This is a genomic window from Lysobacter korlensis (assembly GCF_042434515.1).
Map to the genome: position 1 here is coordinate 1 of NZ_JBHLTG010000009.1, position 222217 is coordinate 222217.

Sequence of the window (222217 nt, forward strand, 5' to 3'; positions counted from 1 at the left end):
ATGTTCGTGCTCGTACCCGCACCACCCTGAATCACCCCAACCACGAACTGCTCATGCAGCGCCCCGCCGGCGATCTCCTCACACACCCGATCAATCAGATCCGCCTTCCCCGCATCCAACACCCCCAAATCCCTATTCGCCCGCGCCGCAGCCTGCTTCACCCGCGCCAAAGCACGGATCAGATCCGGGTAGTTGCTGATCGCCCGGCGGGAGATGGGGAAGTTGGTCATCGCCCGGGCGGTGTGGATCCCCCAATAGGCGTCGCTCGGCACCTCCAGCGACCCGAGCGAGTCCGTCTCGATACGGGTGCCGGGTGCGGCGCTTCGCCGGGAGCTCCTGGTGGGGAACACGGCGGGGCCGGATTCGGTGTGCGGTTGTGCGGACGCTTGTGGCGTCGTTGCCATGGCAGACTCCTTCGACTGACCGACGACTCCACTCTACGCATGCGCCCCCTCAGCCGCCGCGAACGGCCGAGCGGCGTCAGCCGTGCAGTGCCGGGACGATGAGGTAGATGCCGAACAGCACGGCCGCCCCGCAGAGGGCGAAGCAGAGGTACTGCGCCCAGTGGCCAGCGACGCGCAGCCGCACACCCACGGCGAAGAGGGTGACCACAACGCAGGCGGCGGGGACCGATGCGAGCGCGACGATCGCGAACGCGGCCCAATCGATCACTCGACGGGCTCATTCACCGGGCGCGGCGAGACGGGCACCGGGTACCGGGTGACGTTGTGGTGGCTGATCCGGTTGCGCCGGGAGATCAGGAACATCCCGAGCACGATGACCACGGCGGCGACCGAGTCGATCACGATGCCGACGGCGCCGATCCTCGCCACCCATTCGGCGATCGCGGCGACGCCGGCGGAGGCCGGCAGGGTGATGAGCCAGGCGATCGCGATTCGTCCGGCGACGCTCCACCGTACGGCGCGGCGGTCACGGCCGAGCCCCGACCCGATCACGGAGCCGCTCGCCACCTGGGTGGTGGACAGCGCGAATCCGAGGTGGGATGAAGCGAGGATGGTGGCGGTGGTCGACGCCTCGGCGGCGAAGCCCTGCGGCGGGGTGACGTCGGTGATCCCGACCCCCATCGTGCGGATGATCCGCCAGCCGCCGACGTAGGTGCCGAGGGCGATGGCGACCGCGCAGACGAAGATGACCCAGAACTCCGGGCCCGTGCCCGGCTCCTGCATGTTGGCGGCGATCAGGGTGAGGGTGATCACGCCCATCGTCTTCTGCGCGTCGTTGGTGCCGTGCGCCAAGGCGACGAGCGACGAGGTGAACACCTGCCCGCGACGGAATCGGCCGCGCTCATCCGGCACCGATCGCGTGACGCCGAGCGCGATCTTCGCCGCTGTGAACGCCACCAGTCCGGCGATCAGCGGTGCGAGCAGTGCCGGGAAGACGATCTTCGACAGGAACACCCCGCCATCGATCGCGCCGAAACCGGCACCGACGACTGCTGCGCCGATCAGCCCGCCGAACAGCGCGTGGCTGGAGGAGCTCGGCAGCCCCAGCAGCCAGGTCGTCATGTTCCAGACGATGGCGCCGATCAGCCCGGCGAAGATCATCGTCGGCGTGATGGAGATCCCGCCGTCGCCCTCGCGGATCAGGCCGCCGGAGATCGTGCGAGCGACCTCGGTGCTGAGGAATGCGCCCACGAGATTGAGCACCGCGGCGACGGTCACGGCCGTCTTCGGGGTGAGCGCGCGGGTGGCGATCGGAGTAGCCATGGCGTTCGCCGTGTCGTGGAACCCGTTGGTGAAATCGAAGAACAGCGCCAGCGCGATGACCAGCACGACAAGGATTGCGACGTCCACCGCGGGAGAGTCAATCAGCCGACAGGTTCGGGTGCAAGCCGCTTCTCGCACAGGCCGCACCCAGGGTGTGCTCGGACGATGGGGCGATGGAGCAGACCGGAGCTGAGGGCAAGCGTGCCGTGGAGGAACGCGGCGGGAATCGGGACGCCCTCATCGAGGGGAACATCGTTGCGGACGAGCGTCAGCTCGACCCGGCTGCCGACGCGGGCATGGACGAGACGGGAAGCGACCGGAAATGAGCACAGGCGAGAAGGACGGGATCCGGGACCCTTCCGGGGCGTACGGCGGCCGCGATCAGGCCGCGGAGAACACGCTGAAGGACGGCAGCATCCCGGCCGACGCGGACCTCGACATGCCGAGCGACGCCATGAACGACCCGGAGCAGCTCGAGCACGAATAGCGCGACGGGCTCACGGGCATTGGACGATCAGGACCCGAATGCGCCGATGATCGCCGCCATCACCAGGATCGTCACGAGCTCGTAGCCGAGATTCATCGTGGTCAGCGCGGCCGGGCGACGCTCGAAGGCGTCGTGCGTCAGGAACCGCGCCGCCGTGAACCCGATCCAGAGGATCACCGCGGTCACCAGGCTGTTCAGGAAGAACGACCCGCCGTAGAACTCCTGCGCGATCGCCACAGAGCCGGCCAGCACCGCGGCGGTGAGGAAGCTCGCGAAGATCGTCACGATGTAAGCACCGACGGCGCTCGACTGCATCCGCGACTCGTCCACCCGCGCGAGCTCGACCCAGCGCCGGCCGAACAGCGGCTTGGAGTACCACAGTGCACCGACCAGCATGCTGGACAGCGTCGCGAGCAGCACCGCCCAGATGTTGATCTCTGGAACCATGTCGGCGTCCTCTCGTCTCGGCGATCCGCAGGAGGTGGTGATCCGTGCCTGTGGTGATCCGTGCCTGTGGTGATCCGGAGTCTATTGCGCGGGCCGGTCGGGCAGAACTGGCATCGAGGCTGAGAGTTCGGGGAGAACGGCTCGCGCCGGAAAAGCGGCGTCGGCGCCGGTGGCTAGCGTGGCGGTCATGAGCTTTCCGGAGGGCCCGCCGACCGACGCGCCGCAGCGCTACGCGACGGACGGTCGCGACGCGGAGGGCACCAGCCCGACCGCGGAGCCGGAGGACTCGACTTCCGCGGCGCTGCAGTCGAAGGATCCGTCAGCGACCGTGATCGGCGCCGCCGCGGCGGCCCGGCCGACCGCGGAAGCGCATCCGGGCGGCGATCCAGACGATCTCGACCAGGCCGACCGCGACCAGACCGACCAGGACGACACGCAATCCAAGCGCGCATCCAAGCCGGGCGGTGCGCTCGGCCCCGGCAACACGGCGACGGGAGCAGGCACCTCACTGGACTGAACCTCCGGCGCGGCGGGCCACCGGAGAACGGCCCGCGACCCGCGCTGTCTCGCGTATCCCCTCCCCCGACGCCACGTCGGGTTTTCTGCCATGCCGGTGTCGCGGTGATCTTTCCGCGCGGCGTGAGTCAGACTAGAAGCGTCTTCCCCCTCCCAATGACGTTCCTGGAGTACACCTATGCGTTGGTTCACCAACCTGTTCAAGAAGAAGCAGCCGACGGCAGTCGCTGAGCTGTCGACCGAGGCCCACGCGCCGATCGCGGAGCGCGTGCAGGCGGTTCCCGCACCGAGCGCGCCCGTCGAAGCTCCGGCCCAGCCGGCCGCCACCCCGGCGGCAGCCACGGCACCAGCCGCTCAGGCGCCGGCGCGTGCGAGCGAGCCTGCGGCCGCAGCGGCGCGCGAGGCCACCGACACGTCGGCCGCACCGGTGACCACAACTCCGGTCGCGAAGGCCGCCGCTCCGAAGGTCGCCACCGCCAAGGCGGCTGCGCCGAAGGCAGGCACGGCGCCGAAGGCTCCCGCCGCCAAGGCTCCGGCCAAGTCGGCGCCGAAGGCGACCAAGCCGGCGACCACGGCGACCACGGCTGCGGCTCCGAAGGCTGCGCCCGCCGCCAAGGCAACCGGCAAGCCGGAGTCACTCGCCCCGCAGTTCCAGGCGCCCGAGTTCGCGGCGTCGGGAGCGAAGTCCGCGCAGAAGAGCGCTGCCGCAGCTGCGCCGAGCACCACCCGCACCGCCGGCTCCGCCAGCGTCACGCAGCTGCGCGAGCAGGCGAAGAGCCTCGGGCTCACCGGGTACTCGCGCCTGAGCAAGTCCGAGCTGCTCGACCTTCTCGAGAAGGCCAAGTAACGCCACACGGCGAACCTCAGCGGTTCCCGAGGAATCGCGTCAAGCCGTGAACCGCTCGTGTCGCTCTGCCTACGCTTGAAGGCATGAGCGACACGAGCGGTTCTTCTGTTTCCGGCGACGACCGGGACTTCGACGCTGAGAACCCCGGACCGGAACGCAAGCCGGAGCTTCCCGACGCAGACGCCGACATCGGCACCGCGGACGAAGCCGATCCCGACGTGCTGAACGAGATCGGCCGTGGCACCAGCGCCGACCCGCAGGGATCGCTTCCCTGATCGAGGGTCCGCCCGACCGACGCAGTGACCGAGCTGGGCCTGCGCTACCGGCGGACGAGCCTGACGAAGCCGCTCAGCTCGGCCAGCCCTTCGTGCGTGCGCGGCAGGTAGTCGACCAGCGCCGGTGAGTGGATGAGGTACGCCGCCCACTTGGCGCGTGAGATCGCAACGTTCAGCCGGTTCGGCATGAGCAGGAACGACATCCCACGGGGCACCTCGAGCGCCGACGACGCCGAGAGCGAGACGAGCGCCACCACCGCCTCCTGGCCCTGGAACCGGTCGACCGTGCCCACCCGGATCCCGGCGAGGCCTGCGGCCTCGAGGCGTTCCCGGATGCGCGCGACCTGCGCGTTGTAGGGCGCCACCACGATGAGGTCGTCCGCGGTGAGCGGCGCGTCGAACCGCTCCTCGTCCGGTGCGGTCCAGCGCCTGCCGAGCAGCCCGGCGGCGATCTCCACCACCCGGTCGGCCTCCTCCGGCGACTCGGTGGAGTTCCCGGCGTGCAGCACCGGCACCGGATGCAGGCCCGGCGGCACGCCGTCGAGCGCGCGCCGTGCGGTGCGCGCCGCATGCGACCGCAGCCGGCCCTGGTACGAGAGCTCCGACACACTCTCCGTCACGGCCGGGTGCATACGCCAGCTCTCGGCGAGGAAATACCCGCGGTCGGCCGGCATCACCTCGGCGCCCGCGGCGACCCAGGCAAGGGCGGATTCATCGACCGGCTCCGGATGGATGCCCTGGCTCACCTGCGGCAGCTGCTGCGGGTCGCCGAGGAGCAGCAGATTCTTGGCCGAGACGCTCGCCGCGATCGTGGCGGCGAGCGAGAACTGGCCGGCTTCGTCGATCACCAGCAGGTCGAGTGAGCGTCGCGGCACCCGCTCCGGGTTCGAGAAGTCCCATGCGGTGCCACCCAGGACGAACCCGTCCTCGTGCTCCGCCGCGAACTGTGCATACGCGTTTCCGGCGAGAACGGTGAACCGGCAGTCCCGCTCGTAGGGCTCCTTGCGAGGCTTCTTCGCCACGCGGTCCCGGCTGACGCCGGCGTCGACGATGCCCTCCAGCATGTTCTCGACGACGTTGTGGGATTGCGCGATGACGCCCACCCGCCAACCGTGGTTGCGCACGAGGTCGGCGACCACGTGGGCGCCGACGTAGGTCTTGCCGGTGCCGGGCGGGCCCTGCACCGCCAGGTAGGAGGAGTGCAGCCCGAGCAGGCTGTCGCGGATGGCGTCGACCGACTCGCCGTCGACGATCGGCGAGATGGCGGCGCCCCGTGGCGGAACGCGGCGGAGCAGGTCGAGCGCCGCGTCCTCAGGCCAGCGCGGGTCCGGTCCGGTGCGTGCGTCGCGCAGTGCGCGGCCCCACTCGAGGATCGCCTCCTCCTGACGCTTCACGTTGGGCGGGGCGCCCGGTGTGATGGCCATCGGGATGTGGTCGTACTCGGTGAGATCGGCGCCGAGGCCCTCCTCGATCAGGAAGGTGCCGTCGTCGCGCGCTTCGAGGATGTTGACCCGACTGTGCGCGACGCGGCCGCGGCGGTCGAGCGATGGGTCGTCGAACGGTGCCGGCCTGCCGTAGACGAGGAACGCGCCTGACCCGGCCGCCAGCTTGCTGCCGGGCGCGAGCCGCCCGCGCACGTGGAGCTGTCGCTTGATGCTGCGCGGCGTCACCGTCCAGTCGGACACGATCCGGGCCGCGTCGATCAGGAACACGTCACGTGTGTCCTGCCAGTCCTCGATCGGGGCGACCAGCCGGTTGAAGTGCTCCCACCAGAACGACTTCCGCTCCCGGCGGTGGAAGTCGATCGCGGCAGCGGCGAGTGCGAGGGACGTGCAGTCGCCGTCGCGGGCCGGATCGAGCGGATCGCCGGCGAGTCGCAGCAGGTCGTCGCGAAGCGGGTCCGGATCCTCGTTCGGCACGTTGCGCTCGACGTCGATCTCACCCAGCGGGAACACGCCGCGTTCCGCGGCCCGGTCGAGGAGCCAGTTCCGCAGGCGCAGGGTGGAGACGCAGTCGTAGCGGTTGTAGTCGGCGATCTCGCCCAGCTGGTGTGCGGCAAGCGATTCGTCGCCGTTGTCGCGCAGGCGCGTGTACTCGACGTAGGCGTCGATCGACGCTCCGGCCGTCAGCACCTCGCTGCTGCGCAGCTCGTCGCCCATGTAGAGCGGTTCCAGCTTCTTCAGCGAGTAGGACCGGGATGCCACGCGGACGCTGCGCTTCACCATCGGATACAGGTCGACGAGCACGTGGTCGCGCAGCAGCTCGTCCAGCGCGTCCTCACCGACGCCGTGCCGGGCGCAGAGTGACTGCAGATGCGTGCGCTCGTAGCTCGCGTAGTGGTAAATGTGCAGGTCGGGGTGCCGGCGCCGGCGTTCCTGCACGTACTCCAGGAACGCGACGAGCGCCGCACGCTCCTCGCGCAGATCGTGCGCCCAGAACGGCACAAACCGCTCGCTGCCCGCCTCGACGACGCCGAACAGGTAGTCGATGCCCCACTCGCCGTTCTCGAAGTAGAGCGGGTCTCCTTCGAAGTCGAAGAAGATGTCGCCTGCGCTCTTCGGAGGCAGCACCTCGAGGGCCTTCGGCGCGAAGATCTCGTAGACGAGCTCGCCCGACTTCTCGGGAGGAGCGGGTACGGCTCCGGCCCCGACGAGTGCAGGCACACCCACCTGGAGCCGCGCCTGGGCCCGGAGCGCCTCCACCGTGGCGTCGGCGATCCCGGAGACGGGCCCGGCCGAGGCGGCGAGCTCGTCGATCGTCTGGATGCCCGCTTCGCGCAGCCGTGCCCGCTGGGTGATCCGCAGCCCGGCCACGAGCAGCACGTCGCGGTGCGCATCGACCTCGAGCTCGCAGGTCGCGCAGCGCCCGCATGCCACGTAGCGCGGGTCCCCCCATGCAACCGGCCCGTCGGCCGCCATCCGCTCGTCGAGGATCTGCACCAGCCGGTCGCGGCGCAGGCGGTACACCGGCAGGATGTCGCTCAGGCGATGGGTGCTGGTCTCGCCGGTGCCGAGGAGGAGGTGCACCTCTTCACCGGGCTCGATGCCCAGCCGCTGCAGCTGCTCCGCGTATGCGGCCAGCTGCAGGAGCGCGGTGACCCGGGCCTTGCGGGCGAGTTTCGTGTCGTACACCTCGATGCGGTTCGCGGACCGCACGAGGAAGTCCGCGTAGCCGAGGAACCGGCCGTCGAAGAAGGTGCCCTGGAACACCACGTCCGCTTCGCCCCGGAGTGCGATCGCGGTGGCGGCGGCGGCCTGCTCGAGGGCCTCCCGGGCGGTCGGCGGGCGCTCGATCTCCACCACTCCCCGGCCGGTGAGGTCCGAGGCGACCCCGAACTCCGCGCGGTACCGCTCCAGCTGCCGCAGTTCGTGGGCGTCGCCGAGGTGCTTCGCCCGCTCGTTCATCGGGTCCTCGGGCTCCACGACGGCGTCGATCCGCTTCAGCTTCGCGTCGAGCGCGCGCAGCAGGGCGAACTCGCACTCGGCCGCAGCCTTCAGGTCGCTCGCGCTGTAGACGAGCGAATTCTCGAGCAGGAACACAGGGCCTCCGGTTCGGCCACTTCGGCCGTGGGCCAGACTAACCCGCACCCCCGACGCCGGCGCCCATCGGGACGGGGGTGCGACGTCCGAAACGGCGAGCCGACTGGGGAGGACCTCCCGATCCCCCGCGCCTGCTATCCACCCTGGCGATGCAGACTTAGCGTCGAAGCATGGGACGAACGATGAACGACTCGGGACTGCCCGAGGACGAGAGCCTGGACCCGTTCGAGGCGGACGAGAAGGTCGACACCGTCGACGAGCGCGGGACGATCGACGAGGACCCGGCGAGCCGCTCCGCCGGGCCGCTGGAGACGCACCGTGACCGCAGCACCGGCCTCCCGGGATGGCAGGAGGCGCTGCGACCCGGATCCTGACCGTCGTCGGGCCGGATCGGCGCTGAGAGTTCTCCGACCGCTCACCGGAACGCCTTGCCCGCTCGCTTCCCGCTCGGCAGGGTGAAGGCATGACTGAGAACACCGGCACCCGCGGATCGGCGGGTGCGGATGAGGACGGCCGCGACGCGACGTTCGACCAGACCGGCGGGCTGATGGACGAGCTCGCGGGGGAAGGCGACGGCGGCGGCAGTGACGACCTCGCCCCCGACGAGTTCGGGAACCCGTTGCGGCCAGGGGGCCAGCGCGGCGCGGTCGGCGATGTCGCCGACGGCGAGGAGCCACACCTGGACCCGGACGAGCGGAACCCCTGAGCGCGCCCGATGACCGACGCACAGGATCGCGTTCCGAACGCCGGCGAGGACGTGGACGACGCCACCGAGCCGGATCCCGAGTACGACCAGCTCGGCTCCGACGGGAATCCGTTCGAGCGGATCGGCGCTCCGAAGGAGCCGGTCTCCGCCGACACCGACGACGAGTCGTTCACGGCGGACGACGATGCGGACTTCGGGATGGGCATCCCCTCCGCGAACGATCCGCAGCGCCTCCCGGACGGCTCCGGGCCCACCTGATCCGAGTCGGCTACGCCTCCGCCTCCCAGGCGTCCCAGACCCGGTCGAACTGCGCCTGCACCTCGGCGTCGAAGGTCTCGAAGTACCCTTCGTAGATCGCGCGGTTCCCGCTGTCGGGAAAGAGGTCGTCCCCCTCGACCCTCCGCGCGAGGTCCCCGACGTAGTCATCCCGCTCGAGCTGCTCGAACAGCCAGTCTGCGAACTTCATCCCGCGCTCCGATCCTCGTGTCCGTCCGTTCATCTCCCACGCTAGGTGGCCTCCGACGCACCGCAAAGCCGGGCCGGACAGCCTGAAAATCAGCCGAAACGACGCCCCCCGGCGGGGCCGTCTGGTTACCGTGAACGCATGACCGACCAGCCTGTGCCCGACCGGAGCGATGCCCTGACCACGCCCCCGAACCTCGACAGCGACGAGGCGCGGCTCGCGACAGGGACCGGCGATCCAGCCACCTCCGACGCGGGACCGAGCGCGCGGCAGAGCGGCGAGGCGGACACCGACGCGGCGCCCGCCGGCGACGCGCCGAAGCCGAGCCCCGACATTTGACCATCGACGAACGAGGTCTCATGGCCGACGCTCCTCCCTCCCTCGACACCCCAGCCTCTTTCGACACTCCAGTCGTTCAGCGGCCCATGCCGTTGCCGACCGCACGCGGCCCGGTCAGCGCGGCGCTGCTCTCCGCGCTCGCCGACGGCGGCGGCGCCGACGTGTTCGCGGCTGAAGCGGTCCGGGCGCTGCCGGCGACGGAAGACCTCCTCACGGACGACGACCTACAGCTGAGTCTGTTCTGCCTCTACGAGCTGCACTACGGCGGGATCGACGGGGTTGACGAGTCGCTGGAGTGGGACCCCGCCCTCCTCGGCGCCCGGAATGAGATCGAGGCGGCCTTCGAGAGCGCCCTGCGGGGCGCCGTGCACCAGCCCGAGCGCCCGGAGCCCACCCGATCCGCGGTCGCACAGCGGCTGTTCGAGCTCACCGCGGAGGACCAGGGGCCGAGCCTGTCCCGCTTCTTCGCGAAGCAGGCGACCCTCGAGCAGCTGCACGAATTCCTGGTGCAGCGGTCCATCTACACGCTGAAGGAGGCCGACCCGCACAGCTGGGCCATACCGCGTCTCACCGGCCGCGCGAAGGCGGCGCTCGTCGAGATCCAGAACGACGAGTACGGCGAAGGCCGACCGGGCCGGATGCATTCGGCGATCTTCGCCGGCACCATGCGGGCCGCCGGGCTCGACGCATCGTACGGCCGCTACGTCGACCTCGTGCCCGCGGTGACCCTCACCTCGCTCAACACCATGTCGTTCTTCGGTCTGCACCGCCGCCTGCGCGGCGCGGTCGTCGGGCATCTCGCCGCCTTCGAGATGACCTCCTCGATCCCGAACCGGCTGTACGGCAACGGCTTCCGCAGGCTCGGGTTCGACCGGGAGGCCACCTGGTACTTCGACGAGCACGTCGAGGCGGATGCGGTCCACGAGCAGGTCGCGGCGCATGACCTGGCCGGCGGGCTGGTCGAGGCGTCGCCGGAGCTGCTGGACGACGTGCTCTTCGGCGCCGCCGCGTGCCTGTCCGTGGATGGTGCCATGGCCAGGCACATGTTCGACGCATGGACGGCGGGGCGCTCGTCGCTGCGGCAGCCACTTCCCGAGCCGCAGCCGGCGTGAGCGGAGCACCCTCGGCCGCCGCACGCGGCGATTCGCCGCACTCCGAATACGTGCTGCCACTGCGCTGGACCTCCGACGAGGGCCTGGATGAGCTCACCGACTACCTCCGCCGGCTCGCCACGCGCATTCCGGTCACCGTGGTCGACGGCTCGCCGGAGCTCGTCTTCGCACGGCACGCGGCGCGGTGGCGGGGGCTCGTGCGGCACCTCCCGCCGGAGCCCTGGCCCGGGCGGAACGGCAAGGTGGCGGGCGTGCTCACCGGGGTGCTGCTGGCGCGGGCGGAGCGGGTCGTGCTGGCGGACGACGACGTCCGGTACGACGACGAGTCGCTCGACGCCGTTCTCCGCCTGCTCGACTCGGCGGACATCGTCCGGCCGCAGAACTACTTCTCGGTCCCGCCGGGACAGACCCTCCCCTGGCACGCCCGGCACGACACCGCGCGGTCGCTGCTCAACCGCGCGTTCGGGTCCGACTATCCCGGCACGTTCGCGATCCGGCGGTCCGCGCTGTTCGCCACCGGCGGCTATGACGGCGACGTGCTGTTCGAGAACCTCGAGCTGCTGCGCACCGTGCGGGCCGCCGGCGGCCGTGAGGTGCGCGCCGACGGCGTGTACGTCCGCCGGCTCCCGCCCACGGTGCGGCACTTCGCCGGGCAGCGGGTGCGCCAGGCATACGACGACTTCGCACAGCCGGTGCGGCTCGCCGTGGAGCTCGGTCTGCTGCCGCTGCTCATCTGGGCGGCGCGCCGGCCGCTACGGCTGCTGCCGGTCGCGGGAGCCGCGGTCACCCTGGCCGAGGCAGGCCGGCGCCGCGCGGGCGGCGCGAACGTCTTCCCGGCGACCGCCGCGCTGTGGGCGCCGGCGTGGCTGCTGGAGCGTGCAGTGGCCGTGTGGGTCGCTCTGGGCTGGCGCCTGCGTGGCGGCGTGCCGTACGCCGGGTCGCGGGTGCTCCGCGCGGGAACCCCGATGCGCGAGCTTCGCCGGAGGCTGTCGCACGGAGGTGCGGATGACGGGCCCTGAGCCGCCGGCCGGCAGCGTGTTCGCGTGCCCGAACGGGCCGTTCCTGGTTCGCGGCGATGTGGAGATCCTCACGGCGGACGGGCAGCCGATCCCCCGGGCGCGGCGCACCGTTGCGCTCTGCCGCTGCGGCAAGTCCACCATCAAGCCGTTCTGCGACGGCACGCACAAGATCATCGGCTTCCGCACCGAGGACGAAGGCTGAATCAGGACGGACCCCGCTCCAGCGCCTCGGTGACCGCGGAGCGGATGCCGTCCCGCCAGGGATCCCCGTGACCGGGCAGCGCCACGCGCGCGCCCGTCGCCACCAGGTCCTGGAGCGACGCCAGCGCCATCGCGCTGTCGGCGGTCGCCGCACCGGACACGATCTGCGGACCCTCGAAGCCGGTGTATGGGTCGAGCGTGACCAGCGCGTCGCCGGTGATCACCGCGTCGCGGTCGGGGAAGTGCAGCGCCGTGTGCCCGTAGGTGTGGCCCGGCGTGAAGATCAGGCGCGGGCGGCCCGGCACGTCGAGCTCATCGGAGTTCGCCAGATCCTCGAGCGACTCGACGCCGGGCACCCGCAGCGCCCCGGCGGCCGCCATCCGGCCGATGATCGGCAGCGCCATCGGGTATCGCGCCGCGTATGAGAGACGCGACGACTCGTGGGCGTAACGGTAGGGGTGCGCGGCCAGGTACCACTCCCGGCCGTGCGCCCAGATCGGGATCGAAAGCTCCTGCTGCAGTCGCCGGGCCATCCCCAGGTGATCGAAGTGCGCGTGGGTCAGCACGACGGCTTTGAGGTCGTCGAGATCCCGATCGATTGCCGACAGCGCGTGCCGCAGGTACCGCCAGGTCCCGGGCAGTCCGGTGTCGACGAGGGTCACTCCTCGGCCTCCGGCCGCACCGCGCTCCACGACGAGGAACACGTTCGTGTGGGCATGCTCGAGCTGTGTGATGCCTGACGCGACGTTCCGGACCAGCCGGGGATTGTGCCTGGCACCCGCCGTCCGCGCGGGTGCCGGCTTCCCGGTGCCGGAGTGCGTTTGGGTCATGGTGCCTCCCGAGGTCGGATCCCTCTTCGACAGTAGGCAGGCGGCCCGCGCGGGTCGAGGCTTTCTCGGGGAGCCCCAAGGATGCCGAGCCGCGATACGGTCAGACGAATCGGATGCCCGCCTGCAGGCGGGTGCGCAGGTCGAACAGCTCGTTGCCGCCGATGGGACGCGAGCCGGGGATGCCGTTCCGGAGCAGCGTGGGCAGGAAGGACTGGGTGGTGATCGCCGTCGTCGCTCCGCGGGAGGTGCCGAGTTCGAGGTACGACTCCGGCGCCGCGTCATCGGGAAGCACGATGACGAGGCCGGTGAACTTCGCCCGGACCGCGCGGGACAGCGCCTTCGCCCGCGCCTCGAGCTCGCGCATCGGACGTTCGTCGGCGACCGCCTCGCCGACGAGCTCGCCGCGCTTGACGCGCACCGGTCCACCGAAGTCCTCGGACTGGAGCGCGAAGAGCCCGGTGGGCCCGAGCACGACGTGGTCGATCTTCCGGTTCCCGGGACCGCTGGGGTCCGTCGCAACGTCGTGCCAGAGCGTGAACCCGATGCCGAGCCCGGACAGCGTGCGTGCCGTCGCCTCCTCCGCGAGCGCGTCCGCCAGCAGGTGCCGCAGCTCGCGGGGCGCGCTCCGGACGAGGGCGGGATCGAACGGATCCGGCAGGTCGGCACCGCGACCGGCCCACTCCCGGATCAGCGTGAGATATCGCTCCCGGCGCCAGCCGCCCGGGTGACCGTAGGAGCGGGCGCTCGGCCGGGTGTCCGGCCGACGCGGCGGCGGAGTCGGCGCCCAGGTGTGGTGCTCCTCCGCCGGACGCTGCCCGCGATCGTAGGCAGCACGGTCCTCCGGTGTCGCGATGCGCTCCCAGGCCTTCTGCACCGCGATGAACCGCGTCGCGTCGCCGCCGACATCCGGGTGGGTGGCCCGCAGCAGCCGCCGGTAGGCGCGCCGGATCTCCTCATGCGGAGCGGTCGAACTCACACCGAGGATCTCGTACGGCGTCGCCGAGATGGGGCTGTCGGACATCAAGACTCTCGAGAAACGCGGGAAAGGGTCGTCGCCAATGATGGCACGCGGCCGCTGGCGTCGCCGGGGAGCACCGGCCGCCTACGCTCGGTGAGGGGCCGCCGGAACCCATTGCCCGCGCTCTCGCCGGGTCAGGCTCCAGCGCCGCACCTCGGCGAGTGCCGCCGTTCGCGTCACGACCTGCGATGCCACCTGGTCCGCCAGCTCCGGATCGTCGATCGCGAACCGGACGATCGCTCGCGGAGCGCCCGCGACGACGGCCAGATCGGACGCCTCGACCTCCGCGAACTCGGCGGCAGCGTCGGCGGCCGCCGAAAGCACCCGATCCGGAGCGACACCCGGGCGGAGTGCGCCGATCTCCAGCTGCACCCGGAACGACGGCATGCGTCGAGCCTAGAAGACCGAGCCTCCCGGTACGCCGTCATTCCGACAGAATGGCCCCGTGACCGAGACCCCGCCCATGCCCCTGCCCGACGACGAGAGGCTGGAGGGGTTCCTCGAGGGGTTCCGGTCGCTCATCGAGCGGGTGAACACGCTTCCGCCGCGGATGCAGGTGGGGCTCACTCCGCTCGGCCGGGCGGTGCAGGAGCACCTCGGCACGGCGGTCGACCGGCTGCCACTGGTCACCGAGGACGTCCCATCGCATCGATTCGTCGACCTGGACATTGCGCTGGAGGCGATGGCCGGCCCCGATGGGCGGCTGGTCGGTGTCACCGGCGGGCAACAGCGCGAGCACGAGCCGCTGCCGGCGCTCCTGACCTCTCCATACGCCTTCTTCGACCTCGGCCCGGTCGACTTCGCCCCCGCCCCCACCGGCCCGTCCACGGAACGGCAGACGGTCGCGTTCGGGATGCGGCTCTTCGAGTTCGATGGCGCACCCGTCGCAGTCCTGCAACGGGCTTCACGCCGCGAGTTCGGCCGGGAGTCCGCCCGAATCGAGGTGCTGAGCGCCGACCGCGACCACTCCGGCCGCCTGCTGAGCGAGCTCCGGCGACTGATGCTGGAATTCAGCGTGCTCCGCGGCAAGGTGCTGACCTTCACCGGCGGCGATTTCGACCCGCATGTGGGCGGCGCAGCCTTCCTCGAGCGGCCGGACGTGTCGGCCGACGACGTGGTGCTGCCCGACGGCGTGCTGGAGACGATCTCACGCCACGTGGTGGGCATCGGCACCCACCGGGAGCGGCTCCGGGCCGCCGGCAGGCACCTCAAGCGCGGCGTGCTGCTCTACGGACCGCCAGGCACCGGCAAGACGCTGACCGTGCGGCACCTGCTCGCCACAACCCCGGGAACCACGGCCGTGCTGCTCACCGGCCCGAGCATCCATTTCGTCAGCGAGGCGACGGAGCTCGCCCGCGCGATGCAGCCGGCGCTCGTGGTGCTCGAGGACATCGACCTCATCGCCCACGAACGCGGGCGGTTCGGCCCGCAACCGTTGCTGTTCGCCGTGCTCGACGCCCTGGACGGCCTGACGGGCGACGCTGACGTCACATTCGTGATGACCACGAACCGCGTGGAGCTGCTGGAGCGGGCACTCGCCGAGCGACCCGGCCGCGTCGACCTCGCGGTGGAGATCCCGCTGCCGGATGCGGTCGCCCGGGCGCGACTGTTCCGGCTCTACGCCGAGGGCCTCCCGCTCGGCGAGGCGACCATCGAAGCGGCCGCGCACCGCTCGACGGGTGTCACCGCATCGTTCGCGAAGGAGCTGATGCGGCGCGTCGTGCTGCGGGCCGCCGAGGCCGGACGCGAGGTCCGCGACGCGGACCTCCCCGCCGCGCTCGACGAGCTGCTGTCGGCCCGGGAGGCACTCACTCGCAGCCTGCTCGGTGCCGGGGACCTGCCTGCCGGCCCACCGCCGGAAGATGCCGGCTTCGGCTGGACGTCGTACTGAGGCGGCGGCGGGCGGGATGAGGGATGCGCCGAGGGCGGACTTCCCCGACCTCGCCCTCGGCGCAGGTCGTCAGCTCTTGCCGGTCGTGAGCTGCAGCATCGGTGCGGTGTTCGTATGCATCGCGGGGACCGAACGGGAGCGCTTCGGGCGCCACCAGGCTGGTCTCGGGGCTGGGGTTGCTCGGTGCTTGGCCATGACGGCGTGGTCCTCTCCTGCATCGTGCTTCGGGTGAGTACCACGCTCGCACCGCGCCCCCGGGGGACTCGCCGACCCGCGCCGCTCCCAGCCACCTCCCATGCAATCCAGCCGCCTCCCAGCCAAGGGGACGCCACGCATTCGTGGCGGGCTCCCAACCGCGCCGAGCAGAATCGCGCCGATGAGACGGATCAACGACCGCCTGCTCAGCTGGGCCAGCATCCTCGACCCGGCCGCTGAGGCGCAGGCGAGCCGAACGGCGACGATGCCGTTCATCCACCCGCACGTGGCGCTGATGCCCGACGCCCACCTCGGCCTGGGTGCCACCGTCGGATCGGTGATCCCGACGCTGCGGGCGGTGATGCCGGCGGCGGTGGGCGTGGACATCGGGTGCGGCATGATCGCGGTCCGCACGCAATTCTCGCTTCCCGACATCGAGTCGCGTTCCCGGATTCCTGGCGGAACGCTCCGCCGCCTGCGGGAGCGGGTCGAGAACGCGATCCCTCTCTCGGCGGGCGGCCGGAACAAGCGGATCGAGCCGACAGCGGAACCTCGCATCCGCGAGCTGGAGGTGCTCGCCACGGCCGGCGGATTCGATCCCGGGTCGTACAGCGACACGTGGCGGCTGCAGCTCGGGTCGCTGGGCAGCGGCAACCACTTCATCGAGGTGTCACTCGACGAGACGGACGCGGTGTGGCTGTTCCTCCATTCAGGCAGCCGCGGCATCGGCAACAGGATCGCGCAGCACCACATCGAGGTCGCGCGGCGCGTGGCGGAGCGCTCCGGAACCCAGCTGCCCGATCCGGACCTGGCCCACCTGGAGGAGGGAACCCCCCAGTTCGACCGCTATCTCACCGAGCTCGGCTGGGCGCAGCACTTCGCACTCCTGAACCGCGAGGAGATGATGGACCGCGTGATCCGCGAGTTCTCCGCCTGGGCCGGGGAACCGGTGTCCGAGCGGGAGCGGATCAACTGCCACCACAACTTCACCGAAGAGAGCGTCCAGTCCGGCGAGCGGGTGTGGCTGTCCCGGAAAGGCGCCATCTCGGCCCGGCGCGGAGAACTCGGATTGATCCCCGGCTCCATGGGCACCGCCTCCTACGTGGTGGAGGGGCTCGGCAACGAGCTTGCGCTGGAATCCTCGCCGCACGGCGCGGGCCGCGCCTACTCGCGGAACGCAGCCCGGAAGGCGTTCACACACCAGCAGCTGCGCGAGGCGATGAAGGGCATCGAGTTCCGCGACACCGTGGCGTTCCTCGACGAGATCCCGGCGGCGTACAAGCCGATCGACCGGGTCATGACGGATGCCGCGGACCTCGTGAGGGTGCTCCACACCCTGCGACAGATCGTGAATGTCAAGGGGGACTAGGGCTTCGAGCCCGAACCTGCGAGATCCACATACGACACGTGGGCGGTGCCTGTAACGATTCTGAAACGGCCGTTTGGCCCCCTGCGGGTTAAAGTTTCGGAATGCCAGAATTCGCGCTTGCGGCTCCTCGCCGCCCTCTCGAAGACGGCACGGGGGACATCAGCGATATCCGCCCGCGCCGACGAATCTCCTCCCCCGCCGGCGTGTTCGCACTGCTGGTCGCCCTCCTCTCCGGCGCGCTCGTCACGTTCGGGCCCGCCACCCCGGCCGCCGCCGGCGAGCCCGAGGTCATCCACTCGCTCGTGAACGACGCGCGCGCCGCCAACGGGCTCGCCCCGCTGAAGCGGAATGGGAGCCTCGACGCCGTCGCCGCCGCCTGGGCGCAGCAGATGGCGAATGACAACCGGATGTACCACAATCCGAACGTCGGCAGCCAGATCCCGGGCGGCTGGAGCCGCTGCGGCGAGAACGTCGCGCAGGGTCACGACTCCGGTGCTGCGATGCAGCAGGCCTGGATGGAATCCTCCGGCCACTACAAGAACATCATGGGCGACTTCACCGACATCGGTGTCGCCTTCATCGAAGCCGGCGGCACGACCTGGGGTGTCCAGGTCTTCGCGAAGTATTCGGGCGGAGCCGGCGGTGGCGCCGCCCCGCCCCCCGCCGTGAAGCCAGAGCCCAAACCCGAGCCGGAGCCCGAGCCGGAGCCGGAGCCGACGGCCGAAGAGCAGGCCGCCGAGGATCGGGCCGCCGAGGAGAAGGCGGCAGCTGACAAGGCGGCGGCCGAGAAGGCCGAGGCCGAGAAGAAGAAGGCCGCTGAGCGGAAGGCCGCCGAGAAGAAGAAGGCGGCAGCCGACAAGAAGGCGGCAGCCGAGAAGAAGGCGGCAGCCGCGAAGACCGCCGCCAAGAAGAAGGCGGCAGCAGAGAAGAAGGCGGCAGCCGCGGGGTCGGTGCCGACCGCAACGGCCGCTCCCGGCCCGGCGGCCACCGAGCGGGCGGCGACGCCGCTCTCGACCTCGGTCACCGCGGCGCTCGCGCCGGCGGCCAACCCGGTGGTGCTCATCGGGATGGGGCTGGTCCTGCTTGTGGCACTCGTGCTGATCTCCCCGACGCTGCGGCGGGTGGTGCTCCCGAGGCGGCGGCGACCGCGGCACCGCTGAGCGATGCTTCCGCGGTTGAGCAGCTCGCCGTCAGGCGGCCGCTCAGCCGCGGAGGCGCCTAGGCCAGCTGCACGTCGACGGCAGCCAGCCCGTAGGGGCTGAGCTGGGTCACGCGGCTCCGTGGGTTCAGGCGGTCGTCGTCGGCGTAGCGGGCCTTCAGCTCTTCCTCGGCCGACTGATCGCCCGCATCGGCGTAGAGCAGCAGCGCGGCGATCTCGTCGATGAACTCCGCGGTCCGCCCCAACGGCTCGGTCATGGCGCCCCACTGGTCCCAGAGCAGCAGCTCGTCCCGTTCCCGGTGGGCGACTTCGCGGATCACGTAGTCCCGGACGAACCCCAGGCCCCCGATGGGCGACCCGGGGAAGATCCCGTAGTTCAGGGGGTCGACCCGGCCGGCCCGGGCCTCGCGCCACACCTCGGCGGCCGTGACGAACGGCGCCTGCGGGCCGGCCGGCAGGTCGAGCATGTCGAAGTCGTCGCGATCCGGGCTCTGTTCCGGGTCGAAGCGCCGCCACCGGCTGCCGGTCCACATCTCCACGACCACATGGTCGGCGAAGAAGTCCTCCATCAGGTACCCGGCGAACCCCACTCGGCTGCGCGCCGGGATCCCGTGCTGGCGCAGGGTGGCCACGCAGAACAGGGAGTGGTCGCGGCAGCAGCCGAACACCCGCTCCATGTACTCCCGGCCTGCGAGCAGCGGGACGGGATGCCGCAGCTGGTCGGTCTGCAGGATCCGCCGCACCCACCGGCTGTGCACCTCGTCACGGCGCTCCTCGGGCAGCTCGAACCCCGATCGGTAGTGCGTGATGACGTTCCTGGCGGCGAGGCCGAGCTCTTCCGGATCGGTCGGGAGCGCGTCGAGCAGAGCGCCGAACTCCCCCGGATCGGTATACGCACTGTGCTTCGCATATCGGTCGACGTCGGGCATGGAGGTCATTCTGCTATCGCCAGTGGGGCGAAAACAACCGTTATCGGCGTGCCGTGTCCTCCGAATGGAGGACAATGGATTCAGACGCCCACAGTATCGGCGTGGCGCACTGTGGTGCCCGGAACTCCTCGCCCGGCGATCAGCTCGACGGGCGCAGGACGGGACGCCAGCGAGTCAAGGTAGAGCGCCGCAAGCGTCGGGCCGATGAGGGCGAGCACCGGCACGACGCTGCCGAGCACGAAGAGTCCGAAGCCCGCAGCAAGGACCGCGACGATCAGCTCGGCACGGAGCATCCGCACCGCAGAGAACCGTCCGCCAACCCCTCGGGTCTTCGGCGTCACCCGGAAGGTCGCCTTTCGGCCGAGCATCACCTTGGCGGCCGCGCGGACCGTCAGCACCAGCACTGAGCCGTAGAGGGCAGCGGCGAGCACCAGGTACCGGGCGGCGGAACCGAACCCCTCCGCGCGAAGCAGCCGCGCCGCCTCGGGCAGCAGGGGCGCCGCAATGCTGAGCGACGTCATCCCGGCCACCCAGAGCGGGGCCCGCACGTCGTCTCCGGCCGCGAAGAGCACCACGCCCGCGGTGAGGAGGGAGAGGCCGACGACCGCCCCGAAGGGGATCATGAGCTGCTCGAACAGCAGGTCGATCTTCTCGTACCAGCGCATCCGCGAGCCGAGGATGCGGCGCCAGGAGCGCCGCACGAACTCGGTGGTCCCCTCCACCAGCTTGCGGTGCTGGCTTCGGAAGGCGGCGTAGTCGACCGGATAGTCCTCGGTGCAGACGATCTCCGGCGCGTACGCGACCCGGTACCCGGCGCGGTGCACCTCGAGGCTGAACGCGACGTCCTCCATGACGAGCTCCGGAATGCCACCGGCGGCCCGGTATGCCTCGAGGCTGATCATCGCGCCGCGACCCATGAACATCGAGAAGCCGCCGGCGCTGCGGGCTCGTTGCGTGACGTCGATGTGGGTGCCGAGCAGCCCGGCGAACTGCGCGGTGAACGCGGAGTCGCCCCGCCACGCGACGTGCCTGGCCTGCACGATGCCCACCTTCGGGTCACGGGCGAAGTGGCCGAGCGCCCGCTCGACGAAGTCGGGCGGCAGCACGTCGTCACTGTCGAGCAGCACGACATAGTCGAACCGGGACGCGATCCGCTCGATGCCGGTGTTGAGATTCCCCGCCTTGAAGCCCCGGCGGTCGCTGCGGCGCAGCACCTCCGCGCCGGTCTCCGCGGCGAACAGGTCGACGGCTCGCTTGCCCGCCTCCGACTTCGAGTCGTCCAGGATGACGACCGTCACATCCCGCTGCTGCGCGATGCTCCGCCGGAGCGCGTCCGCGTTGAAGTCGTCGGCCGCACAGGCGATCAGTGCCACCCGCGCGGAGGCCAGAGCGCGATCATCTCGCGCGAGGCGCACGGCCCCGCGCCACATGCCGCCGGACACCCACATGGCGAGGTACCGGATTCCGCCGAGCCAGAGGATGCCGGATGCGACGGCGAAGACCCCGAGGGCGGCGACCTCCACCGGCGACCCGGTGGCGAAGGACGGCGCGATGGCGAACGCGAAGGCGACGAGGAGCACCGCCCAGACGAGGGCGATCGCCCCCCAGAAGCGTGCCGGCGTCGCCCGCGGCCCCCGGACTCCAAACCGGGCTCTCGCGGGTTTCGGATGCAGCATTGCCTCAGTTCACCGGAGCACCCTGCGAGATGTCCACGCGCTCAGGGCAGGTTCAGGGGAAAGTCAGGGTACCCCCAGAGCATTCGAAACATGTGTTCGGCGAGTCGGTCGCGGAAATCGCGGCACGCCTCCCCCGGATGCGGTTCGGACCCCACCATGCTATGGAGGTCCGCGTTCGGAAAGGCGCCCCATGACCGTGCTGGCTGTGTTGTTCTGCCTGCTGCTCGCCGCCCTGGCTGTGTTCCAGGCGGCCCTCGTCGCCGGCGCGCCGCTCGGCGAGTACGCCTGGGGCGGGCAGCACCGGGTGCTCCCCCGGCGGCTCCGCATCGGCAGCGTCGTCTCGATCGTGCTGTACGTGGTGTTCGCCGTCGTCGCCCTGGCGAAGGCCGGCATTCTCGACCTCTTCCCCGGCACTCCGGTCGTCGATGTGGCGATGTGGGTGATCGCCGGCTACCTGGTGCTCGGCATTCCGCTGAACGCGATCTCCCGCAGCCGGAAGGAGCGCCTGGTGATGACACCGACCGTGTTCGTGCTGGCCGGACTGGCGATCGCTCTCGCGATCCTCTGATGCCGGCCCGCCCTTGACCCAAGGCCCGTCCGGAAGCTCTTGACGTTCTCCGAGCGGGCGCGGCATAGGCTGGCATCCGTCATGCGACTCCTCCTCATCCGGCACGGGCAGACCCCCTCGAACGTGCTCGGCGCGCTCGACACCGCACACCCCGGCGCGCCCCTCACCGAGCTCGGGCTGGCGCAGGCGGCCGCGATCCCGCGAGCTCTCCGCGACGAGCAGGTGGACGCCGTCTTCGCGTCCACGCTCCTGCGCACGCAGCTGACCGCCGAGCCCCTCGCACGGCACGTCGGAGTCGAGACGAAGGTCCGCGACGGCCTCCACGAGATCGAGGCCGGCTCGCTCGAGATGCGCACGGACCGGCAGTCCCAGCACACCTACATGGGCACCGTGCTCTCCTGGGGCGCCGGCGACCTGAGCGCCCGGTTCCCCGGCGGCCCGAGCGGCTCGGAGTTCTTCGACCGGTACGACGCCGCCATCGAGCGGATCGCGGACGAGCACGACGGAACGGTCGCCGTGTTCAGCCATGGCGCGGCCATCCGGGTGTGGGTCGCCGGGCGGGCGCGGAACATCTCCGCCAGATTCGCAGCCGAGAACCATCTGGAGAACACCGGCGTGGTGGTGCTGAACGGCGACCCGGGCCTCGGCTGGATCGCCGAGTCGTGGACCGGCGTCCCGCTCGGCGGACCACTGCTCGAAGACGTCGCGGCCGACGACCCGACCGGCGAGGCGGTCTGAGCGCACTGAGGCGGCACCCCGCTCGAACGCCGGCCGCACGGGCGCCGCGCTCCGTCCCGCGACTCGGGGCGCTACAGTCGTCGGAACCAGGCGATGCCGCCGGAGAGGAGCCCCATGCCGGAGAATCCGCCCGACACGTCGGGCTTCGACCTCATGTTCGGCATCGTGCTCGCCGTCGTGATCGCCGGGTTCGCCGTCACCGTCGCCCTCCTCGCAGTGAACGCGCGGCGCGTGCGACGCGCCGGTCACAACCCGGTCACCCTCAACGCGGACCTTGCCGTCCGGGTGCTCGAGAGTGACCTCCTGGCGCCGGGCAGGTCGAAGGAGCACCGCCTTCGCGAGCTCGACGACCTTCACGCTCGTGGCGTGATCACCGCGGAAGAGCACCGCACGGCGCGAGCTGAAGTGCTCTCGGCACCCTGACCGTGCCGATCGGGTAACGGGCCTGACTGCGTCAGACCGAGACGACGGTCACCCGATTCTTGCCTGCCCGCTTCGACTCGTACTGCGCCTCGTCGGCCGCTGTCAGCAGCTTCTCCGCCGAGATGGCCCGGCCCGCCCGCGGATTGTGCACGGCGATGCCGATGCTCGCAGTCAGGGTGAAGGCGGAGGGGACCCCGTGCAGCGGCAGCTCCACCGCCTGGCGGACCCGCTCGGCCACCGTCCGCGCGTCGGACTCGCCGGCATCCTCGCAGACCACCACGAACTCGTCTCCGCCGAACCTCGCCAGCGTGTCGCTCACCCGCACGACCCGCTGGAGCGCGTGAGCGACATCCCGCAGTGCGACGTCGCCGATCCCGTGGCCCAGCTTGTCGTTGATCCGCTTGAAGCCGTCGAGGTCGAGGAACACGACCGCCATCGGACGCCCGTACCGCTCGGCGGAGGCGAGGACCTGCACCAGCCGGGTCTGCAGCATCGACCGGTTCGCAAGGCCCGTGAGCTGATCGTGGAGCGCCATCCGCGTCAGCTCCGCCTGCAGACGGATGCGCTGCAGCACCTGGGCGGCGAGACGGGCGAGGGATTCCTGCAGCTCGAGCGCATCCTCGTCCAGGGTGCGCTGCCGGCCGAAGTAGCAGGCGAGCACGCCGGCCGGCACCTCGTCGACGAGCAGCGGCACCGCGCTGAGCGACTCGAGCCGTGCCGCACGCATCCGCTCCGCCAGGCCGGGGAACTGCCGCTCAGCGTCCTCCAGATTCGACACCGTGACCGCCTCGGCCGAGCGCATGACCTCCGGCTCGGGCTCCGCCGCGATCCTGGCGACGGTCGGGCCGAGCGCCCGGGTGCCGGCCTTGACCTGCAGCGGGGCGGACCCGGTGGCGAGGAGCACTGCCGCGGAGCCGGCGTCGAACGCGTCCCGGGCGGCGCCGACGAGTGCGCTCGCGAGCGACTCCTCGGTCGCCGCCGCTCCGAACGAGGCCGACGCCGCCTGCAGCACACGAACCCGCGCCTCGCTCCGCTCGGCGGCACGGCGGGATTCCAGCAGCTCACGCTCGTAGTCGCGTCGCCCGGTGGCGTCGAAGACCGCGGTGCGCACGAACGCCGCACCGACGGACGGCTCGACGACCATCGAGGTGACGAGGGACGGCAGCGTGCCGCCGTCGCCGCGCTCGAGCTCGAGCACCGCCTCGCGGACCTCACCGTTCAGCCGGAGTGTCGGCAGATATCTGGTCTGGTAGAACAGCCGGCTCCCGACCGTCAGCATGCTCTCGAGCGACGCGCCGAGAACGTCACCCCTCTCGCGCCCGATCAGGTTGCAGAAGGTCGAATTGGCGCGCAGCACGGTGCCGTCGAGCGTCGAGGTGAGATAGCCGCACGGGGCGTGCTCGTAGAGGTCCTCGAGCGATTCCTCGGGCGCCGTCGACGTCGGGTCGGCGATGCCTCGCGAGTCAGGATGGGGCGTCATCGGTCAGGAACGTCCGGAGCTGCGGGATCAGCAGCTCTGGGTGTGAGAGGTTCGGGCAGTGTCCGGTCGCGTTCAGCACGACCAGCCGGCTCGAAGCGATCTGGCTGTGCACGTACTCCCCCACCGGCCGCGGCGCGATCGCGTCGTCGGTGCACTGCAGGATCAGGGTCGGGATGCGCACTTCCGCGAGATCCCGGCGGTTGTCGGAGAGGAAGGTCACCCGGGCGAAGTGACGGGCGACGGCCGGGTCGGTGCTGCAGAAGCTCGCTGTGAGCTCCGCCCCGAGTTCTGGCCGCTCGGGGTTGCCCATGATGACCGGAGCCAGCTGCGCCGACCAGTCGAGGTGGTTCGCGTCGAGGGCATCCAGCAGAGCGTCGATGTCCGGCCGGTCGAAGCCGCCCAGGTAGCCGTCGTCGTTGAGATACCGCGGCGACGGACCGACCAGCACCAGCGCACCGATCGGCGAGGACGCACGGTTGGCGGCGAGCACGCCCACCATGGCGCTGACCGAGTGGCCGACGAACACCACATCGTCGAGGCCGAGCGTGTCGACGATCTCCAGCACGTCATCCGCGTAGCCGTGCAACGAGTCGTACTTGCCGCGGTCGTAGGCGGAGCGGTCGCTCCCGCCTGCACCGACCGCGTCGAACAGCACCACGCGGTACTCCGCCTCGAACGCCGGAGCCACGTACCGCCACATCTCCTGATTGCACCCGAATCCGTGCGCGAACATCAGCGGCCGGCCCGCCGGATTCCCGCTGAGCCGCACGTTGTTGCGGCGGAGCACGTCCGATCGGGTTTTCGCTAGCGGCATGTGGTTCCCTCCTCTTCGACGTCAGCGAAAGGGGATACCGTACAGAGACTCGAGCCCGCTCGATGCAGGCAAACTATCGGCTCCGGCGCGCCGCGGCAATGTGCCCGTGAAATGCGGTCGGGGGCTTGCCTCAGCCGCTGGAGTGTGCATGCGCCGACGGCGCGCGACGAGAACGTTCGGTCGACTCGGATGGACCCGCATGCCCGGGACGGCAGGCCGCGTCAGCGGAGCTCGTCCACCTCCGCGATGGGGGCCTCCTTCGGCGCGTGCCTGCCGTGGGCGATCCAGGTGACCAGCCACAGCACGATCCCGATGGCGACCAGGATCCCGGCGATGACGTACTGCTCGCTGGGCCGCCCTGAGGTGAATGGCAGCACCAGATAGACACAGGTGATCACTCCGATCACGGGGAGGATGCGGCCGGCGTTGAAGTGCTTGTGCTGCACCGTGTCGCCTCGAAGCCGCAGCACCGTCGCGTTGACGACGGCGAACACCGCGAGCAGCAGCAGCGAGGTGGTGCCGCCGAGGAGCGCCACGACCGACCCCTCTGGGTCCAGCGACACGTACGTGATGAGGCCGAGGGCGAGCGCGGTGGTGAAGAGGATCGCGCTCCAGGGCGTCCGGCGCTCGGCGTGCACCTTCATGAGGAACGGCGGCAGGACGCCCTTCTTGGCCATGCCGTAGAGCAGCCGGCTCGCCATCAGCATGTTGATCAGGGCGGTGTTCGCAACCGCGAACATCGAGATGAACGGCAGCAGGTCGGCGATCGGGAAGTCCGGCGCCGCCGTCTGCACGACGGTCACCAGCGGGGTCTCGTTCCCGGCGAGCTCGCCGATCGGCACGATGGCGACGGCGAAGATCGAGACGAGCACGTAGACGACCGCCGTGATGCTGAGGCCGGTGAGCAGGACCCTCGGAAAGATCCGGCTCGGCTCCTTGGTCTCCTCCGCCATGTTGACGGAATCCTCGAACCCGACCATTGCGAAGAACGCCAGGGATGTCGCGGTGCTGATGGCGAGGAACACCGCCTTGTCCTCTGGCGTCTCGAAGGCGACCACCCGGGAGAAGTCCCCCTGGCCGCCGGCGATCGCCCAAAGGCCGATGAAGATGACCATCAGCAGGCCCGAGAGCTCGACCAGCGTCAGCACGACGTTCACCTTCACGCTCTGGGAGACCCCGATGAAGTTGACCAGCATGACGAGCAGGATGAAGCCGAGCGCGATCAGGAGGATGCCCACATTGCCGAGTTCGAGCTGGAATCCGGCGATGAGGTTCGCGGCGAACGCCCGGGATGCGGCTGAGGCAGACGTGATGCCGGACGCCATCACCACGAAGCACACGAGGAAGCTCACGAAGTGGATCCCGAACGCTCGGTGCACGAACACGGCGGCGCCGCCGGCGTCCGGGTACTTCGTCACGAGCTCCAGGTAGGAGAACGCCGTCACGGTGGCGACGGCGAACGCGATGAGGAACGGCAGCCAGGCGGCCCCGCCGACCTCGGCGGCGACCTGCCCGGTGAGCGCGTAGATGCCCGTGCCGAGGATGTCGCCGATGATGAACAGCAGCAGCAGCTTCGGGCCGATGGCGCGCTTGAGCGGAGGCTGCGCGGCCGGAGCGCGGGGAGCGGTGGCGGTCATGGGCCGATCATGCTCCCGGTCCGGGGGCTCGCGAAAGCGGCCGCGACCCGCCGCGGAGAGACTCCAAGCGGGCACGCAGGATTCTCCGGCGCATCCGGGGCGGCACCGGCCTCCGGAGGCTGCTCACGTACCCTGTCCGGGATGAAGACGCGCGCCTACACCCCTTCCCCCGGCTCACTGACGGTGTTCAGCACCATTTGGTGCGGCTACTGCACGCGGCTGAAGAGCCATCTCGACCGGGAGGGCATCTCCTACTCGGAGGTCGACGTCGAGCAGGACCCGGATGCCGCGGACCTGGTGATCAAGGTCAACAAGGGCAACCGCACGGTGCCGACCGTCGTCTTCGCCGACGGCTCCACCGCGACGAACCCGTCACTCACCGACATCCAGTCCCGCCTCACCTAGCCCGCAATCGCCGAGCGCCCTCCTGATCCTGTCGAGGGGTCAGCTCACGCGGCTGCTCGGGGACTGGGTCAGGCGGGGGTTGCGCTCGGCGAGGTCGCCGAGCGCCTCGTCGATGGCCGCCATCGTGCCGTCGTCGAGCTCCACACCGGCGGCCCTGACGTTCTCGGTGACCTGCTCCGGCCGGGAGGCGCCGATGATCGCGGAGGCGACGTTGTCGTTCTGCAGCACCCACGCCACCGCCAGCTGCGCGAGCGTCAGCCCGTTCTTCTCAGCGACGGGCTGCAGCCGCTGCACGCCCTGCAGCACGTCGTCGCGCAGGAAGCGCTTGATCATGTCTGCGCCGCCCTTCTCGTCGGTGGCGCGGCTGCCCGCCGGCGGCTCGGCGCCCGGCTGGTATTTGCCGGTGAGCACGCCCTGCGCGATCGGGGAGAACACGATCTGCGAGATGCCGAGCTCCTCCGAGGTCGGGATGACCTCCTCCTCGATCACCCGCCACAGCATCGAGTACTGCGGCTGGTTGGAGATCAGCGAGATGCCGAGCTCAGCGGCGAAGTCGGCACCGGCTCGCAGCTGCTCCGCATTCCACTCGCTGACGCCGATGTACAGGGCCTTCCCCTGGCGCACGACGTCGGCGAACGCCTGCATCGTCTCCTCCAGCGGCGTCTCGTAGTCGAAGCGGTGTGCCTGGTAGAGGTCGACGTAGTCGGTCTTCAGCCGCTTCAGGGAGCCGGAGATCGACTCCATGATGTGCTTGCGCGACAGCCCGGAATCGTTGTGGCCGCGCGGACCGGTCGGCCAGTAGACCTTGGTGAGGATCTCGAGCGACTCGCGCCGCTGACCGGCGAGCGCGTCCCCCAGCACGGACTCTGCAGCGGTGTTGGCGTACACGTCCGCGGTGTCGAAGGTCGAGATGCCCGCGTCGAGGGCGGCGTGCACGCACTGCGTCGCGACGTCGTTCTCCACCTGCGATCCGTGCGTCAGCCAGTTGCCGTAGGTGATCTCAGAGATCTTCAGTCCGCTGTCGCCCAGGTATCGAAACTCCATGTCTCGACGTTACCCCGGCGCAGCAGAGCATCAGAGAGCTCACGGGCTCCGCACCGGTGACGCTCGGCTAGAAGGGCTCCATCACGGCGATGGGACCGTGCCCGGGACACGAGTAGGCGATGGCCAGATGGCCCTCCGCAGCATACGGCTCCGCGGTCAGCTCACCGTTGCAGTCGGGACACTTCCCCGTGCCCCACACCTCGTCGTCCATGCAGGAACGTTAGGCAGACCGGAGCCGATCGCATCGGAAATGCGATCCCTCTGCCAGCCCGCTCACATCAGATTCCCACGCTGGGGTCTGTGGCGGACTCATTCAGCCGGAAACGCCGCCGCCCTGGTTCTGCGCGCCCGCGATGTTGACCATCCAGCTGACTCCGAAGCGGTCGGTGCACATCCCGAAGCTGTCGCCCCACGGCGCCTGCTCGAGCGGCATGGTCACGCTGCCGCCGTCGATCAGCTTGTCCCAGTAGCCGCGCAGCTCCGCTTCACTCTCACGGCTCAGCGAGATGGCGACCCGGCTCCCGTCTTCGTATGGCATCTGGTTCGGCGTGTCGGCGCCCATCAGGGTGAGCCCGTTGTCGGTGTCGAGCTGGGAGTGCATGATCTTGTCCGACTCGGCCGGGTCCTCCGCCATCTGGAATTCCGCGAAGGTGCTCATCGTGAGCTCCCCGCCGAAGACGGACTGGTAGTACTCCATCGCTTCCCGTGCATTGTCCTTGAAGCTGATGTACGGGTTGAGCTTTGTCGGCATGGCCATCTCCTCATCTCGGGTATGGCGGTCGGCGGACCGCGGATGCAGCCGCCCCCGCGTCGGCCCCAGGCTAGACCCGCAGCCGCGCCGGCGGAATGTTTCGTTTCGTGACGGCGCTGCGTGACGTCGATGGAGGCGGTGCTTATGCTCGTCGCACCGGCCAGAGCGGCCGCACGCGCACACCGCGAAGGGGTGATTTCCATGGACAGCACGGCGGAATCCGTACGGCCCATCGAGGTGACCGCTTGCATGTGCGCCGAGGGCGCATGCACGAGCGGACGGGCGGGGCACACACTGCTGCCGATCCAGGAGCGGGTCGCCGCCGCGTCGCCGAGCGGCTGGCGGGATGCGCTCGTCGGCCGCACGGACGCCCGCGGGTGGATCGAGCTGGTGCTGCTGGAGAACGATCGCCGGGTCTGGGTCTGGAGCCACCATTCGGGCGCCATCCGCACCGGCACCCCCGTCGCCTTGCACCGCGCCGCAGGCGTCGTCTCGGTTCCGGGCGGGATCGCCAGCGTCCTCGTCCGCGACTGATCCCGGCGCGCGGCGCCCGTAGTCGGGTCCGCGCAGGCGAACGGGCGACCCGATCCGGGACTCCGGCGGGCCGCCCGCAGAGACTTTTCGCCTACATGTCGTCCGTGGAGCCGCCGCCCTTGGCACCGCCCATGTCGGAGCCCATCGACTTCATGCCGGAGTCCTGCATCATCGTGTCGCCACCCGCGTCCGTCATGCCCATGCCGGACATCATGGAACGGCACGCGTCGACCATCTGCTGACACGCGGATGCGCAGATGCGGCAGTGGTCGTGCATGTCGGCGTGCTTGTTGCACTCCTCGGCGCAGGCCATGCCCATCGCCATGCAGCCCTGCATCATGGCCTGCATCGAAGCCATGTCGTAGCCGTTCGGCCGCAGCATGACCCGCATCATCGTGGTGGCCATGTCGGCGGTGTTCGCACACATCGCGGAGCAGCGGGCCATATCCCCGCCCATTCCGGCACACGCGTCGGCGCACATCGTCGCGGCCTGAGCCGCGGCCGAGCACGCCTCGATACATTCCTGCATCGCGTTCATGTCCATGCTCATGCCCATCTGGGGCATCTGCATGGAACCCATCATCTGGGACATCATGCTCATCGGAGCCTGCCTCCTTCCGGCCGCCGACAGCCGTGGATCGGCTCGAATCCCCGGCGGCCTCCGCTCGGCAGACTACGCCCGCGGCGGCGGCCAGTCGGCGGTTTCACAGCGCGTGCTGAGGCTGCTGCCGGACGGTGGCGCGACCGTGCGCAGTCGGGTCACAGTGGACCCATGACCCCGGCAACCGCACTGCTCACCGACGGCTTCGGACGGATCCGCGAGGTGGTGCACGCCGCCGTGGAGGGGCTCGGCGAGGAGGGGCTGCGCTTCCGGATCGATCCGGAGGCGAACTCGATCGCCTGGCTGATCTGGCATCTCGCCCGCATCCAGGACGACCACGTCGCGGACGTCGCCGACGCGGAGCAGGTCTGGACCGCCGGCGGCTGGGCGGAGCGGTTCGGCCTGCCCTTTCCCGCGTCGGCGACGGGATACGGCCACTCGGCCGCGGACGTCGCCGCAGTCCGCGGAATCGATGCGGAAGCGCTGCTCGGCTACTTCGACGCGGTGCACGACCGCACTCTCGGCTTCCTGGCGTCGCTGGCCGATCAGGACCTCGACCGGATCGTCGACACATCGTGGGACCCGCCGGTCACGCTCGGCGTGCGCCTTCTCAGCGTGCTGTCGGATGACCTGCAGCACGCCGGGCAGGCGGCCTACGTGCGTGGGGTGCTGGAGCGCTCGAGCGGTCGCTGAGCGGTCACATGCTGGGCCGGACCTCCACCGAGCCGTAATCGAGATGCGGCATCCGCTCGGCCCAGCGGATCGCCTCGTCCTCGCTGTCGACGTTGAGGACGTAGAACCCGAACAGCGCATCCGGCGCACCGAGCGCGTCGCCGTCGCGCCGCTTCAGGGCACCGTCGGTGCCGCTGAGCGTGACGGCCGTCTCACGGAAGTTGAGCGCCTCGTTCAGCACCAGCACGCCCGCCTCCCGCATCTCCTCGGTGATCGCGTCCCAGCGTTCGAACTCGGCCTCCAGCTCGGGGGTACCCTCCTGGGGCCCGGTGCCCGGCTCCCAGTACAGCAGCAGCGTGTACGTCATGCGGCTCTCCCTCGTGTCCCGGCCGCTCAGGCCAGCGCGCCGTACACCCTGCGGCGATGGGCGATGTACTGGCGGCGGCCGATCAGCCGGTAGAGCACCCGCGCCGGTGCCGGCAGGGCCTCGGCGAGGAACTGCCGCCCGACGTCCGGGGGCATGCTGTCGAGGATGAATCCGAGCTGGATGAACATCCTGTTCTTCGGGATGGCCGCTCGGCCGTGGTCCCCGAGCCGGTTCCACTCGCGCTGGGTGAATACCTGTCCGGCGGTCGGCAGGATCAGGCGCTCCTCATCGCCGAGGTGCTCGTTCAGCAGGGCATTGACGTTCTCAAGACTCGCGAGGACCGCAGCCCGGTGGGCTTCGTCCGGCTGCCGCTGCCAGGCCGCGGCGGCCTCCTCGGCCCGGTCGAGCGCTTCACCCATGGCGGCGTGCTGCCGCTTCATGAGTCCGACGTGGATCGCACAGCCAGGGCTCTTCGACGACAGCTGGTCCCACAGCAGCTGGTCCTCGCCCGTGTGGTGGCGGTGCAGCCCGTCCGCGATCTCGAGCACGTGCTGACCGAGGGTGCTCGCGCGCTCAGGGTCGCCGGGGCCGGCGGCGCGGACCAGCTTCTCGGCGTCGCGGAACACGAGGCGCATGAGCCCGTGCACCATCAGCATGTCGTCGGTGTTGCATCCGGGCTCGTCAAGAGACTGAGCAGCTGTCATCTTCGACCCCAATCGTCGGGTCATGCTAGCGCCCGGCCGGACCGGCGCGCGAGAGGTGATTCCCGCACGACGCTTCCCGGCGAGGACACCCTCGGTCGCCTCCGCGACGAGGATGCACGTCAGCGGCGACGACGGGTGTTGAAGATGCCGGTCAGCACGCCGGTCAGGATCGTCCGGGTGGTGCGGGAGCCGAGTATCTCCTCCAGTGGGGACTTCTCGGCACGGGTCCGCGTCGTGCGGCCGTCACTGCCCGAGCGACGCCTCGCCTCCCGCTCGGACGCCTCCCTCGCCGTGCGGTCGGCCTTGGCCTGCTGCCGTGCCATGGCATCCTGCTGCCGCCGCAGCTCCGCGGCCGCCTCAGCCCGGTCGGCCTGCGCCGACGCGGCGTTGGCCGCCTCGAGCTTCGCCGTCAGCACCTCCCGCGCCGAATCCCGGTCGAGCGGCGTGCCGTACTTGCCGAGCAGCGCCGAGGCGGCCACGGCGGCGGCGATGTCCGCATCCGGAGTCGGCGCCATGGAGCCCTGCGGCGCCCGCAGGCGGGTCCACGCCACCGGGCTCGGAGCGCCACGCTCGTTCATCACCGTCACGATGGCCTCGCCGGTGCCGAGCCCGGTCAGCACCTCTTCGAGGTCGTAGCCGGAGTTCGGGTAGGTGCGCACGCTCGCCCGGAGCGCCTTGGCGTCGTCCGGCGTGAAGGCGCGCAGCTGATGCTGCACCCGGGAGCCGAGCTGCGCCAGCACGTCGCTCGGCAGGTCCTTCGGCGTCTGCGTCACGAAGAAGATCCCGACGCCCTTCGAGCGGATGAGTCGCACCGTCTGCACGATGGATGCCAGGAACTCCTTCGACGCATCCGCGAACAGCAGGTGCGCCTCATCGAAGAAGAACACGAGCTTCGGCTTGTCGAGGTCACCGACCTCGGGGAGGTCGTTGAACAGGTCGGCCAGCAGCCACATCAGGAACGTCGAGTAGAGCGCCGGCTGGTGCTGCACACCGGGCACCTCGAGCAGGCTGATCACCCCTGCGCCCTGCGTCGTGGTGCGGAGGAAGTCGGCCGTGTCGATCTCCGGCTCGCCGAAGAAGACGTCAGCGCCCTGATCTGCGAAGGCGATCAGCTCACGCAGGATCACGCCGGCCGTCGCGGCGGAGAGACCGCCGAGCTCCTTGAGCTCGCTCTTGCCCTCGTCGCTGACGAGGTACGACAGCACGGCGCGCAGGTCGGTCAGGTCGAGCAGCGCGAGCCCTGCCTGCTCGGCGTAATGGAAGACGAGGCCGAGGCTCGACTCCTGCGTCGCGTTGAGTCCGAGCACCTTGCTCAAGAGCAGCGGCCCGAACCCCGCGACGGTGGCCCGGATCGGCACGCCGTTGCCGCGCCCGCCGAGCGAGTGGTACTCGACCGGGAACGCGGACCCCTGCCATTCCTGGCCGATCCCTCCCGTCCGCTCGAGCAGCTTGTCGTTCGCGGCACCAGCGGTGGCGACGCCGGAGAGGTCGCCCTTGATGTCAGCCGCGAAGACCGGCACACCGGCGGCGGAGAACTGCTCCGCCAGCACCTGCAGGGTGCGCGTCTTTCCGGTCCCGGTTGCGCCGGCGATCAGTCCGTGGCGGTTCGTCATCGCGAGCGGGATGCGCACCGGCACGTCCGGCATCGCTTCCCCGTTGACGAGGGCGCCCAGCTCCAGCGCCGGACCCTGGAACGCATAGCCCGCCCTGATGGCGTCCACTTCGCCGGAGTCCAGTGGAGCGCCAACGGGCGTGAACGACGGCGCCGCAGGCGTGGACGCGTGTTCCGCCGCACTCGCCGCGGCCGCCGCCTCCTGCGCCCGCCTCACCGCCGCCTCCGCCTCGGCCTGCGCCGCGCGGGCGGCGGCGATCGCGGCTTCCGCCTCGGCGTGCGCGGCGGCGACAGGGTCGAGTGCGTCGGGCGGTGTCATGGCCGGAATCCTAGACTCGCCGGCCGCGACACCGCCCGTCGGATCGTCAGACAGGAACGACCTCGATGCCGGCGGACGCGTCTCCCGCATCTGCATCCCGGGCGATCTTCAAGATCCAGTCGATCACCTCTTGCCGGTCGGTGCGGTACGCGAAGTCCGTTCCCCGGCACCACTCATTCATACCGAACGAGGTGACCGCGACGATGAGGTTCGACTCGTAGCCGCCGTAGAAGACCGGGCCTCCGGAGTCGCCGGAGCAGGTGCCGCCGCGCCCGTTTCCGTTGCCGTTGGTCTGCAGGTTGTAGCCGTCGGTGTTGGCGCTGCGGAGGTTGGTGAGCTTCGCCTGCGCCATCAGCCGCTCGCGGAACGACTCAACCCCGACCGGGCTGCTGTAGCTCAGTCCGTAGCCGCTCGCCGTGAACGTGGTCGCCTGCTGGCCTCGCCTGGTGGCCAGTTCGTCGAGGGATCCGTCGGCCGCGAGCACACCGTACTCGTCGAGCTCGATCGGTTGATCGAGGATGACCAGGCCGACGTCGTGCGTGTCCGGGAAACCGGCGAACTCGTTGAAGCCGTAGTTGTACAGCTCATCGGAGGTGGCGCACAGTGTGCCGAGGGTGTTTCCGGCGCAGGTCTCCGGATAGCCGGTCGTCGGATCGATTCCCTCCTCAAGGTCGAGGTTCACCCCGGCATCCTGCTGGAAATACACCCGCGCGCTGGTGGCACCTTCAGTGCAGTGCCCGGCGGTCAGGAACACCGTCGGGTTCAGCAACGAGCCGGAACAGCGGCCGCTGAACTCCCCTTCGGCGTCGTAGAAGACGACGAGCCCGACGTACGGATGCTCGAAGTCCTTCACGTAGTTTCCGGTGATGGCGTTCGCCGGAGTGGCGAAGCCGAACACGAGTGCCAGTGCGGCCACGACGGACAGCAGAATTCTGCGCATGGATCCCCCTCGAATCGAGAACACCGGAGCCCCGTCGCTCCGGTCGCCTCACGGTAAGCACGGCCGAGCCACGGCGCTCGAAACTCCAAGCTGCCTCCAAGGCGCGCCCGAATCCGCGTGAGCCGCTACCGCGGGGCCTGTGCGGCGGCTCGCGCCACCGCCGCCACCGTCTCGCGCACCTCGTCCGGTCCGGTGCGCCAGGAGCTCACGGAGAAGCGGATCACGGCGGTGTCGTGCCAGACGCTCGCCGAGGGCATCACGCGCCCCTCCTCGAGGATGCGCCGGAAGACCTCGCGGGTGCGGTCATCGTTCTCGAACGCGACGCTGACCTGCGTGTACACCACGTCGTTCAGCACCCGCGCGCCGGGGATGCGGGAGACGCCATCCGCGATGCCGTGCGCCGCGTCGACCAGGCCGCCGACGAGGTCGCGCACGCCCTCCGCACCGAGCGAGGCGAGCGCCGCCCAGACCGGCACGCCGCGGGCACGGCGCGACATCTCCGGCACCCGTTCGTGCGGATCGACCGCCGAGGAGGTGAGCAGGTAGCTGGCGCGGACGCTCATCGCGCGCTGCATGGCCGCCGCATCCGCCACCACCGCGAGCCCGGAGTCGTACGGCACGTTGAGGGTCTTGTGCGCATCCGTCGCCCAGGAGTCTGCGGTGCGGAGGCCGGCGGTGAGCCGATCGAGCGTCGGGACGACCGCCGCCCACAGCCCGAAGGCGCCGTCGACGTGCACCCACACCCCGGCCTCGTGCGCCGCCTCGATCGCCTCGGCGAACGGGTCGAAGGCGCCGGAGTGGATGTTGCCCGCCTGCAGGCAGAGGATCGCCGGCCCACCGTCCTCCGCGAGCCGGAAGTCGAGGTCCGCGACGTCGATCCGCCCCTCCTCGTCGCAGGCGACGACCTCCGGCGCACCGAGGCCCAGGTAGCGGATCGCGAGGTCGATCGAGCTGTGCCGCTCCGCGCCGACCAGCACCCGCACTCGCGGCCCGCCGGCGAGGCCCTGCTCCGCGACGTCCCAGCCGACGCGGGCCAGCACCTCGCTGCGCGCCGCGTTGAGGCAGGTGAAGTTCGCCATGGTGGCGCCCGTGGTGAACCCGACCCCGGATCCGGCGGGCAGGCCGAGCAGCTCGAGCAGCCACGTGGCCGCGAGCTCCTCGGCGGCCACCGTCCCGGGCGTCGCGTCCCGCATTCCGGAATTCTGGTCCCAAGCCGACACCAGCCAGTCTGCGGCGAGCGCCGCCGGCAGCGTCGCGCCCATCACCCAGCCGTAGAACCGGCCGGACGGGCTCGCCATGAGCCCTGGCTCAACCGCAGCGGCGAGCCGCTCGACCACGTCCTCCGGTGGCGATCCCCGCTCAGGCAGCGCGCCGCCGAGCTGGGATGCGATGTCGTCGATGCCGGCAGTCGCGGGCACGGGTCGCTCGTCGAGCGAGCCGAGCCAGCGCCGCGAGTGCTCGATCGCCCGGTCCAGCGCGTCGCCGTCGGGTCGGGCGCGGCGGGGGGAATCGTCGTCGGATAGGGCCGATGGGTCGAGCGACAGCTCCGTCACGGGTGCAATGCTCGTCCTGCGGGCCTGCCGGGTCAAGAGCGCAGTCGGCCCCGCGCTCGGCTCGGCCGGCGGCAGATCACCGGGTCAGACGGTCGCGTAGCGCTGCGCGGCGCGCGCCCGCGCCTTCTCTGCCTCGATCTCCCGGTTCTTCGGCGGCGCCGTCGTCACCAGGTCCTCGAGCAGATGCCCGGTGATGTGGGCGATCTCCGCCACGGCGCGTTCGAACGCCTCCTGGTTGGCCTTCGACGGTTTGGTGGTCCCGCTGATCTTGCGCACGTACTGCAGCGCCGCGGCGTGCACCTCGTCGTTGGTGGCTGCGGGCTCGAAGTTGTGGAGCGTGTGGATGTTCCGGCACATGCCGACAGGCTAATCCCGGGATGCCTCGCTCGTCACCCGCTCCACGTCAGATCGCCCGCATGGAGTTGTTGCGGGCATTGTGGGTGACTTCGGCGAGGCCGAGCCGCTCCAGCAGCGGCGGCAGGTACATGCCGAACCGGCCGCGGTAGCCCTTCCTGAGCCCGTACCAGCCGCCGACCGGGTTGGAATCCGACCGTCCCCACGCCTCGACCGTGCCATCGGCCGCCGGTTTCCCCTCGTCTGCGGCGCCGAGCGGCACCCAGTCGCCCTGCTCACGAAGCCAGGCGTGCAGGTCCTCGATCGCCCGCGCCGAATACGTGAGCGTCGTGGAACCCACCTGGCAGACGAGGTCGTCGCCGTCCCGGTACATCGTGTACTTCGACGTGCCGGACGCCGTGGTGAGCTGCCACGGGCTCTCCCGAGTGCCCTCCGTCATGACGACTCCTGGTCGAGCTCTTGGTTCTCGGTGGCCAGCCGCAGTCGGACGCCGACGCCCCAGACCCGCTCGAGGTAGTCCTGCACCGCCCGCACCCCCTCTGGGCGGAGTCGGAAGATGTGTCTGGCGCCGGAGTACGTCTCCGCCACCAGGCCTGCCTCGGTGAGCACCTTCAGATGCCGCGACACGGCGGGGCGGCTGATGGGGAGGTTCGCCGCCAGCTCGTTGACCGACTTGTCGCCCTCGCACAGGATCCCCAGCAGCTGTCGCCGATAGCCATCGGCGAGGGCGTCGAATGCGTCGTGCACGGGCCCTCGAGCGGGCAGCGCGCCCGTGGTTCCACTGGACGGTGCCGTCGTGGGTTCCTGTTCCGACAAGCGCATTTCCGGCCTCCCGCCCTCTGGTGATCCAGTGGTTACTCCTGGCGTGCGTCCGACGCAAGAGGCGCGCCGCATTTCACCCTCCGCTCACCACAGAGTCGTTCTGTCGTCCTCCTCCGCGGGGTAGGTGATCTCGCTGCCCTCGACGCACGCGAACCTCGTCAGCACGTGGGGCCTCGCGGTGGTCGCGTCCATCAGGTCGAGCACCGGCACCCCACGCACCAGCACCGCGTCGCCGATCAGCGACCGGTGGCACCGCCACGGCACCGCCTCGGCGCACATCACGGCGACCCGGTGCACCGCCGCGGCGTCGAGGAGCTCGTCGATCCCCTGGGCGAACTCCTCGGTCGCCATGTGGTCCGCGTACCCGCGGAACGACGTGTTCCGCCATCCGTCGTTCGGCGAGTCCTTCCGCGGACGCCGGAGCCCGCCGAGCGACGGGACGTGCCGGTAGGCGATCCCGTCCGCCGCGAGGCTCTTCCTGAGGGAGTCGCCGCCGAACTGGGGGTTGGTGCGGGACTTCGGGATGGTGCGCACATCCACGATCTCCCGCACCTGGTGGGCGTGCAGGATCGCGAGGAACTCCTCGATGGGGCGCGTCGAGTGCCCGACCGTGCACACCTCGCCCGCCATGCCCCCGACGCTACCGAAATCCCCTTCGGGGAGTTGCGGAAAGACGGGGCGCGAACGAGTCAGCCGAGAAGCTGCTCGAGCGGGCCGCGGGCGAAGTAGATGAGGAACCCGGCCGCGACGATCCAGAGCAGCGGCGAGATCTGCCGCGCCTTGCCCGCCATCGACCGCACCAGCACCCAGCTCAGGAAGCCGACACCGATGCCGTTGGCGATCGAGAACGTGAACGGCATCACCACGATGGTGAGGAACACCGGCAGTGCGACGGAGAACTCGCTCCAGTCGATGTCGCGGATCTGCGCCACCATCAGCGCCCCGACCACGACGAGCGCTGCGGCGGCGACCTCGAGTGGCACCACCTGGGTGAGCGGGGTGAGGAACATGGAGGCGAGGAACAGCACGCCGGTGACGATGGAGGCGAGCCCGGTGCGGGCGCCCTCCCCGATGCCGGCGGCGGAGTCGATGAAGATCGTGTTCTAGGAGCTCGACGTCGCTCCCCCGGCGACCGCGCCGACGCCTTCGAGAATCAGGCCGGACTTCAGTCGCGGGAAGTTCCCGCGCGCATCCATCAGATCCGCCGCCTTGGCGAGGCCGGTCATGGTGCCCATCGCGTCGAAGAAGTTGGTGAACAGCAGCGTGAAGACGAGCATGGTCGCGGCCAGCACGCCGATCCGGTCGAACGCGCCGAAGCTGAACTGGCCGATCAGGCTGAGATCGGGCAGGGAGAAGATCGACGACGGGATGGTCGGCGTGTTGAGACTCCATCCGCCCGGGTTCTCGAACGCCGGCCCCAGCCGGAAGATCGCCTCGACGATCACCGCGAGCACCGTGGTGGCGAGAATGCCGATGAGCAGCGCCCCCTTCACCCCTCGTGCCATCAGCACGCCCATCAGGACGAGCCCGATCAGGAACACGACAGTCGGCAGCGCGGCGACGGATCCCGCCTCACCCAGCTGCACCGGCGGTGACTGCGAGCCGCTCGCCCGCACGAACCCGGAGTCGACGAGGCCGATGAAGGCGATGAACAGGCCGATCCCGACCGTGATCGCGGTCTTCAGCTCGGCCGGCACCGCGTTGAAGATCATCGTCCGGAGGCCGGTCGAGGCGAGCAGCACGATCAGCAGCCCGTTGATCACGACGAGGCCCATCGCCTCCGCCCAGGTCACCTGCCCGACGACGTTCACGGCCAGGAACGAGTTGATGCCGAGACCTGCGGCGAGCGCGAACGGCAGGCGGGCGATCGCGCCGAAGAGGATCGTCATCACGCCCGCGGTGAGCCCGGTGACCGCGGCGACCTGGGCGTTCTGCAGCCAGTTGCCTTCCACGTCGAGGGTCGCCTGCTCGGCGCTGAACCCGCCGAGGATCAGCGGGTTCAGGATGACGATGTACGCCATCGTGACGAACGTGACGAGCCCGCCGCGGATCTCCCGGCTGAAGGTCGAGCCTCGCGAACTGATCTCGAAGTAACGGTCGAGCCGAGTGCGGGCGCTCGGGCGTTCGGTTGATGTCGGCGCTGTCGTGGAAATGGCGGTGCTCCGAAAGATCGAGGATGGCGGCCCGGCGATCTCGTCCCCGGCCCGAGCTGCCCGGTGCGCGGGGCGCGGGATCGGGCACGTCCGGGATCGAGCCTACGACCCAGCGGGGCGGTCAGGCCCCGGAAGCGGCGGACGGCGATTCGCCCGGATCGGGGGTCTCCACCTGTTCGATGAGATCGACAGCCCGCGGGACGCCGCCGCCCTCTCCGAGCTCTCGCCCGACAGCCTTCGCCGCGGCGCGGAACGAGGGGTCGGACCGGATGCGGCGGAACGCGGCGGAGATCTGTCGCGCGTCCGGTGTGCCGGTGCGCAGGTCTATGCCTGCGCCCGACCAGCCGACGCGCGCGGCCACCTCAGGCTTGTCGAGATCACCGCCGGCGAGGATCAGCGGCACGCCCGAGCTCAGGGCGGCGAGCGTGCCGCCCCAGCCGCCGTTCGTGATCATCACGCTGGTTCTGGGAAGCAGCTCCGCATGCGGCAGGAGCCCGGCCACCCGCACGTTCTCCGGCACCGGGAACGGCAGCCGATCGTGCCCGGCTACGCCGCTGGAGGCCACCACCAGCACCGGTTCGTCCGCCAGCGCCTCGAGCGCCGGCCGCAGCAGGTCATCCGGATTCAGGTTCTGCGTTCCCTGCGTGACGTGCACGACCGGCGCCGTGGCGTGCTCGACCTCCGCCCACCATTGGGGATGCGGCGTGCCGGCGAAGACGCCGAGCGTGCCGACGTAGTGCAGATGAGGCGGCGGATCCGGGCGCCGGTAGTCGAGTGAGCGGCTGCCGGTGGCGAGGATCAGGGTCGGCGAGAAGCCGGCGGCCTCGAACGGCACGGGGCTCGGCCCGAGCCCTGCTGTCGCCCTGGTCTCGTCGAGCGCCGTGCGCAGCCGGCGGGTCAGCGCGCGCGACACCACCCGCAGCGCCCGGTCACGGAACCGCCCGACCGGCCCCCGGCCCGGACGGATGCCCAGCCCGCTCGGCGGCAGCGCCGTGCTCGGGAGCGACAGCGGGGTGATCGCGACCGAGACCCATGGCGCAGTCGTCCGCTCAGCGGCGAGGGCGGCACCGACACTGGTCGTCTCCGAGAGGAGCATGTCCCACGGCTCCGAGCGCCATTCGGCGAGGAGGTCCTGCGCCTGCCCGGCCGCGCTCCGGATGAACAGGTGCTCCACGTTCGCGAGCAGCTGGCGCGGGCCCTTCTTCCCGCGCAGCTGCGGGAAGGTCCGCTCCAGCGCATGCTCGTCGAAGTCGGGCGCCATCCGCCACACCAGCACGGACGCCCCGGCGTCCTCGAACCGCGACCGGTACGCCGAGCCGGTGTAGACCCGCACATCGTGCCCTCGAGCCGTCAGCTCTCGAACGAGAGCCTGCATCGGTGCCACGTGCCCGGCGAACGGAAGAACTGCCACGAGCACCCTCATCCCGGAATTATGACCGCGACGCGCCGCGGTAGCATCTGTGGATTCGGCGGCACTCGACGGAAGGCACCGCCCGTGACGCGAGGTGTCGCCGCGAACAGTGCGCTGATCGTCGTGGCGCAGAGCACGCAGGCGATCGCGGTCGGCGCGATCTCGCTGTTCCTGCCCCTCATCCGCGAGGACCTGGGCATCAGCTTCGCGGAGGCCGGGCTGCTGGCGGCGGCCACGACGCTCACCTACGCGCTGATGCAGATCCCCGCCGGGGTGCTCGCCGACCGGGTCAGCCTGAAGCGGCTGTTCGCGGTCGGGATCCTCGGCACCAACGCGCTCAGCATCCTCTTCGCCCTGAGCGGCGCGTTCCTGCCGATGCTCGCCATCCAGGCGGGAACCGGGGTGTTCCGGGCGCTGATGTTCGTGCCGGGACTGATGCTGATCACGCGGCACTTCTCGGAGGCGCGACGAGCCACCGCGATGGGCCTCTTCGTCGCCGGCGGCTTCTCGTCGAACGTCGTCGTGAATCTCGTCGGCCCCCTGCTCGTCGGCCCGCTCGGCTGGGACGGCGTGATCGTGCTGTCCTCGAGCCTCGGCCTCGTCGTGCTGGTCGCGTTCTGGCTGCTCGCTGACGAGCCGCCGTCGCGGCATCCCGCATCCGCCGATCCTCGTTCAGCACGCTGGGTGTGGCGAACCGCGGCCTGGTGGCTGCTTGGCCTCGTCCAGTTCGCGCGGCTCGCGCTCGTCGCCGGCTTCGGCTTCTGGCTGCCGTCGTACCTGATCGTCGACCGCGGGCTGAGCCTCGAGGCCGCGGGCCTGATCGTGGCGCTGTCAGCGGCGATCACGGCGCCGTCGAACATCCTGGGCGGCATCATCTCGGACCGGCTGGGTCGCCCGCTCGGCGTCATCGGGCTGTCACTCGGGGTGATGAGCGTGCTGTTCCTGCTGCTGAACGCCGCCGACGCCGTCGCCCTGGTGATCGTCGTGGTCGCACTGATCGGCGTGTTCATCCAGCTCTATTTCGGGCCGATCTTCGCCGTCGCGACACGCTTCTTCGGCCGCTCGGTCGCGGGACTCAGCTCTGGATTCGGCAATTTCTGCGCGAACGTCGGCGGGTTCGCATCCGCCCTCGCGCTCGGGGTGCTGAAGGATCTCACCGGGTCGTTCTCGGCGGGCTTCTTCTTCCTCGCCGGGGTGGCGTTCGTCGGCTTCCTCGCGCTGCTGGTGCTCGCCCGGATGCCCGCGCGCGGCGACGTCGGCGCCGCCCAGTCCCCTGCCAGGTGACGGCCATGCGGCCCGCGTAGCGTCGAAGGCGGACCTGGCTCGCGTTCCGCGGCCGGCCGGCACGCTGTCGAGAATCGAGGAACCCCATGGCCACTTACGACGTCGCCAACCGCTCCGCCATCGTCACCGGAGCGGGATCGGGGATCGGACGCTCCATCGCCCTGCTGCTCGCAGCCAACGGGGCATCGGTGGTCGTCTCCGACCTGAAGGGCGACGCCGTGGATACCGTCGTCGGTGAGATCACCGCGGCGGGCGGCAGCGCGGCCGGGGTGGTCGGAGACGTCAGCGACCCGCAGAACGCGGTCGACGCGGTGGAGGCGGCGAACGGGCTCGCGCCGCTGAAGATCGCCGTGAACAATGCGGGCATCGGCGGCCCGAGCGCACCGCTCGGGGAGTATGACCTGGACGGCTGGCGCAAGGTCATCGAGATCAACCTCAGCGCGGTGGCGTACGGGATGAAGGCGCAGCTGCCGGCGATCGCGGCGAACGGCGGCGGAGCGGTCGTCAACATCGCCTCGATCCTCGGCAGCGTCGCCTTCGCGAACTCCGCCGGCTACGTCGCCGCCAAGCACGGCGTCGTCGGGCTGACGAAGAACGCCGCGCTGGAGTACGCCGCGCAGGATGTCCGAGTCAACTCCGTCGGACCGGGCTTCATCAAGACCCCCCTCGTCGATGCGAACCTCGACGCCGAGACCCTCCAGTTCCTGGAGAGCAGGCACGCGCTGAACCGGCTCGGCGAGCCGGAGGAGGTGGCGACGCTCGTCGCCTTCCTCGCCAGCGACGCGGCGAGCTTCATCACCGGCAGCTACCACCTGGTCGACGGCGGCTACACCGCGCAGTAGTGCGCTGTCTGCGATGAACGGGGGCGAGCCGGACCGCTGGTCGGCGGTGGCCGAGGAGTGGTCGGCGCTGTGGGGCAGCATGCCGCAGCCGGTGTGGGCGGCGGTGGCGGCGGCCGCTGCGATCGGGCCGGGGTCTCGGGTGCTCGACATCGGATGCGGTGCCGGGGAGTTCGTCGCCTACGCCGCCGGTCTGGGCGCGGAGGTCAGCGGCGTCGACCCGGCTCCCGGGATGGTGTCGCGCGCGCGGGCGCGGGTGCCCGGTGCGTCGATCGAGGTCGCCGGATTCGAGGAGCTCCCCCGTCCGGAGCGGCCGTTCGACGTGGCGACCGCGTTCAACGCCCTCCAGTTCGCCGAGGATCCGGTGACCGCGCTGCGCCGCACCGCTGACGTGGTCGCTGCGGGCGGCCGCATCGCCATCGCCAACTGGGCCGAGGCGGAGCGGAACGACATCGAAGCGCTGGAGGCCGCGATCGCAAGGGCAGCCGGCGAGGAGCCCGTGCCGGACGACGAACTGCGGCTGCCGGGCGGACTGGAGCGGGTGATGGCGGCAGCCGGGCTGGCGGACGTCCTCGCCGGGATCACCGATGTCGAGTGGACCACGCCCGACGAGGAGCACCTGGTGCGCGGCATCCTCCTCGGCGAGGACGACGCCACGATCGACGAGCTGCGGAGCACGCTGCTCGAGGCCGCGGCACCGTACCGCACCGCGGAGGGCGGCTACCGTCTGGTGAACGCCTTCCGCTGGGCGGTGGGCACCGCCGGTCGCTGAGCCACTGAAGTCAGGGCGCGCCGGTGAGGTTCTTGGTCGCCTGCGGCAGCACGGTCAGCACTCGCTGGATGAAGAGCCGGAAGTCGTCCATCCACGACCGCAGGAACTCCTCCAGGCTCTCGTCGCCGATGTCGCCCTCGACGCTGATCATCCCGGGCGTCGCCTGGATGTAGGCCTCCGGCGCGTTCATCTGCGGGGAGTTGCAGTAGCTGAGGATGCTGCGCAGGTTCTGCTGCGCCACTGCGGTGCCGATCTTGCCCGGCGACGCGCCGATCACCGCGGACGGCTTCCGCGCGAACGAGTTCTTCCCATACGGGCGGCTCGCCCAGTCGATGGCGTTCTTCAGTCCGCCCGGGATGTCGCGGTTGTACTCCGGCGTGACGAACAGCACGGCGTCCACCGCGGCGATCGCCGCCTTGAAGTCTCTGGCCACCGTCGGGAAGTCGGCGTCATAGTCGTAGCTGTAGAGCGGCAGGTCCCCGATCGGGATCTCCTGCAGCTGAAGCTCCTCAGGCGCGAGGCGGACGAGCGCCCGCGACAGCCTGCGGTTCAGCGAGTCCCGGGCGAGGCTCCCGACGAAGAAGCCGACCACATACGGCGGCTCGTGCTCGTGCACTTCGGCGTCGACCATCGGTCTCTCCTTCTGCAATGCCGGTTCAGTCCTGATCGGCAGGCAGGAACCAGGGCGGATACACGGCGATCCGCGGCGTGTGCCCGTCCGCCTCGGCGAGCAGGTCCTTCACCCGGGCGCGGATCTTGTCGTTCGAGACGCCGATGAGCGCGACCGCCGAGAAGGGGATGGACCCAGGCGCGAGCACCTCTGCTTCGAGGAGGTCGGGGTCGGCGGCGCGGGCCCGGCGCAGCAGGGTACGGCCGTCCTCAGCTCCGGTGGCGAAGCGGGTGACCGGTGACACCGCGTCGCCGTCGGCGACCACGACATCCGGGCCGATGCCGGCCATCGTCGTGACGAGGGCGACGAAGTCGCTCGGCCGCGCCTCCCGCGCCGCGTCGGACCAGAACACGCCCTCCGCGCCGCTGCGCAGCTCGTTCCAGCGGGTGGCGTTCGGCGTGAGGTAGAACGGCACGTGCTCGGCGACGCTCACCCCGGGACGCACCGCCGCGAGCGTGCGAAGCTCCCGTGTGTGCGCCGAGCTGATGTCGATCTCCGGCGTTGCGCCGGCCCGGATCTCACCGTCGAGAATGATCATCTCGAGGTTCCGCACGTGAGTGACGTGGTACACCCGCTGTGCTGCGAACGGCACGGCGGAGTGCTCACCGACACGGGAGGATGATCCCGGCGTGCGGGTCGCCGGAGTCGCCACCGGGCGCCGTTCCACCGCCGGCTTCGACGCCCGCGGGGCACGCACCGGCTTCGTGGGCTCCGGCGCAACCCGCGGTGAGCAGATATCGCAGAGCTCGGTCTCAAACCCGTGGATGCACTCCGCCACTTCGGCTCCCCTCGCGCGGCCGAATGCGTCGGCCGCCTGCCCACGGTAACCGATCCCCCCGTGAGGCGAGTTCAGAGCTCGTGGATGCCCAGCTGCCGGAACCGGGTGAGGTTGTCCTCGACGCCCCACGCGCCCGCGAGGCGATCCCCTTCGAACCGGAAGAAGTAGACCTCGTCGATGTCCGAGAACCGCCGGCCGGTGGGCGGGTGTCCGCGCCAGGAGCCGAGCTGCGTCCCGGAGCAGCGGAGACGGGCCACCACGGTGGAACCGTCCGCCACGGTCTCGACGATCTCCATCCGGACGTCAGGGAACGACTGCCGGAACGGTTCGATCCAGCGGCGCGCACCGGCGGCGAAGCCGGGAGTCGCGATCGCTTCGAGCTCCTCGAAGTCGCCGCCGACCATCACCCGATCGACCAGTCGATGGACGACGTCGATCCAGGCAGCCTGATCCGTCACCGTTCCGCTCCTCCTCGCTCCCCCGCTGCAATTCGGAACGGTCACGGAGCGTCGTTTGTTCCGGATACCCGATTCTGCTCTGCTGCCGCCTCCGCTCGCCGCTGCAGCCACGTGCTCCACGGCATCGACGACAGCCCGTGGACGAACACCGAGATCGTGATGGCGAGCGTCGCGAGCGGGAAGATCCGCGGATCGCCGGTGTGCCGCTCGGCGATCGTGGCGTAGAGCAGCGCGGAAATGCCGACCGGAGCGAACCAGCTGAGGAACAGCGTCTCCGACCGGCTGTGCAGCGGGGCGAACACCGGACGAGCGACCCAGATCCCGACGAATCGCCGGAGGAGCAGCGCGGCGAGCACCACGATGGCCACCCACGGTCCGTCCCTCAGCCAGCGGTCGACCGGCAGCGACAGACCGAGCAGCAGGAACGCCGGGAGCGCCACGAACCGGTTCACCGTGTCATCGATGCGGTCCTCACGCTTGGCCTCCGAGCGGGGCACCACCTGACCGAACACCGCCGCCGCGACGAACACCGCCAGCACGGCGTCGACGGCCAGCACCCTCGAGGCGCCGAGCACGACGAGGGCCAGCGCCAGCACGAATCCGAGCGCCGACGTCTCCTCCATCAGCCCCTGCTTCTTCGTGTAGTTGAACAGCCGGCCGAGCCCGAATCCGGCCACCAGACCGATCGCCGCCCCGCCGAGCACCTCCCACAGGAGCACGCGGGTCAGCAGCTCCAGCCATGCATCGCCCGCCGGCCGGGTGATCGACAGCACCGCCAGCATCACGAAGAGCACACCGAGCCCGTCGTTCAGGCCGCTTTCCGCTGACAGGTTGAATCTCACCCGCTCCGGCACGTGCTCCTCCGCCACCGATCCCGTCACGATCGGGGTGGTCACGATGGGGTCGGTCGGGGTGATGATGGCCGCGATCAGCAGGGCGAGCAGAATCGGAAGCCCGGTACCGAGCGCGAGCACCGCCGTGGCGGTGAGGAACATCACCGGCATGCCGATGCCGATGGCCCCGAGGATCCAGCGCCGGTTCTTGCGCCAGTAGCCGTGCGGCAGGCGCAGTGCCACCCCCACCAGACCCACGGCCAGCGTGAACCGAGCCACCTCCTCGAGAAGACGCTGCGGATCCGGCGTCATCAGCCGCAGGTCCAGCACGCCGAGCGCGTGCGGCCCGAGCAGCAGACCGGCGAGCAGCGCAAGGGTCGGTGCGGGAAGGCTCAATCGCTGAAGCAGCCGCGAGAACGAGTTGAGCAGCAGGATCACCGTGGCGAAGAGCAGCACCACAAGGTAGAGCGGTTCCATCCCACGTCCTCTCCGAGCTCTCCGAGCTCCGCCGTCACGGTCCCTGCACGCCCTCCAGCGCCGATCCGCTGCCGAACTGACTCTCCGGGATCACGCTCAGCTTTCCGTTGGTCTCCAGCACGACGGCCGCGACCTGCGACAGGTCACCGGAACCGGTGCTGCGGACCGCCTGCTGAACCTCGGACTCCCCGACCCGGCATTTCGCCATCGCGTCCCGAAGCAGCTCGCCGTGCGTGAGAAGGAGCACCGGCTCAGCGGTGACCACCCTCCGGAATGCCTGCCAGCGCGATCCGAGGGACACCAGGAACTGCAGGACCAGCAGCAGGGCGAGCGCAGTCACGCCCTCCGCCCACGAGACGGTGCCGCTCAGCAGGATGGTGGCGAGCGTGGAGCCGAGCGCCACCGTGACGACGAAGTCGAAGGCGTTGAGCTGACTGAGTGACCGCTTGCCGGTCAGCCGCAGCAGCACGATCAGCGCGACATACGCCGCGCCGCCGACGAGCAGCACTCTGAGGAGATCGGACCAGGAATCGAACCACATGCCCCTGGACTATCACGCACGCCGCGAGACCCCCGAGCCCCGAACGGCATTCTTCTGACGACTCACAGGGGCTAGCGTCGATCGCATGTCGAACGTTGAGCGGATCCGGGTGCGCGCCGTGGCGCGAGGAGCGGTGCAGGGTGTGGGCTTCCGGTACTCGGCACGTCGAGAGGCTCAGAAGCTGGGCCTCGGCGGATTCGCGCGCAACCTCCCCGACGGCGGTGTCGAACTGGAGGCGGAGGGGAGCCCCGAGGCCGTCGAGGAGTTCATCGCCTGGTCGCGTCGTGGTCCCATCGGCGCCCGGGTCGACGACCTTGACGCTGAGGACGTCCCCGCGGTCGGAGAGCAGGACTTCACCATCCGCCGGTGACGGGAAGTCCGTCCGCCTCGACCGCTGGGCCGGCGCCTCAGGTCGTGTTCGGCTGCGTGCTGTCGACGGTGAAGTCGCCGCCCGGGAAGATGAGGGTCTCGTGCCCGTCGTCGAACTTCACCGCGTACGGCGGTGCGCCGTCCTTGCCACGCACCTCGACGATCTCCCCGTGCCGGTCTCCCGCCCCGACGGTGCGGCCGTGAATCGTGATCCTGTCGCCCTGCTTCACACTCATGGAGGCTCCTCCCATCCCCAGAGTACGACCGAGCGGGGCGGTGGGGAATGGGGAGCTGTGCTCAATACTCCAAGAGGCGCACGTGGAGGTCGAGGGACAGCGCGGCGGTCCAGCTGAAACGGCGGGTGCCGTGCGCGGCACCGGTGATCGGGTCGAGGTACTCCGCGAAGTCGCTCTCCACCGCCCGGGCGCCCATCGTGTCGGCGAGCACCCGCGCCTCCGTCTCGAGCCCGCACTCCAGCAGCCCGTTCACAAGGACCCAAGCGGTGTTGAACCAGGCTGGCCCACGCCAGTAGCGGGACGTGTCGAACTCGGGTGCGGTCAGATCGAAGCTCGGCACCAGCACCGATCGCCCCAGCCTGAAGTGCTCGCCGTGCAGCGTGCCGAGCAGTTCGTCGACGTGCAGCAGGTCCGGCACGATCAGCGGCAGCAGCCCCGTGATGCTGCGGAACCGCTGCGGTTCGCAGCTCACCCGGTCGACCGGCACGTAGCAGCCCAGCTCGGCGTCCCACAGGTCCTCGAGGGCCTCCGTCAGCGCGGCGGCGCGGTCGGCATGGTCGGCCTCGATGCCGAGCTCCTCGGCGATCCGGCCGAGGGCCAGCTCCGACCGGATCCACAGCGCGGTGACGCCCGGATCGGTCACCCGGAACGGCGTCGCGGCCACGCTGTCGTCGCAGCCGGCGTCCCGGTAGGTCGCCGCCAGGGAGAGGTACTTCTCGTACTCCGCGTTCGACGGGCGCTCGGTCACGTCGGCATGCCGCAGGTCGGGGCGGGGCACGTTCCCGCCGAATGTTCCGCGCACGGCGGCGAGGGGGGCATCCCAGGCGGGCGAGTTGTCCATCCCGGTCTCCCACGGGTGCACGGTGAACGCCAGCCCGGCTTCGTCCGATCGCCGCCTGCGCAGATACTCGTGCCAGGCGACCAGCCGCGGATACGCCCGGTCCAGGAACCGGCGGCGGCGCGACTCCTCCGGATCAGCCTCGTGCACGAGCAGCGCCGCCCACGCGTGATTGGGCGGCTGGATCAGTCCGGCGGTCGGAACCGGCGCGGAGCCGGGGATAAGCTCGCTGCGCCAGAAGGATGCGCCGGGCGAGTACTCGTCGTCCCGGCCCGACGCGAACACGATCTGCGGCAGCCGCCCGTCTGCCCACTGGGCGCCGAGCAGCGACTCGAGCTCCTGCTGCGCCCGCCTGGGCGACACGTGCCGGAGCCCCACGGCGATGAAGGCCGAATCCCAGCTCCACTGGTGCGGGTACAGGCCACTCGCCGGCACGGTGTAGAGGCCGCGCCAGTTCTCCATGAGCACGCGGGTCGCCTCCGAGACGAGATCGGGTGAAGGGATCTCTTCCGTGTCCGGTTCGGAGGCCGAACTCCGTCGCTCGCTGGTCACAGGTACCGCCGCAGGAACGGCGGCACACGCGGCAGCACGACGCCGGCCGGCCCGGAGAGCCGCGACTCGATCGCGACCGGACCGTCGTAGCCGATGGACCGCAGCGTCGCCCCGATGAGCGGCCAGTCGACGTGCCCGGCGCCCGGTTCCAGCCGGTTCGAGTCGCTCGCCTGCACGTGCCCGAGATACCCGGCGGCGGCGGCGAGGGAGGCGGCTGGGTCCGCCTCCTCGATGTTCATGTGGTACGTGTCGGCGCCGATCTTCACGCTGTCGAGCCCGACGGCCTGCAGCAGTTCCACCGCGGCGGCCAGCGTGTTGACCATGTGATCCTCGTACCGGTTGAGCGGTTCCAGATACAGGGTCACACCGAGGCGCGCGGCCTCCTCACCAAGGTCGCCGAGGGCGTCCTCGAGCACCGCCCGGTCCTCCTCCGCGCTGCGCGGCGGCTCGAACGGCGGCAGCCGGCGCGAGAACATGCCCCACGACGCCGGGGTCATCGCGCCGCGTCCTCCGATCTCAGCCATGACCCTCAGCTGATCCCGCATCTGCTCCCGGGCGTCGCGCCGCAGCTCCTCGTCGAAGGCGCCGATGAAGTGGCTCATCTCGACGCAGACGGTGGGCATCGGGATGCCGGCGGCGGCCGCGCGCTTCAGCTCCGGCAGCCGGGCGGCGAACGCGCCGTTTCCCTGCGCCCGCAGCTCGATCCCGTCGAACCCCCAGGACCGGGCGAGCTCCCACTTCTGCTCGATCGGCAGCGTCTCGCCGTCGGGTCCCGTGAGGTACTGCTCCTGCACACAGATGGCGTTCGTCATGCGCGGCCTCGCTGTTCGCTCGAATCCTGCTCGGTGAAGTCGAGCACCACCTGCAGTGCTTCCCCTGGGCGCTCGTCGAGCATCCGGTACGCGTCCGCCGCGTCACGGTACGGCACCTGGTGCGAGATGAGGCTCAGCACGTCGAGGCGGCCGCTCTCGGCGAGGGCGATGGCGGTGCTCCACAGCCGGTAGCGGTCCCACCGATGGGCGATGCCGGCCCCGACCCCGGAGATCTGGGACGAGACCAGTTGCACTCGGTTGTGGTGGAACTCCTCACCCAGCCGCAGGCCGACCGCATCGCCCACCGAGAACCCGGCGACCACCACCCGCGAGTTGTAGGCGACGGCGCGGATCGCCTCATGCAGCGCGCGCACGTTGCCAGTGATCTCGATCGCGACGTCCGCACCGCGATCGTCGGTGAGGTCCCGGATGGTCTCGGCGGCGGATCCCGCCGCCACGTCGAGCACCAGGTCGGCGCCGAGCGCGGTCGCGAGCTCGCGCCGTGCGGCGATCCCCTCGACCGCGATGACGCGGGCGCCGTTCAGCCTGGCGAGCTGCGCGACGAGCTGCCCCGGCACGCCGAGCCCGAACACGGCGACCGTCTCCCCGACATGCACATCGGCGTCGAGCACCGCGTTGAGCGCGACCGCGCCGATGTGGGAGAACATGCCGATGCGGGGGTCGGCGTCCACGTCGAGCAGCCGCGCGGCGGCGAACTCGGCGTCGAGCTCGGCCGTGGTGCGGTGCCCCCAGGTGCCCCAAACCCGCTTGCCGAGCAGCGCCCGGTCGGCGTCCGCCCCGACCTCGACGATCTCGCCGACCTCCTCGTAGCCGAGGTTCAGCACCGGGTAGCTGAGTTCCTCCGCACCCTCCACGAAGAGCCGGCGGTCGAGGTCCCAGTGCTTGGAGAGGTGCGGGCTGCTGCCCCGGTAGCTGGTGAGCTCCGTGCCGGCGGAGATCCCCGAGTAGAGGGTCCGCACGCGCACCTCGGAGGCGCGGAGGGCGGGCTCGTCTTCCTCGACGATCTCGACGACGCCGGGAGCGGAGAAGCTCACCACCGAGCGCATTTCGGTCCTTCCTGACCGTCGTCGCCGGACGAGACGGAACGCTCACACCCTAATTCCGCTCGATGCGAAAGGACAACCTTCGTCCAGCGGCCGGACGAAAGCCCTTCTGAGTGTTGCGGGCCATCGTGTCCGTTTTGTTGCCAATTCGGTCTTGTCGTCGGACATAATTCGGGTGTTCAATGAGCGCAGTGCTCCGCGGTTCGTGGATCCAGTCGACGACGACGCGGATGAGCGCTCCCGCCCCGGCGGACAACAACAGCAACCCTGCGAACCAAGGAGAGAAATGCGGAAGCAGATACTGGCCATTCCCGCCCTGGCCGTCACGACCGCGCTGGCCCTGACAGGCTGCGGTGGCGGCGACGGCGGCGGAGCAGGCGGAGGCGGGAACGGCGAAGACGTGAGCCTGCTGATCTGGACCACGGAAGACGTCGCCGACCGCATCGAGACCCAGGAGGAGATGCTGACGCGCTTCTCCGACGAGACGGGGATCGAGACCGAGCTGGTGGCCGTCGCGGCCGATCAGCTGCCGACCGTGCTGAGCTCCGCGGCGGCATCCGGCGAGCTGCCCGACGCGATCGCCGCGGCATCCCTCTCATCCATCTACCAGTTCGCCATCGACGACCTGCTCGACACCGACGCAGCGGCCGCCGTGGTGGACGCGCTCGGCTCCGACACGTTCTCGGCCCGAGCACTCGAGCTGACGACGAGCGACGAGGGCGCACAGCTCGCCGTGCCGAGCGATGGCTGGGCGCAGCTGCTCTACTACCGCAGCGATCTGTTCGAGGAGGCCGGGCTCGACGCCCCGGAGACGTTCGATGACATCATGGAGGCCGCCTCCACCCTCGACTCGCCCGATCTGGCAGGCATCACCCTCGCGACCGCGCCGGGCGACGGGTTCACCCAGGAGACGTTCGAGCACATCGCCCTGGCGAACGGCTGCGAACTGGTCGACGACGCCGGTGAGGTCGCGCTTGAAAGCCCCGAGTGTGTCGGCGCGCTCGAGTTCTTCGCGGAGATCGCCAGCGAATACTCCGTCGAGGGCAACCAGGACGTCGACACGACTCGCGCGACGTACTTCGCCGGCGACGCGGCGATGATCATCTGGTCGTCGTTCCTGCTCGACGAGCTGGCGGGCCTGCGCAACGACGCCCTGCCCACCTGTGCCGAGTGCGAGGGTGACCCGACGTTCCTGTCCCAGAACACCGGCATCGTCGGGCCGCTGCAAGGTCCCGACGCGAGCGAGCCGGCCGCCTTCGGCGAGATCGTCTCCTGGGCGATCATGGCCGACGCCGCGCCGGAGACACAGGATCTGGTGGAGTGGATGATGAGCGACGCCTACCTGGACTGGCTCGCCATCGCGCCGGAGGGCAAGGTTCCGACCCGCATGGGGACGACTGACAGCCCCACGGAGTTCGCTGACGCGTGGGCGGGCCTCGAGGCGGGCGTCGACACCGTCCAGCCGCTCTCGGAGCTCTACCCGGAGGAGGTGCTCGCCTCCGTCGCCTCAGCTCCCGAGAGCTTCGACCGCTGGGGCATCCCCCAGGGGTACGGAGAGCTCGCCGGCGCCGTCGCCGGTCAGCTGGTGATGCCGAAGCTCATCTCCGAGATGATCAACTCCGGGCTGGGCGCCGAGGAGGCAGCACAGCAGGCCGCCGAACAGGTGACGCAGATCAAGGAGGACCTGGGGCTGTGACCCCATCGCTGGTTGAGCGCCGCCCTGAGCCCGCCGAAGGGTAGCTCAGAACGGCGCTCGACCAGCGGCCCCTCCCGACGACTCAGATCGGCTAATCGTGGCAACCTCTCTCGAAACGAAGCCGGGCAGGACCCGCCGGCGACGAACCCTCACCCAGCGCGACGCCCGCACCGGGCTGGCGCTCGTCAGTCCCACACTGATCATCGTGCTGGCCGTGGTGGTGGTGCCGCTCATCTGGAGCGTCCTCATCGCGTTCCAGCGGATGCGGCTCATCAACGTCGGCCGGCAGGGCGTGTTCGAAGACCTCTCCGTCGACAACTTCCTCCGAGTGCTCACCTCCGACGCCCTGTGGTCGAGCCTCGGCGTGACCTTCGCCTACACCATCGGATCCGTGTTCCTGGCGGTGAGCCTCGGGCTGCTGGCGGCGATGGTGGTTCGCCGCCCATTCCGTGGCCGAACCTTCGTGCGTGCGGCGTTCCTGCTGCCGTACGTGGCACCGGTCGTCGCGGTCACCTTCGTCTGGCGCGTCATGCTGAACCCCGAGTTCGGCATCGTGAACCACTTCGGTGAGAACGTGCTCGGCTGGCCCAGGGGCATCCCGTTCCTGTCGCAGGCGAGCGGGTCGATCGGGATCCTGGGCGCCGAGGTGCCGGTGCCGACGGCGCTGCTCACGGTGATCGCGTTCGCCGGGTGGCAGTCCTTCCCCTTCGCCTTCCTCTTCCTGATGGCGAGGCTCGAGGCGATGTCCACCGAGCCCGAGGAGGCGGCACTGGTCGATGGGGCGAGTCCCCTGCAGTCCTTCCGCTACATCGTGCTGCCGCAGCTGATGCCGGTGATCTCACTCCTCGTGCTGCTGCGCACGATCTGGAACTTCAACGAGTTCGACGCGATCTTCCTGCTCACCGGCGGCGCCGCCGGCACCGGAGTCGCGAGCGTGCGGATCTACGAACTGCTCACCGTGCAGCAGAACGTGGGTGGCGCCGCCGCGCAGTCCGTGGTGCTCGCCCTCGTGCTCATCTTGCTGCTGAGCGTCTACGTGCTCATGATGCGGCGCCGAGGGGAGAAGCTGTGACCACGACACCGAGAGAGGCGCCGATCGCGGAGCAGGCCGCACCCAAGGGCGGCGCGCCCGGCACCATGGTGCGATCACCGCGGAAGTGGAGCGCCGATCGGATCCAACGGCGGGTCCTCGGCATCCTGCGGTGGGTCGTCATGGGGCTGTTCCTTCTCGCGACGCTGTTCCCGTTCTATTACATGCTGCTGCTCTCGATCCGGCCGATCGCGAGCCTGCTCCGCGATCCCGGATCGCTGATCGTAGCGGTCGAGGACTTCACCCTCTCCACGTACGCGGAGGTGCTCGCCCCGCAGAGCCAGGGCGGTCAGGGGTTCCTGAGCTTCCTCGGCAACAGCCTGTTCGTCGCGATCGGATCGGTGCTGGTGGCCCTCCTCATCGCGATCCCGGGCGCCTACGCCATCGCTCGTCTGCCGTTCTTCGGCCGGCGGAAGATCAGCGCACTGTTCCTCGCGACGTACCTCTTCCCAGCGATCGTGCTTGCCATCCCGCTGTTCGTGCTGTTCACCCGGATCGGGCTGCGCGGCTCGCTCTTCGGTCTGATCTTCGTCTACACGGCGCAGACCGTGCCGGTGGCGATCTACATGCTGCGCAACTACTTCGAGACGGTGCCGGAATCCATCGAGGAAGCCGGGCTCGTCGACGGTCTCAGCCGGCTCGGCGTGCTTCGGCGGATCAGTCTGCCCCTGGCGACCCCGTCGATCATGGCGACCGGGCTGTTCATCTTCATGATCGCCTGGAACGAGTTCCTGTTCGCGCTGCTGTTCCTGATCGACAAGCGCGACCAGTGGACGGTGTCGCTCGGGCTGGCAAGCCTGTCGGGGAGCATCGAGGTACCCACTACAGTGCTGATGGCAGGCTCGGTCGTGCTGACGCTGCCCATCATCGTCCTCTTCTTCGCGACGGAGCGACTGCTCACCGGAGGCCTCACCGCGGGCGCCGAGAAGGGATAACCGGATGCCTGCGGGAAACGCGTCAGCGGGTGAGATCCTCGAGCTCGTCCGCACCGGTCAGGTGCGCACGCGCCGCGAGCTGCAGGAGGTCACCGGCCTCTCCCGCTCGACCCTGGCGATCCGGATGACCCAGCTCACCGCCGCCGGCTACGTGCGCGAGATCGGGCAGGTCGCCGGGAACACCGGCCGTCCGGCGAAGATCCTGTCGTTCGACGAGGCGGGCCAGCTGGTGCTCGCCGTCGACCTCGGCGCCACCCACGCGCACGTCGCACTCATCGACGGCGGCGGCACCGTCATCTCCGAGGCGACCAGCGAGCTGAAGATCGCCACCGAGCCGGATGAGGTGGTGCGGTTCGTCGCCCGGCGCGCGGGCGAGCTGCTGAGCCGCGCCGGACGGTCGATGGCGGAGGTCGCCGGGGTGGGGGTTGGCATCCCCGGGCCGGTGCGCTTCACGACGCAGCGGCCGAACACTCCCCCGATGATGCCGGGCTGGCACGACTTTCCCGTCGCCGACCGGTTGCGCGACGCGCTCGGCCTGCCGGTGTTCCTCGACAACGACGCGAACCTGATGGGTCTCGGCGAGGCGCGGGCCCGCTACGCCGACGCCCCGAGCCTCGTCTTCGTGAAGGTCGGCACCGGCATCGGCGCCGGCGTGATCCTGCACGGCCAGCCGGAGCGCGGCATCGCGGGCGGCGCCGGCGACATCGGCCACATCCGGATCGTCGGGCAGGACGAGGGCCGGCTGTGCAACTGCGGCGCGACGGGCTGCCTCGCCACCGAGGCCTCCGGCGGGGCGCTGGCCCGGCAGCTCCTCGAGGCCGGACGCGACGTGGCATCCACGGCGGACGTCGCCAGGCTCATCGCGGCAGGCGACCCGCTCACCGTGTCGCTGGTCGAGCGGGCCGGGCATCTGCTCGGCGAGGTGCTCGCGACCTCGGTGGCGCTGCTGAACCCGTCGGTGCTCGTCCTCGGCGGCCTGATCCCGTCGGCCGGCCCGCAGCTGCTCGCCGCGGTGCGGGAAAGCATCTTCCAGCGCACGGTGCCGCTTGCCACCCGTGAGCTCACGATCGCCAGCAGCTCCCTCGGCGCCGACGCCGCCGTGCAGGGCGCCCGTCACCTGGTGATCGACCAGACCTTCTCCGCGGCCGCCGTCGACGCCCGCCTCACCTCCGCCGCCACCGTCATCGCCTGACGGCCGTCACCCTTTCCGCAGGAAGCGGCGGGCAAGCCACACCACCACACCGACGACCACGGCGGCGATCAGCGGCGGCACGACCAGCTCCGGCATGCCCACCGCCATCCGGAACACTGCGAACCCGTAGTCGAGCATCTCCAGGGGATACTGCAGCAGGATCCGGGTGCCGGTCGCGGCGCTCACCGCGGTGATCGCGGCCGCCCCGATCCACAGCGCGAGCACGCTCACGAGGACCGCGACGATCCGTCCAGCGGTGCGCACTCCGCACCACCCGATCGCCGTCCCCACGAGCACCGCCGGCACCCATTGCGCCAGGCCGAGCAGCACCCAGCTGATGCTTCCCGGCCCGGTTTCCAACTGGCCGAGCAGCGAGTTCAGCGAGATGCCCGCGGCGAGCGCCGCCGCGCTCAACCCGATCGTCGCGCCGGGCACCGGCGCGCGCGAGATCAGCAACAGCACCGCGAGCGCCAGAGCGATCGACACGATCGCCACGGCGACGAGGGCGTTCAGGTAGAACCGCGCCGCGTCGCTCCGCTCGAGCCCGCCGGCGACCACCAGCCACGCCTGCACGCCGGCGATCGCGTACACCAGCACCACCCCGAGGGCGATTCCAAGGATCCCGCGACGCGGGAGTCGGTGCCGTATCCCGCGGGCGACGAGGCCCGCGATCCCCGCACCGGTGATCAGCAGCCCGGGGATCAGTGTGGTCGAGTACTGGCTGAGGGGCAGCAGCGCGATCGGCATCGCCTCGGGCGGCGCGACTGTCGCCCAGAGGTTCTGAAGTGGAAGGCGCATACCGGTCAGGAGCCACGGCAGGAGGCCGATCAGCGCCGCGGCTGCACCGATGCCGAGACAGACCACCAGGCTCAGGCTCGGCGTGTGATCCTCAACGACGGCCGGAGGCGGCGCGACGATCGAAGCGGCATCCGCGAACCCGGGCGTGTCGTCGGTCAATGTGCCCCCATCCTGGAACGACCGCGGCGACCCCCACCGCCCGCGGTCGTGCCCATCCTGGCACGACCTGCGCGCTCACCGCCGCGCAGTGGGGCGTGAGCCGGTGGCGGCCGCACCCGTCCAGGCATCATCCCGGCGTTTCGTGCGCCTGAGGGACTCTCGGCCATGGCAGAAGTGCCCATATGCTGACCGGACGACGTGCGGCATCGAGGTCCGAATCCACCGCGCGGGGCCTCCGTCGTGATCGCTGTCAGATTCGGGACGGGTGCTCGATGGGGTTGGGATCGTCACGGCCACACGCCGACGCGCCGTTCGACCTGTGCGTTGTCGGAGCGGGTCCTGTGGGACTTTCGCTGGCACTCGAGGCGGCGTCGCTCGGCCTCCGAGTTCTGGTGGTCGAGGCCGGTGGCAGCTCACCGAAGCGACGGGAGACGACCCCGCGCTCGAGCGCGAACGTCCTGAACACCGCGCATCACGCTCCGGTCGGTGAGGTGACGGTGCATGCACTCGGCGGCACATCGTGGCTGTGGGGCGGACGGTGCGTGCCGTTCGAGCCGATCGACTATGAGCGAAGAGATCACGTTCCGAATTCGGGCTGGCCCGTGTCAGCGGACGAGATCACGCGATGGCACGCCCGCGCGTCGGCATATGTCGATTGCGGAGGGGCGACCTTCCGGGACCAGGCCGGAGGGTGGGCAGGTCTCGGAGAGGTGGAGCTGTCCCAGCTGGAGCGCTGGTCCCGCCGCCCCAAGCTCGGGCGTGCCCTCGGGGCGAAAGCGGCCGCGCACCCGGGCATCGTGATGCGCACCGGGACGACGGTGAACGACGTGGTGCTCGGTGACGACGGCGACCGCGTGGACCATCTCCGTGGGACCGACCGGCACGGGCGTGCCATCCGCGTCGTCGCCCACGACTACGCCATCGCCTGCGGAGGCCTCGGCACCACACGACTGCTGCTGTCGATGCAGGCGAGGAGCCAGGATATTCTGGGTGGAGACGGAGGGCCGCTCGGGCGCTATTACATGGGCCACATCACCGGGAGCATCGCCACCATCGTGCTTACCCGGCCGGATGACGTGGGCGATCTGGACTTCACCGTCGGCTCGGGCGGCGCGCACGTGCGAAGGCGGTTCACCTTTTCTTCTGCCGCACAGCGTGCGCACCGGCTGCTGAACACCTCCTTCTATATCGGCAACCCTCCGCTGTACGACCACCGACACCGGAATCCCACCCTCTCGTTAGTGGTGCTGGCGATGGCCATGCCGGTTGTCGGAAGGATCTTCACGTCACGAGCTTCGCGACGACGGCATCTCGGCGGCACCAGGGTCTCGTACTCCCGGCACCTGATGAACGTGCTGCGACATCCCTGGCGGGCCGCAGGAGAACTGTCGAGCATCTTCTGGCTGCGGTACCTCGCCCCGGTGCGACGACGGGTGTTCATCGCCCGGAGCCCTCGCGGCGAATACGCGCTGCAGTATCACGCTGAGCAGATCCCCAACCGGGAGAGCCGGATCTGGCTCAACGACACCGTCGCGCCCGACGGACTTCCGAACCTCGACATCGACTTCCGCTACTCCCGGCAGGACGTGGAGTCGGTGCTGCGTGCGCACGAGCTGCTGGACGAGCGGCTTCGCTCCAGTGGGAAGGGTCGACTGCGCTACCTGCATCCGAAGCAGGAGCTGGAGCGAGCCGTGATGGCGCAGGCACTCGACGGATACCACCAGATCGGCACCACCCGCATGAGCTCGGACCCCGCTCTGGGCGTCGTCGACGCGGAGTGCCGCGTCCACGGGATGGCGAACCTGTATCTCGCCTCGAGCAGCTGCTTCCCCACGGCGGGTGAGGCCAATCCGACGTTCATGGCAGTGTGCCTCGGCGTCAGGCTCGCGCACCGTCTGCACGCCCGCGCTGCCGACTCGCCGTGAGCAGACGTCCCCGCCCCGGTCAGCGGCTCACAGCACGAACGAGCTGATCAGCCGGTTGAGGTACGTGACGTCGAACCGGCCCTTGAACTCGAGCCGCACCTTGCCCAGCCCGCTGAACCAGATCTCCAGCTCCGCGTCGAGGTCGAAGGTGCCCGCGGTCTCCACCGACCAGGACTGGATCTTCGAGTACGGCAGCGATGTGAGGTCCCGCTTCTTGCCCGTCATGCCCTGCACGTTGACGGCGAGGATGCGCTTGTTCGTGAAGACGACGTAGTCGCGGAGTGCCTTGGCCGCCACCATGATCTGCTCGCCCTCCACGAAGATCGGTTCGATCAGCGGAGCGACGTCCGCAGGGTTGCACTGGGAGAGCTTGAACAGGGAGCCGTTCTGGAAGTCGATCATCGTCCGACCATAGCCATCCGTCCTAGGTTTGGACCGGGAAGCGAAGGAGCAGCGGCATGGCAGAAGGCATCGTGACGTCGAGTGACGCGGAGTTCCGCGGCATGCTGAGTGAGACGCCGGGACCGATCGCGCAGCTGGCACTGAAAGCCCGAGCGCTGATCTTCGACGTGCTGCCGCAGACCGTCGAGGTGGTCTGGCCGCACCAGAAGACGGCCGGTTACGGCACCGGGCCGAGAAAGATGACGGAGCACTTCATCTGGCTGGCCCCGCACACCAGGCATCTCGTGTTCGGCTTCTACTACGGAAGCGAGCTGCCGGCGCCGGAGGGCCTGCTGGAGGGCACCGGCCGGCTGATGCGGCACGTCAAGATCCGCGGCGACGCCGACCTCGAGAACCCGGAGCTGCGCCGCCTCATCGAGGCCTCGACCACCCATCGCGTGCCGCCGCCCCGCTGATCGGCGCGCCATTCGCGACTCAGGCGTGCGCCAATGCAGGCCGCACCCCGGCATCCGCGGCCAGCGCGTGCAGCGCCGGGTTGTCGATGGCGGCGACCAGCAGCGAGGCGGCATCCTCCGCGCCATCCTCGCGGAGGCGCACCCGGTGCAGCGCCGCCCGGGCCACCATCTCCCGCATGCCGCGGCGGGAGGCGAAGTCGTCGAGCATCCCCACCCAGCCGGGTGCCTCGTCCATGCCGTTGCGAACCGCGAAGTCGCACAGCGAATCCAGGCAGGCGGCTTCGATCCAGTCGTAGCTGTCTCGCACGCCGTGGCAGGCGGCGAGTCCGTCTCGCAGCAGCTGAAGCGCGTCGGCGTCCCGCCCCGCTCGCGCCGCAAGCAGTCCGCGACCGCGCAGCGAATAGCCCTGCCACGCCGGATCGCCGACCTGCACCGCCAGCTCGTACGAGTGGTCGAGCTCCTCCGCCGCCTCATCGATCCGCCCCGCCGCAAGGTTCAGTTCCGCCCGCATCGCCTCCGGGAACGGCAGGAACGAGGTCCAGCCGGCGTGCCGGGCGGTGCGGCACGACGTGTCGAGCGCCGCGCGGGCCGCCGCCTGGTCGCCGCGCAGCAGATGCACCCGCCCGAGTCCCGAGTTCGCGAAGGCGACGGGGCGCGGGTCGAGCATCTCCCGGCCGAGCGCCCCGGCCTCGGTGAGCACCGCCACGGCACGCTGGTAGTCCGCCTGGTCGCTCCGGCCGAGCCCGGAGTAGATGCCGATCCACGCCCGCAGCGCGGGGCGGTCTCGGGCGACCTCCGCGGCCCGCGCGAGCCAGAACTTCGACCGGGGGTAGTTGCCCCGAAGCAGCTCGATGTGCCCGAGCTCATAGAAGGCGTGGGCGGAGATGTGATCGGCGCCGGTAGCCCTCGCCCGCATCGCGGATTCGTGCAGCAGCGTCACCGCCTCCTGGTCGCTCCCCCGCACACCGTGCACCATCGCGGTGCCGAGGGTCTCCAGCGCCTGGGCGAGCAGCTCCGGATCGCGCAGCCGCCGAGCGCCCTGCACCGCCGAACGCAGCAGGTCGATGGCGCGGTCGTACCCACCGGCCCGGTAGCTCGCTGCGCCCGCCTCCAGCTCGGCGAGGATCGCGCCGCGCGTTGCCGCCGACGGCGGGACGGCCGGCGGCTGCAGCGCTCTCGCGACGGCCGGTGACGGATCAGCGCCGAGCTCCCGTCGGAACAGGACCAGACAGCGCTCGACCTGTCGGCGCGCCTCCGCCAGCTCTCCCGAGGCCACGAGCGCACGGACGAGCAGCTCCTGACTGGACTCGTTGAGCGGCTCGGCGGTCACCGCCCGCGCCGCCAGGTCGACGGCCGCGCCGGCGTCGTTCTCCGCCAGTTTCCGGTGGGCCGCCTCCTGCAGCACCGCCTGTGTGATCCGCATCAGCCGCCGGCGCTCGGTGGAGAGCCACACCTCGAAGGCGGCTCCGACGTGGGGTGCGATGCCGTCCAGCAGCCGCATGCCGAAGCCAGGAAGCGCCAGCGCCTCGGTCGGCGACCGGTCGGTGAGGACGCGCACATCCACCGTCGTGCCGTCCTCGAGCGCCAGGCACACCGGGTCGCCGTCGATCCGAGCCGACGGTCCGAGCGCCCTCCGCACCTGGGACAGGGACCAGCGCAGCGTGCCGGCCGGGTCGTCCGCCTCATCGAACAGCAGCTCGGCCAGGCGGGACCGGGGAGGCATGTCGCTGGAGAGCAGAAGATAGGCGAGCAGCGCCCATGACTTGCTGCCGCGAGGCGGCGGCACGTGCGTGCCGTCGGCCTCGATGCTCGGTGGGCCGAGCAGGTTGATCCGGGTGGCCATAGGCCCTCCTCAACCCCGTGACGCGAGGTGACGGGCCATATTGTGCCACCGTCTCGCCGTCACACGAAGGGTCACACGTCCCTCCAGGATGCTCACTTCAGCACGCACGGGAGCGGAGGTGAAAACTCGTGATCATGCTCCTTGTCGCCACCGCCGTCGCGGTGGCCGGCGTGGTCGGAACCGCCCTGACGCTGCGCAGGGACGGCTACCACCAGATCCCCACAGAGCTCCGCTACTGACGTCGCGACTCGGTCGCGTTCCCTGGCCGCGCGACGACGCTGTTCCCCCCAAGGTTTTCTTCTCCACCCACGCCACCGCTGGTGGCACTCCCCGACGAGGATTCTCTATGGCGTTCACGCCGTCTCTCCCCCGCACTCTGTCCCTCCGCGAACGGGTGCTGCAGTCGCTCGCGGCGTACCTTCCCGAGCGGCCCATCCAGCGCCCGGAGCTCTCCCCCGAGCAGCGCACCCACCGCATCGCGATGGAGCGCCTGATGCTCGAGCGAAGCAGCTCAGCCGTCAGCGCGTCACCCTGGCCCCGCTGACGCTCGACGCAGCCGGGGCGGCGGCACCACTCCTGCCCCGGCTGTTCCCTATTCCGCGAGGATCGCGCGGAGGTCCTCGGCGGTCAGCGCCGAGCTGAAGGCAGCGCCTTCCTCCAGCACGGAGTCGAACAGCCGCGCCTTCTTCTCCTTCAGCGCCATCACCTTCTCCTCGATCGTGCCGGCCGCGACCATCCGGTAGACCATCACGTTCCGCGCCTGTCCGATCCGGTGGGTGCGGTCGACGGCCTGCGCCTCCGCGGCCGGGTTCCACCACGGGTCCAGCAGGAACACGTAGTCCGCCTCGGTCAGGTTGAGGCCGAACCCGCCCGCCTTGAGGCTGATCAGGAACACGGGCGACTCACCGTTCTTGAACCCGTCGATCACCTCACCGCGGCGGCGGGTGGAGCCGTCGAGATAGGCGTATTCGATGCCGCGCTCGCCGAGCCGGGCGCCGACCTTGCCGAGGTAGGAGGTGAACTGGCTGAACACCAGCGCGCGGTGGCCCTCGGCGAGTACGTCATCGAGCTGCTCGAGCAGCGCGTCGAGCTTGGCTGAGCCCACGGAGGCGTACTGCTCGTCGACGAGCGACGCGTCGAGGCTCAGCAGCCGCAGCAGGGTGAGCGACCGGAACACGATGAACCGGTTGCGGTCGAGGTCCTCCATCAGGCCGAGCAGCTTCTGCCGCTCCCGCTGCAGGAACGTGTCATACAGCGCCCGATGGTCCGGGGTCAGCTCGATCTGCAGCACCTGCTCCTGCTTCTCCGGCAGTTCGGTCGCGACCTGCTCTTTGGTGCGTCGCAGCATCAGCGGGCGGATGCGGCGGCGCAGCTTCGCGAGCCGGTCGGTCGCGGCGTTCTTCTCCGAATCCGGTTCCGGTGCTCCCGGTCGCTGAGCCGGTCGAAGCGGCCGGATCCCCGCGACCGCGCGCACCCCCGACTTCCGCTCGATCGGGCGCTGGTAGTGCTCGGCGAACCGGCGGGAGGAGGGGAACAGGCCCGGCGACACGATCGCGAAGAGCGCCCACAGCTCCGACAGGTTGTTCTCCATCGGCGTGCCGGTGATCGCCAGCTTGAACGGCGCGGCGAGGTCGCGGGCGCCCTGATGCGCGACGGAGGCCGCGTTCTTCACGAACTGCGCCTCGTCGAGGATCAGCCCGGCCCAGTCCTGCTTCCGGTATTCGTCGGAGTCCAGCCGGAACAGCGTGTACGAGGTGACGACGACATCCGCGCCCGCCGCCGCCTCCGCCACCGTGATGCGGCTCTTCGCGCGGGTGCTGGTGATCCCGGCCACGGTGAGACCGGGCGTGAAGCGCGCGGTCTCGCTGATCCAGTTCGGCACCACGGATGCCGGCGCGACGACCAGGAACGGTCGCCGTTCCGCGGCGGGCGTCTGCTCCTTGGCATGGGCGATCATGGCCAGGGTCTGCAGCGTCTTGCCGAGCCCCATGTCGTCGGCGAGGATGCCGCCGAGGCCGTGCTTCCAGAGGAACGCCAGCCACCGGAAGCCGTCGAGCTGGTACGGGCGGAGCGTCGCGGCGACCTGCTGGGGCACGGGCACCGACTCCACACCGGTGTCGGTGAGTCCGGCGACCAGCTCGCGCCACGCCTGTGCGGGCTGCGCCTCGTCGGCGAGGTCCTCGAAGTCGGCCCACAGACTCGCCTGGGAGCGGCTGATCCGCGGGCCGGTCTCCCACTCCTCGAGGGTGCGGGCTTCCTCGATCAGCTCCCGGAGCCGGTCGAACACCGGCCGGCCGAGCGACAGGTAGCTGCCATCGGTGAGCAGCAGCTTCTTCCGTCCCTTCGCCAGCGCGGTGAACAGCGGACCGAACGGCACCTGTTTCCCCTCGACGGTGACGATCACGCCCAGGTCGAACCAGTCCCGCTCGTCCGTCTCCACGGTGGTGACGGTCAGCTTCGGGACGGCGGTGAGCTCCCGGTAGTCGGGCTTCTCGCCGCCGATGTCGACCCGCACACCGTCCATCGCCTCCAGCAGCGGCAGCACCCGCTCGGTGAACTCGGCCGCCGCGATCCCCTGCAGCTCCAGGCTCGGCAGGATGGGATCGTCGTCGCCGGGAATCCCCGCGGCCCGCAGCAGCGCGTCCGCGCGTCGGCGGAGGTCCTCCTCCGCCGCGGGGTCCCGGTGCGCCGCCGCGGCCGCATCGCCGGACAGCTCGGCACGGATCGCCGCGCCGCCCGAGCCGTACTCCCAGTGCCACGCCAGCCGGAGGAGGTGCTTCGGGCGGAAGCCGGCGGTGAGCACCAGCGTGGGTGGTGCGATCTCCGGGAACTGCACCGAGCCATCGGAGCTCATGACCCGCATGCTGCGGCGGAGCACCGGGTAGAACCGGTCCAGGAACTCGGGCACGCCGTCCGCCGGGATGCGCGCCGGAGCGGTGGGCTGGGTGAGCAGCCGCTGCTGCTCCGCCGTCAACGGACCCGCGGTGGGGGCGAGGACGATGTCGACCTGCTCCGGGGGTGCCCCGTTGCCTCCGCGTTCGACGCTGTACAGGCCGTGCCCGCCGATCAGCCGCACGGAGGCGGACGGATGCGGTTGCCCGTCGATCGTGACCGCCGGTGTGAGCCGCAGCGAGCCGTTCTCGGCGAGTGCCACGTCGAGCGCGACCTCCGCCGCGCCGCCGACGGTGACGGTGACGTTCTTCTTGTTCCCCACCAGTTGGATGCCGATCCGGGCGGCGTCGTCGAGCAGATGCCAGAGCAGCGGGTTCGCGAAGTCGTCGATGTCGAGCCACTCGGTGTCGCCGCGGTACACCTGCGGTCCGGTGCGGTGCAGGGCGGGGTACTGGGTGAACCAGCGATGATGCTCCGGGTCGAGGTTCAGCCGATTGAGCTGGTACACGACGTTGCTCCAGGTGACGTTGGCCTTCACCCAGTTGCCGGTCTCGCTGCGCACCACCGGGCGCACCCCGAGCCGCTGTTCGAGCCGCCTGCGCGATCCCGATGCCGACGAACCGGGAGCAGGTGAGCCGAGTCTGGTGGTGGGAAGCCCCGCCCTGGCGAGCGGCCCGCTCCCGGTGGGAACCTCGTGCAGCCCGAACTGGAGCGCCATCGGCGTGGCGGCGGTCGGTGGCGGGTTCTCGGCGGAGGCATCGCCGCCGATCAGGTCGGTGAGCGCCGACCGCCATGTCTGGGGCTCCGCCGTGACCGATGCGCGGCCCGATGCAGATCGCCCGCCGGCTGACGCGCGCTCCCGCACCGCCTGCGCGTTGCTGGCGACCAGCACGGCGGCGACGTGCTTGCAGTCGCCGCCTACCGGGCAGTCGCAGGAACTGCGGGTTGGCCGCCCCGCCCCGCGCGCCACGTCGACGTCGATGAAGCACGAGTACGGGTGCGGCCGCGTCCCCTGCACCACTCCGCGGAGCCGGCCATCCGCCTCACGCCACTCGAAGGACGCGACGGCGCCGGATCTGGCGTAGTCCTGACCGCGGCCGAACGAGGCGACGCCGACGAGCCGGACGATGTCGGCGACGTCCACCATCGGGGAGCTGACCGGCGACACGCTCCCATGCTAGGTCGCGGCACCGTTCCGCCGGCACGCGCCAGCGGCTTGGCGCAGTGCCGCACCATCACACGTCGCGGAACGCCGGGTGCCGCAGGCGCGCACGGCCGCTGTCGATCGCGGCGCGGGCATGCATGAGGGGCGTGACCAGTTCGTCGTGGTTCACCAGGTGCCTGCCGAGCATCCAGCCGATCAGCCGGTCCACCATTCGCAGCTGCACCCGCAACACCATCGGCTCGCGGGGCACCATGCTGTTGAGATAGCCGGCGAGCGCGAAGATCAGGTCGTCGGCGTGCATGGTCCGGGCGAACGCGCCCTCCGGCTCGAACTCGCGCTCCGTGGCGAGCAGGATCAGGTCGTCGGCGACCAGCACCTGCTCCCCCGCCGCCTCCAGGAAATGCCGCAGCGAGACGTCGACGAACTCGATGCGCTCCCGCGTGATGCCCCGCTTCCCCTCGAGTTCCGCGGCGAAGAACTCGGTGAGGATCGTGTCGATGGTCGGTCTGGTCCCCGTCATGAGGTCAGGGTGCCGAGCACCTCCGACATTGCCGCCCAGACCTGCCGTCGTCGCCGATATTCCCTGGAAACGCTCACCTGTGAGCGGGAGGCCCAGCAGGCGCGGCGAGCGCCGCCGAACCCGTTCGCTCAGCCTGCGGTGCGCATCCAGCTGTAGACGAGCATCCAGACGTAGGAGTTGCCGAGCACACTGATCACCATCGCGGCGGCGCCCCATGCCCTCCCCCGGCCGGTGATCACGGCGGCGAGGCCGAGCAGGAACGACAGGATCATGCCGGAGCTCTGCACCAGCCACAGGGTCGACGAGATCGACGCCTGTTCGGCCATCGACGGGATGCTGAGCAGGAGGGTGCCGAGCGCCAGCAGCAGGAAGAGCAGCACCGCCAGACCGAACGCCGTCAGGCCAACGTCCATCCGGGTCTTCCGGCGCGGATACTCGACCGCGCGGCCCACCGGTATGGTCATGCGCGAAAAGCTACTCCGCATTCCCGGCGCGCACTACGCCCGTAAGGGTGGATGGCCGAGCGCCGCGGCAGCCACCCGGCGGATGCACCCGTTCACCGGATCGGGAATGATCGCAGGACGCCGCGGCTTGGGTTAAGAGTCCCGGAATCGGGCGGGCGGATCGGAGCGCGGGTGGCGGACAGCAATGTCGGGTTCCGGTCCGAGCGCGGCCCGATCCTCATCGCCCTGATGGTGACCACCGGTCTTGTCGCGATCGAGTCGACCATCCTCGCCACCGCGGTGCCGTCGATCGTGGACGACCTCGGCGGCTTCGCCGAGTTCCCGTGGCTGTTCTCGGTGTACCTGCTCGCCCAGGCCGTGTCCGTGCCGATCTACGCGAAGCTGTCCGACACCCTCGGACGCAAGCCCATCATCCTGTTCGGCGTCGGCGTCTTCCTCGTCGCCTCGATCCTCTGCGGGGTCGCGTGGAGCATGCCGGCGCTCATCGCCTTCCGGGCGCTGCAGGGCCTCGGAGCCGGCGCGGTGCTGCCGATGGCGATCACGATCGCCGGGGACATCTACACGGTCGCCGAGCGGGCGAAGACCCAGGGCTACCTGGCGAGTGTGTGGGCGGCCTCGAGCGTCGTCGGCCCGACCCTCGGCGGGGTGTTCAGCGAGTTCCTGTCCTGGCGCTGGATCTTCTTTGTCAACCTGCCGCTCGGCGCCCTGGCCATCTGGCTGCTGGTCGCGAACTTCCGCGAGAAGGTCGTGCCGCAGCGGCACAAGGTCGACTACCTCGGCTCGCTGCTGCTTATGGTGTCGCTCAGCCTGCTCATTCTCGCCGCGCTCGAGGGCGGCCAGGCGTGGGCGTGGAACTCGCCGCAGAGCATCGGCGCCTTCGCGATCGGCGGGATTCTGCTGGCCGCGTTCTTCGCAGTGGAGCGGCGCGCCGCAGAGCCGGTGCTGCCCCTCGGCATCTTCCGCCGCCGGCTGATCCTCACCACCACGCTGATCTCGCTCGGCGTCGGTGCGATCCTGATGGGCCTCACCTCCTACGTGCCCACCTACCTGGAGGGCACGATCGGCGTCTCGCCCCTCGTCTCTGGACTCGCGCTTGCGGCCCTCACCCTCGGGTGGCCGATCTCCGCGACGCTCTCCGGGCGGCTGTACTTGAACATCGGGTTCCGCAGCACCGCGCTGCTCGGGATGACGATCGTCGTCGCCGCGACCATCCTGCTGGCCGCCACCGCGTCGACGCCGTCGGTGGCGATCGTGGCGGTCTCCTGCTTCATCGCCGGGCTCGGTATGGGTCTCGTCGCCACGCCGACGCTGATCGCCGCCCAGTCGAGCGTGCAATGGAGCGAGCGTGGTGTGGTGACCGGCACGAACATGTTCTCCCGATCCGTCGGCAGCGCGGTCGGCGTCGCGATCTTCGGGGCGCTGGCGAACGCGATCTTCGCCGGGTCCACATCGGAGGTGCCGGCGCCCGCGCTGGTCGAGGCGGCATCCTCGAGGGTGTTCACCGCCGTGGCGATCGCAGCCGTCGCCACCGTTGCGGCGGCGATCGCAATGCCGAACGGACACACCGAGCACCTGACGAACGTCGAGCCGGCACCGAGCGAAAGCTAGCGCTCGCACCGACAACGCCACGGCGCTTTCCAGGCTTCCCTGCCGGGGCCGGGCGCCACGCCCAGGAGGGTGCCGGCACTGTTACTGTTCCCAGCATGGGGGCACTTCCCCGGCGTTCTTGGGGGAATGATGAAGAAGTTCTGGGCGTCGGCGTTGACCGCCGTGCTGAGTGGGGCTGGCCTTGTCGCGACGGCGTCGCCGGCAGCCGCGGCAGAGGTCGCCGCGGTGGTTTCCGGCGCGTGTGTCGACGGAGCGAACGAGACGACGGTCTCGCTCACCAATGACGAGGCGACGGACGTCCTGTTCGTGCTGACATTCACGCGCGACGGTGTTCCGGATGCGGGCGAGATGCCGGTCGCCGCGGGTGTGTCCGATGCGTACTCGACGTCGTTCCCCGAGGACTCGTCGACGCGGGTGACGGTCACCGTCGGCGATGGCCCCCAGGCCCAGGTCGTCGCCGATGAAACGATCGAGGTGAACTGCGAGCCGGACGTCCCGTTGCACGAAGCCACCGCTCCGACGGTGACCGGCCTCCCCGCGCCCGGCGCAACACTGACGGCCGTCCCCGGGGAGTGGCTGCCGTCCGGTGTCGTCTTCGCCTATCAGTGGATGCGCGACGAGATCGACATCCCGGGTGCTGACGACGCCACCTACATCGTCGCGGAATCGGACCGTGGGACCACGCTAACCGTGCGCCTCACCGGCACACTGCCCGGCTTCATCACCGAGTCCCGGACGAGCACCGGGACCGCGATCCCGGAGGTTTTCACTACCGCGCCGCTTCCGACGATCACCGGCCTCGCCGCGGTCGGCACCGTGCTGCTCGCCGACGCGGGCACCTGGGTTCCGGCGGCCGACTCGCTGACCTACCAGTGGTTCCGCGACGCCACCCCGATCCCGGGTGCGAACGCATCCACCTACGTGCTCACCGGCGCCGACGCCGGCTTCGCCATCAAGGTCCACGTGACGGGCGCCAAGGCCGGGTTCGAGAGCGTGACCGCGTCCAGTGTTGCGACCCTCAGAGTGTTGTCGGCTGGCGCGCCCGCCATTTCCGGGGGCAAGGACGTCGGGAAGGTTCTCACGGTGACGCCGGGGACGTGGGGGCCGAGCCCAGTCACGCTCAGCTACCAGTGGTTGCGCAACGGCAGCGCGATCTCGGGCGCGAACGCCGCCACATACAAACTGGGTAGCTCGGACGCCGGCCGCTCCGTCTCGGTTCGGGTGACCGGCAGCAAGGGCGGGTTCCCGTCCGTTGCGAAGACCAGTCCCGCGGTGGCGGTGAACGGGATCCTCACGGCGAAGACGCCGACGATTTCGGGCACGGGGGCCGTCGGCAAGACTCTCACCGCATCCGCCGGGACGTGGGGTCCGAGTCCCGTCACGCTGAAGTATCAGTGGTACCGCAACGGCGCAGCGATCTCGGGCGCCGTCGCGAAAACGTACCGGCTGGTCACGGCCGATGCCGGGCGATCGATCACGGTGAAAGTCACGGGGAGCAAGAGCGGCTACACCTCCGCTTCGAGAACCAGCTCCGCGAAGATTGTTCTGAAGCTGCTCAAGACCGCCACTCCGAGGATCTCCGGAACCGCCAAGGCTGGCCAGACACTGACGGTGCTGCGCGGAACCTGGGGCCCCACCCCGGTGACGCTGAAGACCCAGTGGTACCGGAACGGCGTCGCGATTTCGGGCGCCACCGGCTCCAGCCTCAAGCTGACGACCAAGGACGCCGGCAAGTCGATCACGGTCAAGGTCACGGGCAGCAAGAGCGGCTACAGCACCGTGTCGAAGACGAGCGCGGCGAAGACGGTGTACAAGCCGGCCCGGCCGGCGGATGTCGACTGCAACGACTTCGGCGGCAACTGGTCGGCAGCGCAGGCCTGGTACAAGAAGTACTACCCGTATTACGGCGACGTGGCTGACCTCGACCGCGACAACGACGGCATCGCCTGCGACAGCCTGCGCTGACTCGCGGTCAGCCGGGCGGCTGGTGTGCCTGGCGCGGGTATGCGATGCTGAAAATCGCCCGTAAATGCGCGATTCGCTCTTGACACGCCTTTTGGGGTCTGCGTACGGGAAGCCACCTCGTGTCAACATCGCTTCATGTCAGACGCACAGCAACCTGTAACGTACGCCGCACCTGCGCCGGCTCCCGCACCGATCAAGAAGGCAAACGGCCTGGGGATCGCCTCCCTGGTGCTCGGCATCCTCGCGCTGGCCGGTTCGTTCATTCCGTTCATCAACTACGGATCGGGGTTCTTGGCGTTTCTGGGCCTGATCTTCGGCGTGATCGGCCTATTCATCAAGTACCGCGCACGCGGGATGGCGGTCGCGGGAACGATCATCAGCGCAATCGCGCTCATCCTCTCCATCTTCCTTTCCATCGCGTACACCGCAGGTTTCGTCAACTCGATGAACGAGAACATGGCCGAAGAGGAGGCCGCCGCAAACCGGGAGATCACCGTTGTCTACGAAGTGGAAGGTGCGGCTCAGGACGCGTCGATCTACTACGTCTCCGCCGACGACGAAGGCAGCGAGCAGGTCACGGGTCACGCGCTTCCCTTCACGAAGGAATACACGGTCAAGGCCGGCGGCGAATGGGACTGGAGTTTCTACAGCCTCAACGCAAGCAACGGCATCGATGACACCGGAGAGATCACCTGCAGGATCACGATCGACGGCGAGGTGGTGTCCGAGAACACAAGCACTGGGGAGTTCGCTTCCGCGAGTTGTGACTCGAGCGGATTTGGAGGGGACGAGTAAGTCTTCCGAGTCAGAAGGCGGTGTCCACCTCCGGTGACACCGCCTTCTGTCGCTGACCGTGGGATCCGGAGTGGTCGTACTCGACACGCCGAGAACGAGCCGGCCGGGCCCGTTTCGGCCGGCTCGTTCCGCCTGGTGTCAGGCAGCCGCGGAGGCCCCCGGAAACGGAACCCGGACCGGCCACCGCGGCCGCGTTCATGAGGTCGGTCAGTAGCCGAACCCGCTCGACTCCATCTCGTCCCGGATCGGCTCACCCGACGGGTCGAGCACCCACCAGATGCCGCCGACCGCCTGTCCGGTGACGTCGCCGGGAGCCTCGTCCAAGTGCCACAGGTAGAGCGGCCAGCCGTTCAGCGTGACCTGCAGCTCACCCTCCGGCGTCTCGATCGTGCCCAGCTCGCCCGTGACGCCGGTGCCGGTCGGCATCTCGGAGGTGGTGATCACCGGCGGCCATTGCTCGAGGCACTGGCCGGTGCAGGCGCTCGTGTCGCCGCCCTTGGTGTCGTTGTCGAACATGTACACCGTCATGCCGTCCGCGTCGACGACGACGTCACCGAGGTCGGTCGGCGAGACCATGAGGGCCACGTCCCCCTCGGCCGGCTCCTCGGCGGGCTCCTCCTCGGTCGGTGTGGTCTCCTCCGGCGCCTCCTCGGAGGTCTCCTCCCCCGCGGGCGGCGCGCTCGTGGGCGAACATCCGGCGATGCCGACCATGGCGAGCGCCGCCACCGCGAGCACGGGAATTCGTGTCTTCATTGCACTTCCGCTTCCATATTTCAGCGATACAGGGATGTCTGCTTCTGACTAGGAACACGAAGTCGAGAGCATCCCGGTTCACCGCACACCGCACCCGGATCCGTTCACACCGGGTGAACACGGAGTCGCCCACGACCATGTCCCCTGAACTGGCGGTGTCGCCGACGCGGTTGTCCTCCATATGGTGGACTCGTGTCCCCCGAATGGCGGACGCACCGCACGCCGACGGATGACCCAGCCGAAGGCGACGCGGGCAGAGCCGAAACCCCCTCGGCTCGCGGCTTCTTCCCGAAGTGAGGTTGCAATGACGGTCCCCCGCCGGATCACCGAATGGTGCCCCGAGTGCTACCGTCCCGTGCGCGGTTTCGGCGCGGTGATCTGCCCAGACTGCGGAGCAGTCAGCCCGAGGGCGGGGTACGCCGGGATCGCCCGGAAACGGCGCGTGCAGCCGGAGCGTCCGAAGAAGCGGTCACGGTACGCGATCGGACGGGCCGCCTGATCCTGCGCCGCCGGAAATTCCGCGCCGCCCGGAACGCCCGCCGGCTGACCGGCCGGCTGACCGGCCGGATGCGCTGACCGGCCGGATGCGCTGATCGACACCCCGTACCGTTGAGCCAGCGATGCGGAAGCGGGGCAAACGATGGAGCCGGTGAGAGTGGTCGCCGCCGTGATCACCCAGAATGGGCGCATCCTCGCCTGCCGGCGTGCACCCGGCCGGGCCGCGGCAGGCAAGTGGGAGTTCCCGGGCGGGAAGGTCGACCCCGACGAGTCGCCCGAGGCCGCCCTTGCCCGGGAGATCCAAGAAGAGCTCGGCGTCGAGGTGGAGATCGGCGCCCTGCTGCACCGTGCGTCCACACTCGTCGGCAATACGGTCATCGACCTGAGCTGCTTCCAGGCATGGCCGACCGGGGAGCTGCCGCACCGGAGCACGGATCACGACGAGCTGCGCTGGGTGCCGGTGAACGAACTGCGAGCGCTCGACTGGGCGGAGCCGGACATCCCGGCCGTCGAAGCCCTCTCCGCCGGCTGACCGACGGCGACCGTCACTCGAGAGAAGCGGTGAGCAGCACGTCGCCGTCAACGCTCGAGCGCACCTCGACCGTCTCGATGTCGTCCGTCGGGGTGTCGATCGTGGCGCTGACCTCGACGGTGTGGCCGGCCCGAGAGGTCCACGTCGACACCCGCCGCGCCTCACCCGCCGCATCGATCACGAACAGGTCGTAGCTGCGCTCCCGGCCGTCTCCGCCGCCGTACGGGTAGCTGCAGATCATGTCGAGGTGCGTGCCCGCATCCGTCGGCGTCAGCTCGACGGTGGCGGTGAGCGGGATGTCGATCACCGGGTCGAGCTCTGCGGTCACCGTTTCGGCGGGACGGTCGATCAGCTGCGGGACGGCGAGGGTGCCGATCACCCCGGCGGCGGCGGCCGCCGCGGCGAGCACCCAGGTCCCCGCCCGGCGGCGTCGTCGGTCCCGGCGGGCCGCGAGCTCGAGCCGCGGCAGCAGGCTGGCCGGCACCTCCTCCGATGGCACCGGCGAGTCGAGCAGCGCCAGCCCGTCCTCTCGCGGCACTCGTGAGAGCAGCCCGGGCATTCCGGCGAGCGCCGCGACACCGGCGGCGCACTCGGCGCATCCGCGCAGGTGCTGCTCGAACTCGCGCCGCTCGGCGGGCGACAGCGCACCGAGCACGTAGGCGGCATCCCACTCGGCGTAGGCGGCATGATCCGCGGCGGGGCCGGTGTTCCGAGGACCCGCGCTCATCGGGTCACCCCTCTCTCTTGCAGGGCCAGGCGCAGCGCGCGCATCCCGTAGTGCAGCCGCGACTTCACGGTGCCCTCCGGGATCTGCAGCTGCTCGGCGGTCTCCGCGACCGTGCGGCCGGCGAAGTAGGCATGGACGATCACGGCGCGGTGGTCCACGGACAGGGTCGACAGCGCATCCGCGACGATCCAGGACTCGAGGATGGCGTCGGTCGCATCCGTGGACCGCTCCTCCGGCACCGTGTCGGTGACGATCTCGTGCGCCGCGCGGGCGCTGCGGCGGCCGTCGATGACGAGGTTCCGGGCGACGGTGAACAGCCACGCGCGCGCCGACTGCTCGCTCTGGTCGAGCACCGACGGGTGCCGCCAGGCGCGCAGCAGGGTCTCCTGCACGATGTCCTCCGCGAGGGCTCGGTCGCCGGTGAGGTGCACGACGTAGCGCCACACCGCCGGCGCGTGCTCATCGTGCAGGGCGCGAAGGAGCCGTGCGTCGCTGTCCGTCACGGCCACCTCCTCACCTGGAACACGGGATACGGGGCCGGAAGGTTCAGCGGAGGCTCGGCATGCCGTGCTGCGGGGCCTCCGGTGCACTCAGTGTGGTCGCCTCCTGCCGCGCCGTCCAGATCCGGTCGCTGGCGGATCCGGCCGGCACGCGCTACAGTTGGGCACATGCCTAAGGCAATTGCCCAATCACTCGGACACAGCATATGAGCGAGCACGCCGGAACCCGCGACCGTCTGCTCGGAGCGGCCGTTCAGCTCATCGGCGAGGTGGGGTGGCACAGCGTCAGCACGCGCCTCGTCGCCGACCGGGCGGGCGTCAACCAGGCGCTCGTGCACTACCACTTCCGCTCCGTATCCGGCCTGCTCATCGCGGCCACCACGGCAACGGCCGACACGATGCTGACCCGGGTCGCGGACGAGCTCGCCGGCCAGCCGTCGGTCGACGCCGGCGTGGCCCTGATGCTCGACGAGATCGCCCGCTACACCGCCGACGACCCGGAGGCGCTGCTGCTGCTCGAGGCGCTCCTCGCCTCCACCCGGCTTCCGGCCCTGCGCGAGCAGCTCGCCGGCACGGTACGCGGGTTCCGCGCATCCGTCGCCGCCTGGCTGCAGCGGATCGGCGCCGGGTCCGCCGCCGACGCCGAGGTCGCGGCGGCCGCGCTCGGCGCAGCGCTCGACGGCATCGTGCTGCACCACATGCTCGACCCCGAGCTGGACGTGCGCGCCCAGTCCGAGCCCCTCCGCCGCATGCTCACCGGCGCGAACACAACCACCCACTAGAACCCGAGAAGAAGGAGCAGCGATGAGAGCCCTCATCTGTGGAGCCGGCATCGCCGGACTCGCCCTCGCCTGGCACCTGGAGCGCGACGGCTGGGACGTCGAGCTGGTGGAGGCGGCGCCCGCCTTCCGGGACGGCGGCTACATGATCGACTTCTACGGCCCCGGGCTCGAGATCGCCCGCCGGATGGGCATCGAACCGGCCCTGCTTGCAGCCCGCTACGACGTGAACACGATCGACTTCCGGAACGCCGACGGACGCCGCACCAGCGGCTTCCGCGTGCCGCAGGCGGTCGCCGATCTGATCAGCCTGCTGCGCGGCGACCTGGCCCGCGCGATCGCCGACGGGGTGCGCTCGCCCGTGCGGTACGGCGTCAGCGTCGCCGCGCTCGACGACCGCGGCGACCGGGTCGACGTCACCCTCACCGACGGCACCGAACGGACCGTCGACCTGCTGATCGGCGCCGACGGGGTGCACTCCCGCATCCGGCGGCTCCTCTTCGGCGATGAGGAGCAGTTCACCCGCTACCTCGGCCACCACGTCGCCGCCTACTTCGTGCGCGACGAGACGCTCAGCCGACGGGTCGGCACCCGGTACCACACCGTGTCCGTCCCCGGCCGGATGGCCGGCGCCTACGCGCTTCGCGGCGGGCAGGTGGCGACGCTGTTCCTCCGCCGCGAACCCGATCCGGCGCTGCCCGCGGACCGGTGCGCGGCCCTGCGCGACGGCTTCGGCGACCTCGGCTGGGTCCTCCCCGACCTGCTTGCCGGGTGCCCGGACCCGTCGGAGATCTACTACGACCAGGTGACGCAGGTCGAGCTGCCCCGGTGGAGCTCTGGACGGGTGGTGCTGCTCGGCGACGCCTGCCAGGCGGTGTCACTGTTCGCCGGGCATGGCGCGTCGCTGGCGATCGCCGGGGCGAGCATCCTCGCCGAGGAGCTGCGCGGGGACACCGCCGCCGACCGGGCGTCGCTGGCCGGCGCGCTGGACCGCTACGAGCAGCGGATGCGGCCCACGGTCGACGCGACGCAGGAGCTCGGCCGGCGCACCGTGCGCTGGATGGCGCCGCCGAACCGCTGGCGCCTCCTGCTGCGGGATGCGATCGTGACGGCCTCGGGACTGCCGGGGCTCGACCGGCTGCTGGTGCGCTCCCTCACGCCCGGCAGCCACACCTTGATCCGCCCGGCGGCGCGCTCCGAACGTGAGCCGGCACGGCGGAACTGAACCATCCCCCAACGGGGTTCGTGCACACAGTGTGATCGAGTATCAGATCGGCGGGCTCCCGCTGCACATCCTGCTCATCCATGCCGTCGTGGTGTTCGTGCCGCTCACCTCCGTCGCGGTGGTGCTGCACGCGATCTGGCCGGCCGCCCGGCGGCGGCTCGGCTTCGTCACCCCGGCGGCCGGATTCCTGCTGGTCGTGCTGGTGCCGATCACGGTGTGGGCGGGCGAGTGGCTGAAGGACATCGTCGGGGCGACGCCCGCGGTCGAGCAGCACGAGGCGCTCGGGCGCACCCTCCTCCCCTGGGTCGTCGGCCTCTTTCTCGTCGGGCTCGCCGAGTGGCTGTGGTACGGGCTGGTGCCGATCACGAAATGGGGCAAGGGGCTGCCTCCGCGGCGGAAGACCGTCATCCGCTGGGTGCTCATCGTGCTGGCGCTGTTCTTCGCGATCGGCGCCACGTACGACGTCATCCTGATCGGCGACTCCGGCGCGCGCGCGGTGTGGGGCGGGATCCTGCCCCAGTGAGTCAAGCAGCTCGGTCCCTGAGCTCGTCGAAGGGCCCGCGCTGCGCGGTACGCCGCACCCCGCTGTCCGGTGGCGCGCCGCTCCCGCGATCCGGGCGGATCACCCACCAGCAGACCGCCAGCCACGCCGCACCGAACGCGAGGCTGACCAGCGTGTCGGTCGGGTAGTGCATCCCCCAGTAGAGCCGCGCCCACACGACTCCGAGCACCAGCAGCACGGCCACCGGGAGCGCGGCGTGCCGCCAGCGGCTCCGCGACCAGACGATCACGAGCAGCGCGATGCCGCAGTAGGTGACGAGCGACGCGGCGACGTGACCCGACGGATACCCCGAGGTGACCGGCACCCCCATCGTGAGATGGTCGACCTCGGGCCGGTCCCGTCCGACGATCGCTCCGGTGCCCAGATAGATGGCGGTCTCCCCCACCAGTGCGGCGACGAGGAACACCGACGGGGCGCGGTGCCGGGTGAGCGCGAGCGAGATCGGGATGGCGGCGAGGTGGACCGCGAGGATGCCGGCGGTGTTGCCCATCGCATCGATGATCGTCGCCGCGGCGGTCAGCTCCGGAGTCCGGGTTCCGACGATCCAATCGATGATCGCCTCGTCGAGTCGCTGGATCGCGGCGGAGGGCGTGATCAGCAGCAGCCCGATCCCGAGCACCGTCCCGGCGATCAGCAGCGCCGCGAGCACCAGCAGGAGCACCCCCCGGACGCCGTGCACGGGAACCCGGTCGCGGGCGGGTGCGGGCTGCAGTGCGCGCGGGTCCTCGGCACCCCGGTCCCTGAGCGTGTCGACGTCGACACCCCGGTCCCTGAGCCTGTCGGAGGGACCAGTCGAGGAGTCAGTGGCCACTTCCGCGTTCGGGCCGACGGCGAACCGCCGGTACGCGACCACGGCGACAGCCGTCCAGCTTGCGCCGACCAGCCATCCGCCCACCACCGCGATGAGCGTGCCAAAGCCGGAGAGCACCGCGAGCACGCCGAACGCCACCACGATCACCGCCAGCGTGGTGACCAGCCACCGCCGTGCGGCGGCGGAGAGTACGGGCAGCAGCACCAGCACCCCCACGGCGGCGGTGACGGTGAGGCCGAGCACGTCGTCGTAGACCGGATCCGGCGTCGTGGCGGCCTGGCTTCCCTCGCCGGTGTGCCAGGCGACGGCGACGAGCGCACCGGTCTCGCCGAGCAGCACCGCGCCCGCCGCGGTCACGGCGACGAATCCCGCCAGGCCCTGCAGCCGGCGGATCAGCAGCGCGACCGCCACGGCCGGGAGCAGCGCCCATCCGGCGTTCCGTCCGATGTCGGCGAGGAAGCTGAAGCCGTCGAGCACGGAGGCCAGCCACGGCACCGCCTGTCTCAGCCAGTCGGCGGGGTCCACGAGGGAGACCGCGGCGGTCAGCCAGCCGCCGAGGAGCGCGAGCAGCAGGGAGGCACCCAGCACACCCGCGAGCCCGACGCCGGCCGCGGCGAGGAGGCGCAGCATCCGCCCCTCATCGAGAGCCGGCGCCCCGGGGGCGGCGGAGTGCGTCGACGACGAGGTGTCGGCCGGCCGGCTCATGTGCGGTCTTCGCCGCGCTTCACCGTGCGGCCGGCTCTCGCCCAGAGCACCAGCAGCAGTCCGGCGACGAGCGAGCCTGAACCGCCGATGGCCATGTCACCGATGCTGTCGTCGTAGCCGACGTGCACCCGGATGTCGGTGAAATTCTCGACCGACCACTCCAGGAACTCCCAGATGGCGCCGAGGGCCAGCCCGAACGAGGTGGTGAGCACCGCCACGGTCACGTTCGAGTGGGCGAGGCTGCGGTCGGGGTCGTGCAGGTCGCGCACCACCCCCAGCCGGGCGAGCACCAGGTACACCATCGCCGCGATCGCCCCGTTGGTCACACCGTGGATCAGGATGTCGAGCCACGGGATCATCCGGTACCAGCCGAGGGCGCTGCTCCAGGTGGCGGCGAGCATGGTGAGACCGAACGCCGCGTCGAAGGGGCGCGGCACCTTCGTCAGCCGCGGCACCAGCAGCCCCACGAACAGCACGGCGAAGAGCAGTCCCTCGCCGATGCCGAGCATCAGCCAGGCGACCGGGACGCTGACCAGCGCCCCGATGCGGGCGATGTCGGCGATCACGCCGGCGACGCGGGTCCAGTCGTCGTCGTCGCCCTCGCCGGTCACCCCTCCACGGTAGGGGGAATCAGCGCTGTTTCGCGAAATACCTGACGCACGCGCCTTCATTCTTGAACACCGGCGATGCGTTGAGCTGCCATCCGCCGTTCAGGCACTGCGCCTTCTTCGCTTTCGGATCGGCCGGCACGCCGAGCGTGAACGGTGAGAACGAGTCGGTGAGCCCGCACACCACGCCCGGCTCGCGGGTCGTAGTGATGTTCTGCCACTGCGAGCCGATCGGCACTCCGTTCGAGTCGCGGACGACGGTGTAGTGGTAGAGGTCGATCATCCCGGGCGCCTCCGCCGCGTCGTAGCTGATGCACACCTCGACCGGTGTCGTGTGGTCGGCGGTCGTGTCGATGTGGAAGTACAGCTGCGGGTCCAGCGGAATCGTGAAGCCGCTCACCGTCGGGCCGGTCGCCGATGAGACGACGGTCGTGTCGCCCACCCCGGTCACCGACGGGAAGGTCAGCCCGACGCTGGTCGGCCCGAGCGGCACGTCGACGGCGACGCCGGATCCGGTCGGGGTCGGCACGGTGCCGGACTCTTCGGGCGGGAGGACCTCGAACGAGCGGGCCGTCCCGGCGGGCCAGTCGCGGGTCGCCGGATCGCCGACCATGAGCTGGTAGGGCCCGTAGTCCGTGTCGGTCGGCACCACGAACGGCGCGGACAGGTTGCCGGATGCGTCCACGACGCCGCTGCCGACAGGCACCGACCCGGGCGGCAGCGCGGCACCGGAGAGGATGAACCAGAAGTAGTCGTAGCCGGGCGCGAGCCACAGGCCGAGCTGGTCCCCCGGGGTGAGGCCGCTCGCCGTGACCGTCGCGGTGGCTCCCGGGAAGATCTCCGCGCCGCTGACCGTGGCGATCCGTCCGACGTTCAGCTCCTCCCCGTTCTGCATGTCGACCGCGAGCGGCACGAACCCACCGGTCGTGGTGTAGGTGCCGATCAGCTCAGGTTCGGGAAGCGGGCCGCTGCCGTCGTCGAGCCGGTAGAAGGCGAACGTGGCGCCGGGCCAGTCCGGGATCTTCTGCACCAGCGGTTCGGCCTCGGTCGCGAACGCCCGGAACACGGAGCTCAAGCCCCCGTCGCCGGGCGGGTCGTTCCAGGTCTCCGGCAGCCAGAGGTACTCGGTGGCCCCCTGCTCGTGCAGGTCAGCGCCCAGCCCGAACTCCTGGGGCAGCGCGTTCAGCGTCGTGATCTTCACCTCGAGGTAGGAGCCGGGCTGGTTGCCGAACGGCCAGTCCTCCTCGTTGGCCCCGCCGACCACCCGCTTCAGGGTGATGCCGTACTCGTCGGACGGGTCCGGCGTGACGAAGTCGATGTCGACCGGCTGGCTGACTGCGGCGGTCGCGACGGGTGTGGACCCTGCCGCCAGGAGTGCGGCGACGAGCGCTGCTCCGAGCGCCGTTCTGCGGAGAGGACGAGTGCGAAGTGCCGAACCGGACATGGGAACGTCCTTGCTGACATGGGAAGTCAGCATCGACTCCCCGGGACGGATCGATGGCTGACTGTAGCGCTGTGGTGGGACCGTTGGCAATGAGGAATTCTCAGGGGCACGGCTGCGGGCGGCGAAGCACTTCGTCCGGGTGTCTCAGATGGTGGGCCGACCAACGGGTTCGTGACGTCAGTTGCGGCGCCGCTCCGTCCGCCAGAGCAGCACTCCCCACCACACCTGCACGCCGCCGAACAGCAGGCTCGCCAGCACGCCGGCGACGGGCACGAACGGTCCGGCTAGCAGCAGAAAGGCCGGCCCGCCGATCGCGAGCAGCAGTCCGGCCGGCCGCGGATAGCGCCCGGCACGCATCGCGGACAGCCCGATCAGCGCCAGCCCGACCGGCCATGCCAACGCCAGCAGACCGAACACGACGAACTGCCACGACGCGACGAGCGGCCCGTCGATCGCCAGCAGTTCCGGGGAACGCTCAGCCAGCACCGGGAAGGCGAGGGTCTCGAGCGCGGCGAGCGCCATCCCGCCGAACGCGCCGATCAGGGTGGCGAGGAGCCCGATGCGGCCGAGCCGGCCCATCCGCTCCCCGTGTGCGGCGACGATCCCCGCCGCGCCGATCACCGCCAGCGGGAACGCGACGATCCCGGCGAAGTGGATCGCCGTCCACAGAGGGGTGTCGGCGACGACCTCGCCGATGGGCCGGTCGAAGATGCTGGGATGCAGCGGCAGCAGTGCGGCCACGATCAGTCCGCTCGCCGCGAGTGACACCGCGGCGGCACGGAGCGGCACTCTCAGCGTGGCCACGGGGCCAGGGTACTCGCGGGCGGCATCCGCGTCTGCGGTCTCGGCCGCCGTTAACGCAGCGGGTGTAGAACCGGAATATGGATCCAGAGTCGGGTGCGGACACCCGCACGTTCCGCGTCGCCGACGACGTGGACCTCCCCCTCCTTGACAGCGTCAAGGGCATCGCCGGCACGGACGGTGTCGCGTCAGCGCAGTTCTCGACCAAGTACTTCGACACCGCCGACCTCGCCCTGACCAGCGCGGGGATCACGCTGCTGCACCGGAGCGGCGTCCCCGATGCCGGCTGGCGTCTTGAACTGCCCGCGCCCGATGGCGGCGCCACGGTGCTGCGCCGTCCGGGCATCGGAACGAATACCGTCCCGAAGCCGCTCCGCGATGCGCTGCACCTCCATACACGCGGGGCGACCCTCGTGCCGATCGGTCGCACGCGCACGGACCGACGAACGATCTCGCTGCTCGACAAGGCCGGCACGGCGGTCGCGCGCCTGCGCGACGACCGGGTCTCAGGCAGTGCTGCCGCACCTGTTGACACCGGGCCACTGCTCGCCTGGCGGCAGTGGACGGTCGAGCTGGCCGACGGCAAGCGAAGGGTTCTCGACGACCTCGGCGTACTGCTGGAAGCGAGCAACGCGACGCGCGCAGCTCCTGAGCCGGAGCTCGCCCGCATCCTCGGCGACCGGGCACCATCCTCCCCCGGCACGGACGAGCCCAAGCGGATCCGCGGGCGCAGCTCCGCCGCGGATGTCGTCGGCGCCCACCTGCGCCAGCAGCTCGCCGAGCTGGAGCACTGGGACGTGCTCACCCGCTGGGACGCCCCCGACTCGATCCACAAGCTGCGCGTGGCGACCCGGCGGCTGCGGAGTGCGCTGGCGACGTTCCGTCCCCTGCTGGACCGGGAGCAGACCGACCCGATCCGCGACGAGCTGAGGTGGATCGCGGGCCTGCTGGGCGAGGCGCGCGATCTGGAGGTGTCGCACGAGTACCTATCGAAGACCATCGCCGACCACCCCGTTGAGCTGATGATCGGACCGGTTTCGCAACACGTCGACCGCGAGCTCTCAGGCGAACACCGCGACGCGCGCGGTCGCGCCGTCGAGGCGATGGGCACCGAGCGGTATTTCACGATGGTCGACCGCCTCCGGGTCCTCGTGGCAGATCCGCCGTGGACGCCCGGGGCCGAGAAGCGGGCCGCCAAGTTGCTCCGGGGCCGGGTTACCGCCGACTTCAAGCGACTGCGGAAGCGCGTGGCCGCCGCTGAAGTCGAGACGGATCCCGAGAAGCGGGTCGTGCTGCTTCACGATGTGCGGAAGGCGGCGAAGCGCACGCGGTACGCCGCCGAGGCGCTTGTACCCGTCCACGGCGAGGACGCGGAGCGGTTCGCGGCCGCGGCCGAGCGGGTCCAGGAGGTCCTGGGCGACCACCACGACGCCGTCACGCTGCTCCCCCGCATCCGGCAGCTCGGGGTGCAGGCACATCTGGACGGCGCGAACGCGTTCAGCTACGGCCGCCTCCACGCGCTAGAGCAGACGCGGATCGCCGAGCTGGAGGCCGAGTACCGCGACGCGTGGAAGGCGGCATCCCGCAAGAAACTGCGGCGCTGGCTGAGGTAGGCCTGGCCGGCACCCCTCGCCCTTGGCCGCCGGCCGGTTGCGCCCGGCGTCCCGGCGCGACGACACTCGGAACGTGGCGACCGGATCCAGCCTCTCCCGGCTCCGGGTGCTGATCGCGGAGGACCAGTACCTCATGCGTGAGGGCACCCGGCGGCTGCTGGCCGAGGTTCCGGGCGTCGAGGTGGTGGGTGAGGCGTCGGATTTCGACGGCGTCGTCGCCGAGTTCCGGCGGTTGCGGCCGGATGTGGTGCTGATGGACATCAAGATGCCGCCCGGGCACTCGATGGAGGGCATCGACGCGGCGCATCTCATCAAGGGCGAGGCTCCGGAGACCGGAGTCGTGATCCTCAGCCAGCACGAGGACGAGGGCTACGTCTGGGCGCTGCTGGAGCACGGGGTCGCCGGGTACGGCTACCTGCACAAGGTGCGGGTCGGCGACGTGGAGCAGCTGGTGCGGGCGCTTCGCGAGGTGGCCGCCGGCGGGTCGGTGCTCGACCCGCGGATCCTCGAGACGCTGCTCGACCGACGGTCGAGGAAGCCGGGTTCACCCGTGTCGCAGCTGACCCCCGGTGAGCTCGACGTGCTGCGGCTGATGGCGGAGGGCAGCAGCAACAGCGCGATCGCTGCGCAGCTGGCGATCGCGATCGGCACGGTGGAGAAGCGGATCGCGGCGGTGTTCGCGAAGCTGGGCGTGCCGGAGCAGTCGGATCTCAACCGCCGCGTCGCCGCGGTGCTCATCTACCTGCGGGAGTCCGGCTCCTGACCTTCGCGGGTCACGCCCGTTCCTGCCTTCCGGTTCGGGGGATGCCGTCGTCGAGCCCCGCGATCCGTTCGACGCGGGCGCGCACCCGGGTGCCGCCGCCCGGCAGGTCACCGACGGTCAGGATTCCGCCGAGCGCCTCGATCCGGTCACGCATGTTCTGCAGGCCGGTCCCGGAGCGGGTTCCCGCGGCGCTCATCCCGGGACCATCGTCGCGGACCTCCAGCGTCACGCCGCCGGCATCCTCAGCGAGGGACACTCCGATGCGGGCACCGGGCGCGTGCTTCACCGCGTTGGTGAGGGCCTCGAGCGCGACGAAGTAGAGCGCCGTCTCCACCGCGCGGTCGAAACGCCGGCCGCGGACGCCATAACCTGCCTCCACCCGGATGTCCGCCGGCAGCCGAGCCGCCTGCGCGGAGAGCGCCGGGACGAGTCCGCGGTCGGCCAGCAGGCTCGGGTAGATGCCCCGGGCGAGCTCCTGCAGTGCGAACACCGCCTCCTCCGCCTCGTCGGCGAGCTCGGTGAGCGCCGTGTCGCGCCGGCCGCCCGTCTCGGCCGCGCGGCGCAGACGGGCGGCGAGCGACACGAGCCGCTGCTGCGCACCGTCGTGGAGGTCCCGCTCGATCCGTCTGCGCTCCTCGTCCTGCACGGCGACCAGCCGCTGGCGGGAGTCGTGCAGCTCCGCGGCCTGCCGCTCGATCTGCTCGAGCCGCTGCCGGAGCTCCTCCTCCAGGCGGAGGTTCCGCAGGGCGAGCGCCGACTCCCGGGCCACCACGGTGAGCAGCTCGGCCTCCTCCCGGGTGACGGCATGGGCTGCGCCGCCGCACGCCAGCAGGCCGAGCAGTGCGCCACCGGAGACGAGCGGCGCGACGAGCCTCGGCTCCTCGGGCAGCACGCCCCGCACGCTCTCGGCGACCGGCGGCGGCAGATCGCTGAGCGGGACGGCGCCGGACAGACCGCTGAGCACTGGGACGGCCGGCCGGGGAAGCAGCGCGGAGAGGCCGTCCCCTGCGCCCGCCACGGCGAGCGGCCGGAGTGTTCCGGCGCCGTCCCCGGCGAAGTAGAGCCAGACCCCGGCCCAGCCGGACCCGAGCGACGTTCGGAGCCCGTCGGCGATGCCAAATCCGAGCTGCCGAGCACCGGGCGCCGCATCGGCGATGCCGTTCAGCCGGGCGAGGGCCATCAGCCCGCTGGGCTGGTCCCCGTAGAGCAGCCGCGACAGCCTCCGCTCCAGCCGCCGCCGCAGCGGCTGGGCGAGCAGCGCCACCAGCAGGGCGAGCCCCACGGCGGCCGCCACCCGGGCATCCGGCCCGCCCAGGCTCACCCCGGCCAGCAGCGCGACGCCGAGGAAGCACACGGTCAGCACACCTGAGGCGAGGGTGAAGACGAGTCCTCTCGGGATCACGACGTCGATGTCCCACAGGCGGTGCTTGAGCACCGCCACGGCAACCGCGATGAGCGGCAGCGGAACGGCCGCGAGGACCAGGGCGCGCGCCGCCGCCGCCAACGGCTCCGACTCGATCGCGTGCACCGGCACGGTCTGCAGAGCGACCGACACCGCCGCGGGGACCAGCAGCCACTTGATCTGCTGCCGCACGACCGGCCCGCCGGTGTGGAAGCGGTGCAGCAGCGCAGCGACGGCCGCGATGGGCGCGAGGGCACCGAGGACCGCGGCACCGGCGGCGGCCACGGCGAAGACCGGATGCGCATCGCTCCCCGCCGCGAGCGGGCCGGCGATTCCGGCGGGCGGCTGCACCCGGACGAGTGGTGGGGGTTCCCCCGGCGGCGCCAGCAGGTACGCCAGCAGCGCGAGGGTCGGCATGACGACGGCGACGGCGATCGTGCCCCGCCGCGCCAGCGGGTGGTGGAACGCGCCGTCAGGGAAGGTGACGATCGCGATGACCCACAACGGCAGCAGCGCACCGGCGAGCAGCCACGACGCGGCCAGGGCGATCCCGCTTGTCCACCCAGGGACCGCGACGGCGGTGTCGCCGGCCGACAACACGCCGGCGGCCAGCACTACTGCGCCGAACAGCACTCCGATGGCGAGGTGCGTCTGGCCGTACCGGTTGCCCGGCCGCCGCCAGAGCAGGAACGAGCCGAGCGCCGCGGTCCCCACGGAGATCACGGCGTACTGCAGCAGGCCGCCCGGCGCCGTCTGCCCGCCGGCCGCGTGCAGCCAGAGCCCGGCGGCGGTGCAGAGGATCGCCGTCGCGGCCAGGATGGCGACCGCGGTGCGGGGAATCCGCTCCATGCACGCCATTGTGGCGCGATGGCCGGACGCCGGGAAGCCGCCTCCCCCGACGGGATCGTAGGGCTATCCCCCACGAAGATGGCGGCTTCCCGCTCCAGGTCCGGAGGCTTCCCGGCTTCTCGGCCGGAGCGTCCCCGCCATACCGTCGGCGCAACTCATGCGAACCGCCGCATCCGGCGGCGCTTCAGGAGCGAAAGGAGAGGAACACCATGCAAACACGAACCGCGACCCGTGCGTCGGCGGAGCCGCGCACCTCGAACCGGACTCGATGGGTCCTCGTCGGCGCGCTCGCCGTCGGGGCGGTGCTCGGGTTCGCCGGCAATTTCCTTCCCAGAGGCGGCGACCTCCAGAGCGTGTTCTACGCGGTCAGCGCCGCGGGGCTCATCCTCGGCTCGGTGCTGCTCGCCCTGCGGCGCGCCGCCGCCGGCGACCCGCTGGTCGCGGCCGGTTTCGGTCTGCTCGCGCTCGGGGAGACCCGGGTGATGAACCCGGTCGCCGCGCCCGGCAGCGAGGAATCCTTCGCCGTCGGCGTGCTGCTCTACGCGCCCGGGCTTCTGCTGATCGCCGCGTCCGCGTGGGCGCCGGTGTGGGTGCGGGTCGTCGGAGCGCTCGCGGCCCTCCCGTTCGGCGGGCATGCGCTGATGTACCTTTCCGGGGCCGAGGTGAGCAGCGCGGGTCCCGTCGCGAGCGTCGGATACGGGCTGCTGACCCTCACCGTGGCTGGCTGGATCGTGACGGTGCTTCGCTCTCCGAAGTCCCTGTCGGAGCCGGCCGGACTCGGGGCTCCGTAGTCGCGCGGCGGAGGCCCGACGCGGCTCCCTGAACCCGGACTCATGGACCTGTCCTACGATGGCGCCGTCATCCCGTCGAGTTCTGGGGGTTGCCATGGTCCAGGTCCGCGTCGTCGGCCTCGCGGTCGATTCCCGCTCGCAGCCCGTCATCCTGCTGAAGCCGATCCTCGAAGAGCCCGGCACCGGCACGATGCTGCCGATCTGGATCGGCGCGCAGGAGGCGACGTCGATCTTCATCGCCGTCGAGGGCGCCGAGGCGCCGCGGCCGCTCGCCCACGACTTGATGAAAACCCTCCTCGAGACCGTCGGCGCCGAGGTCGAGCGCGTCGAGGTGACGAAGATCGAGGGCGGCACCTTCTACGCGGAGATCACCCTCGTCACCCGCGACGGCCGGCGCGTCCTCGATGCCCGCCCGTCCGACTCGATCGCCCTGGCCGCGCGGGTTGACGCGCCGATCTGGGTCGCCGACGAGGTGCTCGAGGAGGCCGGAATCGTCGACGAGACCGAGGGCCCGCACGAGGACGAGGAGGCGAAGCTCGCCGAGTTCAAACGGTTCCTCGAAGAGGTCGACCCGGAGGACTTCCAGGGCTGAGCACAGACTGCCTCGGAGCGTGTCGCGAGGGACCGCGGATCACGGCGTTCCGGCGAGCGCTTCGATCCGGTCGGCCCCCACATCCGCTCCGCGCTGTGCCCGAAGACGCTCCCCGGTCCGCGCGGCGGCCTCCCTGATCTCACGGTCGTTGAGGATCCCGCGCACGGCGTCCCGGATCGCTTCCGGTTTCGCGTTGCGATGGAGGGTGCGGCCGAGGCCCGGTGACTCGACGACCTTGCCGATCATCGGCTGGTCCGAAAGCGGGTTCGTTGGCATGATCAGCAGCGGCACCCCGTGCGCGAGTGCCCGCATCGTGGTGGCGTGGCCGCCGTGCCCGATCACCAGATCGGCACGCGGCAGGATCTCGCCGTGCGGCGCGCGTCCTCGGATCTCCACATTCGGGAGGGGTCGCAGGTTGCCCGTGAACTGGACGCCGCCCGTCGTGACGATCCCCCGCACCCGCGGCTCACCGCGATCGAGCTGTCCGAGCGCCGCGACGATCCGCCGGTAGACGTCCCCCTGGTTCTTCAGCCACACCGTGCTGAGGCTGACGAGCACGAGCGCCGGCTCACCAGGCGTCCTCGGCTCCGTTGGAACCCCTCGCTCCGTGGTTCCAAGCCACTCGAACGCGAATCGCGACGAACCATTTCCGGCCGGGTCGAGCACCGGATCCGTCGCCAGGAGCCGAGCGTCCGCGCGGTCGAACAGTGCGCGCGGCGCGACCCCGAACGGCCGCAATAGTGCATTCAGAGCGCCATTACCCAGCCCCTCGTTCCACAGCTGCCCGAACGTGTGGAACAGCGCCGCGGTCGGGATACCGCTGGCCAGCACCTCGCGGATCGCGCTCAGCATGGCCCCGTCCACGACGACCACGTCCACCGGACGACCCGCGAGCAACGCCCCCACGTCCCTCGCCACCGCGCCGCCGACCGTGATCCGGCCGGCCGCGCGCGGTAGCCCCACCCACCCGGGCTTGCGCGTCACGTCGATGTCGGCGAGCGCCGGCAGCGGCAGCTCCATGAGACCGGAGGGGATCCGGTCGCCCCGGCGGATTAGAATCCCGGCGACGGCGACCCGATGGCCTCGCCGCGCGAGTTCCTCGGCGATCGCCACCGTCGGCGGCACGTTCCCGCCGAGGTCACCGCTGATGAACAGCACATCCAGTGCGGTCATGACCAGAGCCCAGGGATCGGGCGCGTATCCAGGAAGACCGTGGTTCCGGTGCGCGTCCTCGGCCGTGTGATCGAGCTCGCAGACCCGCCATCGCTGGTGGAGCGATCCTCGAGGGACCGGAACGGGCACGTGGATGCTGATCTGGATTTCGTCCGAGATGCGCGGTGCTGAGCCGTCGCCGGCGAAGCTCTCACCGACCGTCAGAACTCCGCAGCGTAATTCGCGCGGAAGACCTCGTCACTCACCGCGGCAAGCTGGCGATCCCGCCAGATGAGCCAATCGCCCGGCAGCAGCTCGAGCGGGCCGGTTGTGAGCCGCACCGTCAGCACCCCGGTCTCCGGGTCACGCATCGCCAGCCGCTGGGCAGGGTGCTCCGCGGTGGGGAGCGCGATGAGGTGGGTGGCGTGACGCTGGAGCAGGCGGAAGATGGCCAGCGCGCTTGCCCGGTCTCCTCGGTACTGCTCGGCCGGGACCCGTCGCGCTCGCGATCGGTACCCACGTGGCGATTCGGTCCGCGGACGCGACCGGTCGTCGCCAGCCGACTTCGCCACCGGACGGGGCGACCAGCCCTCGGGGACGGAGAGGTCGAAGTCGCCCACCGTGTCATTGGTGACCTCGATCGTCTGGCCCAGCTTGTCGGACAGCGTCAGCGTACGGACACCATCCACCGTCCGATCCTCGGTGACCTCGGCGGCACGCTGCGTGGGCTTCTGCCAATCCCAGGTGACGAGGTGGCCGACTCGCAGCCGATCGATGCTCTCCAGCCGAATCTTCGTGATCATGTCTTGCTCCGTCCTGCGTCGGCACGCGTCGGGTTCGGTGCCGTATGCGGCGACAGTAACGAGCACCGCCGACATCCGCGGATGTCGGCACCCGAGAGCGAACCTTGAAGTTCTCCCGAACGGGGATGTCAGTGGCTTTCGCCATACTGGGGACAGGTTCCAGAGCGACAGCTGTCAGTACCTAGCTGGCTGTCCGGCAACCCCGTCCATCGACCGGGTGCCCTAGGGGAAGAGCCGGTCCGCCGCAACCGCGTGCGGGCAAGTCCGATGGAGGCGTCGCCTCTGTGAAGGAGGTTCCGATGTCTGACGACGTGACCATGGCCGACGGGTACTGGAGCGGCCTCCCCCTCAGCCGGGCGCTCGAGTGGACTCGGGTGTTCTTCGACTTCCCGCCCGCGTTCCCCGGTCCGTCGTTCATGAACTTCGCCTACCGCGGATTCAGACGCGGCCGGCCGGGCGGCTTCCCGGAATGGTCGGATGCCGCGCGCGCCGGCGAGCGCGTCGCGATGACTCCGGAGCACTACTACACGCTCCGGCTGACGCTCGGTGTGATCCCGCCGAGTCAGTACGCGCGGCACCCGCACAACTTCGAGGAGACCAACCCGTACGGCTATCCCGTCAAGCCGCTCCGGCTAGACGAGTGGGGCATGTGGGTCGGGCTGGTGAACTCCGGAACGACGCCGCTGCGTGCGACGCGGCTCGTCCTGTCCGGCGGAACGGAGCTGCCGCAGGGCTTCTTGATCAACCTCGAGAACGGCACCATCGCGACGACCGACGACGTCTGAGGACACGAATGTCAGTGGTATCCCCCACGCTCGAATCCGCTCGACGACGAGCGACCCCACCCGACCCGAAGGAACTTACCCATGACCGACGACAACTACACCGCCCTCCTGCTCATCATCGACCGAAGCGGATCGATGAGCAGCATCCGCGACGACATGGTCGGCGGCCTGCAGACGCTGCTGGCACAGCAGGCGTCTGAGCCAGGGATGCTGACGGTGGACGTGCTCACCTTCGACGACGTCATTGAGGTAACTCACACCATGGCCGACCCGGCCTCCGTGCAGATCGAGCTCGACCCGCGTGGGAGCACCGCGCTGTTCGACGCGATCGGCTTCGGGGTGCACGGCTTTGGCAAGCTGCTGAGCGACCTGCCTGATCATGCGCGACCCGCCACCGTGCAGGTCGTCGTGGTCACGGACGGCCACGAGAACGCCAGCCGGGAGTACTCGGCGGACGCCGTCCGCAAGCTCGTGGAACACCAGAAGGAGAAGTACGACTGGGATTTTGCCTTCCTCGGCGCCAACCAGGACGCCGTGCTCACCGGAGGGCGCCTCGGCTTCGACCGGGACAGCTCCATGACCTTCGACGCTGCGCCCGAGGCCGTCGAGGTGATGAACGCCTCGCTCAGCCGCTACGTCGGGGACGTGCGGAAGAGGAACAAGCGCGGCTTCAGCGACGACGAGCGCCACAGCGCCCGGGGTGAACGCTGAAACACTGAGGCGTGCGGCCGCGGCACCACGTGTCGCGGTCCCCGCGCTGTCCACTGCGGATCACCGACGCGGCCCGGGCGACCGGCTCCGTGCGGCATGCCGCGTCCTACACCGCCGCTTCGTCGACGACAGTCCAGCCGTCTCCCATTCCTTTGCAAGTCGGCTCGACCGGCGGGTACGGCACCTCGGCAAGTAGTTCAGACCCGTCGTCTGGGACGAAAGCGTTCAGTGGCACTGGCGAGGCATCTCGCTGGCGAGCAAATGCCGCGGCCGTGAGTGGCTTCCACCGCCCGTCACTGCCCCACTCGAAGAAGTGGCGGTGAGAGCCCAGCGTGACTGCGACATGAACCACGTTCGCGTCGCCATTGCTGCCTGGAAGCCGGTAGAAACGGCGACTGGTCCGCGGGATGTCGGGCGGCGGTGCATAAGACCTCCTCCGTCCGCCTTCGACGCGCCGCTCCAGGTATCGGACAACGTGCCACCAGTCGGGAAATGAGCTGGAGGAGAACCAGATCCGCTCGCCAGAGAACTCCCGCGCTCCGCGCTCCCCTCGGTCGTCGACGAGAAAGTCCCCCATGTTCAACTGCTTGTGGTGCGACAGAATCAGCCGCTTGTAGACGGGCGAGTCATCGTCCGCGCCGAATGTGTCGCGGACCCACTCGACCTTCTGCTGCCAGGCGCTCGGGTTGTCCCACGGCGCAGTGGAGAGGATGTACACCTCGAACCGCTTCGAGAGCCGGTGAATTGCCTTGACGGCGTCCGGCATCGGCCTCATCAGGCCGAAGATCCCGGGTGCGTCGTCGTAGCTGCCCGCATACTTCTCGAGCTTCGCCGACGACAGACGATCGATGCCGGAACTGAAGTCGACGAGTGTGTTGTCCATGTCGATGTAGAGGATCGGCTTGGTCACGCACTCACCACCTTCCGTGCCGCCTCGACCAGGAAGTTCTTGGGCCGCGCGTCGGGGAGGGCCGCAATCACTTCTGCGAGCGCCGCCTCGAACGGTACGCCACGGTGGCGGGCCGCGTACAGGGCCGCGACAGAAGGCGTGCGGCTCTGCGCCTGCACGCAGTGCAGCAGCACCGTCTTCCCCTCGGCGCGGAACGCGGCGATTGCATCGGCGGCATCGGCTAAGACCAGCGGCAGGTTCTTGTTCTTCTCGGGGTCCGGGTCGTCGATCAGCCACGCCTCGAAGTGGTTGTCCGGATCGACGCGCGCCTGCTCGCCGCCGACCCGGCACAGCGAGACGACCGCGTCCGTCTCGGCGACGTCCAGCGAGCCGACCGCGCCGATCCACACGCCGTCGTCGTGCGGGTGCTGCACCAGCGCCGACACGTCGCCGTAGCCGCGGTATTCGATGCGCGCGGCCTCCGGCCACCCGGAGGAGTCGGATCGGCCGCCGTTGACAGCCAGGGACGCGAGCCGCACGAGATCGCGAGCGCGGTAGCCGGGCCAGCCGTGGAGCATCCGTACCCATCTGGCGGGCACGGTGGAGGCGCCGTACCGAGCTCCGGCCAGCGCTCCCGCGATCGCGGCCACCGTGTCGGTGTCGTGTCCGCATCGCACCGCGCGCTCAAGCGTGTCGACGAGACCGTCCCCGTGGGTGATCGCCGACCACGCCGCCTGCAGGGCCTGGACCACCCATCCGTTCTTCGGAAACTCGAACGGCTGCTTCGCCTCCGCCTCGTCGACGCGCTCGGCCCAAAGCGTCCGCCGGTCCTCCGGCAGCGACGCGAGCTGCGAGTGGAGGTCCAACTCGCCGGTCAGCACAGCGTGGCGGATCGCCAGGCACCAGAGCACGCAGGCGTCGCCAGCATCCTCTTCGTAGTGCGTCAGGCTGCTGACCCGCCGTGCTGCGACGGCCAGCCCTTCGGAGTCGTCGAGGTAGGCAAGCGCGATGGGGGCCGTGCGCATCAGGGATCCGTTGCCGCCGGAGCGGCCGGTGTCCGCGTGAACCGCCATTGCGGAGGCCAGCGCCTCGGCCTCGGTCGCCTCGCGGACGAGCCGAAGCACCGCGCTGGTTTGCACGCCGACGTCCTTCGCGCTCTTCGTCCACTCCTTCCATTCCGCGACGACGCGGCCGAGCACCGCGGGATCGTCGAAGCGGCGCCCTTCGGCCGCGATGCGGGCGAGCGGGATGGCCATCGACGTGTCGTCGGTCCACTCCCCCGGCTCGAATCCGAAGGGTCCGTCGCCCTTCATGACAACAGGGACGTGCTCGGGCAACGGGGGCTGAAATTCGTACCCTGCGCCGAGGGCGTCGCCTGCGGCGAGCGCCAGTAGCGTGCCGGCGGCGCGGTCCTTCTGTGCGGTGGTGAGCCTCTTGGTCATGCGTCCTCCTCTGCGCCAAGCGAAAGCCGGGCATCGTGATACTTCTTCGCGAGCCGCTCGCGCGACTCGGGGTCTAGGCGAGCGGTCCGCCACTCGAGCGTGTTGTCGTCGATGTCGGCGAGCTTCACGGCACGCGCGGCGGGGTGCTGGCGGATCCGCTCGTAGTACCTCGCCACCTTCTTCTTCGATCTCGGCCGGGTCAGCAGCCGCACCACCTCGACAATCTCCGGCGCTATGCCGGCGGCGAGCAGGTCCTTCCGGCTGAGGCTCGTGTCTTCCAGCACGTCGTGCAGCCAGGCGGCGCAGTGCTCCACCGGCTGGGTGACCGGATCGAACGTCGCCGCGATGCGTCGCGGGTGCTCGATGTAGGGGTCGCCGAGCTTGTCGGTCTGCTTGCGATGCGCCATCCGGGAGATCGCTTCGGCGCGGATCGCCTGCGCAACCGCTTCGTCCCTGTCCATCGTGACCCCTTCCTCGTATGTCATTGCCAGCACTGCGTTCTGGAACTCTTCGACGGTCCAAACGTGCTCCGCCTCGGGGGCTGCGGGAACCACCGGCACCGCTGCGAGCAGCGGAAGGGCTTCGACGACCCGCGGATAGAGTTCGGCGAAGGTGCGCTCGTCGTACTCGAGCAGCGCTCGGTCGGCTCGGTCGTCGTCCGGCAAATCTCCTCCCATGAGATGCCAGCCGTCGCCGCTCCACTCGTAGTTCACGCTGAATGCCCCGTGCGGAACGATCGCGTACCCGGCCAGAAGCCGATATTCGGGCTCGGTGACGTGCAGGAAGAAACGTCGCGCATGTTCCGGTGCGGTCATGCCATCTCCAGCAAGGGGTGCTCTTCGTTGAACGCCGCCAGGTGCAGCAGCGCGTCGACTTCGGCGAACAGCTCCGCCACGGCGGTGTCGTAAGGAGTGCCCAGCGCGATTCCGGACACGGTGAGCTGCTCGTTCCGCGAACCTACCTGGTGCGCGATGCCAGCCTCTCGCTCCAATACGAGGGGCATCGCACCGAGGTTCCGGATGAACCGGCGGGCAAGCCGCGACTCGGTACGCACCGGAGGGGCCAGCCGGGCGTCCAGCAGTGCGCCGTCGAGGATGCCCTGCCAGCGGGTCTTCAGGGCGGCCGCGCTGCCGAAGATCTCGGCACCGAGGATCTTGCCGCCGATGCCGAGCACGACGCCCCGCTGGCCGTCGATGAGCCGAATCGGTGTGCCGCCCGACCGGTCAAGGTGGTCGAGCATCGAGGAGCTGGCGGTCGCGCCGAGCTGCTCCTCGTAGCGGTGGATGCGACCCCACACCTCGCTCTGCGTGTCGTGCTCGGCGCGGCGGCCGACGTTGCCGTGGCGTACGCTCGGGGCAGCTCGCCGTCCGCGGGAGGTGTGCGTCATCCCACCGTTCCAGCGGCGGGCCTCGACGCAGAGGGCGTCGAGCGGGCGCTGTTCGTGCGGCGTCAGCACGAGGCTGCGAGCCACCATGCGGTCCTGCCAGCCACCCTCGACGAGGTCGCCCTCCAGCGCGACGAGCGGCTTCGCGCTGCCGTTCTGGACGAGCAGCTCGCTCACCGCCGGCCCGTCCTCCCGCTCGGTGACCCGGAGGTCTGCGGCGTTCCAGCTGAAGCCGCTGGCCGAGGGACCGTCGCCCCAGATCGGGAAGACGGTCAGGCCGTCCTGGTAGACGCCGTGTCCGACGTGAAGGGGTGCGTATCCGTTCATCGAAGCCTCCTTGTTAGCGCGGGGGGCGCGCTATTTCCCGATTCGAACGATAGAGGCAGCCACCGACATTTGGCAAGAGCCGCGCTAACCTGGAGTCGTGACGCAGTACAGGGACTCATCCGGCCGGACACTCGAGGACTACCCGCGCCCGTCCGTCGCCGTTGACACCGCGGTGCTGACCGTGCCGCCGGACGGCAGATTGTCCGTGGTGCTCGTGCGGGACGGCGACGGCTGGCGCCTTCCCGGAACGTTCCTGCATCCGGATGAGCGGCTTCGAGACGCAGCGCTCCGGTCGCTGCGGGACAAGGCCGGGATCGTCGACCTCCAGCCACGACTGCTTGAGGTGTTCGACGACCCGGACCGCGACGACCGCGGCTGGGTGCTGTCGGTGGCGCATATCGCCGCGGCGGCACCGCCCCGGCTCACGCTCGATGAGAGCACAACCCGGGTCGCTCCGGTCGGCGGGCTGCCGCCGCTTCCGTACGATCACGACCGCATCGTCGAGCGCGCGGCCGAGGAACTGCGTGCCGAGTACCGGCGGCTGCCGGACCCCGCTCGCTTTCTCGAGCGTCCGTTCACCCTGCGTCAGCTGCGGAAGCTCCACGAGCGGGTGCTGGGCCGCGACTGGCACCGCGACAGTTTTCGTCGGCTCATGGAGCCGCAGGTTGAGGCGACCGGCGAGATCGAGGGCGGGACGGTCGGCAGGCCGGCGCGGCTCTGGTGGCACAAGGATGGGTCGCGCTGATCCGACGAGGCCCGCATGGGCCGCGAGAAAGGACCCAGCACGAGAACGGCGCTGGAAGTCAGCGGGGATACCGGGGAATTCTTCTGCGCAGGGACCGGAGACATCTTCGGAGGGCCGCACTCCGGTTGCACCAGCGGTGCCGATCTACAGCTCCCGCGAGCCTTGCGAGGTTGTGAAGAGGCGACCAATTCTGACGCGAACTCGCGCTACAAAGCCCGTCAGCCGACGCCCCGCCGCACGCCGGTCATCGGTTCGGCGGTGGCTCAGGTGACGCCCAGATTCGCGCAAATTTTTCAGCAACTTCTGGCCGCGCCCAGACCAACTCGAGCCCGTCTTCGACCGAGTGGATCTCGTCGGCCAGAGGCGGGAACACGACGAGGTCGTGAGGGATTACCCTGCCTGCTGCGTCCTTACGCCCCAGCGGGTCCGCGAAACGCAGCGCTACGCGGTCACCGACTCGCAGGCAGACTTGCGATTGACCTTCGAGTCCCGCGAAAGCGGAATCGTACTCCGGCAGCGGGTCCGCGAACCCTCCCCGATCGAGGAACAGGAATCCCCAGCGCTTGCCACGGGTGGCCCAGATAAGTCTCACGAGAGGCTCTGGAAGAGGATCTGCTCCTCCTCGGCTCTCACAAGGTCGCGACGGAATCCGGCTAACACCGCCGCCAGTCCGTCCCGCTTCGCACTCGCTCGAGTGTCGAAGTCGACGAGCTTGACTTGGAGATCCTTGGCGAGGTGGGCGAGGCTGGGCCCCACAGCGGTCAGGAGCAAACCCACGGCGGCGGCGACCTTGTTACTGGAACCGACGGCCTTGGCCACCCAGTTGCCGAACACGCCTAGTGCAGCCGCCGTCACCTCGGCGTTTTCCAGCAGCTGAAGGCCGACCTTCCGACTCACACGGCCCGCCTGGAGCCACCGTAGATGTCTTTCGAAGGCGAACACGCAGGCAAAGGGAAGCACGAGGTTTAGCCCGACACGCTCGGAGACCTCGATCTTGGTGCCTTCGAACTTCGCCGACGAGAAGGTGACGAAATCTTCACCAACCGCCAAGGCGCCATCGGAAGCGAATAATCCACCTAGTACGTCCCGCAACTTCTCGATGTCGTCTCCCGCCTTCTCCAGCAACAGATCCTTGAATTCGTCGACGTCCATGTCCGGCAAGAGATCGGACTTGGAAAGCGCCACGATCCAAATGCGCGGAAAGCTGTCAAGCGGTTTGCCATCGATCAAGAGATCGTCGCGAAGCAGCAAGAGTCCGTTGCAGTAGTTGGTGAACAGTGACTTGAGATACCTCTCCTCCTCGCCGTCGTTGTCGAGGAGACGCTGACCGTCGACCATCAGGAAGGCGACGTCTGACTGCAGCAGGTTCCGAAAGGTATCGACCCGGCGCTGCGCTTCGTCAACCCCACTCACGTCGTGCTCGAACCACTCACCGGGGTAGTCATGCCATACCATCCGAAGCGCGTCGAATCGCCCATCATCGGCCGCCCTGCCCTGAGCGCGGCTCTTCACCTTCACCGAGAAGGCATATGACTTCGCCGCGAAACGGTTCGGCTCGGGGACCCTTCCCGACCTCTTCATGCCCAGATAATTCTGCGAGAGGTGGGTGCCCTGGGAAGGATTCTCCGCTACGAGGTTGAATCCGGCGTTCACGATGTTCCCACGCTCCTGCGCGGCACCGTAGAAGGATGACAACAGGACGGTCTTGCCGCTTCCGCTCTCACCGAAGACGGCGATGTGCTGCTCGAGCTTGCGACTTCTCCTCATGTGAGCAATGTACGGCAGCCCACCGACGAGCTCGTACGAAGGCACGGCCCGACCACCATCTAAGTTGCGCAGCCGGCGGACGACCCGCGCCGATCGACGGGGCCCAACGGCAGCCCGTGAGCGACCCATCTCCGAGTGGGCCGAGCGATCAACCTCCCCCTCTTGATAAGGCATCAGCTAAAGTAGTTTTATAAACAACAAGGTGAAACAAACGGAGGTAACAAAATGGCGATCACAGACGACGCCCTAGTCCAGGAACTCACCAAGCTAGCCGAAGAGCATCGGCACATCACCGCTCGACTCAATGACATCCTGGCCCGCGTCCGCGGCTCCGCTAGACCAGACGAATTCGATCCCGAGAAGGACACGCCGCCGGTGAAGCCGTTGGTGGACGGCTCGCGGGAGCAGCGGGATTGGTGCTCGATTTTGCTCTGGGGGAAGCTCGCAGCGATCAACATCCGCCAACAGCGCGGGGCCACACGGACGGAAGTAGTGCAAATCGCCGTTGACGCCGGCTACAAGGACGGCCGGGGGTGGAACTCCTGGAAGGGGTGGCACGACGACGAGAGCGGCCACCGCTGGGTGAACACCGGCGGGTCGGAGTTCCTCGGGCACTACCTCGGCCGGGTCGGGCGGATCATGCCGGCGGACCTTCAGGCGGGACTTGCTGGCCTGCCGAAGCCGATGCCCAAGCGAGGAGACAGCAGTAACAAGCACTAGCTCCAAGAGTGCCGCGGCGAACGCATCCTCATCCGCGGTCGTTTGTCGCGGCAGTCGTGTAGTTGCGAGCGCGGTCGCGCCGACAGGTCACGCCGCGACATGCGAGCTTGACCAGGTCGTCGTGAGGGTTTGCTCGCAGATGCTTTGCCAGTGCGGCATCACCCACGGCGTGACAGATGCGGGTTCAGGCGAGGCGCGCGAGTCGACCGATGTGACGCTGCTGCTGCTTGTCGTCCTGCTTGATGTGGACGCTCACCAGCACCCTGGGCCCGCCCGGCAGATAGTAGATGCGGCCCAGGTCCTCCTGGCCGGCGTTGCCGGTGGCCACCTTCGAGACTTCCCGCCAGCCGCGGATGCCTTCGAGGTCCTTTCCGACCATGTCGCCGGTGTCGATTTGAAAGAGCACCCGCAGCGCGGCCGCTGGATTCGAGAAGTCCTCGAGGGCGTCGAGGCTGTCCAGGACGAACTCAAGGCGCTGGAAGGACCGTTCGATGAAGCCTGGCACACCGCGCTGAGGCCCAACAGTCGGACGCACGGCACGTGCCCGTCTCCGCTCCTGCTCACCTAGTTCTTCGAGCCGCTCGTTCAACTCGTCAATTTCGGCACGAAGGATCAGCACTTTGGCGTCGCCGGTTCTCTGCGCCTCCTCGAACTCCTGGAGTCGGCTCCAAAGGTCCGCATTCTCAGCAAGCGCCATTTCGATCAGCGCTTCCTTCTCGAGCCGGAGCCGCGCCTCGTCCTCGGCGCTTTCCGCCTGTGAAACAAGCGCTTCGTGCTCATCCCGGAGGTTCTTGTAGAGCGCAGCGCTCCTCGCGAGGTCCGCCTCCAGTCGAGCGGACCGTTCAGTCTCAGTCGCGACCCGTGCCTCCGCGGAGTCGCGCTGCGCATTGGCCACCCCCAAGGCCGCGTAGAGCTCTGCCACCTCCGCCACCAGCATCTCCACCCGAAGCTGAAGTTGAGCCAGACCGGCGCCCGGAGTTTCGGTGGGCGGCGCCGGTGCAGCCGCCGTGAGTGCTGTGGAGATCTGCGAGCGGAGTTCTTCTTGGGTGGTATCTGAGAGCAGTCTCGCGAACCAGTCGTAGTAGCTCCCATCGGCGGCTGGCCGGTGACTGACATCCCACCGCTGAACCGCAACCCCTGCTGCGGATAGCCGGTCGATGGTCGCTACAGCGACACGTTCCGGCGCGTCGAAGAGGAAGTAGTAGCCGAATTGGGTTCCCTCGAGCGTCCAGCTATCGGAGGCCCCCAGGTACGGACTGGAGCCGGCGGCGCCGGCACCTGGCGCGAACGGAATTGTTGCGCCGCTCAGAAGGAAGCGCTTGGCGTCCTCGATTTCCCACGACGGTCCACTGACGTCGATGGTGTCATCGGCTCGGAGTGGGTACACCGCGCCGTCGTAGACCACTCCTGCGTAGCCATCGGGTGTGAGACGGATGGGACGACGGAGCGCGTCATCTATCAGGGCTCCGTCTCTGGTCACCCGGACGACGGCATGCGCAGAGGCCATCGACTACGCCGCGCAGGTGCAGTCTGGGTCGCCCCATGCGCGTTTGCAGACCGCGCACGGCTGGTAGTAGAGGTGTTCAACCCGCTGCAACTCGGTCGCGCGGTTCTTGATGGGCGGTGGTGAGAAGGCCTCACGACGCGACCGGTAGAGCACGTCGCCGGGGATCGTCGCCTGTTGCTGTTCCGCGGACTTTCCCTCGATCGAGGTGACGTTGGCCCGAATCGTGAGGCCCGTGCTCTCCTCGACTCGTTGGTCAAGCACGTCCGCATCCACAGAAGCAGCCCCGTCGCCGCTCGGCAGCGCCAGTCCGAACTCCAGGTCGAAGAACCGACCCCTCTCCATGGTTCCGGCCTGGGTCGACTCCGCGCGGACCTCGAGGATCAGATTTTCATCGATCTCTACGTCCAGATGGAGTCGTTCTAGGAGGGGACGTGCTTTCGTATCGACGTCGAGCGTGAGCATGCCCAGGGTCTCGCGCTGCGTCGTCGACTGTGGGAAATCGACGAGATGCTTCGGCGATACGACCGGGAACTTGGCCTTTCCGTCGGTCGGATCCGCACAGTAGAGACTGAAACGTTCAGCACGCACTTGTCCATGCGACGGCATCGGTGTGCCGGCCTTCAAAAGGGGCAGGTAGTCACCGCGCGCGAGTTCCAGCTCGATCGGCTTGGCCAGCACGAGATCTTGACGGTCGTGGGCTATCCACGCGGCCCCCTGAGAGACGAGAGTCGCACTGTTCTCCGGCACCTCCACTCGCACATGACCGAACTTCTCGATGAGTCGACCGCGAATTGCAGGCATCGCCGCCATGCCGCCGACGACAATGCACCTGGATACCTGCGCCGCCCCGGTGCCGCTGCGTTCGAGCAGCGAGTCGATCTCGAGCATCGCCTCATCGATCAGCGGACGTGTGATGGACTCAAGCTCAGTGCGGGTTAACGCGTAGACCAGGTCCGTTCCGCTCGCCCCGAAGTACCCGGGCTGGTAGAAACTGGCCTTCGGCTGACTCGAGAGCTCCTTCTTGTTGTCCTCGGCGCGCTTCAGCGCACGAAGACGCGCCGCTTTCGACGGCCGGTCATCAGCCGCCAAGTCGGTTTCCGCAGCGAACCGCTGTTCTACCGCGTTCCGGATCGCCTCATCGAAGTGATCACCACCGACGGTGGCCGTGCCCCCGCTCGCGATTTGTAGCACCCGATCGCGACCCACAGTGCAGAGCGTGAGGTCCAGGGTGCCTCCACCCCAGTCGACAACGAGGACCGTGCGACCCCGGAGGTCGCGGAGGATATCGCCGACGTCACTTGAACCACGAATGTAGCCATAGAGCGCTGCAAACGGTTCGTGTACGAATTGCGAGACGCCGATACCTGCCTGGCCGAACGCCTGACGGAGCGCGGCTCTCCGCGGGCCATTCATGGTCACCGGGATGGTGACGACCGCGTTATCGAGTCCCCGCAAGTCGACTCGACGACTGTTGCGGAGCGACTCAGCGCGGACATACCGAACGATATCCGCGACGATGTCGACCGGACTCTTGTCCACTCCTGCGACGTCGATGAACTCCTCCCCGAGGAAGAACTTCGGGGAGCGAACGGTATTCCCGTGCACGCCGAGGCCTGCGGTATCAAGCGCCTCCCTCGCCTCGTGACCGACGATGACCGCCTCGCCTTCGTACCGCACGACGGAGGGGTACGGCAGGTTGCCTTCACCCAGAAGATCGATCACGCGGTCGCCGGAGACGACCGAAACAAGGCTGTTCGTCGTCCCGAAGTCAAAGCCGACAGTCATTGTTCACCCTTTCCAACTTCACGAAGGCGAGCCACCTCGCCGGTAATCGCTCGCAGCGCACGGTCGACATACTCTTCGGCGATTGGCGAGTGCCCGGCCTTCAACGCGTGCAGGCCGTCGGTCAGCAGATCGACTTGGCTGGACAGGCGACGCAGGACCTCTCCACGGAGCGTCTCGAAATCATCAGCGAGATGGCTCCGATCGATGGAGCCCCTCTGACGCTCACCGTCGAGCTGGCGTTCGAGTTCGGTGATCCGTGCCTCGTGCTCGGTGGCGCGATCTTCGGCCTGCTGAGCACGCCACTCCGCCGTTTCCAGTGACCGTCCAAGCTTCTGCGCCTCATCCGCGCGCCTGTGCGCCTCGGCCTGGGCCCGAGCCAGCTCGCGTCTCTGAGTCCGGACCTCCTCGCCGAAGACTTGGACCAGAATCCCGAGCGGCTCCCCCACCGAGACTCCGATCAGCGCAGCCGCCTGGGCGAAGTGGGACTGTTGCTGCGATTGTGTCGGTCGCCACACGCGTCCAGCCATCTCAAGTGCGAGTTTGGTCGCGTCCCAGTTACGCGCGAACACCTGAAGGAGCGCGTACGCACGGACGACGTTTTGCGCGGCAACCTTGGCCCGGTCGTCGTTGAGCTTGCGTAGCCTTGCATGCTGCTCTGCCCTGACGAACACCATCTCGCCGCTCTGGGCGACGGAGGTGGCCGGCATCGGCCAGTCGACCAGCTCGCCTACACCCGCGTATCGGGAGAGGGCGTAGACGCTTAGCTCTGCAGCCCGCTGCCAGACTTCCCTTCTTGCCTTACCCTCACCTAAGGCGACCAGGATCCGGGCCGGTACCCAGACCGCCGGGTCATTCTGGTGACGGGTATCGATGAGTTGGCGAACCGCTTCCAGTTCACCGTCCTCCGGTTCGATAGCCTCGACCGTTTCCTTCTTCAGTGAAAGCTGTCGGTCCGGCCTGGCGTACGCCAAAGACCACAGCTCAAGTTGAGTTTTCGGCTCCGGCTTGGCAAGCGGGACCTTCGCTTGCTTACCGCGCTCGCTCGTAGGAGTGTCGTCGCTCGGTTGATTGCTCGAAGCTGCGCCGAGGTCGAACTCGGCCACGGACGGGTTGGCCGAAGTGGGAGTCGCCAGGACCGTGTGATCACCCAGCGGCTCATCCTCATGATTCGGCCCGCTCGTGGCGCCGGCGCTGTCCTCGACGACAGCACCCGGATGTTCTGGAGCTCCAATAGAAGCCCGGTCCGCGGGTGTCGAACCGGCCTTCCGTCGGTTCCGCTTGCGTCGTGCGGCGCCTGGCGCCCTATTGCTTGAAGGCGCTCCCGCGGTGTCCGCTGAAGCGTTCGGGTCGTCCGTCGATGTCTCGCTCGACTGCTGGTCAGTCACAGCTGGGCATCCATTCGTTTGCGAAACTGCATGTACCAATCCTCCGTCTTCCGCTCATGGCGGAGTGGTTCTGCCGCGGCGCGCGCCGCGGCGTGATCTTCCACAGCAAGGTAGTGCTCTGCCGCTACCACCCGGAGCTTGAGCTCGTCATAGGGGCGCTCCCCACCGAGGGCGGCGAAGTCGGCTTCCACGTGCGCGTCCCAACTTCCTTCGATCGTTGCAGCCGACGCGAGAAGGACACGTTCAGTCGCGGAATCGCTGAGAGCCAATTCCAGGCCCGCGAGGCCTAGTTGCGTTAGGTCGCCGAGATCGACATCCGTAGCGCTAGCTAGGAGCTTCTGCATTCGTAGGGCGACAGCTGAGACGAGCGGGCTGCGAGTCCTCCGCATGGCTTGATCGAACTGGTTGTAATGGAAAGCGACGAGGGCGCAGATCGTCTCTGCAGCGGGTCGGTCGTATCTGCCGAGCTCAGTCACGGCGGTGTCGTATCGTGCCGTATATTGCTCAGCCAGCGCGTCCGTGTTGCTCGGTTCGGCGTCCGCGAGGTTCTCCCTAGCGAGGACACCGAACAGGTAGCTCGCGAGGCCGTCAAGGTAGCGCGCGGCGGTCTTATTCGATCTGCCTCGCTCGACGAAGTCGACGATCGCGCGGCGACTCAGTTCGTGACCGCTGACGAGGTGTTGGAGTGCGGCGTCCACCCCGTCGAGGTCGTGCTCGGTTGGCAGCGCGAACTCGACCTGCGCGAACCGTTCGTGCCCACTCCCCCGCGCAATGATGTCCACGACACCCGTGGGACGCCTCGCGAGTAGCGCGGACGCATGCTCGGGCGGGAGAAGCTCACCGTTGAGCTCGACGATATCGATCTTGTGGAAGACCCAGTCTTCGGGATCAGTGACCGTGGTGACGATCAAGCGCGAGGTGCCGACCTCCCGACCTCGGACGAGGATGATGGGCCGCTCGGAGAAATGCCCGTAGAACCGATGCACGGCCAGCTCGGCCTGCGACTCGAAGACGAGTCCGCAGTGCATGCACGGAAATTCCGGCCGCGACTGCGGCAGCTCAGGCAAGATCGGTTCCGGCAGCCCGAGCAGGTCCATGCGGTCGCGCGCCCAGAACCCCATCAGGCGACCCGCCCGTCGGCAGGCAAGCTCTTCCCCGAAAGCTCATGTTCAGATGCGCACGCCCGACCAGGACGAGTCCGCAACGAGTCGAGCCTTTCCCGGAATGTGGTCGCTGCTTTACACGCCTGAGCCATGTGAGCAGTCGAACAACAATTCCACTGGCAGCACGACGCCGGAAGTCCCCCGAACTGGGGACACCGGCGTGCAAGGGCACTACGTTGTCGCGGCGCTAGACTCATCCGGCCGAGCTCGCCCGACCCTTCGTGCCCGCCACCGCCATCCAAGCGATCAGGCGGACATCTTCCGGCTCGATCGGCGGCAGAGGCTGCACTTTCTCCGCCGGCTGAATCCCATATTCGTTCAGCACGTCGATGATCGCTTGGAGACGCTTGGCTGGCGAGCCGTCGACCCGGAGGGCCTGCCGCATTGCCCGGGCGGCCTTGGTGCTCGGCACCGATCGGAGGCGTCGAACGAGATCACCCTGGCCTTCGGCGCCCAGTGCGGCCCCGTGATCCATTGCGAGCCGAGTAGCCTCCCGGAATGACAGCGGCAAGGCGGCCGTAAGCGCGTTCGGGTCGGTGTTCTTCGTCCAGTCGCCATGGGCGGCGTCGCGGGCGATGGCCCAGGCCTCGTACGCGGCGCGGAAGGCACCGTTGGACAGAACGCGGTCACGATCGGCCGACCCGGGGTCGGATGCGATGAGCGATGCAAGGGTGTCGTCTTCCACGCGCCACTTCCCCTTCTCCTCACCGATGAATGGCGCCCAGTCCTGATCCACGTAGACGTTCCGGAACCACACCTTGTCGCTCTCGCCCATGCGCATACAGAACACAAAAACGTTGTGGTCCAGACCTGGGTGCTCAAAGCCGCTGCCGACGGCGTGCGGAAGATCGTCCAGGCGCGAGCGCAGCCCCTTGTCCTCCGCGAGGGCGTTCAGGAGGCGGCGCCGGTACTCCTCGCCAGAGCCGGCCGCGGAGCCGCCGCCCTCGTTGACGAGCGTCTGGATCTCGGCCGCGATGTCGTCGGCGTCATAGTGGTCCTGCGGCGGGAAGGCCGCGACGCCCGGTAGCACAGTGCCGACGCCGACGGCGGCGTCAGCCTGCTTCAGCTTCCGCACAAGGGTGTTCTCGAGATGCAGGTACTCGTCCAGATGCTCCGACGGGAAGAAGACGCCAAGGCGGATCTCGGCATGCTCGCTTCCGATCCGGTCGACACGCCCATGGCGCTGGACGATCCTCATTGGGTTCCACGGCAGGTCGTAGTTGATGATCTCCGCCGCCTGCTGCAGGTTGACGCCTTCAGCAAGGACATCGGTGGTGAGCAGAATGTCGTATTCGTCGTCGTCGAGCGGATTGCCGTCGTCGTCGAGACGACCCGCTGTGCGCGGCGCGAAGCCCGCGATGGCGTTGGCTCGAGCTGCCTGGTGGATTCCGCCAGCCTTGCCTGACGCGTACTCGCCGATGATGGCCGGAGCGAGGCGTCCTCGGTAGTCCGCGAGAGGAGAATCGTCCTCCGCGCTCTCCAGCGCGGCGGTTACGCGTTCGTGCAAATCGCGGATGGTGTCGGCGTAGGTGGAGAAGACAATGACCTTCCGCCGATCCGCCGACGAGATTCCCCGCGGGCTCACGGGCTTTGCGGCTTCAGCGATTGCACCGAGCTCCTCGACAAGCGTTGCAGCCTTCGGCTCCCCGTCGCCCGCGGCGGCGAGCGCGAGGTCGCGCAGCCGGCGGAGCAGCTGCAGGTCGAGTTCGACGTCTCCCTTCAGAATCTCGGCGTAGTAGTCACGCGCCGGTGTCACCTGATGCTCGGAGTCGACGTCGAGGTTCTCGATGATCTCCTCGAGATCCTCCGATTCAGAGTTGACGTAGTCGCGCAAGGCGCCGCCGATGAGAACGTGCCCCTTGGCCAGCCCGGAGAGAAATGCCTCATGGGCGGTGATGAGCACACCCAGCGTCGATGCGAGCGCGACCGGTGAAGACTCGAGCCGCTTGAGCAGGGCCGAGCGGAGGAGGCCCATGTTGGACACCTGTGTGGCGTCTAGGTTCGCCTTCTTGAGGTAGGCGCTCGGGGCGTATCGAGCGAGGAGGAGCCGACCAGGGTCGCCCCGCCGCACGTCGAATGACGCGGCGTGCGCCTCCTCCTCTGGGATGTCGAGGGCATATGTGACCGCGCCCACGAGAGCGTGACCGGCGGCATCCAGCTGGTAGTCGACGCGGCGCACCTTGGCGTCGGGGAACTCCACCGGGATCAGCTTCCCACCGGGGCCCGGAACGGTCTCGCCGGTGTAATTTTCCTTGACGAATCGGCGGGTGCGGCGGACCGCAACCTGGTCCATGAGGTCGAACAGGTGGCCCGGCGTCAGCGCCTCGGGATCGAGCTTCTGTGCGTCCTTGATGTACTGACGGATCGACGGTATGCCCATCGACGCGAAACGGGCGTCGTCGCGGACGAAGTACTTGACAAGCGTTTCCAGGTCGATGAGGGAGTTGTTGACGGGCGTCGCCGTCAGAAGGACCACCTTCTTCGGGTGCTTGCCGGCCAGAATGATGCGGTCTAGTGCGGCCGACCTGGCCGCCCCTGCGTTCCGGAGGTTGTGCGCCTCGTCGACGATGATGAGCGCCGCGTCCTCGGCGCGATCGAAGAATGCGCGGTGCATGGCGTGAGTGGGATCCATCCGCGTGCGGATCTCCTCATAGGAGTGCACAGTGACCCGGCGGCTCATGTCGTAGCGCTCCAAGATCGGGTCCCAGACGCTCGCCTTCAGCGCGGCTGGCGCAGCGACGAGTACGCGCTGGCGCTGCTCCTCCGTCGCTGCGGCGATGACCTCGAGGGCGAGGAAGGTCTTGCCGAGGCCCACCTCATCCGCGACCAGTACGCCGCCGATCTCATCGAGGAGGCGGCGCATGCGCTTGACCCCGTCCGCTTGGAAACGGGTCAGGTCGAACCGCGTCGGCCCGGCCGTCTCGTCGTCCAGGTGGTCACGGTATCGCTCCCACAGCATCCGGAGAAAGATGAGCCACGGACTGTGCTCCGCCCAGAGCGGCTCGTACAGTGCGGCCAGATCGTATCGCTCACTATCCGCCCAACACTCCTCGAACCATTTGATGACCTGTCCTATGGACCCGTGCGTTCCGGAGGCGCCGACGTTCAACTCCGCGTTGCGAGTCAGTCCAGCGAGGGTGAGGTTGCTGGAGCCGGCGAGGTATGCAGGATGGGTCGGGTGATTGCTGATGTAGGCCTTGCCGTGAAGGAATCCGCCGGTGTAGCGGCGGATCTCGACGACCGGCTCCCCCGCCTCGTCTGCGGCACGCAGCCACGCGACCAGACGCCTTGCAGACTCCGTCGACTTGTACTCGAAGCCGAGCGCGTCCCGCTCAGCCCTGAGCCAGTCGTCGTGGTTGGCGAGCGCAACATGCAACCGCTGACTGGCCGCCGCGTCCGGTTCGAGCCGGATCAGGGGATCCGGGATCGGTTCGGCACCCAGAAGCAGTCGGATGCGCGGTAGCCGCTCAAGCTCCGCCGCGAGCAGCATGAACCCAGCCGGGTTGACGTAAGCGGTGGCAATTGCGGCGTCAGGCGCGTGGGCAAGCGCCTCACGGTTGACCCGAAGGAGCCGGTTAATTTCCTCGCTGACCCACATCGGCGGCGCGAGCCGGTTCGTAGCGAAGACGGGAAGCTGGGTCATCGGGCGCTCCATTGGTCTAGTAGTGCCTGAGCTCCGGCTAGCAAGGAAGGGGACATTCCTGCATCACTGAAATCCGCGGCCACCCTCTCTAGGTCTTCCGACGTCAAGTGGAACCCGGCTGCGGTGTGTCCTTCGATTTCCACTCGGATATCCATGTCAGACGTCGAATCTTCGATTGCCGCGCGGTCCGCCCAACTCTGTATGTCGATGTCTCCGGCGACCCAACCGTACCCACCGCGGTGGAGTAAGACTGCGACCAGTGCGGCGACGCGCTCGATCGTTGGCTGGGACCACGACGGCAACGGCAGGTTATTGACGACAGGCGCCGTCACATGGCGGTCAACGAACCGACGCGCCCACCAATCGAGGCAAGTCGTGTTCAAGAGCCCGAGTAGCGCCAGCGAGGCTTCAGCCGTAGTCCCCGCGACATGTGCGACAGCGTGCACCGACCCCTTGTTGTGGAGAACCCCTGCGGCAGGGAGCGCCGTTGCGATGATGGTCCGGGTGTCATCGCTGCGGCTGGGGTGCCGAAGGACGATGCGCGGATGGGCAGCACTCAAGCGCACGTCTTCCCCGTGGCGTTCGATGCCGCGGCCCTTCGCGACCAAAGCCTCGTGGTCGTTGACGAATTGCTTAGACGCAGGTGACCTGCGTAGCGAATAAGCGCTGACGTGACGGGTCATCAGCACTCGCCAACCGCCGTCGTCGAGGGTCGAACTGGCCAGTCGCTTGTCAGGACCTGTGTTGCGGAAGTCCCATCGCGCATCATGAACAGCCTCGACCCAGCCTTCATTGCCTTTGAGTCTTGGGCAGCCGCGCAGTTTGTCAAAGACGGCACGATCATCAGAGCTGTCGAACCACGGGATAACCAGCCCGTCAGAATAACTCTCCAGATCGGTGACCGTCATTGCGATCGTCGTGGCTGTTGAGATCCCGGCAAGCCCAGCGGCATCAGTCACAACTGCTACGCGGACCGGCTCCGGTGTCGGAGGCCCCGCACTCACAAGAACGACTGCGTAGCTCGCGTGGACTCCCTGGAAGAGCCATCCAGAATGATTTCGGGCCTGCACAAGTGTGAGGCTGTGGTCACGTACCAGGCGCTCCCTCAACTTAGACCAGCCAGCGAGCACAAGTAGTTGCCGGGGTAGCACAAGCCCGACTTGACCTCGACTGCGAGTCGACTTGAGGGCCCGCTCAAGCATCAGCTGAGCGGTCTCAAGGTGTGTACCACCGCGCCAAGCGAAGCCGCGCTTGAAAAAGTCTTGCAGTTTGGCGCGCGCGGCCATCTCCTGCTGTTCGTGGGCAGCCTCGTTGGGACGCTCACGCCGCAATTGTTCAATGCGTGCGTCGCGGGCTGTGTCCGGAAGCGCCATGAGCCCCGGGCTCACCTTCGCCCAGAAGGGCGCGGCTTCCCAGCGGACTTTCTCCCAGGGTGGGTTTCCGATAACGGCGTCGAACCCCGGGTCATCGCGGATAAACACTTCTGGAAATAGATAGGGGAAGTGCGCCGGCTTGATTTGCTTCGCCGATTCGGCCAGGGACGAATCACCGAGAAACTTCGCCAGGTCGTCAGTCGTTAGCAAGCTGGGTGCCTGAATGTTGCCAAACTGAATCGCAACAGCGCCATCGAAGATGCGACGGGCAGTGTCACTTGCCGCCTTAGCCTCGGCTAGAAGTCTTGCGCCGGCCGCGACTTCCGACTTGTCTGCTTCGCTGGCGGCGGCGAAGTTGGCCAGCCGGGTCTTGGCACGCGCGAGCTCGTCGAGGATCACGTCGTCGAAGAAGGTGGCTTGGCCGGGGTTGCGCTTGGGGTCGAGCGCGTCGAGTGCTTCCTCGATCGTCCCAATGCCGGTGAGCGAGTTGCCGAGGACAAGGTTGTGGTCGAGGCTCGACATCGGGAGACCGGGAACGAAGGTGTGTATCCATATCGCGAGGCGCGAGAGCTCAACGGCGAGCGGGTTGATGTCGAGCCCGTAGACGCAGCGGCGAGCAACCTGCCGTCGCAGGAGCTGTGCCTCGGTGATTGCCTCAGCCGCCTCGATGTCGTCGCCGAGTGCCTCGCGGGCCTTCTCGGCGAGCCGGCTGAGCTCGGCCCGGACCCCCGGCACCGGCGTCACGGTGAGAAAGTCCCGCATGCCGCGCTCGATCTTGTCGACGGCAGCGACCAAGAAATGGGCGGAACCCATCGCAAGGTCGGCGACGCGGAAGTCCCAGAATGCGCTCGCGGCCTCGCGCTCCTTCCCTGCCTCGACCAGCTCGCGCACCTTGTCGAGGTGTGACTTCAGCGCGGACTTGACGGACCGTTCGATCAGGTGGTCGACGACGATCTTCGGGGTGAAGTACGAGCCGGTCGCCTTCCGCTCGCCAGACGCCGAGTGGAAGTACGGCGAACCTGCGGGAGCGACGACCTCATCGTGCTCCTTCGCCGGGACGAAGGCGCCTGATCGGTCGACGGTGAGGTCGACTGCCGCCAGGGACAGGGAGGACTCGAGGAGTCCTTCATAGATGGTGCCGAATTCGCGGACCTGCAGCGAGCGAAAGTCGACAGCGCCCGTCACGCCATCCTCGGTCACCTCGGTGAGCATCGCCTGCAGAGCTGGGCCAAGCACACTGTCCGGGAGTTGGAGCTTCTTCAGCAGCTTGCCCTCATCAGTGGCGGGATCGAAGAGGCTTCCGCCGTATGCGGGGACCTCCCAGCGCGGGTTGCCGCTGTAGATCGCGTCCCAGACCTGTACGAGGTCGAGCCAAATAGATGACGCTGATTCGCCGAACTGCTCGGGTGGCGTGGCCGCCTCCCGCTTGACGAACGCCTGGAGCGAGTTGGCGTCGTAGGCCTCGTTCCGACCCGCGGGCAGTAGTTCGCTGTCCTCGCCGTACGCCTGGAACAGCAGGCGGAAGAGGATCCGCAGGGTGAGCGCATACGCGGTCTTGAGCCCTTCGGCGTCAACCGCGATTCCGAGCTCAGGCAGCCGCTCCGCGATGGCGACAGAAATGGACGGCACGACACCGAGATAGACGCGATCGCGGAGTCGCGCACCGAGGTCAGCGGCGTAGCGGCTTGAGCCGTCGAGGATCTGCTCGGCAGAGCCGCCACTCTCGAGCGCGTCAGCCGAGAAGATGAGTGGCAGCAGGCCGGCGAAGTCGGCATCGATGAAGGCAAGGTCGAGCTCGAAGAAGGTCTCCGACTGTCCTCGTTGCCCGACGCCGACGCCGTCCCGACCCGGGTAGAGCCGCAGGGTGGACTGCCGCAGGACGATCAGCCAGGGCACCTCCTCCCGTCCTGCGAGCTGGAGGCCGTGCGCCACCGGCGACAGCTGATAGGAGGGACTCTTCTGATCGAATTGCTCCGACTCGTCCAAGAGCACGGCGATGGCCCGGCGAGATCCGGATGCGCCCCGAAGAACGAGCGCGCTTCCCGAGGCACGGCTGACTGGGTCCGCTGCGAAGCCGAGCGCGGTGATGAGCTCCTTGCCGCGCTTCGAGAGCATCGGCTCGGCTTGTTCGCGAGCCGATACCCAATCCGGCCGACGCGGCACGTTCACCCGAAGGTGGTGGGTGGCGAAAAGGAAGTGGTTGGCAAACCCGCCCAGCCCGATCGAGTCATACGCGCGTTGGATCGCACGAATCCGCTGGTGGGCGGCCAGGCCGTGAGGCTCGTCGAGAACCGACTGCAGCTGCAGCTCCGCCTGCCCCCGTGGAATCGGGCCCAGCGGCTGACCGTTGCCGTCGGGGCCGTACAGCCACACTCCGTCAGGCGCCACGGCGGCCACCACGAACGGCATCGCCGTCTTCGTGCCGCGAGTACGCCACATCGCCTCGAGGGCGCCCTTCGTCGGTCGAGCCGAAATGGAGGCGACCGCCACCTGGACCTCGCCGACCCCCATCTCGTCACGCCCGAAGTGAACGCTCCCGGCTACGGCAGGATGCGGCAGTTCGTCTTTCCACGGGATGCTCCGCGTGCTCAGCAGCTCCATAGCGCGTTCCTCATTTCGTCGTCGATTGCGTCCACCACAGGCGGAGCAAAGTAGAGAAGCTTCTCACGAGCTGCCGACATCAGCAGCATTAGGTGCTAGCCGATTAGCTCAAGTGCCCCGGGAACCAGTCGGCGGCAGCCACCGTGGCGAGACGTTTGACCCCTTGAACATCATCGATGACGATGACGTCGCCATAGGTCGTGACGCGAACCAACGTGCCGTCGTCGACTTGAGTGCCCTGCAAGGGTCGACATTCACCGGTGTCGAGGTCGCGCACCATGTCGCCTTGGACCTCGTAGAACCTCGGCAGAAGAAAGCCGCGTGCTTGCTCATCTTCGGGGTCGTCGCCGAGATACCCAAGCAGTCGCGGGTTCTCGTTGATCCAGCCGCCCACGGCGCCGTCCGGGGCGACCCAGACCTCGCCCCCGCGCGGCGGCACCGCCAGCCACTGCTTCGCCTTGCGGCCGAAGGCGTCGCCGACCTTGGACTTGAGGGACTCGAAGGTCGCCGGATCGACGATGTCCCCGGTCCTCGTGACCTTGAATCGGGTGTCGGGAATTGCACCGACCCACACGCCACCGATCCGCGGACGCGGCGCGTCGTCGGGAACGGGAATCTCTGCAGGCGGTTCTTCTGGAGGAAGGTCAGCGTCCTTCACCGGTTCGGGAGACGGCTGAGGCGCCGAACCGGGTGAGGACGGCTGAAGTTTGGGCTGATGCTGGCCGGTCTTGATGCGCTGCAGGCGGGTCAGCAGGGCGACCACCTGGTTGAGCGAAGCGAGCCCCGCCGCTTGCGCGAAGGCACGCACGTGCTGGGCGACCTCGATCAAGTCCTCGAGCGTCGGGTCCTCCCCGAAGTGAAACCAGGTGTTGCGCGTCCAGACGATCTTCTTCGCGGCGAGCACCATGTCATCGGTGTATCCGAACACCTCTCGATACGGCGAGTCGACTTCATGCGCGTAGTCCTTGAGCACCAGACCGGGATCACGGTAGTCGTACTGCTGGTTGGTCGGATACCGCTTGGGATTCGTCTGCTTGCGATTGGCGATGAAGTTCACGAACCAGTAGGTGCCGCGTGAGGGCGACAGTGCGGCCTGCGCCGACAAGCCGAGGTCAAAGCCGAGCACGCGCATCATCGTGTAATACCCGCGGACGAGGTCGCCGAGCTCCTTGCTCTCGGGTCGCTCAATGGCGAGGTTCAACGTCGTCGGCACTAGTGGATCGCCTCCACGCCGGCGCGGCCGTGGCCAAGCATCAGCGGCATGACGCGAGTGAGTCCATAGACCGCGAAGAGGGCCGCCGGATTGTCGACAGGCACCTCGACTGCCGGCTCGGTCTTGAATCGCGGAGCGTCCGGCAGCAGGTCGACGTACGCGCCCGTGCGGCTAGCGCCGAGCTCTTCGAGAAGCGCGCGGGCGTCTCCCCCGGCCCACCCATCCAGCTGCTCCCAGCCGACCGCGTCAAGGCCGGCTCGGCCGCCGTCCTTATACCGGAGCGCGCGGAGGCGGGCTACGAGCTTGTTGCCGACCGCCTTCGGCGCCAGCTCACCGGCGTCGCGCAGGCGGTCGTAATCCCCTGGGCCCGCGAGCAGGTCGCTCATGCGCAGGCTCCACTCGGTGCCTCCGGGCCATTCGACCAGAGCCACCTGGGCCCGCAACCCGTCATCCGCCTGCAGGTTTGCGATCACCGCCTGGCCTTCGATTTCCTGGCGGTTGCCGTGCCACTGGCTGGTGGGCACGCCTTTGAAGGGGTGCTCGCCGTCGAGAACGTCAATGGCAACCGTGCCGACCGTGAACCTCGTTGCCATCAGGCTCCTACCCCCGCACCCTTACCGCTGCGGAGCAGCTCGTTCTGGAATGCGCTGAGAGCAAGAGCGTAGGACTCCTGACCCTTGCCGACCTTCTGCGGGTCGTACTGGAACGGAGCCATCAGGATGGTGAACTGCTTCACGACGTCCTGAAGGTGCTCCGCGAGGAACTCGAACGGGTCGGTCTGCCAGTCGATCGTGCCATCCGCACGGTGCTCGAGCAGGCCGGTAAGGCCATACACGAGGGGGATGATGAAACCTTCCGGGCTGTTGTAGTCGACCTTCGCGCCGGTGAACCGAGCGTGCTTGGACTTGCTGCTTGTGTTCATCTTCGCGACCGCAACGATGCGCCCGTACTTGCCGCCGAGTGCGTTGTAGGCCTTCGGGAAGTCGGCGTAGACCCGGTCGTAAAGCTCCGGCATCTGTGCCGCGATCTTCAGGGCGCTGTGCACGCGGGTGCTCTTCAGCTCCTTTTTGAACCCGCCGGTGTTCGCACTGGTGACCTCCTTGGAGCTCATGAGCCGCTCGAACCGAGCGACGCAGTCACCCTTGTTGCGGTAGATGTTCTGCGGCACCGGCGCATCGACCTTCCGGCCGTCCTCGTCCACGGGCATCGGATCGAGGAGCGCCAGCGGCACCCAGGCGAGGGAGATGACGTCAGCGGCCTTGATGAATCCGCCGTCGTTGGTCTTCCACTCGACCTTGTCGGCGATCGCCTTGGGGAGAAGCGACTTCAGGTCGTCGAAGTAACCGTGCTGGTTCGCCTTGGCCTCGGCCCTGAGCTGCACGTTGTTGTTGCGCGCCGCGCAGATATCCAGGAGCGACGCGCGGAAGTCGTCCACCACGAGCGGGTCGCCGGCATCCTCAGGCACGATGAGCTCGACCGGGATAAGGAAGTCCAGAGCCCCACCATCGGCGTCCTCGGCAGTTCCTGCCTCAGCTCGGAACGCGCGGATCTGCTCCCGCGACTCGTTCCAGAGCTCACGGAACTGCGCCCACAGCTTCACTTTCTTGAGCCGTGCATCGGAACCAAGCGCCAGCTCGAGCACATGGAGACCGATGGCGAGGGTGTTGTGCCCCCCGTCGAGAATTCCCTCCAGCTCCGTGTTGTCGAACGTCACGCGCACTCGGCCGCGGTCGAGCCGCTCGTACTCGGAGGATCCGAGGAGCACGCCCTTCGTCTTGAACGGGAAGTCGTCGGGGGTGTTCTGGATGGAGTAGCGGATCGCGTCAGTGACGGGTCCGACTTTGGACGAGCGCGGGTTGGCCTCGAGATCGAGGTTGTCGATGAGCGGAAGGAAGTGCTTGGCCTTGACGAATCCCGAGATACGGGTGATGCCATCGACCGTCTGCTCAGCCGGCTGATCGAACTTGATGATGATCGGCTCGGTGACTGTGTCGTTCATGTTGCTCTCCTCTAGGTAGGGAGAGCCCCTGAAACAGGAAAAGCCGACATCTGTCGGCCTCGTCGTCGCTCATCTCTGAGCCAGTTCCAGAAGCCCATCCGGGTTTCATTCCGCGACCCCGTCCGGGATCGCATTCCAATCATGGCGAAAGGACAGCGTTCCGGTCCACCCCCCCCTTTGGGGGACATCCATCCTCGTCGCCTCGGGCCTACGGAGCCGGGCGAGTGGTGAGCTGCAGGTATGCGGAGGCGACGCGGCTGACCACCGCGGAAGCGTCCTCATGCTCCCAAGCCCGCAATACAGTCCACCCCGCGTCAATCATCAACGCGTCGGTCTGACGGTCGCGCCGCACATTCGCATCCCGCTTCTCGCGCCAAAATCGCGCGTTCGCCCCCGGCGCCGAGTAGTGGTCGGGACAACCGTGCCAGAAGCAGCCGTCGATGAATACCGCAAGCTTCTGACGCGTGAAGACGATGTCCGCTCGACGTCGCAAACCTTGCACCGGAGCGAAGTCCACCCGGAATCTAAAACCCCGGGCATGCAGTAGCCGTCTAACGGCTATCTCCGGCTTCGTGTCGCGACCGCGATTCGATCGCATGGATTTGGCGGTACCTGCGCTGCTTGCCCAGGATGCCCGCGCACTACCCTCCGCGCGTGCGCTCCCGAGATCCTCACCGCTCACCCATCCATCCTGATACGCCGGCGCGTCGCCACGCCGACGTCTGAGGCCTTGCCTATTCTTCGGATGTGACGGCCCCCACTTACAGAACACTCGATCTCTTCGCCGGCGCTGGAGGCCTCACCGCAGGCTTCCATCAAGCTTCGTCTCGGTTCGTAACCGCGGGCGCGGTCGAGATGGACAAGGCCGCGGCAGCCAGTTTTGAAGCGACCTTCGGTGGGGGCCTGGTCTGGGCGGACAGCATCCAGTCGTGGCTGGAGTCCGGCGAGCTTTCAGCGGATGTCGATGTCGTCATCGGCGGTCCGCCATGTCAGGGCTTCTCCACCTTAGGCAAGCGCGATGCTGAGGATGTCCGGAACCTGCTCTGGCAGCAGTACGCAGAGACGATCCGCCGCGTGACGCCGAAGTACTTCGTCGTGGAGAACGTCGCTGCCTTCGCCAAGTCGCCGCAATTCGGGGACTTCCAGAGCGCAGTCACTTCCGGCGGAGAACTTTCGGATTACGACTTCGCCTGGGCAGTACTGAACGCCGCGGACTTCGGTGCACCTCAGGCGCGCAAGAGAGCCGTGCTCATCGGCCACCGCCGCGACTTGCCGCCCCCGGGGCTCCCCCAACCGACACACGGGGGCCGGCACGTCACAGTCCGGGAGGCTCTCCGCTCCATTCCATTCGAGACGGTCCACCCCGAGGCTCTCCCCCGGCCGGTGTATGAGTTCGAAGGACACCAATTCGCTGGCCCCTACCTGGCGAAGGACCTGCACGTCGGTCGCAACTACACCGACGTCTCCCTCAAGCGCTTCGCTGCTATCCCTGTGGGCGGGAACCGCTTCGACTTGCCCTTTGAGCTCCAGGCCGAGTGCTGGCGTCGTCACAAGTCCGGTTCGGCCGACGTCATGGGGCGCCTCCACTGGGATCGACCGGCGGTGACCATCCGTACCGAGTTCTTCAAACCGGAAAAGGGTCGCTATCTTCATCCCGAGGCCGACCGGGCGATCACACACTACGAGGCAGCACTGCTGCAGGGCTTCCCGCCTGAGCACCGGTTCGTCGGATCGTTGACGGCCATCGCCCGCCAGATCGGAAATGCGGTACCGATTCCCCTCGGCTCGGCGATTGCGACTCATCTGCTCTCCGCACTCGACGCAGGGGCCTCGAGCCCCGTCAGAGAAGATGCACGTGCCGCTTAGGCTTCTTCCATGGCACGATCCGTGCCTAGCGGGATGCCGCTTCGATTAGCGGCTCGTAGGTTCCCTCGTCCGCCCACGACGACCACACTTCAGGCTCGTGTGCCGACGCCTTTAGGCCTGCTCGCAAATCGATAAGCCAACTGCGCGGTACCTCTGGTGCGTTGAGGACTGTGAAGGTGGCACGGTAGTTCACAACCTCGCCATCGTCGCCCTGCTTGCAGACGACTTCGAGAGCATCCAAAGGAGCGATGTCCTGGGCGCCAGGGACGAGCAACCCGCCGAACCGAACACTGCGGCCCGGGTGCGCACTCGTGAAGAGCAGAGCCGGTGGGATGTCACGACGGGCGCCCTTTGCCAGTGACTCGTACATATCATGAAGCAGCACGTTACCGAGGCGTCGTGTCTCGTACAGGCCCTTGCCCGGGGTCCTCTGGTCTCCGTAGTACACGAAGGTGCCGGTGGCCGCATCCAGTTCGTCGGGCCACTCCAGCTCCGAACCGGTCGAGAACAGGGCGACGTATCGCACATCCCGTTTAGCAATACTTCCGGACGGGCGAAAGCCGCCTGCATTCGCCACACCGAGAAGCTTCTGGATCGGATCTCCGCCGTAGTTGTTCGCGGAACCGCCCTCGTACACAGCACCCGTCTGCAGATCAACCGAAGCCAGCGCGCTGGTGAACGGCACACGAATTGTGCCGGGCGCCATCCGCTCGATTGCGCCGGCGATGGGGCTGGCGGGAGTCTGGTGCGTCGCGTCGGCAACGTCCTCTTTAGGAGCGCCATGGGCATCAAGCAGATGACGAGTCACCGCGGCCCAGTCCGGGAACTGTTCGGAGCCGAAGTGGATCCACTCGCCCTCGAATTCCCGCGCACCGCCGTCCGCCTGGTGCTCGATGAGGTAGTCACCGCGATTCAGCTCTTTGTGGTGACTCAAGATCAAACGCTGGAATGCCGGCGTAGCCGACTCGGACCCGAGGTGGAGCTGAACCCACTCAACCTGGTCCTGCCACGCGGAGGGGTTCCGCCACGGTGCCGTCGAGAGGATGAAGACCTCGAAACCTTCGCACAGTAGCTTGAAGGCTTCGACGGCGCCAGCAACGGGTCGCATCAGCGCGAACACTCCGGGTATCTCTTCTACCCGCCCGTCGAACCGCTCAGTGAGCTCAGCGTCCAGCTCCGCAACCCTGGCGTCGAAGTCTGCGAGCGTGTTGACGAGGCCGATGTAGACGATCGGTTTGACATGGGCATGATTCCGTCGGTTCGACGAGTCGACGACGCCCCGCTCCCCTGAGGGCGCCAGCTCGCGGTCGTCCCGCTCACGATGCACCATCAGAGTGCGGCCGCTTCCGCGACGTCATATGCACTCGCGCCCTTCGCACCGCGCGCGCGCGCCACAGTGGGGGCGATGTCCCAAGCTCGTTTCGCCACGCGGGCCCCGGAAGCGACGTCCGGCCGCCCCGTAGCAGGGCCTACCGGCATTCGTTCCCAGCCATCCGGGACGCCCGTTTCCTCCATCCAGCTGGCGTAGGCGTCATCGTCGTCGACGTAATATCCGGTTTCGGCCTCGGGAGGGATACCGGCTGTCGTCAAGTTGACGACTCGTGCCAGGTCGTTGATCTGGCTTGCCTTCGGAGGTCGTTTCTCGGAAATCTCCCGCAGGTGAGCGAGGACACCCAGGGCGACGGGTCGGCATCGAACGAGCGGTCGGTGCAGATAGCTGTTGGGGAAATCCTGACGCACGAACGCTAACTCGACGTACGAGTAATCAGCACCGTCGCGGAACAGTTCGGCACCCCACCAGAGCCTCGCGAACGCTTGCTTATGAACGGGCCCGAACCAGCGGTCCCGCCTTGGGGCCGTGCCGCCTCCCCAGCGCCACTCGACATACCATCCGAACCGAATCGCCACCCATTGCCACATGCCGCGATCGCCTGCTTCGGCTCGCGTCAGGCGAAGCGCCGAGTGGAGGCGCGGGGCCAGCCATCCATCCGAGGCCTCAGGCGTATCCCAGCGTTCAGCCGACGCCTCGTGGCGAAGGTGTTCCATAAGGTCGGCGATCGCGTCGACGGGGACCGGGTGGCCATTCCGCTCAACCGGCTCGGCCAAGTCAGCGTCAGCCTGCTCCCGTCGTTCCTGTTCCGCTTGGGTTCCGTCCAGTTCGTGCAGGTATCGAAAGAGTCCGCTCATCGCACTTCCTCCGCCGATGTTTTGATTGCCTGATCCAGGCCGACGAGCCGATTCACAGCCAAATCGAGTTCGGACTTGAAGCGAGCTGTCTCGGACAACGACAACCGAGCGTCGGCCATCCGCTTATAGAAGTCCTCCACGTCGGAGATCCCCTGCATCTCTCGAGCGACTGCCTCACAAACCTGTACCAAGAGAGGCGAGTCCGGCCGCGAGACTCCGGACTCATCGTCGCCGGCGTTCATGCCGGCTTGCTGCATAGCATCACTGAGCAGCCCATGGGTGACCGTCGCTGCGATCGTCGCCGCGAAGATGTCCTGGAGCCTGCGCTTCTCCTTCTGAGGTTTCTGACTCTGGAGCAGCACTTGGAACTCCATAAGGTCGGAATTCAGGTAGAGGACCGGTTCCTCGCCGGCCACGAAGAAGTGCGTTGCGTCCGGATACTCCTTGCAGAGCGTGGGGGCGTCGGCATCGCTGAACTTGATCCATACGTTTCGAACCGGAATCGCGGTTGGTGCCTCCGGCTTCGCGCCCTTCTCTTGAACCACAGACCATGTGTCAGAGGCTCCTCGCAGTAGCGGGCGTCCGGTATCGTCCGCGGCGACCGCGAATCCCTGCAGTTGTAGCACGCCCCTCGTCTGAGACCGGGCCAGCTCGAGCCTGCCCCGCCAGCTGCCCGCTGCATCCAGAGCTAACGGAGCGACCAAGCGGACGTTGGTCGCCGGTCCGCTGCAAAGCGCATGGGCCTGCAGCGGCGCTCCGACGAGGGCCGAAGGCAGCTCTTCGTCGGCGGTGAGCTCTAGCTCCAGGGCGACCGTGTCCCAATCGCCTTCGAGGCCCTCAAGGTGCACCCGAGCGTGTTGCACGTCGACAACCTGCTGTTCACGCCCGCTCGCGGAGACTGAAATAACCGACAGCTTTAGCGGCTTGCCGAACTGAGGCCACGAGTAACGGACCGTCATGACCGCGCCTCCGCAGTCGCGAGGCTTGCGGGAATCGCGACGATATCGATTGCGGTGAGATCGGCTGGAATAGGGAGATCCGCCGTCGAAACGCCACGGAAGCGCGCCTTGACCTTGCGGCCCCGGTCGGAGGCAGGAATCGTCACCGTGGAGCCGGAGACGGAGCATCCCTCGACGGACTCAAGAGGACCTTCCCATTGAACTGCGGTCCTGCTCCCATCGAGCCCGACAACAACCAGCGCAGGGCTGAGATTCCAACCCTCTGGGCGATTCTTCGCCTGGATCTCGACAGCCACGTGCCACCGCCCATGTTCGACACGCCAGTCGACGAGCTCGACCAGCGGCTTCCGCGGGGCGGCCCCAGCACCCTTTCCGCCCGCGGGTCCGGCCCGGAGGAAGCGAAGGCGTCGGAGAACCGATTCGGGACCGCTGGTGTCGGTAGACGGGATGGCACCGAAAAGCTGATCCAACTCCTTCACGACTCGGTGCTCAATAGCACGGAGGTTGGGCAGCCACGGCGGCAGGTAGTGAGCGTTGAGATTCACCTGCGACGCCTGACTTCGGCCACTGGTTGGAATCCACCGATCATGCGCAGGAGGTTCCGCGAAACGCAGGAAGTCGTCCGCTCGGAGGTCGTCCTCAGAGGCCGCCCCCGGCTTGATTGCGGCGCCGGCAAGCACGAACGCGTGGTACCGGCGACCTTCGTAGGGGCGGTCGATGGTTTGAACGACCATCTCGGCCCGGCGGAACAGACAGACGCGGTCCTCAAGGCCATCCTTAACCTCGTCCGAGAGGGTGACCACGAGCTTGGCAGGATGACTGAAGCCGGCGTGTGAGGGGTCGGATTTCCTTCGCGACACATCGATGGTCACGTCCCGCACGACGACATCGAGGGGTTCCACCAGTTCGTCGTTGACGTCGCCGGAATCGAACCTGCGCAGGGCGTTCACCAGTTCCGGATAGGTGCCAGAGGGATCGATCGTCTCGCTCTTCACGAGGTCCCCGTCCAGGATCTGCTCGATACGGACTTGCATCCGCCCGCGCGTGATGAGCGGCCAGAAGCTCTCTTCGATGCCGTCGCGGAGTTCTTTGGTGAGCCGCTGAAGCCGAGCTTCACGAGTCTCGGGTTGGCTTGGATTGTCGGGATCGTTGAAGGCGAGAATCAACGCGGATGTCCCCGGCCGATCATCCTTCCGCTTCAGGCATAGCGCATCAGCCACGGAGGCGTCAGCCCAGTCGCTGCGCACGGCTCCCACTTCTTCGCTCCAGGCTCCGAAATACCCGCGCCCCTGATAGATGGCATCGTTCAAGCGGTGGGCGGTGCCTTGGTTGACGCCAAGGATGCGGTTTCCCACCTGACCCTGAAGAGCGTCTTCAGGTGCGAGAACACTGTTGAACAAGACCGTTTGGATTGCGCTGAAACGCCAGTACACGGCTTTGCCGAGACCGAATGAACCGCCGGCCGCTTTGTCCTTCCCGCTCCAGAGGTCGAGACGGCAGAGCTTAATTAAGTTGCCGTATTCGTCCTCGGAGGTCATGGCGTCGGGGAACTCCGGGCCGGTGAGCCCGCGACACCCGTAGTCGTCAATACGGAGCAGAAGTAGCTCATCGGACTTGGCGAGCAGGTCCAAGCCCGAGCTGATCTGGCCGGCGGCGACGGCAGCCTTTGCCCCTCCGACCATGGCAAGGAGGTGCGGATGCAACAACTCGTTCCAGCCGATAGCTTCCTCGAAGCGGCGCCGAGCATCCCCGGTCAGGGAAATGAAGGTGTACACGAGCTCGGCACCATCCTCGGTGCGCGCGTCCGCGGAGTTCTGGCAGCTCTCCCTCGCCAATGAGGTCAAGCCTGCGTTGACCGTCCATTGGTTTGCGTTGCCGTAATTGCCGTACGACGGGCTCTGCTTCTCCCACGACCAAAGGTAAGTCATAGATTGCGAAGCTCCCTCTCGTTGCTCTCCACGGCTGGTTCCGAAACGTACACAGCGATCAACTCCACTGCAAGTGACCATTCCGGGGCGGGAGGTCCGACGTCAAGTACTTGCGCTCAAAGCGCCGTTGTGGAACGCCGGTGCCGAAACCGCGCTCACGCGCGGACGGGCACCGCTGGAACGTCGGGACCGTTCGGCGCGACCTCGGACGAAGAGCCCCCGCCGCTTCGCGGTGTGCGCCACGACCGCCGAATAAGTTATTGCGCCCGAAGCTTTGCGGGCGATAAGTTATTCACATGGAGATGAATAACGCGCTGATGTTCGAGCAGACCGGGCTCAGCCTTCCGGCCCTCCGAGGGCTTCAGGGTGGACGGATCCTCTACCTATCGCTTCCGCCGAATTCCGTGATGAACACGTTCTTCCCAATCGACCTTGAACCCGCTCAGGAAAAAAGCCAGCGTGCCCTCGACCCGCGGCACGCTCGCGAGATCGCCGAGTACATCAAGGAGAACCCGGCTGCCTACGCGCTCGGCGCGGTCACCTACGCCCTCGACGTCGAGGGATCCTTTGCGGAGGCGGCGCCCGGGTCGGGGATCGGCTTACTTCGCCTTCCCCTCAACGCGAAGCTCCGCAGCATCGACGGACAGCACCGCCGGGAGGGTGTGCGGCTCGCCATCGACGAACTGCCTTCCCTGGCAGGCGAGAGCACGGCCGTCCTTATGTATGTCGAACCAGACTTGGCTCGCCGCCGGCAGATGTTTTCCGATATGAACAACACCGCGCGCCGCGTGAGCAAGGCGGTGAACATCAGCTTCGACAGCAGGGACCCTTTCGCCCGCGTAGTCAATGAGCTCGTGGAGAGCCACTCGCTTCTACAGGACCGCGTCGAACGGACGTCGATCAGGGTGGCTCCCAGCAGCGGAAAGGTTTTCACGCTCGGAGCGGTCCATGATGCGGTCAAGCGCCTTTTCGTGGGTCCAGCTGGCAGGGTGAAAGACCCTCACAAGTACGCCGTGGCGGACATCGAGGCGCGGTCCATCGAATTTTTCGACCTGCTGTCAGAGGCACGGCCGGAGCTGCGGGAACCGCCAACGGCTGAGGCATTCCAGCGGAACATCCTCTATTCCTCGACCACGCTACGAGTAGTCGCGGGTGCCGTGTGGAACCTCTGCTACGACGCTGGCGGCCCCCGGATTTCGCCAGCCACGCTGGCGCCGGCACTCGCGAGCATCGGTTTCTCGCCGAACGAAAGCATGTGGCTGGATGCCGGGTTCGTCAGCCCGGGTCGCAGCACTCCAAACGCACGCAGCCAGGAACTTGCAGCGGCAACGGCCGTTCTCACCGAAGTACTCATGAAAAAAGTCGCCTCCGCGGCCACGAATTGAAAGGAGCATCAATGACCCAGAAAATTGCCAATCCCATTGTTGAAGCAGCCCTCGGGGCGAACGATGTCGAGTCGGCGATGAAGGTCCAAGACATGATCGCTGCCGATGTCGGCGGCCGGTACGAGCGTCCACTCGGTGACCGTTGGCAGAACCTCGGTCTGCTTGGGTCAGGCGGGAGCTTCGACCTGAAGCTCATCGAGCAGGTGACCAACATGCAGGACGCGGTTCTGGAGCGTCTTGCGCTTAAGACCTGGGACGCCCGCGAGTCAGTGCCCTACCCCACTCCGCTGGCCGCTGCCGAGGATCTTCTTGGTGGTCTGAGTGACGAAGAGGCCGCTGAACTCGTATCGGTCCGTTTCACGGAGTCCAATGGAAGCCCCAGCAAGTCAAAGCGGTTGACGGCGGTCTTCCGGGACAAGGGTATCGGCATGACCGCCGAGTCCGTATGCACCACCGTCTTCCGACTGGGCGGTTCCAACAAGGAAGACGCCTATTACCTGCAGGGCGCCTTCGGGATGGGCGGTGCGCTCACATACAGGAACGCAGAGGCGGTCGTCCTCGTCACGAGGAAAGACCCTGACCTCCTGCTCGAAGGTGAAGAGGATGAGATTTCGGTCGCTGTAGTCGAATGGCAGCAAGGCACCAAGGGCCAGACTGCGCTGTACCTCGTGGACCGCCCTTGGGAGCAGCCGGGCGACTACACACGGGTGTGGTCATGTGCGGCTTCGGAGCATCCCTCGTTCGAGCCGGGAACACACGTGGCACTGGTCTCGTATCGCGTCGAAGGGATCTACCGTGGGTTCGAAAGCGACGAAAAGTCGTTCCCGTCCATCCTCAACACGCGGCTCTACCGGCCGGTCACCCCGGTTCTCTTCACGAATGAGACCGACAGAGGGAGGAACACGAAGATCCGCGGACTCGAACGCAAACTCGAGCAGTCCGCGCACGACTTCCCGTCCGACGAGGAGACGCTCATCTTCAAGTACGCCGGGGAGACGTACCACCTGCCGTTGCGCTACACCCTCTTCCCGACATCCGGGGCCGGCAACCGGAGAAGCCTGATCGCCCACGACCATGCGGTGTTGTTTCTCTCGAACGGTCAAGTGCACCACCACTGGACCATCGACGACTTCAGGAGCAAGACGCAATTCGCAAAACTGCGGAGTCGCATCCTCGTGGTCGTCGAGACAGACGATCTGCCGATCGCGCTCCGCACTGCCCTCTTCACGCCGGACCGCTCCTCGCTCGTGAAGGCGGACATCGCCCTGCGCTTGGAGCACGAAGTTCGCGCATTTGTCGACGGTTGGGATGCCCTTCGGGAGGAGAACGCCGCCCTGATCCGTGCGGCGCTCGATCAGACGTTCGGTGAGGGTTCCGCCGCCATCGGCCAGAGGATCGGCCGGGCAATTCTCGCAACCGGTTTCTCGGCAGGAGGGGGGAACGGCACCACGGGAGGCGGGAACGGCAATGGTTCCGGGAAATCGGGCGGAGGCGGGGGCACGACTAAGCCGATCGAGCTCCTTCAAGATCCCACCTACCTGCGCGGCCCCGCCCATGTGATTGGTGAGCCTGGCCTCACGCTGTCGCGCACGTACTCAATCAATGGCCCGGACGGCTTCCTCGGCGGCCGTGGACAGCTACAAGTGTTCCTGGAGCACCCAGACCTCGATGCGGAGAGGGACATCTCGGTCGGGCCGCTTCGCGGCGGACGAGTGCGGGTGCAAATTGCTCTTCCGGATTCAATGGAGGTCGGCTCGTACTCCATCAAGCTGAAGGTCGAGAACTGGTTCAAGACGTCTGGTGGACTCGGCCCGACCCTGGAGCACGTGACCACGCTCGAGGTGGCGGAGGACGTACCGGGTAAGGGTTCGGGTGGCGGAGGCAAGACGACGACCGGTTCTGGCACAGGAGGACCCAAAGAGGGGGGACACAACGTCGCTCTTCGCTGGACGGGTCTCGAGGAAGAGGGTTTCAGCAGGAAGACGGTCGGGGTCGTCGACGCCACGCCCGCCTCCGTGCTGGCCGAAGCGGATCCAGGAAATTACGGCGAGCTCGCGTCCCTGGGTGACGCGCCCATCCCGACAATTGCTCTGAACACGGAGTACTCGCCGCTGAAGAAATACATGGCGAGTCGGACGAAGACGCTTGACACGCTCGATCGCCCCCGCGAAAGGTACGCGGTTGGGGTGGGGGTTGCCCTCATGCTCCTGGAACAGAAGGCTAAGGCTGACCGCGAAGGCGACCAGCCTGCCATGAGTGAAGACGCCATTGCCGCGGCACAGGAGGCAGCTGCGCGAGCCGTTCTCGCCGTGATGCCAGCGTTCGACGAACTGGCGAAAGAAAGCGGTCTGGAAAGCTGACATCAGGCCTGGTACTGGGTCGCCGTCCGGGCGGCCCAGAACCAATCGGGGCGTCAGTGGTCCTTCACCGTGTAGGTGAACACGCGGATCGTCGCCCGATCCCCCTCGTGTCGACGCCCTGCAGCACCAGCTGCGTCACGTCCCGCTCCCGGGCGGTGAGGCCGGACGCGGCGACAACGAGCGGCACGATCTCCGCCGGGGCGGGCCTCGTCGATGGTAACCACCACGTCGCCGGCCTGCCCATCGCGGCGGACAGCGGGGTGGCGTCCGGCACCAGTTAGATCGCGGCGGCCGAGCGGGCCTGGCTGCGCTGCGGCAGAGCCGTCAGCCCGGCGGCCCACGCCCGGGCGGCGCCGACAAGGGCATTGACGATGTTCATCGGGTCGGCGAAGTCCGGCCTGCCGTTCAGGTCGGCGAGGCGCTGACTGCGCCAGCGGAGAGCTGCACGAACTCGTTGTCGGCGTTCACGATGAGCACCCCCAGGCCGACCGGCGCGACCGGCGCCGGCGCGCACGCCAGGCTGGGCGAGCGGTCCGGTGCGGATCCCGAACGTCATCGCGGACGAGAGTTCGGCGACGAGTTCAACCTCCTCGGCGGTGAACGGGTCATTCGTCTCGTCCCGGATCAGCGCCATCCCGCCCCACACCCGTGCCCGCCGCGTGTGGGCACCTAACGCGATGACCCGCGCTGATTCAAGTTCGCAAGCTAGCGCTCCTCGTGCTACAAGGGCTGATGCCGGGACCAGCAGCGCCTGAAGGTTTCGGCTCCTCCGAGACGTAAGACATGCTCATTGCCACGATCGCGTCCACCTGCTGCGTAATCTCGGCGGGCGATCGATCCAGAGCTAGCGAGTGACAGTAGATTTCGACGCCTGCCGGTTCGATCCCATAATGCGCAGGTGCCTCGTTTCCCGCCGCATAGATGAGGTGTCCGGTCGAGAGCTGATGCCTCACACAGTAGGCAAGCATCTGGTATACGTCGGCATTCGGGAAGCCTGAGGGCTTCTCTGCCTTGTACTTCGCGTCGAAGACTGCCTGCACACGCCCTTCACGGCGCCACACTAGATCCGGCTTGATGTATACGTTGTTGTCACGGTCGAGCGGAGTTTGCCATTGCGGCAGAATCTGACCGCCGAACTGGCGTGCCGATCGTGTTACTTCGGCCTCAACGAAGCGTTCGAAGACCTTCGGAAGGTCGATCAGAAAGCCGGTGGCTACCGTGCTCGCCACTCGATGATCGAGTGAGCCGTTCGTCAGGATCAGCTCGGCCAGCGCGACGAGCGGGCGATATCGCTCGTTCCGCCGATCGAAGTGCACCGTAGGCAAGGGCTGTCCTCGGACTAGCACAGTCACCTCACCAAGCTGCTTGTCTACTCGCAACAGCCGCGCATTCAGAGACTGCGGAAGTCGCCCGCTGGCTACCATGCGCCTTGCGGCCGATCGAACGAGCTGGTTTTCTGCGATGTCCGCGGTGAACTCGTCGTATTGCAACTCTGCAGGCAACGGCAGCCCCTGCCGCACCCTTATCTGCTCCGCAACGAGCCAGCGCCCGCGAATAGCCGGCTCAGCGTCGCGAACGCTGCGGTACCCTCGCAGGACGCCTGCTCGAAGCACCCGATCGGCCCATGTAGCGAACGCGTCCGCGATCGCAGGGTAGAGGTCCCGCACAGTGCCAAGCCGCACGCTTTCGTCAAACCATTGGCCCCACTCTTGGGCTCGCCCCAACAGGTAGAAGAGCCTTTCGAGTGGAACCTTAGGTTCGATGCTGAGCTCCAGATCGCCGAGCCGCACGACGCCGACCTTCGAGACGCCGGCAACGCGCCACTCCCCACCCGGCGTCGGGGTCAGGGAGGCGATGCCAAGCCGCGTGATCGCCGATGCAGTCTCGATGGGCAGCGACAGGAACGTCTCGCCGGCAGCTTCGCGGAGCAGGACGGAGCGGCGCTCAGCCGTCAGCGTCGCTCACCCCCACGCTGCGTCGGAGAGCCGCTAAGCCGAACTCGGCTTCGAGATCGCGGTCCTCCCCGTAGTAGGCCTCTTCGAGGAGCGGCATCAGCTCGTATCGCCAAATCTCCGCGAGCCTAGCCTCCGAGAGATTGGCATCGGCCGACATGAGGTAGCTGGGACCTATGCGTGATGTCGGGTCCCCAATTCGGGCATTCAAGGCGTCCAACAGCCGGGCCGGCTCGTCGCTGAGACCCCTGCCCTCGAGCCAGCGCCGGAGGACTGTCGATGTTGGTTCCTTATCCGGGTGCAACTCGACGAACGCGAACCGCCGACGCATCGCCGCATCGAGGAGCGCAATCGAGCGGTCCGTTGTGTTCATCGTGCCGATGATGAATACGTTGCTCGGTAGATGGAACCGCTCCTCGCCATAGAGAAGGGCGATGCTTTCGTCGCGGTACTCGAGCAGAAAGTACAGCTCGCCGAACACCTTCGCGATGTTCCCGCGGTTGATCTCATCGATCACCAGCACGTAATTCGTCTCCGGATTGCTGCGCGCATCGCGGGCAATCTTGAGGAAGGGCCCGTCCTTGAGGCGGTAAACGAGGGCGCCGTCCTCTACGACGGGCCGGTAGCCCTGAACGAAGTCCTCGTACGAGTAGCTGGGATGGAATTGCACTACCGCCGGGTCCGCGCCCAAGGAGACGTGGCGGGCGAGCGCTTTAGCGACGAACGTCTTGCCGGTTCCGGGTGGGCCGTACAGAATGACCTGCCGCCGACGCTCGAGGAGATCTAGCCGGTCCTGCAGCCACTGCCTGTCGATGTACATGTCGGCAGCAAGTTGATCGGTCGCAGCAGCGAAAGACGCTCGTGGTCGCAGCGGCGGGTCCGTTTCCTCACCGGAGGGAAGTGCGGGTTCCTCCACGGGCGCGGGTTGCCACTTCTCGCGCAGGGGCGGCCGGTAGTAGCTGACCGGCGCCTTGTTCTTCACCTGAAGCGCAAGCGTGATGTCGCGCAAGTCCCGGTCAATGTCACCACTCGGATTCGGGAGCTCACCGACGAAGGCGTCGCGGATCTTGCGCTTGTGGTCGTCCGAAACGATGCTCACGAACGTCTGCGGGTGAACCAGAAACATCAAGGAGTAGCGCTGCGAAGGGAATGATTCACCCGAAACTCTGAGAACAAAATCTCGAAATGCCCAAGGGTCTCCAAGTAGCTCTTCGCGGTGATCGGCGCCCGTTCTGGTCCACGCTGCGGCGAAGTTGACGACAATCGTCATGGCAGCGCCGAGATTGCTTGACATACGCGTCCCCGGGTTGAAGGCGCCGGAAGCGAACGCTGCGCTGATTTCCTCGGGGATCTGCACGGGGTGACTCATCAGCTGGAGTACTGCTTCGACTCGTTCCGCTTTCTTCCGAGCACCGATCGAGTCTGTTGACGCCGGCAACAGCTGCAACGTCACAAGTTCGGCCATCAATAGCTTCGCGTCGTCGCTCGCCGGCGCGAGCTGCACAGCCAGTTGCTCGGTGAATGTAACCCCCGGTGTTGTGGTCGCCGCGACGAATGTCTGCTCAAGCTCGGTGATAACCGACTCCGTCCAAAGGAGCCTTCCCGGCGCGAATACCGACTCTCCCGCGACGAGAGCGCGGTCGACGAAGACCCCCGCCACGTGGATGACTTCCTCCTCGCCCGCGTCATGAGGAACGATGCGAGTCGCCAACGCACTGGCGCGTTCCTTGGTGCGAGTTTGATCCCAGGCGGTGTACAGCAGGCGCGACTCCCGGACGAGATCCACCGGGTCGGTCCAGGTCTCGTACGCCTCGCGTCCGGCGTCAGTGATTGCCCAGCCGTCGGACCCACCCTTGGTCAACCATCCGGCCTTGACGAATTCAGCGGTCCTCCAGTTCCAATCGACTTCGCCAGTCGCGCCGCCGCTGGGCACCGATACGAGCTCAGCGGCGCTCAGGGGATGTCGTGACGAGACTTCGGCCCAGACTCTCGCCCGGGGCAAAGGCTCACTATTCTGGATCAGGAGGCCAAGAGCGTCGCGCGCGCGGGTCGCCGTCCTCACCTGGTCGCTCACAAGGTTCCCTTCCGTGGCACTGGTCCACGGTCAGTCGCCCGCTGGAACTCAAGCTCACGCACGCGTCACACTACTATTGCCCCGATTGCTAGAGCCTGCACATCCCGTGCGCCGAATCGGGTTGACATTCGAGGCCATACTCACGAAGCCGGTCGTTCACCGCGTGGGTCATCTGACTGTCGGATTCTGCCCTGGCTCTGGGCACGTTCAGCAGTACGCTTGGTCCGGCGCGACTCCAGCCGCTACGACCCCGCAAACCACCCCGACGCCCCGAGTTCCCCGCCCATCCGCGGCACGTACTGGTCGAAGTACACCCGCGCGATGAGCTCCCGCCGGCTCCGCACGCCGACCTTGTCGAACACCGACTTCAGGTGGTCCTGCACCGTGTAGGTGGACACGTGGATCGTCGACGCAATCTCCTTCGTGTCGACGCCCTGCAGCACCAGTTGCGTCACGTCCCGCTCGCGGGCGGTGAGGCCGAACGCGGCGACGACGAGCGGCACGATCTCCGGCGGGCGGGCCTCGTCGATGGTCACCACCACGTCGCCGGCCTTCCCGTCCCGGGCGGACAGCGGGGTGGCGTGCAGCACCAGCCACATCCCGGATGCGGAGCGCACCCGGCAGCGCGGCGGCAGGTCCGTCTGCCCGGCGGCCCATGATCGGGCGGCGCCGACCAGGGCGCTGATGATGTTCATCGGGTCGGCGAGGGTCGGCCGGCCATTCAGGTCGGCGAGGCGCTGCTCGGCGCCGGCGGAGAGCTGCACGAATTCGTTGTCCGCGTTCACGATGAGCACCGCGGGGCCGACTGGCGCGACCGGCGGCGCGTACGCCAACTGGGCCAGGAGACCCGTGCGCAGCCCGAGCGCCATCGCGGAGGAGAGCTCCGCGACGAGTTCGACCTCCTCCGGTGTGAACGGGTTCGCCGCCTCATCGCGGAACAGCGCCATCCCGCCCCATGTCTCACGGCCGCTGCGGAACGCGGCACGCAGCTCGTCGGTGAAGCCGAACTCGGGGACCATGAAGTCGGTGAGCCGGGCCGACCGCTCCGTGTGGCCACCGGTCGCCAGGTGCACCGCGGTGGCGGGCACGGCGCTCCGGGCGACCGCGGCGAAGGAGTCCGGCTCGCTCGTGCCGTACTCGATCAGCGCCCACTCGTGATCGCGGTGGTCGAGACCGGTGAGTCCGCCGAACTTGCGGACGCCGGTGACGAGCATCGTCGCCGGGTCCACGGTCGGCACGCAGGCCGAAACGAACGGGACCGCACGAGCGAGGGAGCCCATCGCCTCGTCCAGAAACTCGTCGATCGGCAGGCCGGCCCGGGCGATCAGGTCGACGTCATGCGCCACGCGCTGCGCGAGCAAAGTTGAGGCCACGTCACAACATCCTGTCCCTGTCACGCCGTGCGCGCTATCCCAGATTTGTGGGGATGCCCGCATCCCTGAGTCCGGGGGGCGGAAAGTTCCTCGGATGCTGGGATGGTCGCCCGCCGCGCCGGCGAGCACAGTAGCCGTCATGACAGCGCTTCACCCCCTCCGGCGGCACGGCGGCACGGCCGTCCGTTCGCTGAACCCGGCCGGCTGGGACCGGATGCCGGGCTTCGACCAGGGCCAGCTGCGGGCCGTCGGGGAGATCCTGACCGTCGCCGCGCAGGGCCCGCTCGACGAGCGCGGCCGGCTGCTGCACGACGGCGACCTCGCCGCGCAGCTAGCGCTCTCCGCCGCCAACTTCGAGGCCGTGCTGACGGCCGCCGGGATGACGTGGCCGAACGTCGCACAACTGCGCATCTGCACCACCGACATGGACGGCCTGCTCGACGTGCTCGACACCCTCACCGACCACCTCGGCGAGGCGGCCGCCCACCCGCCGGTCAGCCTCGCCGAGGTGCGCCGCCTGCCTCTCGTGGGCATGGCGGTCACCCTCGACGGGCTCGCTCTCCGCTGAACCACTCCCCCAGAACATCCGCACCACCCAACAACAAGGAAGCAACGAATGACACTCGAAACCACCGCCACCACCTCTGCCGCCCAGCTGCAGGAACGACTCGGCGCCCTCATCCACCTGCCCGGCGACGCGCTCTTCGACGCAATGCGGATGCCGTGGAACGTCGCCGTCGACCAGCGGCCCGCCGCGGTCGCCACCCCCGCCACCGCCGATGAGGTCGCTGCGATCGTGACGACCGCCGCGGAGCTCGGCCTGCGAATCGCGCCGCAGAGCAGCGGCCACGGTGCCGCCGCCCTGTCGCAGCACTCGCTCGACGATGTGGTGCTGCTGCGCACCCTCGGACTCACCGGCGTCGAGATCGACGCGGAGCAGCGAGTCGCCCGCGTCGGCGGCGGCGTGCTCTGGGACGACGTCGTGACCGCGGCTGCCGCACACGGGCTCGCCGCGCTGCACGGCTCCTCCCCCGACGTCGCGGTCGCCGGCTACACCCTCGGCGGCGGCATCGGCTGGTACGCCCGCAAGCATGGCCTCGCCTCGAACAGCCTCGTCGCCGTCGAGATCGTGACCGCCGACGGGCAGCTGCTCCGCGCATCCGACGAGGAGAACGCCGACCTGTTCTGGGCGATCCGCGGCGGCGGCGGCAACTTCGGCGTCGTCACCTCGCTCGAGCTGCGGCTCTTCGACATCCGCGACGCCTACGCGGGGTTCATGTTGTGGGACATCGCCCACGCCGAGAAGGTGGTCCGCCGCTGGGCCGAGTGGACCCGCACCACGCCCGATGAGGTGAGCAGCTCGCTCCGGATCCTGCGACTGCCGCCGCTGCCGGAGCTGCCGGACTTCCTCCGCGGGCAGACCCTCGTGGTGGTCGACGGCGCCGTGCTCGGCGACGACGCGTTCGGTCAGCAGCTGCTGGCCGGGCTCCGCGAGCTGCAGCCGCACATGGACACCTTCGCCCGCGTGCCCGCCCCGGCGGTCACCCGCATCCACATGGACCCGGAGGGACCGACCCCCGGCGAGGGCGACGGCACCCTGCTGGCCGACCTCGACGATGCCGCGATCGACGCCTTCCTCGCGGTGGCCGGCCCCGGCGTCACCTCGTCGCTGCTCTCCGCGGAGCTGCGGCAGCTGGGCGGAGTGCTGTCCCGGCCGGCCGAGCACGGCGGCGCGCTCAGCCACCTCGACGGTGCGTACGCGCTGTACGGGGTCGGGATCGCACCGTTCCCCGAGGCGGTGGCGCAGGTGCGGGCGGATGCGGCCCGGCTGCTGGCGGCACTCGCGCCGTGGGCGAGCGGCGCGACGTACCTCAACTTCGCCGAGACGCCCGTCGACCCCCATGCGGCGTACGCGGCCGACGCGTGGACGCGGCTGCAGCAGGTGCAGGCGCAGGCGGACCCCAACGGCGTATTCGTCGCGAACCACCGGATCGGGTAGCGCACACGGGAAGTTCCGACCGCGGCGAGGGTTTTGACCCCTCGCCGCGGTCGCTTTTCCGGGTGGACGGGTAGCGTCTGCGCCGTGGACACCTACGTGAACGACGTGCGGCAGGCGATCAGCGCCCTCTCCGATCGCGGGTCGCCTCCGGCCGAGGCGGAGCAGTCCGTGCCCTCACGGCCAGGACTGTATGCGATCCACGCCGACCGGCCGGTGTGGGAGCAGCTGGGGCTCGAGCCGCGCGACGAGAAGACGCCGCTCTACGTCGGCAAGGCGGAGCGGAGCCTCACGTCACGTGACCTCAGAACGCACTTTCGAACCGGCCGCACCGGCAGCTCCACGGTCCGGCGGTCGTTGGCGGCCCTGCTGCGGGAGCGGCTCTCCCTCCACGCGGTGCCACGGAATCAGGCACGCCCCCGGCACTTCGCGAACTACGGCCTCGAGGCGGAGGGCGACGCCAGGCTGACCGCATGGATGCACGAACACCTCACCATCGCGGTGTGGGCGACTCTGGACCTGGAGCTCGGCGTGATCGAGACCCTTGTGATCGACCATTGGCAGCCGCCGCTGAATCTCAGCAAGGTCAGCGTCCCGTCACCCATTCTGAAGGCGGCCCGGCAAGCCATGGCCGATGAAGCACGGAGGGCGGGGCACGCGGACGAACGGTCCGGATGACCTTCGGAGGGCCCACACCCGGCTCACCCCGAATTCACCCTGGCGGTCGCGTCGGAGGCGGAGCACAGTAGCGGGCAGAACCCGTCCTCCCCCGAAAGGCCGACCCGCAATGACGCTCGAAGCCCCCACCGAACCACCCGTCGCCCGGCTCTCCCAACGGCTGGGCCACCTCATCCACCTCCCCGGATCCGCCCGCTACGACGAGCTGCGGATGCCGTGGAACGTCGCCGTCGACCAGCGGCCCGCCGCCGTCGCACTGCCGACCACCCCGGAGGATGTGTCAGCCGTCGTCCGCGCCGCCGCGGAGCTCGGGATCCGCATCGCCCCGCAGAGCTCCGGCCACGGCGCCGCGATGGCCACCGTCGCCGGTCTCAACGACGCGCTGCTGCTGCGCACCACCCAGTTCACCGGCGTGACCATAGACCCGGAACGGAGGATCGCCCGGATCGGCAGCGGCGCCATCTGGGACGACGTCGTGAACGCCGCCGCCGCTCACGGACTGGCCGCCCTGCACGGCTCCTCCCCCAATGTGAGCGTCGTCGGCTTCGCTCTCGGCGGCGGCATCGGCTGGTACGGCCGCAAGCACGGCATCGCCACCAACAGCATCACCGCCGTCGACCTGGTTCTCGCGGACGGCAGCTACGTCCGCGCCGACGCCACCCAGAACACCGACCTGTTCTGGGCCCTCCGCGGCGGCGGCGGCAACTTCGGTGTCGTCACCGCGCTCGAGATGCGCCTGTTCCCCGTCCCCGACGCGGTCGCCGGGATGATGCTGTGGGACATCTCGGCCGCAGAGCCGGTGCTGCGGCGCTGGGTCGACTGGGCGCGCACAGCACCGGACGAGGTGACCACCTCCTTCCAGATCATGCGCCTCCCCGAAATGGAGGGCATGCCACCGTTCCTCAACGGGCGCAGCCTCGTGATGATCGACGGCGGCGTCCTCACCGACGACGACACCGCCGCCGCACTGCTCGCGCCGCTCCGCGAACTGCAGCCGGAGATGGACACGTTTGCCCGCGTCCCCGCGCCGGCGCTCGCGCGGATCCACATGGACCCTGAGGATCCGGTGCCGTTCGCCGGCGGCACGGTCATGCTCACCGACATGGACGAGGACGCAGTCGTCATGTTCCTCGACAGGTTCGGACCCGAAGCATCCACCGGCCTGCTCATGGCGGAGATCCGGCAGCTCGGCGGCGCGTTCGGGCGCCCGGCCCCCGATGCCGGCGCGCTCAGCCACCTCGACGGCGGATTCCTCTTCGGCCTGATCGGCATGGTGTCCACGCCGGAGAGCGCCGCGGCGATCGTCGCCGAGTCTGCGGAGGCGGTGCTCGCCTTCACGCCGTGGGCCTCAGGATCCGCGTACCTGAACTTCGCGGACGGCGGCGCCGTCGACTCGAAGGTCGGTTACGGCGCGGACGCCTGGGCGCGGTTGCTCGAGCTGCGGCGGAAGTACGACCCGAACGAGGTCTTCATGGCGAACCATCCGATTCGCTAGAGGTCTGCGCTCCGCCCTCCGACAGGCTCAGCGACCGCCGCGCTACGCGACGCGCTGCACCGCGATGACGGTCACGTCGTCGTCCTGGGTGCCGGAGGCGAGCTTCACGATCCGCTCCACCGCATCCTGCGCGGTGTGAACGCCCTTGCTCGCAACGGCGGCCGCCTGACGCAGCGCCTCCATCGTGCCGTCGAACAGGTCGAGCACGCCGTCGCTGAAGACGAGCAGCAGGTCGCCGGTGCGCATGCTGTGCCGCGTGACCTTCCACTCCTGACCGATCAGCACACCGAGCGGGAGATTCTGCGACGGCATCAGTTCCGTGGAGCCGTCCGCGCGGACCAGCACCGCCAGCCCGTGCCCGGCATCCACCACGGTCAGCTCGCCGGAGGCGCTGCGCAACCGGGCGTGGAACATCGTCACGAATGCCTCGTTGTTCGCGAGATCCGCCTGCACCACGGATGAGACGCGGGCGAGCGAATCGAGGGCACCGCCGGTCGGCAGCGCGATGCGGAGGGCGGAGCGCACCGTGGCGGCGATCATCGCGGCGCCGATGCCCTTGCCCATGACGTCCGCGACGGTGAGTGCGAGCCCGTCGGGCATCCGCTGCCAGTCGAAGAAGTCGCCGCTGAGCCCACCGCTCGGCACGCAGGCGCCGGCGACCTCATAGCCGGGGACGTTCGGCGAGGTGCGCGGCATGAGGTTCTGCTGCACCTGTCCGCCGTGCGCGATCTCGAGGCCGGTCTCATCCGCGCTGGCACGGAGTCCCCGGGCGAGTTGCTCGCTCGACAGCATCGCCATGGAGAACGAGGCCACCACCACCAGCACGAGGGTGATCAGCGCGGTGCCGCCGGAGCCGAACCAGGTGGTGAACACCTCGCCGTTCCGGCCGTCGACGACGAAGACGATGAACCGGAGCAGGTAGTAGACCGATACCAGCGCGGATGCGAGGCCGAGCGCCCACCGGGCCCTCGAGTATGCGGCGTCGAGGTGGAACGACTCCCAGGACGCGAGCCCGATCAGCACGCTCATGGTCGCGAGGAAGTAGGCACCGCCCGCCCAGGTGTTGATGGCCGGCGAATCCATCACCGAAGGGATGCAGACCACCACCGCCGGGATTGCCAGCAGCCACGGCCGCGGTGTCTTGCCCCGCAACGTTCTCGCACCGACCCAGACGCTCGCCGCACCGGTCACGGACAGCACGTTGCCAAGCGGATTCGCCCACAGCTGGTGCTCCGTACCGTTCAGCAGGAAGCAGCTGGAGCCGAACAGGAACAGCGCGAGGGCGATGCACCACCAGAGGCTGTACGCGGTGCGGGTGCCCCGGTACGTGACGAAATAGAAGAGCAGCAGCAGGGTGATCCCGACCACGGCGAACGCGACGCGCAGCGTCAGCGCATCGAGCATCCTTCTCCCCCCGTTGACACCTTCCCGGCGTCGCGCGGGGCTCATTCTGACCCATGAAACGAGCGGATTCCGGCTCAAACGTGCCCGTGTCCCCATAACTGGGGCGCGGGTCTGTACCCCTTCGGGCCTCGACGGCGCCCGTTCCGCTGATAGTGTGCGGCAAGCCGCGGGGGTGGCGTTGGGGTGGGGATCTCTGGAATGACCAGGCTGTTTCTGTTGCGGCTGCTCGTCGTGGCGACCGTTCTCGCGGGCGCGAACTATCTGCTCTGGCGCTGGGCGTTCTCGCTGAACTTCGACGCCTGGTGGATCGCGGTGCCGCTCGTGCTGGCCGAGACGTACAGCCTGATCGACGTGGCCCTGTTCGGGCTGACCGTGTGGCGGGCGAAGCACCGGCCGGCGCCCGAGGCGCCGCTCGAGCCGGACCTCACCGTGGATGTGCTGATCACCACGGTGAACGAGCCGGCCGACATGGTGCTGAAGACCGCGTTCGCCGCCGGCACCATCCGTTACCCGCACTCGACCTGGATCCTCGACGACGGGGACCGCGAAGAGATGCGGACCATGGCCGAGCTGCTCGGCGTCGGGTACATCACGCGCGGGAGCGAGTGGAGCGGCCACCCGCACCATGCCAAGGCCGGCAACCTGAACAACGCGCTGATGGTGACCGAGGGCGAGTTCCTGCTGGTGCTCGACGCTGACCAGGTGCCGCACCCGGACATCCTGCACAAGACCCTCGGCTACTTCGCCGACCCCGATGTCGCGCTGGTGCAGACGCCGCAGCACTTCACCAATGTGCCGGCGAACGACCCGCTCGGCAGCCAGGCGCCGCTCTTCTACGGGCCCATCCAGCAGGGCAAGGACGGCTGGAACGCCGCGTTCTTCTGCGGCTCCAACGCGGTGCTCCGCCGTGAGGCGCTCATGCGGCTCGGGCTCGAGGAGTACGGCACGCAGGTGGAGAAGGCCGTGAAGCGGGCGCTGCAGCGCGCCGACCGCATCCTGGCGCACGCGCTGCGGTCCGACGAGGCCGGCAACCCGGTCATGCGCGCCGCGCTGGCGGAGATCACCTTCGCGATCGACGACACCAAGGCCGCCGTCGCCTCGGGCGAGCCGCTCGCCCTCGCGACGTACCGGCTGCAGCAGAGCATCGAGGCCATCCGCCGCGACATGGTCGCGATCGACATGCACCTGCTCGCGATCGACCTGCAGGCCATCCGCGACCTGGAGGCGGACGCCGGGATGAGCGACCTGCCGGCATTCGATGAGGCGGCGCTGCAGCAGCTGTCGCCGCGATCCGTCTCCCCGCTCCGCACCATGGGGGCGGTGCAGGAGCTGGTGCGCGCCATCGACGTGGACCGCTCCGGTGAGGCACAGGCCCTCATGCCCCTCGCCACCGACTCTGTGACCGAGGACATGGCCACCGCCATGCGGCTGCACGCACGCGGGTGGAAGAGCGTCTACCACCACGAGATCCTCGCCACCGGGCTCGCCCCGGAGAACCTCGCCACGATGCTGAAGCAGCGGCTCCGCTGGGCGCAGGGCACCATGCAGGTGTTCCTGCAGGAGAACCCGCTGATCCAGCGCGGCCTCAAGCTGCCGCAGCGGCTCATGTACTTCTCCACCATGTGGAGCTACCTCAGCGGCTTCCCGGCGGTCGTCTACTTCGTGGCGCCGATCGTGTTCCTCTGCTTCGGCATCCTGCCGGTGTCGAGCTCCGCGCTCGAGTTCTTCCTGCGGTTCCTGCCCTTCCTCGTTATCAATCAGCTGCTGTTCGCCGTCGCCGGGCGGGGGCTCGCCACCTGGCGGGGCCAGCAGTACAGCCTGGCGCTGTTCCCCGTGTGGATCCGCGCATTCACCAGCGCCCTGTCGAGCACTCTGCGCCGGCGTGAGCTGGGCTTCGCGGTCACCGACAAGACCGGGCGCCGGGACTCCGGCGAATGGCGGCTGCTGCTGCCGCAGATCGTCGTGGCGGCTTTCCTCGTGTTGGCCGCGGTCGCGGGCGTCTCGCGGCTTATGCTCGGCCTCGGCGAGCCCATCGGCACCGCCGTCAACCTCGCGTGGGTGATCTTCGATCTGGTGATCCTCAGTGTGCTGGTCGACGCGCTGCGCTACTCGAGAAGCTCTTCAGAAGGGGGAGTCCACTCATGGACATTTCGGTCACGGATATAGGGGACGGTGTCGCGGTCGCGTCACTGCAGGGCCGGCTCAACATGGCGAGCGCGGGCCGGCTTCGCGAGGCGGTGAACGAAGCGGTCGCATCGGGCAGAACGAAGATCACCGTGGACCTGGCCGCGGTGGAGTTCATGGACTCCTCCGGCCTCGGCGCGCTCGTCAACGGTCTCAAGGTCGCCCGGCAGGCGGGCGGCGACCTGCGGATCGCGTCGCCGAGCGAGCAGGTGCGGCTCGTGCTGCAGCTGACCAACATGGAGCGCTTCCTCACCACGGTCGCCGACCCCAGGACGGCGTACGCCTCGTGACCTCCGCCTATCAGGTGGAGGTCTCCGCGCCACCGCACGACGTCGACGCCGTGCAGGACATGCTGGTCGACGCGTGGAGCGCCCTCCCGCCGCTGTCCGACGACGATCGGATGCGGTTTGAGCTCGCCCTGGTCGAGCTCGCCTCGAACGTCATCCGGCACGCGAACGACGGATCCGGCGTGTCCTGCACCCTGCGCATCGAGAACCGCGGCGACCGCATTGAGGCCACCCTGGTCGACAGCGGCAAGCCCGGGACGGTGTGCATCAGCGCGACCGAGATGCCCGACGACCTCAGCGAGTCCGGCCGGGGCATCCCGCTCATCCGGGCGCTGGTCGACGAGCTCGATTACGGACGCGACGGCGGGGTCAACCGCTGGTACATCATGCGGCGGCTGGGCTGATTTCGGCCGACCGGAAAACGTTGGGCTCGCGGTTCTGAAGCAGGAACCCTAGGCTCCGAGCATGAGCCGACGGCCGACGGGGTCCCGATTCCGGGTGCAGGCTGCGCTGGGGACCGCGGCGGTGCTTCTGTTGGCCGGCACCGGCTGCGCCGGAGAAGCCGAGTCGGCTGAGGGCGGCATGGGGCTCCCGGTGGTGGGATGGCTCGATGAGCCGACCACGGGCGGCACCGCGATCTCGGGCACCATGCGCGTGGCCGACAACGGCTGCTTCCACCTGGAGTCCGACAGTGCACACCTCTTCATCCTCTGGCCCGACGGGTTCGAACACGACGGGGCGCAGGTGCTGACCGGCGACGGCGCTGCCATCGCCGATGGGGACGAACTCAGCGGCACTGGAACGGTGCTCGCCAATTCCGACGCGGTGGAGGCAGGCGGCGGGAAGGACAGCCAGCTCGGTCAGGCGGTCGGATACTGCGCGGAAGGCCTCGATGTGGTCGTCCTCACCGAGGTCACCAGCGGCTGATCGAGCGCCGGTGCGGGCGGTCCTTCAGCATCCGTGCGGTTGAATGACCGGATGCCCCTCAACGACATCCCCGTCACCACGCTCGAGGGCGAGCCGACGACCCTCGCCCCGCACGCCGACAAGGTGAAGCTCATCGTCAACCTCGCATCCCGCTGCGGGTTCACGCCGCAGTACGAGAAGCTCGAGCGGCTGCAGCGCGCCTACGGCGATCGGGGGTTCACCGTGCTGGGGTTCCCGAGCAACACGTTCAAGCAGGAGCTCGACGACAACGAGGCGATCAAGGAGTACTGCTCCACCACATGGGGCGTCAGCTTCCCGATGTTCGAGCTGGTCGACGTGAACGGCGACGGGCGACACCCGATCTACGCAGAGCTGACGAAGGCTCCGGATGCGGATGGCGTTGCCGGCGACGTGAACTGGAACTTCGAGAAGTACCTGGTGACGCCGGACGGTCGGGTGCAACGGTTCCGGTCGAACGTGGAGCCCGATGCGCCGGAGATCGTCGGCGCGATCGAGGCGCACCTGCAGCAGTAGCGTAGGCACGGTTATGGTCGTCGACCCACCCGACAGGATTCCCTTCGACAGCGCAGTTGATCTGTGGGCGACGTTCTGCGAGTCGGGCGCGGTGCGACCTCAGGATTATGACGTTGAGCTCATCGAGGATCTTCGAGCGAGGCTCCGCCTCGGTCCGGAGCCATCGTTTGAGCAGGCGCTCAAAGACTCGTCGGTCAGCGCAGGTGCTCTGGTCAGGGGACTGTTGAAAGCGCTCCGGCCCTATGCCCTGATGCTCCAAGACCTCCTTCAGCTTTACGCCCGCATCGGCGCAAGTTCCGCCACCGGGGACAATCTGCGCATTCGGTACCAGTTCGACGAGAATGACGAGCTGGACTTGTCGCTTGCCCGTTTTCGCGAGATGACGACGGTCATCTCTCTGGCAACGGTCCCGGCGATTGACCTCACCCACCATCACCTGGTCAGCTTCCCCTTCGCGGGACCATTGGACGGGCATCCCGCTTCGAGCGCCCTCGGCACATGGCTACCGCGTTACCTGAGCGGGAAGTGGCCAGATAGCATCCCGCGCCCGTCACTCACGGGCGACACCGCGCTCGACGGCGCTGTAGGCGAAGCGTTGGAGATCCTGGATGTGTACCTGAGGAGATGTCACGCTGTTTCATCCGATAGGCAGGACTTGCTCCGTAGATGGCATCGGATGCGAAACGACGACTTTCTCACCTCGAGCTCCGCAACGAGTGAGCTCGAAACATTGGGCCTTTCCGACCACGATCGATGGCTTGGTCTGTCGGTAGCGGGCTTACTCCAATCTGTCTCGGAAGCGGCGGCGGTTGGGCAGATCGACCACGTCACGACAGCGTTACAACGATGGGTGATGACGGCGCCACGGACGTCGCGCGAGGAGAGTTTCGAACTTCAGAAGCTCTTGGACATCTTTTCGATGCCTGTTTGGGGTAGGCGCCACGAAATGTTCGCCGCTTGGTTGGTCAGTCAGATCGACGGAGCGTTGTCTCAACGCCTTGAGTATCAGGTCCAAAATGGCGAACTGGCGTTTCCATTTTCGAGGACCCTCGTCGCGTTGCTTCCATCCGCCATGGGAGATGTGGAGTTCTGGTCAGAACTGCGCTCCCCGATCACCGATCCCGTGAGTAAGGGCCGACGCCGCCATATCCAACCGGACTTCAGCTTCGTTCGCGTCCGCGCAGGCACGCCCGGGTCCACTCTGCTCGCGGTAGAAGCGAAGCAGTACTTGAGGTCCGCAAAGAAGAATCCGGGCGAGGCTCTTCACGACTACACCAAGGGTCTCCCCGGGGCGAACGTCATCCTCGCGGCGTACGGGCCAATCAGCCCAGACGTGCTGAACCTTGTCCCCCACGACCGTCGCGGCCGCGCTTGGGTGATCGATCATCTGCGACCCACGTCCACGGCCGCAGCAGACTTTCGAGCTCTAGTCGCCCGACTGCTCCCCGGCCCGGCGATCATCCTTCGCCCTCTGAGTGCCACATTGACCTGGAACGGCATTGTTCCAGACCTTGACATGCACACCTTCGTCGAGAAAGAGGGTTCCCACCACGTCTTTTACGGCAGCCGGAAAGGACCCCATGCGGAGCTGCTGGGCGACGAGCGGAACGGTGGACCTGAACATCTCGTCTTCGATTGGTCGCAACCCGGGAGCCCGGAGCAGATCGAAATCTGGATTGATGTGTACTCCGCAGGCAATCTCGCTGAGGCCGCGCCGAAGTTGTGCATCGAATATCAGGACAGGGTGGATCAAGTTCCTACCCCTCAGAGCATGCCCATCGACCCGGACCTTGCGTGGCACGTGGCCACGATCGACCGAGACGGCCAAGTCGAGTTTCCGAGCAAGTTCGCCCCTCTCCCATCGCATTGACGACCTAGCGCTGAGCGAAGTCGACTGCTTGCCTCGGTCAAGGCACGGCGTCATCGCGTTCGAGACGGTTAACGACGACTTCTGTCGATGCCAGCAGCGCGATATTCGTGCCTTCCACTCGGAGCGACCGAGCGGTCGATTAGCCGGCCGAACAAGCGTGCCTCACGCGATGAGGAGCAGCTTCCCGGTGGTGCTGCGGCTCGCCAGCGCGGCGTGGGCCTCTCGTGCGTCTTCGAGCGGGAACCGCCGGTCGATCCGCACCGACAGCGTCCCCGCCGTGAGTGCATCGAAGAGCTCCCGGTATCGCCACGCCCGCTCCTCCGGGGTCTGCATGAAGTGATGCATCGTCGGACGGGTCACCGAAAGCGAACCTCCGGACGCGAGCCGCTGCAGCTCGAACGGCGGAACCGGTCCGCTCGCCGCCCCGAACAGCACCATCTCCCCGCGCACGCGCAGCGACGCCAGCGAGTCGTCGAACGTGCTCATACCAACCCCGTCGTACACCACCGCGACGCCCTCGCCGCCGGTCACCTCCTTGGCGCGCTCACGGAAGTCGTCGTAGCCGAACACATCCGCCGCACCCGCCTCGCGGCTCAATTCCGCCTTCTCCGGGGTCGACACCGTGGTCAGCACTCGAACGCCCCGCGCCGCGAGCAGCTGCGTGAGCAGCAGTCCGACGCCACCAGCGCCGGCGTGCACGATCACCGTCTCCCCCGGCTCCGGATTCGCGGACGACCTGGCCAGGTAGTGGGCGGTGAGCCCCTGCAACGGGAACGCGGCCGCGAGGTCGAGGTCGATCCCGTCCGGCACCGGGATGACCCGATCGGCGTCCGCGACGAACAGCTCTGCGTACGCCTTCTTGGCCTGCGCGGTGGTGACCTGATCCCCCACCGCAAGCTCGGTGACGCCCTCGCCAAGCGCCTCGATGACACCGGACGCCTCGCCTCCCGGCGTGAACGGGTGGTCCACCTTGTAGTGGCCGGACCGCTGGTAGATGTCCATGAAGTTGACCCCTGCGGCGTGGGTCCGCACGAGCACCTGACCGGGTCCCGGATCCGGGGTCGGGATCTCCTGCAGCGTGAGCTCCTCCGGACCTCCGGCCTTCTCCACCACGATCGCGCGCACCTGTTCTCCCTCCGCTTGGACGTCTGTCCAACCTACGGGCTTGCGCACCAGGGATGCTGAGCCGGTCGGAGGCGCCCCCGGGTGCCTCGGGGCGGTCATTTCGACATGCTCAATGACCGGGTGTCTCCTCCTGCATCCGCAGGATGTACTCGTTGATGGAGGGCACCGCGGTGAGCTTGTCGCGGAAGAAGGTGTTCACGAGGTTCACCCGGGTGCGTGCCGCCTCGACCTCCGCGGTGCGGTCGGCGCCGGACTCCTGCGACTCCAGCACCCGCCGCAGCTGCATGAGCGCCCGCACGATCTCCGTCTCCTCCACACCCTCGAGCGCCTGCACCACCTGGAGCGCCAGTTCATCCGCCTGCTGCTGCACCGTCGAGATCGGGATGGACGAGCCGGGCTGCGTGGCGTTGTCCAGCGTGACGATCAGCGACCACACCTGGTACAGGATCGTGGTCGGCTCGTCGAAGAGCTCCCGCACGAACGCGGCGTCGAGGTGGCGGCCGGAGAGGCGGAAGACGTTGTACATCCGCTTCGCGGCCTTGCCGTAGTTCAACTGCTTCGTGAGGTACTTGCGAACCTCGTGCTCCAGCTGCTCGACGTAGTCGTCGAGGGCGTCCGGGGTGACATGCTTCGCCACCTTCGAGAACGTCGGCACCGCGTCGGCGTCGAGGTAGACCTCCTGGAAGTACGCGTCGAGGTACCCGTCGAGGGGCACGATGGTGCCGTCTGGTGCCTCCCACGTGACGTCCATCATGTTGCTGGCGTTCGAGAGCTGCCCCCGCTCCGGGTCGACGACGACCCAGTCGAGCTTCGTCCAGCCCGGCTCGAGCGCCGCGTCGTCCCAGCGGACCACGGCGGGCCTGCCGTCGACCGTCTCGACCGCCTGCTCCCCCGCCTCGATCTCCGCGGCGCTCCACGCGATCGGCGTGCCCTTCCGCTTCGGCTCCCCGCCCCGGACGCAATCGACCGGGTAGCTGCCGAGCTTCGCCTCGATGAACTGGTACGTGTCGCCGCGGCGTGTGGCGAGCACCTTCTCGCGCATCAGCTCCGCCATGATCCGGCACGCCGCTTCCCGCGTGCCGGCGCGGATGTTGAGACGCTGGAAGTAGTCGCAGTCACCCGGGAAGCTCTGGATCTTGGATTGCGCCGCGGAGCCGGACAGCGCGAGCGCGCTCTCGGCGACGCCCTCCGGACCGGTGACCTCCACGATGCGGCCGATCCTGCGGAACCGCTCGAGGTCTCGCGGGGTGAAGTCGAGCATCGAGATCCGGTGTCCGAACGTGCCGCTGTCCGCATCCACCACCACGTCGTCGTCGGACTGGGCCGACAGGGCGGCGAGCCACTGCAGGGTGTCCGCCTCGTCCATCTCGATGCCGAGGCGCCTCGCGGATTCGATGATCCGCAGCACGTCCTCGTCGTTGCTCGGGTTCTCGGCGGTGGTGACGTCGGTGTCGGTCATCGCAGTCCTTCGGGTCGGAGTGGGCTCGGGACGATCTTCGCCGGAAGCGCGTCCCGCGATCAATGCCCTTCGATCACGTCGCATCGGGACCTCGTCCCAAGCGGCAGCCCCTCGCAAGCTGGTCGGATCATGCGAATCGTGCTCTCGGTTCGAATGTCAGTGGCTGGTTCTACGTTGAAAATGTGCCGGAGAGAGGAACTCTCGGCATGTCGGTGCTCGCAGAACGGCTAATGGACACGGTCACGGCCCTCGCCGCGGCGCTGCCAGCTGGTGATCAGTTGGAGCGGACGCTGCAGGCCATGCCCGAACGCGATGTCCTGCGGTTGGTGGAGCGGATCGGCTCCTCGCGTCGACTGCTGGATGCTGTCGCCGCTCGGGTGGCCGGAGAGCTGGATCGCCGCGACGACGTGCTGGACGGAGACCCGTTTCCGACCCGAATGGGTGAGCGCACGCTGGCGGAAGTGGTGGCCCGGGAGGCGGGAATGCCCCTGGCCACGGCGCAGCAGTGGTGCGCCGTCGGGGCCGGCATCGCACCGCGGCGGAGCCTGCTCGGTGAGCCGCTGCCCGGAAAGCACGGGCGGGTGGCGGCCGCGATCGACGCGGGTGAGCTGACCGTGGAGGCCGGTGTCTGGATCCTTCGGACGCTGCGTCAACTCGAGGACCTCACCGCCGTCGAAGACCGCGACTGGGCCGAGGCGATGCTGGTTCGTGAGGCGCCGCGACTGACGATGCGCGAGTTCGGCCGACTCTGCGGGGCGCTCCGGGACCGGCTTGACCCGGACGGCATCGAACCCCGGGAGGAGGTGATGCGCGCCAAGGCGGGCATCCGCGAAACCCGCACCCGGGACGGGCTGACCCGATGGATCATGGACATGGACCCGGAAGCGGAAGGAATCATCAGGACCGCCATCGACGCGATCACCGCCCCGCGGCGGAAGGTCCGGTTCACCGACGCCGCAGAGGAGTTCGATCCGGCGAAGCAGGATGACCGCACGCTGGCCCAGAAGCGGCTGGATGCGATGACGCGCATCGCCGGGCAGTACACCGCCAGCGACGACGGCGTCCGGGCGGGCACGAAGGTGACCATGCTGGTCACCTGCGACTACGAGGTTCTGAGGACCAAGCTCGGCCGGGCGAGCATCTTCGGCGTCGACCAGCCGGTGAGTGCGGCCACCGCCCGCCGGCTGGCCGCAGATGCGGACATCATCCCGGTCGTTCTGGGTGGTGAATCGGAGATCCTCGACATCGGCAGGGCGAAGCGGTTGTTCACCGCCGCGCAACGCCTGGCCATGGCGATCCGCGACGGCGGCTGCACGTGGCCGGGCTGCGAGGCCCCCGCCCACTGGTGTGAAGCCGCACACGCGAAAGACCCGTGGAGCACCACCGGGCGAACCGACATCGCGGACGGCACCCTGCTGTGCCCGTTCCACCACCGCAGACTCGACAACGACGGCTGGAACTTCGAGATGCGCAGCGGCGTCCCGTACTTCCTACCCCCGCCATGGATCGATCCGGAACGAAGACCCCGCCGGGGCGGACGCGAACGCCTGCCGGAGCGCGGCGCGACCGGCTGACCACGCTCACCCGTCGAACGGAACACATGCTCACGAGCTGCCGTCCGGCGAAGAGGCGACGCTGCGGTGGAGCGACGCTGTGTCAGGGCGACGCTATGTTGGGGCGACGCTATGTTGGGGCGATGCCAGGGTCGACCCCCATCATCGCGCCGACCGGCGCGCCGAACCCTGTCGCGGACACGCTCCCCCGCTTCGCCGCCGTGCCGGTGCTGTCTGCCGCCTTCGCCCAGCTGATCGTGCTTGCCGCGACGGCGAATCTTTACGGCTACCACCGCGACGAGCTGTACTTCCGGATGCTGCCCCCGGCAGCGGGCTACGTCGACCAGCCGCCCCTGACCCCGGCGGTCGCCCGGTTCTTCAGCACGGTGGTGGCGGACGAGGCGTGGGCGATCCGGATCCCCGCCATGGTCTTCGCCGCCGCTTCGGTGCTGGTCGTGGCGCTGATCGCCCGCGAGGTCGGGGGCGGCCGGTTCGCACAGGGGCTCGCCGCATGGGGGTACGCATTCGCGGCGTTCCCGCTGATCTTCGGGCACGTGCTGCTCACCGCATCCCTCGATCTGCTGGTCTGGCCGGCGGTCGTGCTGACGGTGATCCGGGCGGTGCTGCGGAACCGGCCGCGATGGTGGCTGGTGGCGGGACTGATCGTCGGCGTGAGCATGTACAACAAGCTCCTGATCGCGCTGCTGCTGGTGTCCATCGTCGTCGGGATTCTCGCGGTCGGCCCGCGGCGCATCCTCGCCTCCTGGTGGCCGTACGCGGGCGCTGCGATCGCGGTGGTCATCGGGACGCCGAACCTCGTATACCAATGGACGAACGGCTGGCCGCAGCTCGCCATGGGCCGCGCACTCGCGGAGAACAACGCGGACGAGGTGCGAATCCTGATGTGGCCGCTGCTCCTGCTGCTGCTCGGTCCGCTGCTCGTGCCGACCTGGGTGGCCGGGATCGTGGCCCTGGTGCGCCGGCAGGAGTGGCGGCCGATCCGGTTCCTGGTGGCCGCGCTGCCCGTGCTGCTGCTGCTCACCTTCGCCGGCGGGTCGCAGTTCTACTACCCGCTCGGGCTGCTCGCCTGCCTGTACGCGATCGGATGCGTGCCGGTGACCGAGTGGGCGCAGGCGCGGTTCCGGAGGCGCGGCGTGGTGCTCGGGGCCGTCGGGGTCAATGCGCTGGTCAGTGCGGTGATCTCGCTCCCGGTGATACCGCTGTCCGCGCTCGGCGCGACGCCCATCCCTGCCATCAACCAGGTCACCGCCGACCAGATCGGCTGGCCGGAGTACGTCGCGCAGGTCGAGGCGGTTCTCGAGCAGGCGGACCTGCCGGCGGAGAACACCGTCATCCTTGCCACCAACTACGGCGAGGCGGGCGCGCTCGACCGGTACGGATCCGCGGCGCTGCCGGCGGTGGTCAGTGGACACAACGCCCTTGCCGAGCTGGACCGGCCGGGCGCCGACGTGTCGACGGTCGTTCTCGTCGGGTATCAGGTGCGCCATCTCGCTCAGGAGTTCGAAACCTGCGAACAGGTGACCACACTGGACAACGCACTGGGTGTGGAGAACGAGGAACAGGGCGCTCCCATCTCCATCTGCCGCGGGCCGCTCGAGGCGTGGTCGCAGCTCTGGGACCGGATCGGGCACTTCGACTGAACCGGCCGACCGGGCGAGGGCTCTACTCGGAAGGTGTGCTGCGCCCCGCCCGCTCCGCGAGCAGCGCACGGAACAGCTCCGCCTGATCCCGGGCATCACCCAGCGCATGGTGCGACAGCGGCCGTCCGTCGAGATAGCGGGGCGACAGCTCCCGCATGCTCGCGGCCGCCCAGCTGCTGCCTGCCATCCCCATCGCATACGCCTTGATGTCCAGGGCGCTGTGCCCGAACGGGTTCCGGCCGAGGTAGCGCTGGAAGTACGTGTCGATGAACATCCAGTCGAATGGGGCGTTGAACGCGGTGAATACGGGACGTGAGCCGGGAAGGAGGTGCTCGGCCAGCCAGTCCTCGAACTGCCGCATCGCTGCGGCGGGGCCGACGCCATCCTGAGCGAGCCGCTCGAGCGACAGGCCGCTGACGGCGACCGCCTCCGGCTCGAACTCGGCGGAGTCGGGTTGCAACTCGACGTAGAACCCGCCGTCCGGGTCGTCGACAAGGCACGCGCCGATCGACAGCATGGCGTACCGGGCGGGGTTCGGTCCCGCCGTCTCGACGTCCACCGAGACGAACACCTCCGGTGCCGTGGCAAGCGGGTCTGGGGTGAGGTTGTGCTGCTGCATGAGTGGCCTCCAGGGTGAGCGCGGCCGGATGCCCGTCACGCGGGGAATCGCGCGGGCGCCAGTCTAGGCTCCGCGGCGGCCCATCCGGTGAGCGCCCGGACTCAGGGTCCGAAGAGCTCCCCCGGGATCCGCTCGCTTCCCCGGATCCCGGAGTAAAGCTCTCGGTCGAGGGGTGTTCCCCGCTTGACGACGCTGACGGCACCGGTCGACTCGAACACCACGCACGCCACCTCTGACCGGTTGTGCACCCCGGCGACGCGGAGTGCTTCGCGCAGTTCGTCCACCGCGATGCGCGTCCTGCGCAGGTTCTCGGTGAGCACCTCCGGCCCAGCCATGAGCAGCACCGGCTCGTCGCGCACGATCATCGCGCCGATTCGGCTCTTGCCGACCTGATGGGCGACCCACCGCAACGCGAACAGTGTGACCAGCGCGATGATGCCCGCCGTGAGGGTGGGGGTGTACCCGGTGATCACCCGCCCGGCCGCGGAACCCAGTGTCAGCACCACCGCGACGTCGAAGGTGGACATCCGGGCGATGGAGCGCTGACCGAGCAGTCGCACCAGGATGAGGAAGGCGACGTAGATCCCGATCGCGGAGAGCACCACAGCTCCCGCCTCCGCCAGCGTGATTCCCAGTCTCTCGGCCATGCGCTCTCCTCAGTCGGTGGCTCGCGGTCTTCCACCGTAGACAGCGCGGCTGGCATGCTCCGCTGAGCGCTGCCCGCGCAGCCTTCGAGCCGCATCCGAGACGCTCACGCACGCGGGACGCCTGCCTACAGTCGAACCATGAGAGTAGAGCGGTGGAGGCGGCTCACGGAGTGGCCCCTGACGGCGGCGGCGGTCGCATTCCTGGGGTTGTACGCCTGGCGGGTGATCGGCAACATCCGCCCCCCGGACGCCGACGGCATCCGATTCGCGTTGCTCACGCTGTGGGCGCTCTTCCTTGCGAACTACATCGTCACGCTGCTGCTGACCCATCACCGTCGACGATGGTTCCTGCGCCATCTGCCCGAGCTCACCCTGGCGCTGTTTCCGTTCCTCGGCCCGCTCCAGCTGCTTCGCCTGGTGGGGTTGATCCAGGTGCTGCACCACACGGCAGGCAACGCGCTGCGTGGGCGGGTCAGCATCTACCTGGTGGTGTCGGCGGCGCTCATCGTGTTCGTCGGCGCCGTCGCGATCCTGGATGTCGAGCAGAACTCGGACGGCGCGTTGATCACGAACATCGGGGACGCCGTCTGGTGGACACTGGTGACGGTGACGACCGTGGGGTACGGCGATCTGTATCCGGTGACCGCTCTCGGCCGCCTCATCGCCGCCGGGCTGATGCTCGTCGGCATCGCCCTCATCGGGGCGGTCACGGCGACGTTCGCGAGCTGGTTCGTCGAGCGTGCGGCTGCCGACCGGATCGCTGAGGCCGCCGAGCACCGAGAGGAACGCGGTTGAACGGGTCGCTTCCCCGGGGGACTACGGTGGAGCAGTGGCGGCGCCCGTGACCCCCCGAGTCGTCATCGACCAGTCGATCCTCCGGGCGAACATCGAGCGGATGGCAGCATTCGCCCGCGCCGCTGGCATCGCGCTGCGTCCCCACGTGAAGACCCACAAGAGCATCGGGCTCGCCCGGATGCAGGTCGACGCCGGCGCCACCGGGATCACGGTCGCGACGATCGGTGAGGCGGAGGTGTTCGCGGCGGCCGGGTTCGACGACATCTTCGTCGCGTATCCGCTCTGGGTCGACGAGTCGAACGCCGAACGACTGCGCGCGCTGATGGACCGGACCCGGCTGCGTGTCGGGATCGCGTCGGCCGAGGGTGCGCGGCAGCTGGTCAGGCACGCGCCCGGCGTGGAGGTGGCGGTCGAGGTGGACAGCGGGCATCACCGAACGGGCGTTTCGCCGTCGGCGGCGGGCGAACTGGCCGCCGCCGCAGCGGATGCCGGACTGCAGGTCGCCGGAATCTTCACGTTCCCCGGGCACAGCTACCGGCCGGGCGGAATGGCCGACGCGGCGCGGCAGGAGAGCGCCGCCCTCGCGGAGGCACGCGCGGCGGTGGAAGCGCGCGACATCGACGTCCGGGTGATCAGCGGTGGGTCCACGCCGACCGCGGCGAGCACCGACGCGTCCGTGCTCACGGAGTTCCGGCCGGGCGTCTACCTCTTCAACGACGCCCAGCAGCTGCTGCTCGGCACCTGCGAAGCGCACGACGTCGCGCTGACGGTGGAGGCGACCGTGGTGTTCTCAGGGTCCACGCACGCGGTCGCGAACGCCGGCAGCAAGATGCTGGGCGCCGACCGGCAGGACTGGACCGACGGCTACGGCCGCATCGCCGGCCAGCCGGACGCGCGTATTCCCGCCCTGTCGGAGCACCACGCCACTATCACCGGCGCCGCACTCCGCGAAGGCGACCGCATCCGGATCCTGCCGAACCACGTCTGCACCGTCGTCAACCTGGTCGACGAGCTGTGGGTCGAGAACGGGACGACGGACCGCATGCCGGTGGACGCGCGCGGCCGGAACGGCTGACTTCCGCAGGCGGCCATCCGTTGAGATGGGCAGCGCCCGCTCAGACGGTGACGTTGCGTTCTACAGGAACGGAAGCAGCATCAGGGTGGCGGCGGCCAGCCCCATCGTCATGCCGAGCGTCGCACCGATGCGCCCGAAGGATCCCAGCCACGGCGCGTGATGCATCGCGACGGCGCCGATCAGCACGGCGGAGAGTCCGGTGGATGCGACGATCCAGCCGTTCAGGTGGAACACGTGCGGCGCGAAGCCCACGAGAAGTGCCGTGGCACCCATCACCAACGCCGCGAAGGCGTAGCGCCGACGATCGCTCACGGTCAGCGTGGTGTACGACACCTGCGCCACGGACAACGCCGAAACCGCCCGTGCGCTCGGCACCGGCTCGGCCGGCGCCCAGTCGCGCGGTCCCGCTTCGTTCACCAACATGGACTACTCCCCCATGAGGGGACGGTCGAGTCGCCCTCGGGGTCCATTCAAGGGCGGCGGCGGGGGCCGGGGCAGTCCCAGTCTGTGGGTTCCCCCTATGAGGGACACCGCACGGGAGTGCCGATGGCCTTGCCGACCGCGTTGCACCGGCGTAGCGTGACGGGCATCTGCTCGGGCGCCGGACGGCGTGACACACCGCGGATGAAAGCCGGACCGCAATGTCTGCTGCTCTCGAACGTGCACGGCTCGCTTACCAGGAGCATCGCTGGACCACTGCCCGCGTCGCGTTCACCGAGGCAGAGCGCGAGGGGCCGTTGCCTGCCCGCGATCTGGAGTTGGCGGCGACTTCGGCGTTCCTGCTCGGTCTCGAGACCGACGGCATCGACACGCTGACCCGTGCGCACGAGGCGTTCCTCGCCGAGAACGACGTTTCGAGTGCAGCCCGTTGTGCAGCGTGGCTGGGGATCCAGCTGTTGACACATGGAAACCGGGCACGCGGCGGCGGCTGGCTTGCACGAGCACAGCGGCTGGTGCAGGGGCACGGCGAACCGGAGGACGCGCAGGGGTTCCTTCTGATACCCGTCGGCCTGGGTTCGCTGTACACCGGCGACGTCGACGTGGCGCTGCGGGCGTTCGACCGGCTCGCCGAATTCGCACAGCGCTTCGGAGACCGAGACATCTCCTGCATCGCACAGCTCGGCCGGGGGCAGGCGCGGCTCATGGCGGGCAGGGTGGAGGAGGGCATGTCCCTCTTCGACGAGGCGATGGTCGCCGTGACCGCAGACGAGATCTCCCCCCTGCCGGCGGGCATCATCTACTGCGCGGTGATCGGCTTCTGCCACTTGGTCTACGACCTCCAGCGCGCCCGCGAGTGGACCGTCGCGCTCGACCACTGGTGCGCCTCGCAGCCGGACATGATCTCGTTCAGCGCTCAGTGTCAGGCCCACCGCTCGGCGTTGTACCGGCTTCACGGCGCCTGGTCGGATGCATACAGTGCGGCGCTGATCGCGGTGGAGCGGTATGGGTGGGGCGACCGCGACGCCGCGTATGGCGCCTTCTACCAGAAGGGCGAGATCGAGCGGCTGCGGGGCCAGTTCGAGGAGGCGGAGGAGTCCTACCGTCGCGCCGGCGAGACGGGGTTCGACCCACAGCCGGGCCTCGCCCTCCTGTCGCTGGCACGCGGCCAGGTCGAGGTCGCGCTCGCCCTCATCCGCGCCGCAGTCCAGGGCGCCGACCCTGCCACCCGGCGGCGTCTGCTTCCTGCCTCGGTCGCCATCGAGCTCGCCGCGGGACACGTCGACACGGCACGCGCGGCAGCGGACGAGCTCCGCACTCTCAGCTCCGACATCCGGATGCCGATGCTGCAGGCATCGGCGAGTCATGCGGAGGCGGCGGTACTGCTCCAGGAGGGGGACGCGCACGGCGCGCTCGTCGAGGCGCGTCGGGCGAGCGCACTCTGGCGCGATCTCGATGTTCCCTATGAGCTGGCGCAGTGCCGTGCGGTGGTCGGCCACGCCCACCGCATGCTCGAGGACGACGTCTCAGCCGACCTGGAGTTCCAGGGCGCGCGGGCGATCTTCGTCGAGCTCGGCGCGGGGCCGAGCGTCGAAGAGCTGGACGCCGTGCACCGGCAGCTCAGCGACACTCCCCTGACCGCGCGGGAGCTGGAGGTCCTGCAGCTGGTTGCGTCGGGCCTCACGAACAAGGCGATCGCCGCGGAGCTGTACCTCAGCGAGAAGACGGTCGCCCGTCACATCAGCAACATCTTCGCAAAACTGGATCTGCAATCACGGGCGGCCGCGACCGCCTACGCCTACCAGCACCGGCTGGTCTGACGCACGCTGACTCCTGGCCGTGATCTGCGACGCCAGGTACTTCGCGTCCCGCCGGACGCCCGGGAGCGTCGCCGACGTGACTGCGAAGAGGAACTCCTGGCCGAGCAGGTAGAGCCCCGGCACCGCCGCCACGACGCCGCGGACGTGCTCCGGCCGCTGAGCCGGAACGCCGGGCAGGCCGAGGCCCTGCACGTCCAGCAGCGCGTAGTCCTCCCGGTATCCGGTGCACCAGACGACGTTCACGACGTCAAGGAGCCGTCCCTCCGCGGTCGCCGGGCGGCCGTCGACGACATCGGCGATCCGCGGAACCCGGGTCACGCCGGCGGCGGCAAGATCCCGCAGCCGAGTGCGGATCAGCGGAGGCCCGGCGAACCGCACGGCTGCCTTCCTGCCGATCGGTGTGCCAAGGGTGAGCACCCGCGTGCCCACGAAACGGATCACCGGCAGCGCGTACCGTGCGGCGTTCCGCCCGTGACGGAATGGGAGCTCACCCGTCGGCTCGCCGGAGAGCACCACGGCCCGGTCACGACTCAGTTCGAGGGCGATCTCCGCGCCTGAGTTCCCGACACCGACGACGAGCACCGCGCCGGGCCGGAGCTGGGCCGGTTCCCGGTACTCGCTGGAGTGCAGCTGCAGGATCGAGTCGGCCAGCCGATCCGCGAAGCGCGGCACGAACGGCAGTTGGTTCCCTCCCGTCGCGAGCACCACGCTGCGTGCCCGCCACCGGCTGCTGCCGGCCTCCACGAGGAATTCGTCCTTGATCCGCCGCACCCGCTCCACGCGGACGCCGGTGCGGACTGGCAGAGCGAACCGTGCGGCGTACGCCTCCAGGTAGTCGGCCTGCTCGTCCTTCGTCGGGAACGACAGCCGATCGCCGGGGAACGGCATCCCCGGCAGACCGTCGTACTTCGCCGGCGTGAACAGCCGCATCGAATTCCAGCGGCGGCGCCAAGCGTCCCCGATCCGCGCTTCCGCGTCGAGAATCACGAAATGCACCTTGCACCGGGCAAGGTGATAGCCGAGTGCGAGTCCTGACTGACCGCCTCCGATGATGACGGTGTCAACCGGCTCGGACGATGCGGGGAATGGTTCCATGTCCATCGCTCCGCCTCCCGTTCTGATTCGAATGGTGTGGACTGGGCTCCGCGTGCCGGGAGAACCTGATGAACATCGCGAGCATGACGGCCGAGGCCACGAGGTAGAGCCCGTGCAGCAGCCAGATCGGCCCGATCGGCAGGTTGAAGACATAGAGGGAGTGGACGCCGTTCGCCGCGTTGATGAGCGCGAGGTTGCCGAGGCTGTATGACCGCAGATCACGCATGCGGGCAGCCTTCAGCACCATGGGGAGGTTGCTGGCCGCGAAGAGTGCGGTCGAAAGCATGCCGGCGGCGATCGGGAATTCCATGTCTCGAGGCTAGGAAGGTCTCGTAGGCGCGGAATCGGGCGGATGACCCATTTCAGGGGCGGGAGAGATGGGCAATTCTCTGTATGCGCAGGATGCCAGGAAGTACTCCCACGGGAGTACGCACCTGCCGCCCCCCAGCGGATGCCGACAACGACGTCCCGAGTAGCATTCGAGCATGTCGGCTCCCGAGCTCGGCGCCGACGGCGCGCGGTGGGACGGGGAATGGCCGCGTCGCGGCCCGTCGCGGGCGCTGCGGCTATGGGTGCCGGTGGTCATCTCGTTCCTGGTGCAGGTGCCGGGTTCGGTCGTCGAGTGGCAGGGCACCTGGGGGCGGCTCCAGAGCGCGCACGCCGTCGAGCTCCGCGCCGGATGGCCCGGATCGCTCGCCCTCGCGCTGATCGGCCCGGTCGCGCTGATCGGAGCCCGCCGGTTCCCCGGTCCGGTCGTCGCGGTGGTCGCCGGTGCCGCCATCACCGACCTGCTGATCCTCGCCGGGACGCCCGGCCCGCCGTACATCGCGCTGGCGTTCGCCATTCTCGGCGCGATCGTTCGCGGAGCCCGGGTGTGGGCGTGGAGCGCGGTCGGCGCCGTGTGGCTGGGCGCGCTGGCCGCGGTGCTGCTGCGCGGCGCGGCCGTCTCACCCGGGCGGATCGCCTTCACCACGTTCGGGGTGCTCGCGATGCTCGGCATCGGCGAGGCGGTGCGCGCCCGGCAGGAGCGGATCGCCGCCTACCGGCGTGCGAACGCACAGCGCCGGCAGACGGCTGCGGAGGCAGAACGCGTGCGCATCGCCCGGGAGTTGCACGATGTGCTGGCGCACTCGCTCAGCTCGATCAACGTGCAGGCGGGGGTCGGGCTGCACCTGATGGAGCGCGATCCGGCACAGGCGGCGGCCGCGCTCGCCGAGATCAAGGCGACCAGCAAGACGGCGCTCGACGAGGTCCGCTCGGTGCTCGGCGTGCTCCGCGCCGACGACACCACGGCGGGTGCGCCGCTGGTGCCGGAGCCGGACCTGTCGCAGCTGCAGCGGCTGACCGCTCGCGTCTCCGCGCAAGGCGTCTCGGTGACGCTCGACCTGCCGCCGGATGTGGCGGCCGCGGGTCTCCCGCGTCAGGTGCAGCTCGCGGTCTACCGCATCGTGCAGGAGTCGCTCACCAATGTGGTCCGGCACGCCAACGCCCGGCACGCGACCGTCTCGGTCCGGTTGGACGGCGCGGATGTCGTCGCCGACGTGACCGACGACGGCTCAGGCAAACCAGGGACCGGTTCGGGGGGCGGTTCGGAGACCGGCCGCGGGATTCTCGGCATGCGGGAGCGGGCGGAGCTTCTCGGCGGCACGCTCGACGCCGGCCCGCGACCGGGCGGCGGCTACCGGGTGACCGCACGGATCCCCAGTTCGCGAGAGGACGCCCCGTGACCACCGTCGCCATCGCCGACGACCAGCAGCTGATCCGGGCCGGCTTCCGCAGCCTGCTCAGCGCCGAACCGGACCTGACGGTCGTCGGCGAAGCCGCCACCGGCACCGAGGCGGTCGCGCTGGTGAAGCGGACCACGCCCGACGTCGTGCTCATGGACATCCGGATGCCGGACGGCGACGGCCTGTGGGCGACCGAGCAGATCGTGGCGGACCCGAGGCTCGCCGGCACCCATGTCGTCATCCTCACCACCTTCGAGCTGGACGACTACGTTTCCCGGGCGATCCGCGCGGGAGCCAGCGGATTCCTGGTGAAGGACACCGAGCCGGTGGAGCTGATCCGCGCGATCCGCGTGGTCGCGTCCGGCGACGCGCTGCTGAGCCCGAGCGTCACCCGGCGGCTGCTCGAGCGGTTCGCCGCCGACCTCCGCGAAGCGCCCGACGCCGCCCCGCTCGAGGCGCTGACCGATCGTGAGCGGGAGGTGCTCGCGCTGGTCGGGCAGGGGAAGACGAACGCGGAGGTCGCCCACGAACTGTTCCTCAGCCCGCTGACCGCGAAGACGCACGTGTCGCGCATCATGACGAAGCTCGATGCGCGGGACCGGGTGCAGCTCGTGGTGCTCGCGTACGAAACGGGCCTCGTCCGACCCGGCTGGCGGGAGTAGGCGGCGCCCATCCGCTGCTCCGAGAGGCGTACGGAACGGACACCGACCGGCGGATTCGCGATCGGCCGCCGAAGCGGAGGCTGAACGTCGAGGGTCCGAGATCCGGGCCCACGACGAAAGGACGACACCATGTTGAGCGCACTCACGGCGGCCGCGGTTGCGGCGGCCCCGCTCACCACCCACTGGAACGGGCCCGGCGGCTTCGGCTGGCTGTGGCTGCTCGTGCCGCTGTTCTGGATCACCGTCTTCGTGCTGCTCTTCGCGTTCCTCGGCCGGCGCTGGCGGCGGGGCGGCGGACCGTGGCAGATGCACGGCTCCCCGGAGCAGACCCTCGGCGACCGGTACGCGAAGGGTGAGATCGATGAGCAGGAGTACCGGGCACGGCTCGAAGTGCTCCGCGCGAACCGGTCCGGCCGCTGACGCCCGCCTCCGCTGCCGCTCCTGTTCCCGTTCCGGCCTCGTGCGCCCCGCAGAGCGGGTGCACCGGGCCGGAACGGGCACTCGGCGGCCGGGCAAAGGGCGGGCTCAGCCCTCGTCGATGCGGTTCAGCAGGTCCTTCAGCGCCTTCGTGATGTCGTCGTGGTCGTTCTGCGCCGCGCGACTCTCGCCGGAGATCACTCCCCCGCGCCGCACCTTCGTGAAGTCGCCATAGGGGAAGCTGAAGCGCCCCTTCGTCTCCTCGGACTTCTCCTCATCGATGCCGAGGTGCCACAGGGCGAACTCGTCCCAGCCGTGCTTCTCGAGGAACGTGTTCTCCTCCTCCGCGCTGGGCGCGGCCTCGCTCCAGTCGTCCCGCCCGTCGCGCACCACCTTGCCGTCCCGGATGAGGCGCTTCGCGTGCTCGTACGCCTTTTTGTTCAGCTTCACCGCCATCGGGTCCTCCGTTCGCATGTCGTCCTCCCACGCTAGAAAGCGCACGGGTCACGTGTCGGGGAATGGAGCGAATCCGCAGTCCCGGGATGCGACGGCGCCTGCGCTACCCTGTGCCCCGTGGAGGGCGCAGAGGTCACGACAGCTCGGTCGAGCGACGTCGCCGCGATCGAGGCGCTGGTGCACGAGGCGTACGATCCGTACACCGAACGGATCGGCGGTCCGGCCGGCCCGCTCGAGGAGGACTATTCCGCGATCGTCGCCGCGGGACGTGCCCTCGTCGCCCGCCGGGAAGGCCGCATCGTGGGCCTGCTGGTGACGTCGGTGCATCCGGACCATCTGCTGGTCGAGAACCTGGCGGTAGCCACGAGCGAACGGGGAAGGGGGCTCGGCTCCTCGCTGCTCGCCATCTCGGACGAACTGGCGCGCCGAGCCGGCGTCCCCGAGGTCCGTCTCTACACGCACGAGAAGATGACCGAGAACCTCGCCTTCTATCCGCGGCGCGGGTTCCGTGAGACGGGGCGCCGCACCGAGGACGGATCTCCCCGCGTGTTCTTCGCACGCCGCGTCGACGACCCGCACGACTGAGCCTGCCACGCCTACACCCCGGCGTCGGCCTCCCGCTCCGCGGCCCGGTTGAGCCGCGCGACGATCACCCACATCACCACCGCGACGAGCGCACCGGCCGCCACGGCCAGCCAGGTCGCGGACATCTCCCGATCGGTGATCCAGGCGGCCACCAGCGCGAGCGCCTGGCTGAACCCCTGCACCACGACGAACCGCCGCGCCTGGCCGGTCAGCACCGGCAGTTCGACTCGGGCGGTGAGCGGGATGCGGTCGAGAACCGCAGCGAGCACGACCAGCAGGTGCACGCCGAAGATCAGCGCGAATGCGCTCGGGGGGAATGCCTCGGCGGAGCCGAACCACACCAGGGCCCCGGCGCACACCGCGAACGCCGCCGGCCAGAACGGGCGCGGGACGACGACCGTGAGCGTTCCGATCGTGATGCCGAGGAACCAGCCGAGGACATTCGGGGCGGCCAGGGCGATGCAGCCGAAGAGCACGAGAACCTGCAGCGCGCGGAGCGCCCAGGTAGGAACGGGGGTGCGGAGCTCGGCCGCGACCCGAGGGAGCGGGCGGGACGTCCCGAGGGCGCGGCGGAGGCGTTCGTTCGCTCGAGCCAGAGCGGCCTCTACGGGGCTCGACGCGCTCATCGGCGGACCCGGCTTCTCGCGAGGGCGGTGAGCTGCACGGGTGCGTCGTTCCGGCCACGCGCCGCGGCGCTGCCCTCCCACGGGACCAGTTCGACACCCGAGCGGACCAGGTTCTTCAGCCGCTCCTCCCGTTCCAGCCGGAGGATCCCGAACGCGACGCGCTCGGCCGGCGGCAGGTAGTCCGGCACCGGCATGGGCAGCACGTCGACGGCGACGACCCGGTGCCCGGAGTGGCGCCACACCACGGCGGTGTTCACGGACTGGTCGTCGAGGAAGGTCGAGAACAGCACGATGAGCGCACCGGACGGGATCTGCGGCGGGCGCACCCGGCCGAACGGGTCGCCCTCCGGCTGAGCGAGCACCAGCCGCTGCGTGAGACGGTGCAGGTGGCGGCGTCCGCCCGCCGACGGGACGGGTGCGCGGGAGCGCCCGAGATCGACCATGCCGACCCGGTCACCCTGGTCGAGATAGTGGCGGGCGAGGGACGCCGCCGCCTCGCGCGCGAGGTCGAGGGAGGTGGCCTCGTCATGCCGGGCGGGGAGCCGGTCGCCCCAGGCGGTCACGTCCGGGCCGACCTCGTCGCGCGAGTCAATGACCAGCATCACGGTCGCATCCGCGGTGGCGAACGTGCGCCGCACGTACAGTTCCGTGAGACGGCTCCGCCCGTCGACCGCGACGCCGGCGGCCGACGTGCCCTGCCCGGCGCGACGGGCGGTCACCCGCCAGTCGATTCGCCGCAACCGGTCGCCGGGGGTGAACGGGTTCACGTCGCGCAGGTCACCGCCGTCCCCGGCGCGGCGTGAGTGGTGCCCGCCGGTGAGGCCCTGCAGCCGGAACGGCAGCGGCAGCTCCCGGAGTGCCCGGACGCGCGGCGTCAGCGTCACCGTCGTGCCGGAGATCACCTCGGGCGCGCCACGCGTCACGCCGCTCGCGCCGATCCCGAGCCAGCCGCCGGCGAACATCCGGAACCGTCCGGTGCGCACCGACTCGATCGACACCCGGATGTCGCGGGCCGCCTCCGCGCGCACCAGCGCGTGCAGCGCGGTGTGGCCCGGCGCCTCGACGCGCACCCACACCGCGTCGGCACCGGCCGGAGCCTGCAGCTCCAGCGTCGCCGCGACCTCACCGTGCTTCGCGGGGGGGCGGGTCCGGGCGATCCGGGCCGACGCGCCGCCGAGAGGACGGCGGAGCCAGCCCCACAGCACCACACCGGCGAGCGGCACGCCGAGCACCGCGACATCCGCCCGTCCCGCCACGACGCCGAGCGCCAGCAGCAGCGCGGCGGCCACCGCATAGGCGACCGCCGTCTCGCTGACGCGCCAGGTCATCGGTGCGCCGAGCCCACCACCGCGGGACCTGGCACCTCGGTGAGCAGCGACTCCACCACTTCGGCGGGCTGCACGCCGCTGGTCCACGCCTGCGGGGTGAGGGTGAGCCGGTGAGCGAGGGCGCTGACGGCGATCTCCTTGATGTCCTCCGGGGTGACGAAGTCGCGGCCGGACAGCACGGCGAGGGCACGGGAGACGAGCATCAGCGCCTGCGACCCGCGAGGCGAGGCGCCCAGCTCCACCTCGCCGTGGTGCCGGGTGCTGCCGGCGAGGTCGACGCAGTACCGGACGATGTCCGGGTCCACGTGCACCTCCTCGACGCCCGCCTGCATCCGCAGCAGCGTCGCCGAGTCGACGACCGGCCGCACCGTGGTCTCCTCGCGCCGCCGGTCGAGGCGGCGGAGCAGCACGTCGGCCTCGGCGTCCGCCTCCGGGTAGCCGACGGCGAGCCGCACCATGAACCGGTCGAGCTGCGCCTCCGGCAGCGGATAGGTGCCCTCGTACTCCACCGGGTTCGAGGTCGCCATGACGTGGAACGGCCGCTGCAGCGGAAAGCTGTTGCCTTCGACGGTCACCTGCCGCTCGGCCATCGCCTCCAGCAGCGCCGACTGGGTCTTCGGCGCGGTGCGGTTGATCTCGTCGGCGAGGAGCAGGCCGGTGAACACGGGGCCCGGCCGGAACACGAAGGTGGACTCAGCGGGGTCGTAGACGTAGGAGCCGGTGATGTCGGCGGGCAGCAGGTCCGGCGTGCACTGCAGGCGGCGGAAGTCGAGGCCGAGCGCCGCCGCGAGCGACCGGGCGGCGAGCGTCTTGCCGAGGCCAGGGACGTCTTCGAACAGCACGTGCCCGCCGGCCAGGATCGCGGCGAGCGCTGTGCGCAGCGCCGACTTCATGCCGACCACCACCGTGCCGACCTCGTCGAGCACGGTGGTGCTCAGCCGGGCGATCTCGGGAACCGGCAGCGGTTCGGCGGCGGGCACGGGTGGCGGTGCGGAGATCATGCGGTCCTTCCGGGGACGGAGGTGGCGGGTCTGGTTGGCGGCGTCCGCTCGGCGGGAAGCTCGTCGAGCCGGTCGATGGCGGCGATGCAGCGCTGCATCACGGCGGCGGACTGGCCGGCCGGGGAGGCGAGCACCCGATACGTGGAGCGGCCGAGGAGCTGCTCCGCCCGGGGCCGGTGCCGCGGATCGTCGAGGTCGATGCCGCGGGCGGCGAGACGGGCGACGGCGACGAGGCGAAGGCGGCGGACGACCGGTTCGTCGAGCCGGTTCCGCTGGCCGCCGGCGGTCCAGGAGAGCTGCTTGATCTCGCGGCGTGCGCCCTGTCGGAGGTCGATCTGCGGATCGGGGAGCCGGCGGTCCTGCACCCGGCCGCCGATGGACAGTGCGGCGCCCGCGATCCCGACCGCGGCGGCGAGGACCGCGGCGAGCGCGGCGGGGAGGCCGATGAGGTACGACCCGACTCCGATCACGAGGGCGAGAATCAGCGTCCAGCCGAGGGAGCCGCCGAAGCCCGGAGTGTTCCCGTTCATCCCCGCGCCTCCGCCCGCTCGGCGCCGGCGGCCGCGGTGAAGCTCTCGGCGATCTCGGCCAGGCAGCCGGCGGCGCGGTCCAGGTCCGTCGCGGTGATCGGATGCGTCGAGAAGCGGGCGGTGCGGTAGAGGTCGAGGAGCTCGCGGGTCGCGGCGGGCGGCGCCGGGGTGGCGGCGAGGACCGCCATGGTGAACTCGGTCGGCGTGGACGAGGGCCGCCGGTGCACACCGGAGCGGTCGGCCGCCTCCTCGAGGGCGAGCCAGGCTGCGACGACTGCATCCGAGGGCTCGGCGAACCGGGTGAGGAGTTCACGCGCGGCGCTCACTCCGCGCAGCAGCACGGGGATGTCGGGCTCCGGTGGCGCGTCGATGTCGCTCGGAAGCCCTCGCGGCGCCTGCGCGCCGCCGATCGGGCGGCGGAGGCGCCGGATCAGCCGAAGCAGCAGCAGGATCAGGACGGTGAGGAGGATCATCCCGGCGACCACGGCCATCCAGGTGACATCGAGCGCGTCGAGTCCGGACTGGTCGGCCGCGACCTCGGGTCCCTGTTCCTCTTCCTCCGGCGCCACGAGGGTCGGCACGGGGCCCGGCTCGAACGGGAACTCGAAGTCCCGCGGCTCGGTGGTCCACGGGCCGCGGACGGCGGCGGAGAGCACGGCGAGCGCCATGAGCGCCGTCATCCCGGCGGCGAGGAGCACCGAACCCGCACGCTTCCGCACGCTGCGCCTCCCTTGCCGTGTGGTTCCAGCCTAGAGACTGACGCCACCATGGGGTCATGCTGGAGGCATGGACGCAGAGCCGCGCACCGTCGAGGTCTGCGGGCTGCGGATCGGCTACCGCCGCGCAGGACGCGGGAAGCCGCTGCTGCTCCTCCACGGCGGCTTCAGCGACAGCCGGGAGTGGCGGCCGCAGCTCGACGGGCTCGCCGACGAGCTCGACGTGATCGCGATGGACTGCCTGGGCTGCGGGGTCTCGGCCGATGCGCCGCCCGGGTTCGCGTTGGCCGAGTACGCCGACATCGCCGCCGGCTTCCTCCGCGCACTCGGGCTGGAGTCCGCACACGTGGGCGGCATCTCCTTCGGATCGCTGTATGCCCTGGTGCTCTACCGGCATCATCCCGAGGCCGTGCGGTCGCTGGTGCTGGCCGGGGCGTACGCGGGATGGGCTGGCTCGCTCGCCGCCGAGGAGGTCGCCCGGCGGATCGCGTGGGCCGAAGGCGCGCTCACCAGACCGGCCGACGAGTGGGGGCCGGACTTCCTGGCGACCGTCTACAGCGACCCGTCACCCGAGCTCTTCGCCGAGGCGATGGAGATCCTCCGCGACGTGCGCCCCGGCGGATTCACGCCGGTCGCGCGCACCTTCTGGCAGGCCGATGTCCGCGACGTGCTGCCGACTATCCAGGTGCGGACGCTGCTGATCAACGGCGAGCAGGATGCGCGGGCGACGCTTCCCGTCACCCGGCAGCTGCAGTCCCGCATCCCGGATGCGACGCTCGCCGTGGTGCCGGGGGCCGGCCACGGCGTGAACGGCGAGGCGCCCCTGGCCTTCAACACCGCCGTGCAGGTATTCCTCTCCCGCGTGCCGGGGTGACGTCGGGGAGCTCCGGGCGTTCGACGCACCAGGGCTGGACGCGTGACCACGTGCGATCCCGCCCATAATCGAGCGATGAACGCAGCATCCCCGTCCCGCTCCGAGCTGCTCCGGCAGATCGCGAACGACGTTCCCGCTCCGGGGGACGGCTACGTGCTCGTGGCCGTCGACGGCGTCGACGGCAGCGGGAAGACGTCGTTCGCCGAGGAGCTGGCAGCCGAACTGGGCCTCGTCGGACGACCGGTCGTGTTGATCCACGCGGACGCATTTCTGAACCTGCGTTCGGTGCGCCACCGACGTGGCCGCGACTCGCCGCTGGGGTTCTGGCTGGACAGCTATGACTACGAGGCACTGCGGCGCTTCGCGCTTCAGCCTTTCCGTCCGGGCGGCGACGGCCGTTACCGAACCGCCGCGACGGACCCCCGGAAGGACGAGTACGTGTCGTCGGAGCTGCAGCAGGCTCGCCCCGGCTCGGTGGTGATCGTCGAAGGCCTCTTCCTCCACCGCGACGAACTCGCCCAGGTGTGGGATTTCTCCGTGTATCTCGACGTTCCATTCGAGGTGACCGCGAAACGAATGGCTGAGCGCGACGGCACGCCGGCCGACCCCGCCCATCCCCGGTTGCGGAGGTATGTCGAAGGTCAGCGCATCTACTTCGACTCGTGCGCGCCCTGGCTCCGGGCGTCTCGGGTGGTGGACAACCGGGACGTGACGAGGCCCTTCTTGGTCGACTCCGTCAGGAACGGAGCGTCACCCCCACTGACGAACGGGCACTGAGCTCAGCATCCACTGAACTCAGTACCAGCTGCTGAGCGACGGGGTGCGCGGGGAGCGGAAAGCGCCATCGACCACCGCGGCGGAGCCGGAGCGCAGCTCCTTGATCCTCCCCGCGCCGACGAGCGTCGCGACCGGCACCCCGCCGAGATAGATAGCCGACAGCTCGTTCACCGTCAGGGCGAGCGCGGCGGAACCGCGCGGCGCGACGCTCTGCATCGGACGCACCTCGCCGACACCCTTTCCGTCGATCTCGAGCAGGAACCTGCCTTGCGCGAAGCCGAGCTCGTCGGTGACGACCAGCGCGATCATCGCGGATGAGGCGTAGGAGCGCGCCTCCAGCGCCCCCTTGACGTCCAGGATGCGCAGGTACTGGTGGTCGCTCGGGGTGAACCTGATGGCGCGCATGTCGGAGATCATCCACCGCACCGGCTCATCGACGGACCGCAGGTACGCCTTCACCTCGCTCACGAGATCCACCTCGAGGAGGAAGCGCCAGAGCGCCGCGTACGCATCCGGGGTCGCCGCCGTCAGGTGGTGCACCTCGAGGGTGTGCTTCGTGAAGTCGTCGTCGCCGCCCTTGACCAGATAGAGCGCCAGGCCTTGCAGCTTGCCCTTCTCATCGTCGTACCGGACCGCACGCAGCTTCGCCGCCGAGCCCTTGTCCTCCCAGGCGAGTCCCGCGATCTGATCCCAGCGCAGATCCCACAGCGGCACCTCGCCGGGCACGCTGAGGCGGACCCGGTCGAAGAGGCCCGGCACCAGGGCGCGGAACTCCTCCTGGGGGATGAACTGCAGCCGGCCGCCGGGTGTCGGGCCGGTCCACTTCGCCCGCTTCGTGTCGATCCGCCACTCCGCCGCCATCGCGGCGGTCGCGAATCCGTACCGGCCGTAGATGCTCGACTCGGACACGGTCAGCATCGCGAGCGGCACACCGAGCGCGGATGCGGTGCGCAGCTCCCCCTCGAGGAGATTCCGGGCGACGCCCTTGCGGCGATGCGTCGGCGCGACGGTGACCGAGCTGATCGCCCAGCCAGGAACGGTGCGGCTGCCCGGCACGGTCACCTCGCCGATCCACGAGTTGACGGTCCCGACAGGAGTGACCGGGTCGATCAGAGCGTCGTCGAACACGCCGGTGGTGCGCCGGTAGGCGAGGCCCTCGAGGTTCTTCTCGAGCAGTTCGTCGTTCAAGCGGGCGACGTGGAAGCCGCGCATGTCCGCCTGCAGCCAAGCGGAGAAGGCATCCCGGTCGGCGGTGTCGACGAGCGCGTACCGGAGCCCCGCCGCTGCCAGGCGCTCCGCGGAGGTCGCGTCGAGAGGGGCGGTACGGAAGTCGGTGCTCATTCGAATCAGGCTAGCGGGGAGGCGGGCGCAGTGCCGCCTCCCCCGCACGCCGTCGGCCGGGTGCGTCGCGCCGGCCGCCGTGAGCTCAGCCGGCGGTTCGTCCGCGGCGCGGGTCTGCCGCGTTCAGCTGTGTCGCCGGCATTCCGGGAGTCGGTGGTGTGGGACTGGTCCACCCGTTGCCGTCCCAGTGCCTGCGGACGATCGGGGTGGGGTGCTGCAGTCCGCCTGCGGGCGGCGGGAATGTGGGCTGCTGGTCGGTCATGGTGTGTCCTTCGGTGCTCGGGTCCGTCGCAGCCGCCTCTGGCTCCGATGAACTGTCGGTCGCGATTCCTCCTTGAATCGACGGTCGGCCGGCGGTCAACCTGTGAGTGGAACTCAAATAGTGCACTGATGCTAGCGATCGGACGGCGAATTCGGTATATGCCATGCGGGCGGTCGACTCCCCCAGTCCAGGTGTCAGGTCGCCGCCCTGTCGTATGAGACGTCTCGTCACAGACATGACCGTGGCCCCGCCCTTCGATCACGGACGAGGCCACAGCGATGCACAGTGGTGTGGGCTACTCGACGCTTGAAGCGATCTCGTGCGCCGCGGTGACGTGGGCTCGCAGGGTGTCGATCGCGCCGTACACGTCCGCGTAGCGCTCCGCCGCCACGAGGTCGGAGATGGCGGTGATCCCCGCGTCGATGTCGCCCAACTGGGCACTCCAGTTCTCCGACACCTCGGCCGGCACGTCGAGAGCCTGCAGCTGGCCGAGATTGAAGCTCAGCTCCACAGAGTTGGTGAGGAGCCGCCAGAAGCCGTTCTCATCCAGCGTGACGACCAGATCGTCGAGGTCCTTCTCCATGTCCCCGAGGTGTCCGTGCGCGTTGTAGGCGAAGGCCTGCCGGACCGCCGCCTCGTCTTCCGCCGACGTGGCCGGCTCTTCCGCCGGCTGCTCCTCGCCTTCGCGAGCGGCGGCCGCCTCCTCGAGTTCCGCCGCCCGGGCATCGGCCTCCGCCAGCCGCTGCTCATAGTCGGCGATCTCGGTCGCCGCGCTGGCGAGCTCCGATTGCATTTCAGCGAGCTCGACGTCTGCCCGGGACCCCGCCCCGCCGGCCGACACGTTTCCCAGCAGCATTCCCAGCACCAGCGCACCCGTGCTGCTGAGCACCAGTGCCATCAGCGGCACCATGCGCTTGGACTTCGCGGCCGGCTGAGCAGCGAGAGGCGACGCCTGCCGAGCCGGAGCTGCCGTCGCCTCCGTGGCCACGGGCGGGATCACGGCGGTCGCAGTCGCGTCCTGCCCGTTCTGCAAGACAGCGGTCTGCGCGTCGGATCCGGACTGCGGTGCGGGAACAGGCGTGGCCTCGGCCTGATGTTCGGACCGGTAGTGCTCCGTCCACTGCGTGCCGTCCCACCAGCGCGTCCGGCCGGTGCCGTCGTCGTACCAGCCGGCCGCGATCCCGGTCGACACGGGGGCGTCGCCCTGGCCGGGCGCGCCCGAGTTCGCGTTGGCGTTCTCCGTCATGATTCCTCCACTCGATCGCGTTGCCACGCGTGCGGCGTCCGCCGGGTGCAGATGCACCGGCGCTCCCCGCGAAAGCTGTTAATCCGATACGAATTCATGTACCGAAGCTCCGTGAATGGTATCCATCCGACAGCAATCGGCCCGGAGCGGTGAGCCGTGTCGTCGGAGCCGGCGCCGTCGACTGGGTCCCGCCTCCGCCGTACGCTTTTCCCGAGGCAAGCGGATCGCGGGCACAGCGGTGCCCGGCGGGAACGGAGCGACGCCATGAAGCTCGCAATGGTGGGACCGGCCGGCCAGGAGTTGCCGGCGGTGCTGGACGCCGACGGACGACTCCGCGACCTGAGCCTGGTGATCGGCCGGGTCGACCAGGTGTTCACCGATCGCGGCGCGCTGGAGCGGATCGCGCGGGAGCTGGCCGAGGGCTCGCTGCCCGCCGTGGAGGGGAGCCCGCGGATCGGCGCGCCGCTGCGTCCGGGGAAGATCCTCTGCATCGGGCTCAACTACGGCGATCACGCGGCGGAGACCGGCGCAGACATCCCCACCGAGCCGATCCTGTTCATGAAGGCACCGGACACGGTCGTGGGGCCGACCGACGACGTGCTGATCCCCCGCGGCAGCCGGAAGACCGACTGGGAGGTCGAGCTCGCTGTGGTGATCGGCCGGGAGGCGCGCTACCTCGGTGCGGATGACGACCCGATGTCGTACGTCGCCGGGTACACCGTCTCGAACGACGTCTCGGAGCGGGCCTTCCAGAAGGAGCGCGGCGGGCAGTTCGACAAGGGGAAGAACGCCGAGACGTTCTGCCCGATGGGCCCGTACTTCGTGACGGCGGACGAGGTGCCGGATCCGCAGAACCTGCGGCTCACCACCGACGTCAACGGCGTCCGCCGTCAGGACGGCACGACGGCGGACATGATCTTCGGCGTCGCCGAGCTGGTGCGGTACCTCAGCGAGTTCGTGGTGCTCCGGCCGGGCGACGTCCTCAACACGGGGACGCCGGCGGGCGTGGCGGCCGGCCAACCCGATCCGAAGCCGTTCCTGCGGCCCGGCGACGTGATGGAGCTCTCGATCGAGGGTCTCGGCACCCAGCGGTCGGTGCTTCGGCAGGGGTAGCCGCGCCGGTCAGCGGTAGGTCGACGTCGAGGTCGAGGTCGACGGGGCGAGCGCGAGCAGCACCGCCCAAAGGATCACACCGATCCCCCACAGGTCGCCCTCCATCGCGCCGGCGCGGTCCGGGAACGCGAGCTGCGCCATCCCGAGAAAGGCGGCCGACAGGCAGCAGGTCACGCGGAGCAGGCCGCGGCCGGGGTCCCACACGGCGGACAGCAGCGACGCGAGGATGAGCGCCGCGCCCGTCGCCGCCTGCACCGGCCAGTGCTCGATGCCGTTCGTGATGTCGCCGACCACCCCGGCGCGGGACGCCTCGAGCGCCTCGATCGTGTACGGCAGCCACAGGAACATGCCGAGGCCGGCGAGAGCGAGCTGCCAGCCGTTGAGAGACCAGGAGGAGTACCCGGCTCCGCCCGACCGCTGCGTCATGGTCGCCAGCAGCAGCGCCGACAGTGCGGCGGCGGCCGCCACCCACAGCGGCCGGACATCCGCTCCCGCCGCCGCGCTGAACGCGAGGGCGACACTCGCGATCGCCACCTGCACCAGCCCAGGCTCCGGCCGGTGCGGCAGAACGGCGACCCACACGTAGCCGCCGGCGAGGAAGAAGGTGAACAGCGACCCCCAGCTCACCTCGAGCGGCACGGGCCACTCGAACTCCTGATTCACCCAGCCCGGGAGGGTCGCCAGGTCGATGACGCCCATGAACAGCACGGCGGCGACCAGCGCGAGCATCGACGCGAGCACACGGGCGCCGACCTGACCCGTGAGGCCATGCATCACCGACCGTCCCGCGAGCGCTGCGTGATCACGCTGGAACCGTACCGAAGGATTCGGCGACGGAGCGGGAGGCCGGAGGCCGCGTCGTCGGGTCCGGGCCGTCGAGTGGGTCGTCTACGGTCGGATGGTGCCCGCCGACTCCGCTCCCCGCTCACAGCAGGCGGTGGGCGCGGTGGCCATGGTGCTCGGCGGGCTCACCTGCCAGGAGGTTGGCGCCGCGATCGCCGTGCTGCTGTTCCCGGCCGCGGGCCCGACCGGGATGACGTTCCTGCGGCTCGCCTTCTCGGCGCTGCTGCTGCTCGCGATCCTGCGCCCGCGTCTGCGCGGGCACACCAGCCAAGGCTGGGTCACCGTCGTCGGGTTCGGTGTGGTGCTCGCCGCGATGAACCTCTGCTTCTATGAGGCGCTCGCCCGCCTGCCGCTCGGCGCGGCCGTGACCATCGAAGTGCTCGGACCGTTGGTGCTGTCGGTCGTCACCAGCCGCCGCGCGATCGCGTGGCTGTGGGCGCTGCTGGCCTCCGCCGGCGTCGCGCTGCTCGGCTGGGGCAGCCTCACCGCCCTCGACCCGGTCGGTGTCGGTTTCGCGCTGGCCGCTGGAGCTCTGTGGGCGGGATACATCGTCGGCTCGGCGCGGACGGGTGCGGCGTTCCCCCGGTTCGACGGGCTCGCGATCGCCATGTCCGTCGGCGCCCTGGTCAGCCTGCCGTTCGCACTGCTCGGCACGGGGGCGGGCATCCTCCGGCCCGACATCCTCGGGCTCGGGCTCGCCGTTGCGGTGCTGTCGTCGATGATCCCGTACGGGCTGGAGCTCATCGCGCTCCGCCGCATCCGCCCGGCGACCTTCGCCATCCTGATGAGTCTGGCACCGGCGATCGCCGCCCTCACCGGGCAGGTCGTGCTGGCACAGGAGCTGACGCCGCTGCAGTGGCTCGCGATCGGACTGGTCGTCGCGGCGAGCGCCGGGGCGGTTCGGACAGGCGAGCCGCGCGGCGGGGCGCCGGGCGGTGCGGCGGAAGCCGGGACCGCGAGCCCCGTGCTGCCGGGGTGAGGCGGCGCACCGGGGTCGCCGACCGGACCGTCAGCCGATCGGGTTGCGCAGGGTGAGCGAGGTGTTGAGCATGTATCCGAGCTTCCCGGCGACCCGAACGTAGTACCAGTTCCGGATGCTGTCGATCACCTCGATCTGCGTGCCGGCCGGGTAGGTGGCGACAACCTTCCCGGACGCGGCAGCCGTCGAGCGCAGCGTCACACCGGCCGTCGACACCATCTGCTGCCTGTCGTAGAGGAACGGGTTCGGAAAGCTGCCCTGCAGGTGTGTGTACACGAGCTTCGAGATCTTCGTGATCGACGGGATGGTGGCGCCGTTGTAGCCCATCACCGCGATCGCATAGCGGGTCTTCGACCCCCAGACGAACGCGACATCCGTCTCCGTCATCCCGCTGGAGACCCACAGCGTGCCCGGCTTCGACGCCTGCACCACGTCGTCCGGCAGCCCAGGGGGGATCGCCTCACGCCACACCTGCGTCTTGAGCAGGTGCACGAGCTTCGCGGTGGAGGCGTGCGACAGCAGCTTGCCGAGCACCAGGTTGGTGATGAGGTCCGAGAGGTCGGTGGAGGAGGTCACCTTGGTGCGCCCGTTGGCGTACCAGAAGTGGGTGTCGTCGTAGCCGCCGTCGTCGATCAGCTTGTTCAGGTAGGCGAGGCCGACCTTGTTGCGCAGCTCGATGGCGCAGAAGTTGTCGGACGGCTCGATCATCGCACGAAGGCACTGCTCGACCGTCAGCCCGGACGACAGCCGCGTCGACAGGCTGAGGGTGCCCTGGTCGACCTTCTTGTACACCGCCCAGGCGATGAAGATCTTGATCGAGGAGGCGGGCTCGCGGTCGGCCGTGCCGTTGATGCTGACGGACCGCTTGCCGCCGTCGATCTCCCGAACCGTCACCGTGTAGTCGCCCGGCAGCGTCCTGATCAGCGAATCGAGCTTCGACCTCAGGCTCGCCTCGGAGGTCTTGCCGGGCTGGACCACCACCGGCTCTGAGGTGCCGACGCGCTGGACGCCGGCGACCGTGGCGGTGACCTTGACGGTCAGCTCGTGCCCGACCATCGCGCTCGTCGCCGGGATCGCCCACTTGGTCGCACCGGCGATCGGCTTGCCGTCGAGGTACCACTGCGTCGCCTTGCGGGAGGGCGTGCCGCCCCAGCCGGGGTCGGCGAGGATCGACTGCACCGTTGCGCCGTCGCGGGCCGTGGCACCGATCGTCACGAGGCTCTTCGCGTACACCGTCATCCCGAAGGAGCTGGTCCTGCCGCCTCCTTCGGGACCGGCCGCCGTCACGGTGACGGTGAACTTGCCCGGAACGAGCTTCCCGTCGATGCGGCCGTCCCACACGAACTTCTTGGCGGCTGTGTCGGTCAGCGCCCACGTCTTCGCCACGGTGCCGCCGAGGGAGATCGTGAGACTGCCGGTCACCGGAAGCGTGGAGCCGGTGGAGGTGACCGCCGACACGGTGTACGTGACGTTGTCGCGGTAGCCGTCCTTCGCCGGCGCTGAGCCGCCGTCCGGGGTGACGGTGATGCTCTCGACCTCCGTCCTGCGGACGTCGACCGTGGTGGAGTCGGTCAGGACGGTCCCGTCGGCGGTGGTGACGGATGCGGTGACCGTGTACGTGCCTGCGACGACGGCGCCGTCCGACAGGCCGTCCCATGTGAAGCTCTGCTCGGTCGACGTGTCGATGCTCCAGGTCTCCACGACGGTGCTGCCGGAGGTCACCGTGAGAGTTCCCCTGACCGGCAGCGCCTCGGCGCTGGCACCCGCGACCGCGGCGGTGAAGGTCACCGTGTCGCGGTAGCCGTCCGCGTGGGGGAACACGTCCGGCGAGCTGCTGTCGAGGCTCAGCTGCGCCGCGGCGGTCGGGGCCACGGCGAGGCCTGCCTCCGCGGCGGCGTCCGGGTCGTCGGACTGGCGCGCCCGCACGGTGTAGCGCCCGGCGTCGAGGCCCTCCACATCGACGGCGACCGACACCGTGAACGTGCCGTCCGCCTCCGCATCCGTGAGCGCCAGGCCGGCGCCCAGCTCACGCACCGTCTCCCCCGCCCCGTCGACCAGCTCGACGTCGACGGTCAGCGCCTCCGCCGCCGTGACGTGCACGTCCACCGCGTCGTTGACCGAGTCGCCGCCTGGCAGGTTCAGCGAGCCGTCGACCGTGACCGTGAACGGGTCGGCCGTCGCGCCGGCGGCAGGCACGGCGATGCCGGACACGGTGAGTGCGGTTGCGACGAACGATGCCAGCAGCACGCGAGCGAAGCGCCCCACGCGAACCCCCAAAAAAGACCGAGCTTGTGAACGGCGGACCCGTGTGCCGCAACAGCAGACGACTGTACTGTCTGGCAGACGGCATCCACCGGTGTTTTTCCGCCTCGGCCAGTCGGCATCCTGCCACGTCTCCGCCCTGCGGATGTCGGCGGTGCGCGGTACCGTCGTCCCATGACCACGAGGGTCAGCCTCGATGACCTGCTCGCGACGCGCGACGACGGCGTGCGACGCACGACGCACGCGGTGCTGGACGCCATCGCGCTGGAAGACCCCTGGGGCGTCCAGCGGGACAGCAGAACGAGCAGCAACCGGGTACGGTGCTCGGGACTTGCGCCGGGCCAGACCCCGGATGACGTGGTGCTTGCGTCCTTCCTCGAGCAGTCGATCCTCCTCAAGGAAGTGCGGCGATAACCATGCCCCGCGGGGCGCTCCGACGACCACGGCGGCCGCTCCACTCCCGCCTGGTATTCGCGCGGCATTTCTTGTCGTACTCTTTTCCAGGACTTCAGCGCGCGTACCCCGAAATCGTGTCGAAATCCCTGCGAAACCATCCCCCGCGTAGAGTCGCGCGCAGACCCTCCGGAGGAGCACGCCAGATGTCACCACCAGCGCCGCAAGCGCTTCCCGACCTCGACGCGTTCCGCGCCGTGCTCTTCGACCTCGACGGGGTGCTCACCCCGACCGCCGACCTGCACATGCACGCGTGGCGCACGATGTTCGAGGAGCTGTTCGTGCAGAAGGGCGTGACGCTCCCCTACACGGACGACGACTACTTCCTGCACCTCGACGGCAAGCAGCGCTACGAGGGTGTCGCGAGCCTGCTCCGGTCCCGCGGCATCGAGCTGGAATGGGGGTTCCCGACGGATCCGTCCACCGCGGACACGGTGTGCGGCATCGGCAACCGCAAGAACGACGTCTTCTCCCGCATCCTCCAGGAGGAAGGGGTGCAGCCGTACCCCGGCTCACTCGCGCTGCTCGACCAGCTGCGGGCGAAGGGCATGCGGGTGGCCATCGTGTCCAGCTCCAAGAACGCCGAGACCGTGCTCACCGCGGCCGGCATCCGGGATCGTTTCCCCGTCGTCGTCGACGGGCTGGTCGCGGCCCGGGAGACCCTCGCGAGCAAGCCCTCCCCGGACATGTTCGCGCACGCCGCGACGGCGGTCGGTGTCGCACCGGCGGATGCGGTCGTGTTCGAGGACGCGATCTCCGGCGTCGCCGCTGCGCGGGCCGGCACGTTCGGGCTGGTGGTCGGCGTCGACCGCGGCGTCGGACCTCAGGCCCTGTTCGACGCCGGAGCCGATGTCGTCGTCGCCGATCTCGGTGAGTTCCTGGAGGTGGCCGAATGAGCCCATACCGTCCGACAATGGACCGGGACACTGCAATGGACCGCGACCGCTTCCCCGTGGACCCCTGGGCCTTCACGGAAGTCCTCTACTCGCCGACCGAGGTCGGCGTGAGCGAGACGCTGTTCTCCGTCGGCAACGGCTACCTCGGCATGCGCGGCAACAACGCCGAGGGCCGCAAGGCGCACGAGCACGGCACCTTCGTCAACGGACTGCACGAGACGTGGGCGATCCGGCACGCCGAGCAGGCGTACGGCTTCGCGGAGGTCGGTCAGACCATCGTGAACGCGCCGGACACCAAGGTGATGCGCCTCTACGTCGACGATGAGCCGCTCGCCCTGGACGAGGCCGACCTCCTCGACTACAAGCGCAGCCTCGACTTCCGCACCGGCGTGCTCCGCCGCGAGCTGCTGTGGCTCACCCCCGCAAGCAAGCGCGTCAAGGTCGTCACCAGCCGGATGGTCTCCTTCCCAGAGCGTCACCTCGCGATGATGACGATCGAGGTGACGATGCTCGACGCCGACGCCCCGGTCACCGTCTCCTCCCAGATGCTCAACCGGCAGGACGGCCAGGACGAGTACGGCGGACTCGGCGAGACCAACAAGCACACCTTCGACCCCCGCAAGTCCGAACGGATCGCGGACCGGGTGCTCATCCCCCGCGAATACTGGCAGGAGGGCGACCGCAGCGCCCTCAGCTACAAGGTCACGAACTCCGGGATGCTGATCGCCGTCGCCGCCGACCACCTCATCGAGACGGCGAACGAATACGAGGTCGAACGGCACATCGGCCCGGACATCGCCCGGAACGTCTTCAACATCCACGCGAAGCAGGGCGTGCCGCTGAAGATCACCAAGCTGGTCAGCTACCACACCTCCCGGTCGACGCCGACCCGGGAGCTGCTGAACCGCTGCAACCGCACCCTCGACCGCATCGGCGAGGAGGGGGCCGCGCTGCAGTACCAGAAGCAGCAGGACTGGCTCACCGAGTTCTGGCGCAACTCCGACGTCGAGGTGCCCGGCCATCCGGACCTGCAGCAGGCGATCCGCTGGAACATCTTCCAGCTCGCCCAGTCCGCCGCCCGCGCCGACGGGCTCGGGGTCGCCGCGAAGGGTGTGACCGGCAGCGGCTACAGCGGCCATTACTTCTGGGACACCGAGATTTACGTGCTGCCGTTCCTTGCCTACACGAACCCGCTGTGGGCGCGGAACGCACTCCGCGCGCGGATGCACATGCTGCCGCTGGCCCGCACCCGGGCGCAGATGCTCAACGAGGAGGGCGCCCTCTTCCCATGGCGCACCATCAACGGTGAGGAGGCGTCGGCCTACTACGCCGCCGGCACCGCGCAGTACCACATCAACGCCGATGTCACGTATGCGCTCGCGAAGTTCATGCGCGCCACCGGCGACGTGGCGTTCATCGCCAACGGCGCCGTCGACATCGCGGTGGAGACCGCGCGGCTGTGGATGACGCTCGGCTTCTGGCGCAGCAACGGCGGGCAGACCTTCCACATCCACGGCGTCACCGGCCCGGACGAGTACACCACCGTCGTGAACGACAACCTGTTCACCAACGTGATGGCCCGGTTCAACCTCACCTTCGCAGCGACCACCGTCCGTGACCTGGCGCGGGAGAACCCCGAAGCGTTCCAGCGGATGGTGAAGCGCCTCGACCTGCGTCCGGACGAGGTCGCCGAATGGGACCGCGCGGCCGCCGCGATGGCGATCCCGTACTCCGACGCCCTCGGCATCCACCCACAGGACTCCCACTTCCTCGAGCGCGAGGTGTGGGATCTGGAGAACACCCCGGACGACAAGAAGCCGCTGCTGCTGCACTTCCACCCGCTGGTGATCTACCGCTTCCAGGTGATCAAGCAGGCCGATGTGGTGCTGGCGCTGTTCCTGCAGGGCAACCAGTTCACGCCCGAGGAGAAGCTCGCGGACTTCGAGTACTACGACCCGCTCACGACCAGCGATTCCACCCTGTCGAGCGTCGTGCAGTCGATCATCGCGGCGGAGGTCGGCTATCAGGACCTCGCGCTCGAGTACTTCCTGCACTCGCTCTTCGTCGACCTCGCGGACCTGCACAAGAACGCCTCCGACGGCGTGCACGTCGCCTCGGCGGGCGGGGTGTGGAGCTCCCTGGTCTCCGGGTTCGGCGGCATGCGCGACCACGACGGCATGCTCACGTTCGACCCGCGTCTGCCTGCGTCCTGGCCGGAGCTGCGGTACCGCCTGATCTGGCACGGCACGCGTCTGCTCATCGATCTGAAGGCCGACTTCATGCGGGTGTCGGTGCTCGAGGGTGAGAACCCGGTGCCGTTCCTCGTGCGCGGGGAGCCGTACCAGGTGGCGCCCGGCCACGACGCGATGATCCCTCTGCACGGGCAGGGTGCGGTGCTCGCCGGCTCGCCCCGTCAGAGCAAGGGCCGCCACCGTCGCGAGGACGGCACCCTGATGATCCCGCAGGTGCCGACGATCACCGGGGTGATCCCGATCACCACGCAGATCCCGGTGATGAACGAGTCGAGCGAAGCCGACGACGCCTTCCGCTGAGCAACCCGGCCCTGAGGCGCGTCGCGTGCACTGAGCCTGTCGAAGAGCAGGAGACAGGAACGGAGGCCCTCACCACCGACCCGATCGAGTGGTGAGGGCCTCCGCGTGCCTGAACGGCGCTCTCCGGGCTTCCGCCGAAGTCCGGCCCCAGGCGCCCAACGCCAGGCAGTCCTGTTGCTGACGAATGGTCTCATTGAGCCCCCGGACCCTATGGAGAACCTATGGAGAACCTATGGTTCCGGTACGAATCCCACCGGCGACCGGGCAGCGCCATAGCCGTCGCATAGGAACCACAAAGCAACGGCTGTGAACGTGGCACCCATGACACTCCTCCAGCCAACCCGGATCACCCACGTCGACGGCTCGCCCATCCGCGCGCTCGTCGTCGATGACGAGGCGTCGCTGAGCGACCTGCTGCAGATGACGCTGCGCTACGAGGGCTGGGATGTGAAGACCGCCGCGGACGGTCAGCAGGCGCTGAAGGTCGCCCGCGAGTTCCGGCCGGATGTGGTGGTGCTCGACATCATGATGCCGAACGTCGACGGGATGGAGACGCTCCGCCGGCTGCGCGCCAACGGCGACGACGTGGCGGTGCTGTTCCTCACCGCCAAGGATTCGGTCGACGACCGCGTCGCCGGTCTCACCTCGGGCGGCGACGACTACGTCACCAAGCCGTTCAGCCTCGAGGAGGTGGTGGCGCGGCTGCGCGGCCTCATCCGCCGCACCTCACTGGTGCTCGGCGACGCCGACAGCCCAGAGCTGGTCGTCGGCGACCTGGTGCTGAACGAGGAGACCTACGAGGTGCGCCGCGGGAACACCGACATCTCACTCACAGCCACCGAGTTCGAGCTGCTGCGGTTCCTGATGCGGAACCCACGCCGGGTGCTCAGCAAGGAGCAGATCCTCGACCGCGTCTGGAGCTACGACTTCGGGGGCCGGTCGAGCATCGTGGAGATCTACATCTCCTACCTGCGCAAGAAGCTGGACCCGCTCGGCGGGCCGATGATCCACACGGTGCGCGGCGTCGGGTACTCGATCAAGCCGGCCCGGTGAACGTCAGCGCGACCCTGGATCGGCCGGCCGGCTGGTCGCTGCGCAAGCGACTGGTCGCCGGCATCGTCGCGATGCTGGCCGTCTTCAGCCTGGTGGTCGGTGCGCTCAGCGTGCTGGCGCTGCACGAGTTCCTGGTGTCCAAGGTCGACGCGCAGCTCACCTCGGCGATCGGCCGCAGCCAGGATGTTGCGGGCCGGCCGCATGGTCGCGAGGCTCCGGTCGAGGCGCTGCTGCCCGGGCTCGGTTCCGGCGCTGTCGGCGTCCTGACCGTGGACGGCATCGTCGTCGCCGCCGGATACATCGCCGTGAACGGGGACGGCGAGCCGCTCACCGAGGAGCAGGTGCTGCGCATCACCGCGATGGATCAGGATGCCGGTCCGGTGACCATCGACCTGGGCGGGACGCTCGACGCCTACCGCTTCGTCTCGACGACGGATGCGGCGGGCAACGAGATGATCGTCGGGCTTCCGCTCGCCGAGGCCCAGGAGATCACCGGCAGTCTGCTGGTGATCGTCGGCGTGGTCGGCGGGCTCGCGCTGCTCACTGCCGGGATCCTCTCCGCGGCGGCGGTGCGCCGCGCCCTCCGCCCGCTCGAACGGGTTGCCGACACGGCGGGTCGGGTCGCCGAGCTTCCGCTGTCCCGCGGGGCGGTCGCGCTGCCCGACCGGGTGCCGTCGGAGTACGCCGATCCGGACACCGAAGTCGGCAAGGTCGCCCTCTCGCTGAACCGGATGCTCGACCACGTCGCGGACGCCCTCACAGCGCGGCAGCAGAGCGAAGACCAGGTGCGGCAGTTCGTCGCAGACGCCAGCCACGAGCTGCGCACACCGCTTGCCGCGATCCGCGGCTACTCGGAGCTCACGCGCCGGGCGCCATACGAGCTGCCCGACGAGCTTCGGCACTCGCTCTCCAGGATCGAGTCCGAATCCGTGCGGATGTCAAGGCTCGTCGAGGAGCTGCTGCTGCTCGCCCACCTCGACGAGGGCCGTGCCCTGCGGGCAGAGCCCGTCGACCTGGGCGACCTGCTCGCCGATGTGGCCAGCGACGCGCGTGCCGCCGGGCCCGACCACGAGTGGCGAGTCACCGTACCGGACGAGCCGGTGGTGATCCGCGGGGACGCGGAGCGGCTGCATCAGGCCTTCGCGAACCTGCTGGCGAACTCGCGGGTGCACACTCCGGCGGGCACCAGCGTGGAGGTCCGGCTGACCGCGACGCCGGACGCCGCGATCGTCTCCGTCTCCGACGACGGCCCCGGCATCGCGAAGTCGATCCTTCCGACGCTCTTCGAACGGTTCGTGCGCGGCGATTCGTCGCGGTCTCGCCGGGCCGGCAGCACGGGGCTCGGCCTGTCGATCGTCCGCGCCATCCTGGAGGCGCACGCCGGCACCGTCACGGTCGAGAGTGAGCCCGGGCGCACGGTGTTCACCGCCCGCCTGCCGTCCACCCCGACCGGCTCGGCCGATCGCCGCGATGGCGCGGCAGTCTTATCCGGCTCTTAGCCTGCGTCTCGAGCGGCCACAGCGCCCGATCGCAGTCTGCCTGTTGCGGGCCGGCACCCGGCCGGCCCCGGAAGGAGACGAATGAGCGACACACTCGAAGCGCCGCCGAAGCAACGCGGGTGGTCCACCGTTCCGGCGGCGCTGCTCGGCGCCGGAGCCGGAGTCGCCCTGACGGCGACCGCGTTCCTCGGCGTCGGCATGGCGTCGGCGGCGACGACCGGATCCGGCAGCGGCACCGACTCCAGCGAGACGGCGCCGCCGACGCCGGGAACGACCGAGCCCGGGACAGCAGAGCCCGGGACAGAACAGGACCGCGGCCCGCGCGGCGGACACGGTGCCGGAGGCGACTGCGACGAGCAGTCGTCGACGACGGAGACGGAGACCCGGGCGGAGGAGTCCGGCACGGCCTCCTAGCCGAGGGGCACGGCGGCCCGGGACGGCTTCGGCCGCCCCGGGCCGTTCGTCGCCCAGCGCTTTCAGGGCCGGGCGGTCAGGGCCGGGGCGGTCAGAGCCGGGGCGGTCAGGGCCCGGGTGGTCGCGCGCGGAGGGGGCCACCTGTTCGATAGCCCACCAGCGCCTCGGCGAGCGGTCCCAGGTCGAGCGAGTTCACCTGGTCGAGGGTCGCCCGCATCCCGGCCGGCACGCCCGCCGCTCCGGTCAGGGCGCCGCAGATGCCTGCCGCCATCGCGCCGATGGTGTCGGTGTCGCCGCCGAGATTCGCCGCGAGAACGGCGGCCCGCACCGGGTCCCCGTGCGCGCGGACCACCACCCCCAGTGCCGCGGGCACCGATTCCGGCGTGAGCACGCTGGTGCCGACCACGTCGTACACCCGCTGCAGGAAGCGTTCATCGGTGCCGGCAGACCGCGCGAAGCCGACCGCCACCGCGGCTCGTTCGACGACGGACGCCGAAGCGACCCGGTTGCCGCGGGCCCCGCCGAGCTCTGCGCATTCCAGCGCCGTGGCGATCACCATGTCGAGCCGCTCCCCTCCCTGGATCCCGGCCGGGGTGTCCAGAGCGGCCGACACCGCGCCGGCGATGAGCGCAGCGCCCGAGATCGCGACATCCGTGTGGTGCGTCGCAAGGCACGCCTGCTCCACCCGGTCGACCAGGGCGGGGAGGTCACCGGACGGGGACGAAATCCCCACCGGCACGATCCGCATCGCCCCACCGTTGGTGGTCCCCAGCCGACCGCTCTCCTCGGGCGGCACGCCGTCGCGCAAGGCGTCGATCGCCCGCGCGGAGCTCGGCCCGAGGAAGCTGCCCGCGGTGTCACCGAGGGCGTCCGCCCAGGCGACGATGCGTCTGGCGAGGATGCGGGCGTCGATCCGTCCGCCGGCCTCGAGGATCCCTTCGGCGACCAGCACGGTCTGCTGGGTGTCGTCGGTGACCGCGCCCCGCGGCAGCCCGCCCGGCACGAACTCGCGATCGGGCCCTGGGAGGAGCCGGTCGAGCCAGCCGAACTCCGTGCGGACGGCGTCGCGCGACTTGCCCTCGCTCGGCATGCCCATGGCATCGCCGAGCGCGACACCGTAGAGCGCGCCCAGCGCACGGTCCACCGTTCGGTCCATCCGCCGCCTCTCCGCCTCCCGACCGACATCGTGCTCCCCGCTGCCGAGAGATCGCCTCATCCACGCTTGACGCATCGCCAAATTTCGCGTTAACTGCAATTGACATGAAAACGATCAGGCCGTACACCCAGCGCGCTCGTGCCGAGGCGAGCGAGGCAACGCACCTGCGGATCATGGATGCGCTCGTCCGCCTCGTCGCCGAGCGCTCATCGATGTCGATCCAGCTCACGGAGGTCGCCGAACGGGCCGGGGTGAGCGTGCAGACGATCCTCCGCCGATTCGGAAGCCGCGATGGACTCTTCGACCAGACGCTCGCCCATGAGAGCGCGAAGGTCGAGGCGGAGCGGGAGGCACCGGCCGGCAACCCGCCGGAGGCCCTGCGGATCCTGATCGACCATTACGAGCAGCGCGGTGACGGCATGATGGCGCTCCTCTCGCAGGAGTCGGCGGATGAGCGTGCGCGAAGCATCGTGACCACCGGCCGCGCCGTGCACCGGCGCTGGGTCGAGTCGGTCTTCGCGCCATGGCTGGGAAGCGGCGGGACGGCGGAGCGCTCCGAACGCGTGCGGCTGCTGATCGCCGCGACCGACCTGTACGTCTGGAAGCTGCTCCGGCGCGACATGGGCCTCTCCCGCCAGGACACGGAAGCGCACATGCTCCGCCTGCTGGAGGGGCTCCTCGAGAGCTTTCCGCGGCAATGACGCTCCCCGGCGACGGTGCCGGGGCGGAAGAGAAGAGAGAGAACCATGGCGAACATCGTCTTCCTCACCCTGGACGGCGGCGGCAACGTCCCCCCGGCGGTCGCAATCGCCCGGGAGCTCGACGGGCGCGGCCATCGGGTGCGCTTCCTCGGCGCCGAGACACAACGGCACGCGATCTCGGCGGCCGGATTCGACTTCCGCGCCTACACGACGCCCACCCCGTGGCTTCCCGCCGAGCCGCTCCCCCCGCTCGCGGAGCTGCGTTCCATCGTGCGTCTGATCGGCGGGCGTGGCTACGCGACCGACCTGGCGGCGGACCTCAGGGAGGAACCCGCCGACGCGGTCGTGATCGACGCGCTGATCGCCGGCAGCGTCCGCGCCGCCCTCCCCCTCGGCGTGCCGGTCGTGGTGCTGATGCACTCGCTGGCGCAGTTCTTCCTCACCAGCCCGGTTCCGAAGCTCGCCGGACGCCTGCACGGGTTCTCGGCGATCACGGCGTGGGCGTCGGCCGCCGCGGTGCTGGTCGTGACCGACCCGCAGCTCGACGCCGCCGCCGGCAAGGCGCCCGGCAACTTCGTGTGGACGGGAGCCGCCGAGCTCCCTCCCGCCGCGCCTGCGGTTCCCGCCTCACCGCCGCGAGTGCTCGTCAGCCTCAGCACCGTCGGCGCTCCCGGTCAGCGGAACGTGATGCAGCGCATTCTCGATGCGGTCGCGCCCCTCCCGCTCGAGGCGATCGTGACCACCGGGCGAAGGACCGACCCGGCGACCCTGACCGCGGGCAGCAACACGACGCTGCACCGGGAGCTGCCGCACCACGAGGTGCTGCCCACCTGCTCCGCGGTGATCGGGCACGGCGGGCACTCCACCACGATGCGCGCGCTCATGCACGGCCTGCCGACGGTGCTGATCCCGTGCGACACCCGGATCGACCAGCCGTTGGTGGCGAAGTCCGTCGCCGGGACCGGCGCCGGGATCGCGCTGCCGAAACGAGCGAAGCCCGACCGGATCCGCGCCGCCGTCGAGCAGGTGCTGCGGGAGCCGTCCTACCGTGCCGCCGCCGCAGCGCTCGGCGAGCGGCTCCGCGCGGAGAACGGGCCGGCCGCCGCCGCGGATGTCGTCCTGCGGGTCGCCCGCCGGGAACCCGGCAGCCCGGGCTCTCCCCAGCACCGGATTCCCGGGAGGTCGGTGGCCTGACCGAGCGGCACCCGTTCCAGCCCGGCGACACCCGGGCCGCTTCCCGCATCGACGGCGAAGATGAAAGGATCGTCGTCGCGATGGAAAGGGGCCACGTTGGCTGAGGCGGTACGGGTTGGGATCATCGGCGCCGGGAAGATCTCCGGACAGTACCTGAAGACGTTCGCGGCGTTGAACGGAGACGGCGTGCGGCTGGTCGCCGTCGCGGACCTGAACGAGAGCCGCGCCCGTCAGGTCGCAGAATCGGTGGAGGGCGTACGGGCGCTGACCGTGGACGGCCTGATCGCCGACCCCGACGTGGATGCGATCGTGAACCTCACGATCCCTGCCGCGCACGCCGAAGTGGCGCTCCGCGCGATCGCCGCCGGCAAACCGGTCTACACGGAGAAGCCGCTGGCGGCGACGGTCGCGGAGGCCGCCGCGGTGATGAAGGCGGCGGATGAGGCCGGCATCCCGCTCGGCTGCGCGCCAGACACGGTGCTCGGAACCGGCATCCAGACCGCTCGCCGGGCGCTCGACGACGGGCTGATCGGCACGCCGATCGCGGCGACCGCCACGATGGTGACCCCCGGCCACGAGCGGTGGCACCCCGACCCGGACTTCTACTACCTGCCGGGCGGTGGGCCGCTGCTCGACATGGGGCCGTACTACGTGACCTCGCTCGTGACGCTGCTGGGGCCCGTGAGCCGGGTGATCGGCGCCGCGAGCGCCCTGCGCACCGAGCGGACCATCCAGTCCGGACCGCGGGCAGGGCAGACGGTGCCGGTGTCGACACCCACCCACGTCACCGGCGTGCTGGTGCACGAATCGGGTGCCCTTTCGACCCTGCTGATGAGCTTCGACGCGGTGAACACCGCGGCGTCGCCCATCGAGGTGCATGGCACCGGCGGCACGCTGGCGGTGCCCGACCCGAACAACTCCCGCGGCGAGGTGCGTGTGTCGACCGAGGCGCACGGCGAGTGGCGGCCGCTGCCGACTTCGGCGGGGTACGAGCGCGCCGGACGCGGCTACGGGATCGCCGACATGGCCTGGGCCGCGGACGGGTCCGGCGTGGCCGAGTCCCGTGCGAGCGGCCGCCTCGGCTTCCACGTGCTCGAGATCATGGAGGGCGTGCTGAAAGCCGCCGAGACGGGCGGGTCCGTGGAGATCAGCAGCACCGTGGAGCGTCCCGAGCCGGTGCCGTTCAGCGACCGGTAGCCCGCCGGATGACCATCGTCACCCCGGATCCCGGGAACAGCTCCGTGCCGGACCGGATCGCGCTGATCTCCGATGTGCACGGCAACGTGACCGCGCTCACCGCGGTGCTCGACGACATCCGCCGACGTGGGATTCCCACGATCCTGAACCTCGGCGATGTGGCGGGCAAGGGGCCGCGCGGGTCGGAGTGCGTGCGTCTGACCCGTGAGCACTGCGCCGTGACCATCCGCGGCAACTGGGACGACTTCATGCCGAAGCCTGCGACTCGGCCCCGCCACCCAGCGGTGGAGTGGTGGCGGGAAGAGCTCACCAGCGACGATCGCGAGTGGCTGCTGGGGCTGCCGTTGTCGCATGACCTCACGCTGAGCGGACGACGAGTGCGCCTCGTGCACGCCTCCGCCGAGAGCGTCTACGTCCGCGTCTTCCCGCACCACTCGGAGCCGGAGTTCGCCGCGATGTTCGCGGCGACCGAGCTGACCGGTCCGGGGCCGACGCCGGATGTCGTGTGCTACGGCGACATCCACTACGCATACATCCGGCACCGGAACGGCCTGACGCTGCTCAACGCGGGAAGCGTCGGCAACTCGCTCGACGAGCCCACCGCCTCGTACGTGATCCTCGACGGCGAGCTCGGCTCCGCCGCGCCGGCGGCGTTCGGCGTGCAGTTCGTCCGGGTGCCGTACGACGTGGAGGCCGAGATCGCGGCCGCCACGGCGCTCGGGATGCCGGAGCTCGACGAGTACGCAGCGGAACTGCGGACCGCGGTCTACCAGCGCTGACGCGTCCGGGTGACCACGGCCCCTTCGACTAGCTCAGGGACCGGGGTCACTCAGGAACCGGGGTGGTGCGTCGACATCCTGTGCACCCCGTGCCGGTGCAGCAGCCAGCCTCCGGCGATCAGCAGCACGCCGAAGGCGAGGAACCCGATGTCCCACGCGAGCGGACCGCCGAGGTCGTCGCGCACGTGGTGCAGCTGCAGGAGCTGGTGATTGATCAGGCCCTCCACCACGTTGAAGATCCCCCAGCCGGCCACCACCAGGCCGAAGTGGAAGCTCCAGCTCGGTGCCAGGCGCCCTCGCCGCCAGGACACCAGCGTCAGGATCGAGGCGACCAGCACCAGCGCCCAGGTGGTGACGTGGAAGACGCCGTCGGCGAGCGTGTTGAGCTGCAGCGCGCCGAGGTCCGTGGGCTCCTCCACGTGGCTGACCATGTGATGCCACTGCAGGATCTGGTGCAGCACGATGCCGTCGACGAAGCCACCCAGTCCGAGCCCGTACAGGATCCCGGCGGCCTTCGACGGCGGAGCGGCCACACCCCTCGGCGACGCAGTGCTGGACATGCTCCCAAGTCAACCCGACCGGTGCTCCGGCGAGCGGAGCAGGCCGTGCTTTCCAAGCGCTCTCGCACGTCTGGCGCCCGCACGGCCGGGTGGCAGTGGCACCGGCACAGCGGCTACGGTCGTGATCATGCGCGACGCCGGGATACTGCTCATGGGTTTGGGTCTGGCCGCGCTGATAGCGGGACAGATCGGCAACCTGGTGCAAGGGCGACGGCAGGTCGTGTACGGCATCGAGGGCGAGCACCTCCGCCCGAAACCGAGGACGTTCCTTCTCGCCGGCGCACTCGCGGCGGTGGCATTGTTCCTGCTCGGCGGCGTGTTCGTGGGACTGTCGGCACTCTGACCCGCTCGCCCGGCGCGGAAGGGCCGCCGTGAGAGGGTCGGCCGCTCAGCCGAGCGCCGGCTTGATGTCCCGCACGATCGACTCGAGGATGCGGGCGTTGAAGTCGACCCCCAGCTGGTTCGGCACGGTGACCAGCACCGTGTCGGCGTCCCGCACGGCGGCATCCGTCGCCAGTTCCTCGGCGATCACGTCGGGCTCGCCGATGTAGCTCCGGCCGAACCGCGCCAGACCGCCGTCGAGGTAGCCGACCTGGTCCTTCGCGTCCGCCTGTGCCCGCAGGCCGAAGTAGTGGCGGGTCTCATCGTCGATGATCGGCAGGATGCTGCGGCTCACCGAGACGCGCGGCTCGCGCTCCCAGCCGGCTTCCTTCCACGCGTCGCGGAAGATCTGCAGCTGCTCGGCCTGGAGCTCGTCGAACGGCACGCCGGTGTCCTCGGTGAGGAGGGTCGAGCTCATCAGGTTCATGCCCTGCTCAGCCGTCCACTGCGCCGTCTTCCGTGTGCCGGACCCCCACCAGATGCGATCCGGCAGCCCGGGAGAGCGTGGCTCGACCGGGAGCAGGCCCGTTGTGCCGGTCATCTGCGGGTTCGCCGGGGCGACCCCGGCGCCCGCGATCGCAGCGCGGAAGATCTCGGTCTTCGTGCGGGCGTCGTCGGCGTCGGTGCTGCCCTCCCCGGGCACATACCCGAACGCCTCGTAGCCGTTCAGCGCGGTCTCCGGTGAACCGCGGCTGATGCCGAGCTGCAGCCGCCCGCCGCTGATCAGGTCGGCCGCGGCCGCCTCTTCCGCCATGTACAGCGGATTCTCGTAGCGTCGTTGTGAGCTACTTATCTAGACGGTATTGCTTGAGTCCGCGGCGGACTTCTTCAGGCGGTACTTGTAACCCCCTTTGAGCGTTCCGGGAACTTGCTCAATTACTCCTTGGTCCAGCAACTTCGCCAAGGTTCGCCGCATGGTGGTCTCGCTAGCAATGTTCGTCAAACCACGTGCCTCGCGGTTGGTGATCGTTTCGTGGGTGGCGAGGTGGTCCAGCACGATAGTCGCCGGGCTGTCGAGAGGCTCGTGTTTGATGTAGACGAGTACGCCTACGTCGGTTTCAACGACTTGAGGCGCCGCGAGCCGCATCGCCTTCATTGCCTCGAATGCAGCCAGCAGTCCTTCGCCAACGTTCTTGTTCGGTGCATCCGCGAATTTATGCAACATTCGCTCGATGATCTCGTTTCGCGAGAATCGGGCGCCTGGCAAATTGCGTGGCGTGACATGGCCGGGTAGGCGACCCGGGCTCTCAACTTCCACGCGGTCGTCGAATATCCGTACGTGGATGTTGTCAGCGATCGAATAGTCGCGGTGAATCACCGCATTGGTAATGATCTCGTGCAAGGTGACAGGGGGATAGGCAACGTCATTCAAGTTCGACCCCTTGACGGATTCAATCAGCTCAGTCGTCTTGGCCACTGCCTGTTGAATCTGCTTTATTGCTGAGCCCTCGACTGTCCAAGTCTTGCCGTCAACTAGATCCTCGCGCCTCCCCACCTGGTCGCGCGAGGCATAGCGGTAGACCATAATGGATGCCTTCGGAAGCACGACTTGTGGTTCGTCCGCGAACAAGACAACCGCTGCAACAGTGGGACGGTCGGCCACAATCATGAGCTGTGAGCGGAGCCATGGCTCCGGTTCAGAAAACGTGAGCGCGTCGATGACAAACTCGGTGATCTGAAGCGAATCCGTCACCATTGGAAGTGGCGCTTTCGTCGTAGCGTCCTCGTACGACGAGATGCCCTTCTGCATCTTGAGGTTGTCGAGTTCTGCTGCGGTGACGACCTGCTTCACGCTCGCGGCGCCACGCACATACGTAGCTCCAGAGGCCGTGGTGCAGATCTCCCGGGTTTTCGCGATTGTGACGCGAATCAAGTACCCGGGAAATCCATCGGCTGCAAGTGTGTCGTACTGGAAGGTGTCAGACTCCGGGTACGGCCCTATCAGGACGTGTATGTGCGCGTTGGCATCCTCAATGCGCGAGAATCCGTCCCATTCGAACTTCCCCGGTTTGACTTCGTTTGCGCCGACGATAATCTCACCGCCGGACGAGTTGCCGAAAGCCGAGACAAGCTTCTCAAGGCTCGCGGGTTTGATGTCCTTCGATTTGAAGTCAACATAGTGATCTTCAGAGCGGTTGAGGAGCGATCGAGCCTCGGTTTCCTTGATCCGCAGGTGGCGCATAGCTCCCTCTCTCGGCGCCCGTTCTGCCATGCCGGTCGATCCGTTGCACTCAGGCTATCGCGGGCCTGGAAAGCGGCGGTGGAGGAGGAGCCGCCTGGCGCTTTGAGTCCGTGACGAAGTCTTCGGCGAGTCATGCGCTCCTGTCATGCAGGGAAAGCTCCGAGAACTCTCATTCATCCAAGCGATGGGGCGACGTCCCTGACGATGGACTGCAGGAGCCGGGCGTTGAAGTCGACGCCAAGCTGGTTCGGCACGGTCACAAGTAGGGTGTCGGTCGCCCGCACGGCGGCGTCATTCGCCAGCTCCGCCGCGATCTGATCCGGCTCGCCAATATAGCTGCGCCCGAACCGAGCGAGCCCGCCGTCGAGGTGGCCAACCTGGTCCTTCGCGTCCGCCTGCGCTCGCAGGCCAAAGTAGTGCCGAGTCTCGTCGTCGATGATCGGCAAGATGCTTCGACTGACGGAAACTCGCGGCTCACGGGACCAGCCCGCGTCAGCCCACGCCTGCCGAAACAAGGTGATCTGCTCCGCCTGCAACTGATCGAACGGCACCCCGGTGTCCTCGGTGAGAAGCGTAGAACTCATCAAGTTCATCCCTTGTTCCGCCGCCCAAACCGCCGTGGCTCGGGTCCCAGCGCCCCACCAGATTCGGTCCGCCAGCCCAGGCGAGCGCGGCTCAACGGGAAGCAAACCGCTGGTGCCCGTCATCGCCGGATTCGCCGGTGCCACGCCAGCGCCTGCAAGCGCACTGCGAAATATGTCCGTGTGCCGACGAGCCATATCCGCGTCTGTCTCGCCGTCACTCGGAACGTACCCAAAGGTCTTGTATCCCTCTAGTGCAGTTTCAGGTGAACCGCGACTGATCCCGAGCTGCAATCGGCCCCCGCTGATGAGGTCCGCCGCCGACGCTTCTTCGACAGCGTGAAGCGGATTCTCGTAGCGCATGTCGATGACACCGGTGCCGATCTCGATCCGGTTCGTGCGGGCCCCGATGGCAGCCAGCAGCGGGAACGGGGACGCCAGCTGCCGCGCGAAGTGGTGCACCCGCACGAAGGCGCCGTCGGCGCCGATCTCCTCCGCCGCGACCGCAAGCTCGATCGTCTGCAGCAGCGCGTCCGCGCCCGTGCGGACGACGGATCCCGGGACGGCCTGCCAGTGCCCGAAGGAGAGGAACCCGATCCGCTTCACTCGCGACCCTCGAGCTCCTGGAAGATCGTGATCTGCGTTCCAGCAGGCGCCGCGAGCCGCGCGTTGATCGACCGCCATGGGGTCTCGCGCGGACTGGCGAGGAGCTCCGCGCCGCCCTCGACGAGCCGGTCGGTGACCGACTGGGAGTCGTCGACCTCGAAGGCGAGACGGAACTTCGGGCTCTGCACGCCGTCCGTCTCGACCCCGTCGATCATCCGGACCTGGGCAGGGTTCGAGAGCTCGAGCGTCGCGCGGCCGGCATCCAGGATCGCGACCTTCGCGCCCCCATCGCCGGCGTAGGACTCCTCCTCGCGAAGCCCGAGCACGTCACGGAAGAAGATCAGCGCCTCCTCATAGTCCTCGGCCTCGACGACGATGCGCAGCTGGCGGACTCCTCGGCCCGCGGGAGTGTTCTCGGTCATGGCCGTAGCCTACGGCCGGCGGTCGGAGGGCGCTCGGCGAAGTCCTCGGGTGCTTCCCAGGGCCTGCTCTACGCTGATCGGGTGCAGGCGAACGTGCGGTTGCAGGAGGCGGTGACCGCCGCTGCCCGGTCGGGGACGGTCCGGCAGTTCGTCGCCGGAGTGCGATTGCTCGGCCGAGGACTCGGGATGTGGGCGACCACATCGAGGCTGATGCTGCTCGGCGCGATCCCGGCGTTCATCGTCGCCATCCTGTACGCGGTGCTGCTGATCCTCTTCTTCACCCAGCTCGACTTCCTCGCCACCTGGATCACGCCGTTCGCCGAGAACTGGGACACCACGTGGCGGACGGCGGTCCGGCTCGTCGCCGGCGCAGCCCTCCTCGCGCTTGCCGTGCTGCTGGTGATCTTCACCTTCACCGCCATCACCCTCGCCGTCGGAGACCCGTTCTACGAGCGGATCTGGCGCGAGGTCGAGCAGCGGCTCGGGAACCCGCCGCCGGAGTCGGATGAGCCGTTCTGGCGCAGCATCCCGCGCGGCATCGGCAACGGGCTGCGCCTGCTGCTGCTCACCGCCGTGGTGGGCCTCCCGCTGTTCCTGCTCGCCTTCGTGCCGGTGGTGGGTCAGATCGTCGCCCCGGTGCTGGGCGTGCTGTTCGGCGGATGGCTGCTGGCGGTGGAGCTCACCGGATTCGCGTTCGACTCTCGGCGGATCTCGCTCCGGGACCGTCGGAGGGCGCTCGCGGTGCGACGGCCGACCGCGCTGGGCTTCGGTGTCGCCACCTACCTGCTGTTCCTGATCCCGTTCGGCGCGGTGCTCGTCATGCCGGCCGCCGTGGCCGGCGCGACCCTGCTCGCGAGGAGCGCCCTCGATCCGCAGCCACCGACGCCGTCCTGAACCGGCGCCGACCGGTCAGGGGACGATCACGTTGTCGGACTCGCCGAAGTACACCATCACCGGATGGACGGTTCCGTCGTCCAGTTCGAGGTGGAGCTGGCGACACGTGCCGATCCAGACCTCCGCGCGCGGCCACCAGAACGTGTAGGTGTCGGTGAGCCAGTCGTACGTCAGCACCCCCTTCGACGGGGCCGATGGCGGCGACGCGACCGTTCTCGGCGACTGGCTTTCGCAGTCGACCGCGATCGAGATCGGCGCGTGCGGGGTGAGCACGCCGAGCCCTCGGTAGCCGCCCACCCTGAACTCGACGGGGACCACGTTCCCCGCCTCCTGGCGGGTCGGCGCGGTGCCCCGCCACGCGGCACGCGGAACGAGGCTGAACGGCCAGGGTGACTCGGCCTCCACCTCCGCCACGGCGGCCGGGGGCAGCAGCGTCAACGGGGCGACCGCGATCGTGACGAGCGCCAGGACGAACCCGGCCCGCCGCACCTTCCTCAGCCGCTTCCTCACCGCCCGCTGCATGGTCCCGCGCCCCGTTCCGGTCTCACCTCGGCAGCGGCGCCTGCGCGACGACCCCGAACGGCTCGCCGAACCACACCAGCACGTCGTGCGCGCTGCCGTCGGCGAACTGCAGGCGCAAGCGCTGGCAGGTGTCCGCCCAGGTTGCGGAGGTGACCCAGTGGAAGGTGTACACGTCCCGCTTCGCGTCATAGTCGAGGGCGCCGCGCGCCGTCGGGTCGAACACCGCGTTCTCGCGCATGGCCGTCCTGCTGGCGCAGCCGATCTCCACGGAGACCGGTGCGCCCGGCACGAAGATGTCGGACCCCCGGTAGCTGCCGAGGCTGAACCGGATGACGGCCACGTCGCCCGGCTGCACGGTCGAGAGTCCCGCCCGCACCCGAGCGGACTCGGCGATCCTGGTGTACGGCCAGAACGGGCCGTCGGCGGTCGCATCCGCTCGCGGCAGCAGCGTGAGCGAGCCGGCAGCCAGCACCGCGACCCCGACCGCGACGAGCGCGCGGCGGAGCGCTGAGCGTGAACGCGAAGTCGACTCCATCGGCGGATTCTCCCGGCAGGGACGTGCTCAGAGTACGCCTCGGAGACGGTGCTGGGAACGGCCGTTCGGCCGCCGATCCGCGCGTTCAGGCGCGCGGTCAGGCGTCCGCAGACTCCCCGGCGAGCTGCAGCACCCCGTCGACGCGACGCGGCACCGCGGTGTAGCCGTCGCGCAGCTCCTCCGGCAGCAGCGCCTCCGGCGCGTCCTGCCAGACGAACGGCCGCAGGAACCGCCGGACCGCGGTGACGCCGACCGAGGTGTGCTGGCTGTTCGTCGCCGGCCAAGGACCGCCGTGGTGCTGCGCCCAGCTGACGCGCACGCCGGTCGGGTATCCGTTGAACACGAGCCGCCCGGCGCGGTCCTTCACCCGCTCGGCCAGGTGCGACACGGCTTCCGCCTCCTGGTCCTCGCTGTGGATCGTCGCCGTCAGCGACTTCGGGATGTGCCCGAGCCCCTCTTCGACCTCGCCGAGGTCGTCGTAGTACGCCACCACGATAAGCGGCCCGAACGCCTCCTCGGTGACCTCCGGCGTCATGCGATCCGCGTCGATGGTCAGCACGCTCGGCGCCACGCCGATCCCGGCGCCGTCGCTCACGCCGGTGGCGACGATCTCGGCCTTGCCCTCGTCCACGAGCCGCTGACGGATCAGCCCGAAGGAGTTCGTGATCCGGCCGTTCAGCAGCGGCACGGCCTTCGCCTCGCGCACCTGCTGCGCGATCTTCTCCACGATCTGATGCCCGTGCTCGCTCTTCGGCACGAATGCGACCCCGGGCTTCGTGCACAACTGACCGGCCGATCCGGTGAACGAGGCGAACAGGCCCTGCGCGATCTCGTCGGGGCGTGCGTTCGCCGCGCCCTCGGTGATGATGAGCGGGTTGAGGCTGCTGAGCTCGCCGTAGAACGGGATGGGCTCGTCGCGGTTGTTGATGATGTCGAGCAGCGCCTGCCCGCCCGACAGTGAGCCGGTGAACCCGACCGCCTTGATGCGGGGATCCGCGACGAGCGCCGCACCGGCCTTCGTGCCGTAGACGATGCCGAGCGTGCCGGCGGGTGCGCCGTACTGCTCGGCCGCGCCGGACAGCGCCTCGAAGCTGCGCTTCGACGTCAGGGGGTGTGAGCTGTGCGCCTTGAGGAGAACGGGGCAGCCGGCGGCGAGTGCGGATGCGGTGTCGCCGCCGGCGACGGAGAACGCGAACGGGAAGTTGCTGGCCCCGAACACGCCGACCGGGCCGATCGGGAGCAGCATGCGGCGCACATCCGGCACCGGTCCCATGGGGCTGGTGCCGGCGTGGTCGATGGTGGCCTCGAGGTAGCCGCCCTCGCGGAGGGCGTCGGCGAACATCCGGAACTGGAACACCGATCGGGTGAGCTCGCCGTTCAGCCGGACCGGGCCGAGTCCGGTCTCGGCGTCCGCCGTCTCGACGAGCGCCTCCCGGTCGTCCTCGAGCGCCTGCGCCAGAGCGTCGAGCAGGCCGGCGCGCCAGACCCGCCCGTTCGCGGCGAGCGTCGGGAAGGCGGCGTCGGCCGCCTGCGCCAGCTCTGCGACCTGCTCGGGCGCGGTGGCCGCGATGTCGGTGTCGATGGTGTCCCCGGTGCGGGGGTTGGTCGTGGTGATCACGTTCGGTCTCGATTCGTTTCGGGATGTCGGCCGCCGCACGTGGCGGCCGGAGTTGTGCAGCGGTCAGGCGCTGTCGCGCGGGATGACGGAGAATCCGAGGTCCACCTGCTCGGCTCCGGAGACGGCGCCGCTCATCCGGTCGAGCAGGAGGCGTCCCGCGCGGGAGCCGATCTCCTCGTTCGGCAGCGCCACGGTGGTGAGCGTCGGCACGAGGTGCCGCGCCACCTCGAAGTCGCCGAAGCCGATGATCGCGAGGTCGTCGGGCACCGCGATGCCGCGCCTCGCGCAGGCGAGCAGCGCACCGGTGGCGAAGACGTCGCTCGCGAACATCAGCACGTCGGTCTCCGGATGCTCCGCGAGGGTCCGGTCGAGGAGCTCCACGCCCGTCTCCATGTCGATGACGTTCGTGCCGGAGTCGACCACCCGGATCGGCTCGCCGGGCAGCAGCCGGCGGACATTCTGGTTGAAGCTCGCCTGCCGGTCGACGGCGCGGGAGTCGCCCGACTGGAACGACCCGGCGAAGGTCGGGTGCCGGTAGCCCTTGCCGACGGCGTACTCGAGCACGGCGTTGATGGCGTTCCAGTTCGAGAAGCCGACGAGGTTGTCGATCGGGGTCTCGGTCCAGTTCCACGCCTCCACCACCGGAATGCCCGAGTTCTTCAGCAGCAGCGTCGCGCCCGGCGTGTGATTGGTGCCGACGATGAAGATCCCGTCGGGCCGCCGCCCCATGAAGGCGCGGATCAGCTCCTCCTCATGCTCCGGGCTGTAGTCCGTCGCGCCGATGAACAGCTGGTAGCCCTGCGGAGCCAGCACCTGATCGAGGCCGTGCAGGGCGTCGGCGAAGACGGAGGCGGAGATGGTCGGGATGATCGCGGCGACGGTGCGGCTGCGGTTGGACGCGAGGTTGCTGGCGGCGAGGTTGGGCACGTAGCCCGTGGTGGCGATCGCCCACTTCACCCGCTCGAGCGTCGCCCTGGACACCAGCTGCGGGTTCCGGATCGTGCGGGACACCGTCTGCGGCGACACGTTCGCGAGGCTGGCGACATCCGTGAGGGTCACCGAGTTGGTGGCCCGCCGGGTGGTCGCCGCGGGGGTGTCCGGACGTGCGGGCGAGTCGGTCACAGCAGGCTCCGCGCCGCCAGATTCCGCATCAGGTCCGCCACTCCGAATCGCCACGGCTCGCACCTCTCGCTCGTTTGCACCCGGTTCACCAGGGTACCGAGCAGCGGAGCGGCGATCTTGACCACGTCGCCGACGTGGTGGGTGAAGCCCTGGCCTGGGGCTTCCCGGTCCACGATCGGGGCGAACAGCGTGCCGAGGTAGAGCACGAACCCGTCGGGGTACTGGTGCTGCGGGCCGACGACCTGCGCGACGAGGTCCTCCGGGTCGCGGCTGATCTCGCTGAGCGGCGATGTCGCCGAGAGCGTGAAGCCGTCCTCCCCGTGCACCTCGAGCGTCACCGTGGTCGAGCGGACGTCGTCGAGCGTGAACGTGTCGTCGAAGAGCCGCAGGAACGGGCCGATCGAGGCGGATGCGTTGTTGTCCTTCGCCTTGCCCAGCAGCAGGGCGGAACGGCCTTCGACGTCGCGGAGGTTCACGTCGTTGCCGAGCGCGGCGCCGACGATCCGCCCCTGCGAGCTCACGGAGAGCACCACCTCGGGCTCGGGGTTGTTCCAGCTGGACTTGGAGTGCACGCCAACCTCGACCGCGGTGCCCACGGATGCCAGCGTCGGCGCCTTGGTGAACACCTCGGCGTCGGGTCCGATGCCGACCTCGAGGTACTGACTCCAGATGCCCTGCTCGATCAGCGCTGCCTTCAGCTTCATCGCCTCGGGCGAGCCCGGCTTGAGCGCGCGCAGGTCCCCGATCTCGCGGACGATCGCGCCGCGCACAGCCTCCGCCGCGGCGAGGTCCCCCCTGGCGCGCTCCTCGATCACCCGCTCGATCATCGAGACGGGGAAGGTCACGCCTGCGGCTTTGATCACCTGCAGGTCCACGGGCGACAGCAGCCACGGCCGGGAGGTGTCGCGGAGCTCCGGCGGGGTGTTGTCGAGCAGCTCGCCCAGGTCGCCGAGCCGCTCCCCGGCGGCGGCGCGCAGGGCGGCGGCCGGGTCGTCGGTCTCGACGAGGTCGCGGACCGTCGGGTACGACGGCGACACATCGAACACGCCGTCCTCCCGGATGGCGACGACCGATGGACCGCCTGCCGCCGGGTTCCACACCCTCCCCGCCAGCGTTCCGGCGAAGCCGTCCTCAGGAAGGGCGGCGGCGACGCCGCCGGTCCAGCTCTCGGTCATGTCGTGTCTTCCGTTCTCCGGTCGTGGTTCAGCGGCGGGAAAAGATGCCCTGGCGCTTCTCGGCGAAGGCGGCTCGGCCTTCCCGCGCATCCTCAGTGGCGAAGCAGATGGTCTGAAGGTCCCGTTCGTATGCGATCGCCTGCTCCTGCGGCAGGTTGAACGCGGCGTGCAGGTTCGCCTTCGCGGTCTCGGCCGCGATCGGCGGCCGGGAGGCGATGACGGCAGCGAGCTCGCGGGCACGGTCGAGGAGCGCGCCGGCCTCGACGACCTCGCTGACGAGACCCCACGACAGCGCCTTCTCCGCATCGATCGGGTCGCCGGTCATCAGCATCAGCGCCGCGTTGCTCGCCCCGACGGACTGGGCGAGGAATGTCGTCATCCCGCCGCCGCCGATCCAGCCGAGCTTGATCTCCGGGGCCGCGAAGGTCGCGGTCGCCGACGCGAGCCGGATGTCGCAGCTGAGCGCCGTCTCCAGTCCACCGCCGAACGCATAGCCGTTCACCGCCGCGATGACGGGCTTGCGGAGTGCCCGGATCGCGTCGCAGTAGTCGGCGCGGTTGCGGAAGTCCCACGGGGTCGCGTACTTGTCGAGCCCGCGGATGTCGGAGCCGGCGCAGAATGCCCGCTCCCCCGCCCCAGTGAGCACGACGCTCCGCACGCTGTCGTCGCCGTTCGCCCATTCGGCGGCGAGCACCAGTGCGTCCGCCATCTCCTGCGTGACGGAGTTGAGCTTCTCGGGGCGGTTGATGGTGATCGTCGCCACGAAGTCGGCGACCTCGAGGCGAACGTTCTCGGTGGGCAGGTCGATCATCGACGGGACCTTTCGGTGGGGAGACTCCGGGCGTGCAGGCGGTTCAGGTCGGCGACGGTGGCGCCTGGGGACCGCCGCTCGGCGAAGGATTCACGCAGCAGCGCGGACGCCTCGCTCTGGAAGCGGATGTAGCCGGAATAGCGGGGTCGCACATAGGCGTCCTCGATGGTGTCGAGGGTCGCGGTGTAGAAGTTCCGGGAGGCCCGGTTCACCTCAGGGTCCAGCCAGGCGGAGCGGGCGCTCGGCTGCCCGGCGTGCTGCGGGATGAAGCCACGCTGCGCATCCGCCGAGAGCAGCCAGCGCAGATGATCGAGCAGCTCGGGGGTGGGCGTGCAGCGGGCGGTGATCGCGATGCCGGTTCCGCCGATCGTTGAGCCGCGACGCCCGCCGGCCAGCTGCCGGGGCGCGTCGCCGAACGTCAGCGCACTCCCGGACTCGGGCGTGGAGTAGTTGACGTAGCCGTAGATGAGGGGGCAGTAGTCGATGCGGTCGCCCTCGGCCATCGCCTCGAGCATGGCGATCGGGTTCATGGTCTCGGTGCCGGACGGAGCCCTGTGGGCGAGCTCGGCCATCAGCTCGAACACCCGGCTGCCGGTCGCGGCGGGAACGAGGTCGCCGGACTCCGCGCCGCTGGACGCCCCGCTGTCCGGCTCCGCACCGAACGCGACGGCGATCGAACAGAAGGTCAGGAAGGCGTGCGGACCCGCGACGCTGAGGGCCACCCGCCGGTCTCTGGAGAGCGCCAGCACGTCGTCCCACGTGTCGGGCGTCTCGGGCAGGACGTCGGCACGACGCACCGCCACCTGCGTCGCGGCGTCGAGCGGCAGCGCCCACAGGCGGTCCGCCATCCGGTATGACTCCAGGCTGGGCCCCACGCTGTCCGCCGCCAGGCGGGTGAGCTCCGCGTCCTCCAGCAGCGCATCGACCGGCTGCAGCGCACCGGTCTCCAGCGCCTCACCCAGGTGCGGGTGGTCGAGCACGATCAGGTCGTAGCGCTCCGCGAGCTCGGCGATGGGCGCCGACTCGAAGCCTTCCAGCGAGTGCACATCCCACTCGATCGAGAGCCCCGGAGCGGCGACCTCGGCGGCCGCCGCGCGCAGCGCTTCGCGACCGCGCGGATGGTCCCAGGTGAGGCCTCGGTAACCCGGCATCATGCAGGGGCCGGAGCCTGCGACTCCGCCACGGCTCCGGCCGCGAACAGCTCGTCGACCTTCTGCGCCGGGATGCCGCTCTCGAGCAGCACCTCGCGGGTGTGCTCACCGGCGAGGGGTGCGCCGCGGTAGACCTGCGGCGGCGTCTTCGAGAACTTGTAGGAGAATCCGGGCGTCTTGACCCGACCCTCGGTGGGGTGGTCGTATTCGACGAAGGTGCCGTTGTGCGCGATCTGCGGGTCGTGAACCAGGTCTTCGTAGCTGTACACCGGGCCCGCCCAGATGCCGGTGCCCTCGAACACCTCGAGCCAGTGCGCGGTGGTCTCGGTCTCGAGCCGGGCCTGCGTCTTGCGGAAGACCTCGTCGCGGTGCGACCAGCCGTGCTCCTCCGCCGACATCGTGAGGAAGCTCTCCTCGCCGATCAGCCGGCCGAACTCCGGCAGCTGCGGGAAGGCGATGGCGAGAAAGCTGTCCTTCGTGCGGAACGTGCCGTAGGGCGCGCGGATGTAGACGTGCGCGTGCGGCTCATCGCTGCGCTGCTGCGGCACGCCGCCCACCGTGTAGACGGAGAGCTCCTGCATCTGCAGCGCCGTGATGGAGTCGAGCATGTTGACGGTGACGAGCTGACCCTCGCCCGTGCGCTCACGGTGCAGCAGTGCGGCGAGCACACCCTCGAATGCGGTGGAGGCGGTGACGGCGTCGACGATGTACTGCCCGGCGGGCGTCGGCGGCTCCCCCTCACGACCGGTGGAGCGCATCGCGCCGGACATCGCCTGCAGCAGCAGGTCCTGCCCCGGCCGGTCCTTGTACGGGCCGTCCTCGCCGTAGCCGGAGATGGAGACGTAGACGATCTGCGGGTTGATCTGCTTGAGCGACTCGTAGTCGACGCCCAGCCGGGCCGCGACGCCCGGCCGGTAGTTCTGCAGGAAGACATCCGCGGTCTTCACCAGCTCGCGCAGCACGTCCGCACCCCCCGGCGACTTCAGGTCAACGGCGACCGAGCGCTTGTTGCGGTTCAGGGAGAGGAATGAGACGTTGATCTGGTTGCCCGACGCCCCGCCGGCCGCGGCGTGCCGCTGCCACTCACCGGTGGTGGGCTCGACTTTGATCACGTCGGCCCCGAGGTCCCCCAGCCGCTGCGCGGCGAAGGGTCCCGCCATGGCGATGGAGCAGTCGAGCACTCGGTAGCCCGACAGCACGCCGTTGTTGTTCCTCATGGCAATTCCCCAGACGCTGTTAGCGCAACTGCTAGCGCTAACAGCAGTGTAAAGGTCGGAAGGTGGTTTGCGGAAGCACGTCACCGGACCGGTCGGGTCCGACCCGGCGGCGCACTCCTCGGTCAGTCAGGCTGATCGCCGATCTCGCGGATGGCCGCCCGGACGGCGGAGGTCTCCGCCTCGCCTCCGAGCACCCGGATGCTGGTCGAATACTCGCGGAACTCGCCGTGCTCCAACCAGATGAGCGACCCGTCCTCGCGCGCCGCGGACTCGCCGAGCACGTGATTCGTCGAGGGCTCCAGGCCGATCGCGTAGGCGCCGTCGCGCAGGTTCTGCCACTCGAAGAAATTCGGCATTCCCGCCGCATCCCACGACAGGTCGATGCCGCGGGCACCGTCCTTCGCGATCAGCGCGACCCGGTGCCGGCCGTCGGGACCCGCGATCAGCTCGTGCTCGGTGACCTGCTCGACCATTCCACGCTGCGGCTCGGGCAGGTGGCGGTAGCTGATGCCCTGCTCCGCAATGGAGTCCGACTGCCACAGGTGACTCGCGATCGGCGCCACGAACTCGGTGCCCTCGTCCACGAACGGCCAGCCGAAGTTCAGGTGGTAGAGGAACATGTGGGGCGTGCGCTCGAAGCCGAGGTTCTCCACCCGGTCGTGCAGCCGGATCTCGCGGCCGTCGAAGTCGAGCTCCACCGTTCGGGTCAGCTTCAGATGCTCGCCGAAGGCCGTGGCCTGCACCACCTCGCCGACCACACGCAGGATCGCGTTGTCGCCGTCCCAGATCTCCCGCGCCTCCAGCAGCCGCGCCGGGATCCCGGTCAGCCGGCCGTGCAGTCCGTGCTTCACGGTCTGCTTCGGCGGATAGTTGTAGTGGGAGGCGTCGTACTCGCCGCCGAACAGGGTGTGGTCGAGGCCCCCGGTCACGAGGAGTCCGTCGATCGCCCGCAGCCAGCTGAGCCCGTCCTCGCCGTTCGGCTCGTGGAGGCCGGGGTGGCGGTAGCCGTTCCCGCTTCTCCAGCCGAAGGGCACACCCGCCAGCCGCGCGTCACCGAAGTCGAGCGCCCGGTCGACGAGCAGCTGCAGCTCGAGGCCGGCGGAGGTCCGCAGCTCGACTGCGCGGACGCCGCGCTCGGAGCCGTTGTCGAGCACGACCTGCCGGATGCCGCCGAAGGCCGCCGTGTCGCCGGTGCGGCGGCGGAGCTCCGCCGGAGTGAGGTTCGAATCGAAGATCTGCATGGTCCTAGTCCATCCTCCAGCCGCCGTCGACATTGATGCTCTGTCCTGTCACGAAGCTGGAGTCGTCGCCCGCGAGGAACGAGACGACCGCCGCGAGCTCCGCGTTGCCTCCCCGGCGCTTGAGGGATTGGTGGTCGAGCACGAACTCGTTGTACTGCTCGGGGTTCTCGTGGATCTCCTCAGCCGCCGTCGGGAACGCTCCGGGCGTGACGGTGTTGACCCGGATGCCGTGGGGTCCGAGCTCCCGCGCGAGCGCCCGTGCCATGGCGATCGCCGCGCCCTTCGTCGACACGTAGCTGGCGAGCAGCGGCCACCCGCCGCCCCAGGTGATCGAGCCGATGTTGATGATTGATCCGCTCCCCCGCGGGACCATCAGCCGCGCGGCCGCCTGTGCGCCGAAGAAGTACGCACGCTGGTTCACCGCGACCACGTCGTCGAACTCGGACACCGGGATCTCGACGAATGGGGTCGTCGGGTAGATCGCGGCGTTGTTCACGAGCACCTGGACCGGACCGAAGTCGGCGTCGACCGCCGTGATCTCCGACTGGAGCTTGTCCACGTCGTGGAGGTCGACGGAGACCTTCCGGCACGTCACGCCGGCCTCCTCCAGCTGCCGCATCGTCTCGGCCAGGCTGTCGCCGTCGCGGCCGAACGCCGCGACGGCGAAGCCGTCGGCACCGAGCCGGAGGGCGGTCGCGCGACCGAGTGCCCCTCCGGCTCCGGTGACGACCGCGACCGGTCGCCTAGGTTCGCCGGACGACCCGGAGTCCCCGGACGACGCAGGCCTCGAATGTTCAGCCAACGCTAGACGCCGTACTTCTTCAGGACGCCGTCGACGAACTCCTTGGCGCGCGGCACATCCGACTCGTCGAGGTGCTCGATGATCAGCGGCACGTTCGGCGACTTCTCGCTGAGGCGCTGCACGTAGAGGTCGTAGTTCAGCTCACCGAGACCGGCGGCGGGCAGCTCGATCTCGCCCACGCCCCGGAACGTGTGCGACTCGAGCGCGTCCTCGTCGCCGATGTCGGCGTGCTTCTCGCTCTTGTCGTCTCCGCTTCGCTTGACGTCCTTGGCGTGCGCGATGCGCACGCGGTCGCCGACCGTGTCGAACACGTCGTTCAGGATCTGGTCCATCTGCTCGATGTTCCAGGTCTCGAAGTAGTTCGTCGGGTCCATCAGCAGCTCGAGACCGGGGCTCTGCACGTCGTTGAAGACGCGGACGGTCTCCTCCAGCGAGCCGATGACGTTGTTGACATAGGTCTCGAGCAGGAACACCGAGCCGTGGTCGTACGCGGTCTGCGCGAGGTCGGCGATCACGTCGCGAGCCGCGGCGTAGCCCTCCTCCGTCTTGTTCTTCGGGTCGGACACCCAGTCGCTCTCGGAGTTGAACGTGCCCGACTCGCTGATGACGTACGGCGTGCCGAACTTGCGGGCGTTGCGGATGATCTCCTTCAGGTAGTCGACGCGGCGCTTCCGCTCGTCGAGGTCCGGGTGGACGATGTTCGTGTACCCGGAGATCGCGCAGATCGGCAGGTCGTGATCGCGGAAGACATCGCGCACGCGCTTGGCCTTGTCGTCTGTGATCTGGCCGGCGCTCAGGTCGATGTCCTTGAAGTGCAGGTCCAGCTGCACCGTGTTGAACCCGAGACCCCGGATGGTCTTCGCAGTCGTCTCCAGGTCGTAGGGGAAGTACCCGCTGAAGATTCCGACTTGAATCATGGCGTCATTGCTCCTTGTGTTGTTGGCTGGTGTTTGCTGGTTGTGGGGGTCGAACGAAGTGGGACGTGCGGATCAGACCGGGAACTCGCTCAGCTTCACCGGCCGATTCTCGGCGATGGACGTGTAGCCGGCCTCGATGAGGGCCATCGTCTTCACGTTGTCGGCGACCGAGAGCACCGGCGGGGTCCCGGACTCCACCGCGTACTGCAGCTGCTCCATCACGCCGATGAAGGCGTGGGGGAACCAGTGGGTCTCCCACGTCGGGGTCACCCATTTGCCGCCTGTGGTGGTGTTTGAGGCGTAGGTCAGGGTGGACGGCTCGCCGCTCGGCCACCCGATCGTGCCCTGGGCCACACCGTCGGTGCCCTCCACGCGCCACTTGATGTAGAAGTCCGACTCGAAGGTGTCGTCGCGGGGGCTGCCCCAGACGTCCTCCATCGACACCGCCAGCACGCCGTTCGGGAAGCGCAGCGTCGACACCACGATGCCGTCGGTGTGCTCGAACTGCGTGCGCGGGTCGGTGCGGGTGGCGGTGTAGATCTCCTCCGGATCGCCGAACAGGAAGCGCAGCGCGTCGAGGTGATGCACGCTCATGTTCGCCAGCGTGAGCCGGTCGTACTCCTCGAGGAACGTCTGCCAGTGCGGAACCGCCCGCATCTCGATGGTTGCGATCACGGGCGTGCCCAGCTCGCCGCGCTCCAGCAGCTGCGAGAGCACGCGGATCGACTGGTCGTAGCGCATGTTCTGGTTGACCGAGAGGATCTTGCCTGCGGCGACTGCCTCATCGCGCAGCTTCAGCGCGTCGTCGAGGCCGAGGGCCAGCGGCTTCTGGGCGAGGATGCCTTTGATGTGCGGCTGCGCGAGCGCGTGCCGGATGAGCTCGGGCTGCTGATCGGGCGGGAACGCGATGTCGAGGATTTCGACGTTCGGGTCTTCGATGAGCTGCTTCGGCGTCTCGTGCACCTTCGGGATGCCCCAGGTCTCCGCCACCTCGGCAGCCTTGCTCTGGGTCCGGGATGCGATCGCGATCACCTCGAAGCCGGCGAGCGAATACGCCTGCAGGTGCTGCCCCGCCATGATCGCCCCGGCGCCGATGGCACCGATCTTCAGGGACTTGGCCCGGACCTCAACGTCGGGTGCGAACCCGTCTGCCGTCGCCGCTTCTGTCGTCAACCCGCTGCTCCTTCGCCTCGTCGCGAAATCGAAATGTTAGCGCTACTGGCAACGCTACTGGTTTTTACGCTACTGTCCCAAAACAGCACCCGTCAACCGAGCGCCGCCCCAGGAGATCCTCCAGGACGGCGTCGGTTCCGCGTGGGTCGGATACCGGTTTCAAGGGAGAAATCAATGACAGGAAGAAGCACCAGAGTGGCGCGCCGCATCGGCCCGATCCTCGCCGGAGCAGCCGCAGTCTCGCTCGTGGCGGCGTGTTCCAGCGCCCCCGCACCGGGCGGTGGCGGCGGAGGCGAAGGCGCCGAGGAGGGCGGCGACGAGAAGTTCGTCATCGGCTTCCAGCAGCCCCTCGGCGGCCAGGCCTGGCGCGAGACCGGTCTCGCCTCGCTGCAGGCACTCGCGGCCCGTCCGGAGTACGCCGACAAGGTCGAGCTCAAGATCGTCCGCACCAACGACAACGACGCCGCGCAGCAGAACGCGGCGATGCAGAACCTCATCGCAGAGGGCGTCGACGCGATCCTCTTCGACCCCGCCTCATCCTCCGGGGCCGACGCGGCCATCGCGCAGGCGACCGCGCAGAACATCCCGGTCATCGCCAACGGCGGCCCCTACGACAGCGAGGACGTCTACATCGTCTCCACCGACTGGGCGAACGCCGGCACGGTGGGCGCCGAGTGGCTGCTCGAGCAGCTCGGCGACAACAAGAAGGTCGCCGTGCTCGAAGGACTCGCCGGCGTGCCGCTCAACGACGGATCCATGCCCGGCGTTATCGAGGTTCTCGAGGGAGGCGGCGCCGAGGTCGTGGCGCAGAGCACCAATGGCTGGAACGAGGCCACCGCGCAGGAGAACATGGCGAACATCCTGCGGTCCAACCCGGATGTCGGCGGCGTCTACTCCTTCCTGACGGGCGGCCAGGGCGTGCCAGAGGCGTTCGCCGCGGCGGAGCTCGACTTCGTGCCGGTCGTCGGCGGCTCGGGGTATAACGGCGAGGCGTGCACCCTGGTCGAGTACGCGGACGAGGGCCTCACCGGCAACATGGTGTTCGGCCAGCCGGCCATCTACGCGAAGGGCCTGGAGCAGGCGGTGCTGCTGCTCGAGGGCGAGGAGATCGAGCGCGAGCAGTACTACCCGCCGCTCGAGATCACCGCGGAGAACGCCGAGGAGTTCTGCGTGCCGGACCAGCCCGCGAACTTCCAGCTCGGGTACGACTTCCCGGGCCTCGACATCTCCGTCGAGGAGATGCTCGAGTACTACGAGGGCTGATCGGATGACCTCCCCCTCGGCGGCCGGTGCGACTCCTGTCGCACCGGCCGCTCCCGGACCGAACCAGGCCCGCCTCGCCGTGCGGAACCTGGTGAAGCACTACGGTCCCGTGCACGCGGTGCAGGACGTGAGCTTCACCTGCGCGCCCGGCGAGGTGCACGCCCTGGTCGGCGAGAACGGCGCAGGCAAGAGCACCGTCGCGAAGATGCTCGCGGGTGCCGTGCACCCGAGTTCAGGGACGATCGAGCTCGACGGGGCGCCGCTCGGCTCCGGGCGCATCCGCGACGCCCGGAACGCCGGGGTGACCTGCGCCTTCCAGGAGCTGTCGCTGGTGCCGGAATGGACTGTGGCGGAGAACCTCCGCCTGCCGGACCGCTCACCGTTCAAGGGCTTCTCCCCCGCGAAGGCGTCCCGCGCCACCGCCGAGCTGCTCGCCCGCTACGAGCTCGATCACATCGACCCGGCCGTGCCTATCGGGACCCTCTCGCTGGCCGACCGGCAGCTCGTGGAGATCGCGCGCGCGATCGCGGCGCAGCCGAAGCTCCTCATCCTCGACGAGGCGTCGTCGGCGCTCGCCCCACCCGGAGTGCAGTGGCTGTTCCGCCGCATCCGCGAGCTCACCGCGACCGGCGCCAGCGTCATCTACGTGTCCCACCGCCTGAGCGAGCTGGCGGAGATCGCGGACCGCGGCACGGTGCTGCGCGACGGTCGCGTAGCCGGCGAGTTCCACCGCGGCGAGTGGACCGACGACGACCTCATCTCCCTGATGGCCGGCCGTGAGGCCTCCCGCCACTTCCCCGACCCGCCGCCGCTCCCGGCGGCCGCGCCCGATGCCCCGGTGCTCAAGGTGGAGAACCTCGTCTCCGAGGGGCTCGACGGCGTCTCGCTGACGCTGCGGCCCGGGGAGATCCTCGGAATCGGCGGTCTGCAGGGACACGGCCAGGCGGAGCTGCTGCGCGCGCTCTACGGCGCGACGCCGGCTGCGGCGGACGACTGGCAGCTCGCCGGGCACTCCATCCGGCGGCTCACGCCCACCCGTGCCGTGCGCTACGGCGCGGGCTACGTGCCGGAGGACCGCAAGCGGGAGGGGCTGGCGCTGCAGCTCAGCGTCGGCGAGAACCTGCTCGCCCCGTGGTTCCGCTCGTTCGGCCTCGGCGGCAAGCCGCGGCTGCGCCGCGAGAAAGGCTGGCTGAACGGCGTTCTGGCGTCGCTGTCGGTGCGCACGCGAGGGCCGCACGAGCGGTCGGGCGCGCTGTCTGGCGGCAATCAGCAGAAGCTCGTCTTCGGCCGCTGGACCGACCGCAGCCGTCGGGTGGTGCTGCTGCACGACCCGACCCGCGGCATCGACGTCCGTGCGAAGCAGGAGCTGTACGAGGCGATCCTGGGACTCTCCCGTGCCGGGGTCGGCGTGATCTGGTTCTCGACCGAGGTGGAGGAGCTGGTGCACGTCTGCCACCGGGTGATCGTGCTGTACCAGGGCAAGGTGGCCGACGAGCTCGTCGGAGAACGACTGACCGCGGACGCCGTCGTCGGCGCCGCCGTCGGAGCGAAGGGGAACCGATGACGACCGCGAGCCCGGCGATCCGCCGGTTCTGGGGTGCCCAGCCGATCGTGCGCCTGCGGCGGGAGGGCGCCGTCGCCCCCATCCTGACGTTCGCGCTCTTCTTCCTGGTCTACGTGATCATCAACCCGGAGCTGCTGACGCGGTTCCAGCTGCAGACCGCGGCCAACGTGGTCGTGCCGCTGGCGTTCGCGGCGCTCGGGCAGCTCATCATCGTGCTGGTCGGTGGCATCGACATCTCGATCGGCGCGATCATGAGCCTCGCCAACGTGGTGTTCGCAACGGCGATGACGAGCATGCCGGTGCCACTGGCGATGCTCGCCGGGATCGGCGCCGGGCTCGCCTGCGGACTGTTCAACGGGCTGCTGGTGGCGTACGGGAACCTGCCCGCGATCGCGGTCACGCTGGCGAGCGCCTTCATCTTCGGCTCCATCAGCCGGGAGATCATGGACCGGCCCGGCGGTGGCATCACGACCGAGTTCTATCTGGCCACGAGCGGCGAGGCGATCCCGTACGTGCCCGTGTCGCTCGTCTGGCTCGCCCTCGTGGCGGTGCTGCTCTGGCTGCTGCTGCAGCGCACGAACCTGGGCCGGCAGATCTACGGCGTCGGCTCCAGCGTCGAGAGCGTGCAAGCCGCGGGGCTGAACGCCCGGGGTGCGAAGCTCGCAGCGTTCGCGCTGTCGAGCGTCGTGGTGTCGCTGGGCGCCATCCTGCTCGCCGGCTCCACCCTCACCGGCGACCCGCGCAGCGGCGACCCGTACGTGCTCACCTCCATCGCGGCGGTGGCACTGGCCGGGGCCAGCTTCACCGGCGGCCGCGGCAGCATCATCGGCGCCATCCTCGCGGCGGCCACGCTGGGCCTGCTCGGCGGCCTGCTGTTCTTCGCGGGGATCAACTCGTACTGGCAGTACGTGATCGCCGCGCTGATCGTGATCTCCGTGGTCGCGATCCCGGCGCTGTGGAAGATCGTCTACACGGCCGTCAAGGGAGTGAAGTCATGACCGCGACCACCACCGCCGACCTCGGCTCCGAGGCGGGACGCGGCGACAGCGTGCTGCGCCGTGTGCTGCGACGGGTGCCGTCGAGCACCGTGCCGCTCGCCATCTTCCTGGTGCTGTTCCTGATCGGCGGGCTGCTGCGGCCGAACCTGCTGTCCGTTGAGTCGCTGCTCGGAACCGCCACGTTCGCCATCATCCTGGCCTTCGCGTCGTTCGGGCAGACCGTCGCCGTCATCCAGGGCGGCATCGACCTGTCGGTGCCGAACACGATCGCCTTCTCCGCGCTGAGCTTCCTCACCTGGGCCGGAACGATCGGGCCCGTTCCGGCGCTGTTCGCGGCGATCCTCTCCGGCGCGATCATCGGAACCCTGAACGGCGTGGTCGTGGCGAAGCTGAAGCTCACCCCGATCGTGACCACCATCGCGATGAACGGCCTGCTGTTCGGGGTGGTGCTGCTGACGTTCAAGAACTCGGAGCTGACCGTCATCCCGGAGTTCCTCACCGCGATCACGGCCGAGAAGATCAGCATCCTCGGCGTCCGGGTGGCGGCGGTGCTGCCGCTCGGGCTCGCGCTGATGATCGTGCTGCAGCTCCTGCTGAGCTACACCGGCTGGGGGCGGTCGCTGTTCCTCGTCGGCTCGGCAGCGCACACGGCGCGCCTCGCCGGGCTGCCGGTGGACCGCATCCGGATCACCGGCTACGCGCTGAGCGGTGCCCTGGCCGCGCTCGCTGGCGTCGTGATCGTCGGCTTCTACGCGCAGGCGTCGGCGACGATGGGGGCGTCGTACCTGCTGGGATCCGTGGCGGCGGTGGTCGTCGGCGGCGCGTCGATCTTCGGCGGCCGGGGCTCCATGGTCGGCACCCTTGGCGGCGCGCTGGTGCTCGGCCAGGTCGCGACGCTCGTCGCAGTGGCGAACCTCGGCTCGAACATCCAGCAGCTCATCTACGGCGTCATCGTGCTGCTGGTCATCGCGCTCTACGCCCGCCGCGCCCACGACTGATTGTTCCCGTTCCGGCTCGATGTGCCCGCCGCGGCGGGCACATCGAGCCGGAACGGGAACTCTCGCGCGGGGTCAGCGGCAGCTGGGGTCAGCGGCCGCCGCCGCCTCCGCCCCCCCCACCGCCGCCGGAGAAGCCGCCGCCGCTCGAGCCCCCGCTGAAGCTGGATCCGCCGCTGCCCGACCAGCTGCCGCTCGACGTCGAGGTGACGGACGCGGTGCGGCCCACACCGTGGAGGGTGCCGATCACCGCGCCCGACGAGAACCCGTTCCGGCCTGCGAACCAGTCCGGCGAGGTCTGGGCCTCCTCCATCCGGACTGCGAGCTGATCCATCCACTCCTTCTCCACGCCCCAGATCACCGCGAAGGGCAGCAGCCGCTCATAGAGCTTCACCAGCTGCACCCGGTCGATGGTGCCCACGCGTTCTCGCAGGTCCACTCGCTCGGCGCCCTCCGGGCTCTGCAGCATCCGGATGCGGTCCTCCTCGGCGACCTCGAGGTAGAGCTTGATGCCGCGGAGGTAGTCGTTCCGCTTCGCACCCTTCTCGGTGAAGCGCGTGGGCTTCCGCGCGAGGACGCCGACCAGGATGAGTGCTGCGACGGCCGCTGCGATGGCGGGGAAGGTCCAGGGGCTCTCGGCGCCCGCGGGAACCAGGAAGAACTCGTTGAGGAACGCAACGACCAGCAGCACGATGGCGATGGTGCGGAGCCAGCCGCCGCGCAGCCACTTCGGGATCGGCTCGATGAGCCCATCGGTGCGCAGCGAGTTCGCCGCCGCCTTCGACGCCTTCTGCAGCGACTTCGCCAGCGCCGTGTCGGTCTTCGGCAGGTCCCGGCTCTCCCCCGGCGTCAGCTCGCCGAACAGCCCGCGCAGCACCCGCGCCTCGATCGGATCCACACCCGTCGGGTCGAGCAGCTGCACCGCGTACTCCGCATTCCCGCCCTTCACCGGGTAGTCGAGCAGCCGGATCTTGCGCCGGACGGCAAGGCTGATCAGCTGCGCGGAGATCGCGGTGGCGGGCTTGCCCACCAGGTGTGCGGCGGCCATCACATTCAGGTCGTCGGGCACCGAGTATTCGGCGATGATCGTGCCTCTGCTCGGGGCGCCCCCGTCCGGCAGCATCCGCAGCACGATGGCGGCGAGCACCGCAAGCGCAGAGAGGACCAGGCCGCCGATTGCGAGCACTCCGGACCAGCCGGGCGCCTGCGGCTGGTAGATGGACACGTAGTCGGGGTCCGGTTCCCCCGGCACGAAGGTGCCGCTCGCGAAACCGATGGCCAGCGTCATGGTCTCGCGGGGGCCGAGGCCGGAGGCGCTGGCGGTGAACGTGGTCTGGCCGCCCTCGTCCACCTGCTGGATGCCGCACTGCGTCGTGTCGCCGAACCCTCCCACGTAGCAGGCGGCGTTGCCGGTCAGGGCGTCGCCGAGCCCGGAGTCCAGCGTGACGGTCGCCGCGACCTCGGCGAAGGTCTGATCCCAGCCGGTGCCGTTCACGTCCCAGTAGAACTCGTCGGCGTCGGTGTCGGAGAACGTGCCGACGACGTTGCGCTGGGTGTACTCGATCACGTAGGTCTGCTCGCCGTGCACGAACTCGTCGGTGCCGAGCGCCAGCTCCACGAATCCCTCGTCCCCGTTCCAGGCGACCTCGTACGGAACGTCCTCGCCCGACGCATCCGTCACCGACTGCACCTCGGTGTGGAGCGGCACGTCCTGATACAGGTCCGGGATGGCGCGGATGATGCCGCGGTTCTGGTCGAAATCGGGAAACACCGGCACGATCGTCTCGGTGACCGTGACCTGCGAAGCGCCCTCCGCGGCTCGTGACAGCTCGTACTCAGCGGTGAAGGACCGGAACTCGAAATCGCTGGTGTCGACAACGGGCGCGACGACGGGATCCGGCGCGGCGGCTGCGGGAAGCGGTGCGAGCACGGCGATGGCCGCGGCCAGCACCGGGACGGCGAAGCGGACGATTCGGGGAGCGGGCGGCACGCCCCGAGCCTACTGAGCGCGTGCCCGGACGTGGGAGGCCCAGGCGGCGCTACGCTTCCGGCATGGACATCCCTGTTGCTGCGACCGGGCGCCGGCCGCAGAACCGGCGCGGGGTCGTGGCCGGGTACCTGCTGCTCGGTTCGTTCATCGTCACCGCGCTTTCGATCGCGATCGGATTCGCGCTCGCCGCTCCGCAGCAGACCGACAACACCCTCGCCTGGATGCCGCTGATCCTTCCTTCGCTGGCGACGATCGTGGTGGCGCCGATGCTGGTGGCTGCCATGGTGCTCGCCATCCGTGGAGCGGTCCGGGAGCGAGTCGGACGGATCGCCTGCATCGTCGTCGCCGTGGTCAGCGGCGTACTGGCGCTCCTGCTGCTTCCCGTCGCCGTGAATGCACTGTTCGCCATGGCGGGAACGCTCGGCGCGTTCGGGTAGTGCCGGTCCCTCACCTTCGCCGCGTCAGCGACCGGGGTCCGTCAACCACCGGAGCGGTGGTGGCGGCGGTGCTTGAGCGGGGTGTAGACGCGGAGGCCGTCCGGCACGATCTGCAGCGTGGTGACGTAGCCGCCGTCCGGGCGGGTCGCCTCGTCGACCTCGGGTGAGACCTCGCCGTCGTGTGAGAACCCGGGCGGCTGGCCATGGCGCGGCCGCACCGAGACCCGCACCGTCTCCGCGGTGAACGATTCGATCTCCGTCGTCGCAGGCAGCAGCCGAAGGAAGCGCAGCAGCGCCGTCGTCCGGTGCCCGAACGCGAGCGCCGCGACGGCCTTCGGCCGGGTGCCGGCGTGCAGCACCCGCACATCGAGCACCCCGTCCTCCAGGTGCCTCCGCTTCAGCGTCGCGACCATGCCGGGGAAGTTCTGGTCGACCCCGACGAAGAGCGACCACACCCGAGCGCGCCGGCCGTTCACGGAGACCTCGACGGGATCCGACTTCCGCAGCACCCGGGCGGCGCCGATCACGCCGGCGATCCACCGGCCCCAGCGCCGCTCGTGCTTCGCACGCTCCTGGATGAAGTCGGGGTAGATGCCGACGGAGGCGGTGTTGATCACGGTGACCGGTTCTTGGTCCGCGAAGCGCAGGTCCGCCACGTCGGCGACGATCCCCTCGCCGTCCGCGAGGGCGTGGAGGCCATCGTGCAGGCCGAACACGCCCGCGGTCCGCGCGAAGTGGTTGAACGTGCCGCCGGGGATGACGAGCAGCGGCAGGTTGTGCTTGCGAGCCTCGTGCGCCACCGCGGCGACGGTGCCGTCCCCGCCGGCGACGCCGAGCACCCGCGGCGGATGCTCGGATGCGATCGCGTGGTCGACCACTTCCTTCGCCGTCTCGCCCGTGTTGAAATAGCGGACGACGGCGCGCGGCAGGTGGTCGGCGATCGCCGGCCCGAGATCGTGGTGGATGGGCGTGCTGCCCGCATCCCGATTCACCAGGATGAACACTCCGGCCCCGTCGGGGATCGCCGGCAGCTCGACCCGGTGCAGGTGCGGGGCGACGATGTCTCGAGTCGCGGGACGCGCGGGCAGCACCAGCCGGCCGATCGCCGCGACCCCGGCACCGAGCGCGATCCCGCCGATCACATCCGACAGCCAGTGCGCTCCGGTGTGGAGGCGGGAGTAGGCCACCCCGGCGGCCACCGGTGCGACGACGCCGCCCGCGGCGGTGGACTCCAAAGCCACCCCGGTGGCGAAGGCCGCAGCGCTGGCGGAGTGACCGGAGGGGAAGGACCCGGAGGTGGGCTGCTTGCGCAGGTGCCGGCCGATCGGCACGTCCTTGAGCAGCGGCCGGTCGCCGCCGAAAACCTCCTTGCCGACGAGGTTGGCGAGGATGCTGGCAGCCGTCAGCGAGGCGACCCCGCGGAGCGCTGCTCGGTGCCGGCCGAGCACGGCGAGCACCGCGGCGAAGGTGAACCACAGCACGCCGCGGTCCGCCGCGTGGGAGAGCCTCTGGTAGCCACGGTCGACGAGCGGGTGCAACACCCGGCGGGCGTTGATCTTCCGCGCCGCCTTGGTGTCCACGTGGCGCACCCATGACGGCAGGAGCTGCCGTCGGCGGAGCGCGACTTTCGGGTTTCGCAGTCCTCGAAGGGGCATGGGTCCACGCTAGCCGGGGGCCTTGGAACGAATCCAGGAAAGCCAGGAACCGTGCAGGACCGCCTCAGGGGTTGGAGTCAGCGACGGGCGGCCTTCCCGGCCGCCGTCTCGAGCGCGGCCACCAGGTTCTCGACGTGCCGGCCGAAGCTCACCTCGATGCTCTGCGGCAGTCCGAATCCGCCGGCCGCTTCCAGCGCGAGGTACCCGTGCAGCGAGGCGCGCAGCGATCTGGTTGCGTCGATCAGATCGTCTCCCGCCAGGCCGTAGCCGTCCAGCACCGCGAGAACGGCCCGCACCGCGGCGTCGGCGGCCGCGACCGCCTCCGCGTTCGATGGGTCGGGCGCCCGGACGGTGGCGGCGTAGCGCCCGGGATGCTCCAGCGCCCATCGCCGGTACTCGCCGGCGAGCGCACGGACTGCGTCGCCGCGGGAGCGGCCCGCGGTCGCGCGGATGATCACGTCGGCGAGCTCCCGGGTCGCGCGCACGGCGAGCTGGGAGCGGAGGGCGCCGAGGCTCTCGACGTGCTTGTAAAGGCTCGGCAGCCGGACGGTGAGCCGCGCGGCGACCGCGGCGAGGGTGAGCTGCTCGAAGCCGACCTCGTCGATGAGCAGCTCCGCCTCCGACACGACACGCTCGGGCGAGAGGCCTGCCCTAGGCATCCGCCGCGACCCGTCGGGCGAAATCGAGGATGGCGGGCACGACGAGGTCGGGTCGCTGCGACTGCGGGTAGTGACCGGCCTCCGGCACCATCACGACGGTCGCGTCGAGCCTCCCGGCGATCCAGTCCGCCTCCGCCCGGGGATCGGGGAAGTCGGGGTCGAGCTCGCCCATGACGACGAGCACCGGGCCGCGGACCTCCCCGATCCTGGCCTCGGCCGGGGCATGCGTCGTGCGCGTCGTCCGGGAGAAGGCCGCCGTCTTGCCCGGACGCTTCATCGCGGCGGAGACGCTCGCCCGGTACTGCTCGAAGTCGGCGGGGCGCCGGCCTTTGTACAGCGCCGGAAGGTACGCACGCCACACCGGGCGCGCCCATGGCCGGGCCATCAGAACGCGGAACAGCGCGGCCACGAAGGGGTTCCCTGGAGGGTTTCGCACGAACGGTCCCACAAGCACGAGGCCCGTGATCAGGTCCGGGCGCTCGGCCGCGGCCCACACCGCCGCGCCGGCACTCATCGAGTTGCCGATCAGGATGGCCGGCCCGCCGAGCTCCTCCACCAGCGCGATCAGATCCCGGGCCGTGTCGACGTCGCCGTAGGAGCCGAACGACGCGTCGCTGTCACCGTGACCGCGAAGATCGGCGTCGGCGACGCGGAAGCCTGCCGCCGCCAGCGCAGGGCTCAGCGCGCGGAAGCTCTCCCGGAGGTCGCCCATGCCGGGCGACGTGACGATCAAAGGTCCGGAGCCCACCACGGAGTACGCCACGCGGCCGTCCGGTCGCTGCAGGTATCTCGTCGAGGGTTCGCTCGTCGTGTTCTCGTCCATCGTGATCCTCCGATTCGCCATGCTGGCTAATATAGCTAGCTATCTGGCTAAGTGCAATAGCTTTCGGTCCGATCCGACACCCGAACTGGGGAATCGTTCCCCGATGGCACCTCCCATAGCCTTATCCGCACGCGTCGTGTCTCTACCCGAAGGAGCCTCATGTCGCCTCGTAAGACGGCCCTGCCCGTCCCCCCGCCCATCGTCTTCGTGCACGGGATGTGGCTCCACGCCGCCAGCTGGCAGAACTGGGTCGACCTGTTCGCCGCCGAGGGCTTCGACGCGTCCGCCCCGGCGTGGCCCGGCGAGCGGCCCACCGTCGCGGCGAGCCGCGCCGACACAGCCGGCATCGGCGGTCTCACCATGGACCGCCTCGTGAGCAGCTACGCATCGCTCATCCGTGACATGCCGGTGCAGCCGGTCCTGATCGGCCACTCCCTCGGCGGCACCGTCGTGCAGACGCTGCTGACCGCCGGGTATGGCGCCGCCGGCGTGATCCTCGACTCGGCACGGTTCGACGGTGACCTGCCGGGCGCCCTCTCGACCCTCCGCCTCGGCCTTCCCCGGCTCACCGACCCGCGCTCCGTCGACGACGCGATCGCGCTCACCGACTATCAGTTCCGCTTCGCCTTCGGCCGCTCGCTGGACGCTGCCGAGTCGGACGCCTACTACCGTGAGTTCGCCATCCCCGCCCCTGCCCGGCTGCTGCTGGAGCCGGAGATCGCAGGGATCGACCTGCCGGCCGCGCCTGGCCCGAAGGGGAAGCCCACCGCGGCGCTGCTCACGCTGGAGAGCGCCGGCCCCGCCGCCGGGTCGCTCGGACGGCGCAGACTGTACGACGGACCGGACTCCGACGCTCAGCCCATCCGCTTCCCCGATCGCGGGGCGTCGTTCGTGTTCGACGAGGGATGGCGGGATGTCGCGGAGTGCGCGCTCGACTGGGTGCAGGACCGATTCGGTTCGGTGAAGACCGCGGCCGGCGCGCACCGTCGTCGCGGCGTCGCCCTGCGTGGCACGGCCGCCTGAGCGCGCCTCCCGCGTAGCGTTCCCGTAGCCGCGATCGCGGCTCTCCAGAGGCGGGAACCGGATGGCACGATCACGGGCGCGTACCCGCGGGATGCTCGGCGTCCTGCTGCTGCCGCTGCTGCTCATCGCCGTGCTGGCCGGGTGGGTGCTGGGCGACGAGCCCGGCGCCGGCTCTCCCGCTCCCTCCGGGTCCCACGGCTCCGCTGGATCCCACGGCTCCGCTGGATCCCACGGCTCCGCTGGATCCCACGGCCCGCCTGGCGCGACCGGCCAGCCGACGCCCGAACCCGGCACTCCGGCCAGCCCTGGAAGCGCCGCTTCCGTGCTGGAGTCGCTGCCGGTGAAGGGCCGCGCACCCAAGACCGGCTACGACCGGGAGGGCCGGTTCGGGGAGGCGTGGACCGACGTGGACCGCAACGGGTGCGACACCCGCAACGACATCCTCGCGCGCGACCTCACGGGCATCGAGCGCTCTGGATCGTGCCGGGTGACCACCGGGACGCTGGTGTCGCCGTTCACCGGGGAGACCGTGGACTTCGTCCGCGGCGAGCAGACATCGCAGCTGGTGCAGATCGATCACGTCGTGGCGCTCAGCAACGCGTGGCAGACCGGCGCGCAGCAGCTGACCGACGCCGAGCGCGAGCTGCTCGCGAACGATCCCCTGAACCTGCTGGCGGTCGACGGCTCGTCGAACTCGCAGAAGGGCGACGGCGACGCCGCGACGTGGCTGCCGGCGGACCGTTCGTTCTGGTGCCCGTACGTCGCCCGGCAGATCTCGGTGAAGGCCGAGTACGGACTCTGGGTCACGGCGCCGGAGCGCGACGCGATGCGGCGGGTGCTGGAGCGCTGCCCGGACGAGCCGGCGCTCGCATCCACCCTCGCGCCCTGACCGATTCCCGGCCGGCGCTCGGAGGTCAGCCCTTCGCGCGCTGCTGTTTGACGCGGGCGTTCTCGGCGCGGACCGCCGCCTGGGTGGCTCGCTCGGTGACGAGCCATTCCGGCATCTGCTCCAGCAGCTCGCGGATCTGCTCGGTGGTGAGAGGCTCCGTGATGCCGCCGCGGGCGAGACCGGAGATGGAGACGCCGAGACGCGCCGCCACGATCGGGCGGGGATGCGGGCCGGTGCGCCGCAGCTCCGCGAGCCACTCCGGTGGGGCGTCCTGCAGCTGCTGGAACTCGGACCGGGTCAGCGCACGCTCCTGGAACTCCGGAGGTGTGGCGGGCAGGTGCACACCCAGCTTCTTCGCCGCCGTCGCCGGCTTCAGGGTCTGCTCGCTCATCGGCCCAGCGTACCGGCGGGGGCCGGGCGGCATCGCAGTACCCTGAACCCGTGCCTGCCCGCTTTCTCGTCGCGTTCGTGCCCGGCGTCACTCCGGCCCGCTGGTCACGCGTCTGGGCGGAGCGGATGCCCGACGTGGAGCTGGAGCTCACCCCCATCGCCGAGGCGGATGCGGCCGCCGTCCTGCACAAGGAGGACGGAGCGGCCGATATGGTCTTCGCCCGGCTCCCGATCGACGACGAGGGACTCTCGGTGATCCCGCTCTGGGAGGAGTCGCCGGTAGCGGTCGCCGCGAAGGATCACCCGCTGAAGGTGGTCGACGCCGTCACCGTCACGGAGCTCGCCGACGAGGACACCGTCGACGGCCGGGACGAGGCTGCCCTCGACCTGGTGGCCGCCGGTGCCGGTATCGCGACGATGCCGCAGGCGGTGTTCCGGGCGCACAACCGCCGAGATCTCGTCGCCCGGCCGATCTCCGACGCCGAGCCGACCCGGATCGCGCTGGTGTGGCGGGAGGGCGACCCGCGAGACGAAGTCGACGAGTTCATCGGCATCGTGCGGGGTAGGACAGCGGCGAGCTCCCGGGGGCGGCAGGCGGAGGCAGCGGCCGCGGCACCGAAGGCGCCGAACACGCCGTCGGGCACGACGAAGAAGAGCCCCGCCGGCGGGAAGCGACCGGCCTCTCGCAGGAACGCGGCGCCGCGCAAGCCGAAGCGCTCCGGCGGCGGTCGGGGCCGCTGATCCGGGCGGTCGACACCCCGAACGGGGGCCGGACCTGACGTTCCCGCGCCGATATCTTGAGTCCGAGTCACACAGTCTGTGCTCCCATCCGGCCCGGAAGATCCCATGACCGCACGAACGTTCGCCCGCGCCGCCGTCGCGGCTCTCACCGTGATGGTGCTCGGTCTCGCCGGGGCAGCCCCCGCAGCCGCAAGCGCGCCGCGCGTCTCCGGGATTCTCGATTGCAACGCATCGGCCGACGGGTGCGACCTGAACCTGCATTCCGAGACTCCGACCATTTCGGGGAACACCCTGGCCGGCGAGACGCTCACCGCGCACGCCGGGGATTGGGGTCCCGCACCACTGACCCTCACCTACCAGTGGTACCGGGACGGGTTCGGCATCCTCGACGCCGACGAACCGACCCATCGGCTCACGAACGCCGATGCCGGAAGCATGATCACGGTCCGGGTCAGGGCAACCAAGCCGGACTACAACACCGTCGCGAAGATGAGCGCACCGACGGGGCCGATCACCGGCGTGGTCGAGCCCAAGAGACCCCAGATCACCGGCGTGCCGCCGAGCGACCACGGTGCACCGGAGGTCGGCCAGACCATCACGGCGGTCTCCTCGGGATGGGACCCCGCCGCCGTGACGCTGTCGTACCAGTGGCGGCGGTCGGGAGATCCGATCCCCGGCGCCGCGGACAGCTCGTACCAGGTCGTTCCGGCTGATGCCGGACACACGCTGACCGTGACGGTCACGGGTACGGCACCGAATCACATCGCAGCGGAGGCGACGAGCTACCCGACCTGGCCGGTGCCGGGCGGGGTCTTCGCCGCCGCGCCGGCGCCGACCATCTCCGGCACCGCGGCGATCGGCGAGACCCTCACGGTCAAGCCGGGCGCCTGGAGCCCCGCGGCGGAGGTGTTCCACTATCAATGGCTCGCAGACGGCACACCGCTCTGGATGGCCACCGGTCCGACCTACACGGTCCCGGCGGGATCGGGCGACAGCAGGATCTCCGTGCGCGTGACGGCCCACCGGCGGGGATTCACCCCGACCACCCGCACCAGCGCGCAGACCGGGAAGGTGTTCCCGGCATCCCCGACACCGACGATCTCCGGCACGCGCGCGGTCGGCTCCACACTCACCGCGAAGCCGGGGACCTGGCTGTGGACGTCGACCGGCGCGCCATCCGCCCCGTCCTTCGGCTACCAGTGGTATCGCAACGGCGCCGCGATCTCCGGAGCGACCAGCTCCGCGTACAGGCTCTCCGTCTGGGACGCTGGCAAGCGCGTCACCGTCCGGGTCACCGGCAGGAAGACCGGGTATGCGACCACCGCACGGACGAGCAGCCCGACCGGGATGATCACCGGCGGCAAGTTCTCGGTCACGCCGACGCCCAAGCTCTCCGGCACGGCGAAGGCCGGCTCGACGTTGACCGCCACGGCCGGCTCCTGGGCTCCCACCCCGACCCTGACGTACACGTGGAAGCGGAACGGCACGGCGATCCCCGGCGCGACGGGACGCACCTACGCGCTCACCAACAGCGATGCCGGCAAGAAGGTCACCGTCACCGTGACGGCCAGGAGAACCGGATTCCCGACCACGTCCAGGACGAGCGCGGCCACGGTGACGATCACCGGAGGCAGGTTCACCGGCGGCGCTGTCGCGATCTCCGGCACGAAGAAGGTCGGCGCCACACTGACCGCCAACCGGTCCGGCTTCTCACCGACCCCATCGGCCTACGCCTACCAGTGGTACCGCAACGGTGTGAAGATCGCAGGGGCGACGTCGTCGACGTACAAGCTGACCGGCTCGGACGTCGGCCGCACCATCACGGTGAAGGTCGCCGCCAAGCGTTCGGGCTTCGACACCAGGATCATCACCAGCGCCGGCTACGGGCCGATCGCCAGGTAGCCCCCTCAGGCGGCGAGCAGCTTCTCCACCGTGCGGAGGTTCCGGTTCGTCGTCGTCGTGCGGTACTTGCCCTTCGCGAGGAGCTTGCCGACCGGCGAGTCGATGGTCCGCCCCTTGACCACCCGCCAGTAGAGCGCGCCATCACCGAGGACGACCGACTCCACGGCCGGATCGGGGACCCCGGCAGCATCGGCGAGGTCGCGCAGCAGTGCGGGGTCTGAGCCGAACACGACGTACGGCGTGAACTGCTCGTCCGCCCGCTCGAACGGAAATGCCGCGGCGATCCGCTCCAGCGTCGCGCGGTCGATCAGCACGATCCAGGCGTCGTAGCGGAACCGCTCCCCCAGCGCACGCTCGATCCGCGGCTTGAGGTCGTCCGCGGCGTCCTCACTGTCGAACAGCACGTTGCCGCTCGCCAGCACGGTCGACACATTCGCGAACCCGAGCTCGCGGAAGAGGTCACGCAGGTCGGCGCTGCGCACCGTGATCCCGCCGACGTTCACACCTCGGAGCAGGGCGATCCAACGCGTCACAGCACCCGATGCTACGGCGCACCGCTGACGCGCCGCCGCAGGCGGACTTTCTCCGGCCGGCCTGCGGAGCGCCTCCCCGGACCTCTTGACCCGGTGCCCTACCGTCGTGCCATGTTCCTCGATTCCCCGCGAGGCTTTCGCGATCAGGCTCGAGTCGCCGAGCGGCTCGGGATGCTCGGCTCCCCCGGAATCATGCCCCTGCAGGAGTGGGCGACCGAGCTGTCGCTCCAGCGCCGGCTGCCCGTGCCGCACTTCGATCCGGCAGGCGGCGGCACTGGGGCGCGGGTGCTGATTCTGCATGAGTCGCCCGGGCCGGCCGCTCCGGGCGGGAACCGCCCCGGCTCCGGATTCGCGTCGATCGACAACGACGACCCGGCCGCCGCGCAGATGTGGCAGCTGCACTCCGACGTCGGGCCGAACCAGAGCGACTGCGTGCACTGGAACATCGTGCCGTGGCACCTGCCCGCCGGCGTCACGAAGCCGGATGCGGCGGACCTTCGCGACGGATCGACCGCCGTGCTGGACCTGCTGCGGCTGCTGCGGCAGGTGGAGGTCGTGATCCTGAGCGGCCTGCTGGCGCAGAAGGGCTGGCACCGGTACGTGCGGCCGGCGCGACGCGACCTGCCGGTTACCGACACCTGGCACCCGTCGCCGTTGTCGATGAAGCAGCCGGGCAAACGCGAGGAGCTGCGCGCGGCGCTCGCGGCCGCCGAGCGCCGCATCGAAGTCACGGGCAGCATGCGCTCCCGCACCGCCGCCGCGGTCTGAGGTCCTGGCGAATCCGGGAAACGTGGAGCCGACTTCCCGGCCTGCTCCCGTAGCCTGTGGCCATGCCGAAGGTGCCGAACGAGCGAGTCTCCACGTCCAGCGTGTCCGCATCCCGCGGGTCCGCTTCGATCGGCGGGGAGTATCCACCGGCGCCCCCGATCGCAGCGAAGAAGCCGGCCCAGCGGGTGCACCACGGCATCTCCTTCACCGACGACTACGAATGGCTCCGCGATAAGGACGACCCGGAGGTCCTCGCCCATCTGGAGGCCGAGAACGCCCACACGGACGCCGCGACCGAAGACCTCGACGTGCTGTGCGAACTGCTCTTCGAGGAGATCAAGGGCCGCACGAAGGAGACGGATCTCAGCGTCCCGGTGCGGGAGGGCGACTGGTGGTATTTCACCCGCACCGTCGAGGGAAAGCAGTACGGCATCCACTGCCGCGCGCCGATCTCCGACGACGACGAGTGGGAGCCTCCTCAGGTCGAGACGGATGACGTCATCACCGACGACGAGGGCCTCGTGCTCTGCGCGGTGCAGATCGGCGCGGGTGAGCTCGACCACAGCGTGCATGAGAGGTCGATCGAGGAGCTGCCCGGCGAGGAGGTGCTCCTGGACGACAACGTCGAGGCCGCTGGGCACGAGTACTACTCCCTCGGCAGTCTCGACGTCACCTCAGACGGCGGCCGGATGCTCTATGCGGTCGACATCGTCGGCGACGAGCGGTACACCATCCGCATCCGGGACCTCGCGACCGGCGAGAAGCTGCCCGACGAGATCCCGAACACCTCCTCGGGTGCGCTCTTCGACCCCAGCGGCCGTTTCGTCTTCTACACGACCGTCGACGACGCGTGGCGGCCGGACACCGTGTGGCGGCACGAGGTCGGCACGCCGGCGAGCTCGGATGTCGAGGTCTTCCGTGAACCCGACGAGCGCTTCTGGGTGGGCATCGGCCTCACCCGCAGCCGCAAGTACCTCGTGATCGACCTGGAGTCGAAGGTCACCAGCGAGGCGCGGATCCTCGACGCCGAGAACCCGGAAGGCGAGTTCCGCGTCGTGTGGCCCCGCCGGGACGGCGTCGAGTACTCGATCGAGCACGCCGTGCTGGGTGGCGAGGATCGGCTGCTGATCGTGCACAACGACGGCGCCGTCGACTTCGAACTGGTCGACGTGCCCGCCAGCGAGCCGCAGACCGAGCGCCGGGTGCTGGTGCCCCACCGCCGGGGCGTCCGGATCGAGGGCGTCGACGCCTTCGCCGGGCAGCTGGTGCTGGAGTACCGTCGTGAGGCGCTGCCCCGGGTCGCCATCGCGACGCTCGACGACGGGGCGATGCAGGGCGAGCCGGAGGAGGACGGCGGCTTCGACCCGGCGACGGAGCTCGACTGGGCAGAGCTCGAGTTCGACGAGGCGCTCTTCTCCGTTGGGGTCGGCGGCAACCCCGAGTGGACGCAGCCCGTGGTCCGGATGCACTACACCAGCTTCGTCACGCCGTCGACGGTCTTCGACTACGACGTCGCGACCGGCGACCGGACGCTTCTCAAGCGCCAGCCGGTGATGGGGGGTTACGACCCGGACATGTTCGAGCAGCGCCGGGAGTGGGCCACGGCCGAGGACGGCACCCGCATCCCGATGTCACTCGTCTACCGCAAGGACTGGGTCGAGCCGGGCACGCCGAGCCCGCTGCTGCTGTACGGCTACGGCTCCTACGAGCACAGCATCGATCCCGGCTTCTCGATTCCGCGGATCAGCCTCCTCGACCGCGGCATGATCTTCGCGGTCGCGCACGTGCGCGGCGGCGGAGAGCTGGGCCGCGCCTGGTACGAGGAGGGCAAGGGCCTCTCCAAGAAGAACACCTTCACCGACTTCGTGGCGTGCGCGAACCATCTGATCGAGAACGACTGGACCGCGCCGGACCGCCTGGTCGCTGAAGGCGGCAGCGCCGGCGGGCTGCTGATGGGCGCGGTCGCGAACCTCGCCGCCGACCGCTTCGCCGGGATCCTCGCCCAGGTGCCCTTCGTCGATCCGCTCACCAGCATCCTCGACCCGTCGCTGCCGCTGACGGTCGTGGAGTGGGACGAGTGGGGCAACCCGCTCGAGGACCCGGAGGTCTACGCGTACATGCACTCGTACTCGCCGTACGAGAACGTGCATCCGACCTCCTACCCGAAGATCCTCGCCATCACCAGCCTCAACGACACCCGGGTGCTCTACGTGGAGCCCGCGAAGTGGGTGGCGAAGCTGCGGGAGGTCGGTGCGCCGGTGCTGCTGCAGACCGAGATGAGCGCGGGCCACGGCGGGGTGAGCGGGCGATACCGGGCGTGGCGCAAGCGGGCGTTCGAGTACGCGTGGATCCTCGACGCCGCCGGGATGCACCTGCACCTGTCCGACTGAAGCCCTCCGGCCGATCCGCTATTCGGGGAGCGGCAGCACCACCAGCTCTGCGTCGCGAGGCGCGCGGATGTCGAGCCCGGCATGCTCGGTCACGACGACGATCCGCTCGCCGGCGTGCCAGCTTCGCGACCAGACGGGCGCGCCCGCGCGGTCGCGGACCTCGACGGTGTCCGATCCGATCGTCGCCCTGCCGATCGTGTGCGGCTTGAGCTCCCGCATCCAGGGCGCCACCCCGTCGAGCGTGCGCAGCTGGATGTCGGGGATCAGGCCGGACGCGGTCGGCCCGACGTTCAGCAGCAGCCGACCGCCGCGCGACACGGTGTCGGCGTACAGGCGGGCGAGCTCGCGGGGGCTGAGCGTGAGCGAGTCGTCCTCTGCCTGGTTATAGCCGAACGAGAACCCGAGCCCGCGGCACTGCTCCCACCCGGCGCCGGTCTCGTTGCCGGTGTCGTGCTCGTATTCGCTCGTGCGGTAGTCGCCGACCGGTGCGCCCCAGCGGTCGTTCACGATTCCGTCGGGCACGGCAGCGCGGTAGCCGCCGAGCAGCACCTCGAGCGAGTGCGGGCCCGGCCGCTTGCCTGCGTCGGGCCAGTCGATGTCGTTCCAGACAAGGTCGGGCCGGTAGCGGCGCACGAGGTCCGCGACGTGTTCGAAGGTGTACTCGTTGTACGCCCCGTCGACCGGCCGGAAGCGCGAAAGCTGATCGCTGGCGGTGATCGGCGGATGCTCGGCGAAGTGCCAGTCCAGCCCGCCCGAGTAGTAGACGCCGAACCGCAGCCCCTCGGCGCGTACAGCGTCGGCGAGCGGGCCGATCAGGTCACGGCGGGGACCGCGCCCGACCGTGCTGAGGCGGTCTGAGCCGGGCGCGTCCCACAGTGCGATGCCGTCGTGGTGCTTCGTCGTCGGCACGACGTAGTCTGCTCCGAGCGAGGCGAACAGCCGTGCCCACGCCGCCGGGTCGTACTCATCGGCACGCCACTCGTCGAGGAACTCCTCGTAGGGCGCCCCGCCGTGAACACGCTCGTGCCGCACCGCCGCGGGCGAGCCGTCGATGCGGATCGTGTTGGCGTACCACTCCGCGTAGGCGTTGTGGGTGAACCACTCGTCGTCCGGCACGGCGCCCAGCGCACCGGTCGGTTCGGCCCAGGCCGGCACCGAGTAGGCGCCCCAGTGGACGAAGATGCCGAGCGAGGCGTCCTGCGCCCAGCGGGGAAGCGGTCGCGCCATGGGTCCAGAGTAGTCGGCAACCGCATTCCGGTGGACTTCCCGACCGCCGGCGGCAGACCCGGGCCGGTCAGTCGCCGCCGGGCTGCGGCGTCGTCTCGGCGGCCGCCTCGAGGGACGCGATCGCGCGCCGCACCCGGGAGTCGCGCAACTCCGGACTGGTCGCCTTCAGCACCGGCAGCAGGATCGCGTACTGTGCCGACTTGCCGAGCGCGGCGAACGCGCGGGTGGCGGCCGGACTCGCGGCGAGCGCCG

216 protein-coding genes, 1 pseudogene and 1 riboswitch (1 of these 218 cut by a window edge) are annotated in these 222217 nt (G+C 69.3%); of the genes and pseudogenes, 96 read left to right on the plus strand and 121 right to left on the minus strand.

All coding sequences use genetic code 11. From position 1 onward, the window contains the following. The 3 genes from ACFFGH_RS27825 to ACFFGH_RS27835 form a co-directional block, all read right to left on the minus strand. Window positions 1-404, minus strand: a 404-nt coding sequence (locus ACFFGH_RS27825; RefSeq protein ID WP_386674686.1) for a lyase family protein, incomplete at its 3' end; no start/stop codon positions are given. A 76-nt stretch (window positions 405-480) separates the two neighbouring features. Continuing rightward, window positions 481-672 carry a hypothetical protein gene (locus ACFFGH_RS27830; protein WP_386674689.1) on the minus strand — a complete coding sequence of 64 codons (192 nt, stop codon included), beginning with the start codon at window positions 670-672 and terminating at the stop codon, window positions 481-483. Further along, the gene (locus ACFFGH_RS27835; RefSeq protein WP_386674691.1) at window positions 669-1814 is read right to left on the minus strand and encodes an inorganic phosphate transporter; all 1146 of its coding nucleotides are present in this window, start codon (window positions 1812-1814) and stop codon (window positions 669-671) included. Before ACFFGH_RS27835 ends, ACFFGH_RS27830 begins: the two co-directional genes overlap by 4 nt. An 86-nt stretch (window positions 1815-1900) precedes the next feature. Here ACFFGH_RS27835 and ACFFGH_RS27840 point away from each other — a divergent pair, with 86 nt between their 5' ends. Then, a complete protein-coding gene (locus ACFFGH_RS27840) occupies window positions 1901-2053 on the plus strand; it encodes a hypothetical protein (RefSeq protein ID WP_386674694.1) in 153 nt (50 codons plus the stop codon). Then, entirely contained in the window at window positions 2050-2214 is a 165-nt protein-coding gene (locus tag ACFFGH_RS27845) for a hypothetical protein (protein WP_386674697.1), read from the plus strand. Before ACFFGH_RS27840 ends, ACFFGH_RS27845 begins: the two co-directional genes overlap by 4 nt. Before the next feature lie 27 nt (window positions 2215-2241). Here the strand turns inward: ACFFGH_RS27845 and ACFFGH_RS27850 are convergent, their stop codons facing one another. Then, on the minus strand, window positions 2242-2661 hold the full coding sequence (locus tag ACFFGH_RS27850) for a DUF1761 domain-containing protein (protein ID WP_386674700.1): 420 nt from the start codon (window positions 2659-2661) through the stop codon (window positions 2242-2244). Between the two features lie 187 nt (window positions 2662-2848). Here ACFFGH_RS27850 and ACFFGH_RS27855 point away from each other — a divergent pair, with 187 nt between their 5' ends. From ACFFGH_RS27855 to ACFFGH_RS27865, 3 genes are all read left to right on the plus strand, one after another. After that, window positions 2849-3178 carry a hypothetical protein gene (locus ACFFGH_RS27855; protein WP_386674702.1) on the plus strand — a complete coding sequence of 110 codons (330 nt, stop codon included), beginning with the start codon at window positions 2849-2851 and terminating at the stop codon, window positions 3176-3178. 177 nt (window positions 3179-3355) lie between these two features. Continuing rightward, window positions 3356-4024 (plus strand): Rho termination factor N-terminal domain-containing protein, encoded by a 669-nt coding sequence (locus tag ACFFGH_RS27860; protein ID WP_386674705.1) that lies wholly within the window; start codon window positions 3356-3358, stop codon window positions 4022-4024. An 83-nt stretch (window positions 4025-4107) separates the two neighbouring features. Next, window positions 4108-4299: a hypothetical protein gene (locus tag ACFFGH_RS27865; protein ID WP_386674708.1), complete on the plus strand. Its 192-nt coding sequence runs from the start codon at window positions 4108-4110 to the stop codon at window positions 4297-4299. Window positions 4300-4343: 44 nt separating this feature from the next. Here ACFFGH_RS27865 and ACFFGH_RS27870 read toward each other — a convergent pair whose 3' ends face one another. Further along, complete coding sequence (locus ACFFGH_RS27870; RefSeq protein WP_386674710.1) at window positions 4344-7838, minus strand: TM0106 family RecB-like putative nuclease; 3495 nt, start codon at window positions 7836-7838, stop codon at window positions 4344-4346. A 170-nt stretch (window positions 7839-8008) separates the two neighbouring features. On the opposite strand from ACFFGH_RS27870, the gene ACFFGH_RS27875 reads away from it, so the two are divergent. The 3 genes from ACFFGH_RS27875 to ACFFGH_RS27885 all read left to right on the plus strand — a co-directional run bounded on the left by ACFFGH_RS27875 (window position 8009) and on the right by ACFFGH_RS27885 (window position 8802). Then, complete coding sequence (locus ACFFGH_RS27875; RefSeq protein WP_386674713.1) at window positions 8009-8212, plus strand: hypothetical protein; 204 nt, start codon at window positions 8009-8011, stop codon at window positions 8210-8212. An 89-nt stretch (window positions 8213-8301) separates the two neighbouring features. After that, window positions 8302-8544, plus strand: a complete 243-nt coding sequence (locus tag ACFFGH_RS27880; RefSeq protein WP_386674716.1) for a hypothetical protein — start codon at window positions 8302-8304, stop codon at window positions 8542-8544. Between the two features lie 9 nt (window positions 8545-8553). Then, window positions 8554-8802, plus strand: a complete 249-nt coding sequence (locus ACFFGH_RS27885) for a hypothetical protein (protein WP_386674719.1) — start codon at window positions 8554-8556, stop codon at window positions 8800-8802. Between the two features lie 10 nt (window positions 8803-8812). On the opposite strand, the gene ACFFGH_RS27890 is transcribed toward ACFFGH_RS27885, so the two are convergent. Then, window positions 8813-9010: a YozE family protein gene (locus tag ACFFGH_RS27890; RefSeq protein WP_386674722.1), complete on the minus strand. Its 198-nt coding sequence runs from the start codon at window positions 9008-9010 to the stop codon at window positions 8813-8815. A 138-nt stretch (window positions 9011-9148) separates the two neighbouring features. Here ACFFGH_RS27890 and ACFFGH_RS27895 point away from each other — a divergent pair, with 138 nt between their 5' ends. From ACFFGH_RS27895 to ACFFGH_RS27910, 4 genes are read left to right on the plus strand one after another with little or no spacing between them, the layout of a single operon-like run. After that, on the plus strand, window positions 9149-9346 hold the full coding sequence (locus ACFFGH_RS27895; protein ID WP_386674725.1) for a hypothetical protein: 198 nt from the start codon (window positions 9149-9151) through the stop codon (window positions 9344-9346). A 20-nt stretch (window positions 9347-9366) separates the two neighbouring features. Further along, complete coding sequence (locus ACFFGH_RS27900; protein ID WP_386674728.1) at window positions 9367-10458, plus strand: iron-containing redox enzyme family protein; 1092 nt, start codon at window positions 9367-9369, stop codon at window positions 10456-10458. Beyond that, a complete protein-coding gene (locus ACFFGH_RS27905; protein ID WP_386674731.1) occupies window positions 10455-11477 on the plus strand; it encodes a glycosyltransferase family 2 protein in 1023 nt (340 codons plus the stop codon). Before ACFFGH_RS27900 ends, ACFFGH_RS27905 begins: the two co-directional genes overlap by 4 nt. Beyond that, the gene (locus tag ACFFGH_RS27910; protein WP_386674734.1) at window positions 11464-11679 is read left to right on the plus strand and encodes a CDGSH iron-sulfur domain-containing protein; all 216 of its coding nucleotides are present in this window, start codon (window positions 11464-11466) and stop codon (window positions 11677-11679) included. Before ACFFGH_RS27905 ends, ACFFGH_RS27910 begins: the two co-directional genes overlap by 14 nt. Window position 11680: 1 nt before the next feature. On the opposite strand, the gene ACFFGH_RS27915 is transcribed toward ACFFGH_RS27910, so the two are convergent. The 3 genes from ACFFGH_RS27915 to ACFFGH_RS27925 all read right to left on the minus strand — a co-directional run bounded on the left by ACFFGH_RS27915 (window position 11681) and on the right by ACFFGH_RS27925 (window position 13913). Then, a complete protein-coding gene (locus tag ACFFGH_RS27915) occupies window positions 11681-12508 on the minus strand; it encodes an MBL fold metallo-hydrolase (RefSeq protein ID WP_386674737.1) in 828 nt (275 codons plus the stop codon). Window positions 12509-12608: 100 nt separating this feature from the next. Then, window positions 12609-13529, minus strand: coding sequence for a J domain-containing protein (locus ACFFGH_RS27920; protein WP_386674739.1), 921 nt, complete (start codon window positions 13527-13529; stop codon window positions 12609-12611). A gap of 81 nt (window positions 13530-13610) precedes the next feature. Next, the gene (locus tag ACFFGH_RS27925; protein ID WP_386674741.1) at window positions 13611-13913 is read right to left on the minus strand and encodes a hypothetical protein; all 303 of its coding nucleotides are present in this window, start codon (window positions 13911-13913) and stop codon (window positions 13611-13613) included. A 58-nt stretch (window positions 13914-13971) separates the two neighbouring features. On the opposite strand from ACFFGH_RS27925, the gene ACFFGH_RS27930 reads away from it, so the two are divergent. The 3 genes from ACFFGH_RS27930 (at window position 13972) to ACFFGH_RS27940 (ending at window position 18141) form a co-directional block, all read left to right on the plus strand. After that, window positions 13972-15417, plus strand: a complete 1446-nt coding sequence (locus ACFFGH_RS27930) for an AAA family ATPase (protein ID WP_386674744.1) — start codon at window positions 13972-13974, stop codon at window positions 15415-15417. Between the two features lie 376 nt (window positions 15418-15793). Then, complete coding sequence (locus ACFFGH_RS27935) at window positions 15794-16981, plus strand: RtcB family protein (protein WP_386674746.1); 1188 nt, start codon at window positions 15794-15796, stop codon at window positions 16979-16981. Window positions 16982-17082: 101 nt separating this feature from the next. Next, on the plus strand, window positions 17083-18141 hold the full coding sequence (locus ACFFGH_RS27940; RefSeq protein WP_386674749.1) for a CAP domain-containing protein: 1059 nt from the start codon (window positions 17083-17085) through the stop codon (window positions 18139-18141). A 58-nt stretch (window positions 18142-18199) separates the two neighbouring features. Here ACFFGH_RS27940 and ACFFGH_RS27945 read toward each other — a convergent pair whose 3' ends face one another. Together ACFFGH_RS27945 and ACFFGH_RS27950 are read right to left on the minus strand one after the other, a co-directional pair. Next, complete coding sequence (locus ACFFGH_RS27945) at window positions 18200-19069, minus strand: transglutaminase domain-containing protein (RefSeq protein WP_386674752.1); 870 nt, start codon at window positions 19067-19069, stop codon at window positions 18200-18202. An 80-nt stretch (window positions 19070-19149) separates the two neighbouring features. Next, window positions 19150-20745, minus strand: a complete 1596-nt coding sequence (locus ACFFGH_RS27950) for a glycosyltransferase family 2 protein (protein WP_386674755.1) — start codon at window positions 20743-20745, stop codon at window positions 19150-19152. Between the two features lie 190 nt (window positions 20746-20935). Here ACFFGH_RS27950 and ACFFGH_RS27955 point away from each other — a divergent pair, with 190 nt between their 5' ends. The 3 genes from ACFFGH_RS27955 to ACFFGH_RS27965 all read left to right on the plus strand — a co-directional run bounded on the left by ACFFGH_RS27955 (window position 20936) and on the right by ACFFGH_RS27965 (window position 22474). Then, complete coding sequence (locus tag ACFFGH_RS27955; protein WP_386674758.1) at window positions 20936-21313, plus strand: hypothetical protein; 378 nt, start codon at window positions 20936-20938, stop codon at window positions 21311-21313. A gap of 81 nt (window positions 21314-21394) precedes the next feature. Next, the gene (locus ACFFGH_RS27960) at window positions 21395-22051 is read left to right on the plus strand and encodes a histidine phosphatase family protein (RefSeq protein WP_386674760.1); all 657 of its coding nucleotides are present in this window, start codon (window positions 21395-21397) and stop codon (window positions 22049-22051) included. A 114-nt stretch (window positions 22052-22165) separates the two neighbouring features. Beyond that, window positions 22166-22474 (plus strand): SHOCT domain-containing protein, encoded by a 309-nt coding sequence (locus ACFFGH_RS27965; protein ID WP_386674762.1) that lies wholly within the window; start codon window positions 22166-22168, stop codon window positions 22472-22474. A gap of 31 nt (window positions 22475-22505) precedes the next feature. Here ACFFGH_RS27965 and ACFFGH_RS27970 read toward each other — a convergent pair whose 3' ends face one another. The 3 genes from ACFFGH_RS27970 to ACFFGH_RS27980 all read right to left on the minus strand — a co-directional run bounded on the left by ACFFGH_RS27970 (window position 22506) and on the right by ACFFGH_RS27980 (window position 26405). Then, the gene (locus ACFFGH_RS27970; protein ID WP_386674765.1) at window positions 22506-23954 is read right to left on the minus strand and encodes a sensor domain-containing diguanylate cyclase; all 1449 of its coding nucleotides are present in this window, start codon (window positions 23952-23954) and stop codon (window positions 22506-22508) included. Beyond that, complete coding sequence (locus ACFFGH_RS27975; RefSeq protein WP_386674768.1) at window positions 23938-24768, minus strand: alpha/beta fold hydrolase; 831 nt, start codon at window positions 24766-24768, stop codon at window positions 23938-23940. Before ACFFGH_RS27975 ends, ACFFGH_RS27970 begins: the two co-directional genes overlap by 17 nt. Before the next feature lie 221 nt (window positions 24769-24989). Continuing rightward, window positions 24990-26405 carry an APC family permease gene (locus ACFFGH_RS27980; protein WP_386674771.1) on the minus strand — a complete coding sequence of 472 codons (1416 nt, stop codon included), beginning with the start codon at window positions 26403-26405 and terminating at the stop codon, window positions 24990-24992. A gap of 141 nt (window positions 26406-26546) precedes the next feature. Between ACFFGH_RS27980 and ACFFGH_RS27985 the strand changes: the two genes are divergently transcribed. Further along, the gene (locus ACFFGH_RS27985; protein WP_386674773.1) at window positions 26547-26810 is read left to right on the plus strand and encodes a mycoredoxin; all 264 of its coding nucleotides are present in this window, start codon (window positions 26547-26549) and stop codon (window positions 26808-26810) included. Window positions 26811-26849: 39 nt separating this feature from the next. On the opposite strand, the gene ACFFGH_RS27990 is transcribed toward ACFFGH_RS27985, so the two are convergent. Further along, complete coding sequence (locus tag ACFFGH_RS27990; RefSeq protein ID WP_386674776.1) at window positions 26850-27854, minus strand: aldo/keto reductase family protein; 1005 nt, start codon at window positions 27852-27854, stop codon at window positions 26850-26852. A gap of 313 nt (window positions 27855-28167) precedes the next feature. After that, window positions 28168-28605, minus strand: coding sequence for a VOC family protein (locus ACFFGH_RS27995; protein ID WP_386674778.1), 438 nt, complete (start codon window positions 28603-28605; stop codon window positions 28168-28170). Window positions 28606-28806: 201 nt separating this feature from the next. Here ACFFGH_RS27995 and ACFFGH_RS28000 point away from each other — a divergent pair, with 201 nt between their 5' ends. Then, a complete protein-coding gene (locus ACFFGH_RS28000; protein WP_386674781.1) occupies window positions 28807-29139 on the plus strand; it encodes a hypothetical protein in 333 nt (110 codons plus the stop codon). A gap of 91 nt (window positions 29140-29230) precedes the next feature. Here ACFFGH_RS28000 and ACFFGH_RS28005 read toward each other — a convergent pair whose 3' ends face one another. Beyond that, window positions 29231-29740 (minus strand): four-helix bundle copper-binding protein, encoded by a 510-nt coding sequence (locus ACFFGH_RS28005; RefSeq protein WP_386674783.1) that lies wholly within the window; start codon window positions 29738-29740, stop codon window positions 29231-29233. A 171-nt stretch (window positions 29741-29911) separates the two neighbouring features. On the opposite strand from ACFFGH_RS28005, the gene ACFFGH_RS28010 reads away from it, so the two are divergent. Then, window positions 29912-30433: a mycothiol transferase gene (locus ACFFGH_RS28010; protein ID WP_386674786.1), complete on the plus strand. Its 522-nt coding sequence runs from the start codon at window positions 29912-29914 to the stop codon at window positions 30431-30433. Window positions 30434-30437: 4 nt separating this feature from the next. On the opposite strand, the gene ACFFGH_RS28015 is transcribed toward ACFFGH_RS28010, so the two are convergent. The 11 genes and pseudogenes from ACFFGH_RS28015 to ACFFGH_RS28065 form a co-directional block, all read right to left on the minus strand. After that, window positions 30438-30779, minus strand: a complete 342-nt coding sequence (locus tag ACFFGH_RS28015; RefSeq protein WP_386674789.1) for a YciI family protein — start codon at window positions 30777-30779, stop codon at window positions 30438-30440. Between the two features lie 26 nt (window positions 30780-30805). Continuing rightward, entirely contained in the window at window positions 30806-31483 is a 678-nt protein-coding gene (locus ACFFGH_RS28020; protein WP_386674792.1) for a hemerythrin domain-containing protein, read from the minus strand. Window positions 31484-31602: 119 nt separating this feature from the next. Next, complete coding sequence (locus ACFFGH_RS28025) at window positions 31603-33414, minus strand: helicase HerA-like domain-containing protein (protein WP_386674795.1); 1812 nt, start codon at window positions 33412-33414, stop codon at window positions 31603-31605. Window positions 33415-33460: 46 nt separating this feature from the next. Next, the gene (locus tag ACFFGH_RS28030; protein ID WP_386674798.1) at window positions 33461-34354 is read right to left on the minus strand and encodes a trypsin-like serine protease; all 894 of its coding nucleotides are present in this window, start codon (window positions 34352-34354) and stop codon (window positions 33461-33463) included. Window positions 34355-34479: 125 nt separating this feature from the next. After that, window positions 34480-35907 (minus strand): pyridoxal phosphate-dependent decarboxylase family protein, encoded by a 1428-nt coding sequence (locus ACFFGH_RS28035; protein WP_386674801.1) that lies wholly within the window; start codon window positions 35905-35907, stop codon window positions 34480-34482. 84 nt (window positions 35908-35991) lie between these two features. Next, window positions 35992-36264, minus strand: coding sequence for a DUF2277 domain-containing protein (locus ACFFGH_RS28040; RefSeq protein WP_386674803.1), 273 nt, complete (start codon window positions 36262-36264; stop codon window positions 35992-35994). A 46-nt stretch (window positions 36265-36310) separates the two neighbouring features. Then, window positions 36311-36700, minus strand: coding sequence for a DUF6855 family protein (locus ACFFGH_RS28045; protein WP_386674805.1), 390 nt, complete (start codon window positions 36698-36700; stop codon window positions 36311-36313). Further along, window positions 36697-37008 (minus strand): ArsR/SmtB family transcription factor, encoded by a 312-nt coding sequence (locus tag ACFFGH_RS28050; protein WP_386674808.1) that lies wholly within the window; start codon window positions 37006-37008, stop codon window positions 36697-36699. The genes ACFFGH_RS28045 and ACFFGH_RS28050 overlap by 4 nt, the downstream gene beginning before the upstream one ends. A gap of 159 nt (window positions 37009-37167) precedes the next feature. Then, window positions 37168-37713 carry a DUF488 domain-containing protein gene (locus ACFFGH_RS28055; protein ID WP_386674811.1) on the minus strand — a complete coding sequence of 182 codons (546 nt, stop codon included), beginning with the start codon at window positions 37711-37713 and terminating at the stop codon, window positions 37168-37170. A gap of 59 nt (window positions 37714-37772) precedes the next feature. Beyond that, window positions 37773-39317, minus strand: a pseudogene (locus tag ACFFGH_RS28060) (NCS2 family permease). A 40-nt stretch (window positions 39318-39357) separates the two neighbouring features. Next, entirely contained in the window at window positions 39358-40659 is a 1302-nt protein-coding gene (locus ACFFGH_RS28065; protein WP_386674814.1) for a glycosyltransferase, read from the minus strand. Between the two features lie 72 nt (window positions 40660-40731). On the opposite strand from ACFFGH_RS28065, the gene ACFFGH_RS28070 reads away from it, so the two are divergent. The 3 genes from ACFFGH_RS28070 (at window position 40732) to ACFFGH_RS28080 (ending at window position 43542) form a co-directional block, all read left to right on the plus strand. Further along, entirely contained in the window at window positions 40732-41931 is a 1200-nt protein-coding gene (locus tag ACFFGH_RS28070) for an MFS transporter (protein WP_386674817.1), read from the plus strand. A gap of 86 nt (window positions 41932-42017) precedes the next feature. Then, a complete protein-coding gene (locus ACFFGH_RS28075; protein WP_386674820.1) occupies window positions 42018-42773 on the plus strand; it encodes an SDR family NAD(P)-dependent oxidoreductase in 756 nt (251 codons plus the stop codon). A 13-nt stretch (window positions 42774-42786) separates the two neighbouring features. Beyond that, on the plus strand, window positions 42787-43542 hold the full coding sequence (locus tag ACFFGH_RS28080) for a class I SAM-dependent methyltransferase (protein ID WP_386674823.1): 756 nt from the start codon (window positions 42787-42789) through the stop codon (window positions 43540-43542). Between the two features lie 10 nt (window positions 43543-43552). Here the strand turns inward: ACFFGH_RS28080 and ACFFGH_RS28085 are convergent, their stop codons facing one another. The 5 genes from ACFFGH_RS28085 to ACFFGH_RS28105 all read right to left on the minus strand — a co-directional run bounded on the left by ACFFGH_RS28085 (window position 43553) and on the right by ACFFGH_RS28105 (window position 47299). Next, window positions 43553-44173, minus strand: coding sequence for an NADPH-dependent FMN reductase (locus ACFFGH_RS28085; protein ID WP_386674826.1), 621 nt, complete (start codon window positions 44171-44173; stop codon window positions 43553-43555). A gap of 25 nt (window positions 44174-44198) precedes the next feature. Beyond that, window positions 44199-44804, minus strand: a complete 606-nt coding sequence (locus ACFFGH_RS28090) for a DarT ssDNA thymidine ADP-ribosyltransferase family protein (RefSeq protein ID WP_386674829.1) — start codon at window positions 44802-44804, stop codon at window positions 44199-44201. Window positions 44805-45061: 257 nt separating this feature from the next. Continuing rightward, window positions 45062-45448, minus strand: coding sequence for an ester cyclase (locus tag ACFFGH_RS28095; RefSeq protein ID WP_386674832.1), 387 nt, complete (start codon window positions 45446-45448; stop codon window positions 45062-45064). Between the two features lie 41 nt (window positions 45449-45489). Then, window positions 45490-46758: a cation:proton antiporter domain-containing protein gene (locus ACFFGH_RS28100; protein ID WP_386674835.1), complete on the minus strand. Its 1269-nt coding sequence runs from the start codon at window positions 46756-46758 to the stop codon at window positions 45490-45492. A gap of 34 nt (window positions 46759-46792) precedes the next feature. Then, a complete protein-coding gene (locus ACFFGH_RS28105; protein ID WP_386674838.1) occupies window positions 46793-47299 on the minus strand; it encodes a DUF421 domain-containing protein in 507 nt (168 codons plus the stop codon). Window positions 47300-47384: 85 nt separating this feature from the next. Here ACFFGH_RS28105 and ACFFGH_RS28110 point away from each other — a divergent pair, with 85 nt between their 5' ends. Continuing rightward, entirely contained in the window at window positions 47385-47669 is a 285-nt protein-coding gene (locus ACFFGH_RS28110; protein WP_386674841.1) for an acylphosphatase, read from the plus strand. Between the two features lie 37 nt (window positions 47670-47706). Here the strand turns inward: ACFFGH_RS28110 and ACFFGH_RS28115 are convergent, their stop codons facing one another. The 4 genes from ACFFGH_RS28115 to ACFFGH_RS28130 form a co-directional block, all read right to left on the minus strand. Then, window positions 47707-47904: a DUF1918 domain-containing protein gene (locus ACFFGH_RS28115; RefSeq protein ID WP_386674844.1), complete on the minus strand. Its 198-nt coding sequence runs from the start codon at window positions 47902-47904 to the stop codon at window positions 47707-47709. 61 nt (window positions 47905-47965) lie between these two features. Further along, entirely contained in the window at window positions 47966-49294 is a 1329-nt protein-coding gene (locus ACFFGH_RS28120) for an MGH1-like glycoside hydrolase domain-containing protein (RefSeq protein WP_386674847.1), read from the minus strand. After that, window positions 49291-50106: a sugar phosphate isomerase/epimerase family protein gene (locus ACFFGH_RS28125; protein WP_386674849.1), complete on the minus strand. Its 816-nt coding sequence runs from the start codon at window positions 50104-50106 to the stop codon at window positions 49291-49293. Before ACFFGH_RS28125 ends, ACFFGH_RS28120 begins: the two co-directional genes overlap by 4 nt. Beyond that, complete coding sequence (locus ACFFGH_RS28130; protein ID WP_386674852.1) at window positions 50103-51173, minus strand: zinc-binding dehydrogenase; 1071 nt, start codon at window positions 51171-51173, stop codon at window positions 50103-50105. The genes ACFFGH_RS28125 and ACFFGH_RS28130 overlap by 4 nt, the downstream gene beginning before the upstream one ends. A gap of 283 nt (window positions 51174-51456) precedes the next feature. Here ACFFGH_RS28130 and ACFFGH_RS28135 point away from each other — a divergent pair, with 283 nt between their 5' ends. From ACFFGH_RS28135 to ACFFGH_RS28150, 4 genes are all read left to right on the plus strand, one after another. Next, window positions 51457-52866, plus strand: a complete 1410-nt coding sequence (locus tag ACFFGH_RS28135; RefSeq protein ID WP_386674855.1) for an ABC transporter substrate-binding protein — start codon at window positions 51457-51459, stop codon at window positions 52864-52866. Between the two features lie 97 nt (window positions 52867-52963). Then, window positions 52964-53938 carry a carbohydrate ABC transporter permease gene (locus tag ACFFGH_RS28140; protein ID WP_386674858.1) on the plus strand — a complete coding sequence of 325 codons (975 nt, stop codon included), beginning with the start codon at window positions 52964-52966 and terminating at the stop codon, window positions 53936-53938. Beyond that, window positions 53935-54891 (plus strand): carbohydrate ABC transporter permease, encoded by a 957-nt coding sequence (locus tag ACFFGH_RS28145; RefSeq protein ID WP_386674861.1) that lies wholly within the window; start codon window positions 53935-53937, stop codon window positions 54889-54891. Before ACFFGH_RS28140 ends, ACFFGH_RS28145 begins: the two co-directional genes overlap by 4 nt. 4 nt (window positions 54892-54895) lie before the next feature. After that, a complete protein-coding gene (locus ACFFGH_RS28150) occupies window positions 54896-56083 on the plus strand; it encodes an ROK family protein (RefSeq protein WP_386674864.1) in 1188 nt (395 codons plus the stop codon). A 6-nt stretch (window positions 56084-56089) separates the two neighbouring features. Here ACFFGH_RS28150 and ACFFGH_RS28155 read toward each other — a convergent pair whose 3' ends face one another. Next, the gene (locus ACFFGH_RS28155) at window positions 56090-57040 is read right to left on the minus strand and encodes a hypothetical protein (RefSeq protein WP_386674867.1); all 951 of its coding nucleotides are present in this window, start codon (window positions 57038-57040) and stop codon (window positions 56090-56092) included. Window positions 57041-57312: 272 nt separating this feature from the next. Here ACFFGH_RS28155 and ACFFGH_RS28160 point away from each other — a divergent pair, with 272 nt between their 5' ends. Then, complete coding sequence (locus ACFFGH_RS28160; protein ID WP_386674870.1) at window positions 57313-58965, plus strand: FAD-dependent oxidoreductase; 1653 nt, start codon at window positions 57313-57315, stop codon at window positions 58963-58965. 27 nt (window positions 58966-58992) lie between these two features. Here the strand turns inward: ACFFGH_RS28160 and ACFFGH_RS28165 are convergent, their stop codons facing one another. Next, a complete protein-coding gene (locus tag ACFFGH_RS28165; RefSeq protein ID WP_386674873.1) occupies window positions 58993-59367 on the minus strand; it encodes a PH domain-containing protein in 375 nt (124 codons plus the stop codon). A 56-nt stretch (window positions 59368-59423) separates the two neighbouring features. Here ACFFGH_RS28165 and ACFFGH_RS28170 point away from each other — a divergent pair, with 56 nt between their 5' ends. Further along, complete coding sequence (locus ACFFGH_RS28170) at window positions 59424-59822, plus strand: DUF1801 domain-containing protein (protein ID WP_386674876.1); 399 nt, start codon at window positions 59424-59426, stop codon at window positions 59820-59822. A 19-nt stretch (window positions 59823-59841) separates the two neighbouring features. Here ACFFGH_RS28170 and ACFFGH_RS28175 read toward each other — a convergent pair whose 3' ends face one another. Next, a complete protein-coding gene (locus ACFFGH_RS28175) occupies window positions 59842-61665 on the minus strand; it encodes an AfsR/SARP family transcriptional regulator (protein WP_386674879.1) in 1824 nt (607 codons plus the stop codon). Window positions 61666-62011: 346 nt separating this feature from the next. Here ACFFGH_RS28175 and ACFFGH_RS28180 point away from each other — a divergent pair, with 346 nt between their 5' ends. Then, window positions 62012-62209: a hypothetical protein gene (locus ACFFGH_RS28180; RefSeq protein WP_386674882.1), complete on the plus strand. Its 198-nt coding sequence runs from the start codon at window positions 62012-62014 to the stop codon at window positions 62207-62209. A gap of 48 nt (window positions 62210-62257) precedes the next feature. On the opposite strand, the gene ACFFGH_RS28185 is transcribed toward ACFFGH_RS28180, so the two are convergent. From ACFFGH_RS28185 to ACFFGH_RS28195, 3 genes are all read right to left on the minus strand, one after another. Continuing rightward, a complete protein-coding gene (locus tag ACFFGH_RS28185; RefSeq protein WP_386674885.1) occupies window positions 62258-65725 on the minus strand; it encodes a DEAD/DEAH box helicase in 3468 nt (1155 codons plus the stop codon). Window positions 65726-65792: 67 nt separating this feature from the next. Further along, complete coding sequence (locus ACFFGH_RS28190) at window positions 65793-66242, minus strand: hypothetical protein (RefSeq protein ID WP_386674888.1); 450 nt, start codon at window positions 66240-66242, stop codon at window positions 65793-65795. 128 nt (window positions 66243-66370) lie between these two features. Next, on the minus strand, window positions 66371-66706 hold the full coding sequence (locus ACFFGH_RS28195; protein ID WP_386674891.1) for a hypothetical protein: 336 nt from the start codon (window positions 66704-66706) through the stop codon (window positions 66371-66373). Between the two features lie 171 nt (window positions 66707-66877). Here ACFFGH_RS28195 and ACFFGH_RS28200 point away from each other — a divergent pair, with 171 nt between their 5' ends. The 3 genes from ACFFGH_RS28200 (at window position 66878) to ACFFGH_RS28210 (ending at window position 71074) form a co-directional block, all read left to right on the plus strand. After that, complete coding sequence (locus tag ACFFGH_RS28200; protein WP_386674894.1) at window positions 66878-68314, plus strand: MDR family MFS transporter; 1437 nt, start codon at window positions 66878-66880, stop codon at window positions 68312-68314. 129 nt (window positions 68315-68443) lie between these two features. After that, window positions 68444-70279, plus strand: coding sequence for a hypothetical protein (locus ACFFGH_RS28205; RefSeq protein WP_386674897.1), 1836 nt, complete (start codon window positions 68444-68446; stop codon window positions 70277-70279). 135 nt (window positions 70280-70414) lie between these two features. Next, entirely contained in the window at window positions 70415-71074 is a 660-nt protein-coding gene (locus tag ACFFGH_RS28210; protein WP_386674900.1) for an MmpS family transport accessory protein, read from the plus strand. Between the two features lie 207 nt (window positions 71075-71281). Here the strand turns inward: ACFFGH_RS28210 and ACFFGH_RS28215 are convergent, their stop codons facing one another. Then, window positions 71282-71827, minus strand: coding sequence for a COG4315 family predicted lipoprotein (locus ACFFGH_RS28215; RefSeq protein ID WP_386674903.1), 546 nt, complete (start codon window positions 71825-71827; stop codon window positions 71282-71284). 649 nt (window positions 71828-72476) lie between these two features. Between ACFFGH_RS28215 and ACFFGH_RS28220 the strand changes: the two genes are divergently transcribed. Beyond that, window positions 72477-72857: a (deoxy)nucleoside triphosphate pyrophosphohydrolase gene (locus ACFFGH_RS28220; RefSeq protein ID WP_386674906.1), complete on the plus strand. Its 381-nt coding sequence runs from the start codon at window positions 72477-72479 to the stop codon at window positions 72855-72857. A 13-nt stretch (window positions 72858-72870) separates the two neighbouring features. On the opposite strand, the gene ACFFGH_RS28225 is transcribed toward ACFFGH_RS28220, so the two are convergent. Both ACFFGH_RS28225 and ACFFGH_RS28230 read right to left on the minus strand, forming a co-directional pair. After that, window positions 72871-73584 carry a zf-HC2 domain-containing protein gene (locus ACFFGH_RS28225; protein WP_386674909.1) on the minus strand — a complete coding sequence of 238 codons (714 nt, stop codon included), beginning with the start codon at window positions 73582-73584 and terminating at the stop codon, window positions 72871-72873. Beyond that, on the minus strand, window positions 73581-74087 hold the full coding sequence (locus ACFFGH_RS28230; RefSeq protein WP_386674912.1) for a sigma-70 family RNA polymerase sigma factor: 507 nt from the start codon (window positions 74085-74087) through the stop codon (window positions 73581-73583). Before ACFFGH_RS28230 ends, ACFFGH_RS28225 begins: the two co-directional genes overlap by 4 nt. A gap of 203 nt (window positions 74088-74290) precedes the next feature. Here ACFFGH_RS28230 and ACFFGH_RS28235 point away from each other — a divergent pair, with 203 nt between their 5' ends. The 3 genes from ACFFGH_RS28235 to ACFFGH_RS28245 are packed head-to-tail and all read left to right on the plus strand — an operon-like array spanning window position 74291 to window position 76611. Beyond that, the gene (locus ACFFGH_RS28235; RefSeq protein WP_386674915.1) at window positions 74291-74866 is read left to right on the plus strand and encodes a TetR/AcrR family transcriptional regulator; all 576 of its coding nucleotides are present in this window, start codon (window positions 74291-74293) and stop codon (window positions 74864-74866) included. A gap of 22 nt (window positions 74867-74888) precedes the next feature. Beyond that, window positions 74889-76088 (plus strand): FAD-dependent oxidoreductase, encoded by a 1200-nt coding sequence (locus ACFFGH_RS28240; RefSeq protein ID WP_386674918.1) that lies wholly within the window; start codon window positions 74889-74891, stop codon window positions 76086-76088. 31 nt (window positions 76089-76119) lie between these two features. Beyond that, window positions 76120-76611 (plus strand): hypothetical protein, encoded by a 492-nt coding sequence (locus tag ACFFGH_RS28245; protein ID WP_386674921.1) that lies wholly within the window; start codon window positions 76120-76122, stop codon window positions 76609-76611. Between the two features lies 1 nt (window position 76612). Here ACFFGH_RS28245 and ACFFGH_RS28250 read toward each other — a convergent pair whose 3' ends face one another. The 4 genes from ACFFGH_RS28250 to ACFFGH_RS28265 form a co-directional block, all read right to left on the minus strand. Then, window positions 76613-78166 (minus strand): phosphatase PAP2 family protein, encoded by a 1554-nt coding sequence (locus ACFFGH_RS28250; protein ID WP_386674924.1) that lies wholly within the window; start codon window positions 78164-78166, stop codon window positions 76613-76615. Further along, window positions 78163-78777: a DUF2238 domain-containing protein gene (locus tag ACFFGH_RS28255; RefSeq protein WP_386674927.1), complete on the minus strand. Its 615-nt coding sequence runs from the start codon at window positions 78775-78777 to the stop codon at window positions 78163-78165. Before ACFFGH_RS28255 ends, ACFFGH_RS28250 begins: the two co-directional genes overlap by 4 nt. A gap of 19 nt (window positions 78778-78796) precedes the next feature. After that, entirely contained in the window at window positions 78797-80218 is a 1422-nt protein-coding gene (locus tag ACFFGH_RS28260) for a hypothetical protein (RefSeq protein ID WP_386674930.1), read from the minus strand. A gap of 177 nt (window positions 80219-80395) precedes the next feature. After that, window positions 80396-81022, minus strand: coding sequence for a hypothetical protein (locus ACFFGH_RS28265; protein ID WP_386674933.1), 627 nt, complete (start codon window positions 81020-81022; stop codon window positions 80396-80398). 77 nt (window positions 81023-81099) lie between these two features. On the opposite strand from ACFFGH_RS28265, the gene ACFFGH_RS28270 reads away from it, so the two are divergent. Together ACFFGH_RS28270 and ACFFGH_RS28275 are read left to right on the plus strand one after the other, a co-directional pair. Beyond that, window positions 81100-82632, plus strand: coding sequence for a CYTH and CHAD domain-containing protein (locus ACFFGH_RS28270; RefSeq protein ID WP_386674936.1), 1533 nt, complete (start codon window positions 81100-81102; stop codon window positions 82630-82632). Window positions 82633-82705: 73 nt separating this feature from the next. Continuing rightward, a complete protein-coding gene (locus ACFFGH_RS28275) occupies window positions 82706-83395 on the plus strand; it encodes a response regulator (protein WP_386674939.1) in 690 nt (229 codons plus the stop codon). Window positions 83396-83405: 10 nt separating this feature from the next. On the opposite strand, the gene ACFFGH_RS28280 is transcribed toward ACFFGH_RS28275, so the two are convergent. Beyond that, a complete protein-coding gene (locus ACFFGH_RS28280) occupies window positions 83406-85646 on the minus strand; it encodes a sensor histidine kinase (protein ID WP_386674942.1) in 2241 nt (746 codons plus the stop codon). Between the two features lie 209 nt (window positions 85647-85855). Between ACFFGH_RS28280 and ACFFGH_RS28285 the strand changes: the two genes are divergently transcribed. Then, window positions 85856-86437 carry a hypothetical protein gene (locus tag ACFFGH_RS28285; protein ID WP_386674945.1) on the plus strand — a complete coding sequence of 194 codons (582 nt, stop codon included), beginning with the start codon at window positions 85856-85858 and terminating at the stop codon, window positions 86435-86437. 94 nt (window positions 86438-86531) lie between these two features. Then, window positions 86532-87029 carry a bifunctional nuclease family protein gene (locus ACFFGH_RS28290; protein ID WP_386674948.1) on the plus strand — a complete coding sequence of 166 codons (498 nt, stop codon included), beginning with the start codon at window positions 86532-86534 and terminating at the stop codon, window positions 87027-87029. A 39-nt stretch (window positions 87030-87068) separates the two neighbouring features. On the opposite strand, the gene ACFFGH_RS28295 is transcribed toward ACFFGH_RS28290, so the two are convergent. Together ACFFGH_RS28295 and ACFFGH_RS28300 are read right to left on the minus strand one after the other, a co-directional pair. Further along, complete coding sequence (locus tag ACFFGH_RS28295; protein ID WP_386674951.1) at window positions 87069-88202, minus strand: glycosyltransferase; 1134 nt, start codon at window positions 88200-88202, stop codon at window positions 87069-87071. A gap of 200 nt (window positions 88203-88402) precedes the next feature. Then, window positions 88403-88984 (minus strand): hypothetical protein, encoded by a 582-nt coding sequence (locus ACFFGH_RS28300; protein ID WP_386674954.1) that lies wholly within the window; start codon window positions 88982-88984, stop codon window positions 88403-88405. A 156-nt stretch (window positions 88985-89140) separates the two neighbouring features. Then, window positions 89141-89255, plus strand: a riboswitch (SAM riboswitch). A 28-nt stretch (window positions 89256-89283) separates the two neighbouring features. Between ACFFGH_RS28300 and ACFFGH_RS28305 the strand changes: the two genes are divergently transcribed. Together ACFFGH_RS28305 and ACFFGH_RS28310 are read left to right on the plus strand one after the other, a co-directional pair. Continuing rightward, on the plus strand, window positions 89284-89769 hold the full coding sequence (locus ACFFGH_RS28305) for a hypothetical protein (protein WP_386674957.1): 486 nt from the start codon (window positions 89284-89286) through the stop codon (window positions 89767-89769). 81 nt (window positions 89770-89850) lie between these two features. After that, the gene (locus tag ACFFGH_RS28310) at window positions 89851-90480 is read left to right on the plus strand and encodes a hypothetical protein (protein ID WP_386674960.1); all 630 of its coding nucleotides are present in this window, start codon (window positions 89851-89853) and stop codon (window positions 90478-90480) included. Window positions 90481-90586: 106 nt separating this feature from the next. On the opposite strand, the gene ACFFGH_RS28315 is transcribed toward ACFFGH_RS28310, so the two are convergent. The 4 genes from ACFFGH_RS28315 to ACFFGH_RS28330 are packed head-to-tail and all read right to left on the minus strand — an operon-like array spanning window position 90587 to window position 94522. Next, entirely contained in the window at window positions 90587-91390 is an 804-nt protein-coding gene (locus tag ACFFGH_RS28315; RefSeq protein ID WP_386674963.1) for a 5' nucleotidase, NT5C type, read from the minus strand. Continuing rightward, window positions 91387-92811, minus strand: a complete 1425-nt coding sequence (locus ACFFGH_RS28320) for an ADP-ribosylglycohydrolase family protein (RefSeq protein ID WP_386674966.1) — start codon at window positions 92809-92811, stop codon at window positions 91387-91389. Before ACFFGH_RS28320 ends, ACFFGH_RS28315 begins: the two co-directional genes overlap by 4 nt. Then, window positions 92808-93626: a hypothetical protein gene (locus ACFFGH_RS28325; RefSeq protein ID WP_386674969.1), complete on the minus strand. Its 819-nt coding sequence runs from the start codon at window positions 93624-93626 to the stop codon at window positions 92808-92810. The genes ACFFGH_RS28320 and ACFFGH_RS28325 overlap by 4 nt, the downstream gene beginning before the upstream one ends. Beyond that, on the minus strand, window positions 93623-94522 hold the full coding sequence (locus ACFFGH_RS28330; protein WP_386674972.1) for an ARPP-1 family domain-containing protein: 900 nt from the start codon (window positions 94520-94522) through the stop codon (window positions 93623-93625). The genes ACFFGH_RS28325 and ACFFGH_RS28330 overlap by 4 nt, the downstream gene beginning before the upstream one ends. A gap of 97 nt (window positions 94523-94619) precedes the next feature. Between ACFFGH_RS28330 and ACFFGH_RS28335 the strand changes: the two genes are divergently transcribed. Then, on the plus strand, window positions 94620-95267 hold the full coding sequence (locus ACFFGH_RS28335; RefSeq protein ID WP_386674975.1) for an NUDIX hydrolase: 648 nt from the start codon (window positions 94620-94622) through the stop codon (window positions 95265-95267). A gap of 588 nt (window positions 95268-95855) precedes the next feature. Here ACFFGH_RS28335 and ACFFGH_RS28340 read toward each other — a convergent pair. Continuing rightward, window positions 95856-97034 (minus strand): hypothetical protein, encoded by a 1179-nt coding sequence (locus tag ACFFGH_RS28340; protein WP_386674978.1) that lies wholly within the window; start codon window positions 97032-97034, stop codon window positions 95856-95858. A gap of 225 nt (window positions 97035-97259) precedes the next feature. Between ACFFGH_RS28340 and ACFFGH_RS28345 the strand changes: the two genes are divergently transcribed. Beyond that, complete coding sequence (locus tag ACFFGH_RS28345; protein ID WP_386674981.1) at window positions 97260-97754, plus strand: hypothetical protein; 495 nt, start codon at window positions 97260-97262, stop codon at window positions 97752-97754. A 184-nt stretch (window positions 97755-97938) separates the two neighbouring features. On the opposite strand, the gene ACFFGH_RS28350 is transcribed toward ACFFGH_RS28345, so the two are convergent. The 10 genes from ACFFGH_RS28350 to ACFFGH_RS28395 all read right to left on the minus strand — a co-directional run bounded on the left by ACFFGH_RS28350 (window position 97939) and on the right by ACFFGH_RS28395 (window position 115195). Continuing rightward, on the minus strand, window positions 97939-99159 hold the full coding sequence (locus ACFFGH_RS28350) for a hypothetical protein (RefSeq protein ID WP_386674984.1): 1221 nt from the start codon (window positions 99157-99159) through the stop codon (window positions 97939-97941). 105 nt (window positions 99160-99264) lie between these two features. Continuing rightward, the gene (locus ACFFGH_RS28355; protein ID WP_386674987.1) at window positions 99265-101046 is read right to left on the minus strand and encodes an Hsp70 family protein; all 1782 of its coding nucleotides are present in this window, start codon (window positions 101044-101046) and stop codon (window positions 99265-99267) included. Further along, complete coding sequence (locus ACFFGH_RS28360) at window positions 101043-102149, minus strand: hypothetical protein (protein ID WP_386674990.1); 1107 nt, start codon at window positions 102147-102149, stop codon at window positions 101043-101045. The genes ACFFGH_RS28355 and ACFFGH_RS28360 overlap by 4 nt, the downstream gene beginning before the upstream one ends. A gap of 278 nt (window positions 102150-102427) precedes the next feature. Then, window positions 102428-103552 (minus strand): hypothetical protein, encoded by a 1125-nt coding sequence (locus ACFFGH_RS28365; protein WP_386674993.1) that lies wholly within the window; start codon window positions 103550-103552, stop codon window positions 102428-102430. A gap of 235 nt (window positions 103553-103787) precedes the next feature. Next, complete coding sequence (locus ACFFGH_RS28370) at window positions 103788-107237, minus strand: SNF2-related protein (RefSeq protein WP_386674996.1); 3450 nt, start codon at window positions 107235-107237, stop codon at window positions 103788-103790. Continuing rightward, on the minus strand, window positions 107234-111211 hold the full coding sequence (locus tag ACFFGH_RS28375) for an Eco57I restriction-modification methylase domain-containing protein (RefSeq protein WP_386674999.1): 3978 nt from the start codon (window positions 111209-111211) through the stop codon (window positions 107234-107236). Before ACFFGH_RS28375 ends, ACFFGH_RS28370 begins: the two co-directional genes overlap by 4 nt. 103 nt (window positions 111212-111314) lie before the next feature. Next, on the minus strand, window positions 111315-112343 hold the full coding sequence (locus ACFFGH_RS28380; RefSeq protein WP_386675002.1) for a hypothetical protein: 1029 nt from the start codon (window positions 112341-112343) through the stop codon (window positions 111315-111317). A gap of 80 nt (window positions 112344-112423) precedes the next feature. Next, window positions 112424-113017, minus strand: coding sequence for a hypothetical protein (locus ACFFGH_RS28385; protein ID WP_386675005.1), 594 nt, complete (start codon window positions 113015-113017; stop codon window positions 112424-112426). Continuing rightward, a complete protein-coding gene (locus ACFFGH_RS28390; protein WP_386675008.1) occupies window positions 113017-114423 on the minus strand; it encodes a hypothetical protein in 1407 nt (468 codons plus the stop codon). The genes ACFFGH_RS28385 and ACFFGH_RS28390 overlap by 1 nt, the downstream gene beginning before the upstream one ends. Before the next feature lie 208 nt (window positions 114424-114631). Further along, complete coding sequence (locus ACFFGH_RS28395; RefSeq protein ID WP_386675011.1) at window positions 114632-115195, minus strand: very short patch repair endonuclease; 564 nt, start codon at window positions 115193-115195, stop codon at window positions 114632-114634. Here ACFFGH_RS28395 and ACFFGH_RS28400 point away from each other — a divergent pair. Further along, window positions 115171-116289, plus strand: a complete 1119-nt coding sequence (locus ACFFGH_RS28400) for a DNA cytosine methyltransferase (RefSeq protein ID WP_386675014.1) — start codon at window positions 115171-115173, stop codon at window positions 116287-116289. The two genes, ACFFGH_RS28395 and ACFFGH_RS28400, sit on opposite strands and share 25 nt — an antisense overlap. A 25-nt stretch (window positions 116290-116314) precedes the next feature. Here ACFFGH_RS28400 and ACFFGH_RS28405 read toward each other — a convergent pair whose 3' ends face one another. From ACFFGH_RS28405 to ACFFGH_RS28420, 4 genes are read right to left on the minus strand one after another with little or no spacing between them, the layout of a single operon-like run. Then, entirely contained in the window at window positions 116315-117619 is a 1305-nt protein-coding gene (locus ACFFGH_RS28405) for a 5' nucleotidase, NT5C type (protein WP_386675017.1), read from the minus strand. Next, window positions 117619-118476, minus strand: a complete 858-nt coding sequence (locus ACFFGH_RS28410; protein ID WP_386675019.1) for a DUF6339 family protein — start codon at window positions 118474-118476, stop codon at window positions 117619-117621. Before ACFFGH_RS28410 ends, ACFFGH_RS28405 begins: the two co-directional genes overlap by 1 nt. Further along, window positions 118473-119435, minus strand: a complete 963-nt coding sequence (locus ACFFGH_RS28415) for a hypothetical protein (protein ID WP_386675022.1) — start codon at window positions 119433-119435, stop codon at window positions 118473-118475. The genes ACFFGH_RS28410 and ACFFGH_RS28415 overlap by 4 nt, the downstream gene beginning before the upstream one ends. Beyond that, window positions 119432-121363: a hypothetical protein gene (locus ACFFGH_RS28420; protein WP_386675025.1), complete on the minus strand. Its 1932-nt coding sequence runs from the start codon at window positions 121361-121363 to the stop codon at window positions 119432-119434. The genes ACFFGH_RS28415 and ACFFGH_RS28420 overlap by 4 nt, the downstream gene beginning before the upstream one ends. A gap of 296 nt (window positions 121364-121659) precedes the next feature. On the opposite strand from ACFFGH_RS28420, the gene ACFFGH_RS28425 reads away from it, so the two are divergent. Both ACFFGH_RS28425 and ACFFGH_RS28430 read left to right on the plus strand, forming a co-directional pair. Then, complete coding sequence (locus tag ACFFGH_RS28425) at window positions 121660-122748, plus strand: DNA sulfur modification protein DndB (RefSeq protein ID WP_386675028.1); 1089 nt, start codon at window positions 121660-121662, stop codon at window positions 122746-122748. Window positions 122749-122759: 11 nt separating this feature from the next. Beyond that, window positions 122760-125108 (plus strand): hypothetical protein, encoded by a 2349-nt coding sequence (locus tag ACFFGH_RS28430; RefSeq protein ID WP_386675031.1) that lies wholly within the window; start codon window positions 122760-122762, stop codon window positions 125106-125108. Between the two features lie 277 nt (window positions 125109-125385). Here ACFFGH_RS28430 and ACFFGH_RS28435 read toward each other — a convergent pair whose 3' ends face one another. From ACFFGH_RS28435 to ACFFGH_RS28450, 4 genes are all read right to left on the minus strand, one after another. Next, a complete protein-coding gene (locus tag ACFFGH_RS28435) occupies window positions 125386-125742 on the minus strand; it encodes a hypothetical protein (RefSeq protein ID WP_386675034.1) in 357 nt (118 codons plus the stop codon). 58 nt (window positions 125743-125800) lie between these two features. Continuing rightward, window positions 125801-126898: an McrC family protein gene (locus tag ACFFGH_RS28440; RefSeq protein WP_386675037.1), complete on the minus strand. Its 1098-nt coding sequence runs from the start codon at window positions 126896-126898 to the stop codon at window positions 125801-125803. 154 nt (window positions 126899-127052) lie between these two features. Further along, on the minus strand, window positions 127053-129134 hold the full coding sequence (locus ACFFGH_RS28445) for an McrB family protein (protein ID WP_386675040.1): 2082 nt from the start codon (window positions 129132-129134) through the stop codon (window positions 127053-127055). A gap of 242 nt (window positions 129135-129376) precedes the next feature. Next, window positions 129377-130507 (minus strand): helix-turn-helix transcriptional regulator, encoded by a 1131-nt coding sequence (locus ACFFGH_RS28450; RefSeq protein ID WP_386675043.1) that lies wholly within the window; start codon window positions 130505-130507, stop codon window positions 129377-129379. A 139-nt stretch (window positions 130508-130646) separates the two neighbouring features. Between ACFFGH_RS28450 and ACFFGH_RS28455 the strand changes: the two genes are divergently transcribed. The 4 genes from ACFFGH_RS28455 (at window position 130647) to ACFFGH_RS28470 (ending at window position 134676) form a co-directional block, all read left to right on the plus strand. Then, window positions 130647-131075: a Rid family hydrolase gene (locus ACFFGH_RS28455; protein ID WP_386675046.1), complete on the plus strand. Its 429-nt coding sequence runs from the start codon at window positions 130647-130649 to the stop codon at window positions 131073-131075. Between the two features lie 48 nt (window positions 131076-131123). Then, window positions 131124-132506, plus strand: coding sequence for an FAD-binding oxidoreductase (locus ACFFGH_RS28460; RefSeq protein ID WP_386675049.1), 1383 nt, complete (start codon window positions 131124-131126; stop codon window positions 132504-132506). Window positions 132507-132590: 84 nt separating this feature from the next. After that, window positions 132591-133181, plus strand: coding sequence for a GIY-YIG nuclease family protein (locus ACFFGH_RS28465; RefSeq protein WP_386675052.1), 591 nt, complete (start codon window positions 132591-132593; stop codon window positions 133179-133181). Between the two features lie 109 nt (window positions 133182-133290). Then, window positions 133291-134676, plus strand: coding sequence for an FAD-binding oxidoreductase (locus ACFFGH_RS28470; protein WP_386675055.1), 1386 nt, complete (start codon window positions 133291-133293; stop codon window positions 134674-134676). 42 nt (window positions 134677-134718) lie between these two features. Here the strand turns inward: ACFFGH_RS28470 and ACFFGH_RS28475 are convergent, their stop codons facing one another. Then, complete coding sequence (locus ACFFGH_RS28475) at window positions 134719-136080, minus strand: PP2C family protein-serine/threonine phosphatase (protein ID WP_386675058.1); 1362 nt, start codon at window positions 136078-136080, stop codon at window positions 134719-134721. Window positions 136081-136278: 198 nt separating this feature from the next. Between ACFFGH_RS28475 and ACFFGH_RS28480 the strand changes: the two genes are divergently transcribed. The 6 genes from ACFFGH_RS28480 (at window position 136279) to ACFFGH_RS28505 (ending at window position 141882) form a co-directional block, all read left to right on the plus strand. Then, window positions 136279-138246, plus strand: a complete 1968-nt coding sequence (locus ACFFGH_RS28480) for a glycosyltransferase family 2 protein (protein ID WP_386675061.1) — start codon at window positions 136279-136281, stop codon at window positions 138244-138246. Next, on the plus strand, window positions 138222-138554 hold the full coding sequence (locus tag ACFFGH_RS28485; protein WP_386675064.1) for an STAS domain-containing protein: 333 nt from the start codon (window positions 138222-138224) through the stop codon (window positions 138552-138554). The genes ACFFGH_RS28480 and ACFFGH_RS28485 overlap by 25 nt, the downstream gene beginning before the upstream one ends. Next, entirely contained in the window at window positions 138551-138955 is a 405-nt protein-coding gene (locus tag ACFFGH_RS28490) for an ATP-binding protein (RefSeq protein WP_386675067.1), read from the plus strand. The genes ACFFGH_RS28485 and ACFFGH_RS28490 overlap by 4 nt, the downstream gene beginning before the upstream one ends. A 61-nt stretch (window positions 138956-139016) precedes the next feature. Further along, entirely contained in the window at window positions 139017-139478 is a 462-nt protein-coding gene (locus tag ACFFGH_RS28495) for a hypothetical protein (RefSeq protein ID WP_386675069.1), read from the plus strand. Between the two features lie 51 nt (window positions 139479-139529). After that, window positions 139530-140012 carry a glutathione peroxidase gene (locus ACFFGH_RS28500; RefSeq protein ID WP_386675071.1) on the plus strand — a complete coding sequence of 161 codons (483 nt, stop codon included), beginning with the start codon at window positions 139530-139532 and terminating at the stop codon, window positions 140010-140012. Window positions 140013-140025: 13 nt separating this feature from the next. Then, window positions 140026-141882: a DUF8600 domain-containing protein gene (locus ACFFGH_RS28505; protein WP_386675074.1), complete on the plus strand. Its 1857-nt coding sequence runs from the start codon at window positions 140026-140028 to the stop codon at window positions 141880-141882. A gap of 162 nt (window positions 141883-142044) precedes the next feature. Here ACFFGH_RS28505 and ACFFGH_RS28510 read toward each other — a convergent pair whose 3' ends face one another. Both ACFFGH_RS28510 and ACFFGH_RS28515 read right to left on the minus strand, forming a co-directional pair. Then, a complete protein-coding gene (locus ACFFGH_RS28510; RefSeq protein ID WP_386675076.1) occupies window positions 142045-143007 on the minus strand; it encodes a quinone oxidoreductase family protein in 963 nt (320 codons plus the stop codon). A gap of 109 nt (window positions 143008-143116) precedes the next feature. Continuing rightward, entirely contained in the window at window positions 143117-144466 is a 1350-nt protein-coding gene (locus ACFFGH_RS28515) for a hypothetical protein (protein WP_386675079.1), read from the minus strand. A gap of 206 nt (window positions 144467-144672) precedes the next feature. Here ACFFGH_RS28515 and ACFFGH_RS28520 point away from each other — a divergent pair, with 206 nt between their 5' ends. Continuing rightward, on the plus strand, window positions 144673-146040 hold the full coding sequence (locus ACFFGH_RS28520) for an HNH endonuclease signature motif containing protein (RefSeq protein WP_386675082.1): 1368 nt from the start codon (window positions 144673-144675) through the stop codon (window positions 146038-146040). A 122-nt stretch (window positions 146041-146162) separates the two neighbouring features. Continuing rightward, window positions 146163-147680 (plus strand): glycosyltransferase family 39 protein, encoded by a 1518-nt coding sequence (locus ACFFGH_RS28525; RefSeq protein ID WP_386675085.1) that lies wholly within the window; start codon window positions 146163-146165, stop codon window positions 147678-147680. A gap of 22 nt (window positions 147681-147702) precedes the next feature. Here the strand turns inward: ACFFGH_RS28525 and ACFFGH_RS28530 are convergent, their stop codons facing one another. Together ACFFGH_RS28530 and ACFFGH_RS28535 are read right to left on the minus strand one after the other, a co-directional pair. Beyond that, window positions 147703-148299: a 3'-5' exonuclease gene (locus tag ACFFGH_RS28530; protein ID WP_386675087.1), complete on the minus strand. Its 597-nt coding sequence runs from the start codon at window positions 148297-148299 to the stop codon at window positions 147703-147705. A 101-nt stretch (window positions 148300-148400) separates the two neighbouring features. Then, window positions 148401-148946 (minus strand): DUF421 domain-containing protein, encoded by a 546-nt coding sequence (locus tag ACFFGH_RS28535; protein WP_386675090.1) that lies wholly within the window; start codon window positions 148944-148946, stop codon window positions 148401-148403. A gap of 138 nt (window positions 148947-149084) precedes the next feature. Between ACFFGH_RS28535 and ACFFGH_RS28540 the strand changes: the two genes are divergently transcribed. Both ACFFGH_RS28540 and ACFFGH_RS28545 read left to right on the plus strand, forming a co-directional pair. Then, window positions 149085-149741 carry a potassium channel family protein gene (locus ACFFGH_RS28540; protein ID WP_386675093.1) on the plus strand — a complete coding sequence of 219 codons (657 nt, stop codon included), beginning with the start codon at window positions 149085-149087 and terminating at the stop codon, window positions 149739-149741. A gap of 46 nt (window positions 149742-149787) precedes the next feature. After that, complete coding sequence (locus ACFFGH_RS28545) at window positions 149788-150816, plus strand: alanine racemase (RefSeq protein ID WP_386675096.1); 1029 nt, start codon at window positions 149788-149790, stop codon at window positions 150814-150816. Window positions 150817-150876: 60 nt separating this feature from the next. On the opposite strand, the gene ACFFGH_RS28550 is transcribed toward ACFFGH_RS28545, so the two are convergent. Further along, the gene (locus ACFFGH_RS28550) at window positions 150877-151239 is read right to left on the minus strand and encodes a hypothetical protein (protein ID WP_386675099.1); all 363 of its coding nucleotides are present in this window, start codon (window positions 151237-151239) and stop codon (window positions 150877-150879) included. 218 nt (window positions 151240-151457) lie between these two features. Here ACFFGH_RS28550 and ACFFGH_RS28555 point away from each other — a divergent pair, with 218 nt between their 5' ends. Continuing rightward, entirely contained in the window at window positions 151458-153074 is a 1617-nt protein-coding gene (locus ACFFGH_RS28555) for a LuxR C-terminal-related transcriptional regulator (protein ID WP_386675102.1), read from the plus strand. Here ACFFGH_RS28555 and ACFFGH_RS28560 read toward each other — a convergent pair. Further along, window positions 153027-154169, minus strand: coding sequence for a flavin-containing monooxygenase (locus tag ACFFGH_RS28560; RefSeq protein WP_386675105.1), 1143 nt, complete (start codon window positions 154167-154169; stop codon window positions 153027-153029). The two genes, ACFFGH_RS28555 and ACFFGH_RS28560, sit on opposite strands and share 48 nt — an antisense overlap. Continuing rightward, window positions 154135-154479 carry a hypothetical protein gene (locus tag ACFFGH_RS28565; RefSeq protein WP_386675108.1) on the minus strand — a complete coding sequence of 115 codons (345 nt, stop codon included), beginning with the start codon at window positions 154477-154479 and terminating at the stop codon, window positions 154135-154137. The genes ACFFGH_RS28560 and ACFFGH_RS28565 overlap by 35 nt, the downstream gene beginning before the upstream one ends. A 175-nt stretch (window positions 154480-154654) precedes the next feature. Here ACFFGH_RS28565 and ACFFGH_RS28570 point away from each other — a divergent pair, with 175 nt between their 5' ends. From ACFFGH_RS28570 to ACFFGH_RS28580, 3 genes are all read left to right on the plus strand, one after another. Beyond that, window positions 154655-155896, plus strand: coding sequence for a sensor histidine kinase (locus ACFFGH_RS28570; protein WP_386675111.1), 1242 nt, complete (start codon window positions 154655-154657; stop codon window positions 155894-155896). After that, window positions 155893-156558, plus strand: a complete 666-nt coding sequence (locus ACFFGH_RS28575) for a response regulator (protein ID WP_386675114.1) — start codon at window positions 155893-155895, stop codon at window positions 156556-156558. Before ACFFGH_RS28570 ends, ACFFGH_RS28575 begins: the two co-directional genes overlap by 4 nt. A 129-nt stretch (window positions 156559-156687) precedes the next feature. Beyond that, on the plus strand, window positions 156688-156978 hold the full coding sequence (locus tag ACFFGH_RS28580) for an SHOCT domain-containing protein (protein ID WP_386675117.1): 291 nt from the start codon (window positions 156688-156690) through the stop codon (window positions 156976-156978). A gap of 105 nt (window positions 156979-157083) precedes the next feature. Here the strand turns inward: ACFFGH_RS28580 and ACFFGH_RS28585 are convergent, their stop codons facing one another. Further along, entirely contained in the window at window positions 157084-157449 is a 366-nt protein-coding gene (locus ACFFGH_RS28585; protein WP_386675120.1) for a hypothetical protein, read from the minus strand. 99 nt (window positions 157450-157548) lie between these two features. Between ACFFGH_RS28585 and ACFFGH_RS28590 the strand changes: the two genes are divergently transcribed. Then, a complete protein-coding gene (locus ACFFGH_RS28590) occupies window positions 157549-158016 on the plus strand; it encodes a GNAT family N-acetyltransferase (RefSeq protein ID WP_386675123.1) in 468 nt (155 codons plus the stop codon). An 11-nt stretch (window positions 158017-158027) separates the two neighbouring features. Here the strand turns inward: ACFFGH_RS28590 and ACFFGH_RS28595 are convergent, their stop codons facing one another. From ACFFGH_RS28595 to ACFFGH_RS28615, 5 genes are read right to left on the minus strand one after another with little or no spacing between them, the layout of a single operon-like run. Further along, window positions 158028-158642 (minus strand): hypothetical protein, encoded by a 615-nt coding sequence (locus ACFFGH_RS28595; protein WP_386675126.1) that lies wholly within the window; start codon window positions 158640-158642, stop codon window positions 158028-158030. Continuing rightward, window positions 158639-159970, minus strand: a complete 1332-nt coding sequence (locus tag ACFFGH_RS28600; protein ID WP_386675129.1) for a DUF58 domain-containing protein — start codon at window positions 159968-159970, stop codon at window positions 158639-158641. Before ACFFGH_RS28600 ends, ACFFGH_RS28595 begins: the two co-directional genes overlap by 4 nt. Continuing rightward, window positions 159967-160971 carry an AAA family ATPase gene (locus tag ACFFGH_RS28605; protein WP_386675132.1) on the minus strand — a complete coding sequence of 335 codons (1005 nt, stop codon included), beginning with the start codon at window positions 160969-160971 and terminating at the stop codon, window positions 159967-159969. Before ACFFGH_RS28605 ends, ACFFGH_RS28600 begins: the two co-directional genes overlap by 4 nt. Then, window positions 160968-161501, minus strand: coding sequence for a hypothetical protein (locus tag ACFFGH_RS28610; protein ID WP_386675135.1), 534 nt, complete (start codon window positions 161499-161501; stop codon window positions 160968-160970). Before ACFFGH_RS28610 ends, ACFFGH_RS28605 begins: the two co-directional genes overlap by 4 nt. Continuing rightward, window positions 161498-162220: a DUF4129 domain-containing protein gene (locus ACFFGH_RS28615; protein WP_386675138.1), complete on the minus strand. Its 723-nt coding sequence runs from the start codon at window positions 162218-162220 to the stop codon at window positions 161498-161500. The genes ACFFGH_RS28610 and ACFFGH_RS28615 overlap by 4 nt, the downstream gene beginning before the upstream one ends. A 67-nt stretch (window positions 162221-162287) precedes the next feature. Between ACFFGH_RS28615 and ACFFGH_RS28620 the strand changes: the two genes are divergently transcribed. Next, entirely contained in the window at window positions 162288-163091 is an 804-nt protein-coding gene (locus ACFFGH_RS28620) for an alpha/beta fold hydrolase (protein WP_386675141.1), read from the plus strand. 75 nt (window positions 163092-163166) lie between these two features. After that, window positions 163167-163868 carry an AAA family ATPase gene (locus tag ACFFGH_RS28625; protein ID WP_386675144.1) on the plus strand — a complete coding sequence of 234 codons (702 nt, stop codon included), beginning with the start codon at window positions 163167-163169 and terminating at the stop codon, window positions 163866-163868. An 18-nt stretch (window positions 163869-163886) separates the two neighbouring features. On the opposite strand, the gene ACFFGH_RS28630 is transcribed toward ACFFGH_RS28625, so the two are convergent. The 3 genes from ACFFGH_RS28630 to ACFFGH_RS28640 all read right to left on the minus strand — a co-directional run bounded on the left by ACFFGH_RS28630 (window position 163887) and on the right by ACFFGH_RS28640 (window position 166717). Then, window positions 163887-165209 (minus strand): GNAT family N-acetyltransferase, encoded by a 1323-nt coding sequence (locus ACFFGH_RS28630; protein WP_386675147.1) that lies wholly within the window; start codon window positions 165207-165209, stop codon window positions 163887-163889. 85 nt (window positions 165210-165294) lie between these two features. Further along, complete coding sequence (locus tag ACFFGH_RS28635) at window positions 165295-165471, minus strand: hypothetical protein (protein ID WP_386675150.1); 177 nt, start codon at window positions 165469-165471, stop codon at window positions 165295-165297. Between the two features lie 295 nt (window positions 165472-165766). Continuing rightward, the gene (locus tag ACFFGH_RS28640) at window positions 165767-166717 is read right to left on the minus strand and encodes a DUF2510 domain-containing protein (RefSeq protein WP_386675153.1); all 951 of its coding nucleotides are present in this window, start codon (window positions 166715-166717) and stop codon (window positions 165767-165769) included. A gap of 264 nt (window positions 166718-166981) precedes the next feature. Here ACFFGH_RS28640 and ACFFGH_RS28645 point away from each other — a divergent pair, with 264 nt between their 5' ends. Next, window positions 166982-167830 carry a fumarylacetoacetate hydrolase family protein gene (locus tag ACFFGH_RS28645; RefSeq protein WP_386675156.1) on the plus strand — a complete coding sequence of 283 codons (849 nt, stop codon included), beginning with the start codon at window positions 166982-166984 and terminating at the stop codon, window positions 167828-167830. Between the two features lie 9 nt (window positions 167831-167839). Here the strand turns inward: ACFFGH_RS28645 and ACFFGH_RS28650 are convergent, their stop codons facing one another. Further along, a complete protein-coding gene (locus ACFFGH_RS28650) occupies window positions 167840-168604 on the minus strand; it encodes a hypothetical protein (RefSeq protein WP_386675159.1) in 765 nt (254 codons plus the stop codon). Window positions 168605-168731: 127 nt separating this feature from the next. On the opposite strand from ACFFGH_RS28650, the gene ACFFGH_RS28655 reads away from it, so the two are divergent. Then, complete coding sequence (locus tag ACFFGH_RS28655) at window positions 168732-169652, plus strand: EamA family transporter (protein ID WP_386675162.1); 921 nt, start codon at window positions 168732-168734, stop codon at window positions 169650-169652. 30 nt (window positions 169653-169682) lie between these two features. Here ACFFGH_RS28655 and ACFFGH_RS28660 read toward each other — a convergent pair whose 3' ends face one another. After that, window positions 169683-171917, minus strand: coding sequence for a serine hydrolase (locus ACFFGH_RS28660; protein WP_386675165.1), 2235 nt, complete (start codon window positions 171915-171917; stop codon window positions 169683-169685). Between the two features lie 171 nt (window positions 171918-172088). On the opposite strand from ACFFGH_RS28660, the gene ACFFGH_RS28665 reads away from it, so the two are divergent. The 6 genes from ACFFGH_RS28665 (at window position 172089) to ACFFGH_RS28690 (ending at window position 178781) form a co-directional block, all read left to right on the plus strand. After that, entirely contained in the window at window positions 172089-172328 is a 240-nt protein-coding gene (locus ACFFGH_RS28665; protein WP_386675168.1) for a hypothetical protein, read from the plus strand. Window positions 172329-172513: 185 nt separating this feature from the next. After that, the gene (locus ACFFGH_RS28670) at window positions 172514-173263 is read left to right on the plus strand and encodes an HAD family hydrolase (RefSeq protein ID WP_386675171.1); all 750 of its coding nucleotides are present in this window, start codon (window positions 172514-172516) and stop codon (window positions 173261-173263) included. A 17-nt stretch (window positions 173264-173280) separates the two neighbouring features. After that, window positions 173281-175815: a glycoside hydrolase family 65 protein gene (locus ACFFGH_RS28675; RefSeq protein ID WP_386675174.1), complete on the plus strand. Its 2535-nt coding sequence runs from the start codon at window positions 173281-173283 to the stop codon at window positions 175813-175815. A gap of 321 nt (window positions 175816-176136) precedes the next feature. After that, complete coding sequence (locus tag ACFFGH_RS28680; protein ID WP_386675177.1) at window positions 176137-176868, plus strand: response regulator transcription factor; 732 nt, start codon at window positions 176137-176139, stop codon at window positions 176866-176868. Further along, window positions 176865-178367, plus strand: a complete 1503-nt coding sequence (locus ACFFGH_RS28685; RefSeq protein WP_386675180.1) for a sensor histidine kinase — start codon at window positions 176865-176867, stop codon at window positions 178365-178367. Before ACFFGH_RS28680 ends, ACFFGH_RS28685 begins: the two co-directional genes overlap by 4 nt. Window positions 178368-178448: 81 nt before the next feature. Continuing rightward, window positions 178449-178781, plus strand: a complete 333-nt coding sequence (locus ACFFGH_RS28690; RefSeq protein ID WP_386675183.1) for a hypothetical protein — start codon at window positions 178449-178451, stop codon at window positions 178779-178781. Window positions 178782-178887: 106 nt separating this feature from the next. Here ACFFGH_RS28690 and ACFFGH_RS28695 read toward each other — a convergent pair whose 3' ends face one another. Then, on the minus strand, window positions 178888-179937 hold the full coding sequence (locus ACFFGH_RS28695; protein WP_386675185.1) for an ADP-ribosylglycohydrolase family protein: 1050 nt from the start codon (window positions 179935-179937) through the stop codon (window positions 178888-178890). A 104-nt stretch (window positions 179938-180041) separates the two neighbouring features. Between ACFFGH_RS28695 and ACFFGH_RS28700 the strand changes: the two genes are divergently transcribed. The 4 genes from ACFFGH_RS28700 to ACFFGH_RS28715 all read left to right on the plus strand — a co-directional run bounded on the left by ACFFGH_RS28700 (window position 180042) and on the right by ACFFGH_RS28715 (window position 183808). Continuing rightward, window positions 180042-180638, plus strand: coding sequence for a TetR/AcrR family transcriptional regulator (locus ACFFGH_RS28700; RefSeq protein WP_386675188.1), 597 nt, complete (start codon window positions 180042-180044; stop codon window positions 180636-180638). A gap of 45 nt (window positions 180639-180683) precedes the next feature. Further along, complete coding sequence (locus ACFFGH_RS28705) at window positions 180684-181832, plus strand: glycosyltransferase (RefSeq protein ID WP_386675191.1); 1149 nt, start codon at window positions 180684-180686, stop codon at window positions 181830-181832. 96 nt (window positions 181833-181928) lie between these two features. Then, window positions 181929-183029: a Gfo/Idh/MocA family protein gene (locus ACFFGH_RS28710; protein ID WP_386675201.1), complete on the plus strand. Its 1101-nt coding sequence runs from the start codon at window positions 181929-181931 to the stop codon at window positions 183027-183029. An 8-nt stretch (window positions 183030-183037) separates the two neighbouring features. Then, complete coding sequence (locus ACFFGH_RS28715; RefSeq protein WP_386675204.1) at window positions 183038-183808, plus strand: metallophosphoesterase family protein; 771 nt, start codon at window positions 183038-183040, stop codon at window positions 183806-183808. A gap of 50 nt (window positions 183809-183858) precedes the next feature. On the opposite strand, the gene ACFFGH_RS28720 is transcribed toward ACFFGH_RS28715, so the two are convergent. Then, entirely contained in the window at window positions 183859-184368 is a 510-nt protein-coding gene (locus ACFFGH_RS28720; protein ID WP_386675207.1) for a DUF2243 domain-containing protein, read from the minus strand. Between the two features lie 127 nt (window positions 184369-184495). Here ACFFGH_RS28720 and ACFFGH_RS28725 point away from each other — a divergent pair, with 127 nt between their 5' ends. Next, window positions 184496-184711: a hypothetical protein gene (locus tag ACFFGH_RS28725; protein WP_386675210.1), complete on the plus strand. Its 216-nt coding sequence runs from the start codon at window positions 184496-184498 to the stop codon at window positions 184709-184711. A gap of 45 nt (window positions 184712-184756) precedes the next feature. Here the strand turns inward: ACFFGH_RS28725 and ACFFGH_RS28730 are convergent, their stop codons facing one another. From ACFFGH_RS28730 to ACFFGH_RS28745, 4 genes are all read right to left on the minus strand, one after another. After that, window positions 184757-185503, minus strand: coding sequence for an LLM class flavin-dependent oxidoreductase (locus ACFFGH_RS28730; RefSeq protein WP_386675213.1), 747 nt, complete (start codon window positions 185501-185503; stop codon window positions 184757-184759). Window positions 185504-185542: 39 nt separating this feature from the next. After that, window positions 185543-186961 (minus strand): RNA/DNA-binding domain-containing protein, encoded by a 1419-nt coding sequence (locus ACFFGH_RS28735; protein ID WP_386675215.1) that lies wholly within the window; start codon window positions 186959-186961, stop codon window positions 185543-185545. A gap of 143 nt (window positions 186962-187104) precedes the next feature. Beyond that, the gene (locus ACFFGH_RS28740) at window positions 187105-188196 is read right to left on the minus strand and encodes an LLM class flavin-dependent oxidoreductase (RefSeq protein ID WP_446686181.1); all 1092 of its coding nucleotides are present in this window, start codon (window positions 188194-188196) and stop codon (window positions 187105-187107) included. Continuing rightward, window positions 188115-188540: a VOC family protein gene (locus tag ACFFGH_RS28745; RefSeq protein WP_386675221.1), complete on the minus strand. Its 426-nt coding sequence runs from the start codon at window positions 188538-188540 to the stop codon at window positions 188115-188117. The genes ACFFGH_RS28740 and ACFFGH_RS28745 overlap by 82 nt, the downstream gene beginning before the upstream one ends. Window positions 188541-188621: 81 nt before the next feature. Here ACFFGH_RS28745 and ACFFGH_RS28750 point away from each other — a divergent pair, with 81 nt between their 5' ends. Beyond that, the gene (locus ACFFGH_RS28750; protein WP_386675224.1) at window positions 188622-189434 is read left to right on the plus strand and encodes an EI24 domain-containing protein; all 813 of its coding nucleotides are present in this window, start codon (window positions 188622-188624) and stop codon (window positions 189432-189434) included. A 15-nt stretch (window positions 189435-189449) separates the two neighbouring features. Here the strand turns inward: ACFFGH_RS28750 and ACFFGH_RS28755 are convergent, their stop codons facing one another. From ACFFGH_RS28755 to ACFFGH_RS28810, 12 genes are all read right to left on the minus strand, one after another. Further along, window positions 189450-189944 (minus strand): PxKF domain-containing protein, encoded by a 495-nt coding sequence (locus ACFFGH_RS28755; protein WP_386675226.1) that lies wholly within the window; start codon window positions 189942-189944, stop codon window positions 189450-189452. Window positions 189945-189978: 34 nt separating this feature from the next. Continuing rightward, the gene (locus ACFFGH_RS28760; protein ID WP_386675229.1) at window positions 189979-190491 is read right to left on the minus strand and encodes a PxKF domain-containing protein; all 513 of its coding nucleotides are present in this window, start codon (window positions 190489-190491) and stop codon (window positions 189979-189981) included. Window positions 190492-190588: 97 nt separating this feature from the next. Further along, window positions 190589-192109, minus strand: coding sequence for an aldehyde dehydrogenase (NADP(+)) (locus ACFFGH_RS28765; protein ID WP_386675232.1), 1521 nt, complete (start codon window positions 192107-192109; stop codon window positions 190589-190591). Between the two features lie 63 nt (window positions 192110-192172). Then, window positions 192173-193231 carry a LacI family DNA-binding transcriptional regulator gene (locus ACFFGH_RS28770; protein ID WP_386675235.1) on the minus strand — a complete coding sequence of 353 codons (1059 nt, stop codon included), beginning with the start codon at window positions 193229-193231 and terminating at the stop codon, window positions 192173-192175. Further along, on the minus strand, window positions 193228-194406 hold the full coding sequence (locus ACFFGH_RS28775) for a fumarylacetoacetate hydrolase family protein (protein WP_386675238.1): 1179 nt from the start codon (window positions 194404-194406) through the stop codon (window positions 193228-193230). The genes ACFFGH_RS28770 and ACFFGH_RS28775 overlap by 4 nt, the downstream gene beginning before the upstream one ends. 28 nt (window positions 194407-194434) lie before the next feature. Next, window positions 194435-195217 carry an enoyl-CoA hydratase/isomerase family protein gene (locus ACFFGH_RS28780; RefSeq protein WP_386675240.1) on the minus strand — a complete coding sequence of 261 codons (783 nt, stop codon included), beginning with the start codon at window positions 195215-195217 and terminating at the stop codon, window positions 194435-194437. Then, window positions 195214-196371, minus strand: coding sequence for an extracellular solute-binding protein (locus ACFFGH_RS28785; protein ID WP_386675243.1), 1158 nt, complete (start codon window positions 196369-196371; stop codon window positions 195214-195216). Before ACFFGH_RS28785 ends, ACFFGH_RS28780 begins: the two co-directional genes overlap by 4 nt. Continuing rightward, window positions 196368-197585: a CaiB/BaiF CoA transferase family protein gene (locus tag ACFFGH_RS28790; RefSeq protein ID WP_386675246.1), complete on the minus strand. Its 1218-nt coding sequence runs from the start codon at window positions 197583-197585 to the stop codon at window positions 196368-196370. Before ACFFGH_RS28790 ends, ACFFGH_RS28785 begins: the two co-directional genes overlap by 4 nt. 122 nt (window positions 197586-197707) lie before the next feature. Further along, window positions 197708-198826 (minus strand): aldose 1-epimerase family protein, encoded by a 1119-nt coding sequence (locus ACFFGH_RS28795; RefSeq protein ID WP_386675249.1) that lies wholly within the window; start codon window positions 198824-198826, stop codon window positions 197708-197710. Window positions 198827-198830: 4 nt separating this feature from the next. Continuing rightward, complete coding sequence (locus tag ACFFGH_RS28800) at window positions 198831-199628, minus strand: SDR family NAD(P)-dependent oxidoreductase (RefSeq protein WP_386675252.1); 798 nt, start codon at window positions 199626-199628, stop codon at window positions 198831-198833. Window positions 199629-199630: 2 nt separating this feature from the next. Then, a complete protein-coding gene (locus ACFFGH_RS28805; RefSeq protein ID WP_386675255.1) occupies window positions 199631-200545 on the minus strand; it encodes a sugar phosphate isomerase/epimerase family protein in 915 nt (304 codons plus the stop codon). Between the two features lie 72 nt (window positions 200546-200617). Next, window positions 200618-201718 (minus strand): Gfo/Idh/MocA family protein, encoded by a 1101-nt coding sequence (locus ACFFGH_RS28810; RefSeq protein ID WP_386675258.1) that lies wholly within the window; start codon window positions 201716-201718, stop codon window positions 200618-200620. Window positions 201719-201892: 174 nt separating this feature from the next. Between ACFFGH_RS28810 and ACFFGH_RS28815 the strand changes: the two genes are divergently transcribed. The 4 genes from ACFFGH_RS28815 to ACFFGH_RS28830 are packed head-to-tail and all read left to right on the plus strand — an operon-like array spanning window position 201893 to window position 206541. Next, window positions 201893-202981: a substrate-binding domain-containing protein gene (locus ACFFGH_RS28815; RefSeq protein WP_386675261.1), complete on the plus strand. Its 1089-nt coding sequence runs from the start codon at window positions 201893-201895 to the stop codon at window positions 202979-202981. Window positions 202982-202985: 4 nt separating this feature from the next. Then, window positions 202986-204545, plus strand: coding sequence for a sugar ABC transporter ATP-binding protein (locus tag ACFFGH_RS28820; RefSeq protein WP_386675264.1), 1560 nt, complete (start codon window positions 202986-202988; stop codon window positions 204543-204545). Continuing rightward, complete coding sequence (locus tag ACFFGH_RS28825; RefSeq protein WP_386675267.1) at window positions 204542-205543, plus strand: ABC transporter permease; 1002 nt, start codon at window positions 204542-204544, stop codon at window positions 205541-205543. Before ACFFGH_RS28820 ends, ACFFGH_RS28825 begins: the two co-directional genes overlap by 4 nt. Next, complete coding sequence (locus ACFFGH_RS28830; RefSeq protein WP_386675270.1) at window positions 205540-206541, plus strand: ABC transporter permease; 1002 nt, start codon at window positions 205540-205542, stop codon at window positions 206539-206541. Before ACFFGH_RS28825 ends, ACFFGH_RS28830 begins: the two co-directional genes overlap by 4 nt. Window positions 206542-206629: 88 nt before the next feature. Here the strand turns inward: ACFFGH_RS28830 and ACFFGH_RS28835 are convergent, their stop codons facing one another. Then, window positions 206630-208528, minus strand: a complete 1899-nt coding sequence (locus tag ACFFGH_RS28835; protein ID WP_386675273.1) for a DUF2207 domain-containing protein — start codon at window positions 208526-208528, stop codon at window positions 206630-206632. A 62-nt stretch (window positions 208529-208590) separates the two neighbouring features. Between ACFFGH_RS28835 and ACFFGH_RS28840 the strand changes: the two genes are divergently transcribed. Continuing rightward, the gene (locus ACFFGH_RS28840) at window positions 208591-208965 is read left to right on the plus strand and encodes a hypothetical protein (protein ID WP_386675276.1); all 375 of its coding nucleotides are present in this window, start codon (window positions 208591-208593) and stop codon (window positions 208963-208965) included. A gap of 41 nt (window positions 208966-209006) precedes the next feature. Here the strand turns inward: ACFFGH_RS28840 and ACFFGH_RS28845 are convergent, their stop codons facing one another. From ACFFGH_RS28845 to ACFFGH_RS28855, 3 genes are all read right to left on the minus strand, one after another. Continuing rightward, a complete protein-coding gene (locus tag ACFFGH_RS28845; RefSeq protein ID WP_386675279.1) occupies window positions 209007-210620 on the minus strand; it encodes a bifunctional phosphatase PAP2/diacylglycerol kinase family protein in 1614 nt (537 codons plus the stop codon). A 77-nt stretch (window positions 210621-210697) separates the two neighbouring features. After that, window positions 210698-211279 carry a TetR/AcrR family transcriptional regulator gene (locus tag ACFFGH_RS28850; RefSeq protein WP_386675282.1) on the minus strand — a complete coding sequence of 194 codons (582 nt, stop codon included), beginning with the start codon at window positions 211277-211279 and terminating at the stop codon, window positions 210698-210700. Then, complete coding sequence (locus tag ACFFGH_RS28855; protein ID WP_386675285.1) at window positions 211272-212123, minus strand: alpha/beta fold hydrolase; 852 nt, start codon at window positions 212121-212123, stop codon at window positions 211272-211274. Before ACFFGH_RS28855 ends, ACFFGH_RS28850 begins: the two co-directional genes overlap by 8 nt. A 138-nt stretch (window positions 212124-212261) precedes the next feature. On the opposite strand from ACFFGH_RS28855, the gene ACFFGH_RS28860 reads away from it, so the two are divergent. Next, window positions 212262-213125: an alpha/beta hydrolase gene (locus ACFFGH_RS28860; protein ID WP_386675288.1), complete on the plus strand. Its 864-nt coding sequence runs from the start codon at window positions 212262-212264 to the stop codon at window positions 213123-213125. Window positions 213126-213186: 61 nt separating this feature from the next. After that, the gene (locus tag ACFFGH_RS28865) at window positions 213187-214014 is read left to right on the plus strand and encodes a GmrSD restriction endonuclease domain-containing protein (protein ID WP_386675291.1); all 828 of its coding nucleotides are present in this window, start codon (window positions 213187-213189) and stop codon (window positions 214012-214014) included. A 25-nt stretch (window positions 214015-214039) separates the two neighbouring features. On the opposite strand, the gene ACFFGH_RS28870 is transcribed toward ACFFGH_RS28865, so the two are convergent. Continuing rightward, complete coding sequence (locus tag ACFFGH_RS28870) at window positions 214040-214405, minus strand: DUF5997 family protein (protein WP_386675294.1); 366 nt, start codon at window positions 214403-214405, stop codon at window positions 214040-214042. Between the two features lie 50 nt (window positions 214406-214455). On the opposite strand from ACFFGH_RS28870, the gene ACFFGH_RS28875 reads away from it, so the two are divergent. Further along, window positions 214456-215145, plus strand: a complete 690-nt coding sequence (locus ACFFGH_RS28875) for a LysR family transcriptional regulator substrate-binding protein (RefSeq protein ID WP_386675297.1) — start codon at window positions 214456-214458, stop codon at window positions 215143-215145. A 105-nt stretch (window positions 215146-215250) separates the two neighbouring features. Beyond that, the gene (locus ACFFGH_RS28880; RefSeq protein ID WP_386675300.1) at window positions 215251-217047 is read left to right on the plus strand and encodes a hypothetical protein; all 1797 of its coding nucleotides are present in this window, start codon (window positions 215251-215253) and stop codon (window positions 217045-217047) included. Window positions 217048-217052: 5 nt separating this feature from the next. Here ACFFGH_RS28880 and ACFFGH_RS28885 read toward each other — a convergent pair whose 3' ends face one another. After that, window positions 217053-217580 (minus strand): DUF1697 domain-containing protein, encoded by a 528-nt coding sequence (locus ACFFGH_RS28885; protein WP_386675303.1) that lies wholly within the window; start codon window positions 217578-217580, stop codon window positions 217053-217055. 111 nt (window positions 217581-217691) lie between these two features. On the opposite strand from ACFFGH_RS28885, the gene ACFFGH_RS28890 reads away from it, so the two are divergent. Beyond that, window positions 217692-218348, plus strand: coding sequence for a uracil-DNA glycosylase (locus tag ACFFGH_RS28890; RefSeq protein ID WP_386675306.1), 657 nt, complete (start codon window positions 217692-217694; stop codon window positions 218346-218348). 62 nt (window positions 218349-218410) lie between these two features. Then, complete coding sequence (locus ACFFGH_RS28895) at window positions 218411-220738, plus strand: S9 family peptidase (RefSeq protein WP_386675309.1); 2328 nt, start codon at window positions 218411-218413, stop codon at window positions 220736-220738. An 18-nt stretch (window positions 220739-220756) separates the two neighbouring features. Here ACFFGH_RS28895 and ACFFGH_RS28900 read toward each other — a convergent pair whose 3' ends face one another. Both ACFFGH_RS28900 and ACFFGH_RS28905 read right to left on the minus strand, forming a co-directional pair. Continuing rightward, window positions 220757-221965, minus strand: coding sequence for an alpha-L-fucosidase (locus ACFFGH_RS28900; RefSeq protein ID WP_386675312.1), 1209 nt, complete (start codon window positions 221963-221965; stop codon window positions 220757-220759). A gap of 67 nt (window positions 221966-222032) precedes the next feature. Beyond that, window positions 222033-222217: the 3' portion of a YdeI/OmpD-associated family protein gene (locus ACFFGH_RS28905; protein WP_386675315.1), read on the minus strand. It continues 415 nt past the right edge of the window; 185 of the gene's 600 nt are visible here — the last part of the coding sequence; the start codon falls outside the window, past its right edge; the stop codon is at window positions 222033-222035.

What these genes read in the sequence shown, in the direction of transcription:
- ACFFGH_RS27840 (WP_386674694.1), top strand. Translation starts at nt 1,901, where the DNA reads ATGGAGCAGACCGGAGCTGAGGGCAAGCGTGCCGTGGAGGAACGCGGC.
- ACFFGH_RS27845 (WP_386674697.1), top strand. Translation starts at nt 2,050, where the DNA reads ATGAGCACAGGCGAGAAGGACGGGATCCGGGACCCTTCCGGGGCGTAC.
- ACFFGH_RS27850 (WP_386674700.1), bottom strand. Translation starts at nt 2,661, where the DNA reads ATGGTTCCAGAGATCAACATCTGGGCGGTGCTGCTCGCGACGCTGTCC.
- ACFFGH_RS27855 (WP_386674702.1), top strand. Translation starts at nt 2,849, where the DNA reads ATGAGCTTTCCGGAGGGCCCGCCGACCGACGCGCCGCAGCGCTACGCG.
- ACFFGH_RS27860 (WP_386674705.1), top strand. Translation starts at nt 3,356, where the DNA reads ATGCGTTGGTTCACCAACCTGTTCAAGAAGAAGCAGCCGACGGCAGTC.
- ACFFGH_RS27865 (WP_386674708.1), top strand. Translation starts at nt 4,108, where the DNA reads ATGAGCGACACGAGCGGTTCTTCTGTTTCCGGCGACGACCGGGACTTC.
- ACFFGH_RS27875 (WP_386674713.1), top strand. Translation starts at nt 8,009, where the DNA reads ATGGGACGAACGATGAACGACTCGGGACTGCCCGAGGACGAGAGCCTG.
- ACFFGH_RS27880 (WP_386674716.1), top strand. Translation starts at nt 8,302, where the DNA reads ATGACTGAGAACACCGGCACCCGCGGATCGGCGGGTGCGGATGAGGAC.
- ACFFGH_RS27885 (WP_386674719.1), top strand. Translation starts at nt 8,554, where the DNA reads ATGACCGACGCACAGGATCGCGTTCCGAACGCCGGCGAGGACGTGGAC.
- ACFFGH_RS27890 (WP_386674722.1), bottom strand. Translation starts at nt 9,010, where the DNA reads ATGAAGTTCGCAGACTGGCTGTTCGAGCAGCTCGAGCGGGATGACTAC.
- ACFFGH_RS27895 (WP_386674725.1), top strand. Translation starts at nt 9,149, where the DNA reads ATGACCGACCAGCCTGTGCCCGACCGGAGCGATGCCCTGACCACGCCC.
- ACFFGH_RS27900 (WP_386674728.1), top strand. Translation starts at nt 9,367, where the DNA reads ATGGCCGACGCTCCTCCCTCCCTCGACACCCCAGCCTCTTTCGACACT.
- ACFFGH_RS27910 (WP_386674734.1), top strand. Translation starts at nt 11,464, where the DNA reads ATGACGGGCCCTGAGCCGCCGGCCGGCAGCGTGTTCGCGTGCCCGAAC.
- ACFFGH_RS27915 (WP_386674737.1), bottom strand. Translation starts at nt 12,508, where the DNA reads ATGACCCAAACGCACTCCGGCACCGGGAAGCCGGCACCCGCGCGGACG.
- ACFFGH_RS27920 (WP_386674739.1), bottom strand. Translation starts at nt 13,529, where the DNA reads ATGTCCGACAGCCCCATCTCGGCGACGCCGTACGAGATCCTCGGTGTG.
- ACFFGH_RS27925 (WP_386674741.1), bottom strand. Translation starts at nt 13,913, where the DNA reads ATGCCGTCGTTCCGGGTGCAGCTGGAGATCGGCGCACTCCGCCCGGGT.
- ACFFGH_RS27935 (WP_386674746.1), top strand. Translation starts at nt 15,794, where the DNA reads ATGAGACGGATCAACGACCGCCTGCTCAGCTGGGCCAGCATCCTCGAC.
- ACFFGH_RS27940 (WP_386674749.1), top strand. Translation starts at nt 17,083, where the DNA reads ATGCCAGAATTCGCGCTTGCGGCTCCTCGCCGCCCTCTCGAAGACGGC.
- ACFFGH_RS27945 (WP_386674752.1), bottom strand. Translation starts at nt 19,069, where the DNA reads ATGCCCGACGTCGACCGATATGCGAAGCACAGTGCGTATACCGATCCG.
- ACFFGH_RS27950 (WP_386674755.1), bottom strand. Translation starts at nt 20,745, where the DNA reads ATGCTGCATCCGAAACCCGCGAGAGCCCGGTTTGGAGTCCGGGGGCCG.
- ACFFGH_RS27955 (WP_386674758.1), top strand. Translation starts at nt 20,936, where the DNA reads ATGACCGTGCTGGCTGTGTTGTTCTGCCTGCTGCTCGCCGCCCTGGCT.
- ACFFGH_RS27960 (WP_386674760.1), top strand. Translation starts at nt 21,395, where the DNA reads ATGCGACTCCTCCTCATCCGGCACGGGCAGACCCCCTCGAACGTGCTC.
- ACFFGH_RS27965 (WP_386674762.1), top strand. Translation starts at nt 22,166, where the DNA reads ATGCCGGAGAATCCGCCCGACACGTCGGGCTTCGACCTCATGTTCGGC.
- ACFFGH_RS27970 (WP_386674765.1), bottom strand. Translation starts at nt 23,954, where the DNA reads ATGACGCCCCATCCTGACTCGCGAGGCATCGCCGACCCGACGTCGACG.
- ACFFGH_RS27975 (WP_386674768.1), bottom strand. Translation starts at nt 24,768, where the DNA reads ATGCCGCTAGCGAAAACCCGATCGGACGTGCTCCGCCGCAACAACGTG.
- ACFFGH_RS27980 (WP_386674771.1), bottom strand. Translation starts at nt 26,405, where the DNA reads ATGACCGCCACCGCTCCCCGCGCTCCGGCCGCGCAGCCTCCGCTCAAG.
- ACFFGH_RS27985 (WP_386674773.1), top strand. Translation starts at nt 26,547, where the DNA reads ATGAAGACGCGCGCCTACACCCCTTCCCCCGGCTCACTGACGGTGTTC.
- ACFFGH_RS27990 (WP_386674776.1), bottom strand. Translation starts at nt 27,854, where the DNA reads ATGGAGTTTCGATACCTGGGCGACAGCGGACTGAAGATCTCTGAGATC.
- ACFFGH_RS27995 (WP_386674778.1), bottom strand. Translation starts at nt 28,605, where the DNA reads ATGCCGACAAAGCTCAACCCGTACATCAGCTTCAAGGACAATGCACGG.
- ACFFGH_RS28000 (WP_386674781.1), top strand. Translation starts at nt 28,807, where the DNA reads ATGGACAGCACGGCGGAATCCGTACGGCCCATCGAGGTGACCGCTTGC.
- ACFFGH_RS28005 (WP_386674783.1), bottom strand. Translation starts at nt 29,740, where the DNA reads ATGAGCATGATGTCCCAGATGATGGGTTCCATGCAGATGCCCCAGATG.
- ACFFGH_RS28010 (WP_386674786.1), top strand. Translation starts at nt 29,912, where the DNA reads ATGACCCCGGCAACCGCACTGCTCACCGACGGCTTCGGACGGATCCGC.
- ACFFGH_RS28015 (WP_386674789.1), bottom strand. Translation starts at nt 30,779, where the DNA reads ATGACGTACACGCTGCTGCTGTACTGGGAGCCGGGCACCGGGCCCCAG.
- ACFFGH_RS28020 (WP_386674792.1), bottom strand. Translation starts at nt 31,483, where the DNA reads ATGACAGCTGCTCAGTCTCTTGACGAGCCCGGATGCAACACCGACGAC.
- ACFFGH_RS28025 (WP_386674795.1), bottom strand. Translation starts at nt 33,414, where the DNA reads ATGACACCGCCCGACGCACTCGACCCTGTCGCCGCCGCGCACGCCGAG.
- ACFFGH_RS28030 (WP_386674798.1), bottom strand. Translation starts at nt 34,354, where the DNA reads ATGCGCAGAATTCTGCTGTCCGTCGTGGCCGCACTGGCACTCGTGTTC.
- ACFFGH_RS28040 (WP_386674803.1), bottom strand. Translation starts at nt 36,264, where the DNA reads ATGTGCCGGAACATCCACACGCTCCACAACTTCGAGCCCGCAGCCACC.
- ACFFGH_RS28045 (WP_386674805.1), bottom strand. Translation starts at nt 36,700, where the DNA reads ATGACGGAGGGCACTCGGGAGAGCCCGTGGCAGCTCACCACGGCGTCC.
- ACFFGH_RS28055 (WP_386674811.1), bottom strand. Translation starts at nt 37,713, where the DNA reads ATGGCGGGCGAGGTGTGCACGGTCGGGCACTCGACGCGCCCCATCGAG.
- ACFFGH_RS28065 (WP_386674814.1), bottom strand. Translation starts at nt 40,659, where the DNA reads ATGAGGGTGCTCGTGGCAGTTCTTCCGTTCGCCGGGCACGTGGCACCG.
- ACFFGH_RS28075 (WP_386674820.1), top strand. Translation starts at nt 42,018, where the DNA reads ATGGCCACTTACGACGTCGCCAACCGCTCCGCCATCGTCACCGGAGCG.
- ACFFGH_RS28080 (WP_386674823.1), top strand. Translation starts at nt 42,787, where the DNA reads ATGAACGGGGGCGAGCCGGACCGCTGGTCGGCGGTGGCCGAGGAGTGG.
- ACFFGH_RS28085 (WP_386674826.1), bottom strand. Translation starts at nt 44,173, where the DNA reads ATGGTCGACGCCGAAGTGCACGAGCACGAGCCGCCGTATGTGGTCGGC.
- ACFFGH_RS28100 (WP_386674835.1), bottom strand. Translation starts at nt 46,758, where the DNA reads ATGGAACCGCTCTACCTTGTGGTGCTGCTCTTCGCCACGGTGATCCTG.
- ACFFGH_RS28105 (WP_386674838.1), bottom strand. Translation starts at nt 47,299, where the DNA reads ATGTGGTTCGATTCCTGGTCCGATCTCCTCAGAGTGCTGCTCGTCGGC.
- ACFFGH_RS28110 (WP_386674841.1), top strand. Translation starts at nt 47,385, where the DNA reads ATGTCGAACGTTGAGCGGATCCGGGTGCGCGCCGTGGCGCGAGGAGCG.
- ACFFGH_RS28115 (WP_386674844.1), bottom strand. Translation starts at nt 47,904, where the DNA reads ATGAGTGTGAAGCAGGGCGACAGGATCACGATTCACGGCCGCACCGTC.
- ACFFGH_RS28125 (WP_386674849.1), bottom strand. Translation starts at nt 50,106, where the DNA reads ATGACGAACGCCATCTGTGTGCAGGAGCAGTACCTCACGGGACCCGAC.
- ACFFGH_RS28130 (WP_386674852.1), bottom strand. Translation starts at nt 51,173, where the DNA reads ATGCGCTCGGTGGTGAGCTTCTCCGCTCCCGGCGTCGTCGAGATCGTC.
- ACFFGH_RS28135 (WP_386674855.1), top strand. Translation starts at nt 51,457, where the DNA reads ATGCGGAAGCAGATACTGGCCATTCCCGCCCTGGCCGTCACGACCGCG.
- ACFFGH_RS28150 (WP_386674864.1), top strand. Translation starts at nt 54,896, where the DNA reads ATGCCTGCGGGAAACGCGTCAGCGGGTGAGATCCTCGAGCTCGTCCGC.
- ACFFGH_RS28160 (WP_386674870.1), top strand. Translation starts at nt 57,313, where the DNA reads ATGGGGTTGGGATCGTCACGGCCACACGCCGACGCGCCGTTCGACCTG.
- ACFFGH_RS28165 (WP_386674873.1), bottom strand. Translation starts at nt 59,367, where the DNA reads ATGATCGACTTCCAGAACGGCTCCCTGTTCAAGCTCTCCCAGTGCAAC.
- ACFFGH_RS28170 (WP_386674876.1), top strand. Translation starts at nt 59,424, where the DNA reads ATGGCAGAAGGCATCGTGACGTCGAGTGACGCGGAGTTCCGCGGCATG.
- ACFFGH_RS28175 (WP_386674879.1), bottom strand. Translation starts at nt 61,665, where the DNA reads ATGGCCACCCGGATCAACCTGCTCGGCCCACCGAGCATCGAGGCCGAC.
- ACFFGH_RS28180 (WP_386674882.1), top strand. Translation starts at nt 62,012, where the DNA reads ATGGCGTTCACGCCGTCTCTCCCCCGCACTCTGTCCCTCCGCGAACGG.
- ACFFGH_RS28190 (WP_386674888.1), bottom strand. Translation starts at nt 66,242, where the DNA reads ATGACGGGGACCAGACCGACCATCGACACGATCCTCACCGAGTTCTTC.
- ACFFGH_RS28195 (WP_386674891.1), bottom strand. Translation starts at nt 66,706, where the DNA reads ATGACCATACCGGTGGGCCGCGCGGTCGAGTATCCGCGCCGGAAGACC.
- ACFFGH_RS28205 (WP_386674897.1), top strand. Translation starts at nt 68,444, where the DNA reads ATGAAGAAGTTCTGGGCGTCGGCGTTGACCGCCGTGCTGAGTGGGGCT.
- ACFFGH_RS28210 (WP_386674900.1), top strand. Translation starts at nt 70,415, where the DNA reads ATGTCAGACGCACAGCAACCTGTAACGTACGCCGCACCTGCGCCGGCT.
- ACFFGH_RS28215 (WP_386674903.1), bottom strand. Translation starts at nt 71,827, where the DNA reads ATGAAGACACGAATTCCCGTGCTCGCGGTGGCGGCGCTCGCCATGGTC.
- ACFFGH_RS28225 (WP_386674909.1), bottom strand. Translation starts at nt 73,584, where the DNA reads ATGAGCGCGGGTCCTCGGAACACCGGCCCCGCCGCGGATCATGCCGCC.
- ACFFGH_RS28235 (WP_386674915.1), top strand. Translation starts at nt 74,291, where the DNA reads ATGAGCGAGCACGCCGGAACCCGCGACCGTCTGCTCGGAGCGGCCGTT.
- ACFFGH_RS28240 (WP_386674918.1), top strand. Translation starts at nt 74,889, where the DNA reads ATGAGAGCCCTCATCTGTGGAGCCGGCATCGCCGGACTCGCCCTCGCC.
- ACFFGH_RS28250 (WP_386674924.1), bottom strand. Translation starts at nt 78,166, where the DNA reads ATGAGCCGGCCGGCCGACACCTCGTCGTCGACGCACTCCGCCGCCCCC.
- ACFFGH_RS28260 (WP_386674930.1), bottom strand. Translation starts at nt 80,218, where the DNA reads ATGTCCGGTTCGGCACTTCGCACTCGTCCTCTCCGCAGAACGGCGCTC.
- ACFFGH_RS28270 (WP_386674936.1), top strand. Translation starts at nt 81,100, where the DNA reads ATGGATCCAGAGTCGGGTGCGGACACCCGCACGTTCCGCGTCGCCGAC.
- ACFFGH_RS28280 (WP_386674942.1), bottom strand. Translation starts at nt 85,646, where the DNA reads ATGGAGCGGATTCCCCGCACCGCGGTCGCCATCCTGGCCGCGACGGCG.
- ACFFGH_RS28285 (WP_386674945.1), top strand. Translation starts at nt 85,856, where the DNA reads ATGCAAACACGAACCGCGACCCGTGCGTCGGCGGAGCCGCGCACCTCG.
- ACFFGH_RS28290 (WP_386674948.1), top strand. Translation starts at nt 86,532, where the DNA reads ATGGTCCAGGTCCGCGTCGTCGGCCTCGCGGTCGATTCCCGCTCGCAG.
- ACFFGH_RS28295 (WP_386674951.1), bottom strand. Translation starts at nt 88,202, where the DNA reads ATGACCGCACTGGATGTGCTGTTCATCAGCGGTGACCTCGGCGGGAAC.
- ACFFGH_RS28300 (WP_386674954.1), bottom strand. Translation starts at nt 88,984, where the DNA reads ATGATCACGAAGATTCGGCTGGAGAGCATCGATCGGCTGCGAGTCGGC.
- ACFFGH_RS28305 (WP_386674957.1), top strand. Translation starts at nt 89,284, where the DNA reads ATGTCTGACGACGTGACCATGGCCGACGGGTACTGGAGCGGCCTCCCC.
- ACFFGH_RS28310 (WP_386674960.1), top strand. Translation starts at nt 89,851, where the DNA reads ATGACCGACGACAACTACACCGCCCTCCTGCTCATCATCGACCGAAGC.
- ACFFGH_RS28320 (WP_386674966.1), bottom strand. Translation starts at nt 92,811, where the DNA reads ATGACCAAGAGGCTCACCACCGCACAGAAGGACCGCGCCGCCGGCACG.
- ACFFGH_RS28325 (WP_386674969.1), bottom strand. Translation starts at nt 93,626, where the DNA reads ATGACCGCACCGGAACATGCGCGACGTTTCTTCCTGCACGTCACCGAG.
- ACFFGH_RS28330 (WP_386674972.1), bottom strand. Translation starts at nt 94,522, where the DNA reads ATGAACGGATACGCACCCCTTCACGTCGGACACGGCGTCTACCAGGAC.
- ACFFGH_RS28340 (WP_386674978.1), bottom strand. Translation starts at nt 97,034, where the DNA reads ATGAGGAGAAGTCGCAAGCTCGAGCAGCACATCGCCGTCTTCGGTGAG.
- ACFFGH_RS28345 (WP_386674981.1), top strand. Translation starts at nt 97,260, where the DNA reads ATGGCGATCACAGACGACGCCCTAGTCCAGGAACTCACCAAGCTAGCC.
- ACFFGH_RS28355 (WP_386674987.1), bottom strand. Translation starts at nt 101,046, where the DNA reads ATGACTGTCGGCTTTGACTTCGGGACGACGAACAGCCTTGTTTCGGTC.
- ACFFGH_RS28365 (WP_386674993.1), bottom strand. Translation starts at nt 103,552, where the DNA reads ATGGGGTTCTGGGCGCGCGACCGCATGGACCTGCTCGGGCTGCCGGAA.
- ACFFGH_RS28370 (WP_386674996.1), bottom strand. Translation starts at nt 107,237, where the DNA reads ATGACCCAGCTTCCCGTCTTCGCTACGAACCGGCTCGCGCCGCCGATG.
- ACFFGH_RS28375 (WP_386674999.1), bottom strand. Translation starts at nt 111,211, where the DNA reads ATGGAGCTGCTGAGCACGCGGAGCATCCCGTGGAAAGACGAACTGCCG.
- ACFFGH_RS28380 (WP_386675002.1), bottom strand. Translation starts at nt 112,343, where the DNA reads ATGCGCGTGCTCGGCTTTGACCTCGGCTTGTCGGCGCAGGCCGCACTG.
- ACFFGH_RS28385 (WP_386675005.1), bottom strand. Translation starts at nt 113,017, where the DNA reads ATGGCAACGAGGTTCACGGTCGGCACGGTTGCCATTGACGTTCTCGAC.
- ACFFGH_RS28390 (WP_386675008.1), bottom strand. Translation starts at nt 114,423, where the DNA reads ATGAACGACACAGTCACCGAGCCGATCATCATCAAGTTCGATCAGCCG.
- ACFFGH_RS28405 (WP_386675017.1), bottom strand. Translation starts at nt 117,619, where the DNA reads ATGGTGCATCGTGAGCGGGACGACCGCGAGCTGGCGCCCTCAGGGGAG.
- ACFFGH_RS28410 (WP_386675019.1), bottom strand. Translation starts at nt 118,476, where the DNA reads ATGAGCGGACTCTTTCGATACCTGCACGAACTGGACGGAACCCAAGCG.
- ACFFGH_RS28415 (WP_386675022.1), bottom strand. Translation starts at nt 119,435, where the DNA reads ATGACGGTCCGTTACTCGTGGCCTCAGTTCGGCAAGCCGCTAAAGCTG.
- ACFFGH_RS28420 (WP_386675025.1), bottom strand. Translation starts at nt 121,363, where the DNA reads ATGACTTACCTTTGGTCGTGGGAGAAGCAGAGCCCGTCGTACGGCAAT.
- ACFFGH_RS28425 (WP_386675028.1), top strand. Translation starts at nt 121,660, where the DNA reads ATGGAGATGAATAACGCGCTGATGTTCGAGCAGACCGGGCTCAGCCTT.
- ACFFGH_RS28430 (WP_386675031.1), top strand. Translation starts at nt 122,760, where the DNA reads ATGACCCAGAAAATTGCCAATCCCATTGTTGAAGCAGCCCTCGGGGCG.
- ACFFGH_RS28435 (WP_386675034.1), bottom strand. Translation starts at nt 125,742, where the DNA reads ATGGCGCTGATCCGGGACGAGACGAATGACCCGTTCACCGCCGAGGAG.
- ACFFGH_RS28455 (WP_386675046.1), top strand. Translation starts at nt 130,647, where the DNA reads ATGACAGCGCTTCACCCCCTCCGGCGGCACGGCGGCACGGCCGTCCGT.
- ACFFGH_RS28460 (WP_386675049.1), top strand. Translation starts at nt 131,124, where the DNA reads ATGACACTCGAAACCACCGCCACCACCTCTGCCGCCCAGCTGCAGGAA.
- ACFFGH_RS28470 (WP_386675055.1), top strand. Translation starts at nt 133,291, where the DNA reads ATGACGCTCGAAGCCCCCACCGAACCACCCGTCGCCCGGCTCTCCCAA.
- ACFFGH_RS28475 (WP_386675058.1), bottom strand. Translation starts at nt 136,080, where the DNA reads ATGCTCGATGCGCTGACGCTGCGCGTCGCGTTCGCCGTGGTCGGGATC.
- ACFFGH_RS28480 (WP_386675061.1), top strand. Translation starts at nt 136,279, where the DNA reads ATGACCAGGCTGTTTCTGTTGCGGCTGCTCGTCGTGGCGACCGTTCTC.
- ACFFGH_RS28485 (WP_386675064.1), top strand. Translation starts at nt 138,222, where the DNA reads ATGGACATTTCGGTCACGGATATAGGGGACGGTGTCGCGGTCGCGTCA.
- ACFFGH_RS28495 (WP_386675069.1), top strand. Translation starts at nt 139,017, where the DNA reads ATGAGCCGACGGCCGACGGGGTCCCGATTCCGGGTGCAGGCTGCGCTG.
- ACFFGH_RS28500 (WP_386675071.1), top strand. Translation starts at nt 139,530, where the DNA reads ATGCCCCTCAACGACATCCCCGTCACCACGCTCGAGGGCGAGCCGACG.
- ACFFGH_RS28505 (WP_386675074.1), top strand. Translation starts at nt 140,026, where the DNA reads ATGGTCGTCGACCCACCCGACAGGATTCCCTTCGACAGCGCAGTTGAT.
- ACFFGH_RS28515 (WP_386675079.1), bottom strand. Translation starts at nt 144,466, where the DNA reads ATGACCGACACCGACGTCACCACCGCCGAGAACCCGAGCAACGACGAG.
- ACFFGH_RS28520 (WP_386675082.1), top strand. Translation starts at nt 144,673, where the DNA reads ATGTCGGTGCTCGCAGAACGGCTAATGGACACGGTCACGGCCCTCGCC.
- ACFFGH_RS28525 (WP_386675085.1), top strand. Translation starts at nt 146,163, where the DNA reads ATGCCAGGGTCGACCCCCATCATCGCGCCGACCGGCGCGCCGAACCCT.
- ACFFGH_RS28530 (WP_386675087.1), bottom strand. Translation starts at nt 148,299, where the DNA reads ATGCAGCAGCACAACCTCACCCCAGACCCGCTTGCCACGGCACCGGAG.
- ACFFGH_RS28535 (WP_386675090.1), bottom strand. Translation starts at nt 148,946, where the DNA reads ATGGCCGAGAGACTGGGAATCACGCTGGCGGAGGCGGGAGCTGTGGTG.
- ACFFGH_RS28540 (WP_386675093.1), top strand. Translation starts at nt 149,085, where the DNA reads ATGAGAGTAGAGCGGTGGAGGCGGCTCACGGAGTGGCCCCTGACGGCG.
- ACFFGH_RS28550 (WP_386675099.1), bottom strand. Translation starts at nt 151,239, where the DNA reads ATGTTGGTGAACGAAGCGGGACCGCGCGACTGGGCGCCGGCCGAGCCG.
- ACFFGH_RS28555 (WP_386675102.1), top strand. Translation starts at nt 151,458, where the DNA reads ATGTCTGCTGCTCTCGAACGTGCACGGCTCGCTTACCAGGAGCATCGC.
- ACFFGH_RS28560 (WP_386675105.1), bottom strand. Translation starts at nt 154,169, where the DNA reads ATGGAACCATTCCCCGCATCGTCCGAGCCGGTTGACACCGTCATCATC.
- ACFFGH_RS28565 (WP_386675108.1), bottom strand. Translation starts at nt 154,479, where the DNA reads ATGGAATTCCCGATCGCCGCCGGCATGCTTTCGACCGCACTCTTCGCG.
- ACFFGH_RS28570 (WP_386675111.1), top strand. Translation starts at nt 154,655, where the DNA reads ATGTCGGCTCCCGAGCTCGGCGCCGACGGCGCGCGGTGGGACGGGGAA.
- ACFFGH_RS28580 (WP_386675117.1), top strand. Translation starts at nt 156,688, where the DNA reads ATGTTGAGCGCACTCACGGCGGCCGCGGTTGCGGCGGCCCCGCTCACC.
- ACFFGH_RS28585 (WP_386675120.1), bottom strand. Translation starts at nt 157,449, where the DNA reads ATGCGAACGGAGGACCCGATGGCGGTGAAGCTGAACAAAAAGGCGTAC.
- ACFFGH_RS28595 (WP_386675126.1), bottom strand. Translation starts at nt 158,642, where the DNA reads ATGAGCGCGTCGAGCCCCGTAGAGGCCGCTCTGGCTCGAGCGAACGAA.
- ACFFGH_RS28600 (WP_386675129.1), bottom strand. Translation starts at nt 159,970, where the DNA reads ATGACCTGGCGCGTCAGCGAGACGGCGGTCGCCTATGCGGTGGCCGCC.
- ACFFGH_RS28605 (WP_386675132.1), bottom strand. Translation starts at nt 160,971, where the DNA reads ATGATCTCCGCACCGCCACCCGTGCCCGCCGCCGAACCGCTGCCGGTT.
- ACFFGH_RS28610 (WP_386675135.1), bottom strand. Translation starts at nt 161,501, where the DNA reads ATGAACGGGAACACTCCGGGCTTCGGCGGCTCCCTCGGCTGGACGCTG.
- ACFFGH_RS28620 (WP_386675141.1), top strand. Translation starts at nt 162,288, where the DNA reads ATGGACGCAGAGCCGCGCACCGTCGAGGTCTGCGGGCTGCGGATCGGC.
- ACFFGH_RS28625 (WP_386675144.1), top strand. Translation starts at nt 163,167, where the DNA reads ATGAACGCAGCATCCCCGTCCCGCTCCGAGCTGCTCCGGCAGATCGCG.
- ACFFGH_RS28630 (WP_386675147.1), bottom strand. Translation starts at nt 165,209, where the DNA reads ATGAGCACCGACTTCCGTACCGCCCCTCTCGACGCGACCTCCGCGGAG.
- ACFFGH_RS28635 (WP_386675150.1), bottom strand. Translation starts at nt 165,471, where the DNA reads ATGACCGACCAGCAGCCCACATTCCCGCCGCCCGCAGGCGGACTGCAG.
- ACFFGH_RS28640 (WP_386675153.1), bottom strand. Translation starts at nt 166,717, where the DNA reads ATGACGGAGAACGCCAACGCGAACTCGGGCGCGCCCGGCCAGGGCGAC.
- ACFFGH_RS28645 (WP_386675156.1), top strand. Translation starts at nt 166,982, where the DNA reads ATGAAGCTCGCAATGGTGGGACCGGCCGGCCAGGAGTTGCCGGCGGTG.
- ACFFGH_RS28650 (WP_386675159.1), bottom strand. Translation starts at nt 168,604, where the DNA reads ATGCATGGCCTCACGGGTCAGGTCGGCGCCCGTGTGCTCGCGTCGATG.
- ACFFGH_RS28665 (WP_386675168.1), top strand. Translation starts at nt 172,089, where the DNA reads ATGACCACGAGGGTCAGCCTCGATGACCTGCTCGCGACGCGCGACGAC.
- ACFFGH_RS28670 (WP_386675171.1), top strand. Translation starts at nt 172,514, where the DNA reads ATGTCACCACCAGCGCCGCAAGCGCTTCCCGACCTCGACGCGTTCCGC.
- ACFFGH_RS28675 (WP_386675174.1), top strand. Translation starts at nt 173,281, where the DNA reads ATGGACCGGGACACTGCAATGGACCGCGACCGCTTCCCCGTGGACCCC.
- ACFFGH_RS28680 (WP_386675177.1), top strand. Translation starts at nt 176,137, where the DNA reads ATGACACTCCTCCAGCCAACCCGGATCACCCACGTCGACGGCTCGCCC.
- ACFFGH_RS28690 (WP_386675183.1), top strand. Translation starts at nt 178,449, where the DNA reads ATGAGCGACACACTCGAAGCGCCGCCGAAGCAACGCGGGTGGTCCACC.
- ACFFGH_RS28695 (WP_386675185.1), bottom strand. Translation starts at nt 179,937, where the DNA reads ATGGACCGAACGGTGGACCGTGCGCTGGGCGCGCTCTACGGTGTCGCG.
- ACFFGH_RS28700 (WP_386675188.1), top strand. Translation starts at nt 180,042, where the DNA reads ATGAAAACGATCAGGCCGTACACCCAGCGCGCTCGTGCCGAGGCGAGC.
- ACFFGH_RS28705 (WP_386675191.1), top strand. Translation starts at nt 180,684, where the DNA reads ATGGCGAACATCGTCTTCCTCACCCTGGACGGCGGCGGCAACGTCCCC.
- ACFFGH_RS28715 (WP_386675204.1), top strand. Translation starts at nt 183,038, where the DNA reads ATGACCATCGTCACCCCGGATCCCGGGAACAGCTCCGTGCCGGACCGG.
- ACFFGH_RS28720 (WP_386675207.1), bottom strand. Translation starts at nt 184,368, where the DNA reads ATGTCCAGCACTGCGTCGCCGAGGGGTGTGGCCGCTCCGCCGTCGAAG.
- ACFFGH_RS28725 (WP_386675210.1), top strand. Translation starts at nt 184,496, where the DNA reads ATGCGCGACGCCGGGATACTGCTCATGGGTTTGGGTCTGGCCGCGCTG.
- ACFFGH_RS28730 (WP_386675213.1), bottom strand. Translation starts at nt 185,503, where the DNA reads ATGGCGGAAGAGGCGGCCGCGGCCGACCTGATCAGCGGCGGGCGGCTG.
- ACFFGH_RS28735 (WP_386675215.1), bottom strand. Translation starts at nt 186,961, where the DNA reads ATGGCAGAACGGGCGCCGAGAGAGGGAGCTATGCGCCACCTGCGGATC.
- ACFFGH_RS28740 (WP_446686181.1), bottom strand. Translation starts at nt 188,196, where the DNA reads ATGGCGGTCGATCAACGCGCGGCTCGCGGCGCCTGCTGGAACGCAGAT.
- ACFFGH_RS28745 (WP_386675221.1), bottom strand. Translation starts at nt 188,540, where the DNA reads ATGACCGAGAACACTCCCGCGGGCCGAGGAGTCCGCCAGCTGCGCATC.
- ACFFGH_RS28760 (WP_386675229.1), bottom strand. Translation starts at nt 190,491, where the DNA reads ATGGAGTCGACTTCGCGTTCACGCTCAGCGCTCCGCCGCGCGCTCGTC.
- ACFFGH_RS28775 (WP_386675238.1), bottom strand. Translation starts at nt 194,406, where the DNA reads ATGACCGAGAGCTGGACCGGCGGCGTCGCCGCCGCCCTTCCTGAGGAC.
- ACFFGH_RS28780 (WP_386675240.1), bottom strand. Translation starts at nt 195,217, where the DNA reads ATGATCGACCTGCCCACCGAGAACGTTCGCCTCGAGGTCGCCGACTTC.
- ACFFGH_RS28785 (WP_386675243.1), bottom strand. Translation starts at nt 196,371, where the DNA reads ATGATGCCGGGTTACCGAGGCCTCACCTGGGACCATCCGCGCGGTCGC.
- ACFFGH_RS28790 (WP_386675246.1), bottom strand. Translation starts at nt 197,585, where the DNA reads ATGAGGAACAACAACGGCGTGCTGTCGGGCTACCGAGTGCTCGACTGC.
- ACFFGH_RS28795 (WP_386675249.1), bottom strand. Translation starts at nt 198,826, where the DNA reads ATGCAGATCTTCGATTCGAACCTCACTCCGGCGGAGCTCCGCCGCCGC.
- ACFFGH_RS28805 (WP_386675255.1), bottom strand. Translation starts at nt 200,545, where the DNA reads ATGATTCAAGTCGGAATCTTCAGCGGGTACTTCCCCTACGACCTGGAG.
- ACFFGH_RS28815 (WP_386675261.1), top strand. Translation starts at nt 201,893, where the DNA reads ATGACAGGAAGAAGCACCAGAGTGGCGCGCCGCATCGGCCCGATCCTC.
- ACFFGH_RS28820 (WP_386675264.1), top strand. Translation starts at nt 202,986, where the DNA reads ATGACCTCCCCCTCGGCGGCCGGTGCGACTCCTGTCGCACCGGCCGCT.
- ACFFGH_RS28825 (WP_386675267.1), top strand. Translation starts at nt 204,542, where the DNA reads ATGACGACCGCGAGCCCGGCGATCCGCCGGTTCTGGGGTGCCCAGCCG.
- ACFFGH_RS28830 (WP_386675270.1), top strand. Translation starts at nt 205,540, where the DNA reads ATGACCGCGACCACCACCGCCGACCTCGGCTCCGAGGCGGGACGCGGC.
- ACFFGH_RS28840 (WP_386675276.1), top strand. Translation starts at nt 208,591, where the DNA reads ATGGACATCCCTGTTGCTGCGACCGGGCGCCGGCCGCAGAACCGGCGC.
- ACFFGH_RS28845 (WP_386675279.1), bottom strand. Translation starts at nt 210,620, where the DNA reads ATGCCCCTTCGAGGACTGCGAAACCCGAAAGTCGCGCTCCGCCGACGG.
- ACFFGH_RS28850 (WP_386675282.1), bottom strand. Translation starts at nt 211,279, where the DNA reads ATGCCTAGGGCAGGCCTCTCGCCCGAGCGTGTCGTGTCGGAGGCGGAG.
- ACFFGH_RS28855 (WP_386675285.1), bottom strand. Translation starts at nt 212,123, where the DNA reads ATGGCGAATCGGAGGATCACGATGGACGAGAACACGACGAGCGAACCC.
- ACFFGH_RS28860 (WP_386675288.1), top strand. Translation starts at nt 212,262, where the DNA reads ATGTCGCCTCGTAAGACGGCCCTGCCCGTCCCCCCGCCCATCGTCTTC.
- ACFFGH_RS28865 (WP_386675291.1), top strand. Translation starts at nt 213,187, where the DNA reads ATGGCACGATCACGGGCGCGTACCCGCGGGATGCTCGGCGTCCTGCTG.
- ACFFGH_RS28870 (WP_386675294.1), bottom strand. Translation starts at nt 214,405, where the DNA reads ATGAGCGAGCAGACCCTGAAGCCGGCGACGGCGGCGAAGAAGCTGGGT.
- ACFFGH_RS28880 (WP_386675300.1), top strand. Translation starts at nt 215,251, where the DNA reads ATGACCGCACGAACGTTCGCCCGCGCCGCCGTCGCGGCTCTCACCGTG.
- ACFFGH_RS28890 (WP_386675306.1), top strand. Translation starts at nt 217,692, where the DNA reads ATGTTCCTCGATTCCCCGCGAGGCTTTCGCGATCAGGCTCGAGTCGCC.
- ACFFGH_RS28895 (WP_386675309.1), top strand. Translation starts at nt 218,411, where the DNA reads ATGCCGAAGGTGCCGAACGAGCGAGTCTCCACGTCCAGCGTGTCCGCA.
- ACFFGH_RS28900 (WP_386675312.1), bottom strand. Translation starts at nt 221,965, where the DNA reads ATGGCGCGACCGCTTCCCCGCTGGGCGCAGGACGCCTCGCTCGGCATC.